Consider the following 230,686-nt stretch of genomic DNA (forward strand, 5'->3'; position numbering starts at 1 on the left):
TGACGCGTCAAAAAAAGGACGTCTGGTTCATCGATTCGGATTTTCGGGCGATTCGGTGGAATCGATACGACATCCATCCGGTAAGTTTTCAGGAACTCATCGCGTGAGGTCGACGCGGTTCCCGTCATACCCGAAACATGACGGTAGAGGCGGAAATAATGTTGAATCGTGATTTGGGCTGTCGTCCGGTTTTCTTCAGTCACGGTAACATTCTCTTTTGCCTCGAGTGCTTGGTGTAGGCCGTCAGATAAACTGCGCCCTTCCATTAAGCGACCTGTGAATAAGTCGACGAGGGCGATTTTATCATCTTTGACGATGTAGTCGATATCGCGTGTCAAGACGACATGCGCGCGAAGTGCCTGGATGACATAATGAAACAAGACAGCATGTTCTGCCGCAAAGAGTTGATCGACTCCGAACGTTCGCTCAATCGTCTCGATGCCTTGGTCGGTTAAGGCAACCGCTTTAATTTCATCGTCAAACGTATAATCTTCCTCTGGCTGGAACGCTTCGATGACACGACGGACGAGTTGTTGGAGCGCTTCGTGAACGGTGTCACGTTCCGCCATGATGAGGGGGGTTTTAGCTTCATCAATCAAGATGCTATCGACTTCATCGATCAGAGCAAAGCGGAGAGGGCGTTGCAACCGGTCTTCTTTGCGCATGACGAGATGGTCGCGAAGGTAATCAAAACCGAACTCCGTTCCGACTCCGTATGTAATATCGGCAGCGTAGGCGGCTCGCTTCTCGTCAAATGATAAGTCGGAATGATTGATGCCGACCGTCAGTCCTAAAAAGCGATGGATTTGTCCGATTTGTTCCGCGTCACGGCAGGCCAAATATTCATTGACGGTGATGACATGGACGCCTTGCCCGTACAGACTCTGTGTAAAACTGGCGAGCGAAGCGACGAGGGTTTTTCCTTCCCCGGTCGCCATCTCGGCGATATGTCCTTCAAGTAGCGATAGGCCACCAATCAGCTGGACATCGTAATGGCGGAATCCGAGCGTCCGCTTACTCGCTTCCCGAACAAGCGCAAATGCAGTCGCAGTAATCGCTTCGACCGACTCACCCGTCTGAAGACGTTCTTTTAAAGAAGCGGTTAAGCGGCAGAGTTCGTCATCGGTCTTCTGTTGCATTTCCGCTTCTAGACTATTGATCGACAGGACGATTTTTTCATAACGTCGCATCCGACGGCTCTGTTCGTCGAGTAGTTGTTTGACACGTTGAAACATACTAAGTCACTCCTTCAATTCCGATTCTAAAACTAACCTGATTATACCAGTTAAAAAATGTAAAACGAATAGTAAAGAGATAAATAGAGAAAACATTTATGCTTATTTGAAAGCGTTATCAATGCAAACTAATTTTTCCTGATAACTTCAAAAGGTCTAAATGAAGAAATTTTTGATAACGCTTGCAAAGAGGTGTATGAAGAGGTAAAATATTTCTTGAGGCAAGTGCAATCGTTTGCGCAAATCATTCGATTTCTTGTCTTTCATGTACGATGGATGAAAGGATGGATGTCGGATGGCACCAACGATTGAAGCGGTTATTTTTGACTTAGACGGCGTGATTACCGATACAGCCGAGTATCATTACTTAGCGTGGAAGCAACTCGGAGAGGAGCTTGAGATTCCGTTCGACCGGGATTTCAACGAAACACTTAAAGGTGTAAGTCGGACCGATTCGTTAGAGCGGATCTTGGCGCTCGGTGGAAAGCAGCATGCTTTCACGGAAGCCGAAAAAAACGCGCTTGCGACGAAAAAGAACGAGCACTACGTCGAGTTGATTCAACATATCTCAGAACAAGATCTTCTTCCGGGAATTATTTCGTTCTTGGATGAAATTCGGGCTGCTGGGCTGAAAATCGGTATGGCGTCGGCTTCGAAAAATGCGCTGACGGTCGTTGAGGCACTAAAGGTCCGACACTATTTCGATGATATCGTCGATGCGGCAACAGTTGCTCAGTCTAAACCACACCCTGAAGTGTTTTTACGGGCAGCTGAAGCGCTTGACGTCGATCCGAGTCGCTGTATCGGTGTAGAAGATGCAGCAGCCGGTATTACAGCCATCCACGCGGCAGGCATGTATGCTGTCGGCGTCGGACCGGAAACGACGTTACATGAGGCAGACTATCGTGTCGATTCGACAGATTTGCTTTCCCTTGAGCAAATCTTAGCTAGTCGCTAACGACAACGTTCCATTCCCTGATGGTTCGTTGTTTCATCTGATTGATCTCTTTTCATGTGAGGAAAAGGACCGCTTCCCTGAGCGGTCCTTTTTGCGTATAGACAAATTAAGCGGTTTTTAATCTTAACGGATGGTGAGAAGTTGCTTTCCTGCTTCTTCTCAAAACAAATTTTTTTCGCAATATTGGGAGATAAAGCGTCTTTTTTCGTTGCTTTCCTCGGGCGAGGCGCAAGCCGTTGCTCCTTGGTCCTCACGGCCAACGAGCAGGGTCTTGCCTGCCTCTGAACGTGCGTTAAAAACGCACTTTTTCCCGTAGGAGTCAACGAAAAGTGACGCTTTTCAAGTAATACCGTGAAGGAAATCCAGGCGTGGAGACGGTTTAGAGCGCGATTCGTCTCGAATCGCTTAGAACCGCGAAAAGCAATCGGTCGCGACCCTGCAGCTTTGCTGTAGCGGCGCGGAAGATTGCCGCTTTGAAGACGAGGCGAGACAGGGAAGCGCGAACGGATTGCATTTCCATACCATATGTTTACGCTTTTTAATAGTTTGTCTACACGCTGAACGCTAAAAGGATTGCGCATCGGTAGATGGCAATCCTTTTTTGTGATTGTATGTCATATTTTTTAGTCGGCTCGAAGTGTTGTGGAAAATTAAAGTGTCGCGAGAATTCCATCTGCGATCGCTTGTGCGTAACGTGCCTGGTAGGCAGCGTTCGTTAACTTCGAACGATCTGTGCTGTTTGAAAGGAATCCGAGTTCTGTCAAAACGGCGGGAGCATTCGTGCCTCGGATGACCGCTAAGTTACCGAAATCCACACCGCGATTTCGCATACCGGCATAACTGACCAGCCGTTGTTGAATCGCATTTGCTAATTGAATGGATGTTGATCCGCTATAGTAATAGTTTTCGGCACCGGAAGCGCTCGTAGCGTTTGAGGCATTGATATGGATGCTGACGAAGCGAGCAGTTGCATGTGAGTTCGCCATGACGCTGCGGTCGGTCAATGTCGGATAATAGTCATTCGTATACCGCGTTAATTGTAAATCGACTTTTCCTTCGAGAAGGCTTGCGACCTGACGCGCGACGGCGAGGACGATATCGCGTTCTGTTAGTCCGACCCGTGTAGCACCGGGATCATAACCGCCATGACCAGGATCAAGGACGATCAATGGTCGATTCGAAGGAGCGGGTTGAAAGAGGGTTAAATACATCGACTCGACATAACCGGAGCGTCCGTCCGCTGTCTTGACCGCGACATAACCACGTGTTTTATGTGTACTGTTTGAGACGACGACCGGCGTACCGCGTCCGAGACGAGCGAGTTGGCTACTTGAAGAAGACGGACCGGAGCGTAATGTGACCGTACTACCTGAGCTGATGAGGACATACATTTTTGAACCGCTGTAATCGACGCTCGCCGTAGAAGAAGAGGCGGGAGAAGAAGTCCCTTTTTTCAAGTAAGTACCGATGACATAACCCGTCGATCCGTTATAGGTCACTTTATGCCACGCGCCACTTGTAGATAGCGACTGAACGACTTGAGTTTTCGGAATCGTCAAGATCAGTTTCCCGGATGCACTCGGTGCGGTACGAAGATTTAACCGTTCGGTTGTTGTATAAGCAGTCGTTTTCGATGTTGTCGAAGCCGCGACTTTTTTTAAGTAAGAGCCGGAGACGTAACCGGTTTTATTACTGTACGTGACTTTGTACCAGTTTCCATCTTTATAGCTTGAGCTGATTTTTTTACCTGTTGGAATCGTCAACAGCCGTGTCGAAGAAGTCGTCGCTGCTTTGCGTAAAGAAAGTGCTGCGGTTGTTTGATAAGTTGTCTTCGCGAAAGCAGTCCCCGTGACGACTTTCTTTAAGTATGTTCCTAGCACGTAGCCCGTCTTTCCTTGATAAGACAGTTTGTACCAATTCCCTTTACGATAAGAGGAGCTGATCTGTGTGTTTTTCGGAATCGTCGTCAACTTTTTCGACGTGGTTGTATTGGATGTCCGAAGATTTAAAGAATCTGTTGTTTTATAAGTCGTTTTCGTAAAAGAAGTACCGCTAGCTGCCGATACTAAAGAAGACGGAAACGCAACCGTGAGTAGAAGCAAAAGTACTAGTGCAAACGACAATAATTTAGTTAATTTGTCCATTAATTTTCCAGTCTCCTTTTGTGTAAAATCAATAGTTAGAACACCTTTACGAATAAAATAAGTGCTTTTGAGATAGTTTAATTTATAATTTATATGTTCCGTTCTAGCTCCTTTCTGTTAATATGAGGTGTAACCATTGTATCGGGTGTTTGATGAAAATATTACAGGATAATTAAATATTTAAAAAAATTATATATTACACAGACAATTTATATTCTGTAATATTTCAATAAACATACAATTGAAACATAATTGAAATATTTATGTTTAATTTTGGAAGGTAGGGTAAACATGGGAACGAGTGAACACATTTATCGTGAGTTGATGGAGATTGAAGAGGAATACCGCCGTCTTCAACGGCGTGCAGAATACTTGATTGCAGAGTTGAGTCGTGGTGCTGGAGAGTATTCAAAAGAAATCGCCGTAGCACAAGAACGCCCTCTAAAACAACGGCGTGTCAATCAGCGTTACCCGCTTGAAGTGTACGTCCACCAAATCAGTGATTTGATGCGTGAACGTGAATCGATGTCGGCACGTGACATTCAAATGGAACTTGAATTACGTTACCGTCATCAAATCAGTAACATCTATCAATTGATGGCGAAAGTCGAGCAAGCGAACCCGGCAATCAAAAAGGTTGGCCGTGGGATTTATACATATGATCCGTCTGCTGAAGTCCCAATCTTCATGTGAGCCGCTCGTCGGCTCTTTTTTTTTATGATATAATTCGCGCAGGAGCGTGATGTTATTATGTTATGGACTGCGTCCATCGTCTGTTTTATCGCGGCCTTACTGATCACACCCGTCGTAAAACGCTTTGCGATTGCAGTCGGTGCCGTTGACAGTCCGGACGCGCGAAAAGTACATGTGCGAATCATGCCACGTCTAGGTGGTTTGGCGATTTATATCGCGTTCATGATTGGCTATTTTATTTTGCAACCTTCGAGTCCCTATGCGACTCATATTCTAGTCGGAGGATTCGTCATCATTTTGACGGGGGCCTTCGACGACCGATTCCAATTGAATGCCCGGTTGAAACTGATGGGACAAATTGTTGCTGCCGTCATCGTCTTAAATGGAGGTATTCGAATCGAATTCATCAATTTGCCGTTTGACCAGCAACTGTTTCTCGGTTGGTGGAGTGTGCCGTTGACGTTTCTTTGGGTCATCGGGATTACGAATGCCGTCAACTTGATTGATGGACTGGATGGACTCGCAGCCGGTGTCTCGAGCATCGTGTTGTTGACGTTGATCAGCCTCGCTGTCATCCAAGGAAATGTTTACGTGACGATCGTCGCAATTTTACTCTTGATGAGCACGCTCGGCTTTTTGTTCCACAATTTTTATCCGGCGAAGATTTTCATGGGGGATACAGGGGCCTTGTTCCTTGGATACATGCTTGGTGTCTTATCGTTACTCGGTTTTAAAAACGTGACCTTGTTCTCGCTTGCCGTTCCGGTCATCTTGCTCGGGATTCCGATCTCCGACACGTTGTTTGCAATCGTCCGGCGTGTTCTTCAAGGGAAACCACCGTTCGCACCAGACAAAGCCCACCTGCATCATCGTCTGCTCGATCTTGGATTTACGATGCGCCAAGCTGTGCTCGTGATTTATGGGTTGTGTGCGATTTTCGGCATGACGGCGATTTTATTTTCACAAACGAATTCCGTCGGGGCACTCGTTTCGTTAATCATGTTATTGATTGTGCTCGATATCTTAGTCGAATCGCTGGGACTACTTGGCGAACGCTATCGTCCGTTATTGAATTTACTCGAACGACTTACATCAAAATGACCAATCAGCCGCTCAAAATTTGATTTTTGGGCGGCTGATTGACGATTAAGGAGACTATTATGAATCCGATAGCGGAAAAAGAACGGATTATTTATTTGGATGTCCTCCGTGGTTTTGCACTGTGTGGGATTTTGCTCGTCAACATGCCGAGTTTTCTCGGGGAACGGTTCGTGTCCGATATGGGACAAGTCGACCGATTGCTCCGGCTTTTCTTTGATTTGTTCATTCAAACGAAGTTTTATACGTTGTTCAGCGCGTTGTTTGGTGCTGGCTTTATCCTCTTCATCGACCGGCTCCGTCAAAAAAAGCGTTCGCTGTGGATTTTTGTTCGCCGTTTGACGATTTTATTTGCGATCGGTCTCATTCATTTATTGTTTTGGGAAGGTGACATTCTCCAAACGTATGCGTTTTGCGGATTCCTTTTGTTGCTCTTCGTCAAAACACGACCGCTGACCAAACTCTTCATCGGTCTTGCCCTCCAACTGTATACGGTCTCTCTCTATCTTTCAATTTATCTCTTTGCTCAATCAGAAGGCGATCGTTCCATCATTGAACCGGACGGTCGATTGACCGATCTTGTTGCCGAACGTGATCTCGGAGGTTATTTCATTTATCATGCGACCGTCCAATTGCCGGATGCACTCGGAAATACGTTGATGCTTTGGCCGGAAATTTTATCTCTCTTTTTAATCGGCGCCTATTTGATGGAACGCTTTTCAGTGCGGCCACCGACAACACGATTACTCATCGTAGGGTTCCTCGTAAGCTTGATTTTGTCACTCCCTGCACTAACGCAAATTATTCGCGTTCACCAAGGGCAGGTTGCAGATGGACTAATCAATTACTTTTTCGTCTGGTTGTCCGGACGAACGCTCGCCATTACTTATGCGACAGCCATCGCCTTGGTTGTTCGGGCCGGCCTGCGAATGGAAGGGTTCCGCTTGCTCGGACGGATGGCGCTAACGAATTATTTGACGCACACACTCGTTTTTACAGTCCTTGTTTTCTTATCCGGGACATACGGCACGATTCCGCTGTGGCAAGGGACGTTAGGAGCTCTCATCTTATTAGCCTGCCAAACGTTTTTCTCGCGTTGGTATTTGCGACACCATCACCAAGGGCCAATCGAAGCATTGTGGAGAAAGGGGACATACGGAAAACAAAAGTCGACTGAACTGTAAGCTGTCACAAAAAATTTACAAACGTTTCGTATACTAGGTGTTGGAGGTGGAGAAATGAGTAGATGGATAGAAATCTTCATCGTCTCTTTGAAGCTCGGCTTGACATCGTTCGGAGGTCCTGTCGCGCATCTCGGATACTTTTATGAAGAATACGTCAAACGAAGGAAGTGGATTGACGAGAAAGGCTACGCCGATCTTGTGGCACTTTGCCAGTTTCTTCCCGGTCCGGCATCGAGTCAAGTCGGGATGGGAATCGGGTTGATTCGTGGTGGCGTCGTCGGTGCAATCATTTCCTTTATCGGGTTTACATTACCGTCGAGTCTGTTATTGATCATGTTCGCACTGCTTGCGACAACTTACGATTTGACCGATGCGGGATTCATTCACGGTCTGAAACTCGTCGCGGTGGCGATTGTTGCCGATGCTGTACTCGGAATGGGGATGAAGCTTGCTGTTGGACCGAAGCGGTTAGCGTTGATGTTGCTTGCGCTTGCAGGTGTCTTAATCTTCGATCATCCGCTTGCGCAAGTCGGTGTCTTACTACTGGCGGCATTGTTCGGATTACTCTTGTTTAAAGTTGAACCACAATCTGGTCAGCCGTTAGCCATTCACGTATCACGCGTGTGGAGCATCAGTGCGCTCATACTCTTTTTCGGTTTGTTAGTCGCGACACCGATTTTAGCAACGGTAGCGACGGGAAACGTGCAGCTCGCGAGCATCATGTACAATGCCGGTGCACTCGTGTTTGGGGGCGGTCACGTCGTCTTACCGTTTCTCAACCAGGCACTCGTACCAGGATTTATGGACGGAACGAACTTTCTAGCGGGGTATGCCGCGGCCCAGGCTGTTCCCGGTCCACTCTTTACATTTGCGACCTACCTCGGGACGGTCATTTCAGGTGTGTCGGGTGGTCTGCTCGCGACATTGGCGATTTTTTTACCCGGTTTTCTGCTCGTGATTGGCGTCGTCCCGTTTTGGGATCGCGTCCGAATGAATAAACAGGTCGGACGGATGTTGATCGGCGTCAATGCAGCGGTCGTTGGTTTGTTGTTAGCCGCCTTATATGACCCGATCTTTACATCGAGCGTCGAGACGAGTCTCGATTTCTTCGTCGCCTTCGGGCTCTTTTGTTTACTTCGTTTTTATAACCAGTCGCCGTTACGCATCGTTTTACTTGGAGCAGTGATTGGAATGGTGTTAAGCGGAATCGGTCTTACTTAAAAAAGGCAATCTACAGACGCTTTAGAGCGCGTGATCGCTTTGTACAAAAAGTGCGGGCTTTCACGAGACTTGGATAGGTTTCAAGACGGCATGAGCGAAAAGTACGGAAATAGAAATGGCCGATGATTCCATAAAAGAGAGAATCATCGGCCATTTGATTGTTGTCGGAAACGTACGACATAAGGATTGATTTTACTCTGACTTATGAGTCAGCTCCATTGTTTCCAGTCTTACGCTTGAGGTGGACGAGGGCGATGTCTTGCCGGACGGTCGTCGCGTCTTCGATGAAACCGAATTGATGATAAAGCGCAATCGCCGGCGCGTTCATTTTTGCAGTTGAGACGAATTGCAAATCCTCTGCTTCAAGCGCATGGCGCAGTAAACGAGAGGCGACACCTTGCCGGAAAAAATCGGGTGCGACGAGCAGACGTGTAATCGTCCGATCGGAATACGTCAGGCAACCGATGAGTCCGGATTCGGACGTCAAGACGTAACCGAGCGGAGCTTCTTGCGTCAATTCAGCCGATGTTTGGCGCAAAGGTGGAAAATCGGTCGTACCGATTAACTCCGCCTCTATTTGATAAGCACGTTTTTGTAATGCGAACAACGCCTCAAAGTCAGTTTGCTTCAGTCGACGTATCATCTTTTGTCCCTGAATCGTCAGCCGATGCCTCACTTGCCTGGTTCGTCGGCAGAGCGAGTTGTTCTTTTAACATGTTTTTTGCTTCTTGGAGCGACTCTTCATCCAGCTTGTAGTAATAGCCGCCGTTGATTCGGGCATCCGATCCTTCTAAGTCGATCCGGTTGACGGTCGCGAGTGACTTGACGAACGGCTGCAGCTGGAATGCTTCCGTTAACGACATGTTTGTTTGGAAGTTATCGCCGGTCGCTTGCATCAATTGATTCAACTTTGTGATTGAACCGAGCGAAGTCGATTCATCGATGATGGCTTGTAAAATTTGTTGTTGGCGTTTTGTACGGCCGATGTCACCTTCGGGATCTTCGTAGCGCATCCGGGCATAAGCGAGTGCTTCTTCACCGGTTAATGTCTGAACGCCGGGATCGAGCTTGACGCCGCTCTGTTGATCAGATGAATCGAGTGTGTCGATCGGCAACTTGACGTCGACGTCGACTCCGCCAATTGCATCGACAATCGCGACGACACCATTAAAGTTGATTGAGCCATAATAGTCGATTGGGATATCGAGCAAGTTCTCGACCGTCTCAATCGTTGAATCGATTCCTCCGAACGCATACGAGTGATTAATTTTATCTTCGTAGCCGACAGACGGAATCATGACGAGGGAATCCCGGGGGATACTCAACATGCTGACTTTCTTTTCCGCTTTGTTGAAGGTGGCGACAATCATCGTGTCTGATCGTGAAGCAGTGTCACCAGGGCGTTCGTCCGTCCCGACGAGCAGGACGGAGAAATGATCTTTCGTCAAATCGACGGCCGCTGGACGTTTTTCTGATTTTTCACCACGGGATAATTTTACTTCTGTTTTGTTGGCTGTTTGAAAGGTTTTATATGCGACGTAGGCGAACGTAGCGCCACCTGTGACTAAGACGATGAGAAATACGGTGACGAAAATCTTAAACCAAGAGCGTTTTGATTTTCGGTTATTAGAACGAGATCGTGTAGAATCCTCCACTGTTCATTGCCCCTAACTTTACTGAATAATTAAAAAACTTTTAAATTCTTTACAAACAGTATAGCAGGTCGAGACAGAATGTCACGTCAGGTCACATCGTGCTCGATGTAGCGAGAACCATTTTCGTGTATCTTCGCTTGCCCATTCGTCAAGTTCGTCATCCACTCGATGAATGGGGCGACATCGTCTGAATTGACGAGGACGTCGATTTGAACATGATCGAGGTAATGGATTTGGTCGATGAGGTGACGCGTCGCCCGGAGTTCATTTTCTAATTTTCCGAGCCATGTGTAATCGACCGTCACTTCAAGGAGGTCGTGGGAGACGCGTTCGATGACGCCGATTGTGTTCAATCCTTCGGAGACACTTGTGCCGTAAGCACGGATTAAACCACCGCCACCGAGCTTGATTCCTCCGAAGTAGCGGGTGACGACGACAACCGTATTCCGGAGATTACGTTTTTTCAACACTTCGAGCATCGGAACGCCGGCCGTTCCACTCGGTTCACCATCATCATTCGCTTTTTGAATGTCATTTCGTTCACCGATGACGTACGCTGAACAATTGTGATTGGCGTCATGGTGTTGCTTTTTAATCGCCGTGATGAAGCCCTGTGCTTCTTGCTCAGAGGTGGCACGTGCTAAATATGTAATAAATCGTGACTTTTGTATAATGATTTCATGGAAACCATTTTCTTTTACTGTATAATAATTAAATAATGACATAATCAAAAATGTCCTCCTCGTTAACTAGTTCTTTCTAGCATAACGACGAATCGGGAGAGAGACAACCACGGGGACTGGAGGGAGTAGCATGACGAATGAGATGAGGGAGCGGCTGTCCTTGAATGATATCGTACAGAACATCATTGGTGTCGTAGAAGAAAGTCGGGAAGAAATCGTTCGAATTACAGAAGATTCAAGAGAACAATACGCAGAAATCCAACAGGAGTTACGGGATTTGAAGACGCGTGTTCATGACTATATTAAAGAAGCCGAACGACTGGAACGACTGATCAAGGATTCAAAAGCACGACTCGTCGTCGTCAGCAAGAACTTCGATCATTACTCCGAACAAGACGTCAGAAGCGCCTACGAAACGGCGAATGCCCTTCAACTCGAGTCGTTCATTAACCAACGGGATGAAATGAACTGCCGAAAGCGGCGGGATGAACTCGAGCGTCGCTTAGTCCACCTTGATGAGACGATTGAGCGAGCCGATATGCTGATCAGTCGCGTCTCGGTTGTCCTGAATTTTTTGACGGACGATATGCAGGTCATGAATGAAAAGTATGAAAAGGCGATGCAAAAACAAGAGATGGGTTTAAAAGTATTTCAGTCGGCTGAGAATGAGCGACGGCGCTTATCTCGAGACATGCACGATGGACCAGCACAAACGCTTGCTCACGTTTTGATTCGTGCAGATTTGATTGAAAAGATTCACCAGCATAACGGAGCAGAAGCAGCCTTTGAAGAAATACATCGCCTCCGGATCTTGATTCGTGACGGGCTCGCGGATATTCGCCGGATCATTTATGATTTACGTCCGATGACACTCGATGATCTTGGATTTGTTCCGACACTCGAGCGTTATCTTCGTCATATGCAGGAAATTTCGAACATTCCGATTCATTTTAATTATCTTGGCGGTGGGGAGCGGATTGAGTCGACGTATGAAGTCGCTGTCTTCCGAATTGTTCAAGAAGCCGTCCAAAATGCAGTTAAGCATTCCAAAGCGAGTGACATTCGTATTATCATAGAACAGTATCAACATTCTGTCCGTATTCATGTGAAGGACAATGGGATCGGGTTTGACTTTGATGAAATTTTTGCTTCGTGCGATGAGTCGTTCGGACTTGTTGGCATGCGTGAGCGAATTGAATTGATTGATGGTTCGTTTGAAATCGAAACGAAACCAGATAAAGGGACGGTCATCAAGGTAGGGATTCCGATCGAAGAATCCGAAGCGAGAGGGGAAACACAGTGAATAACGAGCAAGTAAAAGTAGTCATCATCGACGATCATCAGTTATTCCGGGAAGGCGTCAAACGGATTCTTGATTTTGAAGAAGAATTCATCGTTGTCGCAGAAGGGGCGAGCGGAGCGGAAGTGATTCCACTCGTCGAAGCCCATCAACCGGATATCGTCTTAATGGATATTAATATGCCGCAAGTCAATGGTGTTGAAGCGACAAAACGTCTCATGGAGGTCCATCCGGATGTCCGCGTCATCATTTTGTCGATTCATGACGATGAAACGTACGTCATGCACGCGTTAGGCGCAGGAGCGGTTGGTTATCTTCTGAAAGAAATGGCGACGGATGAACTCGTGAATGCGATTCGTTCCGTCTATCGCGAAGGGGGATACGTCCACCCGAAAGTCACACCAAACCTTTTGCAAGAGTACCGTCGTTTGATGAAGATGAAACAAACGATGTCTTCCCAACCGATTGAAAAACGTGTCGCGGAAGCGCCGTTACACGTCTTGACGCGTCGTGAGTGCGAAGTACTGCAGTTGCTTGCTGACGGTTTCTCGAACCGGGCGATTAGTGATACGCTCTATATCAGTGAGAAAACAGTCAAAAATCATGTTTCCTCAATTTTGCGGAAAATGAATGTACCCGACCGGACAGGTGCTGTCGTCGAAGCAATCCGACGCGGCTGGGTCGTCGTCGTATAATAAAAAGACGGTTGCCAAAGCGGCGCCGTCTTTGTTTTTGTATCGAAATGAACTATGATACACTTAATAACGATTGTGACGTGTCAGAAAATTACAAGTCACGACGGAACTCTTAAAAGCGAGGAAATTCACGGATGAGCCAGATTGTGATTTTAACGGATAGTACAGCCTATCTGCCAACTACCTATTGTGAAGAAAATAATGTTCATGTCGCACCGCTCAGCGTCATTTTTGATGGTGACGCATACCGGGAAGGGTTCGATATCTCAGTCCCTGAGTTTTATGCGAAGATTCAAACGGGAAGTCTGCCAACGACTTCGCAGCCGAACATCGGTGACATCACGGATGCCTTTGAACGACTACCGGCGGGAACGGATATCATCGGAATTACGTTATCAAGCGGGATTAGTGGAACGTATCAAGCTTTACATACCATTAATATGATGGTGGATCACGTTCAAGTTCACCCGGTCGACTCACGAATTTCATGTATGCCGCAAGCATTCTTAGTGAAGGAGGCTGTCCGGATGCGTGATGCCGGGGCGACGGCAACAGAAATCGTCGCACGTCTTGAAGATCTTAAAGGGATGATTCGTGCGTATTTCGTCGTTGATGATTTAGAGCATTTACAACGGGGCGGACGTCTCAGTATGACGCAAGCCGTCGTTGGTTCTTTCTTAAAGATTAAACCGGTTCTTCATTTCGTCGATGGGAAAATCGTTCCGTTCGAAAAGATTCGGACGTTCAAACGGGCGGTTAAACGGATTGAAGAGATGATGGAAGATACGATTCATAATGAGGGTGCAGGATATGTCATCGGTGTCATCCATGCCGAAGACGATGCCAAAGCACGTGCTGAAATCGAAGTACTCGAGCAACGGTTCCCGAAAGCGCAAATTGAAATGAGCGTGTTCGGTCCGGTTATCGGGACACACCTTGGTCCTGGTGCGATCGGGATCACGTGGTACAAAGCGGATTAATGAAACAAGTGTTGCACCGGGAAAGAACATCACTTCAATGGGATGTTCTTTCTTTTTTGACTGGTCTTTACACTGCCGGCAGGAAGCGCACGCAAGACTGACGAAAGGAAGGGGAGTCTCATCAAGAAAGGGAGTGAGTCATGGATATTCGAGGACGCCTGATTCCGAGCGATCAAGTAAAGGTTTCGCTTGGTTCGAATGAACGTCGGTACCCTGCTGTGACGTGGCGGTGTCAACGATGCGGGGGACTGCCGACACGCGGACCATGTACATGCGGGAAACGCTGTTACTATTGTCGGCACTGCCTCATCTTCGGTAAATTAAGAACGTGTGATACGCTCGTCACGGATGCCCGTCCGCTTGATTCCGTCCTGCCGAGTCGGCACGAGGTGCTCGCATTAACACCCGACCAACAACGGGTTGCGACGACGATTGAACGAACGATTGAGCAACAAGGACGTTTGCTCGTCCACGCTGTCTGCGGTGCCGGAAAAACACCAATGCTGTTTCCCGGCATCGAGACGGCACTGCGTCTGAAGAAACGTGTCCTCATCACGACGCCACGGGCGGATGTCGTCCGAGAATTAACGTTACACGTCAAACGTGCTTTTTTGGACGCGCGAATCGTCTCGTTGTTCGGCGGCTCGGAGGAACGTCTTCAGCTCGGAGATATCACGATCAGTACGACCCATCAATTGATTCATTACCGTGCTTGCTTTGACGTCGTCTTCATCGATGAGGTCGATGCCTTTCCCTATAGTACGGACCGGACGCTACATCGCTACGTCAAACGGGTGATGTGCAGCGCGGCATCACTCATCCTTCTCAGTGCAACCCCTTCCTTTAGGAACAAACGCCTGCCGACCGTCCGCCTGATGCGGCGGTATCACGGCTTCCCGTTACCCGTTCCGCAACTCCACTTTTCCTATACACCAGCCCATTTGATTGAATGGCTTCACAGTCACGCAGACAAACCACGACTCGTCTTTGTGCCGACCGTTGCCGTACTCGCGTTATGGCAGGAGCGACTCGAACAAGCGGGATTAACGGCTGAAACGGTCCACGCGGCAGATCCTGGCCGGATCGTTAAGGTCGAACGCTTTCGGACGACAGCAACGATTTTATTGACGACAACGATTTTAGAACGTGGCGTCACCTTTTCGAACGTCCAAGTCGCGGTCGTCGATGCAGACGTGTCGTTTACGGCAGCGGCATTGATTCAAATCAGTGGACGTGTCGGGCGAGATGTCGATTTCCCGAGTGGGGACGTCATCTTTTTCGCAAATGATCGATCGAATGCGTTATACGAAGCAATCGCTGATATTCAGCGTGCGAACCGGGAGGGTTTCCGATGAATTGTCTGCTTTGCCAACAATTTTTTTTACCGAGCTGGTCATTGTCGAACGTATGGACTAGGCAAACGGTATGTCGAACCTGTAAAATAAAGTTTGTAAAAAGAGGGGAATGCACGGATTGTGGAAAACCGGGTCTCACCCTTTGCAGCGATTGTCAGCAGTGGCGGCGACTCGGTTATGATTTGAAGACGGACCCATTATTTTTATATGAGGCAACCGCAAAGGATTTTTTGAAGCGCTATAAGTTTTTAGGGGATACGGCGCTGTTGGACGTGTTTAAAGAAGAGCTGAAGAAGGTAAAAGTGAAACAGGATTTCATTGTGCCGATTCCGCTCAGTCGAGAGCGACTGAGCGAACGGCGTTTCAATCAGGCGGAAGGCATCGCCCGGATGATGCGTGGAAAGGTCACATTGTGTTTGGCACGTTCAGATGGTCCAGCGCAAAGTCGCAAGGCGAGGCGAGAGCGCCTGTCTCGGACCAATCCGTATGAAGTGATCACTTCCGTCGAGGGGAAAACGATTTTACTCGTCGATGATGTGTATACGACGGGAACGACCTTGCATCAAGCGGCTTTGCGACTACGTGAAGCAGGTGCAAAAGAAATTTCTGCCGTAACTTTATTTCGAAGTGTTTAAGAATTCTTCATTTCTGCCGATATTCATAATGAGGTGAAGGAAATGGATGTGTTAAACTGCAAATCTTGCGGGAAATTATTTGTTCGTCAATCTTCTGACCTGTGCATCGATTGCATTAGGAAAGATCATACTGATTTTGAGAAGGTGCGTGAGTTCCTGCGAGAACGGCGGAAAATCCGAACCTCACCTATTGATGTTGAGCAAGCGGTCGGGGTCAAACGAGAAACAGTCCTCCGGTACATTAGGGATGGGCGTTTACTGATGTCAGAAATCACACAGATGGAAATCACGTGTGAGAGTTGCGGGAAACCTTCCCGTGACGGTACGATTTGTGCCGATTGTCGTGAGAAATTACGACGCGACCTCGCCCAAGCGATGCTAGATTCTTCTGCCCCTTCGAAACCGAGAACGTATCGAACATGAATTAAGAATCTTGTAATCTAGAAAGCAGGTGTTCACATGCGAATTGATTCTACGAAATGGGTGAATATGCCTAAAGCGTACGAAAGAAATCAAGCAGTAGAAGGAACAGAAGCAAAACGTACGAATCGGCCGGATGAAGTGACAATCTCGAGTGAAGCGCGTGCGCGTTTCAATGAGACACCAACATCACGGACCGAAAAAATCGAATCCCTTCGTCAAGCCATTCAGGATGGAACCTATAAACCAGACGCGAAAAAAATCGCGGAGCGTTTTTTGAACTTGTAAGAGGGACAACTATGACAGTAGAGGCGACTCGGGGCACGGATGCGCGGGTCGCTTTTTATATGAAGAGCAAACTGTGAGGAGGCAATCGGATGGAAATCCTTGAACAACTCGTAAGTGAGCACGATGCTTTATTGGATCTTGCAAAAGAAAAAAAGACAATTTTGATTCAAAATGATATGAAGCGACTCTCACAAATCGTCAAAGAAGAACCGGTACATCTGAAACGGATTGAACAGCTCGAACAACAACGGCTTGAACGGATGGGACAGGTGACGATGACCGAGTGGTTACAAGATCACCCGGAGGATGTCGCTTCATTACGCCGCTTGTTACAGACGATCGGTCAACTCAAACGACTGAACGACCTGAACGCTGAATTACTCGAACAATCGCTTCATTATCTCGATTGGCACTTACAATTGCTGATCCCGGAAGCCGATGATTTTACATATGGTCAGTCCGCACTCGACCGCACACACTTCAACCGGAATGCTTAAGGAGGTAGACGAATGGCATCAACTTTTATGGGGCTTGAGACAGGACGTCGGGCACTGACGACGAACCAATGGGCGCTCCAATCCACAGGAAACAATATTGCGAACGCCGGAACGGCTGGTTTTTCACGTCAGCGCTTAATCATGGCGACGACAGAGCAACTCTCGATGTCGATCGGAACGGGCAAGATGGGGCAAATCGGCACAGGGGTCAAAGGGGAATTGCTTGAACGGGTGCGTGACGTGATGCTCGATAAACAGTATCGCGACGAAGCGACGAAGACATCGTACTATGGTACGAAAGAAGCGGCATTCGGCCGAATGGAAGACATCATCAATGAACCGTCGGATACCGGTCTATCAAAAGCTTTTGATGGATTTTGGGAGTCGCTTCAAACACTGTCGACGAATCCGCAAGATTCCGGGGCGCGCAGTGTCGTCCGTCAAAAAGCAGAAACCTTGACGCAAACGTTCAACTACATGGCGAAGGCGCTTAATCAAGTGCAAGGCGACCTGAAAAGCGAAATCGACGTCTCGACGAAAAAAGTCAACGATTTGTTCAAAAAAATTCACAATATCAATGCGGAAATCCATACGGTTGAGCCGCTCGGCGTCTTACCGAATGCGCTATACGATGAGCGGGACCGTTACTTTGATGAGCTCGCTGAATATGTCGACTTTGAAAAAGTCTCCGTCGACAGCGATGCGATCCAGCAAGGGCAGCTCGGAAATACCGTCAAAACGGCAGAAGGACGAATCGATGTCCGGATTAAACTACCGAACGGCGATAAGTTGCTTGCAGTCGACTCGGATTTACCGAAGGCCGGGACACTCACGTTCACGACCGATGCGAACGGACTCTATACAGGGTTTAAAACAGATTCACAAACGATTTCATTTGACACAGCAGGCGGCTTCTCATCAGGACGGCTAATCGGTCTGATTGAGATGTATGGTCATGTCGAGAATGGTCAAGCAACGGGCGAATACGTCAACATGCAAGGGCACCTCGATGAGATGGCAGCAACATTTGCCGAAGCCTTCAACACAGCCCACGCAGGGAATCTTAAAAAAGACGGGACGAATGGGACAAACGAATTTTTCGGTTCATCCAACGGTCCGATCACAGCGAAGACGATCGCACTAGGAAGCGAAATCAAGAGGAGTCTCGATAACATCGCGACGTCGACGGATGGAAACATCGGGGACAGCGCCGGTGCCTTGAAGCTCGCCAACATGAAGACGGCAAGCATTCGTTTCGACCAGTCGGATACGACAACGACAATCGGTTCCTTTTATCAAAACGTCATCGGTGACATGGCGGTCGCGACCGACCAAGTCGCGCGACTCGGGCAAAGCTCGGCCGTCTTGATGGAAAGCGCGGAACAGCGCCGTATGTCAGTCTCGGCTGTCTCAATCGATGAAGAGATGACGATGATGATTCAGTACCAACATGCTTACAACGCGGCAGCGCGTAATATCACGACGGTTGATGAGATGCTCGATAAGATCATCAACGGTATGGGAATCGTAGGACGGTGATGACTAAATGAGAGTAACGCAAACGATGCTGACGAAAACGAATATCGGACACTTATCGTCAAGCTACCAAAAATTAAGCACATTACAAGAGCAATTGATCAGCGGTAAAAAAATCCAACGTCCCTCGGAAGACCCCGTCGTCGCGATGCAAGGAATCCGTTACCGGACAGAAGTCCGTGAAGTCGAACAGTTCAAAAAGAACGTCAACGAAGCGACAGGTTGGATGGACTTAACCGATTCGGCACTGAACGAAGTGACGTCAGCGATGAGTCGTGTTCGTGAATTGACGACGCAAGCAGCAACGGATACGTATGACGCGACACAACGAAAAGCAATTCAAAGTGAGGTCGGGCAGCTGATTGAACACATCGGGACACTCGCCAACACGAAATACAATGAAAAAGTCATCTTCAACGGAACGAAGACGGATCAACCGTTCGTTTCGATGGAAGGTCTAAAAGAGTATTTAGCGACGCCCGGTAAGTCTGTCGATACGGTCTTTACGGACGGAAACCCGGCCGGTAAAGACAGCGAAGTAATCCGCTATGAAGTGTCGTCAGGAATCGAAGTCCAGGTCAATGTCTCGCCGACGAGCGTGTTTAGCGCAGAGACGTTTACAACACTAAAAAAATTATATGATGCGCTTGGTGGTGTCTCAGACACGGGAGCCGTCGATAGCTCAAACAATGGAGCCGAGTTGTCAGGGATGCTAAAGGATTTAGACACGATGCTGAATCAAACGGTCGAGACACGAGCGGATCTCGGAGCACGCGTCAATCGTCTTGAACTGAATGCGTCACGCCTTGAAGATCAAGAAATCATCGCGAAATCCGTCATGTCGGATAACGAAGACATCGAAGCGGAAAAAGTCATCATGGAACTCAAATCGTACGAGACGCTTCACCGGGCCGCACTCAGTGCCGGTGCGCGAATCATTCAACCGACACTACTCGATTTCCTACGTTAAGGAGGTGACGGGAGATGAACCTTCCGCATCTTGAAATGCGTCAAACGTCTGCTAAAATCGGTATCAATACGACACGGGCGACGCTTGAACAACACCAACAACAAGCCTCCTTGTCAATCGAGCAACCGAAAGGCGAGCTGTCGCTCGAAACGGTCGCGGCACGACTCGAAATTGATTCATCCCAGGCATGGATTGAAATCGGACGAATCCCGGCATTTGAATCCGTTCAGCGTTATGCTGATTACGGACGACAAATGGGACAACAAGCAGTCGGGCGGGCAGCAGCTGAAGGGGATCAGTTGATGCGGATCGAGCAACGGGGAGATGCCGTTGCTCGCATCGCGACATCCCGGCAAGCACCACCGGCAGAAGTGACGACGCTCGGCTTTACGCCACGCAGTCTCGACCGGGTCAAAATCAATTACACACCGGCAGAGGTGCGTGTCAACTATACGGCGCAAAAACCGCAAATCGATGTTGAGATACATCGACCGGAATTAAACGTCACGCCAGGCACGACAGAAATTTACCTACGGGAACAAAATCAACTGGATATGTGGCCAGTCGGCGGCATATTCGATGGGGAAGGATAATCACATGCATATCGAAACAGATTTTTTTGGAACGGTTCAAATCGAGGAAAGTGAAATCATCACGTTCGCTTCCGAAGTACCCGGTTTTCCAGAGGCACGTCGTTTTATCTTATTACCGTTCGGAGAAGGCATTCCGTTCTGGTCCTTCCAATCGATTGATCAAACGGAATGCGCATTCGTCGTGACGAATCCGTTTTGGATTGATCCGGAGTATGTCTTTGAATTACCAGAATCAGCGAAAGAACAACTCGGTATCCAAGATACGGCACAAGTCGCTGTCTATACGACGGTCACGTTACGTGAACGGTTCGAGGAGTCGACGACGAACTTACGCGCACCGTTCGTAATGGAGACGAAACGTCGGCAAGCGAAACAAGTCATCCTTGATGAAACGTATTCAAACCGGCATGTGATTGGTAGTCTAACGGAAGTAGGTGGTCGCTGATGCTCGTCTTAAAACGTAAAACGGGGGAAGCGATTCAAATCGGGGATGATATCGAGTTGACGGTTCTTGCAATCGAAGGGGACCAAATCAAACTCGGAATCGATGCGCCGCGTCACATCGACATCCATCGGAAAGAAATTTATCTTGCAATCCAAGATGAAAATGCGGAAGCATCTCGAAGTACCGGATTGATGAGTCAGTTGTTAAAACAGCGTTCTGAATAATGAGGTGAACTTCTTTTGTGCGCACGCGACCAAAAGAAGTTTTTTTCATTTCTACGAAAAAAATGCTCATTCCTTTCGAATCGTGTATAGTAATGTAGAGAAAAGAAACCTTTTTAGACAAAGAGGGAGTGTAAGCAATGAATGAGACGAAGCAGCTGAAAAAAGATGCGAATCGTGTACTAAAAGCGACGAGCCGAACCTTTTATATACCAATCAGTCGCCTATCGCAAGAACTGCAAGAGGCAGTCGGGTCTGCCTACCTGTGCATGCGTGCGATTGATGAGATTGAGGACCATGAAGACTTGCCGACAGACGTCAAGACGACGCTCCTTCGGGAGACGGCCCTCCAGATGCGTGGAACGTTTTCGGGAGCTGCTTATCAAGCATTGATTGCACCGTATGCAAATCAGTTGCCGGAAGTGACACTTCGTCTTTCAGAATGGATTGCCTACTGCCCGAGTGGTATCCGAGCGAAAGTTCTTGAATCGACGGCAGAGATGGCAGAAGGGATGGCCGTCTGGGCAGAACGTGATTGGACGGTCGAAACGGAAGCGGATCTTGATGAGTACACGTATTATGTTGCGGGACTCGTCGGTGTCATGTTGTCAGATATTTGGTACTGGAAAGCGGGTATCGTCACGGATAAACAACAGGCGATTGGTTTTGGTCGGGGACTCCAAGCAGTTAACATCTTACGGAACCAACAAGAAGATGCAGAACGCGGTGTCGGATACTTCCCACCCGGTTGGACGACGGAGACGATGTTTACGTACGCGCAGGATAACTTGGCAGAAGCGGATTTGTATCTCGCGTCGATTCCGAAAGAGACGACGATCTACGAATTTTGTAAGATTCCACTTGCCCTCGCACATGGAACGCTGGATGCGCTCGCTCGGGGAAAAGAGAAGCTCAGTCGACCAGAAGTCTTGAAAATCGTCGGAAGTGTGGTTTTAAAACGATAATGAACTGACTAAAAGAGAAACACTTACACATGACGCTTGGCAGGATGAGGCGTGTGGGTAAGTGTTTTTTGTCGTTAGCAAGAGTCCGGAACTTTAATGTTCTGCCGCGGTTTCTGAACAGTGTAGTAGCTGGGTTTAAACGTGTGGACAACGTGCAATCGGGAGAGAAGGCGTCTGTTTTCGTTGCTTTCCTAGCCGTTGCTCCTTGGATTCTAGCGGACAACGAGCAGGGTCTTGCCTGCCTCTGAAAGTGCGTTAAAAACGCACTTTTTCCCGTAGGAGTCAACGAAACGTGACGCTTTTTAGGTAATACCGTGACAGAAATCCAGGCATGCAGGCGGTTTAGAGCGCAATCCGTCTCGAATCGCTTAGAACCGCGAAAAGCAATCGGTCGCGACCCTGCAGCTTTGCTGTATCGGCGTGACCGATTGCCGCTTTGAAGACGAGGCGAGACAGGGAAGCGCGAACGGATCGCATCTCGTTATAGCATGTTCACGCTTCATAAGCATTTGTCTAAGGTCTGAGCGTAGTCGCCGTGTTTTTCTCTACTTCGAATCATTTTAGTGAAGTCGTCCCAAACAAAAAAGAGTCTAACCTACTGATACAAGATCAGCTTGGATTGACTCTTTTTTCTGGATTAAGAGATTGAAGGTACAGCGACTGTTCCTTAATTAAAGAGTTGCTGCGATTATTGATGTGAAATCATTTGATGTCTTCTAAATAAGATAGGACCTTGTCTTCATAGGCTTTGCGGTCATGGGCATAAGACTGGACATGTCCGCCGTTTTCCGTCACATAAAGCTCAGAATGTGGCGCCGCTTTTTGAAGGCGCATGCTTTCCGTGACCGGAATCGCATCATCGTCCTTGCCATGAATCATCAGGATGGGAAGATCAATCCGTCGAATCGCTTCAATCGGTTTGACACGTTCCGGGTTCAGCCCTGTCAGTGGAGGCGTCACTTGCAGGATGACGGGTGTGAACGGGAAGTTCGGCAACCCGCTCCAGACGGGGAGGTTCGTTTCTAAATAATTTTCTAAATCACTGAACGGACTATCCGCGATGACACCGGCGACATCTGCTTTTGGAGCCGTGACAAGGGCAGTCGAAGCGCCCATTGAGATACCATAAAGAACAACCGGCTCTGAAGCACGTGATTTGGCATAGCTGACAGCTGTCAGCAAGTCATCTTGTTCTTTTGCCCCGACCGTGACACGTTTTCCTTCCGAGATCCCGGACCCGCGGAAATCAAATGTTAAGACGTTATAGCCGGCATCATGAAATTTTTTGAAGAGCGGGAAGATGGGGACATCCGTCTGTTCCCGGTTTTTCCCATAGCCGTGAGCAAAGACGATTGTCAGTTTCGCATCCTCACTCGGAATCCACCAGCCGGATAGCCGCGTGCGATCTTTTAGCGAGCGGAAGGAGACGTCTTCATAAGCCAGTTTTTCTGCTTTTTTAGGATTCGTCGTCAATGCTTCCCGTTCCGGTTTCGTTAAGGACGAACCGACATAAGCAGAAATTCCGACGAGAGCAATCAACAAAAGAACGATGACGAGGATCAATCCCCCGATGATTTTCTTGCGATGTTTCTTCAACAACGGCGCGACTCCCTTTCTCGAACAACTGTGAATTAATGAATATCTTTTTTCTTGAAGCGGCCACCGTGGACGTCATGAATGTTGCCGATGGCGATGAAGGCCTGTTCGTCGAAGTCGCGGACGATTTCTTTTAATTTCGTTTCTTCGAGCCGGCTGATGACACAAAAAATGACTTTCTTATCATCTCCGGAAAAGGATCCTTCTCCGTGTAAGTACGTCATGCTCCGACCGAGCCGGTCCATGATGGCAAGGCCGATTTCTTCGTAGTTCTCAGAAATGATCCATACACTCTTTGATTGATCGAGTCCGTCAATGACGACATCAATTGTCTTGAAGGCAATGAAATACGTAATCAGCGAGTACATCGCCCGGTCCCAACCGAAGACGAATCCGGCTGCTCCGAGGATGAAGACGTTAAAGAACATTACAATTTCACCGACGGAAAAGGGGGTCGAGCGACTGAAGGAAACAGCAAGAATCTCCGTTCCGTCGAGCGATCCACTGGCCCGGATGACGATACCGACGCCAATTCCGAGAATTAAACCACCGAAGACGGTCGCAAGGAGATCGACGTTCGTCATCGGTCCGATGCCTTCGAGTAATTTCGTCGCGACCGCCATGATGAAAATTGCATAAAGCGTAGACAGGGCAAAGGTCTTACCAATCTGTTTATAACCAAAAAAGATGAACGGGATATTTAAAAAGAAGAGCCATAATGCAAGTGTCGTATCCGTCAGTTTTGACCCAATGATGGAAATTCCGACAATCCCACCATCGATGATATTATTCGGAACAAGGAATCCTTTCAAACCGATTGCGAAGACGATGGCACCAATCGTCAATAACAAAAGGCGGCGTATAAGTTGCCATTTCGTCGTTCGTCGGTGAGCTTTCGTTTGGATCGCACCACTCATCGAATTCCCCCTTTTTGAAAAGTGTTTCTGTGTTTACTATAACAAAAAAGCACTAAGGCATGCGAGAGCAACCTTAGTGCGAATAATTAGATAAACGGTCGAATTGATTGGAAAAATCGTAAAACGAGTTCTGCTTCCGAAGTGTTCGTATAGGCACCGATATATTGTCCATGTTCGAAACCGATGACGGTCAGTGTGCAGCTGACAAGTTGTAACCCTTCGGATAAACGGACTTCGAAGGTCGCTGTGTTTAAAGGCAGCGGGACTTCTGTTGTGAAATAGAGGTGGCGTGTATCCGTCTGATGCGCATGAATGTCCGAATAATCGAAATCCAGCGCCATTTCATGGTGCGTCAACATCTTAATTTTCCCTTCAATCGAAAAACTGGGAGTACCTTCACTTGTCAGGGCGCAGGATTCAATCGGATACAAAATTTCCCGTAACAAATAACTTTGCATGATTTCTGTTGAAACAGGACGACTGAACAAATATCCTTGAATGTTCGGACAATTGAGGGCACGGAACGTTTCCAGCTGTCGTATCGTTTCAATACCTTCTGCAACGACGGAAAGATTGAAGACGGACGCCATATAAAGAATGCTTTTAACAATGGCCTGTGCTTTTGCGTCATCAGCAATGTGCGTTGCAAACTGACGGTCAATCTTGACGACATCAATCGGATATCGCTGTAAATAAACCATCGATGAGTAACCTTTACCAAAGTCATCCAATGCAATTCGAACACCGAGGTGACTTAAGTGTTCGAGCATACGGTTCGTGTTCGGGTCTTCCATAATAAGTGCTGCTTCCGTGATTTCGAGTTCAAATAAATGAGGGGATAAATTGTATTTTAGCAATGCCTGCTCAATCTGATGTTCAAAACCGGGAATCAAGAAACGTTTTGGTGAGACGTTCACTGAAATTGGAATAAGATTTGAACCGGCCCGTGCCCAAGAGTTCATTGCTTGGCATGCGGTCTCAATGACCCAGTCGCCAATTGCAAGATGAAGTGAGCTTTCCTCAGCAAGGGGGATGAAGTCATTTGGCGGAATCCGTCCCCATTCTGGATGTTGCCAACGGATTAAAGCTTCGAGTCCAATGATTTTTCCGGTCCAGCTATCGACTTTCGGTTGGTATTCAAGGAATAGCTCGTTGCGTTCAATGGCATAGTGTAAGTCTTGTTCGAGTCGGTAACGTCTGTAGTAATCGATGTCAAGATTCGAAGCGTAATGATGAAACGTACTGTGATCTTCCCGTCGTGAACGGCGTAAGGCAGTGTAGGAATGTTTTAGCAGTTCAATCGCATCCTGACTGTCTCCCGGGAAACGACTAACCCCAGCAGAAATACGGGCGAACAATTCATACGGTTCAATCAAAATCGGATTTGCCGAGAGTGCGAGCAGTTTTTCCGCACAGGAAGTAATGTCATCACTGTAACTGGAGGGTACGAGCATGGCATACTCATCTCCCCCAAGATGGCCAAGGAATACTTCTTCCGGTTTAGTGATCGACAGAATGCGACTCGTCGCTTGTAACCATTGATCACCGGATGCATGGCCGAACGCGTTATTGATTTCAGAAATCCGGTTGAAGGAAACCGAAAGAACGGAGAAAGATTGATCGTTCTTCATCCATTCCTCAATGGTGTCCGTTAATAATTGACGGTTCGGCAATTCGGTGATTGCATCAATCAATGCGAGTTGCTGCAGCCGTTCCTCATACTCTTTTTGAAGCGTGATGTCATGCATGATACTGTTTGAATAGGCAATGTTCCCATCCAGGTGGAAAACAGGTAACTGTTGATCTTCAATCCATTTCCGTCGTCCATCTGGAAAGCGGAGACGATATTGAATCGTTCCGGATTTTCCAGAAAGCAGTTGTTGGATAAAATGTTTCATCGCCAGGTGATCCCGTTCGTCTATTCGCTCGAATAGCCATTTTTGACTTAAGCACAAATCCTCTGGCAATTCTTCAAAAATTTGAAGAAACCCCTGGGAGTGGAAGAGGACTCGGCCAGTAGAAGGGTCGATTTGCGAAATGGCTGCATCAAGCGCTTCGTAAATTTCACGTGTCTGTTCCCGTTCAAGCGTTAATTGGCGTCGCGCTTCGTTGACTTCCGATAAGTCATACAGGATAACGGAAATTAGTTCATTGTTTTCCGGGCGGCGAAATGCTTTTAAGCGTAATAATTGATATCCGTTTGAGGCATTTAAGACAGAAACCTCTTGTTCAAACATCTCCACTTCACAATCAATGAGTCGCTCCATATTAAACAGAAGCGGGTCAAAATCGCGCGGGTGAATGAGGTTATGTAACTGTTCGCGTGATAATGTCCCCAACTCGTCAGATGAAACGCCTAAGTAATTCATCAAAGAGGCGGAATGTTCGATGCTCCTCGTAGAAGGATCGTAATGGAAGACAACAAGTTCTGGAATGTGTTCCGTTAGTTCGAGCTGTGATCGAATTTGAACAACATCTTCTTCAAGTTGTTTTTCTCGAGTGATATCACGTGCGATCCCGTATACACCAATGACTCGATTATCTTGAAGAATGGGCATGTTCGTAATCTTTAAGGTCAGCCGATAATGATCGTTATGGAGGCCTTGGGCGGTGTAGTGAACGGTCTCTCCTGTAAGAGCACGTTCAAAAAATGCTGTGACTGCATCAATTTGTTCAGGGGGATTAAATACTCCAAAGTGTTCATACAGTGTTTCCGTGGAATACCCAAGCATTGCAGGCAATTTTTCATTGAAATATATGATTTCACCAAGATGGTTAAAAAAGAAAATCGCATCCGCGTTTTGATGGAAAAAGAATTCTGCGCTATCGGGATGTGAGAGTTCTAATCCACCAATGAATAGAGGGGATGTCGATGAACGACTTAGTCGTTGCATAGCGTCGAAAAAAGTCATAGCTATATCTCCTCACTAGAATGTAATTCAAGAATCTGTAATCCTATTTCTAGTATCGGTTCTAAGTGGCGACAATTGCAATTAAAGTTCGAAAAATAGACTGTTTTTTCAAAAAAAGAGAATCGGAATATCAAAAAACAAATAAAAGAACAGGTACAGAAGCACCTGTTCTTTTTGAATGGATTAAATGGCAAGATCGACAGATGTCTCGCTTGCATTCGGGTCCGTTGATTGATCCGTATTCTTTTCGTTCATTCCGTGGTGACGACCACCTTGTCTACCATCGCGTGGTCCTTGCTTAAGGTCGTCATAACTTGAGACCTGATCCGCACGTTCTTGCATCCGTTCCTTCATCGACGTCGCTTGTTTTTCTGTGATGGAACCGTCTGCTAGTTTCGCATCAATTGCAGCCGTTTGAGCGGTGAGGACTGCTTGCTCGAAGTCGTCGAAGGCGATATTGTTCGCTTCCGCAAATTCAGGAAGTGCTTGATCGGCAGCTTCGAATTGCGCTTCATCGAGTTTGAGACTCGCTAAGACCGTTGCAGTCGTGTCACCGAAGACGTCGCGTGCTCCGCCGTCACGTTTGCCTTGTCCTTGTTTTTCCCGATCCGGCAACTCGTCATAACTCGTCATGTCTGAGAACTCTTCCGTCATCCGTTCTTTAATCGTCGTCGCCTGTTTTTCCGTCATCTTACCGTCTTTGACGAATTGGTCAAGTTGTTCTGATTGTGAGGCGATGACCGCTTTTTTGTAGTCGGCGAACTGGATTGATTGGGCTTTCGCGAACGCGGCGAGTGATTGGTTTGCAGCATCGAAGTCCTCTTGATTTAAGTTGAGTGCGGCAAGGACGTCTGCGACGAGTTCTTTATTAAAGAAACCGCCCTTGTTACCGTGACGTTGCCCTTTAGGTTGCTGTTCTTTCAATTCGTCATAGCTCGAGACTTTGCTGAAGCGCTCCGTTTGACGTTCTAACATATCAGCGGATTGTGTTTTCGTAAGATCCCCTGAGGCGACAAGACTAGCGAGTTGTTCTTTTGTTGCTGCAAGTTCAGCCGCTTTGTAGTCGGTGAACGAGATGCCTTTTTCTTCTGCGAGCTCAGCGATCGATGTCTTCGCTTCCCGTGCTGTTTGTGCCTCGTCTTCTGTGATGCCGAGTTTATCTAAGAGGATTGTAACGTCCATTTTTTTCATACCTTCGAAGTGATGACGCTCGGATTTCGTTTTCGATGCATCGCTATCATTTGTTGCAGCGAGAGCAGAAGCTCCTCCTACTGTTAATGCGCTGATTGTAAGTGCGGTGATCCATTGTTTTTTGAATTTCATGGTTGATCACTCCTTTCACCTTGTATGTTAGCGTGGATCGAAAACGAAGTTGTGAGGAAGTTGCAAAGAAATTGCCAAGAAAAGCAAATCGGCTAGAAAAGGCGGTACACTAAGCATGTGGAGGGATAACGATGAATATTTTATTGATTGAAGATGAAGTAAAGTTAGCACACGTGACAGAACGTTTTTTACGGCACCACGGATATGAAGTGACACTCGCGATGTCGATTGGACAAGCGAAGGACGCCTTAAGCAAAACGACGTTTGACGCGGTCCTCGTCGATGTTCGACTCCCGGATGGGGACGGCTGGTCGCTCGTCCCGTCGATTAAAGCGGTCGCTATGCCGCCCGTCGTCTTCATGATGACGTCGCGTGGTGAAGCGGATGACCGTGTATTCGGACTTGAGCTCGGAGCAGACGATTACCTCGTCAAACCCGTCGTCTTGAAAGAACTGACGATTCGGCTCGAGCGGGCGCTGAACCAGCGTCCGAAAGACACCGCCTTCCGGTTGGGTGATTTAACACTGGATCCGAAAGCGCGTCTCGTCAAAAACGGCGAGCAGTCGCTCAGTCTGGCGAAGATGGAGTTTGAGCTGTTGACATACTTCGTCGAACATATCGGTGAAGCACTCAGTCGCGATCAAATCCTGGATGATGTCTGGGGATATACATTCGGTGGCGATACCCGGACCGTCGATACGCACGTCAAACAATTGCGTGATAAGTTACCGACGATCAAACAACAGTTAAAGACGGTCCACCGGGTCGGATATCGACTGGAGGCGATGGAATGAGTAAATTGATGCGGAAGTTTTTACTGGCGGTCGTCGCACCGCTCCTCGTCATGGGTAGCTTGAGTTTTATCTTGACGGCGGTGCTCGTCAATCGGTTTGCGGAAGACGAACGCTACAGTCAACTCGCACGTGAAGCAAATATCATTCAAGAAGCGATCGACGGCAATCAACCGCTTCCCCGTGACATTCAAGGTTTCATCACGATCGACGGACAAACGCAACGCCTCGGTGGACGAGGACCGCAACCGGTCAACTTACCGGCGCTCGAGAAGTTGCAGCAACAAGACGTGATTGATGTTCAGAATCAACGTTTGTTGACCTATCAGCTGAAAGAGGGGGACACGGTCATCACGACGATTCGGAATGCACCGCTCGCGAGTAGTGCGTTGAACGGTGTCTACTTGGCGATTGGTGTCGCGCTCCTCGTGACCTTGTTGCTTGCGACAGGGCTTGCTTATTATATGGGACGACAGTTCACGCGACCGATCGTCAACTTACGGTCCGTCGCCCAGCAAATCGGAGCGGGAAAAAAAAGCGTCCCGCTACCTGAACGACCGAATGATGAAGTCGGTGAGTTGATTGCTGCCGTCGATGAGATGCAGGAACAACTCCTCCAAAAAGAAACGTTGCAAAAGTCATTCATCGCCGGTATCACCCATGATTTGCGGACGCCGCTCGCAATCATCCGCAACGAAACGGAGGCGCTCGCAGCAGGAGTGATTCCGCTAGACGAACTACCGGATGTCACGGACAGCATCATCGAGGAGACGGATCGCCTCGGCCTATTGATTGATGAGACGCTCGTCTACTCGAAACTTGCCGGAGGGATGATGCCGCTCGAACGGATTGAGACGCGACTAGATGACCTGGTGTTCGATACGGTCGGACGGTTGGAGGCGACGTTTGCGAAGGATGGAGTGGCACTTGTCGCTGAAGCTGTGTCCGTCACGCGTCGTGTTGACAGGCACATGTTCGAACGGGTCCTCGTCAACTTCCTGATGAATGCCCACGCGGCTGCTCCGCCTGATAGCCGGGTCATCATTCGGCTGACGGAGACTGAATTGACGGTCGAGGACGCGGGGCGTGGCGTCCCGGAGTCCGACCGGACGACGATTTGGGATTTGTACGTCAAACAAGACGGCAGTTCCGGGCACGGGCTCGGGCTTGCGATTAGCCGTTTGATTCTCGACAGCCATGAACTGGTCTATGGCGTCCGAACGAGTCCGCAAGGCGGAGCGTGTTTCTTTATTCGTCTATAATGTAAAAAAGCCCCGTTCCTCGTCGAGAGGAGCGGGGCTGTCAGTGCTTATTTTGATTCGTTTTCGTGGACGAGACTCGGTTTGACGAGTGTATAGAATTCATCACTCATGCCGACACGGCTGCCCATTTGGCAAGCGAGTTCGAGTGTCTCTTGGTAAAATTTCGCGACGAGGCTGTGGTTTTTGATGTGCATGTCTTTCATCGCTTTTTCGACGCCGAGGACGACTTTCGCGATTTGGTCATCTGCATCATTACGGACAGGGACGACGTTTTCCGGGAGGTCGACTTCTTTATCGTGTCCGTTGAAGCGGAACGAAGCGCCGAATCCAAGATGCTCGAGGAAGAAGTGCGGTAACAATTTGCCGGCGAAGAATTGATGCCATTCCGATTCTTTCATCGCGTCCATATCCCGTTTGAAAGAAGTCGTTGCAAGTGCATAGCGGTCATGTGTATCTTTCATGAACTTCTCGAGGATTGGTACCTGCATCGCGAATGAGTTCTTGAGCAGATTATCGAGCTGTTCTTGTGTTAATTGTTCTTGTTCAGCCATCCTTTTAACCCCATTTCGTTTCGTTACTCTTATCGTAAGAAATTTAGACAATTCCGTCAAATCTTTTTCGAGAATAAGGTTTACCTATTGTACGAAAGGGAATTTTATTATTATCGCATACATAAAGGAGGAATCAGCATGAAACGAATCGCAATGACAGGACTATTAATCGGGGCATGTCTGATTCCGGTGACGGCCTTTGGTGCGACGAACGTCTCTTATCAAAAAGGGATGGTTCAAAACAAACAGCTTGGTTATTCGGTCAAGGCGACAGAGACGCTGAAGAAAGCGATCGCGCAAGATAAAGTCGCGCTGATCAAAAACAAAACAGTCAAATCAAAGTACGGTACCGTCACGCGGAGTGGAACGTTTTCGCTCTATTATAAGGTCAAAGGAAAAGATCAGTTGCTCGTCAACTTGAACTATGAACCGAAGAAACTGTCGAAAAAACAGTTCGACCGTCAAGTCGGGTACGGCACGTATCTTGGGACGAAGGACAATAAAACGTACTATTATGTCCAACCGACGGAAGCCGTTAAAGGTGCGGTCGGGAACAAAACAATCGAACGCTTGATCACATATCACGTTCCGCGGATGATGAAAACATTTAAACTGCAGTAAGCATTAGCTTTTGCTAGTGCTTCTTTTAGTGGTTCGCTATAGTAAAGGTTGAGGTGAAGAGAGATGGAATTTACAGTAACGAAAGTCTTACAAACGACAGATGTCTTGCAACTTGAGAAATGTGTCAACGATCATGATGGAATTGAATTGAAGGTGGCGGCAGATTATGTCGGCGAGAATGATTTTGCTGTCTACGACGGCTCAAAATTGATTGGCTACCTGCAAGCCTTCGCGTATCTACCGACAGAATGGGAAGTCAACGTCTTCGTTGATCCCGATTACCGGCAGCAAGGGATTTTTAAATCGCTCGTCGAAACGGCGGCTGGCGTAGCGCGCGAAACGGGCGCGGAAGCCTTTACGTTCGTGATTGATGATGCAAGTCAATCCGGTAAAGCAGTCTTGGGCAAGCTTGGGGCAGAGTACCGGATGACGGAATACAATATGGTGCTGAAAAAAGCGCAATTGTTCTTAAAAGCAGATCCTGATTTCGAATTACGCGAAGCGACGGCATCGGACCGTCCGTTCATCGTCGAGACGCTCGGACAGTCGTTCGGAAATACAGCGGACGAGGCGGAAGCGATTTATCAAGCGATTGAGACAGAGGATCGCGTCACGTATGTCGGTGTCGCGAACGGTCAGCCGGTCGGTGTCGTCCGTGCATATTTAGCATCCGAGACACAAGCGAGCATCCATGCGTTCGCCGTTCGTCCGGAAGCGCAGGGCAATGGCTACGGGAAGAAGATGTTGAAACTGATGGTCCAAGCGATGTTCCGGACAGGTCGAACGCAGCTTGAACTCGATGTCGAGACGGATAACGCACGGGCACTGGATCTCTATAAAGATGCCGGATTCGTCGTCGGTCGCGGTTATCAGTTCCACGTGCTTGAATTATAAGAAGTCTGAACGAAAGTCCACGGGAGTGGGCTTTTTTTGTGAAATCGTATAGCAAGCATAGACCTTAGGTCTTACTACTCTCTAAGAAAATAGAATATCGTTTCCGATCGTCCGCTGGCGCGCTTTCCTCGGGCGGAACGCAAGCCGCGATCGGCTTTTAGCCGACCGGGTCTCGCTTGTTCCTGACGGAAAGGACGAGCCCTTCCTTTTCCCGCAGGAGTCGCGCCCGGACGATAGGAGCATAAGCAGTTTGATGGAAAGTTCATGGGAGTGGGCTTGTTTATGTAATCGTTATAAAAGGCATAGGCGTTTGGGTCTTACTGATTTTAAAAAATAGAGTATCGTTTCCTATCGTCCTCGGGCGCGCTTTCCTCGGGCGGAACGCAAGCCGCGATCGACTTGCAGCCGACCGGGTCTTGCCTGTTCCTGACGGAAGGGACAAGCCCTTCCTTTTCCCACAGGAGTCGCGCCCGGACGACGGAAACTTTTTTGTTAGCAATTAAGGGACATGTAGCGAAGGAAACCACGTAAAAAAATAAGTTCATAATCTAAAGGAAGTCTGAAACCTCTCCCGTGTTTTGTCGTATACTAAATATATGGAAAAATAGAGGAGGCGACGACATGAATGATCGACAGGAATCATTACGGACGTTGAAGTGGGTGTCAGGTGGTTTAGAGGCCATCCTCGGGATTCCGATTCTCGGTGGATTGATTGTTCTCGGGTCAGGGTATAACGCGTTGTGGTTGATGCTTGCGTTTCACATCGTGGTTGTGGTGTTGACGGCGCGGGCCGGCAATGTCTCAAAAGGAAACATCGTCGGAATCGTCGCATCGACAGTCGGTGTCATTCCGGTCGTCGGGATGTTATTACACATGGCAGCAGCCATCACGATTTTACTTGACGCGGCATTTGGTAACCGGATTATTACACGGACCCACGTCGAGCGGGTCGAACCGATTCGTCCCCGTCCGGTCCGGAAAGAACAGGAGAAACAGGAAGATCATCCGTTTTGAGCACTTTTGATTGACAGTGAAATCCGAGCCGTGTAAAGTAAAGACCAAGTTAAGCCATATCAAACAAATCAACGACGCGGAGTAAGTACCGTCAACACTGCCGACAAAGCGAGTCAGGAAAGGTGAGAGCCTGACGCGGTAAGCTGATTAGGGAATGGACCGCTGAGAGCCTGTTGAACGATTGCAGTAGACAGGACGGTTGCCCCCGTTACAAGGCTAGCTGGTTGTTGGACCAGCGACAAGAGGAGATTTTTAATCTCAACTAGAGGTGGCACCGCGCGGATACAGGCGTCCTCTATGCAGCAGCTTTTGCTATGCATAGAGGGCGTCTTTTGTTTTACGTCAAGGAACGCCGAATCATCCAACGCACATTATCTTTAGGAGGAATTTTTTATGAAGAAGACATTGATCGCGGCGGCAAGCACGGCGTTCCTACTCGCAGGATGCTCGACGACAGACACAGAACAGGCAGCACCAAATGAAAACGAAAAGAAAGTCCTGCACACGATGGAAAGTTATGATCTCCTGTCGGTTGACCCGGCAGATGCCATCACGTCGAACATCTTCAACCAGATTTATGAAGGACTATACCGTTTCGATGAAAACAATGAACTCGTCCCGGCAGCTGCCGCGTCACACAGCGTATCGGAAGACGGTAAAGTCTATACGTTCAAGCTTGACCCGACGGCGAAATGGTCTGACGGAAAACCCGTCACGGCAGAAAACTTCCGTTATGCCTATGAGCGCGTCATCGAGACGAACTCCCCGTTTGCGTACTTGCTTGAGCCCGTCAAAGAAACGAAAGTCATCGATGACGAAACGTTGCGAATCGAACTGAAACGGCCGACACCGTACTTCCTCAGCATGACGACGTTCGGGACATACATGCCGGTCCGTGAAGATATCGTTGAAGCACAAGGCGACAAGTTCGGGACGGATCCTGAGACGAATGTCTACAATGGACCGTTCACCTTCAAGAAGTATCAAGCGGAGCAAGGCTACACGCTCGCGAAAAATGCTGACTACGCCGACCAAAAACAAGTCAAGATTGACGAAGTCGACGTCAAAATCATCAAGGACCCGATGCTTGCGATCAACTTGTTTGAAACAGGTGAACTCGATGTCGCACCGCTCAACTCGGAAAACGTCATCAACTATAAAGATAAAAAAGAGTACAACACGTTCAGTGATTCACGGATGTTTTTCATCCGGATGAATCAAAAAACGGACGCCTTAAAAGATAAGCAGACCCGCCAAGCAATTGACGCTGCTTATAATAAAGAAGCGTTGACGGAAACGTTACTCGGAAACGGTTCGTTACCGGCCGATTATATCGTCCCGCAAGAGCTTGACCCGCAGTACGATAAAACACGTCAAATCACGTCATCATTCGACGAAGCACAGGCGAAGAAAGTCCTCGAACCGCAAAATCTAGAATTGACGATGATCATCGAGGACGATGACGTCTCGAAAAAAATTGGTGAGTACATTCAAGGAACGCTTAAACGTCAAAACCTCGACGTCAAACTCTTGCCGCTGCCGAAGAAGGAACGTCTTGCCCGTGAAGGACGAGGGGACTACGACTTGTCACTCGCGAGCTGGGCACCGGACTATCAAGACGCGACGACGTACTTGAACTTGTTCATGACCGGTAACCCGTTCAACATGATGGATTACTCGAACAAACAGTATGACCGTCTCTTGCAACAGGCAGAAAAAGAACTTGATCAAGATAAACGGTTGGAACTCTTGAGCCAAGCCGAATCGCTGTTACTCGACGATCAAGCGATTTCGCCGGTCTACCAACGCAAAAACGCCTTCTTGCAAAACACGGAAATCACGCACCTCGCCCGACACAACGTCGGGACGGACATCTCGTATAAGTACGTCGAAATTGACCGGAAGTAAAAAGATCAGCCGTCCGCCTTGTCATGATTAGATGATGAAGCGGACGGTTTTTTTGTGTGGATCTGTCATTGTCACAAATCAAATTGTTATTTTGTGACAAGTAAATCCTATAACCGACTTTGAAATCAGGTCAATTCTATTAAAGCGTTCTCATATCTTGCCGATAAGGAGAATGTTGAGAAAAGAATCAGGAAAGGAAGTTACGGATATGAGTAAGTTACGTAGCAATTTAAAGATTCGGTTATTTGTATGGGTTCTCGTGATTTCAATCATTACAGGCGGAATTTCTGCCCAGCTGACATTATTCCTCTCGCGTGGAGTCGACGTTGCAGAAAACCAAGCGATTTTATTTGGAGCGGGTATCGGATTAGTCTTGTCGATTCTCGGATCACTATTGATTCAATTGATTCTCCGTCAGCCGATCAAAGCAATCGAAAAAGCGACACAAACGGCACGTGAAGTCGCGAACGGTAACTTTGATGTGGATTTCGAAGAAGCGAAGCGTGGTGACGAAGTCGATCAATTGATGCATGAACTTGAAGTGATGGTAGTACATATCCGCAAGCAAGCGACACAGATGGGCAGCTCAAGCGATAAGCTGACGGCATCTGCCCAAGAAATCGCGGCAGCCGTTCAGGAAGGCAACGCGTCAGGTGAAAGCATCCGGACTGCGATGGCGGAGCTCTCGACGAAGATGAACGAGAACGTCGATCAAGCGTACCTCTCGATGGATGCACTCGGTGCCGTCAAACGGACGATGGATGAAGTCGCACAAGAAATGAATCAAGCTTTGAAATCAGCGACCGTCATGCAGACAGAAGCTGAAAACGGTAAGACACTCGCGACGGATTCCGTTGAAGCGATGCATATGATTTCGAGTAAGATGGAACAATCCGCGACACTCAATGGTCGTTTGACGGACATGACAGGTGAAATTTCACGAATCACGGACGTCATCAGTGACATTTCAGCACAGACGAACTTACTCAGTTTGAATGCCTCGATCGAAGCAGCACGTGCCGGAGAAGCCGGTCGTGGTTTCGCCGTCGTTGCGGCGGAAGTCAAGAAACTGGCTGAACAAACAGCGACGTCAGCAAAAGAAATCACCGACTTGATTTCCGGTGTTAAACGTCTCGTCAATGATACGGCGAATGCAATGACGGACGTCCAAAAAGAAGTCGCGACCGGTGTCGGACTCGTCGAACAAGCAGGGTCGTCATTCGAAGAGATTCACCATTCAACAGAACATGTGTATTCACGTGTTAAATCGGTTGATCAACTTGTCGTAAAATCGGACAAAGAGATTGATCAGGTCGGTTTGACGACGGCGAACATTTTGGCGATGGTCGAAGAAGCGTCAAAACATGCGGAGCAAGTCTTACAGGCTTCTAGTCATCAGGCAGCTTCACTCAGTGAAGTCAACGGTGCGATGGAAGAGCTCGTCTCAGTCGCAGAACAACTGCAAGAAGAAACGGGCGCGACGCGTCTCTAATTTAGGAATCGCAGGCGGAAGTCCCGTCTGCGATTTTTCTTTTGAATTTTTTTATTTTTTTTGAGAGAAACTGTTAAACATTTCGGCACGGCGACGATATATAGAGTGGAAGCAGTCATCGACTACAACCATCGCGCTACCCTTGGGCCGGCCAGGGGGCGCATCTCGGAGAAGAAGGATCTTCAAAGAGACAAAAAAATTATTCCTATGGAGGGAAACTTAAAATGATTATCAATCACAACCTTAACGCAATGAATGCTCATCGTAACATGAGTGCAAACACAGCAAACGCTGGAAAAGCAATGGAGAAACTTTCTTCAGGTCTTCGTATCAACCGTGCTGGTGACGATGCTGCAGGACTTGCAATTTCTGAAAAAATGCGTGGTCAAGTTCGTGGGTTAGAACAAGCTTCACGTAACGCACAAGATGGTATTTCGTTAATTCAAACTGCAGAAGGTGGTTTGAACGAAGTGCATTCTATTCTCCAACGTCAACGTGAACTTGCTGTTCAATCTTCAAACGATACGAACGTTGCTGCTGACAGAACTGCATTGAAAGATGAGTTCGATCAACTTTCTTCAGAAATCGGACGTATCAAAGATAATACTACCTTCAATACGAAACAACTTCTTGATGGATCAGATGCTAACGGGAAAATTCATGTTGGAGCAGATGCGACGCAAACAATTGATATCGATTTCACTACTGCTGGAGTTGATTTAAGTGCTGTTTCTACGGCAGTTTCAGCTCTCGATATCAGCACACAAGCTGGAGCAGATGGTGCGATTACTACTGTTCAAACACAAATTGAATCTGTATCGTCTGGTCGTTCGTACCTTGGTGCACTTCAAAATCGTTTAGAGCACACAATCAATAACTTGAACAACGCTTCTGAAAACTTAACTGCTTCAGAGTCACGTGTTCGTGATGTAGACATGGCGAAAGAAATGATGAATTTCACTAAAAACAACATCTTAAACCAAGCATCACAAGCAATGCTTGCTCAAGCAAACCAACAGCCACAAGCTGTTCTTCAATTACTCCGTTAATCAAAGGTTAAGCTATTACGACTAAAAAAGGTCATGGACTCGTTCCGTGACCTTTTTATGTATTTTATAAAATGTCTATTATAATTTTTTAGTACAATGCCGATATACTACATAGAGAATAAATAAGGAGTGTTGGTCTATGAATTCCATTAATACGGAGATTCGGCTTCACCTGCCTGCAAACGTCTTATCATACGAAGCGACACGGAACGTCTTTGTTGAAGCGAACCAAGAAGAACTAGAGCAAGATGGGGTTGTCGTCTTGCCTACATCTCAACATGTTACGAAGCTTGAAACAGCAATTGAAAAAGCGAACTCCCAACTCGAAATACAACGGACTGGTTTGAAGTTCGTAAAACATGAAAAACTAAATGAATTTTATATTCAAATCGTTGATATGAATGATAATGTCGTGCAAGAAATTCCAAGTAAAAAAGAATTGGATTTTTTCGCTGCATTTATGGAATTTAATCAATTAATCGATAAACGGGTTTAATTTAGAAAGGACTGATTGGATGGCAGTACTTCGATTAAGTGGTCTCGCAAGTGGGATTGATACGGAAACGATGATTAAACAATTAATGCAGGTGGAACGTGCGCCAGTCGATCGTTTAGCCCAAAAGAAACAAACATTGACGTGGCAACGTGATGCATATCGAGAAATTAACCGAGCATTGCTTGACCTGCGAACAGCAGCAAGTGATATGATTTTATCTAAAAACTATACAGCAAAAACTGTGACCAGCTCTGATTTATCAATAGTAAGTGTTTCTGCAAGTTCTATAGCAAGTACCGGAAGTGTAACGATTGACAGTATTGGTCAGCTAGCTTCAGCTTCTTCTGTGAGTATGACAACAACGGCAGGTCGACCAAGTAGCACCACACTTACAGATAGTGGTTTATTTGAAGCAGACGTTAACGGTAAAATTAATGTTCAAATCAATACGTTTTCTTCTGATGGAACGGCTATTAATGAAACGATTTCACTCGATGCTACACAGAAAATCTCTGATTTAACTGCAGCGATTAATGGTAAATCAAGTCTTGGCATGAATGCAGTCTATAATGAAATTACAGGGAAACTAGTTTTAACGAAAACGAATACAGGAAAACTTAATCCGAACGGATCAGACATTTCGATTGTAGATGTTAATGCTGGAATAGAGAAAGTAAATTCTCAAACCGCTACTTTAGGGCAAGAGGGTCAAAATGCCAAGTATACAATTGGTGGTCAAGAATTAGAACAACGAACAAACACGTTTACACAAAATGGATTAACAATCACTTTAAACAAGATATCGACAACACCAACAACATTGAATACAAAACTTGATGTGCAAACAAATTTTGATTCTATTAAAAAATTCGTTGATAAATACAACGATATGATTGATAAAATGAATAGTAAAGTGAATGAAGAAAAGTATAGAGATTATCAGCCGTTAACTGATGCTCAACGAACAGAATTAAGTGACGATGAAATTAAAAAATGGGAAGAAAAAGCAAGTAGTGGTATCTTACGTAATGATAGTTATTTACAAAGCGGGATGAACCAGTTTCGCAGTGCGATTTCTTCAAAAATTGACACCGGTTATACATATCAATCAGGAACGGATACGATTGCCTTGAACTATATGTCACAAATTGGAATTACAACTACAGGCGATTTCCGTGATGGTGGTAAATTGCAAATTAATGAAACGAAGTTGAAGAAAATGCTCGAAGAACAACCGGATGGAGTTTACAAGTTGTTTACGACGGATGCACCAGGACCGGTTACGAATCCAGATGGAAGTCTTACACAAAATTCTAATGGATTAGATGGATTTGTTCGTCAAATTCAAGTATTTGCAACTACTATGCGGAGTAAAGTATCACAGGTTGCAGGTCTAGATGGTGCAGTCGCGACGACGTATCGTCTCGGCCAATCACTTGCTGACGTCGATAAGAGTATCCTTTCATGGGAAGACAAATTAACAGCTAAAGAAAATGCCTATTACCGCCGCTTCGCGGCGATGGAACAGGCAATGAATCAAGCGAACAGTCAATCGGCAACACTCGCTTCATACTTAGGACAATAAGGAGGGTTTCTGACGATGAATCCATATGCGACGTACCAAACGAACTCGGTGACGACAGCATTGCCGCAAGACTTGACGTTGATGTTGTATGAAGGACTGATTAAGTTTGCAATGATGGCGAAACGTAATATCGAACAAGGAAATATTCAAGATAAAAACACGTATATTCAAAAAGCGCAGGCCATCATCATGGAGCTCCAACTGACGCTCAATAAATCGATTGCTCTATCAACGGATTTAAATAATTTATATGATTACATGCAGGGACGCTTGATTGATGCGAACATCAAAAATGATGTGACGGCGATTGACGAAGTGATTGGGTTCGCGGAAGAATTTCGTGAAACATGGAAAGAAGCGATGAAGCTCGCCCGTCAACGATGAGTCCACTCGATCCGCTGCGCCTGAAGACGAAACATTTGATGGAACTACTTGAGCAGACACCGGAGGAAGAAGTTTATGACGAATGGGTCGTCAAGATTCAAAACTTGCTGAATGAACGGGAAGCGTTCATTGCCGCTCATTCGAACTTGCTTGCCGGGGCCAATCAAGCGGTTATTCAAGAGCTTGTCGCCGAAAGTCGGAAACTGGACTTGAAATTATCTGAAGAAACCGCTAAATTAGGGGTACAAATCAATCAACTCCGACAGACGAAAGTCAGCCGGAAATCGTATATCGACCCGTACGAAGAAGTCGAAGGTAGTTTTTCACCATATTTTGATTCTCGTCAGTAACTTTCTTATTCCAGGGAGGGATCTTGCGTGACTAAACGTGAAGAGAAAAAACGTACCGTGCCGAAACCGTTTTACCGATCAGATGGTTCGTACGATCAATTCATCGAACCGGACGTCGAGTCCGAATCTTGGGAAGAGGCGGAACGCCCGATTTCGGACGGGCCTGACGTCTATGAAGAAGAAAAATATCGACGCGAGTCGTAACAAAAAAGGGCATCCTGTATGGATGTCCTTTTTTGTTATGATATTTAGATTTGGTGCCGTTCCCGATACAGTTCCCAGTGTTCCCGTGCCTCTTTTTTGATTCGGTCAGATATTTTTTGACTCTGAAAGATAAGGCTATACCATTGCTTCGCGTCATCTGTCCGCTCGAGACTCGCATAGAGATCGGCAATTCGTAATAATAAAACATCATGCGGAATCCCGGTCCGGACAGCATCGGTATAATTGAGATAAAGCGCTTCGTACTTCTCGACCGACCGCTCCATCCAGAGCACTTCCTGCTCTTTGTTTGCAAGCAAACGATTTAACCAGGCGATTCGGACGCCGAGCATCGCGAGGATACTCTCTTTTTGGAGTGTCACTTGAGCACTATAAAGACAAAGCTTATAAAGCTGGATTGCCTGCTCCGCTGTCCGCTCAGTCGTAGCGAACGCTAACACCGGTAAAGCGGGAAGAATGTCCGTCGTCAGTCGTTCCCGGACGTCCGGACGGAGCTTCTCGAACGCTTCATGGAAGATGAAACGGCAATGGGTGCATTGAACCGGTTCGTAATAATAGACGTTTGGTCCGTCATAGTGAATGAAACCGTCGAAGTCGGTCTGCACGACACGGATCTGTCGACTTAAGACGCGCTTCGTTTCTGTTTCCTTCAAGCAGTACGGGCATTTACATTTTTTTGAGTAGATAGCAGGCATTAGATAAAACTCCTCGGGATCGATTTAGACAAAGACGTTGACGAGCATCCCTTTGATTTCTCCGACTTGGTCGAGAATGTCGAGACGGCGTGACTCACCGGAGATGACGGTGTTTGTCAGCTCGAGCAGCTTCGCGTCGACCTGTTCGACGACTTTGTAGATTTTCGTCCGTCCGCGCCGGTTGAAGCCGCGTTTTTCCTCGAGTTGCTGCGATTGATCAAGGGCATCTTTTAGGAAGTCCTTGATTTTCTCTTTATAGCTCTCGAGGTTCTCGATTGTCTGGCTCTCGGCGAGCAATTGTCCGTGTTCTTCGACGAGTGTCAACTTTTGTTGGAGCCGTTCGTAGCCTTTATGCTCGCGTTTATCTTGCATCAACGCAGAAAACGTCGTCGACGCCTCGACCTCGCGTGGTCCGGTCTTCGGTGTCTGCAGGCGGCTCGTTTCTTGGATGCGCCGGATATCCATGGCTGTCGTCCTCCTTGATTAGTTGAGTAGTTGTAAGACGCCTTGCGGTAAGGCGTTCGCTTGGGCAATCATCGCCATCCCGGATTGATTCAAAATATTGTATTTTGCATATTCCATCATTTCACGCGCCATATCAGCATCACGAATCCGCGACTCCGATGCCGTCAAGTTTTCTTTACTGACGCTGAGGACGGATGTCATCGCTTCGAAGCGGTTTTGGATGGCACCGAGTTTCGACCGTTGCGCTGAAACCGTGTCGATTGCTTGCGTATAACGGCTGATGGCATCATTCGCGTCCTGTTCCGTCATCACGCTGAGGGCGTATTCGGGTGTGCCGTCGACGCTTGGGACATCGAGTTTGCGGACATCGGTGTTCAGCTGGGTAGTCGTGCTGATGCCGATGCTTTGCGCCCGCATATCGTCAATCGTTAAGGAAATCCCTTCGTTCGCGCCTATGTTTGTCTGGATGAAGATGGCATTGTCTTCCGTGCTGAAGTTACCCGTCAATAAGTCTTTCCCGTTGAACTGCGTCGTTTGCGCGATTCGTGAGACTTCATTTGTCAATTGGTTGATTTCTTCCTGGATAGCCGACCGGTCCTCTGTCGCCAGTGTTCCGTTGCCGGCCTGGACGGCGAGCTCGCGCATCCGTTGTAATAAGTTATGTGTTTCGCTCATGCCGCCTTCAAGTGTCTGAACCATCGAGATTCCGTCGAGGACGTTTTGTTCCGCTTTATCAAGCGCTTTGAGACGGTTCCGCATCTTCTCCGAGATGGCGAGCCCGGCCGCGTCATCGGCGCCGCGGTTGATTTTTTGTCCGCTCGACAGTTTATCCATCGTCGTCTTGACGTTCAGTTGGTTAGCACTTAAATTCCGGTACGCTTTCAGTGCCTGTACGTTATTGGTGATCCGCATTAATAATCCATCCCTTCATACCGTTCATGGTGTGCCGCCCGGACGAGCGGTCGTTCTTTTTTCAGACTTGCGGCTTGCCACGTGACGAGCAGTTCTTCTGCGAGTTGAAGCAGTTCCTCTAACACGAGTGGCGTCCGATAGGCCTGTAACGTCTGGTCTGCTAAGTACTGGTAAAGGGCGTCGAGTTGACCGGTGATGATGCCACCGTCGTCATGGAGCCCTGCTTGTAGTTTCGTTAAAAGTTGATACGCTTTTTGCAACCGTTCGTTGATTTCATCGAACCGGTTGTCGTCGCGGGCGAGCAACGACCGGTCGTATTGCAGGACGAGTCCCTGGAGCATCGTTTCCGTCAATTGTTGCGGTGTCATTTGAAACAGTTCTTGTTCTGTCATCAGTCCCGTCCTTTCGCGTGATCGAGTTCTTCAATCAATAACAATAATTCGGCCATCACGTCGTAGAGTTGTGGCGGAATCGCCGTTCCAAGATCGAGGTCGAGTAAGTGACCGAGCAACGATGTATCCTGTTCAATCGCGACACCACTGGCGCGCGCTTCCTGTAAAATCCGGTCGGCGGCTTGCCCGGTCGCCCGGGCGACGACGACGGGAGCGTTGCCTGAATGTTCATCATACCGTAGAACGGCAGCTGATTTTCGATGTTTTAAATCAATTTTTTGATACATGGCTCCTCCTTAAATCCGGTAATCGTAGCCAGCTGGTGTCTCTGCCGGTTTGACAGGTTCTGGCGTCGCCTGTTCTTTTGTAAATGGACTGAAGCGAATCCGGACATCTTGGAAGCCGGTCGTTGCTAACGCCTCGGTCGTCCGCTCGAGGAACGGGGTGGCCAGTCGCTCGAGAATCGGCACATCATTTTCAATCGTAATCTGCATCTTCCGGTTGACCGTTTCGACGCGGACGCCGATATCGCCGAGCCGCGGTGTCTCAAGCTGGACATAGAGTGTGTTGTTTTCCCAGTCAATCACTTCGTCCGGGCGTTTATTTTGCAGATGGACGTGTAAGCCGGCTGTCCCTTCGACGAGTTGGACGGGCAGGGCGAGCAACAATTGTTGGAGCTGTTGACTGGCATCCGGTTTATTGACTTGTTGTTGTGTCGCCAGGAATGTTTGCAGTTTCGCTGCTTCCGGGTTCGCGGCTGGTGTCGCGAGCTTCAACTCGGCTGTCTGCAGTTGGAGTGTTTTTTGGACCGTCTCCTGTAAGACGCGCGGGCTGTTTTGGCTTGGTTCATATGGCAGCGGGCGGCTCGGTGTTTGTGAGGTCTGTGTTTGTCCGCTGACAGGACGAACCGGTTGATTGAGCTCCGGTAAGTACGTCGTTCGGACGTTCGCCGGTGTGAAGCGGAACGCTTCGAATCCGATCCGGACTTCCTGGAGAAGTGCTTTTGCTTCCGTCCCGCGACCAGTTGCGGCAAGATCGGCACCGCGCTCCAGTTTCGAGAGCCACTGAATCAATTGTTTTTCGTCCCGCATCGATGTATGGAGCATCGCATCCGTCTGTTGGAACGTTTGGCGAAGCCGGTTCGCCGTACTCTCGATGACTTGTGCCATCTGTGCCGGACGCCCTTCGACGAGCGGTTCAATCTGTTTGAGTTGCGAGACGATCGTCCGCTGATTACTCCGGAAGTCGTTCGTCATCTCAGCCAGTCGTGGCGTGACTTCGCGGACGACCGTCAACGCCGACCGGACGGGTTCCGTCGTCTGGCGCGCAGCGGTCAGTGCCGTTAACTGCTCGAGCTTCGTCGGTTCCGGCGCTTCGAGCGTGACGGGGAAGTGCGGGCGCAGTTGCTCCCGTGCCTGTGTCAACGCACCGCGTTCGATCGTTTCGACAATCGCGCCTTGCTCGTTCAGGGGCAGGTGGTTCACGATTTGCCGAAGTCTTGGCGCATTCGCTTGCTCGATGTCTGCTTGTGTCGGCAAGGTCGTTCGAGCAACGTCGAGCGCGATGGCAGTGCCGAGTGTCGGTTTATCGACGACGGCCTGACGTTCCGGTAAAAGGTCGACGAGTGAATCCGTTTCAGTCAGCAGGCTGCTGATCAACGCATCGACGTCCGTCGGCAAGGCACTGTCGGAAGGGCGTGAGACGAGAGCGACGACGAGATCTTTGTACGTTCCCTGAAGAGCGGCGACGAGCCGGGCGACGGTTTCCTTCGTTTGCGGCAATTGTCCTGTCGCAAGCAGTCGGGCGACAGCTTGCTTTAACTCTTGTGGCAATTCGTCGAGTAAGGTCGGATCGATGCCAGTTGCATCGGTCTTGACGGAGCCTGTCGGCGCTGTGTCCGGGGTATCCGTCAATTGTTCAATCAAATAGCCTTCTGCTGTCGCTCCCTTTACCTTAAACTGGAAGTCTCCTGTTGGGACGTCACCTGTAAACGTCATCTCGATTTGGTCGCGTCCGACTTGGACGAGCGCTGTATGTGGACCCGTTTTTTCAAGGACGGTCCCACTATACGTCTTTTTGTCGGACAATGTCGTCGGTGGCGACGGAACGGCCGGACTATTTGGTTGCAACTGGATGTTCATCGAGGCACCTCCTGTTTCATAATTTATTCATCTTATTATATATCGGCATAAACAAAAAAGGATTGAGCGAAATTATCGCCCAACCCGTTTTTTTTAATGTTTAATTGAATTAAAGCGTTCCTCTAGTGTCATCGCGTTCAATTGTTGGTAACGAGCCATCAGCTCGCCAGTTGCTTTCATTTGGTTACGGACGATGTAAGGAGAGGCGTTTACAGGAAGGATCATGCCATTACGAGTTTGGAGTTTCGTTTGTCCGTCTTCCTCGATGACGTCGGACATGTGGCTCCAGGCGTACCACTCGCAATCATCACGTTTTGGTGATTTGGTAGGGAAAAAGACAAGACCGAGCGTCGGTTCGATGACGACTGGAACTTTTCCTTTGACGGAAGCGACACGTTTTGCCGTGACGATCCGTTCCTCGATGGAACTGTTGTACTGCCTGCAAGATAGTTGCAGGAGTTGATACGGACGAAGCGGGGTCATGATTGTTGAGCCGTCTTCTAGGACGATGATGGATTGTTTCATCATGTCATAGCACGGCAGGATCGCGACGGTCCGTTTCGTGATTCGGTATTTTTCGTCATTATGGAATGGTCGCATTCGACTACATCCTCCTCAATTAGGACAATGGATAAAATAGGTAATTACTAACGATATAATACAATACTACACCTGTAATGACAATGTAATTTTTTGAAAAGAACAGCAATAGATCGCGCTATTTATTTAAAATCATCAATGAATTCGCATTAATCAGAATTTTCAATTGTCAATAATTCCTTCTTTTGATAGACTAAGCGGTAGAGAGCTTGCTCTCGAACTCTGGTTTGCGAAGGGAACGTGAATTCGAATGGAACAAGGTAAAGTAAAATGGTTTAATGCTGAAAAGGGTTACGGCTTCATTGAGACATCGGACGCAAAAGACATTTTCGTCCACTTCTCAGCAATTCAAGCAGACGGCTATAAGTCACTTGAAGAAGGCGAAGAAGTTGAGTTTGAAGTCGTTGACGGCGATCGTGGCCCACAAGCTGCGAACGTTACAAAACTTTAATCCGAATAGCAGCCGCCACCGTCTTTAGGCATTGTCTAAAGGCGGTTTTTTTGTTTCGATTTAGTTTCGTAAGGGTATATACGCTAATATCACCACACAAAACTATTATAGTACGCTAAAGATTGAGGGGGATGTTCAATAGAATGTCATCGTTTTCATTTCCTTGTATCATTTATCGTGGTATAATAAATACGAACCAAAAGAATTTTGAATCTTCAGAAGGAAACGACTGAAGTTTAGCGAATTCATAGGTTCAACCGGTTACTTAAGGAGGAGTTTACATGATCTACAACATTCGCGGTGAAAACTTGGACGTCACAGATGCTCTCAAGGATTACGTCGAGAAAAAGCTTGAAAAGTTAACTCGTTATTTTACAACTCCTACGGAAGCGCAGACGGCTTATGTCAATCTCAAAGTCAACAATGAGAAACAGAAAGTCGAAGTGACGATTCCAATGCCAAACCTTTTGCTTCGTGCAGAGGATGTAAATGGCGACATGTACGCAGCAATCGACCTCGTCGTCGATAAGCTCGAACGTCAAATCCGGAAACATAAAACGAAAATCAACCGGAGAGGACGCGCCAAAGAAGGCGGCATTGGCGAATACTTCAAAACGCTTGAAGGACCGGAGGCAGAAGCACCTGTCTACGAAGAGGATGAAGCGGAACTCGAACTCGTTCGAACAAAACGTTTCACACTCAAGCCGATGGATACGGAAGAAGCGATTCTTCAAATGGACATGCTCGGTCACACGTTCTTCGTCTTCTCAGACGCTGAAACGGGTAACACGAACGTCGTTTACCGTCGAAAAGATGGTCGTTACGGCTTGATTGAACCAGAATAATGAATGTACAAGGGACTCGCTCTTAGGAGTGGGTCCCTTTTTGATATGTTAGAAAACTATATCTTAAGTCGATGCGTATGCTACATAGATCGAACAGGACGAGACGTCACGTCGTCCGCTTGTTGAAATTTGACGCTGTATTCGGTACACTGAATAAAGGAAAAATCTCGGAATTCTGTTCATATAAAGAATCGTTCGAAGTAAGGGGACTGTATGGCATGGCTAATTTTCTAAAAGAGTTATTCGCACCGACGAAACGTGTCCTGAAAAAAGCAGAAAAAGTGGCAGACGCCGTCGAAGCATTCGAGGAACAAATGGGTGCTTTATCAGATCAAGAATTAGAAGGTAAAGTGGTGGAGTTCCGGACGCGTCTTGCGGGCGGAGAAGATTTAGATGATATCTTACCGGAAGCATTCGCCGTCTGTCGTGAAGTATCGACGCGTGTCTTAGGCATGCGCCATTATCGTGTCCAATTAATTGGGGGATATGTCCTTCACAACGGTGATATTGCTGAAATGAAGACAGGGGAAGGGAAAACGCTTGTCGCGACGCTTCCTGTCTATTTGAACGCACTCGCCGGCAATGGCGTCCACGTCATCACCGTCAACGAATACTTGGCGAAACGTGACCGTGACATCATGGAGCCCCTCTATGCGGCGCTCGGTCTATCGGTCGGTTTGAACCTGTCAAGCATGTCGCGTCAAGAAAAACAAGCAGCCTATAGCTGTGATATCACGTACGGAACGAACAATGAGTTCGGTTTCGACTACTTGCGTGACAACATGGTCCTGTATAAAGAAGACCGTGTTCAACGTCCGCTTTCTTATGCTGTCGTCGATGAAGTCGACTCGATCCTCGTTGATGAAGCACGGACACCGTTAATCATTTCAGGTTCTGCTGAGAAATCGACGGCCCTCTACTCACAAGCAGATACGTTCGCGAAAATGATGAAGGCAGATGAAGACTATACGGTCGACATCAAAACGAAAAGTGTGCTCTTGACGGAGCAAGGCATCGACCGCGCTGAAAAATACTTTGGTATCGACAACCTGTTTGGTCTCGAGCACGTCGCCCTCAACCATCACTTGAGTCTCGCACTCCGTGCGAACTCCATCATGCACCGCGACGTCGACTATATGATTCGGGAAGATGAGGTCATGATCATCGACCAATTCACGGGTCGTGTCATGGAAGGACGTCGTTACTCAGAAGGACTGCACCAAGCGATTGAAGCGAAGGAAGGCGTCGAGATTCAACGTGAATCGATGACGCTTGCAACGATCACGTACCAAAACTTCTTCCGGATGTACACGAAACTTGCCGGTATGACCGGTACGGCGAAGACGGAGGAAGAAGAGTTCCGGAACATTTACAACATGCATGTCGTTCCCGTTCCGACGAATAAGCCCGTCATCCGTAACGATCAGCCTGATTTGATTTTCAAGACGATGAACGGGAAATTCGCTGCTGTTGCAGACGAAATCGAACGTGCCAACCGCGAAGGACAACCGGTCCTCGTCGGTACGGTCGCCGTCGAAACGTCTGAGCTCCTCAGCGGGATTCTCAAGAAACGCGGCATCCGCCACGAAGTCTTGAACGCGAAAAACCATGCACGGGAAGCAGAAATCATCGAGAACGCGGGACAAGCGAACTCGGTCACGATCGCGACGAACATGGCCGGACGCGGTACTGACATCAAGCTCGGTGCAGGTGTCATCGAAAAAGGCGGTCTCTACATTCTCGGGACAGAGCGTCACGAATCACGCCGGATCGATAACCAGTTACGTGGCCGGGCCGGTCGTCAAGGTGACCCGGGGGCATCCCAGTTCTATCTTTCACTCGAAGATGAATTGATGCGCCGTTTCGGTTCCGATTCCCTGCAATCGATGATGGATCGTCTCGGAATGGACGATTCGCAACCGATTGAAAGCCGGATGGTCTCACGTGCCGTCGAGTCTGCTCAAAAACGGGTCGAAGGAAATAACTTTGACGCACGGAAACAAGTCCTCGGTTACGATAACGTCATGGCTGATCAACGGAAAGTCATGTACGCGGACCGGGCAGCGATTCTTGACGCCCAGTCTGTCTCAGACATCGTTCGTCCGATGATGGAACAAACGATTGAATCAGGTGTCCATCAGTACACGCCAATCGAGTTCGTACCGGAAGAGTGGAGCATCGGTGCACTCGCGGATTGGTCGAACCAGACGCTTGCCGTCGAAGAAAAAGTGACGGAACAAGAGTTGTTCGGCAAAGAACGCGAAGAAATCATCGAACTGCTCAAAGAGCGGACGTTCGCACACTACGAACACAAACGGTCGGAAGTACCGGCTGAAGCGTTTGACGAGTTTGAAAAAGTCATCGTCTTACGTGCCGTCGACCAACACTGGATGAACCACATCGATCAGATGGATCAGTTGCGTGAAGGGATTCACCTTCGTGCTTACGGTCAAAACGATCCGCTGCGGGAATACCAGTCGGAAGGTTCAATGATGTTCGATACGATGAACGCGGCAATCGCGGAAGAAGTGACACAATTCGTCCTTCGTGCTGATCTTGACCCGAACTTGAAACGCGAAAAAGTCGTCAAGGATGAAGTCGCCGTCTCAGGCAAAGAGGACAAGGTCGTCAAAAAAGCGCCTGTCCGCAAAAATCCGAACGACCAAATCGGACGCAACGACCCATGTTGGTGCGGATCCGGTAAAAAATACAAGAACTGTCACGGCCGTCAGGCATAAGTGATGAATCGACTGAAAGAGGCGGGAGATTCCTGCCTCTTTTGACGGAAAGAGAAGGTGGAACACAATGGAATTAGCAGAAATACGCAACACCGCCGAGTGGATGGAGAAGAAACTCGGAGAATATAAGGCATCGCTTGATTTAGAAACGAAGATTTCCCGGATTGAAGAGCTCGAAAACGAGATGACGTTCCCGGACTTCTGGAACAATCAAGAAGAAGCGCAAAAAGTCATCGACGAGTCGAACGGTTTGAAGGCGATGGTCGATAAGTACCAACACCTCGCCGATGGACACGAAAACATCGTCCTGACGTATGAATTGATTAAAGAAGAGCCGGACGTCGAGTTACAAGAAGAACTCGAGTCGGAACTCGGAGACATCAAACAGAAGTTCGACGAGTTTGAATTACAAATCTTGTTGAACGGCGAATATGACGCGAACAACGCAATCCTTGAGCTGCACCCGGGTGCGGGTGGGACCGAGTCGCAAGACTGGGCTTCGATGTTACTCCGGATGTATCAACGTTTTTGCGACAAACAGGGCTGGAAAGTCGAGACGATGGACTACCAACCAGGTGACGAAGCCGGTGTTAAATCGGTCACGCTCCGTATTCAAGGGCACAATGCCTATGGATACTTGAAGGCGGAAAAAGGAATCCACCGTCTCGTCCGGATTTCACCGTTTGATTCGTCAGGCCGCCGTCATACGTCGTTCGTTTCATGTGACGTCATGCCGGAGTTCAACGATGACATCGATATCGACATTCGGACGGAAGATCTTCGTGTCGATACGTACCGGGCGTCAGGTGCCGGTGGACAGCACATCAATACGACCGACTCAGCCGTCCGGATCACGCACGTGCCGACGGGCGTCGTCGTCTCGTGTCAACAAGAGCGTTCGCAAATCAAGAACCGTGAAGCGGCGATGAAGATGTTGAAAGCGAAACTCTACCAACGTGAAATCGAGGAGAAACAAAAGAAACTCGATGAAATCCGTGGCGAAAAATCGGATATCGCGTGGGGTAGCCAAATTCGTTCATACGTCTTCCATCCATACAGCATGGTCAAGGATCACCGGACGAACTATGAAGTCGGGAATACGCAAGGGGCAATGGATGGAGACATCATGGGCTTCATCGATGCCTACCTTCGTTTACTCAATATGTAAGAAGCACCTACCGTCGACGGTCAAGTCGGCGGTTTTTTTCAAAAGGGAGGACATGAGATGATCATTCGTCAGGAAAAATTTAAGGATGCAGCCGCGATTCGCCGCGTGCATGAAGCGGCGTTCGAACAGGCAGCTGAAGCGGATTTAGTCGACGCTTTGCGGGAAGATGACGAGGCGGCACCACGTTTCAGCCGGGTCGCCGTCGCTGACCGGGGAGAAATCGTCGGGCACGTCTTACTGAGCCGGATTTACATCGAGGACGTCCCGTCGCTCGCCCTGGCACCGGTCGGGGTCATGCCGGTCTGGCAACGCAAAGGCATCGGGTCAGAGTTGATCCGCCAAGTCATTGAGGACGCTCGGGAAGCGGGGGAACACCATATCGTCGTGCTCGGTCACGACAGTTATTATCCGCAGTTCGGATTCGAACGGGCGATCGATTACGGGATTGAAGCACCATTCCCGGTCCCGGCTGAAGTATTTCTCGTCATGCCGCTCGTCCGAAATGGCTTAACGGGCGTCAAAGGGACGGTCCGTTATCCGAAACCCTTTAGTGCGGTATAAGAGAACCACTGCGAGTTGGTCGGACGGGCTAGTCGTCACTTCCCTTTTTGCGCTAAAATAAAAAACGGGTTCTAGATTTTAAGGTAAGGGGAAATGCAACGCCATGACATCAACGCGTCAGGAAGTCGTTCGCGACTATGTTTATTTATTATTAGGTTCATTATTCGTCGCCAGTGCGTTCAGTCTGTTTCTCGCACCGAATCAACTCGCCTCAGGAGGGGTCAGTGGGCTATCGATTGTCTTGAATGATTTATTCGGGATTTCACCCGGACTGTTCCAGCTCGTTGCGAACGTCCTATTACTCGCGATCGGCTGGATGATTCTCGGGATGGGGTTCGGCGTCAAGTCACTCGTCGGATCGATTTTTTTGCCCGTCGTCATCTTGATTTATGAACGGTTCGAGGTCCCGGCAGCGACGATGAATCCGATGCTCGCTGCGATTTTTGGCGGGGCCGGCGTCGGAATCGGACTCGGTCTGATTTTTAAAGGTCGGGCGTCGACCGGCGGGATGGATTTAATCGCCCAGATTCTACACCGGTTTACGAAGTTACCGATTCATTTGTGCATCGCCTTGCTTGATGGGACAATCGTCATCAGTGCCGCGATTATCTTCTCGCTCGAAATTGGTCTGTATGCGCTCGTCGCCTTGTTCATCACGATTAAGATGATTGATATCGTCCAGCTCGGAATCACGAACGATAAGCTGGCCTACATCATTTCTGATCAACGGGAAGCCCTTGTTAAAGAGATCTTCCAGACACTTGATCGCGGCGCAACGGAAATCGAGGCAGCGGGTGCCTATACACGGAAGCGGAAGCCGATGCTGATGGTCGTCGTCCGTCAAGGTGAAATCACGACGTTGAAAGAAATCGTCAAACACATTGATCCGGAAGCGTTCCTTGTCGTCAGTGAGGCCCATGAAGTACTCGGGCTTGGGTTCACGGATGACAAACGGTATCGCAATGTTCCGTAAACACATCGAAAACGTGAAGTTTTTGTGAAATCACGCTTAGAAAACATCAAGAACGGTTATACTCTAATAGGTAAGAACGTTGATTGGTATTTTTTAAGGGGGGTATACGGATGAAATTAAAAAATCTTTTACTCGCGGCAGGACTTGGCGCGACACTCGTACTCGGCGCTTGCGGCAGTGATGATTCCAGTTCTTCGGATACAACGAAAGAAGACACGTCGATGAATGATGATTCTTCAAAAACAGAATCAGCAGTCGATGCGGAAAAAATCTTCGCGAATAACTGTGCCTCATGTCACGGGAACAATTTAGAAGGAAATGTTGGACCAGACTTAACAAAAGTCGGTTCAAAGTATTCGTCTGAAGAGATCCAGGACATCATCAAGAACGGTAAAGGGCAAATGCCTGCCGGAATCCTGAAAGAGGACGAAGAAATCGTTGCTGTTGCTGATTGGTTAGCAGAAAAGAAATAAGCATAACTATGTGATAGTATGGGATAAGAGATGACAGACACGACACGTGTTCGTCATTTCTTATCCCTTTTTTTATGAAAAACAGCCGGAATTGACATTTGATTGTAATGTGGTTTTTTTTCATGCCTGTTATAATGGGAATCGGTAGGTTTTAAGACCTAGCTGATCACCCCAGTAATCAAATAAGGATGTGAAGTAAGTGATCAAGATGCAACAAGTTAGTAAAATATACCCGAACGGAGTCACTGCACTTCGTGAGGTCAATTTGACGATCAATCAAGGTGAGTTCGTCTATATCGTTGGTCCTTCTGGAGCCGGCAAATCAACATTCATGAAGATGATGTACCGCGAAGAGAAACCGACGAGCGGTTCATTTTTGTTTAAAGGAATCGAAGTCGGTAAATTAAAAAACCGTCAAATTCCAGAACTCCGTCGCCAAATCGGCGTCATCTTCCAAGACTTTAAACTCCTCCCGTCATTGACGGTTTATGAAAATGTCGCATTCGCACTCGAAGTTGTCGGAGACGACAAAGCGCAAATCCGTAAAAAAGTAAACGAAGTCCTCGATCTCGTCAAACTCAAACATAAAGCGCGGAACTATCCGGATGAGTTATCGGGTGGGGAACAACAACGGATTTCGATTGCCCGAGCCATCGTCAACCGTCCGTCACTCGTCATCGCTGATGAGCCGACAGGAAACCTTGACCCGGATACGGCATGGGAAATCATGGAGGTCTTCGAAGAGATTTATCGCCGTGGGACAACGGTCGTAATGGCGACACACAATCGAGACATCGTTAACAAAATGCGTCATCGTGTACTGGCGATTGACGGTGGAAAAATCGTCCGTGACGAAGAGAAAGGAATGTACGGCTATGAAGTTTAATGGATTCCGTCATTTACGGGAAGGGTCGAAAGGTCTTGTCCGAAACGGCTGGATGACATTCGCCTCTGTCAGTGCCGTAACCGTGACATTATTACTCGTCGGAATTTTTGCGATGGTCATGTTCAACGTCAACAAAATTTCAGACAACGTCGAAAAAGACGTCGAAATTCAAGTGTTCGTCGAACGCGAGGCCGATCAAGCAAAAATCGACGCCGTTGGTTCAAAATTAGAACAGATGCCGGGTGTCGCGTCTGTCCGGTACAGTTCAAAAGAAGATGAACTGAATCGTTTTAAAGAACAGTTAGGAGAAGGATCGCAGGCGTACCAGTCGGTCGAGAAGGATAACCCGCTTCACGATCGCTACATCGTCAAAGCAACTTCCCCGAATGAGACAGAAACTATTGCAAATACAGTCAAAAAAATGGAAAATATAGATAGTGTCGAGTATGGCGAAGATTACGTCGAGAAGATGTTCAACTTCCTTGAAGGGGTACGCGTCGGTGGAATCATCTTAATTGTCGGTCTGACCTTCATGGCGATGTTCCTCATCTCGAATACGATCAAAGTAACGATTTTCTCGCGTCGTCGGGAAATCGAAATCATGCGTCTCGTTGGAGCGAAAAACGGCTTCATCCGTGCACCGTTCTTCGTCGAGGGACTCTTGATGGGTGTACTCGGAGCATTGATTCCAATCGCTGTCGTCTATTTTGGTTATGAAGTGACATACAATGCCCTTCAACCACAACTCGTATCTTTAAATGCATCAATCTTTAACTTGATTCCACCAGGTGAACTATCCGTTCAAGTCGCATTGATTTTACTTGCGCTCGGTGCCTTCATCGGAGTATGGGGATCAACGACGTCACTCGGACGTTTCTTAAAAGTATAAGTTACGCAAAAACAAAATATAGAGGAGAGATGCTTCTCATGAAGGTTCGATTCTGTTCAGCTGTGCTCAGCTTGGCCCTGGTTGGTTCAAGTGTATCCGTTCACGCCGTGTCTAAAGAAGAATTGTTGAAGGAACAACAGGAGATCGAGTCCCGTCTGCAAGAGACGGAACGATCACAGAATCAGACATCTGAGAAGTTAATCTTGACGAAAAAAGAACGCCGCCTCGCAGAGGAGCGTTTGGATGAAGTCAACAGCCGTTTGGATGATTTAGCGAGTGAAATTGCAGATCAACAAGCGGCTGTTTCTGCATCAAAAGAAGAGTTGCAAGCAATCGAAGAAGCGATTAAACAAACATTGTCCGAGTTACGGGCGCAGGAAGATTTACTTGGGAACCGGCTTCGTGCCGTTCAGCGGGATGGCGACATCAAATACATCGAAGTGTTGCTCGACTCAAAAGATTTTGGCGATTTAATCTCACGTTTTAGTACTGTCAGTGAAATCATTAAACAAGATGATGGTGTTTTGAATGCCTATAAAGCAAATGTCACGGAATTGACGGAGCAACGCGCAAGTCAAGAACTCATCCTCGGTCAGCTAAAAAAAGACCAACGGAAACTGTTGATTCTGCAGACGCGGATCATCGCGGAATCTGAGTTGAAACGAAAACTGGTCGTCCAATTGAACGATCAGGTCAAACAATTGAAGCAGGAGCAGTTCACGAAGGCGGAAGAAGCCCAAATCTTAGCAGATCAGCAACAATTGATTAGCACGCAACTGACGGAACTCGAAGAAGCAGCACGTGCCGCTGAACAAGCAAAGATAAAGGCGGAAGCAGAACGTCTCGCCCGTATCGAGGCAGCGAAACGTGAGCAAGAGGAAGCGGACGACACGCAGGCAGCGGACCGGACGGCATCGCCAACGACGAAAACGCAGCCGGTACCATCTGCGACGGATCATGCAAAGCCATTTCAATTACCTGTCTCCGGTTACGTGTCCAGCCCGTTCGGTCCACGGAACAATCCGTTGACCGGCAAGTCGGAGATTCATACGGGCATCGATCTCGTCAATGCTAAAGGAACACCGATTCAGGCGGCGGCAGGTGGTATCGTCCTGCGCGCCGGAAGTGCGACAGGATACGGGAATGTCGTGATGATCACCCATCTGATCGACGGGAAAGTCTGGACCACGGTTTACGGACATCTTGATTCCGTCGCCGTGGAGGCAGGGCAAACGATCATGCCGGGGACGGTCATCGGAAAGTTAGGTTCGACAGGCTGGTCGACTGGTCCTCATCTTCACTTTGAGATTCATCAAGGGGAGTGGGCGGTCGGACAACCGAACGCGGTCGATCCAGCCCCGTACATCTTTTGATTGACCTATAGCTCTTTAGCGAAAAGATAGGGTAACCTATCTTTTTTTGCTATACTGAAAAAAATAGCAGGTTTACACCGGAAACGAGGAATCAAGCGTGAAAAAATCTACAACGGCAGTCATAGCAGTCAGTACATTCGGACTTGGCCTAGGGGCAGGCGCAGTCGGTATGTTAGCAACAGGTGGTACCGACACGGTGACGACCAGTTCATCGGGCGAATCGGGGGACTGGAAAAAGGTTGATCAAGTCCGCCAGATGATTTCACAGTATTACCTAGAAGATGTCACGGATCAAGAATTGCTTGAAGGAGCACTCAGTGGGATGACGGAAGTGCTTGACGATCCCTACTCGGTCTACATGGATGAATCGGAAACGGCGTCGTTCAACACGAATCTGTCTTCATCGTTTGAAGGAATTGGCGCGACACTGGAGCAAAAGGGTGAGGCAATTGTCATCGTCGCTCCGATTAAAGGGGCACCCGCTGAAAAAGCAGGAATCAAGCCGGGTGACGTTATTATAGAAATCGATGGCAAGTCGACGAAAGGTCAAAAAACGGATCAAGCTGTCAAAAAGATTCGTGGTGAAAAAGGGACGGAAGTCGTCTTGACGATTCAACGCGGGGGACAAGACCCGATGAAAATCACGATTGAACGCGATACGATTCCGATTGAGACCGTTTATTCGGAAACAGAACAAGTGAACGGGAAAACGATTGGTGTACTCCAAGTGACTCAGTTCTCTGACCCGACTGCAGAAGAGTTCGAAAAGCAACTCGCTGCTCTCGAAGCGAAGAATATCGATGGACTCGTCATTGACGTCCGGGGAAACCCGGGCGGACTGTTGACGGCAGTTTCGAAAATGATTGCGCCATTCATTCCGAAAGATACACCGATTTTCCAGGTCGAAGACAATAAAGGCGACCGGACGCAGGAATTCGGGAAGGCGGACGCGAAGAAACCTTATAACATCGTCGTGTTGGAAGATAGCGGTTCCGCGTCAGCGTCAGAAATTTTAGCCGCCGGTCTGAAAGAAGGCGCCGGTGCAGAAGTCGTCGGTACAAAGTCATTCGGTAAAGGGATCGTCCAAAGTGCGTATGACTTAAAAGATGGCAGTGACCTGAAGCTGACAACGAACAAATGGTTGACGCCAGATGGGAACTGGATTCACAAAAAAGGAGTTAAACCGACCGTTGAAGTCAAACAACCCGCGTATTTCAATGTCACGAAAATATTGACGGATGACAAAGCGCTCAATGTCGGGGACTATGGAAAAACTGTCGAAAATGCACATCTCGTGCTCGAAGCGATCGGTTACGATCCGAAAGGGCAGGATGGGTATTATGGCGACACGATGAAACAAGCAGTCGAACAACTTCAAAAAGATGCCAAGCTCGAAGTCACGGGTAAGATTGACCCGGTGACGGCTTCCGAGATGGAGACACGTCTCTTGAAAAAGTTAGAAGACTCGAAAAATGATGTACAACGCATCAAGGCACTTGAAGTTGCTGCTGAATAAATCACGGAAAGAGGTCTGAATGGGCGTGGAATTATTCGATGGAATCGGTTGGACAGTGATTAGTCTTATCGCTAGTCCAATCCTGTGGTTAGCCATTCTAGTCAGTGTTGTAATCGGTATTCGTCGCGTCAGGCGAGAACGGAACTTGTTCCGCTCGAAATCACGCGATCAACGGACCGACATTTTTGAGACATTACTGCCCGGTCTGCTCGTCGGGATTGTCTTATCTGCAATCAGTTTGAGTTTACAGGTGACCGTCAGCCCGGTCTTCATTGTCGCCTTTACGGCGCTCGCTGCCGTGACATTAGTGATTGGCGTCGTCCGGTTTAACTTGCCGCTTTGGCCGCTCAGCGTTTTGGCACTTATCGGGTGGTTCGTGACGGATGAACGGATGGACGGGATTAAAGAGGTCGACGCGACGACGTTGCTGTTGCTTGCGAGCTTGACGCTGCTGGCAGAATTGGCGCTCGTCGCGTGGCGCGGTCAAAAGCAGTTGTCCCCATCACTCGTCTTATCGAAGCGGGGGCGTTTCATCGGTGGGTTGTCCGCGAACAAACTGTGGTTGATTCCGTTGCTCGTCATTGTTCCAGGCAGTAGTCTCGAGGAATGGTTTCCGCGGTTCGCTTTTCCGGAGTACGTCCCGCTCGTGCTCTTTTTCCCGCTCGGCTTCAGTTTTCTGTTCACAGGAAAATTGCCGGCTGAGTTGATGCGTCCATTGATTCGGAGTCGCGTCATCACATTGTTACTCGCGGTCTTGTTGACACTGGGTGCGTACGTGACGAACCGGGAAGAATGGTTATTCGGTCTACCGCTCCTGCTCGTCTTGCACATCATTTTGCATCAACGGGTCAAACGCTTGAACCGTTCAGCGACGCCGATTTTCCTCAATGGAAAACGGGGTGTCGTCATCCTGGGGACGTTCCCTGGATTACCGGCATCAGAAATGGGGCTCGTACCCGGAGAAGCCATCTATAAGGTCAACGGTGATTTTGTTGATTCCGAGACGAGCTTCTATGAAGCGATTCAAAAGCATAAACCATACTTACGTCTCGAAGTGATGAATCATAATGGAGATGTTCGGTTTGCGCAACGGGCTTTTTATGAACAAGATCATCATGAACTCGGCATCATGTTCGTCAGTGAGCCGGGGAATCGCCGGACGAAAATTCGAACGCTTCAATAATGAGCATCCTCTATCACGTGAGTGGTAGGGGATGTTGTTGTTTCTTGAGTGAACTTTATCTTTTTCAGAGATAATCCGTACCGGGACTTTTTCTTTTTTGGAAAAACGGGTAACTTCCTAGAAGGAGCACTTCATAATCGAATGTTTGTTCGTAAAGTGATACAATAAAGATAGATTTTTTACGGAATGAGGGGGAAGTTAGCGATGGATTTTGAGTTAGTGTCACCATTTGAACCAGGCGGCGATCAGCCGGCTGCCATTAAACAATTGGTCACCGGCGTCAAGAACGGCGAGCGGCATCAAACGTTGCTCGGAGCGACCGGAACCGGTAAGACGTTCACCGTCTCGAACGTCATCAAAGAGATTAAAAAGCCGACGTTAGTCCTGGCGCATAATAAAACACTGGCCGGGCAACTGTACTCGGAGTTCAAAGAATTTTTCCCGAACAACGCGGTCGAGTACTTCGTCAGCTTTTATGATTACTATCAACCGGAAGCGTATGTCCCGTCGACGGACACGTTCATCGAAAAAGACTCGTCCATCAACGATGAGATTGATAAACTCCGTCACTCGGCGACATCTTCCTTGTTTGAGCGAGATGACGTCTTGATCGTTGCGTCCGTCTCGTGTATCTACGGTCTCGGTAACCCGGAAGAATACAATAATCACGTGTTGTCGCTTCGTGTCGGCAACGAGATGGGGCGTAACGAGATGCTTCGTCGTTTGATTGACATTCAATATGAACGAAATGACATCGACTTCCAGCGCGGGCGGTTTCGTGTCCGTGGTGATGTCGTCGAGATTTTCCCGGCGTCACGAGACGAACAATGTGTCCGTGTCGAATTTTTTGGTGACGAAATCGAACGGATTCGCGACATGGATCCGTTGACAGGTGAAATCATCGCCGACCGTGAACATATCTCAATCTTCCCGGCGTCCCACTTCGTGACGGGGGACACACGTCTTCAAAAAGCAATCGCGAACATCGAAGTCGAACTTGAGACGCAACTCGCGAAGATGCGTGAAGACGGGATGTTACTTGAGGCACAACGTCTTGAGCAACGGACGAACTACGATCTCGAGATGATGCGTGAAATGGGTTACTGCTCAGGAATCGAAAACTACTCCCGTCATTTAAACCTGATGCCGGAAGGATCAACGCCGTATACGCTCATCGATTACTTCCCGAAAGACTTCTTGCTCGTCGCCGATGAGTCGCACGTCACGTTACCGCAAATCCGCGGGATGTATAACGGTGACCAGGCGCGGAAACAAGTCCTCGTCGAGCATGGTTTCCGTTTGCCGTCAGCGAAAGATAACCGGCCGCTTCGTTTTGAAGAGTTTGAAGAGAAGGTCAGTCAAGCAATTTATATCTCAGCGACGCCGGGACCTTATGAGCTCGAGCACTCAAAAGAGATGGTCGAACAAATTATTCGTCCGACGGGACTCGTCGATCCGACAATCGAGATTCATCCGATCACGGGTCAAATCGATTACTTGATGGACAACATCCGGGACCGCGTTGCGAAAAATGAACGGGTTCTCGTGACGACATTGACGAAAAAAATGTCGGAAGACTTGACCGATTATTTAAAAGAGAACGGTGTCAAGGTCAACTACATGCACTCGGAAATCAAGACGCTCGAACGGATTGAAATCATTCGCGATCTGCGGCTTGGTAAGTATGACGTACTCGTCGGGATCAATCTGCTTCGTGAAGGACTCGATATTCCGGAAGTGTCGCTCGTGACGATTCTCGATGCGGATAAAGAAGGTTTCTTACGGTCCGAGCGATCATTGATTCAGACGATCGGACGGGCGGCCCGGAACTCGGAAGGGCACGTCGTCCTGTTTGCAGACAAGATTACGGATTCGATGCAACGGGCAATGGATGAGACGGAACGTCGGCGCAACATTCAGCTCGCGTTCAATAAAGAACACGGCATTACGCCGAAAACGATTCAAAAAGACGTTCGCGGTGTCATCAGTACGACGATTGAAAGTGATGATACGGTCGAAAAACTGGAGAAATTCAATAAACTGAAAAAACCGGAGCGCGAAACGCTACTCGAACAGTTGGATCAAGAGATGCGACAAGCAGCGAAAGACATGCAATTCGAGCGCGCAGCAGAGCTTCGAGATCTTATATTAGAATTGAAAGCAGGTGCCTAAGTTGGGAGACAAGAAAAACAAGATTATCATCAAAGGCGCTCGCGTCAATAACCTCCAAAACATCGATGTCGAAATCCCGCGCGATCAGCTCGTCGTCTTGACGGGCTTATCGGGATCCGGTAAGTCATCACTCGCGTTCGATACGATTTATGCGGAAGGGCAACGACGTTATGTCGAAAGCCTCTCCGCTTATGCACGCCAGTTTTTAGGGCAGATGGATAAACCGGACGTCGATGCGATTGAGGGACTTAGTCCGGCAATTTCAATCGATCAAAAAACGACGAGTAAAAACCCCCGCTCGACTGTCGGGACGGTGACGGAGATTTATGATTACCTCCGTCTGCTGTATGCGCGAATCGGCAAACCGATTTGTCCGAACCACGGGATTGAGATCTCGAGTCAAACGATCAGTCAGATGGTCGACCAAGTGATGGAGTTACCTGAGCGGTCGCGGTTGCAGATTTTGGCACCGATCGTTTCCGGACGAAAAGGGGCGCATGTCAAAGTCTTTGAAGATTTGAAAAAAGAGGGCTTCGTCCGTGTCCGTGTCAATGGCGATACGATTGATTTAACGGATGACATCGCACTCGAAAAAAATAAGAAACACTCGATTGAAGTCGTCGTCGACCGTGTCGTCGTCCGACCAGACGTCGAATCACGGCTCGCCGACTCACTCGAAACAGCACTTCGCCTCGCGGAGGGACGTGTCATCGTCGATACGATGGATGGCAATGAGCTCCTTTTCAGTGAGCATCATGCGTGTCCCATTTGTGGTTTCTCAATCGGAGAACTCGAACCACGAATGTTCTCGTTCAATTCGCCATTCGGGGCCTGTGCCTCATGTGACGGACTCGGGACGAAACTTGAAGTCGATGTCGATCTTGTCGTACCGCATGCAGACAAGTCACTCAACGAAGGGGCAATCGTCGCGTGGGAACCAACGAGCTCACAATATTATCCGCAATTGCTCAAAGCAGTCTGTGAGCACTTTAAAATCGACATGGATACGCCGTTCGAACAGTTGTCAGACGAACAACGCGACATCATCTTAAACGGCAGCTCGAAAGAAGAAATTCACTTCCGTTATGAAAATGACTTTGGCATGGTCCGCAACACGGATCTGTTCTTTGAAGGTGTCTTGAATAACTTGCAACGTCGCTACAAGGAGACGTCGTCGGATTACATCCGCGAACAGATGGAAGGATATATGGCGAAAAAAGCATGTCCGACTTGTAAAGGGCATCGTCTGAAACGCGAATCGCTTGCTGTCAAAGTATCCGGTATCCACATCGGAGAAGTGACGAAGATGTCAGTCAAGCAAGCCGTCATCTGGTTCGAAGAGTTACCGGCGAAACTATCGGAAAAAGACCAAACGATTTCGCGGATGATCGTCCGCGAGATTCATGAACGGTCGTCGTTCTTAGAAAACGTCGGTCTCGATTATTTGACGATTTCCCGTGCTGCCGGCACATTGTCCGGTGGGGAAGCGCAACGGATTCGTCTCGCGACACAAATCGGCTCCCGTCTGACAGGTGTCCTCTATGTCCTTGACGAACCGTCAATCGGCTTACACCAACGTGATAACGACCGATTGATCAGTACGCTGAAAACGATGCGCGATCTCGGAAATACGTTGATCGTCGTCGAACATGATGAAGACACGATGATGGCAGCGGATTATCTGATTGATATCGGACCCGGTGCCGGTGATCACGGCGGCTTCGTCACAGCGGCCGGTCGACCGGAAGAATTAATGAACGACGCGAATTCACTGACCGGACAATATTTGTCGGGGAAGAAGTTCATTCCTGTGCCGACTGAACGGAAACAACCGGACGGACGGGCGTTACGGATTAAAAAAGCGTCAGAAAATAACTTAAAAAATGTCGACGTCGATATCCCGCTCGGCTTGTTTGTTGCCGTGACCGGAGTATCAGGTTCCGGGAAGTCGACATTGATTAATGAAATTCTCTATAAGACGATTGCACATGAGATGAACCGGGCAAAAGAAAAGCCGGGAGCGCATAAAGGCATCACAGGACTCGACCAAATCGATAAAGTCATCGACATCGACCAATCTCCGATCGGTCGGACGCCACGTTCGAACCCGGCGACATATACCGGTGTCTTTGACGACATTCGTGATGTTTTCGCTTCGACGAACGAAGCGAAGTTACGCGGCTATAAAAAAGGACGCTTCAGTTTCAACATCAAAGGTGGCCGGTGTGAAGCGTGTCGCGGAGACGGGATCATTAAAATCGAGATGCATTTCTTGCCGGACGTTTACGTTCCGTGTGAAGTCTGTCACGGGAAACGGTATAACCGCGAGACGCTCGAAGTAAAATATAAAGGTAAAACGATTTCGGACGTTCTTGCGATGACAGTCGAAGAGGGACTCGAGTTCTTCGAAAAAATTCCGAAAATCAGTCGGAAGCTGCAAACGATTGCTGACGTCGGATTGACGTACATGCGTCTCGGACAGCCGGCGACGGAACTGTCGGGCGGTGAAGCACAACGCGTGAAGCTTGCTTCGGAACTGCATAAGCGGTCGACTGGGAAAACGATTTACATTCTCGATGAACCGACGACGGGACTGCATGTCCATGACATCGCCCGCCTGTTGAAAGTCTTGCAACGCCTCGTCGACAACGGCGATACGGTCCTCGTCATCGAGCATAACCTCGACGTCATTAAGACGGCGGATTACTTGATTGATCTTGGTCCGGAAGGTGGCGATGGTGGAGGTATGATTGTTGCAACAGGAACACCGGAAGACATCGTGCAAGTCAAGGAATCGTATACAGGACATTACTTGGCACCTGTTTTGGAACGGGACGCAGCCCGAATCGAATCATGAAACTTTTTTGACGGAGGATTCGTAAAAGGGAAGTAAGGGAAGTAGAACGAAAGAGTGAATAAGTTTTCCTGCGTCATAGCGTGTTCAGAAAATAGGAGGGGAATGTTCATGAAACAAGATATGCGTCAGTTGATACTTGAACAGGTAAAAGAAGGAAAGTTGACGATCGATGAGGCACTCGATAAGCTCGAACGCCTTGAAGCACTCGATCAGCAACAATCGACGACAGCAAGTAATCATAAGTATGTCGATGAACCGGAACAGTACGACCGCGTCGATCATTACACGGTTGATTCACTGACGTCGAAAGTGATGTCTGCTTTTGATGGTCTCGTCAACCGGATTAAAGAGAGTGATCTCTCATTAAATCAGACGTCCGGTCCGAACGTCACGTACGTCAAACAATTCCCATTCAGTGGAGAGACGATTCATTTGGATTTATTTAATGCCAATGCCGTTGTCGAACCAAGTGATTTAGAGGAGTGTGAGTTGACGGTGACGGGGCGTCCGCTTCGCCAAGTCAATGAGGAGCAAGCGCTCGAACAACTTCAAGCGTCGCTTCAACATTCCGTCTCCGCTAACACGCTATCGATTCGCTTGAAAGATAAACGCGTCCGGGCGACGATCCACTTAAAAGTTCCGCGTCGTCACTACGAGGCGTTCGTGTTACAGACGTTGAATGGTGAGATTACGTTGTCGTCGCTTGACGCGACGAGCGTTCAACTGATGACAGCGAACGGACGGATCCATGTCCGCGATCTTTACAGTGAGGATTTGAAAGCTTCGACGGCGAACGGTTCGATTGAAGTCGAAGAGTCAGAAGTCAAAATGTTAAAAGCGAAGACGGCGAATGGTCAAATCATCGCGAACGGGGTTTTTGAACGTTCTGAGCTGAAAACCGCGAACGGCAATGTCCGTTGTGAACTCAAAACAGCCCACGACGCGAAGATTCAAGCGTCGTCACTCGCAGGAAGCATCGCTTTGATGTTGCCGCATGGTGCTGAAGTATATGGTGAGCTGGAAACAAACTTTGGTGGGTTGAATTGTAACCTCGATGAGATGGAAGTGATTCGCGACCAAAAAGATGTCGTGAACCGTAAACTGCATTTCGTCTCCGGTCGTGACCGGACGCCGAAGATTGAAGTCGAAGCCGATACGAAAACGGGAACGATTTCCGTGACGCACGGTGTTCACTTAAGTCCGCAAGCGTTCTAATCAAAAATCCCGCCTGCTTCCTGAAACAGGAGCCGGCGGGATTTTTTAATCGCTTCCTGATGCAAATGTATGATTAAGCATCGTAATCAAAAAATAATGTGTGACTACAGTCAAAAAGGAGGGGATGCCATCTAAATGATGCGCATCCCCTTCTTTTTGATTAGTAGTTATAGTCTTCATCCATCATGGGTTCGTCCCAGTTCATATTGTCGAAGTTGTTCATGTCGTACCCGAATGAAATGAATGTGATGACACCGACGATAGCGAGGATGATTGCGGCAATAATTAAGCCGATTCCCATCCAACTTTTGCTGCGCGCCCGGTTCCAATAAAAGACGATTGCGAGAATGAGTGAAATAAATGGACCACTTAGCACGATTCCGACCAGTGAGATGATGAAAAATAAGAGTGCCGTTTGATTTTGATCACGCGAATAAGCCTTCCACATATCGATTAACGAGATGATGATGTAGACGAGTCCGAGGATTGCAAGGATCCCGCATAAAATCATAATGATAATCATTCCAATACCACTACCTGACATATTCATCATTATCAAAACCTCCTTTCTTGTTTTCTCTAACGTTATTCCTTTCCCAAGATTATCAGCTTCTAATCGAATTCATTGATTTTAGCAAAAATATGGTACAATACTTCAAGTGAAAGGGGCTGATTGAGCGTGCAAGCAAAAGTGCGAACAGCTGAAATCGTAAAGCAATTCAATTTAAAAATTGTCACCGGAGAAGAAGGACTACATCGTCCGATTTTAACGGCTGATCTCTGTCGACCCGGTCTTGTCCTCGCTGGTTATTATGCGTATTATCCGGCAGAACGTCTGCAAGTCCTCGGGAAAACAGAATTGACGTTTTTCAACAACCTGACGTATGAGGAACAGCTCGAACGGGCAAACGTCCTCTGTACAGATGAAACACCAGGGATTTTAGTGACGCGCGGGTTTGAGGTACCGGAAGCGATCATCAAAGCAGCTGACGAAACGAACGTACCGCTCTTGACGACGAAGGGACATACGACATCGGTCGAATCTCAAATCACGAACTTCCTCGAAGCGGAACTCGCCCCGACGACAGCGATGCACGGCGTCCTCGTCGATATTTACGGGGTCGGCGTCTTCATCAAAGGGGCAAGTGGGGTCGGTAAATCCGAGACGGCACTCGAACTCGTCAAACGGGGACACCGCCTTGTGGCGGACGACTCCGTTGAAATTCGTCAGACGGGTGACGGCATCTTAGTCGGCACAGCGCCGAAATTGATTCAGCACCTCCTTGAGATTCGCGGAATCGGCATCATCGACGTCATGACGTTGTTCGGTGCAGGTGCTGTACGGTCGCATAAAAAAATCAGCCTCGTCTGTAATCTGGAAATTTGGGATCAAACGAAAGTCTATGACCGCGTCGGTCTTGATCAAGAGACGTTACAAATCATCGATACGGAAATTCCGTTTTTGACGATTCCGGTTCGTCCCGGGCGTAACCTTGCCGTCATCATCGAAGTCGCGGCGATGAACTATCGTCTGAAAAATATGGGCATCAACACAGCAGAAGAATTCGCCGGACGTCTCGCGCAAGCGATCGAAGACGGGAATGGTGGTCTATGATGGGGACACTCGCAACGGTACAACCGACATTCGACCGCGTCGCGATTGAGCTCGGTCCGATTCCAATCTATTGGTATGGTGTCGTCATCGCCTTGGGCGCAATCGTCGGCTTGATGATCGCCATCTTCGAATCGAAGCGAATCGGTTTCAACGAAGAATACGCGGTCGATGTCGTCATCTGGTCGATTCCGATCAGCATCATCTGTGCCCGGATTTACTATGTGGCTTTCGAGTGGCAGTATTACGGTCAACATCTCGATCAAATCATCAACATCCGCCAAGGCGGAATCGCGATTCACGGTGCCATCATCGGGGCGATTTTGACAGTCATCCTGTATACGCGAAAGAAAAACATTTCGTTTTGGCAAATCGCGGATATCCTGGCGCCGTCACTCCTGTTCGGTCAAGCGGTCGGACGTTGGGGCAACTTCTTCAACCAAGAAGCGCACGGGGGAGAGACGACATGGTCGTTCCTGCAAGATACGTTGCACTTGCCGAACTGGATCGTCAATCAGATGTATATCGACGGCGTCTATTACGTGCCGACGTTCCTCTATGAGAGCATTTGGAACATCATCGGCGTCATCTTGTTGATTGTCTGGCGGATGAAGTTCAATCCGCGTCGCGGCTACGTCTTCCTCGGTTATCTCGTCTGGTACTCGATTGGACGTTACTATATTGAAGGACTCCGGACGGATAGTCTGTTGATGGGGGACGGACTGCGGACGGCACAAATCGTCTCGATTTGTTTAATCGTCTTCGGACTCGTCATGATGGTCATCCGGAAAAATGCTGTCCGCTACTTGGATGGAACGACACGGGAGGCGAAGTGAAACGATGATTAATACGATTCTATTTGATTTAGACGGTACGTTGATTGATACGAACCCGTTGATTCTAAAAAGTTTTGAACATACGCTCAGTTACTACTATCCGGAACGGACGTTTACGGAGGCAGAATTGCTTCCGTTCATCGGTCCAACACTGGAAAAATCATTTTCAGAGCTCAACGCCAAGCAGTGGAAAGAGATGGTCGCCTTTTACCGCAGCTATAACATCGCGATGCATGACGCACTCGTCCTTGAATATCCGGGTGTCCTCGACGGTTTACGCCGCTTGAAGGAACAGGGCTACAAGATGGCGATCGTGACGTCAAAAAGTCGTCGCGTCGCCTTAAAAGGGATTGAGCTGTTCGGACTGACGTCACTGTTTGAGACAATCATCGCAGCAGACGATGTGACGGAAGAAAAACCAGCCGTCGAACCATTTGAAAAAGCGATGGCACTCCTCGGTTCGACAACAGACGAGACAATCATGGTCGGGGATAACGACACGGATATCAACGGCGGGAAAAATGCCGGGTTGAAAACTGTTGCTGTCGGCTGGGCGATTAAAGGACGTCCGTATCTCGAAGCATTAGAGCCAAGCGTCATCATCGACTCGATGGAACACCTGAGTGACTGGATCGAGGCGCAAAATGGCACGGCGGACTGATCGCTATCACGTCGGGGCGACGAATCCGTTATGGCACATGTACCGGACGGTTTCGTTCTTCAAGGTCATGTGGTGTTTCCTCATCATTACAATCGGACGCTTTTCGCCGTCGCTCCGCTTTAAGAATGGCTTGTACCGGACGTGTCTCCGGATGAAGATCGGCGACCAGACGGCGCTTGCCTTGATGGTGATGCCGGACACGATGTTCCCGGAACGAATCTCGATCGGCTCGAATACGATCATCGGCTTCAACACGACGATTCTCTGTCATGAGTATTTGACGACCGAGTACCGGATTGGTAACGTGACGATCGGTAGTGACGTCTTAATCGGCGCGAACGTGACGATTTTACCAGGGGTGACGATCGGGGACGGTGCTGTCATCGGTGCCGGTTCCGTCGTTCACCGGGACATCTTACCGAACGAACGCGTCTCGAGTCAGCCGCTTCGCCGGCATGAAATGTGACGAAACTGTGAGAAGGAGGTCGATCCGCAATGAATTATATTCGCTTCACCTATAAGACCGGAAAGTATTTCGGAAGATTATTCGCAGAACGTCCACAAGGTCTCGTCGTTGAAGTCCTCGCCGTCGAGAAACATCCGACGCAAGGTGATCTGCATCAGCCGAACCAAGTTGACGTACCGCTCTTCCATATCCGTACCGCCTTACATCAACACGAAAAAATCACGGTTTCTCCAAGCGTCGTCTATGCATATGACGCAGAGATTCCAGCGTATTCCGACAGCTTACGCCAAGCATTCGAAAAAGATGTTGAGCGTCTGCAAAACAAGAATCCGCAAGAAGATGCTTTTGTACGAAAATGCTTAGAGAACTACAAGGAACTCGAAACCATTTATGCGAAACGCTGGGCGTAAACCCCGGCGTTTTTTTCTGTTGCAACGCTATCCGAGATAGGTTATTCTTGTCTCTGCAACTACGAAACTAGATTTATATTATGGGGGCTTGAATCACTATGGAATTAACGGAATACAAAGCAGACCCCTTTGCGATTACAACGCGCCAAGCGGAACTTTTTTATTTTCGCGGACGGAAGGCGCATCGGGAAGGGAGACTCGAAGAGGCGGTCTATCATCTTGACGAAGCGACGACGCTTCAACCAGAAGATGTCCGTTACCTACTACGTTACGCACGTGTCCTGTTCGAAACGGGAGAAATCAATCATGCGAACGACGTATTGAAACGTGTCCGTGCACTCGATGAGTCAAATACCGAATCACTCTTTTATTTAGCGAACAACTATGCGCACGTTTCTTTATATGAAGAAGCAAAAGAATATGCGCTCGAATATTTAAAACATGCGCCGGCAGGCAAACACGCAGAGGCATCGGCCGCACTCGTGGAATTGATTGATCTTGAGCAAGAGCTTGAGGATGACGATGAAGATGAGTTGATTCGTCTCCATGCACAAGCCCAGCGCCAAATCGATAAAGGGATGTTGTTTGCAGCACAGGACACACTCGAGTCCTTGATTGCGACGTACCCGACATTTTGGCCAGCCTACAATAACTTGGCAATCGTCGAATTTTATCTCGGTGAAAACGACCGGGCTTTCCATTCGCTTGAACGCGTCTTAGAAGGAAATCCGGGAAATCTCCACGCGCTTTGTAATACGCTCGTTCTCTTACATGAGATGGGGCAGGATGAAGAAGCGCACCGTCTGTCACGGAAGCTCGAACACGTTCGTTCCGTCAATCTTGAAACACGTTATAAAGTCGCATCGACTCTTGCGATTATCGGTCGTCATGACTTAGCGTACGAAGAATTGAAATTGCTCGAACGCCGTGGCTATCGAGGCGACCCACTATTCGGTCACTGGTTATCGATTTCTGCATTCAAAACGGGACATATCGAAGAAGCCGCAGCCTTCTTACAATCAAAAGAAGCCGCGAGCTTACGGGAAGAACAAGAGGCATACGACATTCGTCATAACCTTCAGTTTCGTTCAGCCTTGATTCAAGCGTTGAAAACGGAAGATGATGTCTCACGCATTTTCACGGCTTTGTTACTCGGGAAACTAAATGACGAGGAAGCACGGTTAGCCCTTTCGATGATGCCGGAAGTGACGGATCACGAAGATGTCCTGCAGCTGACAGAACAAATTTTGCATGAGATGAATGGACGGAGCGATATCGTCGATGAAAGGATTCATCGTGCCTTACAGACGATTCGTCTCGCAGAACATTACGTATCTGACGAAGAGCGGATGAGCCTTGAAGGCGATTTTTATGAACGGTTTGCCCGACTCGTCCTCAGTGGCGAAACGTTCGACTCGGTCGAACGTTCAGCCGCTGCACTAATCCATCTGTTTCACGAGTTACGGGAAGGGATGTTGATTGAAGAGTGTGCCGAACTGGTTGATGTCTCTTTTGATGAGGTGGCGATGACGATTCGTGCCTACAAACAACACCTGACACCTGCTCGGGCAAAATGTTAGACGTTTGCCATATTCTCACCTATACTCAAATTACAACGAAACTTAAGATGGGGTGGAAACATGACAGAAACTGCTGAAAAAATTTATGATGTCATCATCATCGGTGCAGGTCCTGCCGGAATGACGGCAGCACTTTACGCATCACGCGCAAACCTTTCAACACTGATGATCGAACGCGGTATTCCAGGTGGTCAAATGGCCAACACGGAAGATATCGAAAACTATCCGGGATACGATAGCATCCTTGGACCGGACCTTTCACAAAAAATGTTCGATCACTCGAAAGCATTCGGCGCAGAATATGCGTACGGTGACGTCCGTAGCATCGAGGATGGACGTGCTTTTAAAACGGTCCATGCACACAACAAGGATTATCATGCGCGGGCGATCATCATCGCATCGGGCGCACAATATAAGAAAATCGGTGTACCGGGCGAAGAAGAGCTCGGCGGCCGTGGTGTCTCGTATTGTGCCGTTTGTGACGGAGCTTTCTTTAAAGAAAAAGAATTGTTCGTCATCGGTGGTGGGGATTCAGCGGTCGAGGAAGGTGTCTACTTGACACGTTTCGCGAAAAAAGTCACAATCGTCCACCGTCGTGAAGAATTACGTGCACAAAAAATTCTTCAAAAACGTGCGTTCGATAACCCGAAAATCGATTTCATCTGGAATCATACCGTCAAACAAATCAACGAACAAGACGGTAAAGTCGGTTCGATTGATTTAATCAATACGAAAACGGCAGATGTGACGACACATCCGATCGATGGTGTCTTCATCTACATCGGAATGAACCCGATCACAGGTTACGTCCAAGATCTTGGTATCTTGAACGATCAAGGATATGTTGTGACGAACGAAGGCATGGAGTCAAACATCAAAGGAATCTTCGCAGCTGGAGACGTCCGTGAGAAAACGCTCCGTCAAGTCGTTACGGCAACGAATGATGGTTCGATTGCTGCTCAAAATGCACAGCATTATATCGAAGCGTTACTCGAGGAATTACAGGAATCATCACAGGTGTAAGACAGGAACCAGCTTTGTTGGAGGGGACTTCAATGAGGCTGGCTCTTTTTTTATGCTATACTGAATTTGGAATAAAAAATACACGCGGAACTGTTGTCTGGAGGGCGAAAAGATGGAAGAGAATCAACCGCAATTGGTCATCATCACGGGAATGAGTGGGGCTGGAAAGAGTGTCGCCATGAATAGCTTTGAGGACTTAGGCTATTTCTGTGTCGACAATCTCCCACCGACGTTACTGCCGCAATTGATTGAAGTGATTGGGCAAGTCCGTCCGAAAATTGCCGTCGCCATCGATACACGTGCTCGTGATTTTATTGATAGTTTCTTTGTCGTTTACGAAGATTTGAAAAAAACGAACCTGCAGATTCGTATGTTGTACTTAGACGCACGCAATGACGTCCTCGTGCGCCGCTATAAAGAGTCGCGGCGTTCGCATCCACTGGCGCCGACTGCGTCACCACTGATCGGTATCGAGCGAGAGCGGACGCTGCTCGAAGGATTCCGTGACAAAGCACAGATGCTGATCGATACGAGTGACATCAAACCGCTTGCACTGAAAGAACGCTTGCTCAAAGAATTTACGGAAGGGGAACGGATTCCCTTTACCGTCAATGTGATGTCATTTGGTTTCAAGCACGGACTGCCGCTCGATGCCGATCTCGTCTTTGACCTTCGTTTTCTGCCGAATCCGTTTTACATCCCGGAGTTACGTCCGAAAACGGGACTCGATCTCGAAGTATCGTCATACGTCATGAAGTGGCCGGAAGCAAAATTGTTCTATAAAAAGCTTGTCGACTTGCTCGAGTTCCTGATTCCCCAGTACGAACGGGAAGGAAAATCACAACTCGTCGTCGCCCTCGGCTGTACAGGTGGTAAACACCGCTCGATTACGTTTGCGGAAGCAATCAGTAAAGAATTTGAAAACCAGTATCACGTCGTCACGAATCACCGGGATTATGTTCACGCGAAGGAGGAAAAGTAATGAAATGGGAACGGAAAGTCGTCGCGATTGGCGGTGGAACGGGCTTGTCGACTCTTTTGCGTGGACTGAAGCATTATCCGCTCGACATCACGGCCATCGTCACGGTCGCGGATGACGGGGGGAGCTCGGGGCGCTTACGGACAGAGTTCAACATGTTGCCGCCGGGTGACATTCGAAACGTCATCGTCTCGCTATCGAAGTCCGAGACATTGATGGACCGGATCATGCAGTACCGTTTTGAAACGGGAGAAGGACTTCACGGTCACTCGCTCGGAAACTTGATGCTGACGGCTGCGACGCAGCTCTGTAACGGCTCGTTCGTCGAGGCGATTGGCGTCATGGGACAACTGTTGAATGCGGAAGGGAAAGTCTATCCGGCGACGGAGCGGACGATTACGTTATGTGCCGAGTTCGAAGACGGGACGATTGTCAAAGGCGAGTCGTTGATTCCGAAAGTCGGAAAGGTCATCGAGCGGATTTATTTGGAAGAAGAAGATGTCCGTCCGGTACCGGAAGCGATTCAAGCAATCCTTGAGGCCGATGTCATCGTCCTCGGACCAGGGAGTCTCTATACGAGTATCATCCCGAACGTCTTGATCGATGAAATCCGGGAAGCGATTAAACAATCGCTTGCACCTGTCGTCTATATTTGTAACGTCATGACGCAACCGGGTGAGACGACGGCCTTCACGGCAAATGATCACTTGACTGCGCTCGAACGTTTTCTTGGTCAAGGTGTCGTCGATACAATCATCGTCAATAACGAATCAATCGATGCAAGCTATTTGCGAAAATACCAAAAAGATCATGCCGATATCGTCACTTACGATGATGAACGGTTCGTCGAGGCGGGAATTGAAGTGCTCGCGGACGATATCGTCGACTATAACCATCATTTCATCCGTCATGACGCGGACGCGGTCGCGAGCCTCGTCATGCGGAAAGTATTATCGATTCGACGGGTGCGTCAACTCGAAGGGAAGGAGGAATTGACGTGAGTTTTGCTTCAGAAGTTAAAAAAGAATTAACACAGATTGCCATCACGGATCACGAGATGAAGGCGGAATTAGCGGCGCTCGCACGGATGAACGGTGCGATTTCGTTCGGACTCGGCCGCGGATTGACACTTGATATTTCGACTGAAAATGCGTCGATCGCGCGACGGATTTATTCATTATTAAAACGGGCATACGGGGTCCATCTGGATCTACTCGTCCGAAAGAAAATGCGCCTCAAAAAAAATAACGTCTACATCGTTCGCGTGAAGCAACAAGCCGATAAGATTCTGCAGGATTTAGGCATCCTCGGCGAAGGATTCACGATGATTCGTTCAATCAGCGATACGATTTTAAAAGATGAACGGCGGGCACGTGCCTATTTACGGGGGGCGTTCTTAGCCGGAGGGTCACTGAACAATCCGGCGACGTCGTCGTACCATTTAGAAATCTTCAGTCTCTATGAGGATCACAATGCGGCGCTTCGGAGTTTGACGAACCAATTCGATTTGAATGCAAAAGCAATCGAGCGTAAGAAAGGGCACATCCTCTACATCAAGGAGAGTGAAAAAATCTCTGATTTCCTCAAGGTAGTCGGGGCGACCCATTCGATGCTTCGTTTTGAAGATGTCCGGATTTTAAAAGATATGCGGAATTCGGTCAATCGTCTCGTCAACTGTGAGACAGCGAACCTCAACAAAACGGTCGGGGCAGCGCTCCGCCAAGTGGAGAACATCAAATTTCTCGAACGGACGGTCGGACTCGATGTCTTACCGGACAAGTTACGGGAAATCGCGATTTTACGCGTGACGCATCAAGACGTGACGCTGCAAGAGCTCGGCGAGATGGTCGAGAGCGGCTCCATCTCAAAATCAGGGATCAATCATCGATTGCGGAAAATTGATCAAATCGCGGATAAACTCCGGAATGGTGAGTCGTTGACAGGTGCGCTCTAAAAGGGAAACTTGCGAGATGAACCATAGTCTACTATAATATATAGTCGATGCAACTAAATGTTCGAATTAAGGAGTTTTTGAAATGGCTAACGAAAAAAAACGTATTTCGCTGACAGTCGATGCGAAATTTGATGAAGTCTTGACGAAAAAAGCAAAATCAATCGGTGTACCGAAAAGTACACTCGTGACATTCGCAACATCACTCTTCCTTAAGCAATTGCAAGCAGAAGAAGAGCTTTCACCACATGCGAACGGGATTTACACATTGATTCGTGAAAACCACGACATCGTGTCTGATATTACAGATCTCATCGACTAACACAAACGATCCTTTTCAGGTTCGGGACGAACTTTCATGATTCAATGAAGTTCATGCCTGGCGTGGAGAGGATTTTTTTTTGAAGACAACAAAAAAACGACCGCTGATGTAAAAACATCAACGGTCGGTCGGGTTAACAGATTAAGCGCGCTCCATGACGCGGTCGATGAGACCGTAGTCAGCTGCTGCTTGAGCAGACATGAAGTTATCACGCTCTGTATCGCGTTCGATGACTTCAAGTGGTTGTCCTGTGTTTTCTGCCATGATTTTGTTTAAGTGTTCACGCATTTTGATGATACGTTCTGCATGAATTTTAATGTCTGACGCTTGTCCTTGTGTGCCGCCGAGCGGTTGGTGAATCATGATCTCAGCGTTTGGAAGGGCAAAACGTTTTCCTTTTGCGCCTGCTTGTAAGAGGAACGCACCCATTGAAGCGGCCATTCCGATACAAATTGTTGAAACTTGTGGTTTGATGAAGTTCATCGTATCGTAAATCGCCATACCCGCCGTGATTGAACCGCCCGGGCTGTTGATGTAGAGCGAAATTTCTTTATCTGGATCCTCTGCTGCTAAGAAGAGCAACTGGGCAACGACTGAGTTGGCGACGTTATCGTCAATCGCGCTCCCGAGAAGAATGATACGATCCTTGAGCAAACGTGAATAGATATCGTAAGCACGTTCCCCGCGGTTGGTTTGTTCGATGACTGTTGGAATTAACATAGTCTTTGCCTCCTTATGATGGTATGTAGCTCATATTCGACTTATTCCTATCATAATCCTTTGGTCAATATTGGTCAAAAGATACGATGCGACTTTTATGTATTTTTCCTGAATGGCATTGAATTAAACATATCAATATAGAAAAAAAGGCAATACCGCGAACGGCATTGCCTGTAGATTCAAAGATGGTACACCCGGAGAGATTTGAACTCCCGACACCTGGTACCGGAAACCAGTGCTCTATCCCCTGAGCTACGGGTGCATGTTTTTTACTGAACAATTAATAGTATACCGACATTTTTTCAGGAAAGCAATACTCGATTGATAAATTCAACATTTTTTTTCGGGCGAAAGATGCTTAAGGAGGACTTTCTAGACGGTCGGAAGATTTTTTCCTCTATACTATATAGAAGAGTTAAAGATGCAACGGAATGAAGGGAGAACCGACGATGGAACAGCGCCAGGAACAGACGCAACGGATGACGTTATCGACGTCCCAATTGTTTCAGTTGACGATTCTTGAAGAATCATTTGCTGAACTCGAAGAACATGTATACCGAATCATACGCCGGACAAGCGCTTATCGGAATAATCTCAGTAAAACAATCGACGTTGATTTTGGCCGCGTCGCAGACCGTGTCGCTTCATTTGAAGCGACGCTTCTTCAGCAAATACGTTTAGAATCGGTGAGACAGGAAATAGGATATATGGCGGAACAACTCATGACGTACTTAGATACGGATGGATTATTGCGGACGACGGATGCGCAACTGGCAACATTGTTAGAGGCGGACGTCAGTCTCGTAAAACAAGCACGACACGTTTTACAACGGTGTGAACCGACGGGAATTGCGGCACGTTCCGCGCACGAATGCCGGTTGTTGCACGCGCTCGAACTAGATGACGCGTTATTGATTGATGTCGCGACGGATTTGAATGAAGGGATTGCTGTCAAACAAGCACTTCAAGACATCAATGATGCAACAGACCGGATACGGATCAAGGCGGCGCTCGATCGGTTACCAAAAGCACCGGTCTTTCCGGAGACGACCGTTCTGACGATTCCGGAAGCAGACATTGAATACCGTGACGGCAAGTTGACGATCAACTGGTCTGATCTCGAAATCGACCGCAGTTGGACCGACCTCGAGGAAGCAAAACCGTTCTTGAGTGCATATGAACGGAGACGGACGACGCTTCGGGCGATTCTGGACGTCATCATCGAGCGACAGCTCAATTGGTTTAAAGGAAAGCTCGAGCTCGCGCCACTGACTAAAAAAGAAGTGGCGGAAGTGACGGGGCATCATCCGTCGACGGTTGGACGGGCGATTGCGAACAAAACGGTCAAGACGATTCAGGGCACGATGTTACTCGAAGATTTTTTCGTCTCACGGACGACGACCGGGACGTCGAGTTTCTTAGTTAAGGTCCGGATCGCTCAACTTCTCGAAGCGTCGCCTGTACCGATGAGCGATCAACAATTGGTCGATTGTCTAGCGAGGGAGCAAATTACGGTCGCGAGACGAACGGTCGCAAAATATCGGGCAGCCCTTGGTTTGACCCAAGCGGACTTCGAGAGACGAGAGGCGAATTCATGATGCGAACAAAAGAAAACATGCACTTAACACTCTATTCACGTCCGGGTTGTACACTATGTGAGGAAGCCGCCATCTTGCTCGATTTTGTATTAGATGAATTTCCCGAATGGACATTCGAAGAAATCAACATTGACAACGATGCGGCGCTCAGTCTGAAGTACCTCTACGAAATACCGGTTCTCGCACATCAAAACGAAATCTTAAGTTATGGAAAATTTGAGACGGAGGCGGTCAGAAATCGTTTACTTGAAAAAAGATGACGGTCGAGACTTGAAACAAAACCAAGGTACTGTTATGATAGCAATGTACCAAGTGGGACAAGATATGACACGCGGGACGTAAAGTGTCCAGCAATTTGAGAGGAGCGGGAGTTACATGATTCGGCAGTTAGTACAGATCCAAAAGCGAATCGTGCCTGATCTGATTGAAGAAATGCAGACACGTTACGACATTCTTCATTATGTACGCCTGATGCAACCGATCGGACGACGAACACTTGCGACGAGCCTTGGCTTGACGGAACGCGTTCTACGCCGGGAGGTCGACTTCTTAAAAGAACAAGACTTACTGGAAGTTGCGACGCAAGGCATGTCCTTGACGGATGAAGGGCGGACAGTATTACGAAGCATGCACAGTGTGATGGCGGAACTCGCCGGGATCTCCGATATGGCGAAAGCCTTAAAAGAGAAGCTTGGTGTAAAAGACGTCGTCATCGTACCGGGTGATTCGGATCAAACCTTCTGGGTGCAACGCGATATGGGACGGGCAACAGTTGCCCGCTTAAAACGTGAACTTTCAAAAGACCACAATACGATCGCAGTTACAGGTGGGACGACGATGGCTTCGGTCGCGGCGATGATGTCGCCCGATAAGGAAAATCGTCCGATGACGTTTGTACCCGCACGAGGCGGTCTTGGCGAAACGCTTGAACTTCAAGCGAATACGGTCTGCTCACGCATGGCTTCACGTGCCCAAAGCGACTATCATCTGCTTCACATTCCAGACATGGTCAGCACCGAGACATTCGTCAAGATGGTCGAGGAGCCGAGCATTAAAAATGTCTTACAGATGATTAAAGATGCTTCAATCGTGGTACATGGAATTGGTGAGGCAAAAACGATGGCAAAACGTCGTCGTGCTTCGACAGCTCTTTTGGAACAGCTCGAAGACGAGCAAGCCGTCGCAGAAGCATTCGGATATTATTTTGATCGGGACGGAAACATCGTCCACCGTGTCAAAACGGTCGGACTACAACTCGACGACTTGAAAAAAGTCGAACACGTCGTGGTTGTCGCCGGTGGTCATTCGAAAGCAGAAGCGATCAATGCCTACGTCAAACAGTCTCCAAACATCATCCTCATTACGGATGAAGGAGCCGCAACAACGATTTTGAAAGGGTAGCCCCCTTTTGAATAATAGATAACTCGCTTTACACTAAAAGGAGGAAAATTATCATGGCAGTAGTAAAAGTTGGTATTAACGGATTTGGACGTATCGGGCGTTTGGCACTTCGTCAAATTCTTCAATTTGAAGGAATCGAAGTAGTCGCAATCAACGACCTCACAGACACTAAAATGCTTGCACACCTTTTAAAATATGATACGACTCAAGGTCGTTTCGACGGAGAAGTTGAAGTACACGACGGATACTTCCTCGTAAACGGTAAAGAAATCAAAACACTTGCTAACCGCAACCCAGAAGAACTTCCATGGGGCGAGCTCGGTGTTGACATCGTTCTCGAATGTACTGGTTTCTTCACAGACAAAGAAAAAGCTGAACTTCACTTGAAAGCTGGAGCTAAAAAAGTTGTTATCTCAGCACCTGCTACTGGCGACATGAAAACTGTCGTTTACAACACGAACCACGAAATTCTTGACGGAACTGAAACAGTTATCTCTGGTGCTTCATGTACTACGAACTGTCTCGCTCCAATGGCGAAAGTTCTTCAAGATCAGTACGGAATCGTTGAAGGTCTTATGACAACTATCCACGCTTACACTGGCGACCAAAATACACTCGACGCTCCACACCCTAAAGGTGACTTCCGTCGTGCACGTGCAGCAGCTGCTAACATCGTTCCTAACTCAACTGGTGCTGCTAAAGCAATCGGCCTCGTTCTTCCAGAACTTCAAGGTAAACTTGACGGATCTGCACAACGTGTACCAGTCGCTACAGGTTCACTCACTGAGCTCACAACAGTTCTTGAGAAAAAAGTTACAGTTGAAGAAGTTAACGCAGCTATGAAAGCAGCAGCGAACGAGTCTTACGGTTACACTGAAGACGAAATCGTTTCTTCTGACATCGTTGGTATCTCTTACGGATCACTCTTCGATGCAACACAAACTAAAGTTGTTACTGTCGGCGACAAGCAACTCGTTAAAACAGTTGCTTGGTATGACAACGAAATGTCTTACACTAGCCAACTCGTTCGTACACTCAAACACTTCGCAGAAATCGCTAAGTAATTCGAGCAATTAAATAGCAATTGAATAAGAGCGGAAACTACCAGTCTCCGCTCTTATTGCGAAAAAAAGTCTGGAGGGGCGTCACAGCCCCTCACTATACGTATGAGACGGAGGACGAATGTATGAATAAGAAATCAATTCGCGACATCGATGTACAAGGTCAACGCGTGTTTACACGTGTCGACTTCAACGTACCACTAGAAGACGGTAAAATTACGGACGACACACGGATTCGTGCGGCACTTCCAACAATTAAACATTTGATGGATGGCGGAGCGAAAGTCATTCTCGCAAGCCACATGGGACGTCCTAAAGGCGAAAAAAATCCTGAGTTCTCACTTGCACCAGTCGTAGCACGCCTCAGCGAATTGCTTGGTAAAGACATCAAGCTCGTTGAAGAAGCGTATGGCCCGGTCGCTGAAGAAGCGGTCAGCAAGCTTGAAGCAGGAGACGTTCTCGTTCTTGAAAACGTTCGTTTCTACCCTGGAGAAACAAAAAATGATGCTGAACTCGCTGAAGGATTTGCGAAACTCGCAGATATCTTCGTCAACGATGCATTCGGTGCAGCTCACCGTGCACATGCTTCTACAGAAGGAATCGCGCACCATGTCGATACTGCTGTAGCGGGATTGTTGATTGAAAAAGAACTTCAAGTTCTCGGGAAAGCGATCTCGAACCCGGATCGTCCGTTCACTGCAATCATCGGGGGATCGAAAGTAGCCGACAAAATCGGTGTCATCGATCACTTGCTTGATATCGTCGATACGTTGATCATTGGTGGGGGATTATCTTATACATTCCTCAAAGCTCAAGGTTATGAAGTCGGAACGTCACTTCTCGAAGTAGACAAAATCGACCAAGCGAAAGAATTCATGAAAAAAGCAGAAGACAAAGGCGTCAAGTTCTTAATGCCGGTCGACTGTGTAATCACGAAGGAATTCGGCGAAGAAACATATGTAGGACCACGCGATATCGACAGTATCCCAGCGGATCACATGTCACTTGATATCGGACCAAAAACAGTCGAACTGTATGCGGAAGCAATCAAGAACTCGAAACTCGTCGTCTGGAATGGACCGATGGGCGTATTCGAACTTGATAAATACGCAAACGGAACGAAAGGTGTCGCTCAAGCACTTGCTGATAGCGACGCATACTCAATCATCGGTGGTGGGGATTCTGCTGCAGCAGCTGAGAAATTCGGTCTTGCAGACAAGATGAGCCATATCTCGACTGGTGGCGGAGCGAGCCTCGAGTTCATGGAAGGTAAAGCCCTTCCTGGTGTCGAAGCGCTTAACGACAAGTAATCCAATAGTTCACAAGGGAGTGTTTCTCAATGCGTAAACCAATCATCGCAGGTAACTGGAAGATGAATCTAACTCTGAAGGATGCAGTCGCATTCGCAGAAGAAGTAAAAGGCAAAGTACCAGCTGCATCGACTGTCGATGCTGCTGTCTGTGCACCAGCTGTATTCCTTGCTCATTTAACGGAAGCAGCAGCTGGAACTGATCTTAAAATCGGTGCTCAAAACATGTACGATCAAGAAAGTGGTGCATTCACAGGCGAAATCAGCCCTGTCATGCTAAAAGAGCTTGACGTGACATACGTCATCCTCGGTCACTCTGAACGTCGTGAGTACTTTGGTGAAACAGATGCATTCATCAACAGCAAAGCGAAAAAAGCGTTCGAGCACGGTCTCGTTCCAATCGTTTGTGTAGGTGAAACACTTGAAGAGCGCGAAGGCGGCAAGTTCGAAGACGTCATCCGTGAACAAACGACAAACAGCCTTAAAGGCTTGACTGTCGACCAAGTGAAAAATCTCGTCGTCGCATATGAGCCTGTCTGGGCAATCGGAACAGGTAAATCAGCGACAGAACAAGATGCACAAGATTCTTGTAAATTCGTTCGCGACGTCGTCGCTGCTGAATTCGGTACAGAAGCTGCAGAAGCAGTTCGTATCCAGTACGGTGGCAGCGTCAAGCCGGAAAACGTCAAAGAATATATGGCTCAACCTGACATCGACGGAGCACTCGTTGGTGGAGCAAGTCTTGAGACAGGATCGTTCCTCAAACTGTTGGAGGCGATTTAAATGAAAAAACGTCCAGTCGCACTTATCATCCTTGATGGTTTCGGTATGCGTGATGAAGAATTCGGGAATGCTGTGACAGCAGCAAACAAACCGAACTTCGATCGTTTTTGGAACAAATATCCACATACGTTGTTGAATGCGAAAGGGGAATACGTTGGTTTGCCTGAAGGTCAGATGGGGAACTCAGAAGTGGGTCACCTCAACATCGGGGCAGGTCGCGTCGTCTACCAATCGCTATCCCGAATCAACAACGCCGTCAAAGATCGCTCGTTCTTCTCGCGTCAAGCGATGAACGATGCGGCAGGTCACGTGAAGAAACATGATTCAGCACTCCATATCTTTGGTTTAGTATCTGACGGTGGAATCCACAGTCACATCAACCACTTGTATGCTGTTCTTGAATTCGCGAAACTTCACGAAATCGAAAAAGTTTACCTGCATGCCTTCACGGACGGCCGCGATTGTGATCCGCAATCGGGTGCTGGTTTCCTTCGTGACGCGCAAGCGAAGATGGATGAGTTACAAGTCGGTCAATTCGCGAGTGTCTCTGGACGCTATTATGCAATGGACCGCGACAACCGTTGGGAGCGCGTCAAGAAAGTCTATGACGTCATCACATACGGTGAAGGCCCGACAACAAAAGACCCAATCGGCATGGTAGAAGAATCATACAAGACGGACGTTACGGACGAGTTCATCGAACCAACCGTCGTCGTGCAGGAAGACGGTACGCCAGTCGCACCGATCCACGACAACGATGCAATCATGTTCTTTAACTACCGCCCTGACCGTGCGATTCAACTGGCGAAGGTCTACAAAGAAAAAGCTGGCTTCACAGGATTCGAACTTCCGGACAATGCACCGAAGAACCTGCTGCTCGTCTCCATGACGAAGTACTCGGATGCGATTGATACGGATATCGTCTTCCCGCCAGAAGATATCAAAAACACGCTTGGGGAAACACTCTCGAAGCAAGGCTTAAAACAATTACGGATTGCGGAAACTGAAAAGTATCCACACGTCACGTTCTTCTTCAACGGACAACGTGAAGAACCGTATGAAGGCGAAGATCGTATCTTAATCCCGTCGCCAAAAGTCGCAACATACGACTTACAACCAGAGATGAGCATTTATGAAGTAACGGATGCGCTTGTTGAAGCGATCAATTCCGACAAACATGATGCCATCATCCTAAACTTCGCGAACCCGGACATGGTTGGTCACTCGGGTATGCTCGAACCGACAATCAAGGCAATCGAAGCAGTTGATGAATGTCTCGGTAAAGTCGTTGACTTGATCGTCAGCAAAGGTGGCGCAGCAATCGTGACTGCTGACCACGGAAATGCCGATAAAGTGCTCAATAAAGATGGCAGCAAGATGACGGCCCATACGACAGAACCGGTACCATGTATCGTGACAGTCGAAGACGTCGAACTTCTCGAGCCACTTACAGGCGCATTAGCGGATTTAGCACCAACATTACTTGATCTACTTGGCGCAGATCAGCCGTCAGAAATGACGGGTAAATCCATCGTATTAAAGAAATAATCCCGTCGATGGAATAAACGTCTAACAAAGCAACACACACTATTTTTTCAACTAAAAGGAGCGAATTTAAATGTCAATGATTACAGAGATTTATGCACGCGAGATTCTTGACTCACGCGGTAACCCAACAGTAGAAGTAGAAGTATATACAGAAGACGGCGGCTTTGGTCGCGCACTCGTCCCATCAGGCGCATCAACTGGTGAGCACGAAGCAGTAGAACTTCGTGACGGCGACAAAGCACGTTATCTCGGTAAAGGTGTCTTGAAAGCAGTTGACAACGTCAACGAAAAAATCGCACCTGAAATCATCGGTTACGATGTTTTCGACCAAGCTGGAATCGACAAAAAAATGATCGATCTCGACGGAACAAAAAACAAAGGTAACTTCGGCGCTAACGCAATCCTCGGTGTTTCGATGGCTGCTGCTCGTGCTGCTGCAGATGAGCTTGGACTTCCACTTTACACGTACCTCGGTGGATTCAATGCGAAAACACTTCCAACTCCAATGATGAACATCATCAACGGTGGATCACACGCTGACAACAACGTTGACTTCCAAGAGTTCATGATCATGCCTGTTGGAGCTCCAACATTCAAAGAAGCACTTCGTATGGGTGCTGAAATCTTCCACGCGTTGAAATCAGTTCTTAGCGGAATGGGTCTTAACACAGCAGTTGGTGACGAGGGTGGATTCGCTCCAAACTTGAAATCAAACGAAGAAGCAATCACAGTTATCCTTGAAGCAATCGAAAAAGCTGGCTACAAAGCAGGCGAAGATGTTTACCTTGCAATGGACGTCGCTTCTTCTGAGTTCTACGACAAAGCAGCTGGAACATACAACCTCGCTGGCGAAGGCAAAGTCCTTTCTACAGAAGAGCTTGTTGAATTCTACGCACAACTCGTCGACAAATACCCAATCATCTCAATCGAAGATGGCTGTGACGAAAACGACTGGGACGGCCACAAACTTCTCACAGACCGTATCGGACACAAAGTTCAACTCGTTGGGGATGACTTGTTCGTAACAAACACAGAAAAACTTGCTGAAGGTATCGAAAAAGGCATCGCTAACTCGATCCTCATCAAAGTTAACCAAATCGGTACGTTGACTGAAACATTCGACGCAATCGAAATGGCTAAAAAAGCTGGTTACACAGCTGTCGTTTCTCACCGTTCTGGTGAAACAGAAGATTCAACAATCGCTGACATCGCTGTTGCGACAAACGCTGGTCAAATCAAAACGGGTTCACTTTCACGTACAGACCGTATTGCGAAATACAACCAACTTCTCCGCATCGAAGACATGCTTTCAGATGTTGCTGTCTACGATGGTATCAAATCATTCTACAACCTCAAGAAGTAATTTACGGATTGAGTCGACAGTCTCTCGCTTAGCGAGGGGCTGTTTTTTTGTCCTGTAGTTTAAAAACAAAACCGATTCACTAGCTTTCCTAAGGGGGGAGACGGGATCACACTTATTTCACGCACTTTCCTCAGGCGAGACACAAGCCAGTTTCCCTGCCTCTTGTAGGCAGGAAATCGGGTCTTGTTTGTCTCTGACAGCGCAAGCAGGCTTGCACTTTTTCCTGTAGGAGTCGCATGAAATAAGTGACCCCGGTTTATAGGAAATAAGGAAAGTCATTCATAGCTCGACTTCTAAGGGAGAAGGAAGCGACGCTTCCGTCAGGGACAGGCGAGACCCGGAGATCTGAAAAGAGCTCCGCGGCTTGCGTCCCGCCCTAGAAAAGCGAGCGAATGAATGATTTTTTTGGTAAATGTAAAAAAACGAGATCCGACTCAATGTCGAATCCCGTAATATTAAAATGAAATTTTACGCTTTGAAATCAATCCTCAATAAACGTAACGAGGTAATGATACGGTGAATACAGTGGTGCTTTCGTGACAAAAAATTCAGGTAAATCTGTGTCGATATCAAGATTGCGCAAGGTCTCCGGATCCAGACATTCTTGCACAAGTCGCTTGATATCACTCAGCAATTCATCATGAAGATTGGTTTCAACAGGAAATGATCGTTTTGCTCCATCTTTTAGCAACAAGACGACGGGTGGAAGTCCACGCAGTAAATCGACTTCGAGTGGTTCTTTGTTGTTTTTAAAAAAATCATTTAAACAGCTGACGACTTTCATTGAATATTCTTCTTTCACCGAAACCCCCAACTTTCTCTTATATCCTTGATTTAACCTCTATCCTCTAGTTTAGTTCCCTAAATTAAGCTAGGATATGCAGTCAAGTCGCAGTTGTTGCATTAATCGAATCAATAACCGGGTACAGAAGAAAGAACGGGGAGGGAAGAATCATGCTGTTTCGTTATTTATTTCTAGGAATGGAGACATCGATTGACGATATTCCGTTACGTATCATCTATTTCACGGAATTGATTCTATTCATCGGACTTTATCAAATCACGAGTCGTTTCTCACGACAAAGTTTAATCATCGGAACCATCCTGGGTGTCGGGGGATTGATTGCCTTACTACCGGGTGCGATTTATATCTTACGGTACAATCCGCAAGATGCCATCATCGATGTTACATTTTTGCTGATCTACTTATTCGAACCGCTCGCGATCCTCGCGTTCGTCATTGCGATCCTTCGAAGAGCTTTTAAAAAACGACACCAACACTCTTGAAAAGTACGAAAAACGTTCGTATGAAGCGTTTTTTTCGTACTTTTTTGCTATGTATGGAGTTTTAGAAAGTAAGCGGAATAAAATAAATAAAATATATTTTACGGAAAACGGTTGATGTGTAACCGGTTACACAATATGATACATATTGTAAGCGTTATCAAAAGAAAGAGGTGGCGAAATCATGTCGACCATCCGGGAAGTAGCGAAAGTGGCAAATGTATCAGTCGCAACGGTATCACGCGTCATGAATGAAAAAGGATATGTCAGCGAAAAAGCGCGTGTGGCGGTGCTTCAAGCGGTTAAACAGCTTGATTATCGACCGAATCGTGTCGCCCGTTCCTTGTTTCAAAAACGATCAGGATTGATTGGATTGATCGTACCGGACATCACAAACCCTTATTTTCCCCAACTGGCACGTGCCGTCGAGGATATGGCACATAAGCATGGATATCAAGTGATTTTGTGTAACACGGATGAACAGTTTCAGAAAGAACATGAATATATCCAGTCTCTCGAAGCGATGCATGTCGATGGATTGATCATTACGACGAACTACTCGAACAACCCGAACTATGAAACCATCGAAGTGCCGATCGTCGCACTCGACCGGGTGTTACAAGGAGCAATCCCGACCGTCACATCAAACGGGTACGACGGCGGGAAGAAGGCAGCTCAATTTTTACTCGATCACGGAGCGGATGAACTCGTCGTCATCAGTGGGCCGTCAAAGTTACCGACGATCAAAAAACGCCGGGATGGTTTTGAAGAAGTCGCAGGAAAACATCTCGTCGCAAGCATCGAGTCCCCGTTTCATTTTCAAGGCGCACTCGACGCGGCGAACTATTTGTTCGACCACTATACCTGTAACGGAATTTTTGCAGCGAACGATGTCATCGCAGCGGCAACGATTCAAGTCGCGGCAGAACGCGGGATTGCGATTCCTGAGCAACTGCAAGTCATCGGGTATGACGGAATCGAGCTCGGACAAATGATTTCACCGCCACTGACGACGATCGCCCAACCGATTTATCAGATGGGGGAACTGGCGGCGAAGTTGCTGATTCAACGAATTGAAGGAAAAGAAATCGCGGCCGTCCATCATGAGTTGACGGTCGAAGTCATCGAACGGGAAACGACGAAGCGGAAGGATGAACAAATATGAAACAAATCAGTGTAGTAGGGAGTATCTCGATGGACCTGGTCGTTGAAAGCGATCGTCGTCCGTCAGCGGGTGAAACAGTCATCGGCTCAGCGTTTCATACCGTCCCGGGTGGTAAGGGGGCGAATCAAGCAGTCGCGATTGCCCGACTCGGCGGGAGCGTCGAGATGGTCGGGTGCATCGGTGACGATGCGAGCGGGACAGCGATTCGCCAAAACTTCGAAGCGGAACACGTCGGGACGACACACCTCCGAACGATCGCGAACGAACGGACGGGAACGGCCCACATCACGCTCGCTGAAGGCGACAACTCAATCGTCGTCGTCCAGTCGGCGAACTTAGCCGTCGTCTATGATGAGAGCCAGCTCGACAGCTTGCTCGGTCAGACGGACATGATTTTATTACAGCTCGAAATTCCACTGGAAACGGTCAAACAGGTGGCGCGTTACGGAAAAGAGCACGGTATTCCCGTTATCTTGAATCCGGCGCCAGCCATCGTCCTTGACGACGAGTTGCTCGAAGACGTGACGTACTTAACACCAAACGAACATGAATGTGGCTTGATTTTCGGACAACAGCAATCTCTCGAACATTGGTTAAGCCAGTATCCGAATAAATTGATTGTAACGGAAGGCAGCCGCGGTGCCCGTTTCTATGACAGCAACGCCATCGTGACGGTGCCGGCGATTAAGACGGACGTCGTCGATACGACCGGTGCCGGCGATACGTTCAACGGGGCACTCGCAGTCGCGTTGACGGAAGGAAAGTCACTGACGGAAGCGATTCGCTTTGCGAACAAGGCAGCCGGTATGTCCGTCCGGGCGTTCGGTGCTCAAGGCGGCATGCCATCGCGGGAACAGATGGAGGTCGAAGTATGAAACGACACGGCATTTTGAACAGTCAAATCAGTAAAGTCTTAGCAGATCTCGGTCATACCGATATGATCGTCATCGCTGATTGCGGCTTACCGATTCCGACCGGCGTTGCGCGGATTGATTTAGCGCTCGAACTCGGGACACCGGCGTTTGCCGACGTCTTGCGCGTCGTCGCGGACGACATGGCGGTTGAACAGGTGACACTGGCAACCGAAATCAAGGAAGCAAACGAAGCGGCGCTCACTATGGTCAGTCAATTAAACGTGACGACGGAATACGTCTCGCACGAAGCGTTTAAAGAACTGACGAAGCAGGCGAAAGTCATCATCCGGACAGGTGAAGCGACACCTTACGCCAATGTAATTTTACACGCCGGCGTCATTTTTTAAGGGGGAAGCACGATGCACATTGAGATGACAGGAATCACAAAAGCGTTTGGTCCCGTGCCCGTCTTAAAGGGTGTCGACTTCGAACTCGCGACAGGTGAAATTCATGCCTTGATGGGCGAGAACGGAGCCGGTAAGTCAACGCTGATGAAAATCTTGACCGGTGTCCATAAAGCGGACGAGGGAACGATTCAAGTCGATGGTGTCGAACAACACTATAAAAATCCGAAACTGGCGGAAGAAGCGGGGATTGCCTTCATTCACCAGGAGTTAAACATTCTGCCTGATTTGACGGTGACGGAAAATCTGTTCCTCGGTCGTGAGTTGAAATCACGCTTCGGTGTGTTGAAACAGGCGGAAATGAAACGACTCGCGGAACGGGAACTGGCGGAACTGAACGTCTTCATGGATGTCAATCAACTGGCGCGGACGTTATCGGTCGGGCAACAACAGATGATTGAGATCGCAAAAGCACTGATGACGCACGCAAAGGTCATCATCATGGATGAACCGACAGCTGCCTTGACGGAACGTGAGATTCGCGCCCTGTTCAGTGTCGCGACGGCGTTACGCGAGCAAGGCGTCTCAATCGTCTACATCTCGCACCGGATGGAAGAAATCTTCGAACTGTGTGACCGGATCACCGTCTTGCGGGACGGGGTCTCCGTCTCGACCCACCGGATCGCTGAGACATCATTTGAACAAATCGTCCGCGAAATGGTCGGACGCGAGATGGGTGAACGCTACCCGGAACGCAAGGTTACACACGGTGACACGGTCTTAGAAGTGACGGGAGCGACGGGGAAACGGTTTGAAGACGTCTCGTTTTCCGTCCGTGCCGGTGAAATCGTCGGCTTTTCCGGTTTGATGGGAGCGGGACGGACGGAAGTCATGCGTGGTCTGTTCGGTGTTGATCGCTTGAAGGCAGGAACAATCAAGCTGAATGGCAACGTCATCAACATCAAATCACCGCACGATGCAATCAAACAAGGACTTGGTTTCTTGACGGAAGACCGAAAAGGCGAGGGCTTGTTCCTCGACTTCTCACTCCGGGAGAACATCTCTTTGCCGACGATTCGGTCGTTAGCGAAGTCGGGTGTCATCTCCGATCAGTCGGAGCGCCAGTTCGCGGAAGGCTATCTCAAGTCGTTGTCGGTCCGTCACAGTTCGATGGATCAACCGGCGAAGTCACTCTCCGGCGGGAATCAGCAAAAGGTTGTCCTCGCGAAATGGCTCGGGACGAAACCGGATGTCTTGATCCTCGACGAACCGACACGTGGTGTCGACGTCGGTGCAAAAAAAGAAATTTACCTGATTATGAATGAGCTCGCCGCGTCTGGTGTCGCGATCATCATGATCAGTTCCGACCTCCCGGAGATTCTCGGGATGAGTGACCGCGTCTACGTGATGCGGGAAGGACAAGTGAGCGGGATGCTCGAACAACAAGAGGCGACGCAAGAAAGTATCATGACACTTGCGACAGGAGGACAATGAGATGGAATTGATGCAAGGGAAACTGACGGAAAAGAAACCGCGCCGGCTCGGAATCGGGCAGAAGCTCGGTCCGCTCGCCGGGCTGTTCGCGATTGTGCTCGTCGTATCGATTATGGAACCGGACTTTTTAACACTCAATAACTTATTCAACATTTTACGCCAAGTGTCGATCAACGCCTTGATCGCCTTCGGCATGACGTTCGTCATCTTGACGGGTGGGATTGATTTATCGGTCGGTTCGATTCTCGCCTTATCGTCGGCGTTCGTCGCCGGACTGATGACGGACGGAACGTCAGCCATTATTGCCGTTCTCGCCGGACTGATCGTCGGTGCTATCATGGGTGCGTTAAACGGCATGGTCATCTCACTCGGGAAAGTCGCACCGTTCATCGCGACACTGGCGACGATGACGATCTTCCGTGGCCTGACGCTCGTCTATACGGACGGACGACCCATCACAGGACTCGGGCAAGGTGGATGGTTTGAATTATTCGGTCGGGGTTACTTTTGGATCTTCCCTGTACCGGTCGTGACGATGTTAATCGCCTTCGCGGTCCTTTACTTCATCTTGAAGAAAACGACGTTCGGGCGTTACACATATGCCATTGGTGGAAATGAAGAAGCGGCGAAATTGATGGGGATTCAAGTCAACAAAGTCAAAATCATGATTTACTCGCTATCCGGCTTGATGGCAGCACTCGCCGGCATCATCCTGACGTCACGCCTCAACTCGGCGCAACCGACAGCAGGAACATCGTATGAACTCGACGCAATCGCAGCCGTCGTCCTCGGCGGGACAAGTCTATCCGGTGGTCGCGGTTGGATCGTCGGAACATTGATCGGGGCCTTGATTATCGGGACACTCAACAACGGCTTGAACTTACTCGGTGTGTCATCGTTCTTCCAACTTGTCGTCAAAGGACTCGTCATCCTGTTCGCCGTTCTCGCAGACCGGAAACAAACGACGTAATCACACACATTTTGAAGGAGGAAATTACAGATGAAAAAATTACTTGCACTCGTCATGATGGCCTTGATGGTGTTCGCAGCAGCGTGTTCGACAGAGCAGCCAGGCAGTGACACAGAAAAAGAGACGAAGACAAAGGACTTTAAGATTGGTCTCTCAATCTCGACACTGAACAACCCGTTCTTCGTTTCACTTAAAGAAGGCGCCGAAGAAGAAGCAAAAGCACAAGGCGCAACACTGCAAGTCGCAGATGCACAAGATGACGCGGCAAAACAAGCAAGCGACATCGAAGACATGATTCAAAAGAAAGTCGATCTCATCTTGATCAACCCAACGGATTCAGCAGCAGTCGGTGCGGCCGTCCAAACAGCAAACGATGCAAACATTCCAGTCATCACGGTCGACCGGAACGCTGAAGCCGGTGACGTCATCGCCCACATCGCGTCGGATAACGTCGCAGGTGGAAAACAAGCCGGTGAATACATGATCGAACTCGTTGGCGACAAAGCAAAAGTCGTTGAACTTGAAGGGATTCCGGGTGCTTCCGCAACGCGTGACCGCGGCGAAGGGTTCCACGCGGCAGTCGACGGGAAACTGGACGTCGTTGCAAAACAATCAGCCAACTTCGACCGGGCAAAAGGTCTGTCGGTCATGGAAAACATTCTTCAAAACAACAAAGACATCAAAGCAGTCTTCGCCCACAATGACGAAATGGCACTCGGTGCTGTCGAAGCATTGAAAGCAGCCGGCATGGAAGATGTCAAAGTCATCGGATTTGACGCGACAGACGATGCTGTCAAAGCCGTTAAAGATGGCAAGATGGCAGGAACAGTTGCGCAAAAACCGACAGAAATCGGGAAGATGGGCATCGAGACAGCAATCAAACACTTGAAAGGCGAGACAGTCGACAAGAACATTCCAGTCGAACTCGATCTCATCAAACAATAAGTCTTCTATCATCAGTCGCACTGGAGCAATCCTTGAGCGGCTGATGTTTTTTTGCAGGAACTGGAATCCGATAAATCTATTCCTTGTTCCCGTACCTGTTTTTCTCTATAATGAAAGAAGCGTATATTATTGAAGGAGGATCATCGATGATCATTCATAACGTGGCTCTTGTCGGCCTCATCGTCGTTTCCGTTCTTCTCATCATTGTCGTTCTCTTGATGTCAGGCCGTACGGCTGGACTCGGAGCATTAACTGGTGGGGCAGAACAATTATTTGGTCGCCAAAAAGCTCGTGGCTTGGATGCGGTCCTGAATCGTGTGGCATCTGTTTTAGGAGCTTTATTCTTTATTTTGGCGTTACTCGTCGCTTTTTATAAGTGAGTATTGAAACGACAGCCGTACGTTTGCGCTGTCGTTTTTTCTTGTTTTCTCGATTTCTAAATTTTCATTTTGGGGTATAGAGTTAGAGGGGGAATCATTTTATGAAAATTACATTACCAAAACCATTCTTTTTTGAAGCCGGCAAACGGGCCGTCTTACTGTTACATGGCTTCACGGGTTCGAGTGCCGATGTCCGGATCCTCGGCCGTTACCTGCAAAAACAGGGCTATACATCACTCGCCCCACAATATAAAGGGCACGCCGCCCCACCCGAAGAGCTGACGAAGACCGGGCCAGCCGACTGGTGGCAGGACGTCCTCGACGGGTACGAAGAGCTCGTCGCGAAAGGGTACGACGAAATCGCCGTCTGCGGATTATCGCTCGGTGGCGTCATGTCACTGAAACTGTCGATGAACCGTCCCGTCAAAGCGGTCATTCCGATGTGCGCACCCGCTTATATTAAAAGTGAAGACGTCATGTATGCAGGCGTTACCGAGTACGCTATCGAATTTAAGAAACGAGAAGGAAAGTCACCGGAACAAATCGAACAGGAAATGGCAGCGTTCGAACCGATGCCGACCTTAAAAGATTTACAAGCGTTGCTGAAAGACACACGCGATTCACTCGAAGATGTCTATGCACCGACACTCGTCGTCCAGGCCCGCAATGATCATATGATCAATACGGACTCGGCCAACATCATTCATGATGGTGTCAGTGCCTTCCAAAAAGAGCTGATCTGGTATGAGAACTCAGGTCATGTCATTACGCTCGACAAAGAAAAAGATAAGCTCCATGCGGACATTCATGACTTTTTAGAATCGTTGAACTGGAGCAATTAACTGGAGGTGTCACGTTGGAATTACGTGAACGAATACTCGAGGTCATCACGGCGGAAGAACGTCCGCTGTCGATCGATCAATTAACGAAAAAACTAGAACTATCGGATACAACAGAATTCAAAGAATTGATCCGGACGTTGAACGCACTCGAAGAAGAGGCACTCGTCGCCCGGACCCGCTCGAACAAATACGGCACGCTCGCGCAAATCGGGCAAGTCGCCGGGAAAATCTCCGTCCACCAACGCGGATTCGGATTCGTTTCACCGGAAGACGGTTCAGCAGGCGATATCTTCCTGCCGGCCCCGGAACTCGGTAACGTCTATAACGGCGACCGTGTCCTCGTCAAAGTCTTCGCCGAATCAAACGGCGGCGACCGCCGTGAAGGCAAGTTACTCAAGATTCTTTCACGCGGACCGGCTGATTTCGTCGGGACGTTCGTCAGTCCTAAAGGACGGATTGAATCGATCGCCTACATCGAACCGGATGACTCGAAGCTGACGTTCCTGCCGGTCGTCGCGGACGAAGATACGCTCGGTGCCGTCGACGGACATAAAGTCCTCGCCCGGATCACGAAGTACCCGGACGGCCGTTACGCCGGGACCGCAAAAGTCTTACAAATCATCGGGCATAAAAATGACCCAGGTGTCGATATCCTATCGATCGTCCATAAGCACGGCATCAACGTCGACTTCTCGGACGCAGCGATTGCGGAAGCGAACAACATTCCGGATCAAATCGATGAGAAGGACCTCGTCGGTCGGGTTGACTTACGGAACGAAGTCACAGTGACGATTGATGGTGCTGACGCGAAGGACTTGGATGATGCCGTCCACGTCAAGAAACTTGCGAACGGCAACTATGAGCTCGGTGTCCATATCGCCGACGTCTCACACTACGTCAAGGAAGATTCACCGCTCGACGAAGAAGCACGCGAACGCGGGACGAGTGTCTATCTCGTCGACCGAGTCATTCCGATGATTCCGCACCGTCTGTCGAACGGGATTTGTTCACTCAACCCGCACGTCGATCGGTTGACGCTGAGCTGTATCATGGAAATCGACAAGAACGGTGCTGTCGTCAACCAAGAGATTTTACAGAGTGTCATCAAGACGACGGAACGGATGACGTATACCGATGTCCGGAAAATCATCGAACGCGAAGATGAAGAAGTGATCGCGAAATATCACGATCTCGTCGACAACTTCGATCAGATGGCGGAACTGGCAGCGATTCTCCGCGAACGCCGCTCGCGCCGTGGGGCGATCAACTTCGACTTCCCGGAAGCGAAGGTCCTCGTCAATGAAGAAGGCAAGACGAGCGATATCCTGTTACGGGAACGGTCAGTCGCTGAGAAGTTGATTGAAGAGTTCATGCTTGCAGCGAACGAAACCGTCGCCGAACACGTCCAACATCAAAAACTGCCGTTCATGTACCGGATCCACGATGAGCCGAAAGCTGAACGTCTCGATACGTTCTTCAAGTTCATCGCCAACTTCGGGATCAATGTTGAACGCAAGGGCGAGTCAGTCACACCGAAGACGTTGCAGACGATTCTGAACGCCGTCGAAGGCGAACCGGAAGAAGCCGTCGTCAGTACGGTCATGTTACGGTCGCTCCAACAAGCGAAATATGACGTCGAGCCGATCGGTCACTTTGGTCTGTCGACCGATTTCTACACGCACTTCACGTCACCGATCCGCCGCTATCCCGACTTGATGGTCCACCGTCTCTTACGCGAGTACATCATCTTTAATGATAAATCGCAAAAGACACAGGACCGTTATGCGGAAATGCTGCCAGAAATCGCCGATCACGCCTCAAAACGTGAACGTCGTGCCGTTGACGCCGAACGCGAAACGAATGCCCTGAAGAAAGCCGAGTACATGGAGCAACACATCGGCGAGACGTTTGAAGGGGTCGTCAGCGGCGTGACGAACTTCGGCATGTTCGTCGAGTTACCGAACACGATTGAAGGACTCGTCCACATCCAAGCGATGACGGATGACTTCTACCGGTATGATGAAGCGAACTACCAGTTGATCGGCGAACGGACGAAACAACAGTTCCGGATCGGCGACGTCGTCGAGATTAAAGTCACTGGTGTCAACATCGATGAGAAGACGATTGACTTCGCGGTCGTCGGGATGCCGGAACGCCAACCGAAGAAACGGTTTGAGTCGAAGACGATTCGCTCAAGCGGCGGCAGTCCGGGACAAAAACGCGACGACAAGAAAGACGACCGTCGCGGCAAGTCGAAACGGCCGGGGAAACCGAAGGACCAGGCGAAAGGCAAAGGCTTCGCCGGGAAAGACAAGAAGGATAAACCGCCATTCCATAAAGCGGTCTCGAATAAAAAACGGAAGCGCAAATAAGCGCTTCTGTTTAGAAATGTGGTGGAAGAGAGATGCCAAAAGGGACAAGTTCAAAAGTATTAGCCAACAACAAACGGGCGTCGTTTGATTATGCGATTGAAGATACGATCGAAGCGGGTCTCGTCTTGACGGGAACCGAAATCAAATCGGTCCGTAAAGGAAAAATCAGTATCGGCGACGCGTTCGTCCGGTTCGACGGCGGGGAAGCGATTCTCTGGAACTCGAACATCGCCCATTTCGAACAAGGGAACCGGTACAACCATGAACAGCTCCGTCCGCGGAAACTGTTGCTGCACAAAAAACAGATTGCGACCTTGATGGGATCGGTCTCGCGCGACGGCTACACGATCGTGCCGCTGAAGGTCTACATCAAGAACGGCTACGCAAAATGTCTGATCGGACTCGGCCGCGGGAAGAAGAAATTCGACAAACGCGACGATCTGAAGAAGAAGGATGCGAAACGCGATATCGACCGTGCGTTACGAGACAAGCAAAAGTATTGAACCCGTAACACTTTTCTGCTATTATAATAGTATTCGGAAAGCCCCAATTTTATATCTTGGGGACGTTACGGATTCGACGGGGGTAGTTCGGTCTTCTGTGGCGTGTCGAGGGGTCGGCCTCGTAAAAACGCATCAGCCATAACTGGCAAAACTAACACACAACTCGCAGCAGCGTAACAGTTGCTACGGATCCTAGCAGCCGTCGCCTGGTCGGCTGATTTCTAGGGTCTCACTTTAAACAGGCTACGCTTGGACCCTTCCGTCTGGAGGGAAAGAGAAGAGATGAAATCAGACTGGTCGGACGGACGCCTGTCAATTGGCAGCCTGACGACGAGATCCCAATAAATTGACTACACACGTAGAAGCTTAAGTATACGATGCCTTCGGACGTGGGTTCGACTCCCACCGTCTCCATACCCTGAAATCTTAAGGATTTCAATGTTTGAAAAAAACCCTTGTGAACTCAAGGGTTTTTTTTATTACTAAAGTAGCAAGGTGTTTAAGTCGATCTGCCTTAATTTTTAATATGAAGATATTTTGTTTATGTGTATGTTTTATATGAAAAATTAAATATATCACTATTTATAATTTAGGTTTAAAATTTATATGAAGGAGTATTTTTAGATACTTGGAAATGAACGGAGTGAAAAAATGGTTAATATAATTCGAGGATCGATAGAAAAAAATGCAGTGGCTAATGATTTAATAAGTTTTTTTGAGAGTTATGACGATGATGGGATTTTATATATGGGTTATCCTATTATTGGTAGTGTTGAAGGGGCGATAAATCTAGATGCTATATATATTTCTAAAAAATGTGGAATTCTAGCATTTGATTTAGTTGAAAACGCAATTTTCGAAGATAGAGAAGAAGAAAGAGATGAGATTTTTAATAAATTAGAAATTAAGTTAAAAGATTATAACGCTTTAGTTAAAAAAAGAACGCTAATGGTGGAAATAAATGTAGTTACTTATGCAAATAGATGGCGAGATAGCGGTGAATCTGATTTATCAGATGATGTAATTATTTCACCTAGTCACAAAAATTTAAGAGAATACCTAGATAGTATTAATTGGACTAATTTCGAATACTTTGAAGCCTTATTACAATCTGTGCAAGCAGTAACAAAAATTAAAAATGTACCGAAACGACAAGAGTTATCTAATCCTAATTCTAAGGGGTCGATTTTGAAGAAGCTAGAGGAGACTATAGCTAACTTAGATCATAAACAAAGTGCAGCTATAATTGAAACTGTAAATGGACCACAAAGAATTCGAGGATTAGCCGGATCTGGAAAAACAATTATATTAGCATTGAAAGTTGCATATCTCCACGTTAAAAACGCAGATTGGAAAATTGCAGTGACATTTAATACTCGATCATTAAAAAAGCAATTTGAAGATCTAATTACTAGATTTACTTATGAATTAAGTAGAGAAGAAGTTGACTGGAATAAGGTGAAAATTATTCAAGCATGGGGTAGTCCTAGGTCTGAAGGGATTTATTATAACGTTTGTAAAATTCATGGTATTGAATATTATGATTTCAGCACAGCAAAAGAGATGAAACCTAATGGAGATAACCAATTTGGTTTCGTAATTGAGAATGCACTGAAATCTATAAATAATTTTGAAAAAATGTATGATGTAATTTTGGTTGATGAAGCACAAGATTTCACTCCAGGATTTTTGAAAATGTGTTATGAGATATTAAAAGATCCTAAAATGTTGATTTATGCATATGATGAACTTCAAACGCTGAACAAAAGAATAATGCCAACACCAGAAGAAATATTTGGATTAGATTCATATGATAGACCTTTAGTGAATTTAACAAACGAAGAGGGCCATCCAAAAGCCGACATAGTTTTAGAAACATGTTATAGAAATTCTAGACCAATTTTAGCTACTGCACATTCATTAGGATTTGGTATATATAAAAACCCTATGGTTCAAATGTTTGGTAACAAAAGCTTATGGAAAGATGTTGGTTATGAGGTAGAGTCAGGTAATCTTGAAGATGGACAAACAGTTGTTTTGAAAAGAACAGAAAAAGCAAGTCCCCAATTTTTAGAAGAACACTCGAGTATTGATGATATTATTTCCGTAAAATCATTTGAAGATGATTATAAGCATGCAGAATGGATTGCAAATGAAATTCAAAAGAATATCACAATAGATGAACTTAGATTTCAAGATATTATGGTTATACACACTAATCCTCTTGATACAAGAAATAAAGTGGGCTTAATTAGAAAAATATTGTTTGAAAAAGGAATAAACAGTCATATTGCAGGTGTTGCAAATCCTGATATATTTACAGAAAACGACTCGATTACTTTTACTGGTATTTATAGAGCAAAAGGAAATGAAGCTGCAATGGTTTATGTAATTAACAGTCAAGAATGTTATGATGGTCTAGAATTATCCAAAAAAAGAAATATTATATTTACTGCGATTACTAGAAGTAAGGCTTGGGTTCGTATCACGGGAGTAGGTTCAGATATGAATCTATTAGTACAAGAATACAATGAATTGAAAGATCGTGATTTTAAGCTGGAGTTTATTTATCCAACAGAAAGCGAACGACGACAAATGAATATAGTTAATCGCGATGTAACAGCTAATGAACAATTGATGATACAGCAAAAAAATACAGAAATTGAAAAATTGCTACAATCTTTAAATAAAGGAGAGATATTTAAAGAAGATATTCGTGCATCGCTACTGGAGGAATTAAAAAAACAGTTAGGTGATGATTAAAAATGTCAAAAAAAGTAGCTATGACTAGCAAAATCACTAAAAGTGAAATAGATGATATAATCACAACGCTCATAACTCACGAACTATGTATCAATCAAAACTTTACAAGTCTTAAGCCGATAGGTAGTAATAATATAGTTAGTTGGGGACAAATTAATGACTTATCCATTGTAATGAAAAATGTTGAATATGAAGAGATCTATGAATCACTTGATAGAGAAGCAAATTATAATTTCAAACTAATTGATGGTTCATTAGTGCAAATGATGTATAAATTTAATAATAGAGAGGAACTGATTTCACACCGATTAGGATACTTTCCTTCTATAAATTTATATTCTTATGAAGACAACCCTGAAATTTATGATGTGCACGATTTATATGCTGACATTCTAAAAAAAAACACTCTTCCAACTATTTTTAGGTTCGATTATGATGAAGATCCAGAATTGTATGTAGAACTGGATCATGCTAAATGTCATGCAACTTTTGGACAATTTGAGAACTGTAGAATTCCTGTAAGTGGACCAATTAGTCCCAAAAAATTTGTAGACTTTATTTTCAGATATTTTTATCATAAAGCTATGAAACATTACAATTTGAATTTTAAGTGTGAAAATCAATTATTAGAAACAATTACTGATGATGAGAGGAATTTGATTCATTTTAATTTTAATTAAACTTAGATTAAAACACATCTTCTTATAAAACGGAGCTGACACCTATGATACGACGTGCCACGTTGATGGACGGAAAAGCCTTATCGGACTTGATGCGACGCATTGATCGGGAAACGAAATATATGTTGTATGAACCGGAAGAACGCAGCATGTCGACGGAGCAGGCGGAAGCGTTCATTGAACGATTTGGTCAGGCAGCAAACTCGGACATCTTCGTCGTCGATGTCGATGAGCAACTTGTCGGCTATGTGTTGGTCGTCGGTGGCAAACCAAGCCGAATTCGTCATCGAGCAAACCTCGTGATTGGCTTGCTCGATGCCTATACGGGTCGCGGGCTTGGTGCCGGATTACTCGAAGCAGTCGATGCCTTTGCCGTTGAAGCGGGACTCGTCCGGCTGGAACTGACGGTCCGGAAAGATAACCTGCGGGCAATCGAGCTTTATCATAAGTTTGGCTTCAACATCGAAGGAACACGGATTGCCTCGCTGTTCATTGACGGGGAGTACGTCGATGAACTGGCGATGTCGAAAATATTTACAGCAGAAGAAATCTAAAAAAGATGCTCGGTTGCCTCCTCTCAGATTGAGACGGGACAGACGAGCATCTTTTTTATTGTGACAATTTGTGTTGTTCAAACTCGACTTCGAGGACATTTTTGGCATAATCCTTGCCCCAGTCGTACATTGCATCCAGAATCGGCATCAGGCTGAAGCCGTGTGGCGTCAATGAATATTCGACCTTCGGCGGAACGACCGGATACACTTCCCGGTGAATGATATGGTGATCTTCCAGTTCCCGTAATTGATTGACGAGCATCCGTTGCGTAATGCCGGGCATCAGACTTTTTAGCTCTCCGAACCGTTTGGTGCCTTCTTTCCCGAGGTGCCAAAGAATCAGCATCTTCCATTTCCCTCCGATGATCGATAGGGTCAATTCCTTTTCACAATTAAACTGCCGGTCTTCAAAATGTGGCATCAATCCACCTCCTTTTTCAGTATAGCTCTCTTGTCATCGACAGTATACTTTTCCGCACTATGTATGAAAAACCGCACTATGTAAATTAAAAGTGCGTACTTCCCAAGTTCGTCTATGAGGATTATATTTAGTCATGTTCCTTCACGAACGTCAGAAGGAAGTGCCAGGATCCATAAATAGAGAGAAGAATGGGAGAGATTAATGATGAAATTACAATTAGCAATCGATTTAGTAGATACAGCAGGTGCCATCGCTTTAGTCAAAGAAATTGGTGAAGAAAACTTAGATATCGTTGAGATCGGGACACCGGTCGTCATCAACGAAGGGCTTCGTGCCGTTAAAGAAATGAAAGCGGCATTCCCGAACTTAACGGTTCTCGCCGACTTAAAAATCATGGATGCTGCCGGCTATGAAGTCAGTCAAGCTGTCGCACACGGTGCCGATATCGTGACGATTCTTGGAGCAGCCGAAGATATGTCGATCCAAGGTGCCGTTGAAGAAGCGAAAAAATCAGGCAAGAAGATTTTGGTTGATATGATCGCTGTTAAAGATATCGCGACACGTGCGAAAGAACTTGATGAACTCGGTGTTGACTACATCTGTGTCCACACCGGTTACGATCTTCAAGCCGTCGGTCAAAACTCGTTCGAGGATCTCGCAACAATCAAGTCCGTTGTTAAAAACGCCAAAACAGCAGTTGCTGGCGGCATCAAGATGGAGACATTACCGGAAGTCATCGCAGCGCGTCCTGACCTGATCATCGTCGGTGGCGGGATTACCGGACAAGATGACAAACAAGGAACAGCGTCAACGATGCGACGGATGCTGCAAGAGGCGTAAATGACACATATTCAAACGATTTTACAAGAGCTGACGTCAACGGTCGAAGCGATCGATCAAGCCGAGACGACGCAACTCGCGGAAGCCGTTCTAAAGGCAGACCGGATCTTTCTCGCTGGAGCCGGTCGCTCCGGCTTGATGGGCAAAGCATTTGTCATGCGTCTGATGCACATGAACTTCGATGCGTACGTTGTCGGTGAGACGGTCACAGCGAACTTACGTGAAGGAGATTTGTTGATCATCGGATCAGGATCTGGTGAGACAAAAACACTCGTCCCGATCGTCGAGAAAGCGAAACAAATCGGTGGAACCGTCGCGGTCGTCACGATTGAGCCGACGTCGACACTGGCGAAGTTAGCAGACTTAACCGTCAAGCTGCCGGGCGTGCCGAAAGAACGGACAGCCACGGCAGACGAAACGGTCCAGCCGATGGGCTCATTGTTTGAACAAACGATGTTGCTGTTCTATGATGCGTTGATTCTCCACATCATGGCGGCGAAACAACTCGATTCAAAAACGATGTACGGCAAACATGCTAACTTAGAGTGAAATGGATACGTAAAAAGATTAGTCCTCTTCTTGAAGTGAAGAAACGGCTAATCTTTTTTTGTAGTAGGGCTGATCCATTCATTATATACATGACTGATTGGTCAGAATTTCTGAGCAATTTTTTGGTGTAAGAAAACTTGGATTCCCTTATTTTTGTAAATTAAATGCCAAACGTTGTTGTGAACTGTGCGATACTAAACGCATGACGAATCTTACGAAGGAGAGACACATGCGATTTAAACGATTCGATTTGATCAGCACATTGCTTCTTGCGACTATCTTGACCGGTTGTGCGGAACCGGAACAACTTTTGCCCTCGAGTCATCAAGAAATGAAATGGATCGATGATACCACGGCGGACGGGGGAACGGCATCAGATGCCATCGTGAAGAGGATCAAAGTGGATGCATTTCCGCAAGATGCGGCTTCCTTTGAAGAAGGGGTCCGTCGCCACCTGAAATTTCAGTTCAAGGACGGGACGTCGGCACATCCGACAGCAACCGACTTATGGAGCAGTGCCGTCGTCGGAGACCATGCCACGGCGACACTCCATTATCCGAAAGGGGCAAATCGCCTTGCCCTCCTGACGTATCAACGACAAGCAGAGACTTGGATTTTAATAGACATCCTGTTTGAAGACATCAAACCGATAAAAGCTACCAGTGCGGCGAACGGTCTGAAACTGCCGTTCTCGACATTTCAAGCGATTGAGAGTAGTACAATCTCTAATCAAGATTCCAAGATGATGTGGCTATTTCATACGAAAACGGATGCTGTAGTGATCACGGTCCTCCCGAAGCAGGACGTTGCTGCGTCTGACTGGAAGACAAGTACACTTGCAGACGGCCGAACGGCTTATATGCAGGAGAACAACCAAGGGGCGAACCTATATTATGCGGACGGCGATCAACTCGTCCTCTTATCCGGCAATCTGTCGCTTTCGCAACTGAAGCAGTTGGCGGTGACGATTGCGCCTGTCAGCTCAGACGGTTTCCCTTACCCGATGTAATGCTAAAACCCGGACGCCAGGCGGCATCCGGGTTTTTTGTTACCATTTAAAATCAAAATCAGCCCCGACATCTTTCGCGAGGTGGGCATCCGATCCGTAAACGAGCGGAATCGATAAAGACTGCGTGACTTGCAGGAGTTCCGGGTAAGGATAGGAAAGACCACATAACGGCTTACGGAGTCCTGCTGTGTTGACGTCGAGCGTGAAGTCCGCCTGACGGATTTTCCGTAACGTATCGTCAAGGTTCACCGGGTTTGACTCGAGTGGATAGGCTTGGATAAACTTCGTCGGCAACGTCAAGTGACCGAGGCGCTTCGGCTGGTGTTTTCCTAAGTCCGTCATGACGAGTGCCTGGATGCCTTCGTAGTAGCGCTCGTGGGCGGCTGTGACGCTGCCGAGTTTCGTGACGATCTCACCGAAACTTTCTTTACTGAAGTCGACCATGTAATAACGGTCCTCGATCCAGAGGTAATGGAGCGACAGGATGCCGTCCGTCAGCTCAGGACCGTAGCGGGCGATGATGTCACGCGTCCCGTCGACGTCATGCTCCCAGTAGTCAAACTCCATCCCGATCCGGATCTCGATGTCGTTTTTATATGTCTCGCGTAACGTCTTCAGTTCCTCGATGTAACGTTCGGCCGTCGCAAACGACATCCCGGAGTCGTTATCGGGTGCCGGGTCGGTGAGTCCTTCCGGCAGCGGGGCGTGCTCAGTGAAGCTGATCCGTTCGAGACCTTGTAACAGGGCGCGTTCGATATACGCTTCGAGTGGATCCTTCGTTCCGTGCGGACAATACGGGCTGTGGACGTGACCGTCCCATTTCAGTAAATGCATGACAAAACCTCCGATATGTTTTTTTAGGTAGTAAAACAGGCAAAAGGATTGACAATCGGACCACAAAAAAGGTATCTTATCGTTAAATAATTTAGCGTGGTACAGTGATAATAAGATAAAGGAGTGGCGACATGCAATCATTTTCTACGATTCGACTCAAGGACGGGGCGACAGACTATGTCGGACCGTCAGCAGAACGTCTGCAACGGGTCATCCGTCAGCTTGAGGATGGACTCGAACAATCTAACTATACCCGATTAATCACACCTTTAATTGAAGAAATTGGTGGACGGGAACAAATTCGGATGGACTTTACGACAAGTGTCGCCCGCGCCCTCAGTGAGCGCGGCCGTGAACAATATAAGCGTGTCTTTTACAGCGGTTCGGTCTTTCAGCCGGAAGAGAAGTTCCAAGTCGGGTTCGAGGAACGGGGCGAAATCGCAGCCGTCGAAGCGATTCAACTGGCCGTCCGCTTGATTGAAGAATTGACGGGCAAAGCAGTCACGTTATCGATTGGTGACGCCGGACTGATTGAACATTTGATTGAGACACGGGTCGGTGATCACCACTTGCGCGACCAGGTGACGCAAATGCTGCGGTTACGGAACGTGATTGAACTGAAACAAATCGCCCGCGAACTCGATGATGAATTGCTGGCAAAACTCCCGCTGTTATTCGGACGTGAAGGCGCAGAAAAAATCTTACCGTTCGTCGATGAAACACGGTTGAACGCCGTCCTTGATTTAGCGGACGCCGTCAATGCCGATCTCGACTTCGGCCAGATGGGCTTACAGACGTATTATGACGGCGTGACGATCCACGGCTTCATCGATGGTGTGACGGAGCCGGTCTTAGTCGGCGGTCGTTACGACCGGTTATATGAACAGTTTGGTCAACAACAACAAGCGTTCGGCATCGGATTTTCGGTCGAACGGCTTGCGGAGGTGCTGTAAATGCGAATCGGAATCACGAAAGGACGCCTGTCGAAAGCGACCGAGCGTTACTTGAAAGAAGCGGGCGTCGAGACATGGGGCGCGATTGAACGTGAATTGATCGTCAAACGGGGCGAGCATGAATTCGTCTTCATGAAAGGATCGGACTTAATCCCGTACGTCGCCCAGGGCGTCCTTGACGTCGCGATCACAGGCAGCGACATCTTACTCGAGTCGGATCAAGAGTTATCGGAACTGACGGAGTTACCGTTCGGCGTCTGCCGGATGTCGGTCTGTGCGAAAGAGCCGCTCCAGTTCGAAGGCGGACGCCGGGTCCGGATTGCAACGAAGTATCCGGTCATCGCAAAACGCTACTTCAGTGAACTCGGCGTCGACGTCGATATCGTCCCGCTGAACGGCTCGGTCGAACTGGCACCGCTCCTCGGCCTCGCCGATGCGATCGTCGATATCGTCGAGACGGGCGAGACGTTACGGGCGAACGGACTGAACGAATACGAAAAAATCATCGACATCAGTGCCCGGTTCTTTACGAGTGAATGGACACTCAAACGCAAGCGGGTCGAAGTGATTCAATTACTGGAACAGCTGACAGAAGGAGTGACACGGTAATGGCAACGACAAAAAACTTCAGCGTCGACCGTGAGACGGAACAAGCCGTCCGGGCGATCCTTGAAACGGTCGCAACTGATGGCGACGCAGCAGTCCGTCGCTATACGGCACAGTTCGACAACATCGAGCTGACGGATTTGCGATTAGACGAAACACGGATTCAACAAGCATTCGAGCAAGCGGACACGAATTTAATCGACTCGCTCAAATTGATGGCGACACGCCTCGTCGAGTGGCACGAACAAGAGTTACCGTCCGACATCGAACTCGTCGAAGCCGACATCACACGGCGCCAACGGTTTCTTCCCGTCGATTCGGTCGGGATTTACGTCCCGGGTGGCGCGGCAAGTTATCCGTCGACCGTCCTGATGAACGCGATTCCGGCAAAAGTTGCCGGTGTTGAACGGATCGTCATGGTGACACCTGTGACGGGACTGACGGATGAAGTCTTGGTCGCAGCTCAAATCGCCGGTGTGACGGAAATCTATACGATCGGTGGTGCGCAAGCCGTCGCCGCATTGACATTCGGAACGGAAACGATTGGTGCCGTCGACTTGATTGTCGGGCCGGGGAACCGGTTTGTCGCGGAAGCGAAACGCCAAGTCTACGGGATCGTCGGGATTGATTCCGTTGCCGGACCATCAGAAGTCGTCGTCATCGCGGATGAGACGGCGCACCCGGACCGGATTGCCGCTGATTTACTTGCCCAGGCAGAACACGACCGGGACGCGGTTGCGATTGCCTTCGTCCCGACGGAAGCGATGAAAGCAGACGTCGATGCGAACATCGAAACACGCCTGCAGCAACTACCGCGTCAGGAAATTGCACGCCGGGCGATGGAAAACGGTGGTGTCTTCGTCGCCTCGCTCGAGCAGGCAATCGAGGAAGCGAACCGCCTAGCAGCCGAACACTTGGAGCTCGCCGTCGCCAATCCGCAGGACGTCGTCAAATCGATTCGTCACGCCGGGATGATTTTCCTCGGTCACGAAACGCCGGAGACGCTCGGGGATTACGTCGCCGGAACGAACCACGTCTTACCGACGTCCGGGACGGCACGCTTCGCGTCCGGCTTATCTGCCCGGACCTTCCTGCGTCACCAGACGATGCTCGAAGCGACACGAGAAGGTGTCCAGCGTCTTGCCAATGCCGCGAAGACCGTTGCCCGGGTCGAAGGACTCGAAGCACACGCACAAGCGATAGAAGTGAGGGAAAACTGATGCGACTCCACCAAAATGAACGCTTTACTGCCCATAGTACAATCGGAATCGAGACGATTAAACAACTCGTCGAGACGTTTCCGTTAAATGAATATCCGGTCGAGATCATTGACCAAGTCAAAACGTCTTACAGCACCTATGCCGGTGTCCGCCCGACACAACTCGTGGCCGGGAATGGCTCCGATGAACTGATCGGTTACCTCTGTGCCCGCTACGGTGGACCGGACGCACCGGTCATCGCCTCGCAACCGGACTTCGTCATGTATCAGTTTTATACCGACCGGGCACGGGCCGACTTCAGTAAAGTCCCGCTCCTCGACGGGATGGAACTCGACGTCGACGGCTTGATTGCTGCACCGGGGAACATCATCTTCATCAGTCACCCGCACAATCCGTCGGGAATCTTACGAAAAGAAGCCGACGTGCGCCGGTTACTCGACAGCGGCAAATACGTTGTCATCGATGAAGCGTATATCGACTTCGCCCTCGAGCAGTCGATGGTCGGCTTACTCGAGGAGTATCCGAACGCCATCATCCTCCGGACTTTATCAAAAGCGTTCGGACTCGCGTCCCTGCGTCTCGGGTTCCTGATCGCCAGTGAAGCGATTGTCGCGGAAGTCGAACAAATCAAGTCACCGTATAATGTATCCGGCCTTTCGGCAGCCGTCGGGATCGCCATCATGGCAGAACCGGAACTTGATCTTGTCTTAGCGGAAACGTATGCGAGCCGGGACACGATTGCCCGTTTAGTCGAGCCGCTCGGAACAACCTATCCGAGTGCCGCGAATTTCGTTTATGTCGAATACGATGAAGCGGAACGTTTCACCGAACGGTGCGCTAAAGCCGGACTGCGGATCCGTCTGTTTGACGGAGCGTTCCGGATCAGTTGTGGTTCGGTTGAAGCAATGAACGTACTAGAAAGATGTGTAGAGGAGGAAATGCAATGCGTCGTGGGACAAGCGAACGAGTAAGTTCAGAATCAGAAATCAAGGTCGCGGTCGACCTTGCGGGAGGTCCGGTCGAGATCAAAACAGGCGTCGGCTTCTTTGATCACATGTTGACGTTATTCGCTTTTCAAGCGCGAATCGGACTCGTCATCGAAGCGAAGGGCGATCTCTGGATCGATGCCCACCATACGGTCGAAGATACAGCGATCGTCCTCGGGGCTGCCTTGACGGAAGCACTCGGTGACAAGGCCGGGATTGAACGCTACGGCGAATCCCGTGTGCCGATGGATGAGACACTCGCGTCCGTCGTCCTCGACTTCAGTGGACGTCCCTATACGGTCTTCCGCGCAGAATTCAAAAATCCGAAGCTCGGGGATTTCGATACGGAGCTCGCGGAAGAATTTTTCCAAGGGCTGTCGCGGAGTGCGCGGATGACGATTCATGCCGAGGTCCTCTACGGCTCGAACACGCACCACATGATTGAAGGCTTATTCAAAGCGCTCGGCCGGGCAGTTCGCCAAGCAATCGCCGTGACGAGTGAAGGCGTGCCCTCGACGAAAGGACTGATTGATCAATGATCGCAATTGTAGATTATGGCGTCGGGAATATCGCGAACATCGAACGGGCGTTAAAGGAACTTGGGGAAGCGGTCATCGTCACGAGTGACATCGAACTGCTCGGACAGGCGGAAGCACTCGTCTTGCCCGGCGTCGGTGCCTATGCCCCGGCGATGGCCCGGTTAAAGGAGACCGGCTTGATTGACTTCTTGCAGGAACAAGCGACCAAAAAACCGTTCCTCGGGATTTGTCTCGGGATGCAGTTATTGTTTGAATCGAGTGACGAAAACGGTCGGACGCAGGGACTGGGCATTTTACCGGGAACGATCGAGAAGTTACCGGAAACGGTCCGCTTACCCCATATGGGCTGGCACGAACTGACGAATCACGGCGAAGCCGTCTATTTCGTCCACTCGTACGGTGCCGTCTGCGAACCGGACTGGATTATCGATTCCGTCGAATACGGTCGACGCGTCCCGGCAATCGTCCAAAAGGACTTAGTGACGGGGATGCAATTCCACCCGGAGAAGAGTGGCGAAGTCGGACTGAAATTACTTAAAGAATGGAGAGAGACGACATGCAACTCTACCCAGCAATCGATTTAATGAGCGGACAAGCCGTCCGGCTCAAGCAAGGTGATTTTCAACAACAGACATTTTTCGGGGATGCGCTGACCATCGCGAAACGGTTTAAGGACGACGGCGCGACAGCGATTCACCTGATTGACTTAGATGGCGCGAAAGCGGGCGAACCCTTGCACTTGAGCCTGATTGCCGACATCAAAAAAGAGACCGGATTGTTCGTGGAAGCAGGCGGCGGCGTCCGCAACATCGAGACGGTCGAAGCGTACGTCGGTGCCGGGATTGACCGGATCTTGATCGGAACGGTCGCCCTCGAGGACGAAGCCTTGCTCGAACAGATGATTGAGAAAGCCGGTGACAAATTAGCGGTTGCTTTGGACGCGAAAAATGGTATCGTCCAGACACGCGGCTGGCTCGAAGCAAGTGATTGGACGCTCGAACGGGCAATCGAACACTTGATTCAAAAAGGCATCAAGACGTTTCTATATACCGACATCTCGCGCGACGGGATGATGCAGGGACCGGATGTCGACGGACTCGACCGCTTGAAGCGGGACGGCGTTGAACTGATTGCTTCCGGTGGCGTGACGACGGTCGAGGATGTCGCCCGCTTAAAAGAAATCGGGATGGACGGCGCTGTCATCGGCCGTGCCTTACTCGACGGGTCACTCTCGTTGAAAGAGGTGCTGACCGTATGTTGATGAAGCGGATCATTCCCTGCCTCGACGTCAAGGAAGGCCGTGTCGTCAAAGGCGTCAAGTTCCAAAACTTACGTGACCTCGGCGATCCCGTCGCCGTCGCGAAGTACTACTATGAACAAGGGGCGGACGAACTCGTCCTGCTTGATATCTCGGCGACGCAAGAAGGACGGGAGACGATGCTCGATATCGTCGAGCGGGTCGCTGAAGTCATCTACATGCCGTTTACGGTCGGCGGCGGGATCAAGACACTTGAGGATGCGAAACGCCTGATCCGCGCCGGTGCCGATAAAGTCTCTCTCAATTCGTCCGCTCTGCAGAATCCGCAACTTGTCCATAACGTCAGTCAGTTGTTTGGTGTCCAGGCGACGGTCGTCGCGATTGACGCCAAACGGACGGGCGACTCGTGGGGGGTCTTCTCACACGGCGGGACACAGGCTGTCGGGCGGGATGTCATCGAGTGGGCGCAGGAAGTCGTCGCACTCGGCGCCGGCGAGTTACTTGTCACGTCGATGGACGCCGACGGGACAAAGGACGGCTATGACCTGGAACTGATTCAACGGTTACGCGACGTCGTCAACGTACCGATCATTGCGTCCGGCGGTGTCGGGACACTTGAGCATTTAGCCGAGGGTCTCGAAGCAGGTGCCGACGCTGCACTTGCCGCTTCGATTTTCCACGAAGCGACGTATTCGATGCCGGAGACGAAGGACTACTTGAAGGCGAGAGGAGTCGACGTCCGATGATTGAACTGAATTTTTCAAAAGGACTCGTTGCGGCGGTGATTCTAGACGAAACGACGAACGATGTCCTGATGGTCGGGTTCATGGATCAGGCCGCTTACGACAAAACGCTTGCGACCGGACTCGTCACGTTTTTCTCACGGACGAAGAACCGGCTCTGGACGAAGGGGGAGACGAGCGGACATACGCTTGAGCTCCGTCGCATGTGGATTGACTGTGACCAGGACAGTCTGTTGATCACGGTCAAAGCGAATGGTCCGACGTGCCACACCGGCAACCGGACATGTTTCTATACTGAAGTGGAGGTGCCCCATGTTACATGAATTGGAACAGACAGTAAAAGAAAAAATCGCAGCGAATGAGGACTCTTCGTACACGAACTATCTCGTCCAGTCCGGACGCGAGAAAATCGCGAAGAAGTTCGGGGAAGAAGCATTCGAGGTCGTCCTCGCAGGCGACGACACATTAGCGGAAGAAACGGCAGACCTGTTGTACCACTTGACGGTCTTGCTTGCTGACCGCGGTGTCTCGTATAAAGAAGTCGAAGCCGTGCTGAACGAACGGCACGGTACGAAATCGACGTTCAAAGATCGTCCGGATATCGAACGGTGGTAAATAGAAAATCCACATTCCTTTGCGGGAAGTGGATTTTTTTGATGAAAAATCGGGAATAGGATACAGTGCTCTTGACGTCATCATATTGTCAGAATGTTTTAATAGGCAGTCTTGCTGTTCGGGCGTATAATCAAGGGCATAGTCCGTCTTGTTTAGAAAGTAGGTGTTCGTTTGATCACAAAAAAAGAAATCACGAAAACGATTAAGGAACAGTCCAAAGAAACGCTCGAGGAGTTACTCGCCAAAGGGGATTCCTTGAAAGAAGAAATCGCCAGTGCGGTTACACACGGGCTCGGTGTCATCTTCAGTATCGTGGCACTCGTGTTGCTCGTGTTACAGGCGACGAAATCCGGTAGTGCATGGAACATCACGGCGGTCAGCATCTTTGGCGCGACGATGATTTTACTTTATCTGTTCTCGACATTGATGCATTCGCTGATGCATACGAAAGCGAACAAAGTCCTGCAAATTCTAGATCACGCAGGCATCTATCTCTTGATTGCAGGGAGTTACACACCGTTCGCGTTGATTACGTTACGCGGACCACTTGGTTGGACGTTGCTCGGCATCGTCTGGGGCGTCGGGACACTCGGGATGATTTGGAAACTCTATTCGACGGGGAAACACGTCTGGATTTCGAACGTTTCTTATTTGGTGCTCGGCTGGTGTTGTCTCTTCGCCATTAAACCGATTTATGAAGCACTTGGTTTACAAGGGTTCTTGTTACTACTCGGCGGTGGACTCGCGTACTCACTCGGTGTCATCTTTTACGTCTGGGCTCGTTTGCCGTACAATCATGCGATTTGGCATCTGTTTGTTCTCGCAGGAAGTGTCTTGATTTTCCTGTCGATTTTCTATTACGTGGCACCGGCACCGATGTCATGAAGAAACTTCGCTTGCGGGACTGGCTTCCCTTTTCACTTTATTTATTGTTCGGACTCGGATTGCTCCTTTATTTCCGCTTGTCGGGGATGATGGAGCAATTTGATTTAGAGGCGTTGTCGAACTGGATTCTCGCGCAAGGCTTTCCCGGTATGCTGCTCTATGTCCTCGCTTATACAATCCGTCCACTCGTCTTTTTCCCGGCGAGCTTACTGACGATGTTCGGCGGTTATACCTATGGTCCGTGGCTCGGCACGTTACTTGACGTCATCGGCGCGGGAACAGGCAGTTTACTCAGTTTTTGGATTGCCCGCCTGCTCGGACGGCGCGCTGTCGAGAAAATCATTGGGACCGGTAAGCTGACGGTATTCGACGACAGGATTGCTTCGAACGGTTTTACAGTCGTGTTGCTCGTCCGCTTGATTCCATTGTTTCCATTTGATGCAATCAGTTATGCGTCCGGTCTATCAAAAATTAAATTTAAGCAGTTTGTACTTGCAAGTTATCTCGGTATCATTCCTGGGGCGTTCGTTTACAACAACATCGGGGCGAGTCTCCGCAATCCATTTTCGTGGCAATTTTTCTTAGCTGTCTTTTTATACGTATTGTTTTTTGCAGTTGGTTTTTTTGCACAACGATCTTTACGAAAAAAACAAAAGAGAGAGCATATGTAAGCGCTTTATGTCATAATATGAGTGCAGTGATGTGAACCGATACGGTAAAACAGCCTAGCATTTATTTAGGGGGAATAATGAGTGATGGAACGAGTACTACGGGATGGTTTTATCTTCTTATCGCAGAATAAGACATTGAACGGATTAGCGAAACGATATGGTCTGAAGTTTGGGGCTGGTCGCTTCGTGGCGGGGGATTCACTCGAAGCATCGAAACGGGCGATTCAAGATTTGAATGCAAAAGGATTATGTGTGACGATGGATCACCTCGGTGAGTTCATCTCGACTGGAGCCGAAGCGGAGATGATGACGCAAGAGTGTATCCGCGCCGTCGAAATGATTGCGGAAGAGAAATTAGACTCGCAACTTTCACTAAAGTTAACGTCACTTGGCCTTGATATTTCAGATCAATTAATTCGATCGAACATGGAACGGATTTTGACACGGGCGAAAGAGCTCGGCGTATTCGTCACCATCGACATGGAAGATGAACCACGTTGTGAAAAAACGATTCAATTGTTTGAAGAGTTGCGTCAGTCGTTTGATAACATTGGTACCGTCATTCAGTCTTACCTCTATCGTTCAGAAGACGACATCAAACGGGTCGGACGGTTTGAAACGAACCTCCGCATCGTCAAAGGGGCATACAAGGAGCCGGCGACGGTCGCCTTCCCGGAAAAAGAAGATGTCGACCACAACTACATCAAACTCGTAAAACTTCAATTGTCACTCGGAAATTATGCTGCGGTCGCGACGCATGACGACGCGATGATTGAACAAATCATTCGCTACGCGAAGGAAAATGGGATTGGAAACGATAAGTTCGAATTCCAGATGCTGTACGGCATCCGCGTCGAACGTCAGCTTGAGCTCGTGAAGCTCGGTTATAAAGTCCGTGTCTACGTCCCGTATGGCCGTGACTGGTACGGCTACTTCATGCGCCGTTTAGCAGAACGTCCGGCAAACGTCGCGTTCGTCCTTAAAGGAATGGTCAAAGGGTAATCGAAAAATAGGGATGGAGCTGTCATGGCTTCATCTTTTTGTTTTATTGTTTGAAATTTTTTTCTATCCCCGTGCTTTTCGTAGCTAATCTGGCTGGGAGACTCAAAAGAAATCACTCGTTATTCATGCACTTTCCTCAGGCGAGACACAAGCCAGACTTTTCTATTCGCAAGTCGGGTCTTGTTTGTCTCTGTCAGCGCAAAAAAATGCGCTTTTTCCTGTAGGAGTTGCATGAATCGAGTGATTTTTTCTACTTGATACGTGTCAGCAGATGAACGATTATGTTGAATGGGTTATCAGCAAACAGACGTGTCCACTCGACTTCTACGGGAAAAGGAAGCGTAGCTTCCGTCAGGGACAGGCAAGACCCGATCATCGCTAGATGGCAGCTAGCTTGCGTCCCGCCCGAGAAAAGCGGGTGGGCAACCGTCTGTTTTAAAACTTATGATTCTTTAACACTCAATCCATTTACCGTGTCCGAAACGCAAACAAACACGAGAACGCATGCGCTTGATCGAGTAACCGATGACCGGTCAAAACAGCCCCTTCTTTTTGAATGACCGCTTCGTCGAGCAATGTCCAACCACGTTCTTCTGCCAGTTGGACGAGTTCCCACGGCATCATCGTATTGCCCATCGCGACTTCTTCGCCATATAAACGACGATAGGCTAAAGCCCGTGGTGCTGCTGTCGGACCGAGCAGACTGATGACGACAATTGGTGCAACCCGCTCGATTTCCTGAAGGACTGCGAGCGGACGCGTCGACCACTCGAGTGAGTTGACGGCGAGGACGGCGTCAAACGCATCATCTACAAACGGTAACGCTTCACCGGTGCCGACGACAAAGTCGAGGGTCGGTGATTTGTCACGGGCAATCCGAATCATTTCCTCCGATAAATCAAGTCCCGTCATGTCAAAAGAATTCGCCAGCAGTCGACAGGCTGCCCCGTCGCCACATCCTAAATCAAGCATCTTGCCAGCGGTGATGACCGACTTTAGGAAAGGAATGATCGTTTTACGACTCCCTTGTGTCCACATCATTTCCGAGCGTTCCGCCCAGTCCGTTGCCTTCTGGTCCCACAGTTGTTCTGTCTGTTTCATGACATCTCCCCCTTGTTTCTTTTAGTCTAACAGGAAAATTTGACCAAAATGTGATTTTTTATTGCTACTGAATCATTATTCATTTATGATGGAGAGGTAGAAGAAGCAGGGGAAAGATTGATGGGCTTCTTTTTTTGTCAGAATAATGAATGGTTGTTCATTCAATTACGGATCAGGGGGTATATCATGGCGAGTCAGATCGGTCAGCCGACCACACTTAAATTGACGAAACATATTCAATTCGCCGTCATCATCGGTTCAGGGGTCATGGGTGCAGGAATCGCGGCACACCTCGCGAATGCGGGAATTCGGACATTGATGCTTGATATCGTACCAAAAGAACTTACGGCACAGGAAGAAAAACAAGGACTTACGTTAGCGGACAGAGCCGTCCGAAACCGGATCGCACGGGAAAACCGTCAAAAGTTGCTGAAACAAAATCCGGCACCGCTCGCATCAAAAAAATTGATCGACTTAATCGAAGTCGGTAATCTCGAAGACGACCTCGAACGCTTGAAGGAAGCGGACTGGATTGTCGAAGTCGTCGTCGAACGTTTGGATGTCAAACAACAACTGTTCGCGACGATTGAACCGTTCCTCCGTGAAGATGCGATCGTCAGCTCGAATACGTCAGGGATCTCGATCGAAGCGATGCGTGAAGGACGCTCGGCATCATTTAATTCACGTTTCCTTGGCACACACTTCTTTAACCCACCACGTTACCTCAAGCTACTCGAATTGATTCCGACGACGGATACGAATCCGGAAGTCGTCCGCTTCATGAAACAATTCGCGGAAGAGCGTCTTGGAAAAGGTGTCGTCATCGCGAAGGACACACCGAACTTCATCGGCAACCGGATCGGGACATATGGTCTGCTCGTGACGATGGAAGAGATGAAAAAAGGCGGCTATACGATTGGGGAAGTCGACTCCGTGACGGGACCGTTACTCGGTCGTCCGAGCTCGGCGACATTCCGGACGCTTGACGTCGTCGGAATCGATACGTTCGTCCATGTAGCGAACAACGTCTATGACCTGTTACCGGAAGGTCCTGAAAAAGATACATTTGAAGTCCCGGCAGAAATGAAGCGACTCGTCACAGAAGGTTCGCTCGGTGCTAAATCAGGACAAGGTTTCTATAAGAAAGTCGGGAAACAAATCCTTGAACTCGATGTAAACTCTTTTGAATACGTTGAAAAGAAAGCGCTTACCGAGCCGTCGATCGGTCAGGCGAAAGCTCTTCCTGGCGCCAAAAATAAATTGAAAGCCGTTATTTTTGCGAACGACCGTGTCGGTGCACTCTTGTGGCCAATCCATGCGAAGACACTGCTCTACTCGGCACAACTGACACATGAAATCGCGGATGACATCAAAGCAATCGATGAAGCGATGAAATGGGGCTTCGGTTGGAAGATGGGACCGTTCGAGACATGGGACGCACTCGGTGTCGAAAAAACCGTTGCGAAAATGAAGCAGGATGGTTACGACGTCCCGACATGGGTCGACGAGATGCTTGCGTCAGGCAACACAAGTTTCTACAACGAAAATGGTCAGCATTATGATGCGACGAGCGGAACGTATGTCGGCAGTGAACAGAATCCGAAAGAAATCCGCTTACGTGACGTCCGCAAGTCAAACGGCGTCTTACTTGAGAACAACGGAGCCCGTTTACTCGATGTCGGAGATGACGTGGCCGTGCTTGAGTTTACGTCGAAGAGTAATGCAATCGGCGTCGACATCATGCAGATGATTGAACAATCGATTGACTTAGTCGAAAAAAATCACCGCGGACTCGTCATCGCAAACGATGGCAAAAACTTCTGTGTCGGTGCGAACCTCGCGATGATGCTGATGGAAGCAGAAGATGAAAACTGGTTCGAGCTGGACTGGATCATCAATAAATTCCAGCAATCGATTCAAAAGATTCGTTACGCGTCACGCCCGATCGTCGCAGCATTACAAGGGATGACGCTCGGTGGCGGAACGGAGATTTCACTTCCGGCAGCCCGCCTGCAAGCAGGACTCGAAACTTACATGGGGCTCGTCGAAGTCGGTGTCGGCCTGATTCCAGGTGGTGGCGGAAACGTCAACACGTACCGTCGTTTACTTGAAAATACGCCGGATGGTTTAGTGAATATCGAAAAAGCAGCGCAAAAGACATTTGAAAACGTCGCGATGGCAAAAGTCTCGAAATCAGCGTTCGAAGCACGCGAACTCGGCTATGTCCGCTCTGTCGACCAGATTTCGATGAACCGGGATCACTTGACGTATGATGCGAAACAACTTGTCCTCGAGCTCGACCGGACAGGCTATACGCCACCTGCTAAATCCTTGATTCCAGTCGTCGGCCGGACAGGGAAAGCGACGCTTGAGCTGGCAACGCGGGAAATGTTCTATGGCGGTTATGTCTCGGAGCATGACTTGAAGATCGCGAACAAGTTAGCGCATGTCATCGCGGGCGGAAACGTTGCCTTCGGTACACACGTCGATGAGCAATACATGCTCGACCTTGAACGGGAAGCGTTCTTGAGCTTGATCGGTGAGATGAAAACACAACAACGGATGCAGCATATGCTTGTCAAAGGCAAGCCGCTTCGTAACTGACTGGGGGGATTCGAATGAAAGAAGCAGTAATCGTCGCTGGTGCGCGGACACCAGTCGGTAAAGCAAAAAAAGGGTCATTTAAAGCGATGCGTTCTGATGAACTCGCAGGAATCGCGATTAAGGAAACGTTGAAGCGTTCAAAATATGAGGGAACAATCGATGATGTCATTCTCGGTTGTGCTCTTCCGGAAGCGGAGCAAGGGATGAACATCGCCCGCTACGCGTCCGTTCTTGGCGGTTTGTCACACGAAGTACCGGCCATCACAATCAACCGCTACTGCTCGTCCGGTCTGCAATCGATTGCTGATGCGTCGATGAAAATCATGACCGGTCAAGCGACGGCCGTCATCGCCGGTGGACTCGAGTCGATGAGTCAAATCCCGATGCCGGGACACGTCGTTCGTCCGAACCCGTCAATCGTCGAATCGGAACCTGAATATTATATGAGCATGGGGCATACGGCAGAGCAAGTCGCAGCGACGTATCACGTCTCACGTGAAGATCAAGATGCCTTTGCCTTACGCAGTCATCAAAAAGCGGCAGCCGCGATCGCAGCCGGTAAGTTCACGGATGAAATCGTCCCCGTCACGGTGACGGAATACGTCGTCAACGATGACATGAAGGTCGAAGAAAAATCCTGGGTCGTTCAGCATGACGAAGGCGTCCGGGCAGACTCTTCAAAAGAAGGCTTGGCAAAACTCCGCCCGGTCTTCCGGCTTGGTGGCAGTGTCACAGCCGGGAACTCGTCACAAACATCAGACGGGGCAGCAGCCGTACTCGTGATGGAGCGTGAGGAAGCAGAGCGTCAAGGACTGCCGATTCTCGGGAAGTTCAAGTCGTTTGCCGTCGGCGGTGTCCGTCCGGAAGTCATGGGAATCGGACCGGTCGTCGCGATTCCGAAAGCCCTTGAACTCGCAGGAATCACACTCGAAGAGGTCGGCTTGATTGAATTGAATGAAGCGTTCGCCTCACAATCCCTTGGTGTCATCCGTGAGCTCGGTCTCAACGAAGACATCGTCAACGTCAACGGGGGAGCGATCGCACTCGGTCATCCACTCGGCTGTACGGGAACAAAACTGACATTATCACTCTTGCATGAAATGAAACGCCGGAACGCGAAGTATGGTGTCGTCTCGATGTGTATTGGCGGCGGCATGGGTGCTGCCGGTGTATTCGAATTAGTTGAAGGAGGAACAGGACAATGAGCCAAACGACAAACGAATTGATTAAAGGTGGAAGTTTTGTACTGGATGAATTAAAAGCAGAGCGTCTCTTTACACCGGAGGATTTTTCAGAAGAACATAAAATGGTTGGTGACATGACGGCGAAATTCGTCGAAGATCGTGTCGTTCCGGTGCTTGACCGGATCGAAAAACATGAGTTCGAACTTTCAGTCGGTCTCTTGCGTGAAGCAGGCGAGCTCGGTCTTCTCGGGGCAGACGTTCCGGAAGAATACGGCGGCTACCAAATGGATAAAATCTCGTCTTCAATCATCACAGAAAAATTCGCACGTGGTCGTTCATTCGCCCTCAGCTACGGCGCACACGTCGGAATCGGTTCACTCCCAATCGTCTTCTTCGGAAACGAAGAGCAAAAACAAAAGTACTTGCCGAAACTCTCGTCAGGTGAATGGATTGCGTCATACGCATTGACAGAACCGGGCTCGGGGTCAGATGCACTCGGTGCGAAGACGACAGCTGTCTTGAACGAAGCCGGGACACACTATATCTTGAACGGTGAAAAACAATGGATCACGAATGCCGGTTTCGCCAGTCTGTTCGTCGTCTATGCGAAAATCGATGGCGATAAATTCACGGCATTCCTCGTCGAGGGTGAGTACCCGGGCGTCTCGACAGGTCTGGAAGAGCAAAAAATGGGCATCAAAGGGTCATCGACACGGACATTGATTTTAGAAGATGCGGAAGTACCGGTCGAAAACGTCCTCGGTGAAATCGGTCGCGGGCACGTCATCGCCTTTAACATCTTGAACGTCGGGCGTTACAAACTCGCTGTCGGTGCCGTCGGTTCATCAAAACGCGCGATTGATCTCGCCGTTCAGTATGCGAACGAACGGAAACAATTCAAAACACCGATCAGCTCATTCCCATTGATTCAAGAGAAACTGGCGACGATGTCAGCTCAAACGTATGCGATGGAAAGCTCAGTTTACCGGACAGGCGGTCTCTTCCAAGATAGTCTCGATCAGCTGTCGGAAGAAGAAAGTAAAGATGGCAAACGCGTCGCTGATTCGATTGCCGAGTACGCGATTGAATGTTCGATGAACAAAGTCTTTGCGTCCGAGACATTTGATTATGTCATCGATGAGGCGGTTCAAATCCACGGCGGATATGGTTTCATGGCGGAATATGAAGTCGAAAACATGTACCGTGATTCACGGATTAACCGGATCTTCGAAGGAACAAACGAAATCAACCGTTTGCTTGTACCAGGTACGCTCTTGAAGAAAGCGATGAAAGGCGAGTTACCACTCTTAGCGGAAGCGCAGCGCCTCCAACAGGAAGTCATGAGCTTCATGCCGACAGAAGTCGGAACAGAACCGCTCGACCGGGAACGTCACTTGCTCGCGATGATGAAAAAGATCTTCTTATTGACGGCTGGAACGGCTGTTCAGAAATATCAAGATAAGTTACAAGGCGAACAGGAAATTCTCGCGAACACGGCCGATATCATGAGTGCAATCTATGCGCTCGAGTCAGCCATCGTCCGGACAGAAAAAGCGATCGCTTCAAAAGGCGTCGAGAAGAGCGAACTCAAAATCCGTTATACGGAAGTCTTCGCACAACAGGCATTCGAAGGTGTTGAACGTGACGCGAAAGAAACACTCTACGCAGCAGCAAGTGGAGACGAGTTACGGATGTTACTGTCGGCACTGAAGAAATTCAGCCGTTACCAACCAATCAACTCAATCGGCACGAAACGTGCGATTGCGAAACGTTTGATTGAAGCTAACAAATATCTCGTCTAAGTCAGGTTTACGAGTTCGCCTTTGCAGGGAAAATCTCTGTAAAGGCGAATTTTTTTGAGGAGGGAATAGCGATGCGTGAAGATGTAAAAGAACTTCAGTTTGCAGTCGACTACTACAAATCGCTCGAGCGTTTATCGGATGAAGAGTGGCAGTCGCCGCTCGCGATCGATAAATGGACGGTACAGGAGTGTGTCGGCCATTTGTTCTTGTGGGACCGGTATTACCTCGATCATGCCGTCGCGAAGCTCCCTGACGATCGACTGACGTTAGTCGAGACGGACTTTGATGAGTTCAACCGGTTAGCGGTCGAGTATGCGCATCATGTCGACGCATTGACGTTACTGAAAAAAGCAATCGCGGTTCGAAGCGATCTCGTGACGCAACTCGGACGGTTGACGGACGCGCAGTATGAACAGACGTATGAAGGGCGCTTTTGTCCCCGTGAGTTCGTCGCGTCGTTCATCGCTCACGATCACCATCATCAAGATCAAATTGATGCGGCACTCGCGCGCTTGAAGGAACACTGATTTATCTGCTAGTCTTAAAGGTGAGGTGATGAAACATGGTAACGATGTATGGGTATCCAAAGTGCAGTACATGTGTCAAAGCGAAGAAGGCGCTTGAAAACAACGGTGTCGAAGTCGATTACAAACACATCGTCGATGAGACACCAAGTGCCGCGACGATTCGTGAACTCCATCAAAAAAGTGGCGAACCGCTGAAAAAATTCTTTAACACGAGTGGTCAATCCTATCGTGCCGCCGGGCTGAAAGATCGCTTACCCGACTTGTCGGAAGAAGAGCAGTATGCTTTGCTCGCAAGTGACGGGATGCTGTTGAAACGTCCAATCGTCACGGACGGGACAGATGTCACACTTGGATTTAAAGAAGAGATGTATCAAGGAAAATGGTATTAAGAAGCCGATTGAATTTGGTATACTAAAACCGTTAGTCCACTATAGAACACAGGGGGAATCGCAAATGAGTCAAGTCAAAGACAATCTACGGTATTCGGAAGAGCATGAATGGGTCGAAGTAACAGGCAACAAAGCACGAATCGGAATCACGGATTTCGCACAGCACGAACTCGGTGATATCGTGTTCGTTGAGCTTCCAGAAGTCGGAGATACGATCTCAATCAACGAGCCATTCGGTTCGGTTGAATCGGTCAAGACGGTTTCAGAGTTGTACGCACCGATTTCAGGGAAAGTCGTTGCAATCAATGAATCACTCTCAGATTCCCCAGAACTCGTTAACGAATCACCATTTGAAGGTGCATGGATGGTTGATATCGAGCTAGAAGATGAGTCGCAAGTTGAAGCATTGATGGATGCTGCGGCATACAAATCAATGATTAACGAGTAATACTTAAGGTAAGGCGGACAGGGGTGAAACGATTTCGTTTCATCGCTGTCCTTTTTTTTGTATACTGGCTTCAGAAGCACTGGATAACAGGAGGGGTCAAGATGAAGGAAGTAACAGAAGTACCAGCAAACGGGTTGTTGTATGTCTATGCACCGATGTGCGGCACATGTGCCATCGCCAGTCGGATGCTCGACGTCGTCGAAGCGACGAAAGACGAGGAATGGATCCAAAAAGCGAATGGCAATTTCATTCCTGAATTTCTAGAGCAGGCGCAAGTCATGAGTGTGCCGGCATTACTCAAAGTAAAGGATCATCAAGTCGTAGAGCGGTTATATGCGTTCCAAAACGTCCAAAATGTCTTTGCGTTTTGTGCAGAATAACAAGAAAAATCATAGGATGATTTTTCTTTATGTTAAATTGTCGGAATATTTACAATAATTCATTGACAATGACAATTTATGAATGGTATATTCATATCAACTTCTAGAAATGCTTTTATAGGAAGTCTGGCAGAGGTATAGAACTTGATGTTTCTCGTATTTAGAACCATTCAATGACATCCTAAATCTTTTTTTCTGTTTCCCCTTAAGTCGTCCCCCAAAGACGAAGCGGTTCAAAAAAGAGATGGTGGATTCGAATGGTCGATCTGACTACTGTGACATCTTGCTTTTATAGTTCGAAAGGGCGCCGTCCTCTGATGTGACGAACGAAGAAGTTCGCATCAGAGCTGGGTTTTCCTTCGTTGCATTTCTAACCACATTATTCGTGTTGTCGGTTCTCCGGCAACGCCTTTTTTTTGTTTCCGAAAGATTTTGAAGCTGTCGCCTTGCTAATCAGAATTGTCCCTGCTACAATGCGATTAAGGAAAAATACTTTAATTCATATCCGATTAGTCGGAATTAAAAGCGGGATGCGGAGGACGAAAAGGCATGACAGTACGTTTCATGGATGTATTTACAGAGTGGGCGTCATCTTACGACGACACAGTAACGGGGCAAGATCCGGAGTACAAAGAAGTCTTTCGCCGTTATGACGAAATATTAGAGACGGTCGCTGAAAAAGCGATGTCACCCGTTGCCGAATTTGGCGCAGGAACAGGCAACTTGACGCAACGTTTGCTTGCGCGTCATGAGCAGGTACTGGCGATTGAACCAAGTCCGGAAATGCGCGACATCTTAATCAATAAAATTCCGACGCTGGCTGTTCAAGATGGTCATTTCTTATCGTTTGAAGCAGCAGAGGCCAAAAGTTTTGTCTCGACTTACGCGTTTCATCATTTGACGGATGAAGAAAAAGGACAGGCCGTCGATTTGATGGCAGCGATTTTACCGGCAGACGGAAAGATCGTCTATGCCGATACGATGTTCGTTTCTGAGACAGCACGTCTAGAAACGATTGAGGAAGCCAGAAATCAAGGGTTCGATAATCTTGCAGAAGATTTAGAACGCGAATTTTATCCACTGATTCCAGTGATGGAACAGATTTTTACGTCACGCGGATTTGACGTGACATTCACACAATACAATCACTTCGTCTGGCTCGTAGAAGCCGAGAAAATGGGGGAATAAATCATGACAATCAAAAAAATGAACGTAGAAAGCTTTAACTTGGACCATACAAAAGTCAAAGCACCATATATTCGTGTAGCAGGCTATAAAGAAGGTAAAGTCGACCAAGTCGTCAAATATGATATTCGTTTCACACAACCGAACGTCGAGCAAATGCCGATGCGTGCGATGCACACACTCGAACATTTACTTGCTGAAAATATCCGCAACTATTCGGACGATGTCATCGATGTTTCGCCAATGGGCTGCCAAACTGGTTTCTACATGGCGATGATGAACTTTGACTCAGTCGAAAAAATGAGTGAACTGGTCGAGAAGACACTGAACGACGTCTTAGCGGCTGAAGTGATTCCGGCACAAAACGAAACACAATGTGGGTTTGCGAGCGCACACGACCTTAAAGGAGCGAAGCACTATGCCGAGAAAATGCTTGCCGGTCGCGACGAATGGGACATCGTCTTCGGATGATCGCGAAGTCAGTCCGCGACCTCGTCGGAAATACGCCACTGTACGAGATTACTTCATTCGATTTGCCTGCTGGTACGCGGATTTTGGCGAAGCTCGAATGGATGAACCCTGGGGGCAGCGTCAAAGACCGCCTCGGTATCCAACTCGTTGATGCCGCAATCGAACAGGGTTACGTGACTCCAGGCGGAACGATCATCGAACCGACTGCCGGCAACACCGGCATCGGTTTGGCGCTCGCCGCTAAAAAATATGACTTACAAGTCATTTGTGTCGTCCCGGAAAAGTTCAGTCAAGAGAAACAGACGTTGATGCGGGCACTCGGCGCGACTGTCGTCAACACGCCGACTGAACTCGATATGCAAGGCGCAATCGATAAGGCAAAGGAACTCGGACAAACGATTCCGAACAGTTATGTGCCACTCCAATTCGAAAACGAAGAAAATTCGGTCACCTATCAGCGGACACTTGGTCCCGAGCTTGTGGCGGAACTTAGTCACATCGACTGGTTCGTCGCCGGATGCGGATCAGGTGGAACGTTTGCCGGAACGACGGCTTTCTTAAAAGAACGCTTCGGGACAAAAGGGGCAATCGTCGAACCGGAAGGCTCCGTCCTCAACGGAGGGCCAGCCGGACCGCATAAAACAGAAGGAATCGGGACAGCCAAATGGCCGAGTCTCGTTTCTCGTGATTTAGTTGATGAAATTCATACGATTTCTGATTCGGATGCTTTTACGAAGGTCCATGAACTGGCGGCACGTGAAGGGTTACTCGTCGGCAGTTCAGCAGGAGCGGCACTCGCCGCGGCGCTCGATATCGCCCAGCGCCATCCGGGAAGTACGATTGTCACCGTCTTCGCAGACAGTGCAGAACGGTATTTGAGCCAACAAATCTTTGAAAAGGTGGACGAGACACATGCGTAAAAAAACAGCGTTGATTCACGGAGGAACGGGTGTAGACAAGGCAACGGGTGCCGTTACACCGCCAATCTATCAAACGAGCACATATAAGCAAGAAAAAATCGGTCAATTAAAAGACGGGTATGAGTACTCGCGCACAGCAAACCCGACGCGGACGAGCATCGAACGATTGATTGCTGATCTTGAAGGAGGCGTCCGTGGATTCGCGTTCGGATCAGGAATGGCGGCGATCCATGCTGTCTTCAATCTGCTTCAGTCTGGCGACCACATCGTCATGACGGACGACGTCTACGGCGGAACGTTCCGCTTGATGCAACGTGTCCTACCGAAGTTCAACATCGAAGTGACATTCGTCGATACGACGGATCTCAGCGCGACGGAAGCGGCGATTCAGGACAACACGAAGATGCTCTACGTCGAGACACCGACGAACCCGTTATTAAAAGTGACGGACATCGAAGCGATCGCAGCCATCACGCGTCGTCACGACTTGAAGCTCGTCGTCGACAACACGTTCGCGACACCATACTTGCAACAACCAATCGCGCTTGGGGCAGATATCGTGCTGCATAGTGCAACGAAATACATCGGCGGACACTCGGACGTCGTCGCAGGGCTTGTCGTCGTCAACGATGATACGCTCGGCGAAGAACTTCACTTCATCCAAAACTCGACGGGTGGAATTCTCGGACCGCAAGACAGCTTCCTGCTTGTCCGTGGTCTGCGGACGCTCGGTATCCGGATGGAAGCGATCGAAGAGACAGCACATGAACTTGTCAGCTTCCTGCAAGCGCAAGACGTCGTCTCGAATATCTTCTACCCGGGGCTCGCATCGCATCCCGGTCATGCGATCCAGCAAAAACAAGCGACTGGTTTCGGCGGGATGATCAGCTTTGATGTCGGTTCAGCTGCAAATGCAGAGAAACTTGTGGAAGCGTCACACTTCTTCACGCTTGCTGAAAGCTTAGGGGCGGTCGAAAGTTTGATTTCCGTTCCGGCACGGATGACACATGCGTCGATTCCGGCAGAACGTCGGGCAGAACTCGGCATCACGGATGGTCTCGTCCGAATCTCGGTCGGACTTGAAGATGCAGAGGATTTGAAAGAAGATTTAACGCATGCTTTCAGTTTGCTCGAAAAAGTTTCTGAAAAAACTGTTTGACAAGCAAAATAACCCCTGCTAATATTCAAAATATATTAAAAACAACTAAATACCGATAACTCTTATCAAGAGTGGTGGAGGGACTGGCCCGATGAAACCCGGCAACCGCGGAATTTATTTCCGAAGTGGTGCTAATTCCAGCAGACGAACGTCTGCAAGATGAGAGCAAATGGTTTTGTGTACTGAAAGTGCGCGCGTTTGCTCTAAAACGTGCGCACTTTTTTTATGTTTAGGAGGGACAGTAGTGATTCGTTTACAGGATGTAGGAAAAATTTATCGCTCGAAGCGCGGCGAAGTCGAAGCTGTCGCAAACGTCGATCTCACGATTGAGCGCGGCGAAATTTTCGGAATAATTGGTTATTCCGGTGCAGGGAAGTCAACGTTGATTCGCCTGCTGAACATGTTAGAAGCACCGACAAGTGGTTCGATTCAAATTGACGGTGTCGAGATGACGACGTTACGACCGAAAGAATTACGCGGCGTCCGGAAAAATGTCTCGATGGTCTTTCAGCACTTCAACTTGCTTTGGTCACGAACGGTTGAAGAAAACATTATGTTCCCGCTCGAACTCGGCGGATATCCGAAAGCACGCCGGAAAGAACGGGTCGCCGAGCTGATTCAACTCGTTGGACTCGACGGTCGCGAAGGCGCTTATCCGTCACAACTATCCGGTGGACAAAAACAACGCGTCGGGATTGCCCGCGCACTGGCATCAAACCCGGACGTCTTATTATGTGACGAGGCGACAAGCGCCCTTGATCCGAAAACGACGGACTCGATCTTAGAGTTACTCGTCGACATCAATAAAAAACTAAAACTGACGATCGTCTTGATCACACACGAGATGCACGTCATTCAAAAAATCTGTCACCGGGTCGCCGTCATGGAGGCCGGAAAAATCGTCGAACAGGGTCCTGTTTCAGAAGTCTTCCGGCATCCGAAACAAGCGATGACAAAAGAATTCGTCAAACAACTGACGTCATCTACAGAAAACGAGTTGACGTTCGCGAAACTCCGTGAGCGCTATCCGACAGGGAAAATCGTCCAGCTGACATTCGTCGGTTCGACAGCAGAAAGTCCGATCCTCGCAGAAGTCATGAAAGATTCGACCTTATTATTTAATATCATCGGCGGGAATGTCGGACAGACGCAAGACGGTGCACTCGGAACGTTGTTCATCCAACTGATTGGTGCGGCACATGAAACACAAGCGGTCATCGCGAAACTCCAAGCGAGTGACGTGGAAGTGGAGGTGGATCACCGATGACGACATTCTTTAACGACATCGATTGGGAAATGGTCTGGACGGCGACTGGCAGTACCGTTTATATGACAGCCGTCGCGGGTCTAGCGACTTTCATACTCGGTTTAATCATTGGTCTGTTGTTGTATGCGACGAATGAAGACTTATTGTTTAAGAATCGGGCACTGTATTCCGTGCTCAGCTTTTTAGTCAACATCTTCCGTTCGATTCCGTTTATTATATTGTTGATTTTATTGATTCCAGTGACGCTCATCATCGTCGGATCGTTCTTAGGACCAACAGCGGCACTTCCGGCACTGATTCTTGGGGCGGCACCGTTTTACGGGCGGATGGTCGAACTGGCACTGCGTGAAGTCGACAAAGGTGTCATCGAAGCAGCGGAATCGATGGGGGCGACGAAGTTCCAAATCATTTATAAAGTGTTGATCCCGGAAGCTCTTCCGGCAATCGTCTCCGGTATCACCGTCACGCTTGTCGCGCTCGTCGGTTACACGGCAATGGCCGGAGTAGTCGGAGGAGGCGGACTCGGGGACATGGCATATATCGAAGGTTTCCAGCGTTCTCAAAACGATGTCATCGCCATCGCGACATTGTTGATTCTCGTCATCGTCTTCATCATTCAAATTATTGGTGACCTGCTCGTAAAAGCAATCGATAAACGATAATACTATTTTAGTTAACTTGGGAGGAATTATTCATGAAACTTTGGAAAAAATTCGTCGGTACAGCAGCAGTATCCGTCTTAGCAGTCAGTCTTGCAGCATGTGGGGAAGAGTCGTCAGGAGACGACGCGAAGACACTTGTCATCGGTGCTTCAAACGTTCCCCATGCTGAAATCCTAGAGCACGTTCAAAAAGAGTATGAAGCAAAAGGCTACAAACTCGAAATCAAAAAGTTCCAAGATTATGTGTTGCCGAACAAGGCACTCGCTGAAAAAGAAATCGATGCAAACTATTTCCAACACGTTCCGTACCTTGAGCAACAGGAAAAAGAGAACAAGTCTTATAAATTTGAAAATGCAGGCGGCGTCCACGTTGAACCGCTCGGTGTTTACTCAAAAAAATATAAGTCGCTTGACGAGTTACCGAAAGGTGCAACGATCTTGACGAGCTCAAACGTCGCGGAGCGTGGACGTGTCTTGACGTTCCTCCAAAACGAAGGCTTAATTAAGTTGAAAGACGGTAAGACGACAGATGCTCAGCTTAGTGATATCGCGGAAAACCCGAAAAACATTGAGTTCAAAACGAATATCGAAGCGTCACTCTTGCCGCAAGCGTATAAAAACAATGAAGGCGATGCTGTCCTCATCAACACGAACTACGCGATTGATAACGGTTTGAACCCGTTAGAAGACACAATTGCCCTTGAAGATGAGTCTTCACCATACGTCAACATCATCGTCACGCGTGAAGGTGATGAAAAAGACGAGCGTGTGACGGCATTGCTCGATATCTTACACGAGAAAAAGACACAGGATTGGATTACGAAAGAATATAAAGGGGCCGTCGTTCCGGTCAGCAAATAATTCACTCGAATGATGCATTCTTCCTATATAATGGAAGGATGCATTATTTTTTTAGTTGAAGGGGGATTCTAGGTGCACCGTTTACGACAGTTACATCCGCTGACGATCGGCGTCCTGCTCGGAACATTTTTCTCACGGCTCGGGACGTTCATCACGATGCCATTCTTTGCGATTTATTTATCGACGGTGCTGAAGTTCAGCCCGGTCGATGTCGGCTGGGTCCTCAGTATTTCAGCCGTCTCGAGTCTTGTCATGAGTTTCATCGGCGGGACCTTGTCTGACCGTTACGGGCGTCGGACGATGATGCTGACCGGAACACTCGGCTTCGTTTTCGTCTTCATCGCCTTGGCACAGGTCGAGACGTTTTGGGCGTTCTTTACCTTGAGTGCCTTGAACGGCGTGTTTCGCTCCATTTTTGAACCATCCGCCCGTGCCCTGATCAGTGACACGACGGATGAAAAAAATCGACTGTTCGTCTTCAACATCCGTTATGCCATGATCAATGTCGCGGCTGCGATCGGGCCGGGGATTGCGTTATTGCTCAGTGCCGGCAATACAGCGATTACCTTCTATATAACAGCCTTTGTTTATCTCGCGTACGGGATTGCGATTTTCATCCTGTTTCAGCGGTATCCGATCACAGAGAGTCACGGCGGGAAAAAAGTTTCGTTCGGCGCAACGGTTCAACTGTTGAAAACGGACGTCGCTTTCACGTTTGCCCTCGCCGGTATCATTTTCGGGATTCTCGGCTACAGTCAGTTCAACTCGACGTTGCCGCAATTTTTGACGACGACGACGTTACTGTCCGGTGGGACTAGTTTGTTTGCTTTATTGATCACGATTAATGCCGTGACCGTATTAATCGTCCAGTACCCGATCATGAAGTTCGGGATGAAGACGTCGCCGCTCGTCTCGATTACGGTCGGGATTGCGACCGTCGCGTTCGGTTTATTCGTCATGGGGAATGCCGGAACGGTCTGGTTGATGATCGGTGCGATGTTCATCTTCACGTGCGGGGAAGTGATGATGTTCACGATGACGGATATCTTGACCGATAGTTTTGCGAAACCGGAATTACGGGGCAGTTATTTCGGAGCGATGGGCTTAACATCGATTGGTCAGTCAATCGGACCGGTCATCGGCGGACAATTACTTTTTTATTTTGGCGCCGATCGTCCGTTGCCGATTTTTGGTTGCTTAGCCCTCTTGACATTACTCGGAATCCCACTGCTCTTACTGTCACAGCGGGTTCACAGACGAACGAAGGTGGAAGAAGAGAAAGAAGTCGTATCACTTTAAAGTCATTCTCACTAAAAGGCTTCATTTTGAGAAAAAACCATGAGCGATGACGCTTGAATAATGTGGTATGATTCATTAAGATTAGAATGATACTAAATTAGTAACTCTCGTGAACTGAATCGTCAGACACGAAATGAATAGATGGAGGGATTCTACATGAAGGCTTCACACTTGAAGATTGAAGATCTACACGTCGCAATCGACGGCAAAGAAATCTTGAAAGGCGTTAACTTAGAAATCAAAGGCGGCGAAATCCACGCGGTCATGGGACCAAACGGGACAGGTAAATCAACACTCGCGTCTGCATTGATGGGTCACCCAACGTATGAAGTAACATCCGGATCAGTCACACTCGACGGAGAAGATGTTCTTGAGATGGAAGTTAACGAACGTGCGCAAGCAGGAATGTTCCTCGCCATGCAATACCCAAGCGAAATCAGTGGTGTTACAAACTCTGACTTCCTTCGTTCAGCAATCAACTCACGTCGTGAAGAAGGCGATGAAATTTCACTCATGAAGTTCATTCGTCAACTTGACGCGCAAATGGGACTTCTTGAAATGCCAGGCGAAATGGCACACCGTTACCTCAACGAAGGTTTCTCAGGCGGAGAGAAAAAACGGAACGAAATTCTTCAAATGACGATGCTGAAACCAGCAATCGCAATCCTCGACGAAATCGATTCAGGTCTTGATATCGATGCACTTAAAGTCGTTGCAAAAGGTGTTAACGAAATGCGTTCACCTGAGTTCGGTTGCCTCATCATCACGCACTATCAGCGTCTCTTGAACTACATCGAGCCTGATTTCATCCACATCATGATGGGCGGAAAAATCGTCATGTCTGGCGGAAAAGAACTTGCACACCGTCTTGAAGCAGAAGGATATGACTGGGTTAAAAAAGAACTCGGCATCGAAGAAGTCGAAATCGAAACAAAAGCGTAAGACGAGGGAGGAAGCATGATGACTGTAGAACTGAATCTTGCCGTAAATCGCGAGGCAGTGGCAGAACGTGCGACTCGCTTAGGGGAGCCCGCTTGGATGATTTCTAAGCGCCAAGATGCACTTGATCTTGCCCCAACGCTCGCATTGCCAAAAGTAGAAAAAATTAAAATCGGTGGCTGGAACTTCACAGAAGGCACAGCAGATCTTGAGACAGCAACAGGTCTCACGCCGGATATCGAAACATTAATCGGTGAAAACCGTGACCATATGTTGATCACGCGTAACGGACAACTTGTCCATGCGCAAAACAGTGAAGCAACGAACGGTGTCATCTTCACAACGCTTGAGGATGCGATGAAGCATCATCCGGAACTCGTTGAGAAGTATTTCATGACAGAAGGCGTCAACGTCAATGAAGACCGTCTCGCAGCACTCAACGCAGCGCTCATGAATGGCGGAACATTCTTGTACGTACCTAAAGGCGTTAAGCTGACGGTACCGATGCAAGCAATCTATACGCTCGAACAAGCAGGCGGCGCACTTTACCACCACGCAATCATCGTTGCCGATCAAGACAGCGAATTGACGTATATCGAAAGCTTCGTCTCTTACGGTGAAGAAGCACATAACGTCAACGTCGTGACGGAAGTGTTCGTCGAAGCGAACGCAAAAGTTCTTTTCGGAGGCGTTGATACGCTTGCGAAAGGTGCTGTCACGTATATGAACCGCCGTGGTGTCGTCAAACAAGGCGCGAAGCTCGAATGGGCACTCGGTCACATGAATGACGGACATACGATCACAGAAACGAAAACGCATCTCGTCGGGAACGATTCGTTCTCAGATACGAAAGCCGTTACTGTCGGTCGTGGCGATCAAAAACAAAACTTCAACGTCCGGACAGATCATTTCGGTAAAGGATCGGAAGGATTCATCTTGATTCACGGTGTTCAAAAAGATTCGGCGACGTCGATCTTCAACGGAACGTCAATGATTCACCATGGTGCGTCGAAATCAAACGGAGTCCAAACGGAACGTGTGCTCATGTTGTCTGAAAAGGCACGTGGTGACGCGAACCCGATCCTCTTGATCGATGAAGATGATGTCATGGCAGGACACGCGGCATCTGTCGGCCGTGTCGACGAACTTCAACTTTACTACTTGATGAGCCGTGGGTTGTCACGTAAAGAAGCAGAACGCCTTGTCGTTCACGGTTTCTTACAACCTGTCGTCTCTGAGCTTGCGATTGACTCCGTCAAGGAACGTCTCGTTCAAGTGATTGAAGGGAAAGTAAACTAATATGGGAATCGATGCATCCATCCGCAATCAGTTTCCGATTCTTGACCAACAGGTTAATGACCGGAAACTCGTCTATTTAGATAGTGCGGCTTCGTCACAAAAGCCGCTCGTCGTCATCGAAGCGATCGACAACTACTACAAGACGGTTCATTCGAATGTGCACCGTGGCGTCCATACGCTCGGAACACGAGCGACGGATGCGTACGAAGGTGCGCGTGAGAACGTACGTCGTTTCATCAAGGCGCAACACCATGAAGAAATTATCTTTACCCGTGGGACGACGACGGCGATTAATATCGTCGCGTCCAGTTACGGAATGGAGCATGTGCAAGAAGGCGACGAGATCGTCGTCACCTATCTTGAGCACCATGCGAATCTTATTCCGTGGCAACAAGTCGCGAAAAAGAAAAAAGCGAAATTGAAATATGTTGATTTGACAGCTGATGGTCGCGTGACGATTGAAGCCGTCAAAGCACAAATTTCCGATCGGACGAAAGTCGTTGCGATGGCACATGTCTCGAACGTCCTCGGTACGATCAATCCAATCAAAGAAGTGGCGCAACTCGCGCATGCCGTCGGTGCCGTCATGGTCGTCGATGCAGCGCAAAGTGCACCGCATCAAAAAATTGACGTCGTCGATCTCGACTGTGATTTCCTGGCGTTCTCTGCCCATAAAATGTGTGGACCAACAGGAATCGGCGTCTTATATGGTAAAAAAGCATTACTGAATGCGATGGAACCGGTCGAATTCGGAGGCGAGATGATTGATTACGTCGGACTTGAAGAATCGACGTTCAAACCATCACCGTACCGTTTTGAAGCCGGTACACCCATCATTGCGGGGGCAGTCGGTTTGTCGGCAGCGATTGATTTTCTAGAAGAAATCGGTCTAGAGAACATCGAAGCCCATGAACGCGAACTCGCGCGGTATGCGATGGCACAGATGCGTGAAATCGATGGATTAACGATTTATGGTCCGGAAGAACGTGTCGGTCTCGTCACATTCAATCTCGGCGATGTCCATGCACATGATGTCGCGACGGTACTCGACATGCAAGGCGTCGCAGTCCGCGCCGGTCATCACTGTGCACAACCACTGATGCGTTGGCTCGGTGCCAGTTCAACGGCACGAGCAAGCTTCTACTTGTATAACACGCAAGAAGAAGTCGATGCCTTAGTGACAGGACTTCGTCAAACGAAGGAGTATTTCAGTCATGGATTTTAACAATCTCGATCACTTGTACCGTCAAGTGATCATGGATCATTATAAAACTCCTCGTAATCGCGGTGCGATCGAGGGAGGCGTGACGATCGATATGAACAACCCGACGTGTGGAGACACGATTCGTTTACAGCTCGCGATCGAAGACGATATCGTCCAAGATGCGAAGTTTGACGGCGAAGGGTGTTCCATCAGTATGGCGTCCGCGTCGATGATGACACAGATCGTCAAAGGAAAAACGGTCGAAGAAGCATTACAACTCGCAGAAATCTTTTCTGAGATGGTTCAAGGGAAAGACTATGATGATGAGAAGTTTGATCTTGGGGACGCAGAAGCACTTTCCGGTGTGACGAAATTCCCAGCACGTATCAAGTGTGCGACACTTGCTTGGAAAGCGCTCGAACGTGGCGTGGAAGAAGGCAAGTAACTTCGGTCAGTAAGTAAGAGGAGGAAATGAACATGGCTAAGAACATGCCTGAAATTGGCGATTATAAATATGGTTTCCACGATCGCGATATCTCGATCTTCCGTTCTGGACGTGGCTTGACGACAGAAGTCGTCGAAACGATCTCGAAAATGAAAGAAGAACCACAATGGATGCTCGACTTCCGTTTGAAATCGCTTAAGATTTTCAACGAACAAGCGATGCCAGCTTGGGGTGGCGATTTATCAGATCTTCGTTTTGACGACATCACGTATTACGTGAAACCGTCGGAACGTGCTGAAAAATCATGGGATGAAGTACCGGAAGAAATCAAACGTACGTTTGACAAACTCGGTATCCCGGAAGCAGAACAAAAGTACTTGGCAGGTGTTTCGGCACAGTACGAATCAGAAGTCGTTTACCACAACATGAAGAGTGAACTTGAAGATCAAGGGATCGTCTTCAAAGATACAGATACAGCACTCAAAGAGAACGAAGACTTGTTCCGTGAGTACTTCGGTAAATTGATTCCGCCGACAGATAACAAATTCGCTGCCCTTAACACAGCGGTTTGGTCGGGTGGATCGTTCATTTATGTACCAAAAGGCGTCAAGATGGATACGCCGCTTCAAGCCTACTTCCGCATCAACTCGGAAAACATGGGTCAATTTGAGCGGACGCTCATCATCGTTGACGAAGAAGCATCTGTGCACTACGTTGAAGGATGTACGGCACCGGTCTACACAACGAACTCGCTTCACTCGGCGGTCGTTGAGATCTTCATCAACAAAAACGCGTATTGCCGTTACACGACGATCCAAAACTGGGCAAACAACGTCTACAACCTCGTGACGAAACGTGCGATCTGTGAAGCCGGCGCGACGATGGAATGGGTCGATGGTAACATCGGTTCGAAATTGACGATGAAATACCCAGCCGTCATCTTAAAAGGTGAAGGATCACGTGGGATGACATTATCAATTGCCATCGCGGGTAAAGGGCAACACCAGGATGCGGGTGCGAAAATGATCCACCTTGCGCCAAACACGTCGTCAACGATCGTCTCGAAATCGATTTCTAAACACGGTGGGAAAGTTACGTATCGCGGAATCGTCCACTTCGGCCGTAAAGCGACCGGAGCGCGTTCGAACATCGAATGTGACACACTCATCATGGATAACCAATCGACGTCGGATACGATTCCGTACAACGAAATCCTCAACGATAACATCTCGCTTGAACACGAAGCGAAAGTATCGAAAGTCTCGGAAGAACAATTGTTCTACCTCATGAGCCGTGGGATTTCACAAGAAGAAGCAACAGAAATGATCGTCATGGGCTTCATCGAGCCATTCACAAAAGAATTGCCGATGGAATATGCGGTCGAAATGAACCGTCTCATCAAGTTCGAGATGGAAGGTTCAATCGGATAATCTAACTCCGAAAAAGAATTTTACACTCCTCACGCGCTTTATCCGTTTTCCTTTAGGAATCGGGTGAGGCGCGTGATTTCGTTTAGATTAAAATCTGCTCTCGTACTTTTTTAGGCGAAGCCGGATTAGACAAGAATAAGCTTCTTCCTTTTCTGTTGCTTTCCTCGGGCGAGGGGCAAGCCGTTGCCCCTTGACCTATCGGGCAATGAGCAGGGTCTTGCCTGCCTCTGACAGCGCAAGTTGCCTTGCGCTTTTTCCCGTAGGAGTCAACGAAAAAGAGAAGCTTTGTTTAGGTTGTGCCGTAGAGTAAGGCGAGTCGAGACATGGAAGCGCGACGCGGCAGTATGGTGATGTCGGCTCTTCAATCTTCATAAGACAGCATTTGTCTCCAGTAGCTGACTTTAACGAAAGTCAGATTGGTTGCTAAAGCGATTACCGCTGAACGCTTTTTCCAGTAGGAGTCACGAGAATCAACGTGTTTTCAAGATGTGATTCGAGAAGGGAAAGCGTGTCGGATAACACGAACTATCCGTCTGGCATACGGTCTTATTTTACTGGGGTATTGTTGATTGTTCTTTCCGACAACGGGTAGAGAGTAAGAAACAGTTCTCTCGAAAGGAAGGATGACCGATGCGACCGATTGTCTACTCATTTCAAGCATCGCTTGACGGCTATCTCGAAGATGGGCAAGGCTTACTCCCCTTTACACCTGACAAGGAACTCCATCGTTACTTCAATGACTACGAAAAACAGTTTGATACACATTTCTATGGACGGAAATTATATGAAATGATGCATCCGTTTTGGTCGAACGTAAGCGATACGGAAGAAGTCGCAGAAATTCGTGACTATGCACTGATTTGGACAGGAATCGAGAAGATTGTCTTCTCCCGGACATTGACGCAGGTCGATGGGCATGCCCGGCTTGCAACAGGGACGATTGAAGAAGAAGTCGAACGTTTACGGGGGATGCCCGGCAAACTGATATCCGTCGGTGGCGCAAATCTTGCTGCACAATTCATGCAACATGACTTGATTGATGAATACCATGTCGTCGTCTATCCTGTCCTGCTCGGAGGCGGAAAACGGATGTTTGGACGCCTCGATCAACCACTTGCTTTACGGCTTGTCGAACAACGGCACTTTGCTTCTTCCGGCTGTGTTGTCCTTCGATACGAACGAACACGCTGACGACAATCTTCGAGAAGAAGTTTTCGATTTAGCTGTGATATGATAAGAAAATAGACAGTGCAAAAAAGCCTGCGTCAAAAAAAGCGATAGGTCTTTTTTGTCGTAAGGAGGGATAAGCGGATGATTTATGTCGGCGTGACCGGTTGGGGGGATCATGATAGCCTCTATCCGACACCGCAAGACCGAAAAGAAAAACTCGCTGCCTACGCGGGACATTTTCCGGCAGTCGAAGTCGATTCGACGTTTTATGCGATTCAACCGGAACGAAACTATCAAAAATGGGTCACAGAAACACCAGACGCCTTTCGCTTCATCGTCAAAGTACACCGGGCGATGAGCGGGCACGATCGGGACAACAAAGATCCGCTCGGTCCGATTTTCGAACAATATATCGCTTCAATTGAGCCGATGCGGCAGAGCGGGAAGATTGCTGCGATTCTCGTCCAACTGCCACCTTGGTTCGACGTTAGTAAAGTTCACCTTGAATACTTGCAAACTGTTCGTAAATCGCTTGCGGGACTCCCGGTTGCGATCGAATTCAGAAATCCGTCCTGGTACTCCGACGAATATCGGGAACGGACACTTCGTTTTTTAGCAGAGCATCAGTTCATTCATACGATTTGTGATGAACCCCAGACAGAAGACGGTTCCGTCCCGTTTGTTCCTGTCGTCACGCAAGAAACAGCGTTCGTCCGCTTGCATGGTCGGAACAAAAACGGCTGGCTGAAAAAGCCGGGGCAAAGCAGTGACGACTGGCGGAAGGTCCGTTGTTTATACCGGTACTCGGAAGAAGAATTACAAGAATTAGCAGAACATGTCCGGACGCTTGCAGGACAAGCGAAAGACGTGTATGTTTTCTTTAATAACAATTCAGCAGGCGATGCCGCGCCGAATGCGAAACGTCTGATTGAGATCCTTAATCTCGATTATGAACTCGCTCCCCGGCAAATCTCGTTGTTTTAATTTTAGAGGAGGCTTTGAGCGTGAAGTTACACGTCATCCATTATAATGATCTTCATTCACACTTTGATATGTGGCCTCGCTATATGTCGTTCATCAAGGAACACCGGACGTACGACTCCCTTGTCTTTGATTTAGGGGATCATGCAGACCGTGTCGCACCGGCGACGGAAGCGACGCAAGGAAAAATCAATACCCATCTCTTAAATGAGTTAGCACCGACTGCCGTGACGATCGGAAACAATGAAGGAATCACGTTTCCCCATGACTGGCTTGCGGCACTCTATACAGAAGCGACGTTCCCTGTACTCGTCTCGAATATGACAGCACCGTTCGCGAAGTCTGGCATGATTCAGGAACTTCCGACCGGTAACGTCGGAGTCTTTGGTCTGACGGCCCCTTACTATGAACTGTATGAGTTGCTCGGGTGGACAATCGAAGACCCGTTCGAAGCAGCAGCGCGTGAAATCGAGTCGCTTCGCGGACAGGTCGACGTCCTGATTTGTTTGAGTCATCTTGGGTTTTATCAGGATGAGGAACTGGCAGAACGGTTCCCGGAGCTTGATTTAATCATCGGAGCCCATACGCATCATGTCTTAGACGATGGTGTCGTCAAGAATGGTGTCTTGATTGCTCAAGCCGGTAAGCACGGTCAATACGCAGGTGAGATTTATCTCAACACGGATACCGGTGAAAAAGAAGCCGTCTTGCACCCGCTCCACGACTATGCGGCGGATGAAGCGAGTTCCGGATTACTCGACCGGGAACAATATGCGGCTGAAAAAGTGATGAAACAACCGATTGGCAGGACATCAGGTCTAGCGAATGACTGGTTTAGTCCGTCACCGTTCTCCCAACTGTTAGCAGACACGATGCAGGACTGGTGTAAAGCAGATATTGCTTGTGTCCCGGCTGGTATGTTGCTCGGTTCGCTATCTCCGGGTCCCGTCTCTTCCTTCGACCTGCACCGGTTATGTCCGCATCCCATCAATCCGTGTAACGTCACGATGACAGGACAGCAACTGATGACGTTCATGGAAGAAGTCGAAACGAATCAGTTTGAACAGTTAAAAGTCCGTGGACTCGGGTTTCGCGGGAAATTGATGGGGAAAATGCATTACGCAGGACGTGACTCCGTTTTAGCCACACTGGACGAGTCGGCGCACTACACGGTCGCGATGCCAGACATGTTTACGTTTGGACCTCTCTTCCCAGCAATCAAAGACATGCCAAAACAGTATTTCATGCCGGAGCTTTTACGAGATTTGCTATTTAACCGGCTATCGGAGAAGTCAGAATTCACTGAATTGCATGCCCCTAAACGATAATTGTTTGGTATACTGAAACAGAAAATAAATGACTTTTTTTGGGGATGAAGGGGGAAGTGTATTTATGGCTAGAGGAGAGATTCAACGGAAACCAGAATGGCTAAAAATCAAGTTGAATACGAACGAGACCTACACAGAGCTTAAGAGTATGATGCGAGAAAAAAAGCTACATACTGTCTGTGAGGAAGCGAAGTGTCCGAACATCCATGAATGTTGGGCCGTTCGCCGGACGGCGACGTTTATGATTCTTGGAAGTATCTGTACACGGGCATGCCGTTTTTGTGCTGTGACGACAGGACGTCCGAATGAACTCGATTTAGAAGAGCCGACACGTGTCGCAGAATCGGTTCGTCTGATGAACTTGAAACATGCAGTCATCACGGCAGTAGCACGTGACGACCTGAATGACTTCGGGGCAGGAGTTTACGCCGAAACGGTCCGTGAAGTACGACGGATGAACCCGGAGACATCGATTGAAGTCTTGCCATCTGATATGGGTGGAAACTTTGATGCGCTCCAAACCTTGATTGAAGCGAAACCGGACATCATGAACCATAACATCGAGACGGTTCGTCGCTTGACACCGACGGTCCGTGCAAAAGCAACGTATGACCGGACACTCGAATTCCTTCGCCGTTCAAAAGAGCTTGCTCCCGAAATCCCGACGAAATCAAGTTTGATGTTAGGACTTGGTGAAACGTGGGAAGAGATTTTACAGACGATGGATGATCTTCGTGCGAACGACGTCGATATCATGACAATCGGTCAGTATCTTCAACCGACGAAAAAACACCTGGATGTCATCAAATACTATACACCACAAGAATTTGCTGAACTAAAACAAATTGCGCTTGGCAAAGGCTTCTCACACTGTGAAGCCGGTCCACTCGTCCGCTCTTCTTATCATGCGGATGAACAAGTCAACGCAGCGAAAAAGAATAAAGCTGCTTTACCAATCGATTGAGTAAATGAAACCGTCTCAGTAGCCGACTGGGACGGTTTTTCGTCTGCGCGGAGATTCGTTTTCAGAAATGAATATGCTATGATAATAGGAGCAGGGGGTGGAAAAATGATACAAGTCAATCGCGAACGATATGAAATCGTCGAAGAAAAGCGTGAAGGTTTCAATGAGGAAGCTTTCATCGGACGATTCAGTGATGTCCTCGAAAAATATGATTACATCGTCGGAGATTGGGGGCACGGTCAACTTCGACTACGTGGCTTCTATAATGACGATCACATCAAGGCGACGTTTGATACGAAGATTTCGCATGTTGCGGATTATTTATATGAATACTGTAATTTCGGCTGTGCTTATTTCATCGTCAAGCGGATGGAGCCGGTAGAAGGAGAAGAAGCACCACCTCGCTTCGACGGATCTTCGGCCAATACGTTGAAGCTTAAACGTAAATTTTCTCCGACTGAAGAAGCACAGTAATCAAAAAGACATATTTAAAAGCGTTTCTGATGGGCTGATTTCGGCTATTACTATAAGTATCACGTACCTATAGGGGGAACCATCCATGAGAATCGTCGGGATTTATAAAACTGTGCCAGAAATCGTTAGTGCTGTTCATGATTTGCGTGTCGCCGGAGTCATTTCAACGGACTTAAAAGTCGTTGCCCATGACCGCTATGACTTAGATCAAATCGAAGACATGGCAGATTTGCATAATCACCAAACGTCAACGAAGCTGTCGCAAGAAGAGCATATGAACCTATGGCATGAGATCAAAGGGATCTTCAAAAAGAAAGAAGCTGCTTCGACGACGCATACAGATGTGTTGCAAGCGAGTGGCTTAAGTAAAGAAGATGTCGACCGTGCAAACAAAGCAGTCGAAGACCATCAATTCGTCTTACTCGTCGGGGACGAGGCAGATCAGCATTCAGAGCGTAAAGCTCATGATGATTCAGACAATACGAATGTGTTCAGTGGACCGAATACACTGAATGAACGCAATGATCGTCTCCTCTAAAATGCTTAAAAAGCAGCTCCATCCTTCACGGATGGAGCTGCTTTTTTTCATGTGAGACCAATGTATTGACTTAAATACCGTTCGAGTTCATCAGCTGCGTCTTCCTCGAGGTCGAAGGCATGAGCGATATAACCCGGTTCGTCAAAATCATCGGCACCGATGATTGCGAAGCGGTTCGAGAGTAAATTCAGCACTAAAATCTTTCCGAAAAAATGTTCCGAGTGCGTGATTGCTAAATCGAACCGGCTCGTTTCACCAATCCAGCAAATAAACCGTGTTTTCGTCTGTTCGACATCATCATATAAAAAATCGCGTTCTTCCATCATGACGTGTAAAGTCCCTCATTTCCTAGTCTCTTTTCAGATTAAAGGGTTTGGGGAACATTTTGCAAGTACGGTTTGCGCGACAGACTGTGTTCCGCGATGACTTTACGGATGGTCCGTGTTTTTGAGCGCATGACGAGCGACGTCGTCTCTACGATATCGTCCGTGATGAACTTGACCCCGTCGAGCATTTCACCGGTCGTGACACCTGTCGCCGCGAAGATACAATCGTCGCTCTTGATTAAGTCGTCGAGCGTCAACAATTGTAACGGATCAGCAAGTCCCATCCGAATGACACGGGCTGTCTCTTCGTCATCCATCGGGTGTAAGCGTGCCTGCATGTCGCCACCCATTGCTTTGACAGCAGCAGCGGTAATGACGCCTTCCGGTGCACCGCCCGTTCCGATGAAGATGTCGATGCCTGTTGCCGGTGAAAGGGGGGCGATTCCGGCAGAAACATCGCCGTCCTCGAATAACCGGACGCGGGCGCCCATCCGCATAGCGGCTTCACGGAAGTGGTCGTGACGGGGGCGGTCTTGCATGATGACCGTCACGTCTTCAATCCGTTTATTGTTCAGTTCAGCTGCCATTTCAATGATGACTTCGAGTGGATCGTCGAGCGAGACATGTCCTTTTAAGTTCGGACCGACCGTTAATTTATCCATGTACATATCAGGAGCATGCAAGAGTGCGCCTTGGTCTGCGACAGCGATGACGACCATGGCGTTACCGAGTCCTTTTGCGACGATGTTCGTGCCTTCGAGCGGATCGACTGCGATGTCGACGATCGGACCATTTGTCGTGCCGAGTTGTTCGCCGATGAACAGCATCGGTGCTTCATCGAGTTCACCTTCTCCGATGACGACTGTTCCTGTCATATTGACCGTATTCAAGACTTCACGCATCGCTGTCGTTGCGGCATCATCTGCCTCGTTCTTTTTCCCACGACCAATCCATTTTGCAGATGCGAGGGCAGCAGCCTCTGTTGCGCGGACGATTTCTAATGCAAGTTCCCGTTCCATGTATAAATAACCTCCAAGTCACTTAATGTGACATACTATTTTGGGTAAAAATCTAAATTGAGGATAACACATTGAGGAATGTGATGCAAATGGCGTTTCTGCTTTTCATGGACCGCCGATAGGTCTAAAATGGAAGATGTGAGGGGGAATGCTAGATGTATTTCGTGAATCGGGAAAAGATTGAACAAACGGTGATTTGTTTCGAGACAGCGCTTCGTCAAAGCAAAGAGTTAACGGGGGATGCGGTGACGACAGCTTTAGCGTTGGAACGGATCGGGTTTTTAGTCATCGAAAGTATCATTGATATCGGAAATAGTATGATTGATGGTTTCATCATGCGTGATCCGGGAAGTTATGAAGATATCGTATTGATTTTAGAAGACGAGCGGGTGATTGACGCAGAACTCGCGACGAGCTTAAAACGAATCGTCGCACTGCGGACACCGATCGTCCGTGAGTTTACGAAGTCGAGTACAGCAGAAGTCCGGACGGTCTTGAGCGAAGAAGAAATAGAGCTTCGTCGATTTCCGTCCGCGGTCCGTCAATACTTAGAGACAGAACTCGGACCCGTCTCGGCATTTTTACCAAACGAGGAGTGAGTCAGGATGAAAGCGAAAGGTTATTTATTCGATTTAGACGGCACGATGTATAACGGAACAGAACCTGTTCAAGAAGCCGTTGATTTTGTCAATCGCTTGCAAGCAGAAGGCGTGCCGTACCTGTTCGTGACGAACAATGCATCGATGACAGCAGAAGCCGTCGCTGAAAAACTACGCGGCATGGGCGTTCATTCCGATGCAGGACATGTCTTAACGAGTGCGATGGCGACAGGTCGCTACATCGCAGAACTCGACCCAGGTGCAAACGTCTATGCAATCGGTGAACACGGGTTGCTCGATGCCTTAGAACAACAAGGACTTCAAGTCGTTGCCGATGAGCATGCGGATTACGTCGTCATCGGACTCGATCGTCAAATCACGTATGAGAAGTTAGCAATCGGTGCACTGGCGATTCGGGCAGGAGCACGATTCATCTCGACGAACGGCGATATCGCAATTCCGACAGAACGCGGCTTCTTACCAGGAAACGGTGCCTTGACGTCGGTTTTACGCGTGACGACAGAAAAAGAGCCGTTTTATATCGGGAAACCGGAACCGGTCATGGTCAACATCGCTGCTGAAATGATTGGTCTTGCGAAGGAAGATGTCATCATGGTTGGTGACAACTACCATACGGATATCTTATTCGGAATCAATGGTGGGATTCGGACGATGCATGTCAACTCGGGTGTTCATACGCCTGTCTTTATTCAAGGGCAGGATGTTCAGCCGACGTACATGGTCGATTCGCTTGCCGAGTGGATTTTATAACCATAAAAACCCCCGACGACGGATGTCATCGGGGGTTTTTTTCGAATTAGAAGACTTGTTCTACTTCAACGACGCCAGCTACTTCTTCAAGCAGGGCACGTTCGATACCAGCCTTCAATGTGATTGTCGAACTTGGGCAACTGCCGCAAGCTCCCATCAAACGAAGTTTAACGATACCATCTTCAACATCTACGAGCTCAACGTCTCCTCCATCACGAAGAAGGAACGGACGCAATTTTTCGAGGACTTCATTCACTTGATCAAACATTTCCATGCGTAAACACATCCTTTCTTATAAATTCATTGTAACAGGGTTGAAAAATGTTCTCAATCTGGAAAACTTGTATACTGAGAAAGAGTAAACGGAAGAAGGGGGATATCTGATGGAAATCAAGGTATATGGGGCAGCTGTGACGTGTCCGAGCTGTGTCGGGGCACCGAGTTCGGAAGAGACGTTCAGCTGGTTACAGGCTGTACTTGGACGGAAATATGAAACGGAGTTAACATTTGTTTACGTCGATTTTGAACACGCGACGACACGTGACAGTTGGGTGGATGCTTTAAAAGACGACGAATATTTTTACCCACTCGTCTTACTCGATGGCGAAATGATTGACGAAGGGTATGTTCAACTGAAAAAAGTCACGCGTGCGATTGATCTGAAATTGAATCAGGCTGCGCAGTAAACTTCATTGACGTTTAAAAATCCCCAAAGTACCTAAGCGGACTTTGGGGGTTTCAGCGTGTAGACAAAGTAGTATGGGGTGATCAAAGCTTGTTTCTTCTTCGTTGCTTTCCTCGGGCGAGGCGCAAGCCGTTGCTCCTTGATCCTGGCGGACAACGAGCAGGGTCTTGCCTGCCTCTCGGCAGCGCGAAAAAACGCGCTTTTTCCCGCAGGAGTCAACGAAATGAAAAGCTTTTTAGGCCGGTGTAAGAAAAGGTGAGGATAAAGCAGAGGCATGTAAGCCTCTTTACTCTACATAAGTGGTGTATACAGCCTAAAATCCCCAAAGCGCCTAAATGGACTTTGGGGATTTTGCGTTTATTTAATCTTTTTATGTTTCCATAAAACACCTGATTTTAGAAGGCGTGGCACTTTTCCCGTCAGGGCCTGTTTGCCCATGACGATTCCGAATCCGTCTGATTTCCCAAGTGACCCGAGCATGCCGCGTAATTTGATTTCCGGTAATTTCGGAAGTTTTTTTCCGGCCCATTTCGCTTCAAGGACATCAACGACTTGATCCGCTTGATGCTCTGCGAGCTGTCCGCTTGGTGCGTACGGGAGGCTCGCGCAATCACCGATGACGAACAAGTTATCGTATTCCGGAACGTGATGATGCTCCGCTAGTTTAATCCGTCCGCCGCTATCTGCTTCAAATCCAAGGTCACGGACAACTTTGACGGGTTGCGTTCCGGCTGTCCAAATCGTTAAGTTCGTCGGATAGACGTCCTCACCGTTGCGGACATCATCTGCTGTGACGAGGGTGACGTTCGAATTGTTGATGACATCGACGTCATGCTCCTCGAACCATTCCTGAACGTAAGAGGATACTTTATCAGATAAGAACGATAGGACAGATGGACCACGATCGAATAAACGAATCTTCAAGTCCTTGCGACTTTCGTGGAGTTCACTTGCCAGTTCAACACCCGAGAGACCGGCACCGACAATCGAGACCGTCGCGCCGGGCGACAGTCCACAAATCGCTTGATGCGTTTTGCGTGACTCTTCGAGTGTCTGAATGCTATAAGTAAACTCTTGAGCACCCGGTATGTTATGGTATTTATCTTCGCAACCTAATGCGATGATGAGATCGTCATAAAAAAGTTCTGTCCCGTCTTGCAAGAACACAGAATTCGTCTCTGGCGAGATGTTAACGACATGCCCATATTTATATGTGAGATGTTTCCCCTCCGGAAATTCAATCCGGACATCACGATCGGATAATGTACCTGCTGCAAGAGCGTAATACTCGGTCTTTAGTGCGTGATACGGCAATCGATCGACAAGCGTCACGGCGACCTCTTCATCCTTGAAGCGTTCACAAATTCGCATTCCGCCATATCCGCCACCTAAAACGACTAGTTGCTTCATAACTTAAAATCCCCCTTAGTTCCCCTAAATCAGTCTGACCTTGTATAATACGACAAGAGGAAGGTAAATTCCTGCTTAAAGGAGGAAAAAAAGTGAATCCCATTATTGAATTTTGTATCAGTAACTTAGCGGCAGGGACCCAAGTCGTCATGTCACAACTCGAACGCGACCCGAATGTCGATGTCGTCGAGTATGGTTGTCTTGGCTACTGCGGCATCTGCTCGCTTGACCATTTTTGTCTTGTTGACGGCCAGACCGTCATCGGAGAGACACCGGAAGAACTGTTAGAAAACATCTACGCTAAAATCGAAGAAAATGAACTCTAAAAAAATCCCCCACCTCAAATGAAGTGGGGGATTTTGTCGGTCGGCGGGCGCGCCTAGGACTTATGCAGCTTGTTGACGACGGTTGATCCAAGGTTTTAATTTTAAGAACAGCGGAATGAAGAGTGCTGAGATGAAGAGGGCCTTGATGATGTTGAACGGCAAGATACCAGCGATGATCGTTGTCCATTTGACAGCCGGATCAAGCATGTAGTCCATCCCGAAGAACCAAGCATATGCCGGGAGGATCAACACATAGTTGAGAATCGCAAGTCCAAGTGCCATGGTAATGGTTCCTGCGACTAAGCCGGTTGCAAGACCTTGCGTTGATTTCTTTTTATGGTAGAACCAGCTGACAGGAAGAATGAAAGCAACACCCGCTGCAAAGTTTGCAAGTTCGCCGACCGGAACACCGCTTCCGCGGAAAATATAATAGAGAACGTTCTTCAATGCTTCGACGATTACACCCGCTACCGGTGAGAACATGATAGCAGCAATCAACGCCGGGACATCACTGAAGTCGATTTTTAAATAGTTCGGTAAAAAGGGTAGTGGGAAGTTGAGTAACATAAGAACAAATGAAATTGAACCTAACATTGAGAGTGTGACCATTTTTTGAGTGCGTTTCATACGAGTAAAATCTCCTTTTTTTCGTTCCTCTCGATGAAGTATTGGCATGACTGCGTCCAAAATAAACCCCCGTTGAATAAGATTCAACAGGGGAGAAGTCCGCAATAAAATAAGCCTATCCGAAATGTGCAAAATCGGAATAAGTCTATATACATGCCGCCATCTTCTCCCATCCAGACTATACTGTCGGCTCCTGAGTCACACAGAATCAGCAAATAGCGCCCTATTCGCTCGCGGGCTTCAGACAAATGTCTGTTTACCGCCGGTCGGGAATTTCACCCTGCCCTGAAGATGGAACGATTTAATTTTTTTGATACAATTCATTTATACAACGAATTCAAGATAGTTTCAAGCAACTAGGTTTCGAATCTACGTAAAGTTGCGTATACTATAGAAAAAGGGAAGGTGATTACATGATCCAATTAACAGAAGCAGCTGCTCTTCAAGTCAAAGAGATGATGCAACAAGCGCCGGACGATGAAAGAAATCTCCGCATGCTCGTTCAAGGTGGCGGATGCAGTGGTCTCTCCTACGGAATGGGTTTCGATAGCCAAAAGGAGACGGACCTGACATTTGAGCAACATGGTGTCAATGTCATCGTCAATGAAAAAGACTATCCGGTCGTCAAAGGATTAGAAATTGACTATAAACAATCGATGCTCGGTGGCGGATTCACAATCACGAATCCGAATGCAATCGCGACATGCGGCTGCGGGACATCATTCAGAACAGCGACGAACGCCGGGACACCCGGTGGTTGCTAACTCACAACGTGGACCTCAGAGTCCGCGTTTTTTTGTTTTTTCGTGCGATACAGGATTTTAAGAATCGGGTAGAGAAGACAGTAAGGCAACGGAATGAGTACGTCATCATTAAGGAGGACTATCGATGCGAAAAGTGTTGATTTTTGGTGGGACACGTTATTTTGGAAGACGCCTGGCATTACGACTCGCTGACGCCGGCGATGATGTGACGCTCGTCACACGGGGGGAACATACGCCACCTGTCGCGAAGGGCTTGACATTCTTTAAAGGGGACCGGACGTCAAGCAGTACGATGAAAGATTTAGGGAGTCAAAACTGGGATATCATCTACGACAATATTTGTTTTAATCCATATCAAGCAAAACTTGCCGTCGATGCATTCGAAGGAAAGGTCGGACGCTACATCTTAACGTCGACGATGTCCGTCTATGACGGGGGAGGAGCAAATCTTTCAGAGCGGGATTTCAATCCGTTTCCCGGGAAATATGACTTGGAACAGGAACATGATTACGGGGAAGGAAAGCGCCAAGCAGAAAGTTATTTCTTTCAACGGGCGACATTTCCTGTTATCGCCGTTCGTTTCCCGGTCGTCTTAGGACCGGATGATTACACGGAACGTCTCGTCTTCCATGTGAAACGTGCGCTCGCAGGGACTCCTGTGGTTGCTAAAAACCTCTATGCGAAGATGGGATATATCTCAAGCTATGAAGCGGCCTCGTTCCTTGAATGGTGTGGTCGTTCGACGATGACAGGACCAATCAATGCAGCGAGTGACGGGGTGTTATCGATTCAAGATTTGATGGATAAGATTGACCGTGTCGCAGGAACGGAATCAACGTTCGCGACGACGGGCGACGATGAATCACCACTGGCGCCGGAACGTGATTTCTACATGGATACGTCAGCAGCGAAAAAAGCCGGCTATTTATTCCAACACGTCGACGAGTGGCTCGATCGACTCATTGAAGAGGAGGTACGAAATCACAAATGATTACGTTAGTAAAACCGTCCGTCCATCTCGAAGCGGAGTATTTAGACTTTTTGGCAGAATGGGAACAATCGGGTGAAACGATTGTCCCGAGTGTCGTCAGCAAAACGTTTTTACCTCTCGCTGATTTTTTAGAGGAGCAGGAACAAGAGGCATTGACGGCTCCAGAGAACTGGGTGACGCACTCGACGTATTGGTTTTACGACGGGAAACAAATCGTCGGTGCTGTGAACTTCCGTCATGACTTAAACGATGGTTTAAAACAAATCGGGGGACATATCGGATACGGGATTCGGCCGAGCGCCCGGAAGCGCGGTTACGCGACAGAAGGTCTGCGTCAAGCACTCGAAGTCGCAAAAGAACGCGGGTTAACATCGGTCTTGATTACGTGCAGTGCAGACAACATCGCGTCAGGACGTGTCATCGAAGCGAACGGCGGAGAAGAACTGGAGTCATTTATGAAAGAAGACGGGACACGTGTACGACGATTCAACGTTCCGCTGTCTTAACATCATTCTAATCATCCTACTTTGATTAGGATGATTTTTAATTTGAGGGAGGGGGTTTCGAGATGCAGATACGGCGAGCGACGTTAGACGACGCTGAAGCAATCGCCACCGTCCACGTTTCAGCGTGGCAAGAGACATACCGCGGTATCATTCCTGACGACTACCTCGATCAGTTGTCGACAGAAAAGCGTGCCGCTGCATGGCGGGAATTGTTAGTTGATGGACTTGTTTTTGTTGCTGTCGACGCAAAAGGTTTGATTGGTTTTGCCCACGGCAAGCAAAATCAAACAGAATCGACAGAAGGGGAACTGTCAGCGATCTATTTGTTGCGTTCGTATCAAGGGCGCGGAATCGGTCGCGCCTTAGTCAACCGTGTCGTCCGTCAGTTGGAGGAACATGGTGTTACGTCACTCATCATTGCCGTGCTCGCGGATAATCCGGCCTGCCACTTTTATGAACGACTCGGAGGTATCCGTGTTTCCGGGTGTGTGATCGAACGGGGTGGGAAAGAACTGGAGGAACACCTTTACCGGATTGATTTACCCCTCTCCTTTTCGTAACGAAGGAAGCGGAAATCAGTCGGGTTTCGTTTGGGAAAACTACGAAAAAAGAAGCGTTCCTTCGATTTACACCGAGGAAACGCTTCTTCTTCATGTCCATTAATGATTTTTTACTTTTTCGAACAGGCTTGTCGAGTGTTGTGGATGACGGGCGGACGGATCGACGAGTAGTTTCGCTTGATTGACAGCAATCGGTGCTTCACCGAAGCCGGTCGCAATCAATTTGACACGACCGTCGTACGTCGCGATGTCACCACAGGCAAAGATGCCGGGGATCGCCGTCTCCATTTTCGAATTGACGCGAATCGAATTGCGTTCAAACTCGACTTCCCATTCTTTTAACGGGCCGAGCGACGAAACGAAACCGAAGTTACAGACGACGTCATCTGCCCCGACGACGATGACTTCTTCCGTTTCCGCATGTTTGAACGTCAGAGTTTCGATACTCTCTTCACCGGTAACGGATTCGAGCGTATACGGTGTCATGACATTGACGGATGAGTTGTGGAGCAGTTCGACTGAATGTTCATGTGCACGGAACTTATCGCGACGGTGAACGAGCGTGACGGATTTCGCGATCGGCTCAAGCATCAATGACCAGTCGACAGCGGAATCGCCACCACCGAGTAAGACGACTTGACGATCTTTGAAGCGATCCATTTCATTGACGAAATAGTGCAAGTTACTCGTTTCGAACCGTTCGGCATCGGCAACACCAAGTGGACGGGCGGCGAACGAGCCGTTACCTGCCGTCAAGATGACGGTCTTCGTGAAGTGTTCTCCTTTGTTCGTCACGAGGCGGATGATTCCGTCTTCGAGGCGCTCGTAGGCGACGACCGTTTCTCCGAGGACATACGTCGGGTCGAATTCATTTGCTTGTTCAAGCAAACGATCGACTAAATCCTGAGCTTTGACTTTCGGGAAGCCGGCAATATCATATATATATTTCTCGGGATAAAGCGTCGCCAGTTGCCCACCGAGTTGGGGGAGACTTTCGATGACTTTCGTCTTCATCTGACGCATCCCTGAATAAAACGCGGTGAACAATCCGACTGGACCGCCCCCGATAATCGTGACATCATATGGTTGGTACATCTGATTCCCTCCTATAGTTGGATACTCCTATTATATAGGTAGGAGGGGCGGGTGTTGCAAGTACGGGAAATCTTACATTTTTTTCAGCATTTCTAGAATTTTCTTTTGCAATCCGTCAGAAAAAGTGTTTCAATAAGCTTATAGACATGTGAACATTATTTGAACAAAGTTTTTGAGCATTTATTTGTAATTGAATGTGAAGAAAATCACAACAAAACTACCATTCGTAAGGAGTATCAGAACATGAACACACCTAACATTGTTATTCTTGGAGCCGGCTACGGTGGATTGATCACAGCAGTCAACCTTCAAAAGAAACTTGGCGTCGATCAAGCCAACATCACATTGATCAACAAACATGACTATCATTACCAAACTACTTGGTTACATGAACCTGCGGCAGGTACGATGTCAGCAGAACAAGCGCGCATCTATATCAATGATGTCATCAATCCTTCACGCGTCAAACTCGTTAAAGGGATTGTTGAAAAAGTCGATACGGCAAGCAACACAGTGAAACTTCAAGACGGTGGAGCTGTTCCTTACGATTACGTCGTCGTTGCACTCGGTGGCGTTCCAGAGACTTTCGGAATCAAAGGATTGAAAGAGAACGCTCTAACGATCAGCTCATTGAACAGTGTCCGGAAAATCAAAGAACACATCGACTATTCATTTGCAGAATACAAAACGACTGGTTCAACGGATCGTTCACTTCTGACGATCGTCGTCGGTGGAGCTGGATTTACAGGAATCGAGTTCATGGGTGAGCTCGTCAACCGGATTCCAGAGCTTTGTAAACAATACGATATCCCACGCGAACTCGTGCGTGTCGTCAACATCGAGGCAGCTCCGACTGTCCTTCCTGGATTTGATGCGGATCTCGTCAACTACGCACACAAATGGCTTGAGCGCCAAGGGATCGAGTTCAAACTCGGTAACGGCATCAAGGAATGTGGTCCTGGAACGGTTACGTTTGGTCCACTCCAAGGTGATACAACAGAAACGATTGAAGCGAACACAATCATTTGGACAGGTGGCGTCAGTGGGAACCCGGTCGTTGCGGCATCAGGTTTCGAAGCAATGCGTAACCGTGTTGTCGTCGAGGAAGATCTTCGTGTCCCTGGACATGACAATGTCTTCATGATTGGTGACTGTTCAGCAGTCATGGACCCAAGTTCAAACCGTCCATACCCGCCAACAGCACAAATCGCGACACAACAAGCGCATAAAGTCGCTGAAAACATTTCAGCACTCATCGGTGGACGTGAAACATCTACGTTCACATATGAAAATAAAGGAACAGTCGCATCACTTGGTCATAAAGATGGGATCGGTATGGTCTTCGGTAAGAAGATTTATGGTCGTAACGCATCATTCATGAAAAAAGTCATCGACAACAAACATTTCCTTGAACTGAAGAAAATTGGTCTTGCGATCAAAAAAGGTAAATTCTAAGTTCACCTTTTAGGCAAATGTACACTCGTGCATTTGCCTTTTTTGTCGGTTATACTAGACGAAGAGATTTAAAGGGGGAACATTATGCATATTATCCAAGCCGTGATCGGGAGTGTACTTTATCTCGTCATGTTCTTTAGTATTGGTTTTATCTTAAACATGTTGTTACGTAGCACATGGATTATGCTCGTCTTATATCCGGTCATCATCATCATGATGATTGATAATCAGTCGACGCTTGAATATTTTACGAATGCGAAAAAAGCAATTCCAGCGTTAGGTGATCGAATCATGGGTTTGCAGACAGCGGACGTTACGATGTTTGCGGCAGGACTTGCCGGTATCATCATTGCCGGAATGTCGATTCGTTTCCTGCGTAAAAGCGGTTACCAAATGTTTTAAAGCCTACTTGAGTAAGTAGGCTTTTTTAGTGCGTGGAAACACGTTATAATAAAAACAGTGTCTTTAAAAAATGTGTAAGAGCAGATAGGGTTGAGAGCGAATGGATAAACAAATGTACCACGTTATCAAAGTCTTGAATAATAATGTCGTCATTTGTTCGACTGGTGCAAATCAGGAAGTCATTATCCTCGCAAAAGGGATTGGCTTCGGACGGAAGCCAGGCGATCAACTGACGGATCTTGAAAAATTAGAAAAAGTCTATACCTTGAAGGATAAAGAAGAGCAAGACCAATATAAAGCACTCGTCGGGCATTTAGATGAAAATTTCGTCGCCTTGATGAATGATATCGTCTCGATGATTGAAACGCGGTTCGGTAAGCGCGTTGATGAACATATCCATATCGGACTGACGGATCATTTGACGTTTACGTTCAAGCGGCTCGAACAAGGGATGGAGGTCACGAATCCCTTTTTAGCGGAAACGGAAGCTTTGTATCCGGAAGAATATGCGCTTGCTGAGGAAATCGTTGAATTCATCAGTGCCGAGATGAATTTTTATCTTCCGCCGGCAGAAACAGGATTCATCGCACTCCATATTCATTCGGCGACGAACTTTAAAGATGTGCTCGAAGTCAATCGTCATCATCAACTCGTCGGATTAATTGCGAGTCATATCGAGCAACGGCTAGAAATTAAAATCGATCGAAAATCGTTGGATTATAAGCGTTTAATTCGCCATCTCCGCTCGGCGATTGAAAGGGTTTCCAATGGGGAGTACCTAGAGGCGCCAGAAAAAGTAGAAAAGCTATTGCGTGAAGAATATCCCCTGTGCTATGATACTGCTTGGGAGCTGATGTCCATCATGGAACGTCAGTTGAAGAAAGCGGTACCGCGCGGTGAGGCGACGTATCTTACGATGCATCTGCAACGCTTAGTGCAGTACGATTTAGGTAAATGACCGCACGGACTACGTGTTACTGATACGATCAGGCATGAGTGGGAAGTCGGACAAAATGGTTTATTTCCGTTAGATTCATTTCGCGGAATAAGTGTATTTTGTTCTACAATCCGCTCGTGCCTGATTTTTTTCTGTAAAAATCGGTCGGATGTCTGACTTTTTTCAACCTGTCATTGGTATTATTCATTATTCCTAGATTTTAGATTAAGAGGAGGAAACACACATGTTCAAACAGATTTTCGCTGTTCTTCAACGTGTCGGTAAAGCGTTAATGCTTCCTGTTGCGATTTTGCCAGCTGCCGGGATCTTACTTGGATTCGGTAACGCGATGCAAAATCCGAACTTGACGTCAAAACTCGAGTTCTTAAAAAATGATGCGATCATCAAGGTTGCAAAATTGATGGAAGCAGCCGGGGATATCATCTTCGGTAACTTAGCACTCTTATTCGCGGTCGGTGTCGCGATTGGTTTAGCAGGGGACGGCGCAGCCGGACTTGCAGCAATCGTCGGATTCTTGATCATGAACAAAACGATGAGTGTTTGGCTCGGCGTTACACCAGAAATGGTCGCAAACGGTCAAGGGTACGCAAACGTACTTGGTATTCCGACACTTCAAACAGGTGTCTTCGGTGGTATCATCATCGGTTTACTCGCAGCCTGGGCTTACGGTAAGTATCATAATCTTGAATTGCCGCAGTTCCTCGGATTCTTCGCAGGTAAACGTTTCGTTCCAATCGTTACAGCAGTCGTTTCATTGTTCGCAGGTCTTGTACTTGTCTTCGTATGGCCATTCGCTCAAGACGGGTTGAACTCATTCTCTCACTTCATGATGGAGAAAAACCCGACGCTTGCAGCTTTCGTCTTCGGTCTCATTGAGCGTTCATTGATTCCGTTTGGTCTTCACCATATCTTCTACGCACCGTTCTGGTTCGAATTCGGTTCGTACACGAACGCAGCAGGAGATGTTGTCCGCGGTGACCAAGCAATCTTCTTCGCACAGTTAAAAGACAACGTTGAATTAACAGCTGGTACGTTCATGACTGGTAAATTCCCGTTCATGATGTTCGGTCTTCCAGCAGCAGCACTTGCAATGTACCATGAAGCACGCCCAGAGCGTCGCGCAGTCGTTGGTGGTCTTCTTGGGTCAGCAGCACTTACAGCTTTCTTAACAGGTATCACAGAGCCAATCGAATTCGCATTCTTATTCGTTGCTCCAATCTTGTTCGCAGTACACGCAGTTTTCGCTGGTCTTTCATTCATGACAATGCAACTCTTGAACGTTAAAATCGGGATGACATTCTCTGGTGGATTGATTGACTTCCTTCTCTTCGGTGTCCTTCCAGGACGTACGCAGTGGTGGCTCGTCATCGTCGTCGGTCTTGTTCTTGCAGTCGTTTACTACGTTGGATTCCGTTTCGCAATCCGCAAGTTCAACCTGAAAACACCAGGTCGTGAAGATGAAGTACAAGAAACTTCATTGGCTCAAGGTTCTGAGCTCGCAGCGGGTATCCTTGACGCACTCGGTTCTGAATCAAACATCAAACACCTTGACGCATGTATCACACGTCTTCGTGTTGAAGTTCTCGACAAGTCGAAAGTCGACAAAAACGAATTGAAAAAACTTGGAGCCGCTGGTGTCCTTGAAGTGGGTAACAACGTTCAAGCGATCTACGGACCAAAATCAGATAACATCAAATCTGAGATCCAAGCCGTCATCAATTCACGTAAACAAGAAAAATCAGTTTAAGTCTTTAAGTAAAGTGAGTCTTCCGAAATCGGGAGGCTCATTTTTTTGTGTTTCAAAGAATTGTTGTGATTAGTTTTGCGGGAGAAAGATTCAGGGTATGAACTAAATAGTCTGGTCAAAAAAAGGAGGGAAATCACTGATGTGGAAAAATGTATTCGGAGTGTTGCAACGGATTGGTAAAGCATTGATGTTACCAGTTGCCATCTTGCCGGCAGCAGGGCTTCTACTGGCGTTTGGTACGGCGTTTCAAAACCCGAACCTGACGCAGTATCTGCCTTTTCTCGAAAATGATTCGCTCGTCGTCATCTGGCGTGTCATGCAAGACGCAGGGGATATCATCTTTGCGAACTTAGGATTACTGTTTGCCGTCGGGGTTGCGATTGGTCTTGCGAATGGGGAAGGGGTCGCAGGGCTTGCTGCAATCGTCGGATTCTTGATCATGAACAAGGTTATCAGTTCATTCCTACAAATCACACCGGAAAAAGTTTCAGAAGCGCAACAATCAAGTGACTTATCGTACGCAACTGTATTAGGGATACCGACCTTACAAATGGGGGTATTCGGAGGGATCATAGCGGGGTTAATTGCCGCATATAGCTATAATAAATTCTTTAAAATCAAACTACCGGACTTTCTTGGATTCTTCGCCGGTAAACGGTTCGTACCGATTGCAACAGCGCTATTCAGTTTAGTCGCTGGTTTTGCACTGTCCTTCATCTGGCCACCAATCGGGAGTGGGATTAACACGTTCTCGAAAACAATCATCGAGTCAAATGAAACGTTATCAGCCTTCATCTTTGGCTTAGTCGAACGGTCACTCATTCCATTCGGTCTTCACCATATTTGGTATTCAAGTTTTTGGTTCCAATTTGGTGAGTATACGGATAAAGCAGGCACGGTTATCAACGGGGACCAGCGAATTTTCTTCGCTCAGTTAAAAGATGGTGTTCCGTTCACGGCCGGGACGTATATGACCGGGAAATATCCGTTCATGATGTTCGGACTTCCGGCAGCTTGTCTCGCGATGTATCATACGGTTGCGAAAGATCGTCGTAAAGCAGTTGAAGGACTCTACTTCTCTGCTGCTTTAACATCGTTCCTGACAGGGATCACGGAACCAGTCGAGTTTTCATTCGTGTTCGTGGCACCGTTATTGTTTGCAGTCCACGCTGTTTTTGCAGGATTGTCATTTATGATCATGGACATCTTGAACGTTAAAATCGGGATGACCTTCTCAGGTGGATTGATTGACTACACCTTATTCGGAATCTTACCGAACAGGACCGCCTGGTGGCTCGTTATACCGGTTGGTTTAGTCTTCGCCGTCATTTATTACTTCGGATTCCGTTTTGTGATCACGAAGTTTGATTTAAAAATTCCAGGACGTGAAGCAATTAAGGAAGGGGCGGCAACAGCTGGTGCGACGGCTGGTGAGCTCCCATATGAGATTCTGCAAGCGTTTGGTGGACCATCGAATATCAAACACCTCGATGCGTGTATCACACGTCTGCGGATTACCGTTAATGATAAATCGGGTGTCAACAAGGATCGTCTGAAAGAACTTGGCGCAGCCGGTGTATTAGAAGTTGGCGATAATGTCCAAGCCATCTTCGGTCCGAAATCAGATGGCATCAAGACGGAAATGGCAGAAATCATGAACGATCAAAATTATCAACCACCTGAAAAACCAGAAGCTGACCCGATTCCGCAAGTTCCGACTGGAGCTGAGTCACGTGGGGAAGAACGGGAAGACTTAGCAGGATCAGGTGGAGAGTATGTACCAAGTGACGGATACGTCTCGCCGCTGAGCGGAACGATTCGTTCGCTTGATGATGTACCGGATCAAGTCTTCTCTGGCCGGATGATGGGGGACGGGTATGCAATCGAACCAACTGAAGGTTATGTTGTTTCTCCAGTGTCCGGTGAAATCACGACCTTCTTCCCAACGAAACACGCGATTGGAATCCTGGCCGATAATGGTGATGAGATTTTAATTCACATCGGAATTGATACGGTTTCACTCGAAGGAAAAGGTTTTGAAGCACTCGCGAAAGCGGGAGATCGTGTTGAGCCAGGAACACCACTGTTGAACGTCGATCTCGAACAAATTCGACCGCTTGTGCCGTCACTCTTAACGCCGATCATTGTCACGAACAGTGGTGACCGGAAAGTAACGGTTGATATTGGCCGGACGGTTGAAGCAGGAGAGAAAGTCACGTATGAGATTAAATGACGTCATTTAAAAAATAATGGGACCTCGAAATCGTATTCGACGAAATTGTCGGATACGATTTTTTTTGTAGTCCAAAAACATTCAGTAATGAGAATTTGCACATATGATGATACAATGAGTAAGCTATTATGAAGATTAGCTATATTTTAAGAAAGAGGTGAGTCGATGGCTTCGACTACAACAGAAACAAAGACAAAGACGAATTATGTCGTTCTTGGATTATTGATCGGGATTTTAGTAGCGGCGATGGACAATACAATCGTTGCAACAGCAATGCCGACGATTGTCAGTGAACTGAATGGTTTTGATCAATATGCCTGGGTCACGTCCGCTTACATGATCGCGACGGTCGCAGGGATGCCAATTTTCGGTAAGTTAAGTGACATGTATGGGCGGAAACGATTTTTCTTATTCGGTATGTTGCTCTTCATCGTAGGGAGTATCCTGTGTGGTGTCGCAGATTCGATTACAGAGTTATCGATTTATCGTGCCGTTCAAGGACTAGGTGGCGGTGCCTTGATGCCGATTGCTTTTACAATCATTTTTGATATTTTCCCACCAGAAAAACGAGGGAAAGTCAGTGGTTTGTTCGGAGCAGTCTTCGGAATTTCAAGTATTTTCGGACCATTGCTTGGAGCCGTTTTGACGGACGCAATTAACTGGCGCTGGGTGTTTTATATCAACATTCCACTTGGTTTAATTGCATTGGCGCTCGTTTCTTTATTCTATAAAGAATCACCGATCCACCGGACTCAAAAAATTGATTATGCGGGTGCCGCGACATTGGTCGCTGGATTAGTCACGTTCCTGCTCGGGCTTGAACTCGGTGGGAAAGAGTATGCGTGGAGTTCACCACAAATTCTTGGTTTGTTTGGTTTATCACTCGTGTTATTTATCCTCTTTGGTCTGATTGAACGCCGGGCGGCTGATCCGGTCATTACGTTCAGTCTGTTCAGTCGTCGCCTGTTCGCAGCGACGCAAGGAGTCGCATTCTTTTATGGATTCGTCTTCATCTCCGCAAGTGTCTTCATTCCGATTTTCGTCCAAGGTGTCTTTGGCGGCAGTGCGACGAACTCAGGTCTGATCTTGATGCCGATGTTGATTGCTTCAGTAGTTTCGGCGCAACTCGGAGGACGTCTCCCGAATAAATACGGGTTCCGAAATGTCATGATGCTCTCGGCCGTGTTCTTTGTTCTTGGTGTTTATTTATTAAGTACGATGTCACTTGAGACGACACGGACTGCCGTTACGATTTATATGATCATCTTAGGTTTTGGTGTCGGCTTCAGTTTCTCTTTATTGAATCTTGCAAGCATCAATGGCATCGAGATGAAACGTCGTGGTGCGGCGACATCGATGGGCTCGACGTTCCGGACAATCGGGATGACACTTGGTGTAACGATTCTCGGAATCGTTCAATCACGGACGTTTACGTCATCTGTTAGTGAGCAATTACCTGGCGGCAGCGCACCGGACGGTGGACAGTTCCCGACAGCAGCAGCATTTGCGAAGATGCCACCGGAAGTGGCGACAGCGATTAAAACAGCACTTGCAGATTCGATTTCCTCTGTTTATATGTGGGCGTTGATTCCAGCGATACTGGGTGTCATCTTCGTGTTCTTCATGGGTAATGAACGACCAATCTTAAAAGAAGAACAAGGCGATCGACCACAAACGAAACAAGCATAATTCAAGTCATTTTTGATAGGAAAGAGACTGACGTAAAAGGAATCACTCTTTCACACGCGTGTTTTTCTCCAACAGGAAACAGGATACGCTCTCCTGTGGGATTCGAATAAAACGAGTGCATACTTTTTCCTTTTCGATATGCGGCTTAGATACACATCAGTCAGGACCGAGAAGAATAGATATCGAAAACGCCAATGAGTCCGTATGTGAAAGACGGAATCATCGGCGTTTTTTTGCGTACAGGGCGGAACGTTCATCCTCGACTCCTATGGGAAAAGGAAGCGCGATCAGCGCTTCCGTCAGGAATAGGGAAGACCCGGCATGACCGCATGAAACGCGGGTTGCTGCGGCTTACATTCCGCCCGTGGAAAGCGAGGATGTCGGAACCGTCCGTCACTAAGACTGATGTTAGAGTAACTTTGGAGTCAGCCCTTTTTTTGTATTCAAGAAATCGAGGCTCCTACAGGAAGCGCACAGATGAATATTACCTTTTGAACTAGGGTGTAGGAAAAGCGACATTGGGCAACATGTGTTATGTAGACGAGTCGAGATGGGAAAGCGCGGTCAGGGCAGGCCATACTTATAAAAACTTTTTAATCTTCATAAGGGTTAGTCTACAGTCTGTATAAATAACGGTTCCTTTTGACGCGATAAAAAAACACGCCCCGAGATGGGACGTGTCCGAAAAACTTATTTTTTGATATCGAATGTCGTGCTGAGGAAGTTGACGACGTCTTCTGCTGTATCCATGTCGAGGACTTGCTCAACGATTGCTTCACACTCTGTTTTGTTCAGGCGCGTCATCAAGCTGCGTGCGCGAAGGACAGAAGAAGCAGACATTGAGAATTCGTCGAGTCCGAGTCCGAGGAGGATTGGGAGTGCGAGTTCTTCTCCCGCCATCTCACCACACATGCCGACCCATTTACCGGCTTTGTGTGCTTCTGTGATGACGTTGTTCAAGAGGTTCAAGATGGCAGGGTTGAACGGTTGGTAGAGATACGAAACTTTTTCGTTCATCCGGTCTGCCGCCATTGTGTATTGAATCAAGTCGTTTGTTCCGACAGAGAAGAAGTCGACTTCTTTCGCGAATTGTTTCGCCATGACTGCTGTCGCCGGAATTTCGACCATCATTCCGACTTCGATGTCGTCAGAAACCGTTACACCTTCACCTTGAAGGTTCGCTTTTTCTTCAAGAAGTAACGCTTTTGCTGCACGGAATTCTTCGAGTGTTGCAATCATCGGGAACATGACAGCAAGTTTGCCGTATGCACTTGCACGAAGCAACGCACGAAGTTGTGTCCGGAACAAGTCAGTTTGGTCCAGGCAAAGACGAATTGCACGGTAACCAAGGAACGGGTTCATTTCGTGTGGAAGGTCAAGGTATGAAAGTTCTTTATCCCCACCGATATCAAGTGTCCGGATGACAACTTTTTTATCGCCCATCGACTCGAGAACTGTTTTGTATGCTGTGAATTGCTCATCTTCCGTCGGGAACGTTTCCGCATCCATGTAGAGGAATTCAGTCCGGTAGAGACCGACTGCTTCCGCACCGTTCTCAAGCACACCTTTGACATCGTTTGGTGTTCCGATGTTCGCTGCAAGCTCGACGTGATGACCGTCTGCTGTAACTGTTTTTTCGTTTTTGAGTTTTTTCCATTCTTCTTTTTGAGCGATATATGCTGAGCGTTTTTCTTCGTACTCTGCGATTTGTTCGCTTGAAGGGTTGACGATGACATCGCCTTCCGCTCCGTCAAGAATCAAGAAATCACCGTGTTTGACTTCAGTCAAGACGACTTTTGTCCCGACGACTGCTGGAATTTCAAGAGAACGTGACATGATCGCCGAGTGCGAAGTCCGTCCACCGATGTTCGTCGCAAAACCTTTTGCGTACTTCCGGTTGAGTTGGGCAGTGTCTGATGGTGTTAAGTCTTCTGCAATGATGATGACTTCTTCGTTGATTTGTGCAGGTGTGACGAATGTAATACCGAGAAGATGTGCCATTGTCCGTTTTGTTACGTCACGGACGTCAGCTGCACGTTCGCGCATGTACTCGTTGTCCATCGATTCAAAGATTGTCACCATCATTTGTGAGACTTCGTCGAGTGCTTGCGCTGCGTTCGTTTTGTCCTCGTCGATTTTTGCGTTGACTTGGCTGACGATTTCAGGATCTTCGAGGATCAACAAGTGAGCTGAGAAGATTTCTGCTTTGTCTGCACCGAGTTCTTTTAATGTGTTCTCACGGATGATTTCGAGTTCACCTTTTGATTGAGCGATCGCTGCCTGGAACCGTTCCTTTTCAGCTGCTGAATCCTCGATTTTATTGTTTGGAATGTCAAAGACAGGTGTTTCCATCACGAATGCCTTTGCAATCGCGATCCCTGCAGAAGCGCCAATTCCCTTGATATGTTGTGCCATGTGCATTACCCTCTTTTCAGTAAGTTTTTTTCGCCGCAACGACGTCGTTTCTCTGCTATCTATAGATACCCATAAACGCATCTCTCTTAACGGGTCGACTGCGAACTCTCCCTTTGAATGAAAACGTAGACATTTCTGTCGTTACCAAAATGAACGTTTCTATGAAGTGCCTGTACTTTTCACCTGTTAATCCTATCACATTGTGAAACGGGCAACAATTGTTTGGAGCCGTGCATTTCGACAAATTACCGAACGTCAAAAATGAGAGCGTTTTCAAGCTGCGTGATGGCTATCAGTTGGAAAATGGCGCAAAACACTTCATACTTATTAGTAACACTAAAGGGGGATTTTTAAGATGCGATTAAAACAAGTAGATCAGCAAGCAGACATCGAAGTACTCGTCGTCGGTATCTCAGGAAATGCACAAATGGAAGAACGGATTCAGGCACTTTATCCGGAGCGGTTTGATGAGTGGGTCCGCGGTGGAGATATTTCGACGAAACAAGGCGAACTTCGGTTATTGCCGACGTTGACGGGGACGATTGCCCGTGTGTTATTTGTCGGTCTTGGTAAAGCGGACCGTCTATCTCAAGATGAGTTACGTCGACTGTTAGGAAAAGCCGCCCAATTTTTAAAAGTCCGGAAGCTATCGAACGTCACGGTTGATGCTGCGACATTCCCGGGGAAACCTGTCGAGTTGATCGCTGAGACGTTTGCACTTGCTACATATGACGTCAAACACTACAAAACAGGTCCAAGCGTTTCGTACGAACTCGATTTGACGATTTGGTCCGATGAAGGGGAACAAGAAGCAGTACGCGGGCATGCCCTCGCTGAAGCAACGAACTTAGCCCGTCGTCTCGTCACGATGCCTGGGAACATCCTGACGGCGCCGGCACTCGCTGACGAAGCTCGTTTCATTGCGGAACGTCATGGACATGCGTTAAAAGTCATTGAAAAAGAAGAAATGGAAGCACTCGGAATGGGGGCGATGCTTGCCGTCAATCAAGGCTCGACAATCCCGCCGAAAATGATCGTCCTCGAATATAAAGGGGCGGGTGATGCAGCACCAATCGCCGTCGTCGGAAAAGGTGTCACGTTCGATACAGGTGGTTACTCGATTAAACCAAAAGACGGTATCGTCGGCATGAAGGGGGACATGGGTGGTGCAGCAGCCGTCCTCGGCTTATTCGAAGCCCTCGGTCAACTCAAGCCGAACGTCAACATCCTTGGAGTGATTCCGGCAACGGACAATATGATTTCAGGTGATGCCTTCAAGCCGGATGATGTCATTACATCGATGGCTGGAAAAACGATTGAAGTCTTGAATACGGATGCGGAAGGGCGTCTCGTCTTAGCGGACGCTGTCACCTATGCAAAAGAATACAATCCGAAAATGATTATTGATCTCGCGACATTGACGGGTGGAGTGCTCGTTGCGCTCGGGACAGAAATCACGGGTGCCTTAACGAACGACCAAGCTTTGTACAGCCGTTTTGAAACCATCACAAAAGAGACGAACGAGATGATTTGGCAGATGCCGTACGTCGATCAATTCATTAAACAAGTGCGCCGGTCGGAAGTCGCTGATTTAAATAACTCACCGGGACGGATGGGACACATGATCTTTGGCGGAGCGTTCGTTGGTGAATTCGTCGGGAAAACGCCATGGCTCCATCTTGATATCGCCGGAACATCAGAGCAAAAATCAGCATCGGAGCTTGGTCCGAAAGGTGCGACAGGTGTCATGGTTCGAAGTCTTTACCGGTTCGCTGAACAAGAAGGATGAGATGGCTGAACGTCCTCTTACTCATCATGACGGTGCTCAGCATCGTCTGGTATGTAGAGTCGGGTTCACGCGTTTCGCTAGCATGGGCTACGTTTTTAGGAGTCTTCACGGTCTTGTCATTACTGAAGGTGCTACGGGAGAAAACGAATGCGCGTCACCGGGATTGACGCGGCAAAAGCCGGCTGGGTCGCTGTCTCGATTGAAGAGGGTCAGTTTTCCTATCAAATCGTCGAACACCTCAATCAACTCGAAAATAGCGACGTGCTCTACATCGACATGCCGATCGGGCTTGAAACAGACACAAGACGAACCGTCGATCAGCTGTTACGAAATGAGCTGAAGCCGGGGCGGACGAGCAGCGTCTTCAATGCACCATTAGTGTCGGCGCTTGATGCATGTGACTATGCCACCGCGAACGCGCAGTCAAAACAAGCGGCAGGACTTGGCTTATCAAAACAAGCCTGGTACTTGTTACCGAAGATTCAGGAAGCGCGTAGTTATTACCGGGACGGGATGTACGAGTCGCATCCGGAAGTTTGTTTTGCTCGCTTGACCGGTCACCCGGCCCGCCATAACAAAAAGACGGTCCAGGGGATAAAGGAGCGGACAGAATTGTTACGACAGTTCGCATGTCCTGCTTTTTGGGAACAATCCGTCAAAGGGGTTGCGACTGACGACTGGATTGATGCCTGTCTGCTTGCCGTCGCGGCGACTTGTCCGGTGGAATATCTCCCGAACCATCGACCGGTTGATGCGACGGGTCATCCCTTATATGCGGCAGCACCTAAAAAATCACCCTCACCGGAATGGTGTGGGTGATCCTTTAATAAAGTCCCATAAATAATGAAAGATTTGTGCATTATATAACGCTTTGATGATGACGGCGACGAGCGGTCCGAGAATCAGACCGAAGACCCCGAAAAATTTAATCCCGACGAACAAGGCAATCAGTGCCGTAATCGGCTGGATGCCGATATTGTCACCGACGATTTTCGGTTCCATGATATTACGCTGCAAAATGACGACTGCATACAGAATACCAAGTCCGATCGCAAGTCCCGTATCTCCTGTGATGATCGAGTAAGCAATCCACGGTAAAAAGACAGACCCTGTACCTAGATACGGCAAGATGTCAAAGAAAGCGGCAATGAAAGCAATCGCAAACGGATGATCGACACCGAGAACCAAAAGACCGATTAAGACGATGAAAAATGTAATCGTAATCAATGTCAATTGGGCTTTGATGTAGCCGAACAGGGCGGACCGAAGACTCGAAACGACCGTTTCTGCACGTGCGAACCAGGGGAACATCTCATACTGTTTCATCCTGATTTCATATTTGTGCCAGTCTTTCGCGAGGAAAAACCAGGCGAGCAGAACGATGACGAGAATCAAGGCGATTGAAGGTAAGGTCGCTAACACACTTTGCAACATCGTGGCGATACTTTTAGATCCCTCGCCGATGAAGCTTGCAAGTGAGCTTCCGAGTGATTCGATACTGTTTTGAACCGTATTCTGTTGTGACGGACCGAGTGACCGGAGCGCTTCCGAAGCGTCGTTCCACATCGGGGCCAATTTGTCATTGTAGAGCTTTTGGAAGTAGAGACTGAGTTCCTGGATTTGGTCCGGGAGTTGATTGGCGACGAAGACGAGTCCTCGAATCAGTTGCATGACAATCAAGACGAGTGAACCAATCAAAAGACCGCTCATTAAGATGATGGACAATAACGCACCCCAACCACGGTTGAGTCGAAGACGTTTTTGGAAAAAGTCGACAAGCGGACGACTGAGTAGGGCTAATAAAAATGCGAAGACGAACGGATACATCAACGAAGACAGGCGGATGATGATAAAACCTGTGAGAAACAAGGCGAGTATGACACCGATGAAACGAGCCAATTGCCAAAGACGTTCAGTCGACACGAGCAACACCTCTTATATATATGTAATACCATCATCATAGCATGTTAAGGAACGAGAACGTAGTTCAAACAGAGGAGGAATTTCGATGAAACGAAAAGAAGTGGGACTAATGGTTTCCTTGGCGATCGCAAGTGGTGTAGCCGTCCGTGAATGGCGTAAAAACCGAAAATTTACTGAGCAGTATCAACGACAAACGCAGCAGCAGTTGATTAAAGAAATGATGGAGGTCGAGACGGATGCAGGAGATGATTCTACTTCAACAAAAAGTCGATGAGACGATTCGAGCGTTAGGTGGTTATTTTCGTCCGCTCTCTGGCCTCGCGCGCTTGATTGAAGAAGTCGGGGAAGTGGGAGAAGCGTTAGAAAAAGAGGACACGACGTTACTTTGTGCCGAACTCGTCGACGTGTTAATGATTTCAACATGTCTGTCAAACCAATACGTGACCGATTTAGCCTCGGAGCATCAGCAGTTGAAAACAGAACGGGACGAAGCGGATGCCTCGTTTTACCGACTCGTTCATGAAGCAGGTCAGGTCGCCCGGGTTATGAACGGCTACGAAGGAGACAAGCCACCGAAAAAGACAGATGCAACGCTTACGGTCGGTACGTCACTCGCCCGTCTACAGCGCGAGTTGTTCCGGTTTGCCCGTCCATTAGGTCTTGATTTGTTAAAAGAAATCGATCGGACGAATGAAAAGAACCTCGTGCGTGACAGTAAGCGTTTCGCGCTGACACGAGACCCTATTACGGAGGCGACGATTGATCATTACCGGAGTGCGACCGGCAGTGATGAGCGACTCTGGGGTGCGCCCGTGTATGAAGCGGAACGTTCCTTAGAAGAGAACATTCAACAGGCACTACCGTCGTTGCGACGCTTTTTACGGTGTGCTCGTAATGAGGGAATCGAGGCATTTGTTCTGGAAGCGCCGATTGAGCGAAGTGATCAATTGGTCGCCGTCAAAGAACAGGCAGAAGAAATCGGACGGATCATCAAGGAACAAACCCCTTTGTCCTTTAAAGAAGCCCCGTACCGAATCGATGTATATGCTTCACAGTTAGGGCCGGTGTCACCGTTTCACTCAGAGGACGAACACCGGATGTTTTTGTTGCTTTATATTGATGCGTAATTAGAAAATGACGCTAAAAAGCGAACCGCCTCGTAAGGTGGTTCGCTTTTTGTGTGTTGAAAGAAAACGGTCGGGAAAATCATGTCAGACGATCAGCAACTGCCGTTCGTTGTTCAAGTTGTTGCATGAAGCGAGAAATACGATGGATGGCTTCTTGCAGTTGTTCGATTGAACTGGCATAGCTTGCGCGAACATAACCTTCACCACTCGCCCCGAAGACGGAACCAGGAACGACGGCAACACGTTCTGCTAGTAACAGTTGTTCTGCAAAGGCTTCACTCGTCAAACCCGTATCTCCGATGTATGGAAAGGCATAGAAGGCGCCCCCGGGTGAATGAGTCGGGAGACCGGCTTCATTCAAAGCTTTGACGAAGTAGTTACGGCGTTGGCGATAACTACGGACCATGTCAGGAACCGTCTTGTGGCGTGAACGGAGTGCTTCAATCCCGGCGAATTGGACGAGCGTCGGTGCACACATCATGCCGTACTGATGGACTTTCAGCATACACGCCGTGATTTCTTTTGGCGCACAGGTAAAACCGAGACGCCAACCTGTCATCGCAAAGGCTTTTGAGAAACCATTGATGACAATCGTGCGCTCCCGCATTCCAGGTAACGTCGCGAAGCACGTCGCCTCTTCCTCATACGACAACTCTGCATAGATTTCGTCACTGATGACATATAAATCATGTTTGTTTGCGAGGAGGGCGAGATCTGCGAGTTGATCGCACGTCATGACAGAACCGGTCGGGTTGGACGGAAAACAAAAAATGATGGCCTTCGTCCGTGCCGTGATCTTGGCTTCAATCGTCTCAGGAAGAATGGCGAAGCCGTCTTCCGGGCGACAGGCAGCAGCAACAGGAATTCCGCCTGCGAGCTCAATTAAAGGCGCATACGAGACAAATGCCGGTTCGACGACGATGACCTCGTCACCAGGATTAATCAGCGTCCGAAAAGCTAAGTCAAGTCCTTCGGATGCACCGGTCGTGACGATGATTTCGTCTTCGACTTGATACTCGATTGCAAATTTTTCGTGCATATAGTTTCGGATTTCTTGCCGTAACTCGACTAAACCGGCATTGGCGCTATATGCCGTATACCCTTGCTCGAGTGCTGCGAAGCTTGCTTCCCGGACGTTCCACGGGGTGACGAAGTCGGGTTCGCCGACGCCGAGCGAGATGACATCTTCCATTGAACCGGCTAAGTCGAAGAAGCGACGGATGCCGGACGGTGCTAATTGTTCGACGCGTTCAGAAAGTGACTTCATGGAGACACCTTCAATCGTTTATCGCCGTCATCCTGACTGAAGAGGACACCATCGTGTTTGTATGTCTTCAAACGGAAATGGGTCGTCGTCGAAATGACGGAATCGAGTGTCGATAGTTTTTCCGAGACGAATTGCGAGACTTCCTGAAGCGACTTTCCGTCAAGGACGACTTGTAAGTCGTAAGCACCTGACATCAAGTAGAGCGACGTGACTTCCGGGAAACGATGAATCCGTTCTGCGACTTCATCAAAGCCGCGGCCCCGTTTCGGTGTAACTTTGACATCGATGAATGCCGTGACGCCATGGTGGGAATTGATTTTTTGCCAATCGATGACTGCCGTATAACCTAACAAGACACCATCTTGTTTAAAACGGGCAATCGAGTCGATGACTTCGTCGACTGGCAGGTCGAGCATTTGAGCAGCGAGTGTCGAATCGACAGGACCACTTTGTGATAGTAACTCTAAGAGTTCTAATTGTTTTTCTGTATACACGGGATTCACTCGCTTTCTGTCAATTGTCCGTCAAACGTCCGGCGTGTCTCACGTAACCGGGCACGGCGTTCAGACTGAACAATATGAAAATTTTTCATTTCGGTCGTTGGCAACTCGTGTTTAGCGACGAGACGGTCGAAGTAGACTTTTCGTGCCGCATCTTGCTGAGCGGATTGATGATTACCGGACGGATTAAAGGCATAGAGGACCGTAGCGCGTGCTGGGTGAAGCACGAGGTGGTCCTTCCCGACACGGAGAATCCAGTCCCAGTCCCAGTAGTTGAAGACGTCTTCATCAAACGCACCAAGTGTTTGGTGAAGCGATTTGCGATACATTGATCCGGATGGGATGAACGTCGAGTCTTGCTTCATCGCGTCACGGTCATATGGATAGGCAAATGGCTCCGTAGCGATGACGGTCCGGCGTCCATTTTCCCAGCGATACGTAAAGAGTTCGGCATCTGCATACGTCAAGTCTGCCCCGGCTTCTAAATCGCCGAGCGATTCCTCGATATGAGAAGGCAACAATAAATCATCATCATCATGGAGCAAGATGAATTGACCGTTCGCGATTGTCACGCCGTGGTTGCGAGCCCGGACGTGATGATTTTCAGGTAAATCGACATGGATAAGTGTTAAGCGGTCTTCAAAAGCACGTACGACGGGAATAATCGAGTCGCCGTTGTTGTTCAAAAGAATCACTTCGAAATCTTGATAGTATTGACGGGTCAATGCTTCGAGCGCCTCAGATAACTCACGTGGGCGATTGTACGTCGGGATGATGACAGATACCATTGGCATGAGAATCGGCTCCTTCAACAAAGACACCTGCAACATCCAGGTGTCTTCATGTATTCCTTACATCTGTTCTTCGATAACTGGAAGTAATTCATTCCATTCAGCGGCTGGTTCTTTCGTTACTGTGACAAAATCACCGTAAGCGAAGAGATTATCGATGCCATCGATCGTAATCAATGCTGCGAGTAATGCGTCCTCTGGTGTATCGTCTTTTTTGACACTCGTACTTTTTGAGCCGAAACGGTCTCCGTCGAGCGTGATTTTTACTGAGTTCGGGTTTGGTGTGTAGTCTACTTGCATAATAAGTCTCCTTTCAAAGTTCACACGAATCTTCGCACAAAAGTAAATTCGTTGCGAGTGTTGTTAGTTCCTGCTGATCGGGTTGTTCCCCAAACGATTCTTCAAATATTTCACCAATTGCTAGTGCAAGTGGGCTTACTTGATCGTGAATCGTTAATAGCACTAGTATAGCAGACATTTCCGTTGGATAATTTCCTGACCCTAGGAGAAAAGGATCATATTTATTTAAAAGTTCTTCTGAACTCAAAACGCGTTCAACTCCTTATCTCAATATATCTCAAAAGGCGGTGGTCTGCGTTTTTAAATTTGTTTGACCTGATTTTTAATGCAAGGGGTTATTTTTTGCTGATTCAGTGATAACCTATATCTTGTACATAAATAGGTTTAAAAACGCTTAAAACGTCTATATATAGAGTGACACTTTAATAGTTCTTTCTATATGTAGGACGTCTTTTTTTAGTTTAGCGCATTTTTTACTGCAATGCGAACCTGTTTAACGATAGAGAATGGGAGTGGTTCATAGTGGCATCTCCACTGAATACAGCACGCATCTATAAGGGTGCAATGACAATAGAAGATGTATATCTCGTGATTCGACAAGTGACAGCATCTTATCCAGAACTCGACATCGAACGTTATACAGAACGCGCGATTCGGGCGCTCGAAGGGAAAACGCTCCAGGCCGATCAAGTTTACGAACTTTTGACGATGCATGCGCTCGACATGTTAAAAGCAGAGGAACCGAACTGGACGTTCGTCGCGACGGCAACGTACTTAAATCGTCTTTATCTCGAGGCAAGTGAAAATCGTGGATATGTAGCAAATGAACGTTATGGATCGCTTTACACGTTGATTGAAAAGCTCACTGAAATTGGTATTTTCACACCACATTTACTTTCAGCCTACACGAAGGATGAAATCGAAGAACTCGCTGCGACAATCGATCCTTCACGCGACCAACTCTTCACATACATTGGTCTCCGGACGTTAGCGGATCGTTATCTTGCCCGGGATCACGTGAAAAAATTATATGAACTACCGCAAGAACGCTTCATGATTATCGCGATGACGTTGATGCAGACAGAACCGAAAGAACGCCGGGTCGAGCTCGTCAAAGAATCGTACTGGGCTTTGTCGAACCTCTACATGACGGTTGCGACGCCAACGCTTTCGAATGCCGGGAAATCATACGGACAGTTATCGTCTTGTTTCATCGATACGGTAGATGATTCACTCCGGGGGATTTACGACTCGAATACGGACGTTGCGACACTTTCAAAAGGCGGCGGCGGAATCGGCGTCTACATGGGTAAAATTCGTTCGCGCGGATCAGACATTAAAGGATTCAAAGGTGTTTCGAGTGGTGTCATTCCTTGGATGAAACAATTGAACAACACGGCAGTCAGTGTCGATCAGCTCGGTATGCGTCAAGGTTCAATTGCGGTCTATCTCGACATTTGGCATAAAGATATCCTCGAGTTCCTCGATGCGAAACTCAACAACGGGGACGAGCGATTGCGGACACATGATCTCTTTACGGGCGTGAGTTTACCGGACCACTTCATGCGTACGGTTGAAGCGCGTGGCGATTGGTATTTATTCGATCCACACGAAATCCGGACCGTGATGGGCTTTAGTCTTGAAGATCATTTCGATGAGACGGAACAAGGGGGCAGCTTCACTGAAAAGTATGAAGCCTGTGTCAACGAACCGCGTCTCAGCCGGACGAAAGTTTCGGCGATTGATCTCGTCAAACGTTACATGCGTTCGCAACTCGAGACCGGAACACCGTACATGTTCTTCCGTGACGCGGTAAACCGTGCCAATCCGAACAAGCATGCCGGCATGATCTATTCGTCAAACCTCTGCTCGGAAATCATGCAAAACATGAGCCCGACGACCGTGACGGAAGAATACACGGAAGATGGAAAAATCATCATTACGAAAACACCGGGCGATTTCGTCGTCTGTAATTTATCTTCGATCGCCCTCGCGCGCGCCGTTCGTTCGGATGTCCTCGAACGGTTGATTCCGATTCAGATGCGGATGCTCGACAACGTCATCGATTTGAATACGATTGACGTCCCGCAAGCACAAATCACGAACCAAAAATACCGTGCCGTCGGTCTCGGGACGTTCGGTTGGCACCATCTGCTTGCACTCGAAGGGATTCGCTGGGAATCGGTCGAAGCCGTCCAGTATGCGGATCGTCTTTACGAAAAAATCGCTTATTTGACGATTGATGCATCGATGCAACTTGCGAAAGAAAAAGGGGCATACCGTTTATTCGAAGGATCAGAATGGCAAACAGGTGAATACATCAAACGTCGTCACTATAAATCAACTGCCGAGCTGAACTGGGATCGTCTCCAAGCAGATATCACAGAGCATGGTATGCGAAATGCCTACCTGATGGCAGTCGCACCGAACTCGTCGACAGCAATCATCGCCGGTAGTACGGCATCGATTGATCCAATCTATAAAAAAGTCTACGCAGAAGAAAAGAAAAACTACAAGATTCCTGTGACAGTTCCGGATTTGACGCCGGATACGAACTGGTTCTATAAATCAGCGTTTGAGATTGATCAACTGTGGAGCATTCGTCAAAATGCATCACGTCAACGTCATATCGACCAAGCGATCAGTTTTAATCTCTATGTCAAAAACAACGTCAAAGCGACTGAATTACTCGAGATGCACATGGAAGCATGGCAACTCGGGATGAAGACGATTTATTACACACGTTCGACAACCGTCGAAATCGATGAATGTGAGTCGTGTTCGTCATAAGAAAGGAGACGATATCATGAAGGCAGCAATCGTATATGCGTCAATGAGCGGTAACACAGAGGAGGTTGCGGAACTGATTGCGAAAGCCTGTTCCGACATGCACGTCGAACCCACGATGATGTTCGCTGATGATGTGACGACATATCAATTAGCACCTTATGATATCGTCTATTTTGGTTCTTACACATGGGGCGACGGTCAATTACCGGATGAAATGCGTGACTGCCTGAAGCTTGTCTTAAAGGAAAGTCCGCACAAAATTCCGCAAGCTGCCGTCTTCGGTACGGGCGATAAGATGTTCGTCAAGTACTGCCGCGCCGTTGATGAAATGGCCTACCATCTCGCGAAATTTGGTGTGCCGCTCGCCGGTGAACTGTTAAAAATCGAACAGTCACCACGGAATCGTCCGCATACCGTCAAAGAATGGACGAAACGAACGATCCTGCAATTACAGCAAGAAGGAGTCGAACAACATGGAACAGTTACAAAAGATCAAACTGCTTGATGCCCGCCATCCGAATCGTGCGACAGCGATTATCGGTGGGGAGACGAGTTCAATCGTCAACTGGAACGATATCGCCTATCCGCAGTTTTATTCAATCTATAAACAGCTTTTGTCGAACTTTTGGATTCCGGATGAGATTTCGATGTCAAAAGACATGCAACAGTGGAACCAGTTGAGTGAGCGGGAACAGGATGCGTTTGAACGGATCATCGGTCTCCTATCAATCTTGGATTCGGTCCAAACGCGTTACATCCTAGAGTCGGCGATGTTCACGTCAGATGCGTCGATTCATGCAATTCTTGCGATCATCGCGCAACAGGAAGTCGTCCATAACCAGTCGTACAGCTATGTCTTATCGAGTCTGGTTCCACTTTCGGAACAAAACCGGATTTTCGATATCGCAAAAGATGACGATATGGTCATGAAGCGGAATGCCTTTATTCTTGATTTATATGAAGATTTCCAAAACGACCGGACACCGGAAAACTTTGCGAAATCACTCGTCGCATCAATCGTTCTTGAAGGAATCAACTTCTATTCTGGTTTTGCCTTCTTCTATAACTTAGCGCGTCATCAAAAAATGGTCGGAACGTCGACGATGATCAGTTACATCCAGCGGGACGAACTGCAACACTCGTACTTCATCAGTCAATTGTTGCGTGCCGTCTTGACGGAACACCCGGAAATCGATGCCGATGGTTCATTCACGAAGTTCGTGTATGCCACATTCGAGCGTGCCGTCGATCTCGAAATCGAGTGGAGCGAATATGTACTGCGTGACTTGGATGGACTCGATGTCAGTGAAATGCGTGATTACGTCAAATATCTCGCGAACAAGCGCCTTCGTGTCATTGGTCTCTCCGATCTCTATGAAGGACATGAGGAGGACGTCATGCCGTGGATTCGTGCGTATTCGGATGACTCGATGAATGCGACGAAATCCGATTTCTTCGAACAAAAATCACGTTCGTATGCAAAAGTGACGGATGCGAACGGATTTGACGATTTGTAAGCAGTGAATGAATCTTTAAATTTTGATTGCTTCACGATTCGTTTTCCTTTACGCTAGGACAGGTGAGGTCATGTTCGGCTCCTGCGGGAAAACAAGACAATCATGACCCTGGAAGATGCAACGCATCTGAAGCGGCATGATGTCTTGTCCGCGGAAAGCGAGCAGACCGAACCGGTCCTTTTTGCGTTGAGGAGTTAAGAAGAAACAAAAAAGGGCCGGACTCGAAAAGTCCGGCAGAATCAGGGGGAATACTTGAAGTCTTGCTACTAAAATGTTCCCTCGGAAAATAAAAAATAAACAATTTAAAAAATATTTTTTACCATCCGTAAAAAGTATGTTATTATAAGTTGATGAATTTAGTTAGGGAGTGTATAAACTATGGCAAACTTTGAAAAAGACCAAGTCGTTACTGGTAAAGTAACTGGTATTCAAAACTTCGGTGCTTTCGTAGCACTTGACGAGCAAACACAAGGTCTCGTCCACATCTCAGAAATCTCACACGATTACGTAAAAGACATCAACGATTACGTAAAAGTTGGCGATGAAGTAACTGTTAAAGTTCTCGACATCGACGAAGCTAACAAAAAAATGAAGCTTTCGATCAAAGCAACTCAGGAAGCTCCAAAACGCGAAGCGCGCGCTAAAGGCCCACGCAAAAACGCTGGACGCCGCGATGCAGGTCCTGCTTTCAAACAAGAAGAAGCTCCTGGCTTCAACGTGTTAAAAGGCAAATTGGAAGAATGGATTGAAAAATCAAACTTCCAAAAATAAGAATTTTTAAGAGAATCGACATCGGTCGGTTCTCTTTTTTTTTTACGTTTTTTTGCGTTATAAGCATTAAAATAGATGCGAAAGGGGAATGTGTGGATAATGTAAGATGTTCATTACTTATCGAGGGGGCAACACACAATGGAAAACTTTCAATATCGCAATCCAACGAAATTAATTTTTGGTGACGGTCAAGTCAGCCAAATCAAAGAAGAACTTAAAACACTAAATGCTAAGAAAGTCATGCTCGTCTTTGGTGGCGGAAGTATTAAACGCAACGGCGTCTATGACGATGTTACACGCGAACTGAACGAAGCAGGAATCGAATACGTCGAATGTGATGGCGTTGAACCAAACCCACGCATCGAAACAGCAGAGCGCGGCATTAAGATCGCACGTGAAGCAGGTGTTGATGCATTGCTCGCACTAGGTGGCGGTTCTGTCATCGACTGTACAAAACTGATCGCAGCAGGTATTCCGTATGAAGGTGAAGCATGGGATCTCGTCATCGGGAAAGCGACTCCGGAAACAGTCATTCCATTCGGTACCGTCTTGACACTTGCAGCAACCGGTTCGGAAATGAACTCTGGTTCTGTCATCACGAACTGGAAAACGCAAGAGAAATACGGTTGGGGTAGCCCGCTTACATTCCCGACGTTCTCAATCCTTGATCCAAAATACACGGTCAGTGTTCCAAAAGACCAAACAATTTACGGGATTGTCGACATGATGAGTCACTGTCTTGAGCAGTACTTCCACACAGCACACGCACCTGTCCAAGAACGGATGACAGAAGGCGTCATGAAAGCTGTCATCGAAGCAGCACCAAAACTCGTCAACGATCTTGAAAACATTGAACTTCGCGGAACGATTCTCTTCGCAGGTACGATGGCACTTAACGGCGTACTTCAAATGGGAGCACGCGGTGACTGGGCTTCACATAATATCGAGCATGCCGTCTCAGCGGTTCATGACATCCCACACGCAGGTGGTCTTGCAATCCTCTTCCCGAACTGGATGCGCCACGTGTTAGACGAGTCAAACGCACATCGTTTCGTGACACTCGGTGAAAACGTCTTTAACGTCGACACAGAAGGTAAATCAGAAATCGAAGCAGCTCATGCGACGATCGATGCAATCAGTGCATTCTGGACATCACTCGGTGCACCAAACCGTCTCGCGGACTACGACATCAAAGAAGATACAGTCGATTCAATCGTCAAGTCAGCAATGACGCGCGGTGATTTCGGTAACTTCAAATCACTTGGTAATGAAGATGTTCGTGAAATCGTAACGGCAGCGTTATAAGTTTCTCTAACATTTGCTAATCTTTTCACAAAAGACTTGAACGACCTTCCTTCTTGCGTTTTAATGAGAAGGAAGGTCGCATTTGTTTGTGAATGAATAAGGAGGACGATGGAATGACAACGGTACGTTTTGATTATTCGAAAGCATTACAATTCGTAGGGCAACATGAAGTAGATTACATGGCAGACACGGTTAAGACATTACATGGAGCGATTCATAATGGCACAGGTGCCGGCAGCGACTTCCTCGGATGGGTCGACTTACCGACGAACTATGACAAAGCGGAGTTCGCTCGCATTCAAGAATCAGCTGAAAAAATCAAATCAGATTCAGACGTCTTGCTCGTCGTCGGAATCGGTGGATCTTACCTCGGAGCGCGTGCCGCAATCGAGATGTTAGGTCATTCCTTCCACAACCTGTTATCAAAAGACGAGCGGAAGGCGCCACAAATCATTTATGCGGGTCATAACATTTCATCGACGTATCTGCACGATTTATTTGAAGTGCTTGAAGGAAAAGACGTCTCGGTCAACATTATCTCTAAATCAGGGACGACGACGGAGCCGGCAATTTCATTCCGATTGTTGAAATCGTTCATGGAAGAGAAATACGGTCAGGCTGAAGCAAAAAACCGAATTTATGCAACGACGGACAAAGCACGTGGGGCGTTAAAAACACTTGCTGACTCAGAAGGATACCAGACGTTCGTCATTCCGGATGATGTCGGTGGACGTTTCTCTGTCTTGACACCGGTCGGTCTTTTGCCAATCGCTGCTGCTGGTATTTCAATCGAAGAATTGATGGCTGGCGCGCGTGACGCACAAGAGAAATTTGCGAACGAAAACCTGGCTGAAAATGAAGCATATCAATATGCTGTCGTCCGAAATGCATTATATGCAAAAGGAAAAACGATCGAGCTTCTCGTTAACTACGAACCAGCGTTACATTATGTATCAGAATGGTGGAAACAGTTGTACGGAGAATCAGAAGGAAAAGACTTTAAAGGGATCTTCCCGGCAGCGGTCGACTTCTCGACAGATTTACACTCGATGGGTCAATACGTGCAAGAGGGGCGTCGTGATTTGTTTGAGACGGTCATTAAAGTCGGTCAAGCGCGTCATGAATTGACGATTGAAAAAGATGCACAAGATCTTGACGGCTTGAACTTCCTCGAAGGGAAATCAATCCAATTCGTCAACGATAAAGCGGCAGAAGGGACGTTACTTGCTCATACAGATGGTCAAGTTCCGAACTTAACAGTCGAATTACCAGAGATGACGCCGTACCATCTCGGATTCTTGTTCTACTTCTTCGAAAAAGCTTGCGCGATGAGCGGTTATCTTCTTGGAGTTAACCCATTCGACCAACCGGGTGTTGAGGCATATAAGAAAAATATGTTCGCACTTCTCGGAAAACCTGGTTTTGAAGCAGAAAAAGCAGAGCTCGAAGCACGCTTGAAATAAGTTGAAAAGGCATCTCCTGGATGACAGGGGATGCCTTTTTTTGTCATTCTCCTCGATTCCTACGCACTTTCACTTTTAGAATGCTTTCGAAACAGGTAAAGTGAAGGTAGAAGAAGAAATGAGGTGCACGTACGTGATTAGATTTTTAGATTACTATCAAAATCAAGTTGAGTTGAGTTTCGATGATCATCCTTTCTCGACAAAACCTCTCCATGTCTGGGTCATTGCCGTGTACGAGGGGAAATGGCTATTGACGCATCATAAGCAGCGCGGGTACGAGTTTCCTGGGGGAAAAGTCGAACCGGGTGAAACAGCGGAAGAAGCGGCACGCCGGGAAGTGATGGAGGAGACAGGCGGTAGCATCGCAAGCCTCGCCTACATTGGTCAATATCGTGTCGAAGGACGAGGCGATACAATCATTAAGAATATCTACTTCGCCGAAATCGAATCACTCGTTCCGCATCTCGCTGTCGATGAGACAGACGGAGCCTTTTTGTTGGACGACCTCCCGCAGCGTCTTGACGCGAATCGAAAATACAGCTTTATGATGAAGGACCGTGTCCTTCCGGAGACACTTCGTGTACTCGCCGAACGCCGATTGGTTTGAATTGCCGAAGCAAGGTCCCTTCCGGACGTTTCGTATATACTATGAAACATCTGATCACGAACGGGTCGGTGCCTATGTCGTTTTACCGACACGTCCGAATGGGCAAGGGATGCTGTATTTACGTGGCGGGACACGTAATATCGGAATGGTTCGACCGACGCGACTGATGCAGTTTGCTCAAGCCGGATTTTTAGTCATGGCCCCTTTTTACCGAGGGAACTTAGGGGGTACAGGGAAGGAAGATTTTGGTCATCATGATATTCGTGATGCAACAGGGGCATATGATTGGTTAACCCGTCACGCGGAACGCGTCTCGGTGTTTGGCTTCTCTCGTGGTGGGCAGATGGCCTTGTTGTTGGCACATCATCGCCCGGTCGCGCGCACGGTCTCATGGGCAGGGGTGACGAATCTCGTCTGGACATATGAAGAACAGAGAACGATGCAAAAAATGTTACGCCGTTTCACGGGTGGATTGCCAGAGACGCAACAACAAGCGTATCAAATCCGTTCGCCGCTCTACGCCGCTCCACAAGGGCAAGTCTTGCTGATTCACGGACGGTACGATCAAAAGGTTCGCTTACGTCATGCAACGAATTATGCTGCGCGCTATCCGAGTCAGACGCGGCTTCGTATTTACGAGCAGGCCCATCAATTTCCGTTGCACGAAAAATTTGCTGTGACGAAGGAAATCATCGATTGGATGTTGCGCTGATGGAACATAGGATGTAGTCACCTCGAACAGCCGGGGTGACTTTTTTTAGGAAATCAGTAACATTGATATGTTTTAAAAAAGCATTTTTTAAACAAAAAACAATATTTGGTATACTAGAAAATATGAAGTGAACAATAGGGTGGAAGACAAAAGGGGAGAACGGGATGGAAATCTTGCTGGCACGACAACCAATCGTGAATCGATCCGGTGCCATCGATGCATTTGAATTATTATATCGTTCAGTGGAAGCGCCTGCTATTTTTGATGGTGAATTAGCGACGATGGACGTGTTGACGAATACGCTCGTCCATTTAGGTGTCGATCGAGTGGCAGAAGGAAAACGTTTATTCATCAATTTCACCGGTGATTTATTACAAGGTGAGCTGATTGATCACTTAGATCCGGAACGATTTGTCATCGAGGTGCTTGAGACCGTCGTCATCGATTCACATATGCTGTCGGTTTTGAAAAAATGGAAAGAGGCTGGATTTCAATTGGCCTTGGATGATTTCGTGACGGATTTATTACGAAATCATGGTCCAGAGTTGTTTGATTTAATTGATTTAATAAAAATTGATATCGAAGCAATCAACCCACGTGAACAAAGTGCGATTTTACATATCGTTAAACGAAACTATCCGCATATCCGTTTGTTGGCAGAGCGTGTCGAAACGCATGAAGATCATCTTCGTAGTTTGAGCATGGGGTACGACTGGTTCCAAGGCTATTTTTATGCAAAACCGATGTTGATGAAAGGGAAGGCTGTTCCGCCACAATTGCCTGTATTGTTAAAGATGTTGAAGTGGCTCGAATCAGATGAGTATTATGACCAAGTCGTCGATGAAATCGAAGGAAATCCATACATTAGTGTGCAAGTCCTCCAGCTCATCAATTCTCCCGGGATTGGTCTTCGAAATACCGTCGAATCCGTTCGTCAAGCGATTTCACTACTCGGGTTTTCACAACTTAAAAGTTGGATTTCGTTAATCGTTTTACGAGAGATGCGACTTGCGAGTCCGTACAAGTGGTCAGACGAGTTGTTGCGTTCTTCACTGCATTGTGCCAAGTTATGCGAGTTATTTGCACTTGAAACAAAGACGTTACGTCCGGAAAGTGCCTACATGATTGGCTTACTCTCGCATATCGATGCATTACTGTCAGTCGATATTGATGAAATCATTGATCAATTACCAATCGAGTCGACGTTGAAAATCGTGTTACAAGGAAAAGATCATCCGTTTCGTGATTGTTTATTGCTCGCGATTAGTGCCGACCGTGGTGAATTTGAACAGTTTGAAAAACTAACCCATCGTTTTGGTATTTCAAAACAGCGTGCCTATGCACTATTAAAAGAGAGTCAAGATTGGTTGACTAAAAAAGAACTTCATCTGCAACCGGATGAAGAAGATTCAATCGTCTGATGGATGTTAAAAGGCACCAGCTCACTGAACATACAGTGTCTGGTGCCTTTTAACTATCTTAGTTTAATTAAACACGTGGCCCTGCTGATTTGATTTCAGTAGTTGCACTGTCGAACCGTGTGAAATTTTGTTTGAATTTAGTCGCCAAAGCCCGTGCTTGTTGTTCATACGCATCAGCATCCGACCAAACTTTGACAGGGTTGAGTAAGTCGCTTGGGACACCAGGGACTTCGAGCGGCATGTGTAGCCCGAAAATCGGATGCTCTTCCGTCGGGATATCAGCGAGTGTGCCGTTGACAGCTGCATTGACCATCGTCCGTGTATATGCAAGCTTCATCCGACTTCCCGTCCCATATGCGCCACCCGTCCAGCCTGTATTGACGAGGTAAACCGTGACACCGTGCCGGTCGATGAGCTCACCGAGCATCGTTGCATATTTTTCAGGAATGAGCGGTAAGAAGGGTGAACCGAAGCATGTCGAGAATGTCGCTTCCGGTTCTGTTACGCCACGCTCTGTCCCGGCTAACTTCGATGTATACCCGGATAAGAAGTGATACATCGCTTGCTCCTTCGTCAACTTACTGATTGGCGGCAGGACGCCGTAAGCATCAGCTGTTAAAAAGACAATCGTTTTCGGATGTCCGGCGCGTGATGGTACTGCAATATTATCAATCGCTGTAATCGGATAAGCGGCCCGTGTGTTTTCCGTTTTTGACGTATCATCATAGTCAGGAATTCGTGCATCATCGAGGACGACGTTTTCGAGAACAGTGCCAAAACGAATCGCATCAAAGATTTGTGGTTCTTTTTCGCGCGATAGGTTGACCGTTTTTGCGTAACAGCCACCTTCGATATTGAAGACGCCGTCGTTGGACCACCCGTGCTCATCGTCACCAATCAATTGACGACTGTCGTCAGCAGACAGTGTGGTCTTACCAGTACCGGATAATCCGAAGAATAAAGCGACGTCACCCTCATGACCGACGTTAGCCGAGCAATGCATCGATAAGACGTCTCGTTGAGGTAAAAGGTAGTTCATGACAGAGAAAATCGATTTTTTGATTTCGCCCGCATATTCTGTTCCACCGATTAAGACAATCCGATGTTCGAATGACATGGCGATGAACGTTTCGGAATTCGTTCCATCGACTTTCGGATCTGCTTTGAAGTGAGGCGCATAAATAACCGTGAAAGGCTCAAAAGCAGCTTCTGTCGGATATTCACGCAAAAATAGTTGTTTTGCAAACAAATTATGCCAAGCATATTGTGTCACGATCCGAACCGGAAGGGTAAAATGAGTGTCTGCACCAGCAGCAGCTTCTGTGTAGTAGAGCTGATCTGCTTCATTCATGTAGCGAAGAACTTTTTGTAAAAGTTGCTCGAAGTTGTCTGCTTCCATCGGTTGATTGACATGGCCCCAATCGATATGTGACTCGCATGACTGATCGCGAACAATGAACTTGTCTTTAGGTGAACGACCTGTAAATTTCCCCGTTTCTACAGACAGAGCGCCATTTTCAGCAAGAACCCCTTCTTCGTTACGAATTGCATGTTCGACTAGCTCAGCAACAGATAGTTGTTTGAACACATGCTCCTTCTTGAGTAGCTCTTCGATATTCAGGACCGTCATCGGCATCCTGACCCCACCTTTCCCCTACGTTGGTTTAGCTCTGGCATTTAGTATGACACATTTATTATATATGACATACTAAAGGATGAGCAATCCTTTTTTAGCGCTGATTTCTATTTATTTGGAAACGCTTTCAGCATTAACAGTTTAACATCTCTTCGGGAAAGTTTCGACTAGAAATTAAAACGTAGCTTGACAGAGTGGTCACAACTTTATATCATGTAATTCGTAACGGATACTCTTATTCTGAGCAGGTGGAGGGAACAAGGCCCGAAGAAACCCGGCAACCGTCCTACATTAAGAATTCTATTAATGAAGGAAAAGGTGCTCTCCTGAAGCGAAGTAAACACTTCGAACGATAAGAGGGTAAAGGAAGAACGCACAACCTTTCCCTGACCATTTTTTGGACATGGAGAGGTTTTTTTCATTTTACCGTCCCACTCAACTAGGGGAAATGAGTACACCGTCAAATTCTTTTTTGGGAGGGTCAAACATGACAAACCTTAATCGCCGACTATTTACGTCGGAGTCAGTTACTGAAGGTCACCCGGATAAAATCTGTGACCAAATCTCGGATTCTATCTTAGATGCAATCCTCGCAGCCGATCCGAATGCTCGTGTCGCTGCTGAAACATCTGTCACGACAGGACTTGTCCTCGTCGCAGGTGAAATCACGACATCGACTTATGTCGATATCCCGAAAGTCGTTCGCGAAACAATTCGTGAGATTGGCTATACACGCGCTAAATATGGTTTCGATGCAGACACTTGTGCTGTATTGACTTCAATCGATGAGCAATCAGCAGATATCGCTCTCGGTGTTGACCAAGCGCTTGAAGCACGCGAAGGTAACATGTCAGATGAAGAAATCGATGCAATCGGTGCAGGGGACCAAGGTCTCATGTTCGGTTATGCAACGAAAGAAACGCCTGAATTGATGCCACTTCCGATCTCACTTTCACACAAACTTGCTCGTCGTCTCGCAGAAGTCCGTAAAACTGGACAACTTGACTACCTCCGTCCGGATGGTAAGACGCAAGTAACTGTAGAATACAATGAGAACAACGAACCGGTTCGTGTCGATACAATCGTCATCTCAACACAACATGCAGAAGAAGTGACGCTTGAGCAAATCCAAGCAGACCTGAAAGAGCATGTCATCGCACCTGTGATTCCATCAGAATACATCGATGCGGAAACAAAGTTCTTCATTAACCCGACAGGTCGCTTCGTCATCGGTGGACCACAAGGTGATGCAGGATTAACTGGACGTAAAATCATCGTTGATACGTATGGTGGCTATGCACGTCATGGCGGCGGCGCATTCTCTGGTAAAGATCCAACAAAAGTTGACCGTTCTGCAGCATATGCAGCACGTTACGTCGCGAAAAACCTCGTAGCTTCTGGTCTTGCAGATAAAGCAGAAGTTCAACTTGCGTATGCGATTGGTGTCGCGCACCCAGTATCGATTGCAGTTGATACGTTTGGAACAGGTAAACTTCCAGAAGCACAACTCGTCGAACTCGTTGCCGAAAATTTCGATCTTCGCCCAGCAGGGATCATCAAGATGCTTGATCTTCGCCGTCCGATTTATCGTCAGACAGCAGCTTATGGTCATTTCGGTCGTACAGATATCGAATTACCATGGGAGCAAACAGATAAAGCAGCAATTCTTGAAGAACAAGCGAAACGATTCGCTTAATTTTCAGTTCAGAAGCAGACTCGCATGAGTTTGTTTCTGAACTTTTTTTGTTTGTCTCGAACTTTGCAGGGAAACGAATGATTTTTCTAGAAAAGGGTAAAAGAACATGTACCGGTAAACGGAAAAAAGGGGGAGTCCGATATGGAGATACGCGAAGCAATTCCTACTGATGCGGCACGCATTCATGATATTGCCATTACCTCTTGGATGGATACGTATGAAGAGATTTACTCGGAAAGCTCGAAAGCCCATTTCGTACAAGAGGCGTATCCGCAAGAAGAAGTCGTTCGAGCAATTCGGACGGCGGAGGAAGCGCGGGGAGAATATTTCAATGTCGCCATTATCGAGGAAGAAATCGTCGGTTTCATCCATGCAATCGATGTGGACGGCACGTGGGAAATCGTTCGCTTGTACGTACTACCGAAATATCAACAAAATGGGATTGGGCGAAAGTTGATTCGTGAACTTGAACACCAAGGTGCTTCCCCAATTGAAGTCTACGTTGAATCAAGAAATTATAAAGCGCGCCAGTTTCTAGTCTCTTTCGGTTTTAAAGAAGAAAGTGAAACGACTGAAGAAATTTTCGGTCAAGTGGAACCTGTGACACGCTTAAAGCGTATATATGAATGAAAATCCAACTTAAGATGGTTTTGACATCAAGATGTAAACGTTATAATACAGAGATACTTGTATGAAGAGGTGAGTTTGTGGAAGATCAAGCAACAGGAATTATCGTACTTGTCTATCCCCTTCAACTGCGAGCGACGCCGAGCGATGCGTTAATTCGAGTCCTTGAAAAGGATTATGAAGTGTTACGTGTAGATGCTCCGCGCCGGATATCGCTTGAGGAACATCAACAACTGCTGAAGGATGCTTTACGAGAAGCCGGAAAACGAAAGTTACCGATTCACATCATAGCCTGCAGCATGGGCGCACTCGTCGTCAACCGGCTACTGCAGGAATATGAATTGCCGATTGCGAGTTTGTCATATATTTCGCCACTATTTGATTGGCATAATTCAAAACAACTCGGTGGCGTCAAACAAGTATTTGCAAGTGCATTCGATCGTTTTCGACCGGATGCGCCACTCGGGATGTTGCCGTTTGGTCAAAATAGTGAAGATACGGCACGTCTCGGAGAGTTGACATATGCACAGTACCGGGAGATTGAAGAAGAAATCGTCTTACATGATGAAGAGCGGAAGAAACTACCACGAGTCAACCTCGCTTGTTTTTATGCACCGGACGATCAATTCGCGGACGTAAAATATACGTTAGAGATTTGCCGGAAAATGGGTGGCGATCAAATCTATCTTCAACGGCTCCATGGATTTCCGCATTTCAGCTTTGAACGTCTCAATACGCGGTTCGCTGAAAAATTATTGCTTTTTTTGAAGATGGTTGAGGAATGACAAAAAAGACGCTGTCGTGCTGACAGCGTCTTTTACTATTAATCGAGTGTTTGCTTTTTTAATTTTTTTTCGATGGCGATGATGAAAGGTGGATTGTTTTGTTGATTGAGAAAACGATACTGTAAGACGGCGTAGTCTTGCTGCGAAAGACTTTCGACATAATCGAGAACAGCATCCCGTTCACGTCTTCCTTCTACATGTCCATGATAGATGACGAGGACGATTAAACCGCCGGGTACGAGGACAGGTAACAAAGCACCTAGCGCTTCTAACGTATCTTCACCGGTCGTCGTGACGGACTTGTCACTTCCTGGTAAATAACCAAGATTGAAAACGCCCGCTCGAATCGGACGGGCTTCATTAACGAGGCGTGCGCCAACATGAATATGACTTTCGTGGTAGAGATCGACCCACTCTTTGACGTGAGCGGTTTCTAGACGACGTTTCGTTTCTTCAATCGCTTGTTCTTGTACATCGAAGGCGATGACACGACCGTCTGGTCCGACTTGTTCCGCAAGAAACAAGGTATCGTGACCATTTCCGGCAGTCATATCGACGACACAATCTCCTTCGTGGATGACAGATTCTAAGAGTTCTTTGGCGTAAGGTAAGACGCGGGCTAGTGACATGGGTTCAGACTCCTGTTCAAGTAAGATTATTCTTTGTTCGTTCATCACGTATTCTTTTGTTCCTGATTATACCATTATTCCGATGATTCATTCAAAATGAAGTTTCTTGACAGAACACAGAACAATTTCGTAAAGTGGCAAGGGTGAGAACTATATTGGAGGACACCTATTATGCCGAAATTACCTCGTGCGGTCTGGATCCTCGTGTTGGCGATGGCGATCAATACGACAGGAGCCTCTTTTTTATGGCCGTTTAATACATTATATATTCATGAATACTTAGGCGAATCCATGACCAAGGCAGGAATGGCCTTGTTCGTCAACTCTGCGCTCGCAATCGTCGGAAATTACATGGGTGGAAAAGCGTTTGATCGTTTAGGTGGGAAGCGGACGCTCATCATCAGTGTCATCGGACTCGTGATTGCTTCGATTGGTCTGCTGTTGTTCCATCAGACATTCATTGGTTATGTGACGATGCTTGGATTGATCGGTTTCGTCGGGGGGATGGTGTTCCCGACGATTTACGCATTAACCGGTCTGATTTGGCCAAAAGGCGGACGACGTGCCTTTAATGCAATCTATGTAGCACAAAACGTTGGAGTTGCGCTCGGTACGGCAGTCAGTGGTCAAATTGCTGCGATTGATATTCAATTTATCTTCATCGCGAACTTATTGCTCTATGTAGTGTTTGCGATTGTTCTGTTCATAGGTTTGAACTGGATTCAGGCGCCGCAGGTTAAACGACAAAAAGAGTTTACGACGGAAGAAGTCCGTGAGCCGTTATCGAAGGAGTCGGTTCGGACGATGCTCTACGTTTCAGTCGGGTATGCGTTGCTTTGGTTCGTTTACGTACAATGGCAAGGAACGTTTGCCGTCCACACGAAATCACTTGGTGTGACGATTTCCGAGTACTCGATTTTATGGACAATCAATGGAGCATTAATCGTCTTCGCACAACCGCTCTTGACGCCGATTTTAAGATGGTTCGGAGATGATTTAAAACGTCAATTATTGACGGGAACGGGCATCTTCTTATTATCCTATCTCATCGTACCGTTTGCTGAAGGGTTTGAAATGTTTCTTGTTGCGATGGTCATTTTAACGGTTGGAGAGATGTTCATCTGGCCAGCTGTCCCTGCGATGGCGGCACGACTTGCACCGATCGGTAAAGAAGGGGAATTCCAAGGGTACGTCAACATTGCGGCTTCCGCTGGACGGATGATTAGTCCGACGGTCGGTGGATTGATTTACGATTTATCTGGGATGAATGCGGTCTTCTTGACGCTAATCGGATTGATTTTACTTGCAGGTATCGTATTTGTTCGAGCAATTCCTAAAATCAATTAAGATATCTTAGACCAACTGTTTCGAAAAAGAAATAGTTGGTCTTTTTTTGCTGGACGGAATAAAAAGAAATCAAACAGGGTAGTGACTTAAAGAGGTAAAATTTAATTAATTAACCAAATTAAAGAAATTTAATTTTATTTTTATGGTCTGTTTTTTAACAGGAGGTGTACCATAATGGCAAAGTGCGTTTTCATCGACGATCAGGCAACTTGGACAGCACTTATTCGCAATCAGCCGCTAGACATCTTTTACAGTTATGAATACGTTATGTTAAATGCACGAGAAGGGGAACATCCCGGGTTGATTTATTTTCAAGGAGAGGCCGGGAAACTGTTTTATCCTTTCTTAAAACGAGCTATTTTTGATACGGAGTATTGGGATTTGATTACTCCATACGGATATGGCGGTCCTGAAGTGGTGGGTGATTTGACTGAAAAGGAGTGAGCAGAGGCTCGAACTTCCTTTTATGACTGGGCATTGCAGAAAAAGATTGTCACAGAGTTGATCCGATACAATCCGTTGACTGAAAATCAGCGGTTTGCGCACCACTGGACGCAAAAAGAATTTATTCGACATACTACGAGTATCGACTTACGACCATCCGTAGAAGAAATTACACAGACATTTCATAAAAAGACGCGGAGTATGGTTCGGAAATCATTGGCTTCTGACTTAGTTGTCCGACGAGGGACACACGAAGATTTACAATCATTCATTCAGTTGTATTATCAGACGATGGACCGAAAGGATGCCTCGAGCCATTACTACTTTTCTCGAGACTACTTCGAACAGTTATTTGAGTCGACGAGCCTCTGTACGCCGCTCCTCTTGATTGCAGAACTTAACGAGGAAATCATCGGAGGTTACTTCGTTTTACTTGGCCGAGAATTTGCACATGGTCATTTGATTGGCTGTAAGCGGGATGAACATAAGGTCTATCCAAATCAACGGTTAGAATTTGAGGCTATTTTATGTGCGAAAGATGCCGGGTTGGTCGAACAGCATTTAGGTGGCGGGTATAAAGAGCGTGATAGCCTGTTCGAGAGTAAGTGTCGCTATACGGGCTATCGTTTATTTGAATATCATTTAGGAAAAAATGTTCTACTGCCTGCTCAATATGAACAACTGTGCCAGCTCTATGGAGACGGAGAGTTGGAACATTATTTTCCGGGATATCGTTCGCAACCAACACTGATTTCGAAATGATAAAAACGACAGTCCATCACTGTCGTTTTTTTTGTTAAAATCAAAAAAAGGAGTGAATGGGATGCAAACGAGGGGTTTAATCTTCGATATGGATGGTGTCATTTTAGATAGTGAAATTCGCTACTTTGGGGTACATAAAAAAATGTTTCATCAACTCGGGATTCCACTTGATTTAGTTCAATATGCGACCTTCATGGGTAAGACGGGCGACGAGATGTGGCAGGAATTAATTGAACAACATCGCTTACCGCATCAAACGGATGTGTTACTTGCACAGGAACATGACTTATTTCAACAACACGCCAAGCCGGAAGACTGTGGATTAAAGGAAGGGGTTCATGAGTTGATGAGTATCGCTCGAAGCGAAGGTTACGGGATTGCAATTGCATCATCGAGTTCGCTTGAAAAAATTGAACGCGTCATCGCATTTTATGGGTTGACAGTCGACGCCTACACGAGCGGTTTTGAAGTCCCGCGCTCTAAACCGGACCCAGCTATCTTCGAGCTGACAGCAAAACGGATGGGTCTCGCCCCAGAGTCATGTATCGTAATTGAGGACGCGGCGAACGGCATGATGGGGGCGAAAAAAGCTGGGATGGAAGTCATCGCGTTACTCGACGACCGGATGCCGGGGCAGATGTTACATCACGCGGATCATCAGGTTTCAACACATGCTGCGATTGGAGAAATTTTACGGAAACGTTGACGGTTGATTAAGATTCAGATTAAACTAACTAATAGATAGTCAGATGCAACGAACTGAAGTAGTAGTGGAGACATTCCGTTTAGAGAACTGGTGGGTGGTGCAAACCAGTCGGAACTGTCCATGAACTCGTCAGGGAGCATGATTCGTGAACAACGAGTAGCGAATCCGGTCCTTCACACCGTTATCTGTGAGTCAAGCGGTCTGTCATTGACAGACAACGTGGGTGGTACCGCGGAAGCCAAACCGGTCTTTCGTCCCTATTCTTAGGGGCGGAGGACCGGTTTTTTTAATCAGAGGAGGAAGAATAGATGTCGTATAATCATCGTGAGATTGAACCAAAATGGCAAGCGCGCTGGGAACAGGATAACGCGTTCGTAACGACGGAAGACCCAAGTAAGGAAGGCTTTTATGCCCTCGACATGTTTCCTTATCCATCGGGAGCAGGACTGCATGTCGGACACCCGGAAGGATACACGGCAACGGATATCCTCGCACGGATGAAACGGATGCAAGGGTATAACGTCCTTCACCCAATGGGATGGGATGCGTTCGGACTCCCGGCAGAACAGTATGCACTCGATACGGGGAATGACCCGCGTGAGTTCACGGCACAAAATATTGAAACGTTCAAACGTCAGTTGAAAGACCTCGGTTTTTCATATGATTGGGACCGTGAAATCAATACGACGGATCCGAAATACTACAAATGGACACAGTGGATCTTTACACAACTGTACGAAAAAGGACTTGCGTTCGTCGATGAAGTGGCAGTCAACTGGTGCCCGGCACTTGGAACGGTCCTTGCGAATGAAGAAGTCATCGATGGATTGTCTGAACGTGGAAATCATCCCGTCGTCCGTGTCCCGATGCGCCAGTGGGTCCTTAAGATTACGGAATACGCGGACCGTCTCCTCGACGATTTAGATGAACTCGATTGGCCGGAGTCGGTGAAAGAAATGCAGCGGAACTGGATTGGTAAATCGGAAGGTGCGGAAATCGACTTTACGATTGACGGCCACAAAAAACAAGTCACGGTCTTCACGACACGTCCGGATACAGTCTTCGGCGCAACGTACCTCGTCTTAGCACCGGAGCATCCATTCGTCGCGGACATCATGACAGCAGAACATCAGGCAGCAGTCGAACGTTATATCGCGTCTGTTCAGACGAAATCGGATCTTGAACGAACGGATCTTGCAAAAGAGAAGACAGGTGTCTTCACGGGTGCGTTCGCCGTCAACCCGATTTCTGGCGAACGTCTTCCGATCTGGATTGCCGACTATGTTCTTGCGACGTATGGAACAGGTGCCATCATGGCCGTTCCGGCACATGACGAACGCGATCATGAGTTTGCGAAACAGTTTGACCTTCCAATCATCGAAGTCGTAAAAGGCGGAAATGTCGACGAAGCAGCGTATACGGGAGAAGGGGAGCATGTCAATTCACAAATGCTCGACGGTCTCTCGAAGGCGGACGCAATCGAAACCATCATCGCGGAACTCGAAACGAACCAAGTCGGACGGAAGAAAATTACGTATCGTCTGCGTGACTGGCTCTTTAGCCGTCAACGCTATTGGGGCGAGCCGATTCCAGTCGTCCATATGGAAGATGGAACGATGAAGACGCTGGATAAAGAAGAGTTGCCGCTTGAACTTCCGATGATTCCTGAAATCAAACCGTCGGGAACAGGAGAGTCGCCGCTTGCTCTTGCAGAAGAGTGGCTCGACTATACGGATCCTGTGACAGGGATGAAAGGACGCCGCGAAACGAACACGATGCCACAATGGGGCGGTAGCTGCTGGTACTACCTTCGTTTCATCGATCCGCATAATGAAGAGGCACTCGCGGATCCGGAGAAATTAAAATACTGGCTTCCGGTCGATATTTATATCGGTGGGGCAGAACATGCGGTCCTTCACTTACTGTACGCACGTTTCTGGCACAAAGTGTTATACGACATCGGCGTTGTTCCGACGAAAGAGCCATTCCAAAAGCTGTATAACCAAGGGATGATTCTTGGCGAAAACAACGAAAAAATGTCTAAATCACGCGGGAACGTCATCAATCCGGATGAAATCGTCAAATCACACGGAGCAGATACGCTTCGTCTGTACGAAATGTTCATGGGACCACTCGATGCGTCCGTATCTTGGTCGGAAAATGGGCTCGACGGTGCACGTCGCTTCCTTGACCGCGTCTGGCGTTTGTTCGAACGGACTGCAGACATTCAAGATGTCGAGACGGTTGATGCCGACTTTGAACGTGTCTATCACCAGACCGTCAAGAAAGTGACGGAAGACTTCTCGAACATTCAATTCAACACAGGGATTTCGCAGTTGATGGTCTTCGTCAACGAAGCGAACAAACAGCAAGTGTTACCGCGTCACTTCCTTCGTGGATTCATTCAGTTGTTGACACCAGTCGCACCTCACCTCGGGGAAGAGTTATGGGAGCAACTAGGGTTTGAAGAGACATTAACGTATGCGGCATGGCCGACATATGATGAAACGAAACTCGTCAGTGATACGATAGAGTTCGTCATTCAAGTCAACGGAAAAGTCCGTTCAAAATTGACAATCAGTATCGACGCAACAAAAGAAGAAATCGAAGCACTCGCTTTTGCAGATGAAAAAACAAAAGAGTGGATTGGCGACAAGACGGTTCGTAAAGTCATCGTCGTACCGAAAAAGCTCATCAATATCGTAGCAAACTAATACGAATCCCCTTGCCCATGTAGTCATGGAGGAAGGGGATTGTTTTTGAATTCAGTCTCGCGTCCGCTTTTTTTTTAGTGCGCCTTCTGCTACACTGAATCAGAAACCGAGAGAGAAAGGCGATTTGTGTAAATGAAACGATCCTATATAGTCTATACAACGATTTTTGCCGTCGTCTCCGGTCTGATCCTTTGTATTCTACTCGTCTTCTCAAAACCAGAGACGTTAGTGCAAATTCAAGAGACCTTCACAAAAATCGAGACGCAATCAAAACACCAAGCGGCTGTCAAACAAGTGCCGCCAAGCCTTCCTTCTTCGATTCCGAATCCGGAAGAACCATTAATCAAGGATGTTCAACAGATGTTATATGATGATTCGATTGGTTCCTATCTTGTTGTGACGGAAGATTATCATTTCTTTGAAGTCAGTGGGACGGGCGAGCGAATCAATGCTTCCTTCCAATTGAAGAATGATGGCAAACTGTTACTCGCAGGGCTTGACGGAATGGCACTCGTTGATGGTGAAACGGTTGCATTACTGACATCAAATCAAATTCTTGTGACGATTACGCGAAAAGACGGTGCATGGTCGGAAGAAACGCGTGAAAAAATCAAAGGCACGACCATTCGAGATAATTTTCATGGGCTTGGGTACGATGCTGAAGAAAAAGAATTTTACACGATCAATAACATCCGGTCGTTAGGGCGCATCGAATTGACGTATTTTAAAATGAAGCAAGATGAAATTAAAATTGATCCTGATGCGACAGCAAAAGAGAAAAAGAAACTCAAGAAAAAGCAGAAACCTCCGTATTTGACGGTTGTTACGCGAGATCGAATCGATGCTGCAGATGGTATGCGGGCAGATGCAAAAAAAGCATTTGAAGAAAATTTCCGTCCGATTGGACTCGCAGAACGACAAGGGCGCATTTATACGTTGGACTCCGATTCCTTGTATCTTTATTCGATTGATGCGAAGGATAAGACGATCACGGGAGAATCTGCAAGTCCGAAAGTATACGGGGCAGAAGGAATCTTTGTTCAAGACAATGAACTGTTTGCTTTGGTCGAAACAGATAAATTTTCGAGCCGTTCGTTTACCCCGATCGATTGATCAAAAAAATTAAAAAGGTGTTCGTTCGTGAAAAAAATCACGAACGAACACCTTTTTTTAATTACGTCGTTTGATTGAGTAGAGCAGCATTCGTTCCGGCACAGTGTCCTGTTACAAAAGCAGCTGTAATGTTGTAGCCGCCGGTATAACCATGAATGTCTAAAATTTCTCCGGCAAAGAATAGACCGTCTGCTTTTTTCGACATCATCGTTTTTGGATGGATTTCTTTGATTGAGATCCCTCCGCCCGTGACGAAGGCTTTATCAAAATCAAGTGTCCCGGTCGCATGAAGTGGGAAACGTTTTAATGTTGTCAGCAGTTGCGTGAAATCTTGTTTCTTCACTTGCGTACAAACTTCGTCACCAAAACCGATTTGTGTGAAGAGTAATTCAAGCAAACGTTCCGGTACGAATCCCTTTAAGGCGTTTCGGACGGTTTTTTTCGGATTGGCTGCAAGCGCAGCCTGAAAACGTTCCGTCAATGCTCCGATTGATTCTTCTGGGAATAAGTCGACGGATAAATGAACGATTCGTTCGCCGGAGCGTTTGCGTTCCTTGATTGTATATTGGCTGCAACGTAGTGCGATCGGACCGCTCAGCCCGAAATGCGTAAAGAGCAAATCACCCGTGTGTGTTTTAATGGCTTTATCTTTTTTTCCGTGAACCGTCAAAGCGACGTCGCGGAGCGAGAGCCCTTGAAGTGATTTCGCTTGAATAAAAGCATCGTTCAGTAAGATCGGGACTTCGGTCGGGAAAAGTTCGGTAATCGTATGACCAGCTTTTTCAGCCCATGGGTACCCGTCACCGGTCGAACCCGTATGGGGCACGGATTGTCCACCGACTGCAACGACACAACTGTTCGCTTCAAGGCGTGTGCCGTCTTGCATGAGAACGGCTGCAAATGAACCGTCTGTGTGAAACTCGAGCGACGCGACTTCTGCATTCGTTTGAATCTCGGCACCGTGCGCTCGGATTTGATCAATCAAGACACGGACGACGTCAGCTGCTTTATCCGAGACAGGGAACATCCGCCCGTTATCTTCTTCTTTTAACGCCACACCAAACCCTTCGAACAGGTCGATGATCGACTCGTTACTGAATTGTGAAAAGGCGCTGTATAAAAAACGTCCGTTTCCTGGGATCGACTGGACGAGTTCGTCGAGCGGTTTACGATTCGTGACGTTACAACGCCCACCACCGGAAATCGCAAGTTTTCTTCCCAATTTATTTCCTTTATCGAGCAGGAGTGTTTTCGCGCCTGCTTGTAAAGAGGCGAGCGTTGCCATCAAGCCGCTCGGTCCGCCTCCGATTACGATTACATCGTACATGCTGTCACCTCATTGAATAGTTTTCTGCTTGTTCCACTTTAGCAGAAGTTCGGTCTGTAAACAAACCGTCTCTTTCTTTTATGAGAGGGGAGCGGTATAATGATTTGCAATTGTGCATCATAGAACTTGTTAATTGAGACAATATATTATAGGTTGTCAAGCGTTGAACTACCTCCACCTACGCTTCGCTTAGAGGTAGAGGATTCCTGATCTTGGTTGTTTTCAAACTAAGAGTGTCGGACAATTGACGTGTCGGAAGACACGTCTTGCCCGAAGACGATTCATCTCCCACTCACACTAGGACTACGCGCTGAACGTTTAAAAGTGGGAGTATTCTCGTCTAATTTTAATAAAAAAAGAAAGCGTGAGGGAAGTTACCATGGCCACTGTTAACAAAAAGCAATCGACTTCATCCAGTAACTCGGGATTCGTTCGTGGAACGATGCTCTTGTCTGGAGCATCACTGATTTCACGAGCCCTTGGTCTGATTTACCTGTTTCCTTTTCAGTTTATGGTCGGTGCGACCGGCATCATGTTTTATACGTATGCGTATAACTACTATGCAATCATGATCGGGCTGGCGACAGCGGGTATTCCAGTCGCCGTCTCTAAATTCGTCGCTAAATATAATGCACTTGGCGAATACGATACGAGTGAACGTCTGTATCGTTCTGGATTAAAGATCATGTCTTTGACCGGTATCGTTTCGTTCATCGCCTTATTCTTACTTGCCCCCTATCTTGCACATCGGGCAATTCCTGGCGGTGACGTCAATTCGGATTCTTACATCGATGCCGTGACGATGACGATTCGCGGGGTCAGCTTCGCGTTATTACTCATCCCACCGATGAGCATGACGCGCGGATATTTTCAAGGTTACCAATCGATGGGACCCACAGCAATTTCGCAAATTCTTGAACAAATCGTTCGAATTGTGTTTTTACTGGCAGGTGTTAGCATTGCGATTTATATCTTCGATGCGGATGCAGCATGGGCCGCAACGATTGCGACCTTCAGTGCATTCATTGGAGCAATCGGAAGTGTGGCAATCCTCGTTTACTATTTCCGGAAGCGTGCTCCCGGATTACAAGAATTACGTGACAGTCAAACGGTTCAATCACCGGAACGGCCGTTAACAGATCTTTACAAAGAACTTTTGACATATGCGATTCCGATCGTCATGGTCGGGTTATCGACGCCACTTTATCAAGTCATCGATCAAAATACGATGAACGCAGCCTTGCAAAGTATCGGGTATACACTTGAGGCAGCGGGTAACGCGACAGCGTATTTAATTGCCGACAGTCATAAAATCGTCCTGATTCCTGTTTCGGTCGCAACCGGATTGTCGTTGTCGGCAACGCCGTTGTTGACAGCATCATTCACGCAAGGCAACATGAAAAAAGTTAAAAAACAAATTTCACAAATTTATCAATTGGCATTTTTCGTCACGATTCCAGCCGTCGTCGGGATGATTTTATTGAGTCAAGAGACATTCCATGTCCTCTTCCCGAAAGACCAGGAGGCATGGGTGTATCTTTTAAGTTATGCTCCAAGTGCGCTGTTCCTAGCGCTTTACTCTGTAACGGCAGCCGTCTTACAAGGAATCAATCGCCAATACTTTACAATCATTGCGACACTTGCCGGACTAGTGACGAAGTATTTACTAAACGCACCGTTGATTCATTTGACAGGTGACGGAACGGGTGCCGGGTATGCAACGATTCTCGGGTACCTCGTCGCGACAGGGTTAATGTTCTTCCGCATCACCCAAACGGTCGATTTTCCGTTCAGTAGTGTCTTGCGCCGGACATCGTTAATCACGATCATCAGTGCCATCATGGGTATCGGTGTTGCACTCGTGAAATGGGGAATGGTTGCATTCTTGCCAGAAACGACACTTGCGTCGCTCGCGATTTTAATCGTCGGTGCGGGACTTGGCATCGTGATTTTTGCCGGATTAGCCATTTGGACGGGACTGGCAGAAGCAGTATTAGGAAGAAAATTTTCAATGAAACGAGGACGTGGCAATGCGGCTAGATAAATTGTTATCCAATATGGGGGCAGGCTCCCGTAAAGAAGTCAAACAACTCTTAAAATCCGGTGCGATTCAAGTAGATGGTGAGATTGTACTCGACCCGAAACAGCATGTCGATGTCGAGACACAAGATATTCTCATGTATGGTGAACCTGTCGTTTATCAAAAATATATCTACTTGATGATGAACAAACCGCCTGGTGTAATCAGTGCGACGGAAGACAAGCGGGACCAAACAGTGATTGAGTTATTGTTCGAGGACGTGACGTACTTCAAACCATTCCCGGTCGGGCGACTGGATAAAGACACGGAAGGTTTATTACTGTTGACGAACGACGGTTCATTTAATCATGCGTTGATGTCACCGAAAAAACATGTTGCGAAAACGTACTATGCAGAAGTCATCGGTACGTTGACGGAAGAAGACGTGATTGAAGTACAAGAAGGTGTCACGTTGGAGGATGGATATAAAACGAAACCGGGGAAACTCGTAATCTTAGAGGCAACGGATGAGACATCGACTCTGGAACTGACGATTACAGAAGGCAAGTTCCATCAAGTCAAACGGATGATGCTGGCGTTAGGAAAAGAAGTGACGTATTTAAAACGTCTATCGATTGGTGAATTGCCACTTGATTCGACACTCGAACCAGGTGAGTACCGTGAACTGACGCGTGGCGAGTTAGCGCTGTTCGACTGGACACCGGAATAAGTGTCGTGTAAAAAAACGCTCCTGCACTTGGCAGAAGCGTTTTTTTATTTGGATTCCATCAATTGAAGAGCAGATTAAACGTTCCGGAGTGCTTCCGCGATTGGGAAAGGACCGCTTAATACTTCGAATTGACGTGATTGTGTTTTGTGGTCGACTAATGTCACGAGCAGTGTGGCGACATCGGCACGTGGGACTTTACGATCTTCGTACGATTCAAAGTGTTCTTTGATTTCGACTGTACCACTTGCGTCCTCATCACTCAATGGACCAGGGCGGACGATTGTGTAATCAAGTCCACTCGCTCTTAAGTGTTCGTCGGCAGCGGCCTTTGATTCGAGATAAACTTTTAGTTCGCCACGCGGATTATCCGTACCGACAGAGCTGAGCATGATGAAGCGTTCAATTCCGTTTGCTTTTGATGCATCGATGACTTTGATGGCTCCATCTTTATCGACAGCGCGAGTCAATTCGTCCGATGCTCCACCGGCACCTGCTGCGAAAATCGTAACGTCAGCATCTTTAACGACATTCGACATGTCTTCTGTTAAATCACCGATTCGTACTTCAGATGCACCAAGAGCGATTAAATCGTTTATTTGATTTTCTTCTCGGACCACAGCAATCGCTTGATGTTGTCCTTGTTTTGCAATCAATTCAACCATTTTTCGACCTGTTGTTCCGTTTGCTCCAATAATAATGATATTCATTCAAATCATCTCCTTCTCTAGACTAGGTATACCCGTCTGTTAAAAATAAAAACAAAAAAAGACGCGAAGGATTCGCGTCGTAAAAGAAAAATAGTGTTGAAACTGCTTGATTAACCGGCTTGGCGTTGCTTTTTACTTGATGTCCAAGTACCACGTCTTGGGCTCACAATGAGATTGTTGTATTCGAGCACATTCAAATCCCGTTGAACGGTCCTTGATGTGATGCCAAACTCTTCAACCAACTCTGCTGTCGTAGTAGCTCCGTTCTCGTTGATAAAGAGATAGATCGACTTAATTCGGGTCAACATACGGTCTGTAGAATCTTTCATTGGTATAACCACTCCCCCAATGGATAGAATAGTGTTCTAAAACTTCGGGTGACAATAGACGGTGATATATCAAGTTGTTTCGTCTTTAGTATAACTCTTTCAGTATAGAATGCAAGTAATTTAACCGAACGTTATTGAAAAAAACATACAAATTGAACATTGATTAACGAATGTAATCGTTTTATTATTTTTTAATGTTCGTCTTAATAAGAGAAATGGAAGAATTAAGATTTTGGATGTTCGTAATCGCCGAACATTCGCTATACTGAAAAGGTGAACGTATTAACGGATAAGGGAGAGGTGTCATATGGTAAATTGGAAAGAAGAAGTTTTAACGCGACGCGAAGCACTTTTGACAGACTTAAAAGAGTTGTTACGCATACCGAGTATACTCGATGAAACAACAATTCAAGAAGGGGCGCCGTTTGGTCTAGAAGTCAAACGTGCACTTGATTGGATGTTAGCGACTGGGGAGCGCGATGGGTTCAAAACAAAAAATGTCGACGGTTATGCAGGGCACCTTGAATATGGTGAAGGTGAAGAACTGCTCGGGATTCTTTGCCATCTCGACGTTGTTCCTGCTGGAGGGGACAGCTGGACGTATGGACCGTTCAATCCGACGCTAGCGGACGGAAAACTATATGCACGTGGTGCGATTGATGATAAAGGACCGACGATTGCGGCATACTATGCGTTAAAAATCGTCAAAGAGTTAGGGTTACCGTTATCGAAACGGATTCGTTTAATTGCTGGTGGAGATGAAGAGAGCGAATGGCGTTGTGTCAATCACTACTTCAAGCATGAAGAGATGCCGACGATTGGATTTGCACCAGACGCTGATTTTCCAATCATCAATGCTGAAAAAGGATTATATGATGGCCTTTTGATCCAAGGGAAACCAGCACAAACTGCAGACACAGGTTATCATCTCGTAACGTTCGTAGGCGGAGAACGTCCGAACATGGTACCGGGTCATGCGACAGCGACGGTCCATGTAGCTGAACACGGATCGATTGAATCTTCATTCCATGCCTACCTGGAAGAGCAAGGATTGACAGGGACAGTGAAGCAAACGGCAGAAGGTCTTGTCTTTGACGTCTTCGGAGTAGCAGCGCATGCGATGGAGCCGGATAATGGTAAAAACGCGGCATTACACCTTGCTCGTTTCTTAAGTACGCTTCACCTCGACTACAATGGACGGCGTTACATCGAACTCGTCATGCATATGTTCCGTGATTCACGCGGTGTCGCATTGGGTGTCGCGGCATCAGATGAAACGGGGGATTTAACGATCAATGGTGGTGTCTTCCGCTATGAAGAGGGACAAGGAACGGCGTCACTCAATATTCGTTATCCGCACAGCGCTGATTTCACGGAGCGTCTACAGTTGATCAAGGAAGCGGCTTCGGCCTATGGTTTCGACCTTCAGACGCGGACGCACATGCCACCGCACCATGTTGATCCAGAACATGAATTGATTCAGACGCTCAGTGCTGTCTATGAACGTCACACGAATCAAAAAGCGGACTTGATTGCAATTGGTGGAGGCACGTACGCGCGTTCGTTAACAGCAGGTGTTGCATTCGGTCCAGTTTTCCCGGGTGGTCCGGAAGTCGCGCACCAAGTCGATGAATACGTTGATTTTGAAGAGTTATTGTTAGCGGTCGCGATTTATGCAGAAGCGATTTATGAACTAGCCAAATAATATGGACATGAATCCCCCGGCACACCGATGACGGGGGATTGATTCTTGAAAGGAAGTACACCGCGTGATCAATCGTCAAAAATATCACTTTCAGGCACTCTACTTTTTTATCTTCTTCGGGCAAGGTGCACTCATTCCGTACTTAACGCTTTATTTTTCGAATGATGCGTTTCAGTTATCTGGTTCAGAAATCGGGACGATTGTTGCGATCGGTCCGATTTTATCGATTTTGTTGCAACCACTATGGGGACTCGCGGCTGATCGTTTTGGTCGACCGAAACGTCTGTTGCTCGTTGCGCTCCTCGCAGCAGCAGGATTTACTGTCAGTTATTTACTGACATCGGTCTACATCCTGCTCTTATTGATTGCATGTTTATGGGCCTTATTCCAATGTGCACATATTCCGTTAGTCGATACACTCGCCATTGAATTTTCGAAGCGGAAATCAGTCGATTATGGCGCACTTCGTTTATTCGGTTCAGCTGGTTTTGCGCTTGCTGTCTTCGTACTTGGGCAGGTGACAGAAGGGGGGACGCTCGGAGCGATTTTTTATGCAAGTGGAGCAGCGCTGATTTTAGCGTTCTTAGTATTGATTGGTATCGAAGCAGCTCCAGTCCAGTTGACGGTCAGTGAACGGATGCCCGTTTCACGACTATTTTCAAATAAGCGCTTCCTGTTATTTTTAGCAGGTGGAAGTCTCGTCTTTGGTCCGATTTTTGCGAACAACTATTATTTCGGAAGTTATGTTACGATTCGAGGCGAATCGACGGCACTCGTCGGGACCTTATTTTTTGTAGCTGTCCTCTGCGAAATTCCGTTCATGCGAATTGCGACACGTGTCTTAATGCGATTTGGCGCGATTCCTGTCCTCGCGTTTGTCTCAATTTTATCTGCTGTTCGGACGGGATTGCTTGCTTTAGAACCACCGGTCTTCTCGTTATGGATCCTTGCGGCACTACAAGGGATGATTGTTGGATTACTGATTCCCGTTGCGCTGGACTATGTGCGTTCGCTTGTCCCATCATCAATGGTAGCTACGGCTGTCAGTACATATATGGCTACTACGACGGGACTTGCGACCGCGATTTTCAATTTGATGAGTGGCGTTGTCCTCGAACAATGGACAATTTATAGTGTCTTTTGGGTATATACAAGTAGTAGCTTGCTTGGGGCAGTGCTCTATCTGATAAGTGGAAGGATCAAGGAGTGATTAAATTGGACCGACATTATTTTATCGCGATTCCTGTACCGCTCCTCGAGTTGAAGCAGTTATCTGAAGCGGTTAATCTTGGTCATTACTATCAACAGGTCTACGGCCAGGAAGACTTTCATCTGACATTACATTTCTTAGGTGGATTGACGGAGCGCGAATTGAATGAATGGCAATGTCGTCTTAAAGAAATTGCAGCTACTGTTCAGCCGTTCACTTTGATAATCAATCATCTCGTTACGTTCGGTAATGAGGACCGTCCACGTGTTTTCGCTGCGGGGGTGGAAGAGACGACTTCTTTATTACGACTCGCGAATCAACTGGCTCCGGAACGACATAAACCGTTCGTTCCTCATATCACACTTGCGAAACGCTGGAATGCAGACTGTGAAGAACCATTGCCAGACATGACGCTACAAGCGAAAATTAATGTCACGGAACTTATTTTATATGAAATCCATCCAGCTGATCGTCCGAGATATCGAATCAATACCTTAGCTAGATGCGGGAAAGAACAGTGAGGTGATCTCATGGCGTTATTGATGAAGTTATATGATTTAGAGAGTAAGTATGAGAAGAACCCGCTCGAAGTCTCAAAACGCTACAAAGAGCAACGGCAGTTAGACTACGAGAATCTATTCCATAAGTGGGAAGCTGGAGACTTGTTTCCGGGCGAGACGATCGTCCGTCCTAAGAAATGGTGGCAATTTTTCAAATCTCCTGTCGTCGTCCAGTTACCAGGGAAACAGATCTCAAAGCCAGCGTTTGATAAATGGTATAAAAAACGAGTCGAGATTCAAAAGTTGCTCTATGTAGCGGGCGGGGCAACTGAAGATGAGATATGGAAATTGCCGCTTCGGCGACACCTCGACTTTTATCAGATGGTCCATCTGTTAAATGATCAATACGGTTTGTTTTATCGTGCTGTCATTCATTATCAACAAGGAGAAGTCGAGTTAAGTTCCTTTGCCGTCGGCCCATCCGCGATTTATTTACTCGATTGGTTGGATGGAGAAGAGAGCATCTATCATATTAAACGAGAGAAATTATGGCGTGAGCAGCCGTTTAAGGCACCGACGAAAAACATTCTGAATCCGTTGATCAGTTTGAAACGGACAGAAGATATTTTACGGCTTGTTTTAGGAAGTGAACTTGAACTACCAATCGAACGAGTCGTCATTGCGTCGAAAGGTTATTTTGATCAACTGCCGAAAGAGTCGAAAACTACTTATGTAAGTAAAGTCGATTTTGCACACTGGTTACACAAAATGAATACATCCGCCCCCTATACAAAAGCTTTTCAAATGCGAGTTTGTGAAAAGATACTAAAAGAAACGTCATCGATCACATTTCAAATGGCGGTCAATGATCAAGAGAATGAACGGATTCAGACGTGAGGAGGGAGCGGCAAAAATTTTGATGTTGTCGCGCACATATGACGAAAATGAAAAGTAGCGAACTAGCGCTGATGCACCCACAATTAATTTCAGCGGAATTTTTGACGTTTCAATCGATTTTGGTCGAATCGAAACAGTCATTCACTAAAGAAGACGTGCAGTTAGTTTCAAATCAGGCAATCATCGATTATGCTGTCATTTCGCAACAACAAGACGGAGGAGTCGCACGTCTCATTTTGGAAGTAGAGGGAGCGATTGAGTTAGGGAGTGTGTATGAATTAGTGAGTGCGACACAGGGACGGATTCGAATCTTTCCGGGGCGTGTTGTTCAAACATCGTTGTTCGATCGTAAATATAGTTACGAAGGACCGCTTGGCGTCATGATGGATGATGGGATGTTATCGCTTTTTGTCTGGTCACCGATTGCGGAACGTATCGAGTGTGTCATCTACGATACAACAGAAACAGTTCTGAAAACGAGCGAGATGAAACGGGGCGATCGTGGTGTTTACCAAATTACGTTAGCTCGCGAATATGAACACGCCCGATACCGTTATCGCGTGACGACGTACTTAGGGACGACCGAAGTCGTCGATCCATATGCAAAAGCAGTGACGGCGAACGGACGGTTCGGCGTCCTGTCAGATGTCGATCAAGAAATCAGGCAGCGATTTCCGAAGCGGAAAAAACGTCCGATTCTTGTGAAACCGACGGATGCAGTAATTTATGAAGCGCATATCCGGGACTTCACGATTGATGCGACATCAGGATCGACGCACCCGGGACAATACCTGGGTGTGTCCGAGCGGGGGACGCGTTCTCCGGCTGGGAAGAAGACGGGACTCGATTATTTGCTTGACTTGGGCGTAACACACGTTCAACTTCTACCGGTACATTTGTTCGGTTCGACGGATGAAATTACACGCTCACCATACAATTGGGGATACGACCCCGTAAACTGGTTCGCACTGGCGGGTAGCTATGCGAGTGATGCGACAAATCCGCGAACGCGGATTTTCGAGTACGTCGAGATGATTGATCAGCTGCATGCTGCCGGTATCCGGGTCACGTTTGATGTCGTCATGAATCATGTCTATATTCGTGAGCAGGCAGCACTCGAACATCTTGTTCCTGGTTACTACTTCCGTTATGAACTCGACGGGACGCTAGCGAATGGAACGGGCGTCGGAAATGATACAGCATCAGAACGTTTTATGATGAAACGATTGATTGTTGACTGCGTGACCTATTTCGCGGAGGTACTCCAAATTGATGCCTTCCGATTTGATTTGATGGGAATTCACGACGTGGAGACGATGAACAGCCTTCGGACGGCGCTTGATGCGATTGATCCGACAATCCTCATCTACGGGGAAGGATGGGATCTTGCGACACCGTTAGCCGCACGGCGAAAAGCGATTAGCTCCTCAGCTGCACGGATGCCTGGGATTGGTCATTTTAATGATGTCTTTCGGGATGCACTGAAGGGATCAACGTTTAATGAACATGACCGTGGATTTGTGTCGGGCGATCTTTGGAAAGAAGGAGAGGTTCGAAACGGAATAGCCGGAAGTGTGACGCTTGAGAATCAAACGTACGGTCGTTTCCCAGAGCCGACCTACTCGATTAACTACGTCGAAGCACATGACAATCATACGCTGTTTGATAAATTGAGCCTTGCTAGACCGGATCTCGATGAAAACCAACTTCTACGAATGAGTCGTCTTGCACAAACGATTGTGATTTTAGCAGAGGGAATTCCATTTCTTCATGCCGGGCAAGAATTTGGTCGGACGAAACAAGGTGTCGAAAACAGTTATAATGCACCCGATGCCATTAATCGATTGGATTGGACATTGCGGGATCGTCATTTTGAGATGGTCGACTATATTAAAAATATCTTACAGATTAGACGGATGCACGGTGGTTTCCGCTTGCACTGGGCGAATCAGATTCAAGAATCGCTTCATTTTTTACCGATGCGACCGGGTGTCATCGCTTACGAAGTGGATGCGATTCACTCTTATGATGCCTGGCAGCGAACACTCGTCGTGCATAATGTGACGGATGAAACAATCGAGATTGCGCTCGATCACCCGATGTGGAATCTTCATGTTCAAGGTGATGAAGCATCCGTCACCCCAATCGAAAAAGGCGTCGCCAAGATTAAAGTGCTTCCGTTGTCAACGACGATTGCGACATGTTAAGATATTCATTGTGCCTTATGGCAAATCTATTAAAAAGTTGAGCGGATTATGATGGAATTAGATATTTTAGATGCGCTTGGCGAAGGCTGGACGCTTACGCCAGCAGGCGGCATTACAGGTGAAGCGTACGTCGCTTCGACTGGACAGTCAAAATTATTTTTGAAGCGGAACTCTTCTCCGTTCTTAGCCATTTTATCGGCGGATGGAATCGTTCCGAAGTTGCTTTGGACTAAACGAATTTACAGTGGGGATGTCATCAGTGCGCAACAATTCATTGAAGGAAACGAGCTCGAACCGGAAATGATGGAGCGTCCAGAGGTGGCCCGATTACTAGGGAAAATACATGATTCAAAAGAGTTGTTGTTCATGTTACAACAACTTGATCAACGACCGATTGAACCAGACGAGCTATTGCGTCAATGCCGGCTCTATTTTCAACCGGCAGAGCTACGTGAAGCAAACTTGATTGAACAGGCGATTGGTTATTTAGAGACGCATTTAGCGCTTGTCCGAACGGATGAGCAAGTCGTTTGTCATTCAGATTTAAATCACAACAATTGGTTGACGGGGGCGGATGGTCATCTCTATCTAAATGATTGGGATGATGCGATCATCGCCGATCGTGCCTATGATTTAGGGATGATGCTCTATAGTTATGTTGACGAGGAATACTGGCCGGAATGGTTTGCGAGTTACGGTCATCCGTTGACCCTTGAATTAAAACAGCGCATGCATTGGTACGTGGTGGCGCAAGCGATTTTGTCGATTTACTGGTATGAAGATGCACAACATCCGGATGCGCCAGAAAGTTATGTTTTTCTCGCGCAGTTGCTCGAAAATGAAATGTAATCGGCAGGGGCGGTTGGACCAGTGAGAAAAGGTGGGCATCACTTGCGGGTGATCGACCATCTTTTTTCTGTGATACCGTTAAAACATTCGTTTCCCGCAGGAGTCACAGAAAATGAAAATAACTAAAAAACCGCCAAAGTGCAATAAGCGCTTTGGCGGTTTTAGTTGAAGCGAAAAAATTAACCACAGATTGTAGACAAACTCTTATAAAGAGTGAACATGCTATATCGAGATGCAAACAATTCGCGTTGCCCTGTCTCGCCTCGACCGAGGAAAGCAACGAAACGTGACACTTTATCTCCTGATAGAACTTTGTCTACAGCCTGAACATTAACCTTCTGCTATTTTTATTTCTTGTTCGATGTCATGACTTTCAAGATCTGCTTCTCGGTAAGCAGCTGTCGTCGGTAGACGTAAATCAAGGCGTGGTTTTTCTTCGAATGAGACGGTGACGTTCTTGACCGTGTAATCGAAGACGTGCCCGCCACCTTCGCGGGCTTGATCGATGAAGTGTAGATGATATCCGGCGACGGCAATCCCGTGACCGAAGCGTGGTGTATAGTAGCCGGCAAGTGTCCCTTCCGTCTGTTCGAACGTCCGTGCACTTTGTGTCGCAACGGCTTCCGTGATCGGGACGAATGGTTGTTCTTGGCGTGCGACCGTCCGTGTCTTGACTTCCGTGAACTCTCCATCGATTCGCACGGCATAAAAGCTGTTGATTGTCGCGAGTTGCGTGCTTAGCCAATGCTCGAAGTCTTGTTTCGTCATTTCTTGATCGATTTGAATCGACTGTGTCGGAGTAAATCGAGTCAACGTACAAAACGGTGTCGTCGTTTCGGGGTCGAGCGGGCGGGCGCTCCCGTCAGAACGCAATTGATAAAAGGTATTATCAAAACCAATCATTTCTCCGTCGAGATGGTCGAAGGTTCCGATGCCGAAGTCGCGCCCGTCAAGAACGGACGCATAACTGACCTCGCTTTCGAAGACGCCGTCGAGTAACGCCATCATCGTCGAGATTTGAAGTAACGTATCATCGTTCGTCATCTGCTCATCTCCTTATCAGTTTAATTGATCCAAGTGTACTTCTTTTCCGAGCGCAGCATTATCGCTGTAATCGATCGGAACATCAATGATGACAGGTCCTTCTGTTTTCCAAGCTTCTTCCATGACAGCGACGAGTTCAGACGGATGATTGACGCGTAAGCCTTTTGCACCAAAACTTTCCGCATACTTCACAAGATCGACATCGCCGAATGATGTGCCTGATTTCCGTTTATATTTCATTTCTTGTTGGAACGCGACCATATCAAAGCCGCTGTCACGCCAAACGAAATGGACGATCGGAGCATTCAAGCGGACGGCTGTCTCAAGTTCCATTGCAGAGAAAAGGAACCCGCCGTCACCTGAAATCGAGACGGCTTTTTTACCAGGACGGACGAGTGTCGCTGCGATAGCCCAAGGTAATGCAACACCAAGTGTCTGCATCCCGTTACTGAACAAGAGGTGACGTGGTTCGTATGAACGGAAGTGACGCGCCATCCAGATATAATGTGAACCGACATCAACCGTTACGGTAACGTCATCTGCAATCTGTTCGCGTAATGTCTTCATGAAATAAAGTGGATGCGTCAATAGCGAGTCTTCGACGACCGGCGGGACGTCCCGCTCGACGAGCCGTTGTTGAAGACCGTTCAAGAATGTATCCGTGCTTGTTGACAAGGCGAGTGGCTTCAGACGATCGGATAACGCATCAATCGTTTTCGCGACGTCACCGACAAGCTCGCGATCAGGACGATAGAAGTGATCAATTTCAGCCCGCATTTGGTCGATATGAATTAATGTCCGTTCATTCGTTGGTTTGTTCCAAAACTTCGGATCGTAGCCGATCGGGTCATAACCAATGGATAAGACGAGATCCGCTTCAGCGAGCAACGCGTCACCTGGTTGGTTGCGGAATAGACCGACACGACCATAAAAATTAGATTCTAAGTCACGTGACAAAGTCCCCGCAGCTTGGAACGTTTGGACGACGGGAATCGAAACACGGTTCAATAAAGTGCGAATCGCTTTGACGACGTCCGGTTGACTGGAACGCATACCGAGCAGGAGAACAGGGAGTTTCGCTTGTTCGATCAGTGTGGCCGTCTCTTCGACCCATTCTTCTGGAGCAATCCCGAGTTTTGGTGTCGGTACGGCTTTAAAGGACGTGACGTTTGATTCGTTTAAACCGACATCTTGCGGAATACTGACGAAAGCAGCACCGGACGTCGTTTCGGCAGTCCGGAAAGCATTCGAGAGGACTTCTGGGATATTATCCGCATCTTGAACTTCCGCGCTGAAGTTCGTGATTGGCGTAAAGAGTGCTTGGTTGTCCATCGATTGATGCGTCCGTTTGAGTCGATCGGCACGTGAGACGGCACCGGCAATCGCGACGACCGGATCGCCTTCCGAGTTAGCTGTCACGAGACCTGTTGCGAGATTTGATGCGCCCGGACCAGACGTAACGAGGACGACCCCTGGTTTATCCGTCAAACGTCCGATTGCTTGGGCCATGAAAGCGGCATTTTGTTCGTGACGTGCGACGATTAATTCAGGACCACGATCTTGTAAGACGTTGAAAACAGAATCGATTTTTGCTCCGGGAATTCCGAAGATGTATTCGACCCCTTGCTCGATTAACGTATCAACGACCAAATCAGCTCCTGTTTTTTTCTGTACTAAATTTTCATTTTCGCTGTTTTCGTTTTTGTTCATTACAATTCTCCTTCGTTATCAACGTATTTTGTCGATTGATAGCTGTAATATAAAAACTGTTTCATCGAAATTATACATCTGTTTTAGTCAGAAACCAACCATAATCCTTTAGAAAGTAAAAAAGGCATCTTGTGACAGAACACAAGATGCCTACTGAATCGCGATTATTTAGCGTCAACTTTACCGAATGTCGCCCAAACGAAAAGAGCAGTCACGCCCATGACGAGAACGATCGGTGATGCCCACATGATTAAGAAATTTTCCAATGTCAAAACCTCCTTTAGGGATAGTCCGTATAGTAAGTGTAGTAGATTGCTCAGTAATTCTCAAGTGACGATCTGCTGAACATTCGACTCTGCTAAACGAATAACATCTTATATAATTACCCGAATCATGATAAACTTATCTGCGGATAATTTAAGAATTGAAAGGATGAACAATATGCGTTTACGCCACAAGCCTTGGGCGCTGGATTATATGAAAGAACAGGCATCGATCTATATCGCGGACCCGGCGACCTTAAAAGGAAACTGGTCAGAAGAATTTAAAAATGAACATCCACTATACATTGAGGTAGGTTCCGGAAAAGGGGCATTCATCACGGGTATGGCAAAGCAACACCCGGATATCAACTTCATCGCGATTGAATTATTTGAAAGTGTTGCGGTTGCAATCGTTCAAAAATTGGTCGAAGAGCCACTACCTAACGTCCGTGTCTTGACGGTCGATGCAAAAGACTTACGTGACTTCTTTGAAAAGGGAGAAGTCACTCGTGTCTACTTAAACTTCTCTGATCCTTGGCCGAAGTCGCGTCATGCGAAACGACGTCTCACATATAAGACGTTCCTCGCGACGTACGAAGACATTTTGCCGGAGCAAGGTCAGATTCACTTTAAGACGGATAACCGTAAACTATTTGAATCGAGCCTGATGACGATGTCAGCTTACGGTATGACATTCGACTGGATGTCGCTTGATTTACACGTTAATGAGCCGGAAGATAACGTCAGAACGGAGTACGAAGAACGTTTTTCAGCACTTGGTCAACCGATTTATCGGATGGAAGCAACGTACGGAAAATGATTTAGACAAAAAGTTTTCTTATTTTCCTGGTATTTCTTTCACACTTTTTTCTTATTAATTGGTACAATGTTGTTGACTGAAGAACTTGTACTTACAGGTAAAGGGGGAATTTGGGGATGTGGCAAAAAAGCTTAGCCTTCGTAACAGCACTCTTTCTCGCGCTGAGTATCGGTCAATCGGTATTCGCTGCGATTGATACGTCAGCAATGGAAAAGGCTCTCGACGAGGAATTAAAGAGTTCGCATTACGATTATAAAAAAGGTTCTGTAGAAATCGAGGACCCGAAAACATTCACTGGTGAAAAAGGTGAAGAAATCATCGGCGGAATCGCTGTCATCGAGACAGTCCGTGATGGCATCTTTATCACAATCAAACGTGAAATCCACTTCTATAACACGGAGAGTAAAGAGATGTTGACGAACGCAGATGCTGCGAAAGTAGATGGCGTCAAAGAATACATCGACAAAAACTCGAACAACTTACAGCAGAAAGTAGTCTACTGGTTACCGATGTTATTGATGATCTTGTTGATTGCCGTACCAGCAATTGTACTTTATGTCGTCGTACCACGTCTTTATTCGACAAGTGAATACATGAACCCGATCTACGAACGTAACGATAACCCACGTTAATCGTTGTCGGACAAAACGAAACACCCGCCTAAGAGGAAGTAAGATTCCGAAGAGGTGGGTGTTTTTTTGAACTAAAAAAATAATACGACGAGAAATGCCAAAATGGCAGGCAGTCCTTGTTTGTAGAGAATCGAGACATTTGCTGTCGCTGCACCGTACAGGGCGGCGATGATGACACAACTTAAGAAAAACAGTTGAATGACAGATGAATCAAGGACAAGACCGAAAATCAATCCGGCAGCAAGAAAACCATTGTATAATCCTTGATTGGCAAACAATGTTTTGATGCGTGGATCTGCTGCGATTTCCTTCGTCAGTCCAAACGTACGAAGCGCTGGTTTTGAAGATAAGAAAAACATTTCAAGAGCTAAAATATAGAAATGTTCAAGGGCAACAAGTAAAACAAGAATCGTTCCGAGTGGGTTCATGAAAGTTCGCTCCTTAAAAAAAAGACCATACTTCGACTGACGAAGTATGGTCCCGATATTATGCGTATTCGAGTAAAGCGCCTGTTTCTGCATCAACTGTGAATTGATACGTTTTTTCATCGTCACCTTCAAGGACCGAGATGCCACCTTTGTAGCTTTGGTAGTCACGTGACTCATATGCGTACGCCTCTGGTGTTGCAGAGATCCATGCACCTTGGACACGTCCTTTTGCTGAAAATGTGCGTTTCGTGATTTCGAGAGCTTCCTCGGCAGATAGTTGTTTGTTGTCGACAGCCTTCTTAACTGCGAAAGTTGCAACGACAGCTGCTGCCAAACCGATAATCCAATAGCGTTTTTTCATTAAAATTTCCCCTCCTTACAGGTTTCTATACCTACTGTACCAAATAATTCGTCAAGATAGAAACAAAAGCTTAAGTGATTGAAGCATTTTTTTGTATAATAGAAAAATAGGAGGCGATACATAGTGAATGAAAAGACAAAAGATCTATTTAAAACATTGACGGAATTGAACGGGGCTCCAGGGTTTGAGCATGAAGTCAGACAGTTCGTCCGAGAGCGGATTACACCGGTGACGGATGAAATCGTTACAGATGGTATCGGATCGATTTTCGGTAAACGGACGGGTCAGGCCGATGGTCCGAAAGTGATGGTCGCAGGTCACATGGACGAAGTTGCCTTCATGGTCACACAAATCACGAAGAACGGGATGCTTCGGATTCAGCCGCTCGGTGGTTGGTGGAGTCAAGTTCTACTTGCACAACGCTTTTCGATTTGCGGCGATCATGGAATCATTCCGGGAATCATCGCATCGACACCGCCACATCTCTTAACAGAGGAAGTGCGGAATAAACCAATGGCGATCAAAGACATGTTTATCGATATCGGGGCGGACTCAAAAGAAGAAGCGGAATCGTTTGGCGTCCGACCAGGAATTCCGGCTGTTCCATTCTTCCCGTTCACACCGATGGCGAATCCGAAAAAAATCATGGCGAAAGCCTGGGACAATCGGTACGGGGTCGGTATGGCGATTGAGTTGCTTGAAGAGACGAAGGCAGCCGATCATCCGAATGTCTTATTCTCTGGTGCAACTGTCCAAGAAGAAGTAGGATTACGCGGAGCACAGACGGCGACGAACATGATTGATCCGGATGTCGCATTTGTTGTCGACGCTTCACCAGCGAACGATGCTTCAGGCGATAAAACGGAGTTTGGTCAACTTGGTCAAGGTCCTTTGTTACGCATCAAGGATAGCGTCATGATTCTATCGAAGGAAATGACGGATTATGTACTTGATACGGCAGAATCGAATCAGATTCCGTATCAGTATTATGTTGGAGCGGGCGGGACGGATGGCGGTGTCATTCATCGTTCGAACAATGGGATTCCGACGACGGTCGTTGGCTTACCGGCTCGCTATATCCATACGCATGCTTCAATCATGCATACGGATGACTACGATGCGGCGAAAGAGTTGTTGAAAAAACTCGTCACGCAATTGGATGCGACAACGCTCGCGACACTACAAGTGAAGTAAGCAATCCGGAAGGTGGATTTGTCTCTATGGACAAATTCACCTTCTTTTTCGCGAAACACATGTCTTGTCAGGTGAAATAACATTTGTGTTTTCTTTTATGGGAAATTTGTTATAATAACGTTGATTTGACGAAAAGGACGTGGCGACTTGTTAAAAGATAAAGGAATATCATTAAGCCCTCGGATTTATTTCATTACAGTGCTCAGTTATATGGCGCTCGGTTTATTTAGCTCGTTGATTATGGGATTGATTCTGAAAACGATTGGCGACGGGTTGGTGACACGTGGAGTCGATGCATCGATTCTCGTCACGATTGGGGATCAAGCGATTGCGTTGACAGGACCAGCGATTGGTGTTGCTGTCGCGTTCGCTTTAGAGGCACCGCCGTTGATTTTATTTTCAGCAGTCGTTGTCGGAGCGTTCGGTTATGAAGCAGGCGGACCTGCCGGGAGCTATATCGCGGCGTTGATTGCGACGGAGTCCGGAAAACTGTTTTCAAAAACGACGCGTCTCGATATTATCGTGACACCTTTACTTACGTTAGTGATCGGCTTTTTAAGTGGGAAGTATATCGGTTCTTGGATTGGAACGTTGATGACGGATCTCGGGGAAGTCATTCGCTGGGGAACGGAACGCGAACCGCTGCTGATGGGGATTTTTGTTGCGACGGTCATGGGACTCGCGTTGACAGCGCCCATTTCAAGTGCTGCTTTAGGCATCATGTTAGGACTGGATGGATTAGCCGCAGGGGCAGCGACGATCGGTTGTGCAGCCCAAATGATTGGATTTGGTGTCATCAGTTATCGTGATAACGGGATTGGTGGATTGATTGCACAAGGGGTCGGGACATCGATGCTTCAAGTCGGAAATATCATCCGTAATCCGTGGACGATTATTCCCCCAACGCTTGCCGGTGCGTTGTTGGCACCATTCGCGACAGTCTTGTTCAGTCTCGAGAGTAATCCGGCGGGTTCTGGAATGGGGACGAGCGGATTAGTTGGTCCATTGATGGTACTGAAGACAATGGGCTTCACGACAGAATATTATCTTGCTGTCGGCATCCTATGTTTCGTCGCTCCGGCAATCATCAGTTATCTAATTTACCGGGTATTGTACCGGTATGGACGTATTAAGGATGGCGATTTAAAAATCGACTATTGAATCTAAAAAAGGGCTGACTCATAAGTCAAAAAAAATAATCCTTGTGGCGGACGTTTCCGTCCTTCATCGATCAAATGGCCGATGATCCCACTTTTCACGGGATCTTCGGCCACTTCTAATTAATTAAAAGTCGTTCACACTTTTAAGTCAGTCCCTTTTGTCATTATAAAGAAAAACCGAACGAACTCGAGTAGAAACTCGTCAGAAATACGTAGAGATAAATTAAATAGAGGGGGGTCAAGTAACGCATCCGGACGACTGGTAACTTTCGGGCGACACGTTTCCCGAGTGCTTCAAGGACAAGGATAATCGCAAACCCGATAACTAAGAATGCTAAAATCTCAGGTAATCCTCGTTCAGAATCGATAAAAGAGTAACCGTAGCGAAGGCAACTCGTCATTCCAACGAAGCCGACGAAACGTTCGAATGGATGTTTAATAGGTTGGTCCGTCATAGTGATTTCCTTTCAAGGCGTTTTCTAGTTGAAGTATAGCAAACAGAGCGTGAAAACGCACAGAAACATTCGAATATGCTATGATGTACCCAATGAAATTAAGAAGTAATCAAAGGAGGAACTACCATGAAAAAACTTGATTCTCAACAACTATTTGAAACAGCGAAGCAAGGAAATGCTGTTTTTCTCTTTTCAGCAAACTGGTGCCCGGACTGCCGCTTTCTCGATCCGTTCATGCCAGAAATCGAAAGTAAATTCAGTGAGTTTGAATTTTATTACGTCGACCGTGATGAACATATGGAAATTGCCCAGGAAATGGACATCTTCGGCATTCCGAGTTTCGTTGCCTATCGTGGAAACGAAGAAACAGGACGTTACGTCGGAAAAGAACGTAAAACACCTGAACAAGTGACCGAATTTTTAGAAACAGTCTGACACGAAAGCGAGCGCTGTCTCGCTTTTTTTCATTAAGAAAGGATGGAAATGACCCATGGAACTGCAACAAATTCGCCGTATGGTGACGGAAGCATTTGAAGAAGAACGTTATACGACGTACTTTGATCGTGAAAAATCGGTCCTTCGGATTGAACGAAAACAAGACCGGACGGGCGTTGACCTTGGATTAAACCCGCTCGTCGCAAAGGCAAAGCGGCGAGGTGTCATTGCTGTTGAAGAGACGATTGAGTACATCAAAGCGGTTCTAGAACAAACGGAGCCTGTCTCATTAGTCGGAAATGAACAAAAAGTATTACCAGTCATTCGAGCGAAGTCGTTCGCTGACGAAACGAAAGATGGCAAGCGAATCATCAGTACGCCACATACGGGTGAAACAAAAATCATGTACGCTCTTGACTTAGGAGCGACCTATCGCCTAATTGATGAAGATTTAGTTGAACAGGCGGGGTGGACGACTGAACACTTGTCTGAAGCAGCACGCTTCAACTTGAAGTCGCTCGAAGCACCATTCAAGGTCGATGAAGTCGCAGGAAATGTCTTTTATTTCTTGAGTACAGGAGATGGCTATGAGGCTAGCCGCGTCCTCAACAAACAATTGTTAGCAGATTATGCAGACAAAGTGACAGGCGAATTTTCGATTGGGATTCCTCATCAGGACGTCTTAATTTTTGCGGATATCCGAAATGACGCGGGCTATGATGTCTTGCAACAGCTAATGTTTGACTTCTTCACAAATGGACGTGTACCGGTTACGGCACTCCCATTCCTATATGAAGACGGAAATCTTGAACCGGTCTTCGTCCTTGCGAAAAACAAGCATCCGAAACCTTGAATAATCTGATACAATAAGCATTGTGAGAAAGTCTGAAGGGAGTCATGGATTGAATGAATGTGTTTTATAATAAAGAAGGTGTCGGAGACGTCTTGATGGTCATCTTATCAGATGCACCACGAGCGGAAGTTACGGCTGAACGTGCAGGTGCTGTCGCGACGATTTTCCATCATGAGCGCGTGATTGGATACAATATTTTTGAAGCGTCACAGCAATTTGAATTGAATGCAGTCGGACCAGTTGAACTGACACCCGAACTCGTCAAAAAAATTCAAAGCGTTTTAGCGGACAACGGCGTAACGTTTGTAATCGATGACATCGATTACTCACCAAAATTCGTTGTTGGATACGTTAGCTCTTGTAAAAAACATCCGGATGCGGATAAACTATCGATTTGCCAAGTCGAGGTGGACGGAGACACACTTCAAATTGTTTGTGGCGCGCCGAACGTCGCAGAAGGACAAAAAGTTGTCGTTGCTAAACCAGGAGCGGTCATGCCATCCGGTTTAATCATTCGACCTTCTGCACTTCGAGGTATACCGTCAAGCGGGATGCTGTGTTCTGCCCGTGAACTCGCATTACCAGACGCACCACAAGAAAAAGGAATTCTTGTATTAGAGGATTCAGCACATACTGGAGAGGCATTCTTAATCGGCCGTTGATTCGGCCGATTTTTTAACAAGATGGAGGGGTGAAGGAATGAGCAATCGTTACGAACAGTCATTGAAGGAACAAGCGGCACGGATTCGACGGGAATTAGCGGGCGAAAAAGAGACGACTCCAGTCGAACGACCGAAAAAAGAAGAGCGAGAAGATCGCTTCGTGTTGACGGATGTTCCATCGCCTATTTACGGATTCCAACGGCCTAAAAAGCAACGGTCGATCCAAGAAGATGTAACTTCGATTGAATCGGAAATGGACGTTTCAAGTGAATCAGAAGAGGGAAAAACCGATGAGGCGCTTGAGAACATGACAGATGAAACAATTGAAGCGTCAGGGATCGAGACGATGGAACAGACGGACTTAACCGAAGTAGACGCAGGTCTTGTTCCAGTGACGGATTCTGAACTACTCAACCCTGACCCATCAATCGAGTCATCAACTGAAGCATTTGCTGTAGAATCTTTTGATTCAGCTCTAACGGAACAAGAGCCAGTTGAAGAAGAACCGGTTACTGAACTAAAACAACAAGATGAATCATTAGAAGTGACATCTTTAAGTGAAGACACGGAACAACCTCCCGTCGAAAACGGAGATGAGATTTCTTCGGAAAACACCGTCGAACATGTCCTTGAGACGGAAACCGTGCAAGAACAACATGTCTTCACGGAAAAGCGCGCTGAAGAAAAAACACAAGTACAGTCAAGTGCAGTCAAGAAACCTGTTGGACCGCCTGTCAACGTTGTGATGACAACTAAAGACTTAATGGCGATGTATCGTGCACGACGTGAACAAAATAATTTACATGGTAAAAAATAAGTCGGTTTGCTATAATGGTACAGGTTTTGTACCCAAGCCCGATGGTACGAACCGGAACGTGAATTGGAGGGCTTTTATATGACAAAGTATCATTTTGTTGGGATTAAAGGGACTGGAATGAGTGCACTTGCCCAAGTATTACATGAGATGAACCATCAAGTACAAGGTTCTGATATCGAAAAACACATCTTTACTGAGGACGCTTTACGGGCGAAAGGTATTCCGTTTTTCCCGTTCAACGCCGACAACATCAAAGAAGATCAAATCATCATTCAAGGAAATGCGTTTGGTGATGAACATCCAGAAATCGCGCGGGCAAATGAACTTGGTTTAACAATTTATCATTACTACGATTTTTTAGGTCACCTAGCAGACGAATATCGTTCAGTCGCAATCACAGGGTCACACGGTAAAACATCGACGACAGGTCTGTTGTCACATGTCTTAAGCGGAATCACGCCAACCGCATTTCTGATTGGTGACGGTACAGGTGCAGGTGTCGAAGAGGCAAAAGCATTTGTGTTTGAAGCATGTGAATACAAACGTCACTTTTTATACTACAAGCCAGATTATGCAATCATGACGAACATCGATTTTGATCACTCGGATTATTTTACAGGCATTGATGACGTCGTTTCGGCGTTCCAAGAAATGGCGATGCAAGTCAAGCAAGCGATCGTTGCTTGTGGGGACGACGAGCATCTTCAAAACATTCAAGCGAATGTGCCTGTCCTCTACTATGGTTTTGGACAGAACAATGATTTCCGCGCTGAAAATGTCGCATCAACACCAGACGGCACATCATTCGATGTCTATTTACGGGATGATTTTTATGGCACGTTCCTGATTCCGGGATTCGGTCAACATCATGTCTTGAATGCTTTATCGGTCATCGCAATCTGTCAGTATGAAGGGTTGAACAAAGAGGATGTCGCGGAACGTCTCGCTTCATTCGGAGGAGTCAAACGTCGCTTTAGTGAATCAGATTTCGGATCACAGATTTTAGTCGATGATTATGCACACCATCCGAAAGAAATTAGTGCGACGATTGAATCGGCACGTAAGAAATATCCGGACCGGGAAGTCATCGCGATTTTCCAACCGCATACGTACACACGCCTAAAGTCATTCATGGATGATTTTGCGACATCGCTTCGGGAAGCGGACGCTACGTATCTCTGTGAGATTTTCGGATCGGCGCGAGAGCAAGAAGGGCAAGTTCGGATTGAGGATCTCCAAGAGAAGATTCCGAATTCTGACATCTTGACGCGAGATAATGTTTCGATTTTAAGTAAACATGACAATGCTGTTCTATTGTTCATGGGTGCGGGGGATATCCAAACGTACCAACAGCAGTATGAAGGAACAAAATAAAATGTTTCATCAGTAAAAGGCATGGGTGCATTCAGGCATCCATGCCTTTTTTGTCGGTTTCGTGAAGTTAAGAAAAGATGACGTACGCCGAACCATTTTTTTATTGCATCTTGAATTGAATTTTGGAATAGTGGGGGTATGTTAATTTAGGAAGGAATCAATCACATGGGACAAATTTTCTTGATTTTATTATTGCAGCTCATTTACGTGCCTGTCCTGACACTCCGGACAATCATGCTCGTCAAAGGGCGGACTGTCATCGCTGGTGTCTTCGGGACGGTCGAAACGTTAATCTATATCTTTGCTTTAGGCGTCGTGTTCCGTGACTTGACGACGCTCGGAATGGTCGTCTACGCACTCGGATTCGGACTCGGTATTTTAATTGGTGGCTTCGTCGAAAGAAAACTTGCGATTGGCTACAATATGATTCAAGTCCATACACAAGAATTTCCGGCTGAACTGATTCAAGTCATCCGCGATAACGGATTTGGTGTCACCCATTACCAAGGACAAGGACGAGACGGTGTCCGGTACCGGCTCGATGTACTTGCTGCACGGACGCGGATGAAAGTATTGCGTGGTTTAGTCGAAGAATATGAGCCAAAAGCATTCCTCGTTGCTTTCGATTCGGTCGACTTCAAAGGGGGATACATGCTGAAGGGGTTAAAACGTCAAAAGTAATGAAAACTTTTGAAGAACATCACGGGATTCTCCACAAAAAGATGTTTACTCTATGTTATTTAAGGATAAAGATGATATAGAACAAATTACAATTCGTGAGAGGGGTAATCGAAGATGATTAGTAATCACGCAAAAACAGCACTAAACCAACAAGTTGCAAACTATGGTGTTTTATTCGTAAAACTCCATAATTATCATTGGTACATTAAAGGACCAGAATTTTTGACGTTACACGTTAAACTAGAGGAATTGTACACGTGGGTATCTGAGCAATATGATGTTGTCGCAGAACGACTGTTGATGAACAATGGAAATCCTTCAGCGACAATGAAAGAATATTTGGAGCAGACGACGCTTGAAGAAGCAAAATCTGGCTTATCTGCCGATCAGATGGTTGAATCCGTCATCAGCGACTTCCAACAAGTACGTAAAGAAATGCTTGAAGCGATTGAACATTTAGAGGCGCAAGACGTGACGGTCGAAGATGATTTACTGGCTCAAGCAAAAGAAATCGAAAAACAAATTTGGATGTTGCGTGCGACATTAAAAAAATAAGTGAACAAAAACGGATGACTGCATCCTTAGAGGATTCGGCCATCCGTTTTCTACTTATTTTAGATTTTCCGGGTTCAAGACGTCGAGTTCAGGAAGGACGAATCGTCCATCTTTACGAATCAAGACATTGTCAAACCAAATTTCACCGCCGCCATAATCCGGGCGTTGAATGTTGACCAAGTCCCAATGGACCGAAGAATCGTTTCCGTTATAGGCTTCAGCGTAAGCTTGACCCGGCGTAAAGTGGAAACTGCCATCAATTTTTTCGTCAAATAAAATATCTTTCATCGGATGTTGGATGAATGGATTGACACCAATCGCAAACTCACCGACGAAACGGGCGCCGGCATCTGTATCAAACACTTGATTGATGCGCTCCGTATCGTTCGCCGTTGCTTCAACAATTTTTCCGTTTTCGAACGTCAATTTTACGTTTTCGAACGTAAATCCTTGATAAGGTGACGGTGTATTATAGGAAATGACGCCGTTGACGGAATCTTTGACAGGGGCCGTAAAGACTTCACCGTCCGGAATGTTGGCATTACCGGCACACTTGATTGCGGCGATGTCTTTAATCGAGAACGTTAAATCTGTCCCGTCCCCGACGAGGCGGACACGATCGGTCTTGTTCATCAGCTCGACGAGTGGTTCCATCGCCTTGCCCATTTTCTCGTAATCCAGCGTACAGACATCAAAGTAGAAGTCTTCAAACGCTTCTGTCGATTGGTTGGCAAGTTGAGCCATCGAAGCTGTCGGGAAACGGAGGACGACCCATTTCGTTCCTTTAACACGATCTTGGGTATGCATTTTCCCTAATGTTTGTCCGTATAACTTCATTTTGTCCGATGGCACGTCAGATAATTCATTGATGTTATCCCCGGCACGTAAGCCGATATAAGCGTCCATCGCTTGCATCTGCTTTTGCTCGATGTCAGCCATCAATTGAAGTTGCTCTTCTGATGCATTTCGGTATAATTTTCGTAGAATACGATTATCTTTCAACAGGACGAATGGAAGTCCGCCTGCTTCATAGGCAGCATCAACGAGTGCTTCGACTAATTCGCGCTCAATTCCGAAATTTTCAATTAAAACTTTTTCACCAGGAGCGAGTGCAACAGAATAATTAATTAAGTTCGTTGCAAGTTGTGTAAGACGTGGATCGCGCATGAATAGTTCCCCCTCTAATTTGCGTATGTAGGTTTCATCTATCATTGTAACGGAAATAAACCAATTGGAGTAGCAGGAACGACTCGAGATACGTCGAACTACCAACAAGACACTAGCAAAAGAAATTGGAGGCATGAATCATGGAAATCACATTAGGCGGTATCGCCGGACTAGTCGCTGCGATCGCATTCGTAGTGCTCGTTATCTTCCTTGCGCGCGTACTTGGTGCAGCAAGCAAGACACTAAATAATGTCGCAGACACGACAGCAGGGCTTGAACGCCAGCTGGACGGAATTATGATGGAGACGACGGCGTTGCTACATAAAACGAATCGTCTTGTCGATACAATCGAAGAAAAAACAGAGCTCCTTGCGCCGGTTGCGAATTCGATTGAAGAGTTAGGCACATCGCTAAACAAAGTGACGGATTCTGTTCGAACTGTTTCTGATACAGTAGCAGGGGCAGCAGATACGAACAAAGAACAGATTGCTCAAGCGGTTCGTTGGGGTTCAGTCGCTGTTGAACTCTTTAAAAAGAATAAACCGGAATCAGGTCAACCTGTTTCATCTTCTAGTACGGCTACGACAACGGTGGAGAAAAAACAACGCCGCCGTTTCCGTAAACAGGCAGATACACCGGTGACACCGGAAGTCGTGTCAGTGCCGGATGTTGAAAGTATTCCAGATGAATTGAAGGGAGATCGTAAATCATGACAAAACAACACCCATACCAAGCCCAGGACCAAAATACTTCAAAAGGTGGCGGCTTCTTAGCAGGTATCATCGTTGGAGGATTGATTGGTGCAGCCGCTGCGTTACTTTCAAGTCCGAAGTCAGGAAGCGAGATGCGTGGCATGCTCGATGAGCGTACAGCTCCTGCACGTCAACGCTTGAATGAACAGACGCAAGTGGTCCGTGAAAAAGCGGAGCCGCTCGTCGGCGAATGGATTCAACTGGCAAAAGATAAAGCAGCACCGGTCATCGAAAAAGCGAAAAAAAATTCAACTGTTCAAGAAGCGGCACAATACGCTGGTTTTGAAAAAGATCAGGCAAGCATTGACGCAGCACTCGCAGAAGCAGAACAACTCGTACGAGACATCGAACGTGAAATCGGTGAGGAAGTGAACGGTGCAGCTGTTGCGGAACAACTCGATACAGAGACTGTCGCTGATCTTTCAGAACTGCGTGAAGATTTAGAAGAAGATCAAGAAGATGAGGCTGAGGAAAACGATCCGCAAGCAGACATGGCAAACGAGAAAAAGCCGAAGAAGTAATTTACTGAACGTATTAGCTGCTTTTAGTAGCTAATACGTTTTATTTTTTTGTATAATTTGATTTGATAAGAGCACATCAAAAAAAAGAATGGGTTCGAGTAGTTCTATCATGTACAATCGGCATGAAGTCGGCTATAATTAGTTGCTATTACGAGCTATATGCTGATTAGGGAGTGGTAGACAGATGGATCAACAAGCAGAACTAAAGCGTTTACGCGATGAACTTGATTTAGTAAACGCTGATTTACTAGAATTAATCAACAAGCGGGGCGAAATCGCCGTCGAAATCGGTAAAGTAAAACGTGCGCAAGGGCTTGACCGTTACGACCCGGTACGTGAACGTCAGATGCTTGAGTCGATAGCCGAAAATAACCATGGTCCTTTTGAAAATGGGCGCCTTCAGCATATGTTCAAAGAGATTTTTAAAGCGTCACTTGAACTACAAGGGGAAGACCGGACACGTAAATTGCTCGTGTCACGTAAACAAAAACCAACGAATACGATTATCCGTGTTGGAGATGATGTCATCGGTGACGGATCTCAACAACTGATTGCTGGACCTTGTGCCGTTGAAAGTGAGGAACAAGTTTTTGAAGTAGCCGCACAGCTTGCAAAGCATGGTGTTCGCTTCATGCGTGGCGGGGCATACAAACCACGGACATCGCCTTACGATTTCCAAGGGCTCGGTTTAGAAGGATTGAAGATGTTAAAAAAAGCAGCAGATGCGCATAACTTACATGTCATTACCGAAATTATGACACCGAGTGCCGTTGAATCTGCTTTACCATATGTTGATATCATTCAAGTCGGTGCACGTAACATGCAAAACTTCGATTTGTTAAAGGAAGTTGGGCGTACGAACAAACCCGTTCTTTTAAAACGTGGTCTTTCAGCAACACTCGAAGAATTCATGTACGCAGCTGAATACATCATGGCGAGCGGGAACGATCAAGTCATCCTATGCGAGCGCGGTATTCGTACTTACGAACGCGCGACACGGAATACACTTGATATTTCTGCCGTTCCTATCCTGAAGCAAGAAACGCATCTTCCTGTCATGGTCGATGTCACACACTCGACAGGACGAAAAGATATTCTTTTACCGACGGCGAAAGCTGCATATGCTGTTGGGGCGGATGCCGTCATGGTCGAAGTGCATCCATTCCCTGCATTGGCACTGTCTGATGCGAACCAACAACTTGATTTTAAAGAATTCGATGCGTTCGTCGAAAACTTAACGTCAACTTTTCCGGCACTAAACGTTCAATGATTTTGTAAAAAGGGTAACCTATAGCGAATGAAAACGTTTTACAATGAAGGAAGAATGGGAAAAGAAAGATATCTTTTCCTGTCTTCCTTTCGTGTTGTCTAAAAATGAAAATGAGAATGAAAACGAAATGATTGTTTAAATAAGGAGGAATTTGCTTTGAACAGTAATATTACAATTTATGATGTAGCACGCGAAGCCGCTGTTTCGATGGCGACTGTCTCCCGGGTAGTTAACGGAAATCCGAACGTCAAGCCATCCACGCGCAAGAAAGTCCAGGATGCAATCGATCAACTCGGGTATCGCCCAAATGCCGTCGCACGTGGACTCGCAAGTAAAAAAACGACAACGGTCGGAGTCATCGTACCGGATATCTCAAATATTTTCTTTGCCGATTTAGCGCGTGGGATTGAAGATGTCGCGACGATGTACAAATACAACATCATTTTATGTAATTCCGATCAAAATCGTGAAAAAGAAATCCATCTCTTGAATACGTTGCTCGGAAAACAAGTCGATGGCATCATTTTCATGGGTGGACGCCTTCATGAAGATTTAGTCCGCGAATTCAAAACATCCCCTGTGCCGATCGTATTAGCAGCGACGCTCAATCAAGACTATGATCTTCCTGCTGTCAACATCGATTACGAGAGTGCGGCATATGACGCCGTCAAATCATTGATCGATCATGGACATAAACGGATCGGGTTCATCACGGGTCCACTCGAGCAACAGATTAACGGTGAGAAGAAATTTGCCGGGTACCGTAATGCCCTGGAAGAAGCCAATCTTCCGTTTCACGAACAAAATGTCGTTTTAGGAAACTACACGTATGATTCAGGAATGAAGGCAATGAACCAACTGCTTGAACTCGGTGAGGAGTGCCCACGTGCAATCTTCGCTGGGACGGATGAAATGGCTCTCGGTGTCATTCATGCCTTACAGGACGCAGGTCACCGTGTTCCTGAAGACTTCGAAGTCATCGGACACGATAATACACGTCTCGCGACGATGATTCGTCCGAAGCTGACGACTGTCGTGCAACCGATGTATGATATCGGAGCAGTTTCGATGCGTCTGTTGACTAAAATCTTGAATCAAGAAGAAATTGAAACAAATGATGTAACGTTACCGCACCGGATTGAGCACCGGGACTCTACACGTTCATGATGTTCAAACAAAAATCGTCCTCTTTCCTAGTCGAGTCTAGGAAAAAAGACGATTTTTGTTTTGTTCTAAATTATTTAAGGTGTCACGGTAATAAGTTGATCTTGATGGTGATGCAACTGATCATTTTCAACATGAAGCCGGACCGTCGTTTGACCAGCTTGTGCTAATTTGACTTGACCGACGTACATGTCTTCTTTCAGTGTCAACGGGATGTAGGTATGTTTTTCGACGCCTTCTTCGATGACTTCGACTTGAACGTCTGCTTTTAAGACTTTTCCATCTTCAAAGATATGAAACGATACAGGGAGCGTCGCACCTGCCGTGACTTTCGTTGCCCCCATATAGTGAACGGCAAGATTTTCGCTCGAAGCATGATCATGATCGGCATCGTCGTGTGAAGCTTCTTCATGCGAATGATCCATTACAGTAAAAGAAATTTTATCCATGTGGTGTAGACCCTTTTTATCATTGATATGATAGAGTCCTTCGTATTCACCTTCAGCGAGTGTTGCTTCTGCTTGGTAAGAACCCGTTTTTTTCAAAGAAGCTTTAATTTTTTTATGAGCAGTATCTTTTTCATCTGCTTTCCAAATCTCGAACGTCACATCTTCTACATTGACTGCTTTTTTATCTTCGACAGCAGTTGCTTTAAATATGACCTTTTCATCAGCCATCGTTTTTGCTGGAACCTCTACTTTGACGTCGACTGCCGGTTTCCCACTACCTTGCATCGCGTCGTGGTCCATCGCCTTTTCTTCGCTATTGTTGCATCCTGCAAGAAATAGACCAGTTGCAAGTACGGCAACACTCATCCCCATCATTTTCTTCATGTTCAGTCCCCCAATTATTCATTTACTATGTAAAGTATTGAAACCTTATTTAGTATACCAATAACTTGTGAAATCCGAACGAAGTATATGTGAAAAGTACAGGACAATTTTTAATCACTCGAGTAGGGTGAAGCTTCTGATAAACGGTCTTTTTTCGCGTCATCGATAAATGGCCATAGGAGTCGTTTAACGGTTTCCCAGTTTTTTTCCTCGATTTCAGGTCGACGGGGAATCGAAGGATACACTGGCAATTGATCTGCCCACGTAGTCGGAACCGTCGTGCTCTGTTTTGTCCATCGCTCAATCCAGTCTTTCGGGAGGTCCCCACTAAATGGTGCACGATTTGTCAAAGCTGCGAAGACTTGACTCCAGGCGCGGGGAACGACACGGTACCAATCGTATCCTCCTCCGCCTAAAGCGACAATCCGGCCTTTCGTATAACGGTTTGCTGCTTCGACAGCGATTTGCGGAATTTGTTCATAACTTTTCATCGTGAGCGACAAGTGAGTCAATGGATCAAGCGCGTGGGCATCGGCACCATTTTGCGTAATGATCAAGTCAGGTTGGAACAACTCACAGGCTTCGAACAAGGCAGTCCGATAGGCGAGTAAAAACGAAGCGTCTTCCGTAAAAGCATCAAATGGAATGTTCCAACTGAAGCCATAACCCTCTTCAGATCCGCGCTCTGTCACCATACCTGTCCCCGGGAAGAGATAACGTCCTGTTTCATGCAGTGACAGCGTCATGGCATCGGAACGATTATAAAAAGCCCACTGGACACCATCGCCATGGTGCGCATCGGTATCGACATAAAGAATACGACACGCATATTTTTCAATCATCGCCGCCATGGCGACTGCTGTATCGTTGTAGATACAAAATCCTGAAGCACGACCACGAAAACCATGGTGCAGACCACCCGCGATATGAAATGTCCGTTTATATCGTCCGGACAAGACGAGTTCGCAAGCCTCAATTGTTCCACCGACGAGTAGTGCGGCACCTTCATGCATGTCAGGGAAGACGGGTGTATCTTCTGTTGCTAGCCCATACATCTGTGCCTTCATTGGCGTCAGTTCACCTTGACCCGCCAGCTTGACGGCTTGAATATAATCGGCATCATGTACGAGTCGTAACTCCTCATCCGTTGCGCGACGTGGTGCGATACAGTCGACGTCCTTGAGTGCCCCCATCGTCTCTAAGAGAGAGACGGTCAAGTCCAGTCGAATTGGGTTGAAAGGATGTGTATCGGAAAAACGATAATTCGTTTCTTCCTCACTGTAAATATAAGCAAACTCTTTCATCGGCTGACGTCGGGACCGAGTACATCGAATCCTTCCTTCCGTAACTTTTCGATGATTCGAATCGGATTCATCGTCTGGACACGAAAAGCGACGATGCGGACATACGGATCAGGCGTAGGATACACGAGGACATTTAAGATATTGATATTCGTTTTGGCGAGTAGATTCGCAATCTTTGCTAATGTACCCGCTGTATTTTCAACACGCACTTCGATTTGTGAGCTCGGCTCGAGCGCTCCTGTTAATTGAACGAATGTCCGAAGCAAATCGGTTTCTGTCATTAAGCCGACGAGACGCCGTCCCCGAACAATCGGTAAGCAAGATAAGCGATGTTCATAAAATAAAATCGCGGCGTCTTCAATGAAATCAAGCGGGTGTGCCGTGATAGGAGTTTGTTGCATGATACTTGAAACGGAATTTTGTTGATCAACGTGAAGGGTATCTGGATGAAAGACACTGCTTGCACTTTGGAGCTCTTTTAGACCGATGAGACCGAAAAGTTCATGACGGGCGTTTGTCACGGGAATATGGCGAATCTCATGACGTTGCATCAATTCTGCGGCATGCGCAATAGAATTTGTTGGTTGAATCGTAATACAATTCGTCTTCATGATTTGTTCGATTAACATGCTATTCCTCCTTTAATCGTACATGAAGCGACGGCGGAGCCGTAAAGCATCGAAATGAGCGACGACTTCTGGTGCGACATGTTTCCCGATACGTGCCATTAAACAATTAGCCGGATGCGATGCAATCTCTGGATCATCGGTCGGGAAAAAGACGAGACCCCCGTGGTTCATCATCTTTTCCATGATTTTTCGATAATCCCAAACAGATAGTCCACTGCCTTTTAAATCCCAATGCCAGTAATACTCGGTCGTCAAGATTAAGTAGTTTTCCATGGCCGGATCGAGCATCGATACCTCGAGAAGCTTTTTACCAATCTGTTGACCGCGAAAACGAGCAGACACTTCAATCGCACCTAACTCTAAAATATATGGATTATTTCCTTCGCTCCATGTCTCATAGGGATCAGGGTAAAGGAATGTGACATAGCCGATGATTTCTTTATTTTGCCTAGCGATAATGATCCGTCCTTCATCTAAATCCGCGATTTCAAGGAGCGCTTGATGCTGCTCTTTCGGTTGCCTGAAGGCAGTTAAACCGTCATCGAGGAGGTAAGTGGCGAGTTGTTTACTCGCGACAGGTCCTTCGATTTCAACTGGACCGAGCGATGTTTCATGAGTACGATGATTGAATTGTTTTTCAAACATGTAAGCGTCACCACCTTTCTCTTTATTATAGCCGAAGCGAGTTGCGGAAAGAGAGGGATTTTTTAACAAATTAACGGCAATCGATTGAACTACACCATAACTAGCTTATAATGGAGAAGAGTATAGAGAAGGGGAGGAACGAGAGATGAAAGTTTTGAAAGCGCTTCCGGGTAAGCATTGGTTATCCGACTATAATGAATCGGCGTCATACGATTGGCAAGAAGCGGAACAATATTTTTCATGGGCAACGACGGGGAAAGTCAATATGGCCCATGAAGCAATTGACCGTCATGCTGAAGGTGAACGAGCGAATAAAAAAGCTCTGATTTACTTTGATGGAACGACGGAGCAAACTTTTACGTATGCTGACATGAAACGTTTGACGAACAAAGCGGCAAACGTTTTGACGGATGCTGGAATCAAAGCAGGAGACCGAATTTTTATCTTCATGCCACGTTCGCCAGAACTTTATTTTGCGTTGCTCGGTGCCTTGAAAGTCGGAGCAATTGTCGGTCCGTTGTTTGAAGCCTTCATGGAACAAGCTGTACGCGACCGCTTGCTTGATTCTGAAGCAAAGATGTTGATTACGACGAAAGCATTATTACCACGTGTTCCGCTTGAAGAGTTATCGACACTCGAATCCGTCTTTTTAGTCGATGAAGACATCGAGACGACAGATCGGCTACTGGACTTCCGGGCAGCGTTCGAGTCCGCGTCAGATGTGTACGAACCGGTTTGGCTCGACCGGGAAGACGGTCTCATCTTACATTATACGTCTGGGTCGACGGGAAAACCAAAAGGGGTCTTACACGCTCAAAATGCGATGATTCAACACATGATGACCGGACGTTGGGTTCTTGACCTTCAGGAAGATGATATCTATTGGTGTACAGCAGATCCGGGCTGGGTGACGGGGACGAGTTATGGGATTTTTGCCCCGTTCTTAAATGGTGCGACGAATGTCATCGTCGGTGGTCGGTTCAATCCGGAGTTTTGGTACAGTGTCATTGAAAAATACAAGGTAACGGTTTGGTATAGTGCACCGACCGCATTCCGGATGCTGATGGGTGCCGGCGCAGACGTCGCACAAACACATGACTTGTCGAGCTTACGGCACGTGTTATCCGTCGGAGAACCGCTCAACCCAGAAGTCGTTCGTTGGGGAAAAGAAGCATTCGACCAACGCATCCATGATACGTGGTGGATGACGGAAACAGGGGCAATGATGATTTGCAACTATAAATCGATGGACATCAAACCAGGGTCGATGGGGAAACCGATTCCTGGGACAGAAGCTGCAATCATCGATGATCAAGGGAATGAGTTACCTCCGTTTAGAATGGGCAATTTAGCTTTGAAAACACCGTGGCCATCCATGATGCGGCAAATCTGGAATAATCCACAAAAGTATGAATCATACTTCTTCAAAGGATGGTACGTTTCAGGAGATTCTGCATATATGGATGATGAAGGATACTTCTGGTTCCAAGGACGCGTCGATGATGTCATCATGACGGCAGGAGAACGGGTGGGACCGTTCGAAGTTGAAAGTCGTCTTGTCGAGCACCCGGCAGTTGCAGAAGCCGGTGTCATCGGGAAACCGGATCCAGTACGTGGTGAAATCATCAAAGCCTTCATTTCGTTACGAGACGGCTATGAACCGACTGAAGAATTGAAACAAGAAATTCAGGCGTTCGTCAAAGAAGGGCTTGCAGCACATGCGACGCCACGTGAGATTGACTTCCGAGACAAGCTTCCGAAAACCCGGAGCGGTAAAATCATGCGCCGCGTCTTGAAGGCGTGGGAACTAAATCTTGAAGCGGGTGACCTCTCGACGATGGAAGAATGATGTCAGAGTAAGTGACGTATAGGATTGACTGTTCTTGAACTACCAACGATGCTTCGTTGGTAGTTTTTTAATATGAACAAAAAAACGAAGTTCACTGTTACGTGAACTTCGTTTTTTTGAATGGCTTCATTCAGTTTTTTTGTCGTCTTCTTTTGCTTTCTTTTCAGCATCAGCCTTCGCCTCTGCTTCTTTCTTCTTAGCCTCCACATCGGCTTTCGCCTTGTCGTCAGCCGCTTTTTTCTTAGCCTCTGCATCAGCTTTCGCTTTGGCATCGGCCGCTTTTTTCGCGTCCGTATCGGCTGCTTTATCTTCAGCAGCTTTCTTTTCAGCGTCAGCTTTTGCTTGCGCTTCAGCGTCGTCTTTCTTCTTCGCGTCTGCTTCTTTTTCTTTTGCCTCGGCCTCTTTTTTCTTTTCTTCAGCGGCTTTTTTCTTCGCTTCCGCTTCTTTTTTCTTTTTATCTTCTTCTTTGAATGAACCTGAGTTCTTGAAGTCATCTGCGTCTACTGAAGCCGGTTGATTGAAGCGTGCACCTGACTTGAAGTAACTGTTGTTCGCAGCATACGTTGCATTTGCCATCTGTGCCCACAGGTTCTGGGTACGTTGGTAATATGTCGTTGCACCCATCAATGAGTTGTTTTGATCATGCCCCGTCCAAACCGCCAGTGTAACCCCTGGTGTTGAAGCAACGAGGTAAGAGTCCTTAATTTCGTTCGTCGTTCCGGTCTTACCGGCCCAATCGCCAGGTACTTTTAATAACGAGTTCGCATAACGAGCTGTTCCGTTATCAAAGACACCACGCATCATATCAAGCGTTAAATAAGCCGTACGCTCTTCGTAGATTTTTTCTTTTTTCGATTTAGCTTTATAGATGCTTTTCCCGTCTTTCGTAATCTTCGAGATGATATACGGTTCGACGTATTCACCGTAGTTCGCGAGCATCGCATAAGCACCAGCAAGCTCAACCGGTGTGATTTCCATCGTTCCAAGAGCAGCAGATGGTGCGTACCGGATGCTGTCAGGAACTTTAATACCCATGTCGACTAGTTTTTGAATCGAGTTCGACATATTCATTTTTTCGTAAATCTTCACGGCTGGAACGTTGAGTGAAAGTTCCAATGCCTCACGGACCGTCACATTACCTCGGTAACGCCCGCCTTCATTGTTGATTGGGTTGTCACCTGGTTGACGTGGAACCGTTTGATAATAATACTTTTCATCATTAACGGTCGAAGCCGGTGTAATCAAGCCGTTTTCGATACCGTTCGAATAAACAAGAATTGGTTTGGCTGTCGAACCGATTTGACGTTTTGCCTGGAACGCGCGGTTGAAATCATCCGCCGTTCCATCCGTGTAACGTCCACCGACGAAGCCTAAGATACGACCTGTCTCATTTTGAATCATGACAGCAGCTGTTTCTTCTGGATCTTTTTTCGAGACCGTTTTTTTCGTTTTTGGATCAACGACTTGCGTGTATTGTGGAGAAGCAGGGAAGTTGGCAGCATTTTTAGCTGGTGCCTGCATCGCCTCGTGAATTTTCTTATCAAGTGTCAAGTGAATCTTGTATCCGCCTTGACGCATGGCAACTAAAGCCTGTTCCTGATAGTTCGCTTTGACTTCTGCGAGTTCGGATGGTTTTACTTCATCTTCTTTGACGCCATCCTTTTTCATGAAATAGCTCGTCATGATTTTCAAGGCTTCTTTTTCAGCAAGATCGTAAACGTACGGGTACGTATCACGCGAACGTGTTGACGTTTTGGCGAAGTCTTTTGTGATATCGTATTTGACGGCTTTTTCATATTGCTTTTTCGTAATGTTTTTTGCGACATACATCCGTTTTAGAACAGTTTTCATCCGGTTCGTACTTGCTGTCAAATCTTCTTTGACGACACCACCTTGAAGGTAGGGTGTGTAATAATACGGGTTTTTCGGAATCCCTGCTAAGAAGGCTGCTTGTGGTAATGTCAGTTTTTTCGCGGATTTATTGAAGACACCACGAGAGGCGGCTTCGATTCCGGCAATATTTCGTCCGAGAGAGTTTCGACCGAATGAGACAACGTTTAAATAGGCTTGTAGAATTTCATCCTTCGTCATCGCATTTTCGAGACGAAGTGCTAAGATGATTTCTTTTGCTTTCCGTTCGAATGAAACTTCATTCGTTAAAATTTGGTTTTTAATCAATTGTTGTGTCAACGTACTGCCACCCGTCCGAGAAGACGAGTTCGTTAACTCCTGTAAGACTGCCCGGAGTGTTGCTTTCGGTACGACGCCATCATGTTCATAAAAATCGACATCTTCCGTCGAAAGAACAGCGTCTAGCAGGTAAGGTGAAATTTCTTTGATGTTGACCGGTTGACGTTCTTCATCTGTTGAAATGTTCGTCAACTTTTCGCCACTGCCCCAGTAAATTTCACTCGTAATGGCATAACTATTAACTTGTTGCTTCATTTCCGTTAATTCTGGTGCTTTTGTATCTTTGACGAGCGAAGCGAAATAGCCGCCTGCTGCACCGACAGAAAAACTCCCAATCAGTAGGACAGCAATGATGAGGAATAAAATGATATTCCAAGATACGTCATATGTGATATTCGACCAGTGCCGAACGGCTTTCGTTCGGGGATGATTCCAAAACTTGGACCAGTTCTCGCGCATAAATGATCTCCTTTACATCTT

233 protein-coding genes, 1 tRNA gene, 1 other RNA gene, 2 pseudogenes, 3 riboswitches and 2 other annotated features (1 of these 242 only partly in view) are annotated in these 230,686 nt (G+C 47.5%); of the genes and pseudogenes, 183 read left to right on the forward strand and 54 right to left on the reverse strand.

Annotated features, from left to right (window positions below):
* A protein-coding gene (gene secA, locus KNP98_RS00780; protein ID WP_214810549.1) for a preprotein translocase subunit SecA crosses the window boundary here: on the reverse strand, positions 1 to 1,235 show its 5' portion. The gene continues 1,126 nt to the left of window position 1, outside the view; only the first 1,235 of its 2,361 coding nucleotides appear in the window; it begins with the start codon at positions 1,233 to 1,235; its stop codon lies beyond the left edge, outside the window.
* A gap of 295 nt (positions 1,236 to 1,530) precedes the next feature.
* Here secA (KNP98_RS00780) and pgmB point away from each other — a divergent pair, with 295 nt between their 5' ends.
* A complete protein-coding gene (pgmB, locus tag KNP98_RS00785; protein WP_214810550.1) occupies positions 1,531 to 2,193 on the forward strand; it encodes a beta-phosphoglucomutase in 663 nt (220 codons plus the stop codon).
* 650 nt (positions 2,194 to 2,843) lie between these two features.
* Here the strand turns inward: pgmB and KNP98_RS00790 are convergent.
* Entirely contained in the window at positions 2,844 to 4,337 is a 1,494-nt protein-coding gene (locus tag KNP98_RS00790) for an N-acetylmuramoyl-L-alanine amidase (protein WP_214768864.1), read from the reverse strand.
* A 291-nt stretch (positions 4,338 to 4,628) separates the two neighbouring features.
* Between KNP98_RS00790 and KNP98_RS00795 the strand changes: the two genes are divergently transcribed.
* The 4 genes from KNP98_RS00795 to chrA are packed head-to-tail and all read left to right on the forward strand — an operon-like array spanning position 4,629 to position 8,533.
* Positions 4,629 to 5,030: a Rok-like winged helix domain-containing protein gene (locus KNP98_RS00795; protein WP_029331484.1), complete on the forward strand. Its 402-nt coding sequence runs from the start codon at positions 4,629 to 4,631 to the stop codon at positions 5,028 to 5,030.
* A gap of 57 nt (positions 5,031 to 5,087) precedes the next feature.
* Positions 5,088 to 6,131, forward strand: a complete 1,044-nt coding sequence (locus tag KNP98_RS00800) for a glycosyltransferase family 4 protein (RefSeq protein ID WP_214766783.1) — start codon at positions 5,088 to 5,090, stop codon at positions 6,129 to 6,131.
* 59 nt (positions 6,132 to 6,190) lie between these two features.
* Positions 6,191 to 7,312 (forward strand): DUF418 domain-containing protein, encoded by a 1,122-nt coding sequence (locus KNP98_RS00805; RefSeq protein ID WP_088837804.1) that lies wholly within the window; start codon positions 6,191 to 6,193, stop codon positions 7,310 to 7,312.
* 54 nt (positions 7,313 to 7,366) lie between these two features.
* Positions 7,367 to 8,533, forward strand: coding sequence for a chromate efflux transporter (chrA, locus tag KNP98_RS00810; RefSeq protein WP_214810551.1), 1,167 nt, complete (start codon positions 7,367 to 7,369; stop codon positions 8,531 to 8,533).
* A 202-nt stretch (positions 8,534 to 8,735) separates the two neighbouring features.
* On the opposite strand, the gene KNP98_RS00815 is transcribed toward chrA, so the two are convergent.
* The 3 genes from KNP98_RS00815 to KNP98_RS00825 form a co-directional block, all read right to left on the reverse strand.
* Entirely contained in the window at positions 8,736 to 9,176 is a 441-nt protein-coding gene (locus KNP98_RS00815; RefSeq protein WP_214810552.1) for a GNAT family N-acetyltransferase, read from the reverse strand.
* Positions 9,151 to 10,188, reverse strand: coding sequence for an LCP family protein (locus tag KNP98_RS00820; protein ID WP_214768860.1), 1,038 nt, complete (start codon positions 10,186 to 10,188; stop codon positions 9,151 to 9,153). Before KNP98_RS00820 ends, KNP98_RS00815 begins: the two co-directional genes overlap by 26 nt.
* A gap of 86 nt (positions 10,189 to 10,274) precedes the next feature.
* Positions 10,275 to 10,913, reverse strand: coding sequence for a YigZ family protein (locus KNP98_RS00825; RefSeq protein WP_088837800.1), 639 nt, complete (start codon positions 10,911 to 10,913; stop codon positions 10,275 to 10,277).
* An 88-nt stretch (positions 10,914 to 11,001) separates the two neighbouring features.
* On the opposite strand from KNP98_RS00825, the gene KNP98_RS00830 reads away from it, so the two are divergent.
* From KNP98_RS00830 to KNP98_RS00895, 14 genes are all read left to right on the forward strand, one after another.
* Positions 11,002 to 12,174, forward strand: a complete 1,173-nt coding sequence (locus tag KNP98_RS00830) for a sensor histidine kinase (RefSeq protein WP_088837799.1) — start codon at positions 11,002 to 11,004, stop codon at positions 12,172 to 12,174.
* Entirely contained in the window at positions 12,171 to 12,866 is a 696-nt protein-coding gene (locus tag KNP98_RS00835; protein WP_088837798.1) for a response regulator, read from the forward strand. The genes KNP98_RS00830 and KNP98_RS00835 overlap by 4 nt, the downstream gene beginning before the upstream one ends.
* A 134-nt stretch (positions 12,867 to 13,000) precedes the next feature.
* The gene (locus KNP98_RS00840; protein ID WP_214810553.1) at positions 13,001 to 13,846 is read left to right on the forward strand and encodes a DegV family protein; all 846 of its coding nucleotides are present in this window, start codon (positions 13,001 to 13,003) and stop codon (positions 13,844 to 13,846) included.
* A gap of 140 nt (positions 13,847 to 13,986) precedes the next feature.
* Positions 13,987 to 15,201 (forward strand): helicase-related protein, encoded by a 1,215-nt coding sequence (locus tag KNP98_RS00845; RefSeq protein WP_214810555.1) that lies wholly within the window; start codon positions 13,987 to 13,989, stop codon positions 15,199 to 15,201.
* A gap of 272 nt (positions 15,202 to 15,473) precedes the next feature.
* The gene (locus KNP98_RS15995) at positions 15,474 to 15,836 is read left to right on the forward strand and encodes a ComF family protein (protein ID WP_353048579.1); all 363 of its coding nucleotides are present in this window, start codon (positions 15,474 to 15,476) and stop codon (positions 15,834 to 15,836) included.
* A 261-nt stretch (positions 15,837 to 16,097) separates the two neighbouring features.
* Positions 16,098 to 16,259 carry a hypothetical protein gene (locus KNP98_RS00855; RefSeq protein ID WP_159173375.1) on the forward strand — a complete coding sequence of 54 codons (162 nt, stop codon included), beginning with the start codon at positions 16,098 to 16,100 and terminating at the stop codon, positions 16,257 to 16,259.
* Between the two features lie 36 nt (positions 16,260 to 16,295).
* Positions 16,296 to 16,544, forward strand: a complete 249-nt coding sequence (gene flgM / locus KNP98_RS00860; protein WP_088837793.1) for a flagellar biosynthesis anti-sigma factor FlgM — start codon at positions 16,296 to 16,298, stop codon at positions 16,542 to 16,544.
* 89 nt (positions 16,545 to 16,633) lie between these two features.
* Entirely contained in the window at positions 16,634 to 17,041 is a 408-nt protein-coding gene (locus KNP98_RS00865) for a flagellar protein FlgN (protein ID WP_088837792.1), read from the forward strand.
* Positions 17,042 to 17,053: 12 nt separating this feature from the next.
* Positions 17,054 to 18,580, forward strand: coding sequence for a flagellar hook-associated protein FlgK (flgK, locus tag KNP98_RS00870; RefSeq protein ID WP_214768855.1), 1,527 nt, complete (start codon positions 17,054 to 17,056; stop codon positions 18,578 to 18,580).
* Between the two features lie 7 nt (positions 18,581 to 18,587).
* Positions 18,588 to 19,547, forward strand: a complete 960-nt coding sequence (flgL, locus tag KNP98_RS00875; RefSeq protein ID WP_029331458.1) for a flagellar hook-associated protein FlgL — start codon at positions 18,588 to 18,590, stop codon at positions 19,545 to 19,547.
* 14 nt (positions 19,548 to 19,561) lie between these two features.
* On the forward strand, positions 19,562 to 20,140 hold the full coding sequence (locus KNP98_RS00880) for a DUF6470 family protein (protein WP_088837790.1): 579 nt from the start codon (positions 19,562 to 19,564) through the stop codon (positions 20,138 to 20,140).
* Between the two features lie 4 nt (positions 20,141 to 20,144).
* Entirely contained in the window at positions 20,145 to 20,585 is a 441-nt protein-coding gene (fliW, locus tag KNP98_RS00885) for a flagellar assembly protein FliW (RefSeq protein WP_239456754.1), read from the forward strand.
* A complete protein-coding gene (gene csrA / locus KNP98_RS00890) occupies positions 20,585 to 20,809 on the forward strand; it encodes a carbon storage regulator CsrA (RefSeq protein ID WP_029331452.1) in 225 nt (74 codons plus the stop codon). The genes fliW and csrA overlap by 1 nt, the downstream gene beginning before the upstream one ends.
* 137 nt (positions 20,810 to 20,946) lie before the next feature.
* Positions 20,947 to 21,771 carry a squalene/phytoene synthase family protein gene (locus KNP98_RS00895; protein ID WP_214810557.1) on the forward strand — a complete coding sequence of 275 codons (825 nt, stop codon included), beginning with the start codon at positions 20,947 to 20,949 and terminating at the stop codon, positions 21,769 to 21,771.
* 702 nt (positions 21,772 to 22,473) lie between these two features.
* Here the strand turns inward: KNP98_RS00895 and KNP98_RS00900 are convergent.
* From KNP98_RS00900 to KNP98_RS00915, 4 genes are all read right to left on the reverse strand, one after another.
* The gene (locus KNP98_RS00900) at positions 22,474 to 23,370 is read right to left on the reverse strand and encodes an alpha/beta hydrolase (protein ID WP_088837787.1); all 897 of its coding nucleotides are present in this window, start codon (positions 23,368 to 23,370) and stop codon (positions 22,474 to 22,476) included.
* A gap of 32 nt (positions 23,371 to 23,402) precedes the next feature.
* On the reverse strand, positions 23,403 to 24,284 hold the full coding sequence (locus tag KNP98_RS00905; RefSeq protein ID WP_088837786.1) for a YitT family protein: 882 nt from the start codon (positions 24,282 to 24,284) through the stop codon (positions 23,403 to 23,405).
* Between the two features lie 86 nt (positions 24,285 to 24,370).
* Complete coding sequence (locus KNP98_RS00910) at positions 24,371 to 27,196, reverse strand: sensor domain-containing protein (RefSeq protein WP_214810558.1); 2,826 nt, start codon at positions 27,194 to 27,196, stop codon at positions 24,371 to 24,373.
* Between the two features lie 183 nt (positions 27,197 to 27,379).
* Positions 27,380 to 28,519 carry a hypothetical protein gene (locus tag KNP98_RS00915; RefSeq protein WP_214810559.1) on the reverse strand — a complete coding sequence of 380 codons (1,140 nt, stop codon included), beginning with the start codon at positions 28,517 to 28,519 and terminating at the stop codon, positions 27,380 to 27,382.
* Positions 28,520 to 28,650: 131 nt separating this feature from the next.
* Between KNP98_RS00915 and KNP98_RS00920 the strand changes: the two genes are divergently transcribed.
* Both KNP98_RS00920 and KNP98_RS00925 read left to right on the forward strand, forming a co-directional pair.
* The gene (locus KNP98_RS00920) at positions 28,651 to 29,313 is read left to right on the forward strand and encodes a response regulator transcription factor (RefSeq protein WP_088837783.1); all 663 of its coding nucleotides are present in this window, start codon (positions 28,651 to 28,653) and stop codon (positions 29,311 to 29,313) included.
* The gene (locus KNP98_RS00925) at positions 29,310 to 30,572 is read left to right on the forward strand and encodes a HAMP domain-containing sensor histidine kinase (RefSeq protein ID WP_214768848.1); all 1,263 of its coding nucleotides are present in this window, start codon (positions 29,310 to 29,312) and stop codon (positions 30,570 to 30,572) included. The genes KNP98_RS00920 and KNP98_RS00925 overlap by 4 nt, the downstream gene beginning before the upstream one ends.
* 47 nt (positions 30,573 to 30,619) lie before the next feature.
* Here KNP98_RS00925 and KNP98_RS00930 read toward each other — a convergent pair whose 3' ends face one another.
* Positions 30,620 to 31,123: a hypothetical protein gene (locus tag KNP98_RS00930; protein WP_029331436.1), complete on the reverse strand. Its 504-nt coding sequence runs from the start codon at positions 31,121 to 31,123 to the stop codon at positions 30,620 to 30,622.
* 138 nt (positions 31,124 to 31,261) lie between these two features.
* On the opposite strand from KNP98_RS00930, the gene KNP98_RS00935 reads away from it, so the two are divergent.
* The 11 genes from KNP98_RS00935 to KNP98_RS00985 all read left to right on the forward strand — a co-directional run bounded on the left by KNP98_RS00935 (position 31,262) and on the right by KNP98_RS00985 (position 41,120).
* Positions 31,262 to 31,744, forward strand: a complete 483-nt coding sequence (locus tag KNP98_RS00935; protein WP_214810560.1) for a hypothetical protein — start codon at positions 31,262 to 31,264, stop codon at positions 31,742 to 31,744.
* 63 nt (positions 31,745 to 31,807) lie between these two features.
* Positions 31,808 to 32,638 carry a GNAT family N-acetyltransferase gene (locus tag KNP98_RS00940; RefSeq protein WP_029331434.1) on the forward strand — a complete coding sequence of 277 codons (831 nt, stop codon included), beginning with the start codon at positions 31,808 to 31,810 and terminating at the stop codon, positions 32,636 to 32,638.
* A gap of 621 nt (positions 32,639 to 33,259) precedes the next feature.
* Entirely contained in the window at positions 33,260 to 33,652 is a 393-nt protein-coding gene (locus KNP98_RS00945) for a hypothetical protein (protein ID WP_214801966.1), read from the forward strand.
* Positions 33,653 to 33,714: 62 nt separating this feature from the next.
* Positions 33,715 to 33,951: a binding site (T-box leader), on the forward strand.
* A 94-nt stretch (positions 33,952 to 34,045) separates the two neighbouring features.
* The gene (locus KNP98_RS00950; protein WP_214810561.1) at positions 34,046 to 35,560 is read left to right on the forward strand and encodes a peptide ABC transporter substrate-binding protein; all 1,515 of its coding nucleotides are present in this window, start codon (positions 34,046 to 34,048) and stop codon (positions 35,558 to 35,560) included.
* Positions 35,561 to 35,768: 208 nt separating this feature from the next.
* Positions 35,769 to 37,052 (forward strand): methyl-accepting chemotaxis protein, encoded by a 1,284-nt coding sequence (locus tag KNP98_RS00955; protein WP_214810562.1) that lies wholly within the window; start codon positions 35,769 to 35,771, stop codon positions 37,050 to 37,052.
* A 224-nt stretch (positions 37,053 to 37,276) separates the two neighbouring features.
* Complete coding sequence (locus KNP98_RS00960) at positions 37,277 to 38,101, forward strand: flagellin N-terminal helical domain-containing protein (protein ID WP_088837776.1); 825 nt, start codon at positions 37,277 to 37,279, stop codon at positions 38,099 to 38,101.
* Between the two features lie 139 nt (positions 38,102 to 38,240).
* On the forward strand, positions 38,241 to 38,597 hold the full coding sequence (locus tag KNP98_RS00965; RefSeq protein WP_088837775.1) for a flagellar protein FlaG: 357 nt from the start codon (positions 38,241 to 38,243) through the stop codon (positions 38,595 to 38,597).
* Between the two features lie 19 nt (positions 38,598 to 38,616).
* Positions 38,617 to 40,182 carry a flagellar filament capping protein FliD gene (fliD, locus tag KNP98_RS00970; RefSeq protein ID WP_088837774.1) on the forward strand — a complete coding sequence of 522 codons (1,566 nt, stop codon included), beginning with the start codon at positions 38,617 to 38,619 and terminating at the stop codon, positions 40,180 to 40,182.
* A 15-nt stretch (positions 40,183 to 40,197) separates the two neighbouring features.
* On the forward strand, positions 40,198 to 40,566 hold the full coding sequence (fliS, locus tag KNP98_RS00975; RefSeq protein ID WP_088837773.1) for a flagellar export chaperone FliS: 369 nt from the start codon (positions 40,198 to 40,200) through the stop codon (positions 40,564 to 40,566).
* Positions 40,530 to 40,916 (forward strand): hypothetical protein, encoded by a 387-nt coding sequence (locus tag KNP98_RS00980; RefSeq protein ID WP_239456752.1) that lies wholly within the window; start codon positions 40,530 to 40,532, stop codon positions 40,914 to 40,916. Before fliS ends, KNP98_RS00980 begins: the two co-directional genes overlap by 37 nt.
* Positions 40,917 to 40,943: 27 nt before the next feature.
* A complete protein-coding gene (locus KNP98_RS00985) occupies positions 40,944 to 41,120 on the forward strand; it encodes a hypothetical protein (RefSeq protein WP_204251403.1) in 177 nt (58 codons plus the stop codon).
* Positions 41,121 to 41,164: 44 nt separating this feature from the next.
* Here KNP98_RS00985 and KNP98_RS00990 read toward each other — a convergent pair whose 3' ends face one another.
* From KNP98_RS00990 to KNP98_RS01020, 7 genes are all read right to left on the reverse strand, one after another.
* On the reverse strand, positions 41,165 to 41,833 hold the full coding sequence (locus tag KNP98_RS00990; RefSeq protein ID WP_088837771.1) for a DUF2225 domain-containing protein: 669 nt from the start codon (positions 41,831 to 41,833) through the stop codon (positions 41,165 to 41,167).
* Between the two features lie 24 nt (positions 41,834 to 41,857).
* On the reverse strand, positions 41,858 to 42,298 hold the full coding sequence (locus KNP98_RS00995; protein ID WP_029331409.1) for a YaaR family protein: 441 nt from the start codon (positions 42,296 to 42,298) through the stop codon (positions 41,858 to 41,860).
* Positions 42,299 to 42,316: 18 nt separating this feature from the next.
* A complete protein-coding gene (locus KNP98_RS01000; protein WP_088837770.1) occupies positions 42,317 to 43,210 on the reverse strand; it encodes a flagellin N-terminal helical domain-containing protein in 894 nt (297 codons plus the stop codon).
* Entirely contained in the window at positions 43,210 to 43,602 is a 393-nt protein-coding gene (locus KNP98_RS01005) for a flagellar export chaperone FliS (protein WP_214810563.1), read from the reverse strand. Before KNP98_RS01005 ends, KNP98_RS01000 begins: the two co-directional genes overlap by 1 nt.
* Positions 43,602 to 43,889 carry an EscU/YscU/HrcU family type III secretion system export apparatus switch protein gene (locus tag KNP98_RS01010; RefSeq protein ID WP_088837768.1) on the reverse strand — a complete coding sequence of 96 codons (288 nt, stop codon included), beginning with the start codon at positions 43,887 to 43,889 and terminating at the stop codon, positions 43,602 to 43,604. The genes KNP98_RS01005 and KNP98_RS01010 overlap by 1 nt, the downstream gene beginning before the upstream one ends.
* Before the next feature lie 9 nt (positions 43,890 to 43,898).
* Entirely contained in the window at positions 43,899 to 45,743 is a 1,845-nt protein-coding gene (locus KNP98_RS01015) for a hypothetical protein (RefSeq protein ID WP_214810564.1), read from the reverse strand.
* A 93-nt stretch (positions 45,744 to 45,836) separates the two neighbouring features.
* On the reverse strand, positions 45,837 to 46,343 hold the full coding sequence (locus tag KNP98_RS01020) for a competence protein ComK (RefSeq protein WP_088837766.1): 507 nt from the start codon (positions 46,341 to 46,343) through the stop codon (positions 45,837 to 45,839).
* A gap of 250 nt (positions 46,344 to 46,593) precedes the next feature.
* Between KNP98_RS01020 and KNP98_RS01025 the strand changes: the two genes are divergently transcribed.
* From KNP98_RS01025 to KNP98_RS01095, 15 genes are all read left to right on the forward strand, one after another.
* Positions 46,594 to 46,794: a cold shock domain-containing protein gene (locus KNP98_RS01025; RefSeq protein ID WP_088837765.1), complete on the forward strand. Its 201-nt coding sequence runs from the start codon at positions 46,594 to 46,596 to the stop codon at positions 46,792 to 46,794.
* Positions 46,795 to 47,075: 281 nt separating this feature from the next.
* Positions 47,076 to 47,639 carry a ribosome hibernation-promoting factor, HPF/YfiA family gene (gene hpf / locus KNP98_RS01030; protein WP_026827559.1) on the forward strand — a complete coding sequence of 188 codons (564 nt, stop codon included), beginning with the start codon at positions 47,076 to 47,078 and terminating at the stop codon, positions 47,637 to 47,639.
* Between the two features lie 218 nt (positions 47,640 to 47,857).
* The gene (gene secA, locus KNP98_RS01035; RefSeq protein ID WP_214810565.1) at positions 47,858 to 50,377 is read left to right on the forward strand and encodes a preprotein translocase subunit SecA; all 2,520 of its coding nucleotides are present in this window, start codon (positions 47,858 to 47,860) and stop codon (positions 50,375 to 50,377) included.
* Positions 50,378 to 50,444: 67 nt separating this feature from the next.
* Positions 50,445 to 51,545 carry a peptide chain release factor 2 gene (prfB, locus tag KNP98_RS01040; protein ID WP_034800913.1) on the forward strand — a complete coding sequence of 367 codons (1,101 nt, stop codon included), beginning with the start codon at positions 50,445 to 50,447 and terminating at the stop codon, positions 51,543 to 51,545.
* A gap of 57 nt (positions 51,546 to 51,602) precedes the next feature.
* Entirely contained in the window at positions 51,603 to 52,106 is a 504-nt protein-coding gene (locus KNP98_RS01045; protein WP_088837763.1) for a GNAT family N-acetyltransferase, read from the forward strand.
* 103 nt (positions 52,107 to 52,209) lie between these two features.
* Positions 52,210 to 53,079: a YitT family protein gene (locus KNP98_RS01050; protein ID WP_159173397.1), complete on the forward strand. Its 870-nt coding sequence runs from the start codon at positions 52,210 to 52,212 to the stop codon at positions 53,077 to 53,079.
* A gap of 110 nt (positions 53,080 to 53,189) precedes the next feature.
* A complete protein-coding gene (gene cccB, locus KNP98_RS01055; RefSeq protein ID WP_214810566.1) occupies positions 53,190 to 53,552 on the forward strand; it encodes a cytochrome c551 in 363 nt (120 codons plus the stop codon).
* A gap of 199 nt (positions 53,553 to 53,751) precedes the next feature.
* Complete coding sequence (gene ftsE / locus KNP98_RS01060; protein ID WP_088837760.1) at positions 53,752 to 54,438, forward strand: cell division ATP-binding protein FtsE; 687 nt, start codon at positions 53,752 to 53,754, stop codon at positions 54,436 to 54,438.
* A complete protein-coding gene (gene ftsX, locus KNP98_RS01065) occupies positions 54,428 to 55,327 on the forward strand; it encodes a permease-like cell division protein FtsX (RefSeq protein ID WP_029331384.1) in 900 nt (299 codons plus the stop codon). Before ftsE ends, ftsX begins: the two co-directional genes overlap by 11 nt.
* A 38-nt stretch (positions 55,328 to 55,365) precedes the next feature.
* Positions 55,366 to 56,700: a murein hydrolase activator EnvC family protein gene (locus tag KNP98_RS01070; RefSeq protein WP_214810567.1), complete on the forward strand. Its 1,335-nt coding sequence runs from the start codon at positions 55,366 to 55,368 to the stop codon at positions 56,698 to 56,700.
* A gap of 97 nt (positions 56,701 to 56,797) precedes the next feature.
* Positions 56,798 to 58,216: a S41 family peptidase gene (locus KNP98_RS01075; protein WP_088837758.1), complete on the forward strand. Its 1,419-nt coding sequence runs from the start codon at positions 56,798 to 56,800 to the stop codon at positions 58,214 to 58,216.
* Between the two features lie 19 nt (positions 58,217 to 58,235).
* Positions 58,236 to 59,399, forward strand: a complete 1,164-nt coding sequence (locus tag KNP98_RS01080) for a PDZ domain-containing protein (protein WP_214810569.1) — start codon at positions 58,236 to 58,238, stop codon at positions 59,397 to 59,399.
* A 204-nt stretch (positions 59,400 to 59,603) separates the two neighbouring features.
* The gene (gene uvrB / locus KNP98_RS01085; protein WP_371816394.1) at positions 59,604 to 61,571 is read left to right on the forward strand and encodes an excinuclease ABC subunit UvrB; all 1,968 of its coding nucleotides are present in this window, start codon (positions 59,604 to 59,606) and stop codon (positions 61,569 to 61,571) included.
* A gap of 1 nt (position 61,572) precedes the next feature.
* Complete coding sequence (gene uvrA / locus KNP98_RS01090) at positions 61,573 to 64,428, forward strand: excinuclease ABC subunit UvrA (RefSeq protein ID WP_214766837.1); 2,856 nt, start codon at positions 61,573 to 61,575, stop codon at positions 64,426 to 64,428.
* Between the two features lie 108 nt (positions 64,429 to 64,536).
* A complete protein-coding gene (locus KNP98_RS01095) occupies positions 64,537 to 65,643 on the forward strand; it encodes a DUF4097 family beta strand repeat-containing protein (RefSeq protein ID WP_029331375.1) in 1,107 nt (368 codons plus the stop codon).
* 160 nt (positions 65,644 to 65,803) lie between these two features.
* Here KNP98_RS01095 and KNP98_RS01100 read toward each other — a convergent pair whose 3' ends face one another.
* Positions 65,804 to 66,196, reverse strand: coding sequence for a hypothetical protein (locus KNP98_RS01100; RefSeq protein ID WP_214807204.1), 393 nt, complete (start codon positions 66,194 to 66,196; stop codon positions 65,804 to 65,806).
* A gap of 126 nt (positions 66,197 to 66,322) precedes the next feature.
* Here KNP98_RS01100 and hprK point away from each other — a divergent pair, with 126 nt between their 5' ends.
* From hprK to KNP98_RS01155, 11 genes are all read left to right on the forward strand, one after another.
* Entirely contained in the window at positions 66,323 to 67,258 is a 936-nt protein-coding gene (hprK, locus tag KNP98_RS01105) for an HPr(Ser) kinase/phosphatase (protein ID WP_029331373.1), read from the forward strand.
* Positions 67,258 to 68,091 carry a prolipoprotein diacylglyceryl transferase gene (lgt, locus tag KNP98_RS01110; RefSeq protein ID WP_088837753.1) on the forward strand — a complete coding sequence of 278 codons (834 nt, stop codon included), beginning with the start codon at positions 67,258 to 67,260 and terminating at the stop codon, positions 68,089 to 68,091. Before hprK ends, lgt begins: the two co-directional genes overlap by 1 nt.
* Positions 68,092 to 68,095: 4 nt before the next feature.
* Complete coding sequence (gene ppaX / locus KNP98_RS01115; RefSeq protein WP_088837752.1) at positions 68,096 to 68,752, forward strand: pyrophosphatase PpaX; 657 nt, start codon at positions 68,096 to 68,098, stop codon at positions 68,750 to 68,752.
* Positions 68,736 to 69,218: an acyltransferase gene (locus tag KNP98_RS01120; RefSeq protein ID WP_214810570.1), complete on the forward strand. Its 483-nt coding sequence runs from the start codon at positions 68,736 to 68,738 to the stop codon at positions 69,216 to 69,218. Before ppaX ends, KNP98_RS01120 begins: the two co-directional genes overlap by 17 nt.
* Positions 69,219 to 69,247: 29 nt before the next feature.
* Complete coding sequence (kapB, locus tag KNP98_RS01125) at positions 69,248 to 69,628, forward strand: kinase-associated lipoprotein B (protein WP_214810571.1); 381 nt, start codon at positions 69,248 to 69,250, stop codon at positions 69,626 to 69,628.
* 98 nt (positions 69,629 to 69,726) lie between these two features.
* Positions 69,727 to 71,208 carry a tetratricopeptide repeat protein gene (locus KNP98_RS01130; protein WP_214807206.1) on the forward strand — a complete coding sequence of 494 codons (1,482 nt, stop codon included), beginning with the start codon at positions 69,727 to 69,729 and terminating at the stop codon, positions 71,206 to 71,208.
* 60 nt (positions 71,209 to 71,268) lie between these two features.
* Positions 71,269 to 72,231, forward strand: coding sequence for a thioredoxin-disulfide reductase (trxB, locus tag KNP98_RS01135; protein WP_029331364.1), 963 nt, complete (start codon positions 71,269 to 71,271; stop codon positions 72,229 to 72,231).
* 112 nt (positions 72,232 to 72,343) lie between these two features.
* Positions 72,344 to 73,213 (forward strand): RNase adapter RapZ, encoded by an 870-nt coding sequence (gene rapZ / locus KNP98_RS01140; protein WP_029331363.1) that lies wholly within the window; start codon positions 72,344 to 72,346, stop codon positions 73,211 to 73,213.
* Positions 73,213 to 74,211, forward strand: a complete 999-nt coding sequence (locus KNP98_RS01145) for a gluconeogenesis factor YvcK family protein (RefSeq protein ID WP_029331362.1) — start codon at positions 73,213 to 73,215, stop codon at positions 74,209 to 74,211. Before rapZ ends, KNP98_RS01145 begins: the two co-directional genes overlap by 1 nt.
* Positions 74,208 to 75,164, forward strand: a complete 957-nt coding sequence (gene whiA, locus KNP98_RS01150; RefSeq protein WP_088837747.1) for a DNA-binding protein WhiA — start codon at positions 74,208 to 74,210, stop codon at positions 75,162 to 75,164. The genes KNP98_RS01145 and whiA overlap by 4 nt, the downstream gene beginning before the upstream one ends.
* A gap of 82 nt (positions 75,165 to 75,246) precedes the next feature.
* Positions 75,247 to 75,483, forward strand: coding sequence for a hypothetical protein (locus KNP98_RS01155; RefSeq protein ID WP_029331360.1), 237 nt, complete (start codon positions 75,247 to 75,249; stop codon positions 75,481 to 75,483).
* A gap of 141 nt (positions 75,484 to 75,624) precedes the next feature.
* Here the strand turns inward: KNP98_RS01155 and clpP are convergent.
* Both clpP and KNP98_RS01165 read right to left on the reverse strand, forming a co-directional pair.
* Positions 75,625 to 76,209, reverse strand: a pseudogene (gene clpP, locus KNP98_RS01160) (ATP-dependent Clp endopeptidase proteolytic subunit ClpP); the annotation flags it as partial.
* Between the two features lie 180 nt (positions 76,210 to 76,389).
* Positions 76,390 to 76,465: transfer RNA gene (locus tag KNP98_RS01165), tRNA-Arg, on the reverse strand.
* Between the two features lie 187 nt (positions 76,466 to 76,652).
* Here KNP98_RS01165 and KNP98_RS01170 point away from each other — a divergent pair.
* The 8 genes from KNP98_RS01170 to eno all read left to right on the forward strand — a co-directional run bounded on the left by KNP98_RS01170 (position 76,653) and on the right by eno (position 85,266).
* Entirely contained in the window at positions 76,653 to 77,801 is a 1,149-nt protein-coding gene (locus tag KNP98_RS01170; protein ID WP_214768841.1) for an RNA polymerase factor sigma-54, read from the forward strand.
* The gene (locus KNP98_RS01175) at positions 77,798 to 78,061 is read left to right on the forward strand and encodes a glutaredoxin family protein (protein WP_088837745.1); all 264 of its coding nucleotides are present in this window, start codon (positions 77,798 to 77,800) and stop codon (positions 78,059 to 78,061) included. Before KNP98_RS01170 ends, KNP98_RS01175 begins: the two co-directional genes overlap by 4 nt.
* 118 nt (positions 78,062 to 78,179) lie before the next feature.
* On the forward strand, positions 78,180 to 79,202 hold the full coding sequence (locus KNP98_RS01180) for a sugar-binding transcriptional regulator (RefSeq protein ID WP_029331355.1): 1,023 nt from the start codon (positions 78,180 to 78,182) through the stop codon (positions 79,200 to 79,202).
* Positions 79,203 to 79,255: 53 nt separating this feature from the next.
* Positions 79,256 to 80,266 carry a type I glyceraldehyde-3-phosphate dehydrogenase gene (gene gap / locus KNP98_RS01185; RefSeq protein WP_088837744.1) on the forward strand — a complete coding sequence of 337 codons (1,011 nt, stop codon included), beginning with the start codon at positions 79,256 to 79,258 and terminating at the stop codon, positions 80,264 to 80,266.
* 122 nt (positions 80,267 to 80,388) lie between these two features.
* Positions 80,389 to 81,573, forward strand: coding sequence for a phosphoglycerate kinase (locus KNP98_RS01190; protein WP_088837743.1), 1,185 nt, complete (start codon positions 80,389 to 80,391; stop codon positions 81,571 to 81,573).
* Between the two features lie 29 nt (positions 81,574 to 81,602).
* A complete protein-coding gene (gene tpiA, locus KNP98_RS01195) occupies positions 81,603 to 82,355 on the forward strand; it encodes a triose-phosphate isomerase (protein ID WP_088837742.1) in 753 nt (250 codons plus the stop codon).
* Positions 82,356 to 83,903: a 2,3-bisphosphoglycerate-independent phosphoglycerate mutase gene (gpmI, locus tag KNP98_RS01200; RefSeq protein WP_214768839.1), complete on the forward strand. Its 1,548-nt coding sequence runs from the start codon at positions 82,356 to 82,358 to the stop codon at positions 83,901 to 83,903. It abuts the gene before it with no gap.
* 70 nt (positions 83,904 to 83,973) lie between these two features.
* Positions 83,974 to 85,266: a phosphopyruvate hydratase gene (eno, locus tag KNP98_RS01205; protein WP_023469213.1), complete on the forward strand. Its 1,293-nt coding sequence runs from the start codon at positions 83,974 to 83,976 to the stop codon at positions 85,264 to 85,266.
* Positions 85,267 to 85,747: 481 nt separating this feature from the next.
* On the opposite strand, the gene KNP98_RS01210 is transcribed toward eno, so the two are convergent.
* Positions 85,748 to 86,068, reverse strand: coding sequence for a hypothetical protein (locus KNP98_RS01210; RefSeq protein WP_088837740.1), 321 nt, complete (start codon positions 86,066 to 86,068; stop codon positions 85,748 to 85,750).
* Positions 86,069 to 86,220: 152 nt separating this feature from the next.
* On the opposite strand from KNP98_RS01210, the gene KNP98_RS01215 reads away from it, so the two are divergent.
* From KNP98_RS01215 to KNP98_RS01285, 15 genes are all read left to right on the forward strand, one after another.
* Positions 86,221 to 86,553: a hypothetical protein gene (locus KNP98_RS01215; protein ID WP_029331344.1), complete on the forward strand. Its 333-nt coding sequence runs from the start codon at positions 86,221 to 86,223 to the stop codon at positions 86,551 to 86,553.
* 181 nt (positions 86,554 to 86,734) lie between these two features.
* Entirely contained in the window at positions 86,735 to 87,715 is a 981-nt protein-coding gene (locus tag KNP98_RS01220; protein ID WP_088837739.1) for a LacI family DNA-binding transcriptional regulator, read from the forward strand.
* The gene (rbsK, locus tag KNP98_RS01225; protein ID WP_214768837.1) at positions 87,712 to 88,590 is read left to right on the forward strand and encodes a ribokinase; all 879 of its coding nucleotides are present in this window, start codon (positions 87,712 to 87,714) and stop codon (positions 88,588 to 88,590) included. Before KNP98_RS01220 ends, rbsK begins: the two co-directional genes overlap by 4 nt.
* Positions 88,587 to 88,976 (forward strand): D-ribose pyranase, encoded by a 390-nt coding sequence (gene rbsD / locus KNP98_RS01230; protein ID WP_214768835.1) that lies wholly within the window; start codon positions 88,587 to 88,589, stop codon positions 88,974 to 88,976. Before rbsK ends, rbsD begins: the two co-directional genes overlap by 4 nt.
* 12 nt (positions 88,977 to 88,988) lie before the next feature.
* Positions 88,989 to 90,467 carry a sugar ABC transporter ATP-binding protein gene (locus KNP98_RS01235; protein WP_214768833.1) on the forward strand — a complete coding sequence of 493 codons (1,479 nt, stop codon included), beginning with the start codon at positions 88,989 to 88,991 and terminating at the stop codon, positions 90,465 to 90,467.
* A 10-nt stretch (positions 90,468 to 90,477) separates the two neighbouring features.
* Positions 90,478 to 91,437: a ribose ABC transporter permease gene (rbsC, locus tag KNP98_RS01240; protein ID WP_029331338.1), complete on the forward strand. Its 960-nt coding sequence runs from the start codon at positions 90,478 to 90,480 to the stop codon at positions 91,435 to 91,437.
* A 30-nt stretch (positions 91,438 to 91,467) separates the two neighbouring features.
* A complete protein-coding gene (rbsB, locus tag KNP98_RS01245; RefSeq protein WP_214768832.1) occupies positions 91,468 to 92,382 on the forward strand; it encodes a ribose ABC transporter substrate-binding protein RbsB in 915 nt (304 codons plus the stop codon).
* A gap of 146 nt (positions 92,383 to 92,528) precedes the next feature.
* Positions 92,529 to 92,762 carry a preprotein translocase subunit SecG gene (gene secG, locus KNP98_RS01250; RefSeq protein WP_029331335.1) on the forward strand — a complete coding sequence of 78 codons (234 nt, stop codon included), beginning with the start codon at positions 92,529 to 92,531 and terminating at the stop codon, positions 92,760 to 92,762.
* Between the two features lie 101 nt (positions 92,763 to 92,863).
* On the forward strand, positions 92,864 to 93,604 hold the full coding sequence (locus KNP98_RS01255) for an alpha/beta hydrolase (protein ID WP_214768830.1): 741 nt from the start codon (positions 92,864 to 92,866) through the stop codon (positions 93,602 to 93,604).
* A 14-nt stretch (positions 93,605 to 93,618) separates the two neighbouring features.
* Positions 93,619 to 95,976, forward strand: coding sequence for a ribonuclease R (gene rnr, locus KNP98_RS01260; RefSeq protein WP_214810572.1), 2,358 nt, complete (start codon positions 93,619 to 93,621; stop codon positions 95,974 to 95,976).
* 32 nt (positions 95,977 to 96,008) lie between these two features.
* Complete coding sequence (gene smpB / locus KNP98_RS01265) at positions 96,009 to 96,479, forward strand: SsrA-binding protein SmpB (protein WP_088837732.1); 471 nt, start codon at positions 96,009 to 96,011, stop codon at positions 96,477 to 96,479.
* A gap of 58 nt (positions 96,480 to 96,537) precedes the next feature.
* Positions 96,538 to 96,896, forward strand: a transfer-messenger RNA (tmRNA) gene (gene ssrA, locus KNP98_RS01270).
* Positions 96,897 to 97,130: 234 nt separating this feature from the next.
* Positions 97,131 to 99,242 carry a DEAD/DEAH box helicase gene (locus KNP98_RS01275; protein ID WP_214810573.1) on the forward strand — a complete coding sequence of 704 codons (2,112 nt, stop codon included), beginning with the start codon at positions 97,131 to 97,133 and terminating at the stop codon, positions 99,240 to 99,242.
* 2 nt (positions 99,243 to 99,244) lie between these two features.
* Positions 99,245 to 99,922, forward strand: coding sequence for a DUF2290 domain-containing protein (locus KNP98_RS01280; protein ID WP_251135123.1), 678 nt, complete (start codon positions 99,245 to 99,247; stop codon positions 99,920 to 99,922).
* Between the two features lie 44 nt (positions 99,923 to 99,966).
* Positions 99,967 to 100,476: a GNAT family N-acetyltransferase gene (locus KNP98_RS01285; protein ID WP_188004653.1), complete on the forward strand. Its 510-nt coding sequence runs from the start codon at positions 99,967 to 99,969 to the stop codon at positions 100,474 to 100,476.
* 55 nt (positions 100,477 to 100,531) lie between these two features.
* On the opposite strand, the gene KNP98_RS01290 is transcribed toward KNP98_RS01285, so the two are convergent.
* Positions 100,532 to 100,897, reverse strand: a complete 366-nt coding sequence (locus KNP98_RS01290; RefSeq protein ID WP_214810574.1) for a winged helix-turn-helix transcriptional regulator — start codon at positions 100,895 to 100,897, stop codon at positions 100,532 to 100,534.
* A gap of 204 nt (positions 100,898 to 101,101) precedes the next feature.
* On the opposite strand from KNP98_RS01290, the gene hxlA reads away from it, so the two are divergent.
* The 3 genes from hxlA to KNP98_RS01305 all read left to right on the forward strand — a co-directional run bounded on the left by hxlA (position 101,102) and on the right by KNP98_RS01305 (position 103,295).
* Positions 101,102 to 101,737, forward strand: a complete 636-nt coding sequence (gene hxlA, locus KNP98_RS01295; protein ID WP_026827605.1) for a 3-hexulose-6-phosphate synthase — start codon at positions 101,102 to 101,104, stop codon at positions 101,735 to 101,737.
* The gene (gene hxlB, locus KNP98_RS01300; protein ID WP_028105789.1) at positions 101,738 to 102,286 is read left to right on the forward strand and encodes a 6-phospho-3-hexuloisomerase; all 549 of its coding nucleotides are present in this window, start codon (positions 101,738 to 101,740) and stop codon (positions 102,284 to 102,286) included.
* Between the two features lie 229 nt (positions 102,287 to 102,515).
* Positions 102,516 to 103,295, forward strand: coding sequence for a hypothetical protein (locus KNP98_RS01305; protein ID WP_214810575.1), 780 nt, complete (start codon positions 102,516 to 102,518; stop codon positions 103,293 to 103,295).
* A gap of 39 nt (positions 103,296 to 103,334) precedes the next feature.
* Here KNP98_RS01305 and hisJ read toward each other — a convergent pair whose 3' ends face one another.
* Complete coding sequence (hisJ, locus tag KNP98_RS01310; protein WP_214810576.1) at positions 103,335 to 104,129, reverse strand: histidinol-phosphatase HisJ; 795 nt, start codon at positions 104,127 to 104,129, stop codon at positions 103,335 to 103,337.
* Between the two features lie 131 nt (positions 104,130 to 104,260).
* Between hisJ and KNP98_RS01315 the strand changes: the two genes are divergently transcribed.
* The 12 genes and pseudogenes from KNP98_RS01315 (at position 104,261) to KNP98_RS01375 (ending at position 113,607) form a co-directional block, all read left to right on the forward strand.
* Entirely contained in the window at positions 104,261 to 105,082 is an 822-nt protein-coding gene (locus tag KNP98_RS01315) for an ATP phosphoribosyltransferase regulatory subunit (RefSeq protein WP_214768821.1), read from the forward strand.
* Positions 105,083 to 105,691, forward strand: a complete 609-nt coding sequence (hisG, locus tag KNP98_RS01320) for an ATP phosphoribosyltransferase (RefSeq protein WP_029331313.1) — start codon at positions 105,083 to 105,085, stop codon at positions 105,689 to 105,691.
* On the forward strand, positions 105,691 to 106,908 hold the full coding sequence (gene hisD, locus KNP98_RS01325) for a histidinol dehydrogenase (protein WP_214810578.1): 1,218 nt from the start codon (positions 105,691 to 105,693) through the stop codon (positions 106,906 to 106,908). Before hisG ends, hisD begins: the two co-directional genes overlap by 1 nt.
* Positions 106,908 to 107,879: a pyridoxal phosphate-dependent aminotransferase gene (locus KNP98_RS01330; RefSeq protein ID WP_214810579.1), complete on the forward strand. Its 972-nt coding sequence runs from the start codon at positions 106,908 to 106,910 to the stop codon at positions 107,877 to 107,879. The genes hisD and KNP98_RS01330 overlap by 1 nt, the downstream gene beginning before the upstream one ends.
* Positions 107,852 to 108,433 (forward strand): imidazoleglycerol-phosphate dehydratase HisB, encoded by a 582-nt coding sequence (hisB, locus tag KNP98_RS01335; protein WP_088837717.1) that lies wholly within the window; start codon positions 107,852 to 107,854, stop codon positions 108,431 to 108,433. Before KNP98_RS01330 ends, hisB begins: the two co-directional genes overlap by 28 nt.
* Complete coding sequence (gene hisH, locus KNP98_RS01340; protein WP_214810580.1) at positions 108,430 to 109,017, forward strand: imidazole glycerol phosphate synthase subunit HisH; 588 nt, start codon at positions 108,430 to 108,432, stop codon at positions 109,015 to 109,017. Before hisB ends, hisH begins: the two co-directional genes overlap by 4 nt.
* Positions 108,990 to 109,694, forward strand: coding sequence for a 1-(5-phosphoribosyl)-5-[(5-phosphoribosylamino)methylideneamino]imidazole-4-carboxamide isomerase (hisA, locus tag KNP98_RS01345; protein ID WP_029331308.1), 705 nt, complete (start codon positions 108,990 to 108,992; stop codon positions 109,692 to 109,694). The genes hisH and hisA overlap by 28 nt, the downstream gene beginning before the upstream one ends.
* A complete protein-coding gene (gene hisF / locus KNP98_RS01350; protein ID WP_214810581.1) occupies positions 109,688 to 110,437 on the forward strand; it encodes an imidazole glycerol phosphate synthase subunit HisF in 750 nt (249 codons plus the stop codon). The genes hisA and hisF overlap by 7 nt, the downstream gene beginning before the upstream one ends.
* Positions 110,434 to 111,049, forward strand: a pseudogene (gene hisIE / locus KNP98_RS16000) (bifunctional phosphoribosyl-AMP cyclohydrolase/phosphoribosyl-ATP diphosphatase HisIE). Before hisF ends, hisIE begins: the two are co-directional and overlap by 4 nt.
* A 201-nt stretch (positions 111,050 to 111,250) precedes the next feature.
* Positions 111,251 to 111,934 carry a PAQR family membrane homeostasis protein TrhA gene (gene trhA / locus KNP98_RS01365; protein WP_201302359.1) on the forward strand — a complete coding sequence of 228 codons (684 nt, stop codon included), beginning with the start codon at positions 111,251 to 111,253 and terminating at the stop codon, positions 111,932 to 111,934.
* Positions 111,931 to 112,605 (forward strand): TVP38/TMEM64 family protein, encoded by a 675-nt coding sequence (locus KNP98_RS01370; protein WP_214810582.1) that lies wholly within the window; start codon positions 111,931 to 111,933, stop codon positions 112,603 to 112,605. Before trhA ends, KNP98_RS01370 begins: the two co-directional genes overlap by 4 nt.
* Before the next feature lie 84 nt (positions 112,606 to 112,689).
* Positions 112,690 to 113,607, forward strand: a complete 918-nt coding sequence (locus KNP98_RS01375) for a proline dehydrogenase family protein (RefSeq protein ID WP_029331301.1) — start codon at positions 112,690 to 112,692, stop codon at positions 113,605 to 113,607.
* 468 nt (positions 113,608 to 114,075) lie between these two features.
* On the opposite strand, the gene KNP98_RS01380 is transcribed toward KNP98_RS01375, so the two are convergent.
* The gene (locus tag KNP98_RS01380; protein ID WP_214810583.1) at positions 114,076 to 114,708 is read right to left on the reverse strand and encodes a class I SAM-dependent methyltransferase; all 633 of its coding nucleotides are present in this window, start codon (positions 114,706 to 114,708) and stop codon (positions 114,076 to 114,078) included.
* Between the two features lie 186 nt (positions 114,709 to 114,894).
* Here KNP98_RS01380 and KNP98_RS01385 point away from each other — a divergent pair, with 186 nt between their 5' ends.
* The 26 genes from KNP98_RS01385 to KNP98_RS01510 all read left to right on the forward strand — a co-directional run bounded on the left by KNP98_RS01385 (position 114,895) and on the right by KNP98_RS01510 (position 140,637).
* Complete coding sequence (locus KNP98_RS01385) at positions 114,895 to 117,312, forward strand: 3-hydroxyacyl-CoA dehydrogenase/enoyl-CoA hydratase family protein (protein WP_214810585.1); 2,418 nt, start codon at positions 114,895 to 114,897, stop codon at positions 117,310 to 117,312.
* A gap of 14 nt (positions 117,313 to 117,326) precedes the next feature.
* The gene (locus tag KNP98_RS01390; protein WP_214766892.1) at positions 117,327 to 118,517 is read left to right on the forward strand and encodes an acetyl-CoA C-acetyltransferase; all 1,191 of its coding nucleotides are present in this window, start codon (positions 117,327 to 117,329) and stop codon (positions 118,515 to 118,517) included.
* On the forward strand, positions 118,514 to 120,298 hold the full coding sequence (locus KNP98_RS01395) for an acyl-CoA dehydrogenase family protein (RefSeq protein ID WP_029331296.1): 1,785 nt from the start codon (positions 118,514 to 118,516) through the stop codon (positions 120,296 to 120,298). The genes KNP98_RS01390 and KNP98_RS01395 overlap by 4 nt, the downstream gene beginning before the upstream one ends.
* Positions 120,299 to 120,369: 71 nt before the next feature.
* Entirely contained in the window at positions 120,370 to 120,825 is a 456-nt protein-coding gene (locus tag KNP98_RS01400; protein WP_088837708.1) for a DinB family protein, read from the forward strand.
* Positions 120,826 to 120,860: 35 nt separating this feature from the next.
* Positions 120,861 to 121,214: an arsenate reductase family protein gene (locus KNP98_RS01405; protein ID WP_088837707.1), complete on the forward strand. Its 354-nt coding sequence runs from the start codon at positions 120,861 to 120,863 to the stop codon at positions 121,212 to 121,214.
* A gap of 64 nt (positions 121,215 to 121,278) precedes the next feature.
* Entirely contained in the window at positions 121,279 to 121,662 is a 384-nt protein-coding gene (gene gcvH, locus KNP98_RS01410; RefSeq protein WP_029331292.1) for a glycine cleavage system protein GcvH, read from the forward strand.
* 101 nt (positions 121,663 to 121,763) lie between these two features.
* Complete coding sequence (locus KNP98_RS01415; protein ID WP_214810586.1) at positions 121,764 to 122,042, forward strand: thioredoxin family protein; 279 nt, start codon at positions 121,764 to 121,766, stop codon at positions 122,040 to 122,042.
* Positions 122,043 to 122,591: 549 nt separating this feature from the next.
* Complete coding sequence (locus tag KNP98_RS01420; protein WP_214810587.1) at positions 122,592 to 123,230, forward strand: class I SAM-dependent methyltransferase; 639 nt, start codon at positions 122,592 to 122,594, stop codon at positions 123,228 to 123,230.
* Between the two features lie 3 nt (positions 123,231 to 123,233).
* Positions 123,234 to 123,698: an S-ribosylhomocysteine lyase gene (locus KNP98_RS01425; RefSeq protein WP_088837705.1), complete on the forward strand. Its 465-nt coding sequence runs from the start codon at positions 123,234 to 123,236 to the stop codon at positions 123,696 to 123,698.
* On the forward strand, positions 123,695 to 124,618 hold the full coding sequence (locus KNP98_RS01430; protein WP_214810671.1) for a PLP-dependent cysteine synthase family protein: 924 nt from the start codon (positions 123,695 to 123,697) through the stop codon (positions 124,616 to 124,618). Before KNP98_RS01425 ends, KNP98_RS01430 begins: the two co-directional genes overlap by 4 nt.
* Complete coding sequence (locus KNP98_RS01435; protein WP_088837703.1) at positions 124,611 to 125,777, forward strand: bifunctional cystathionine gamma-lyase/homocysteine desulfhydrase; 1,167 nt, start codon at positions 124,611 to 124,613, stop codon at positions 125,775 to 125,777. Before KNP98_RS01430 ends, KNP98_RS01435 begins: the two co-directional genes overlap by 8 nt.
* A 59-nt stretch (positions 125,778 to 125,836) precedes the next feature.
* Positions 125,837 to 125,943, forward strand: a riboswitch (SAM riboswitch).
* A gap of 78 nt (positions 125,944 to 126,021) precedes the next feature.
* Complete coding sequence (locus tag KNP98_RS01440) at positions 126,022 to 127,044, forward strand: methionine ABC transporter ATP-binding protein (protein WP_159173433.1); 1,023 nt, start codon at positions 126,022 to 126,024, stop codon at positions 127,042 to 127,044.
* Complete coding sequence (locus KNP98_RS01445) at positions 127,041 to 127,706, forward strand: methionine ABC transporter permease (protein ID WP_029331282.1); 666 nt, start codon at positions 127,041 to 127,043, stop codon at positions 127,704 to 127,706. Before KNP98_RS01440 ends, KNP98_RS01445 begins: the two co-directional genes overlap by 4 nt.
* A gap of 32 nt (positions 127,707 to 127,738) precedes the next feature.
* A complete protein-coding gene (locus KNP98_RS01450; RefSeq protein WP_088837700.1) occupies positions 127,739 to 128,566 on the forward strand; it encodes a MetQ/NlpA family ABC transporter substrate-binding protein in 828 nt (275 codons plus the stop codon).
* 72 nt (positions 128,567 to 128,638) lie between these two features.
* A complete protein-coding gene (locus KNP98_RS01455; RefSeq protein ID WP_214768802.1) occupies positions 128,639 to 129,865 on the forward strand; it encodes an MDR family MFS transporter in 1,227 nt (408 codons plus the stop codon).
* A 156-nt stretch (positions 129,866 to 130,021) separates the two neighbouring features.
* A complete protein-coding gene (gene sufC / locus KNP98_RS01460; protein WP_012371204.1) occupies positions 130,022 to 130,807 on the forward strand; it encodes a Fe-S cluster assembly ATPase SufC in 786 nt (261 codons plus the stop codon).
* A gap of 18 nt (positions 130,808 to 130,825) precedes the next feature.
* On the forward strand, positions 130,826 to 132,103 hold the full coding sequence (gene sufD / locus KNP98_RS01465) for a Fe-S cluster assembly protein SufD (RefSeq protein ID WP_088837698.1): 1,278 nt from the start codon (positions 130,826 to 130,828) through the stop codon (positions 132,101 to 132,103).
* Between the two features lies 1 nt (position 132,104).
* Positions 132,105 to 133,328 carry a cysteine desulfurase gene (locus KNP98_RS01470; RefSeq protein ID WP_029331277.1) on the forward strand — a complete coding sequence of 408 codons (1,224 nt, stop codon included), beginning with the start codon at positions 132,105 to 132,107 and terminating at the stop codon, positions 133,326 to 133,328.
* Positions 133,318 to 133,752, forward strand: a complete 435-nt coding sequence (gene sufU, locus KNP98_RS01475; protein WP_029331275.1) for a Fe-S cluster assembly sulfur transfer protein SufU — start codon at positions 133,318 to 133,320, stop codon at positions 133,750 to 133,752. Before KNP98_RS01470 ends, sufU begins: the two co-directional genes overlap by 11 nt.
* A 32-nt stretch (positions 133,753 to 133,784) precedes the next feature.
* Positions 133,785 to 135,182, forward strand: coding sequence for a Fe-S cluster assembly protein SufB (gene sufB, locus KNP98_RS01480; RefSeq protein WP_028105809.1), 1,398 nt, complete (start codon positions 133,785 to 133,787; stop codon positions 135,180 to 135,182).
* Positions 135,183 to 135,812: 630 nt separating this feature from the next.
* A complete protein-coding gene (locus tag KNP98_RS01485; RefSeq protein WP_214810588.1) occupies positions 135,813 to 136,373 on the forward strand; it encodes a dihydrofolate reductase family protein in 561 nt (186 codons plus the stop codon).
* 120 nt (positions 136,374 to 136,493) lie between these two features.
* Entirely contained in the window at positions 136,494 to 137,336 is an 843-nt protein-coding gene (locus tag KNP98_RS01490; protein WP_088837696.1) for a DUF72 domain-containing protein, read from the forward strand.
* A 20-nt stretch (positions 137,337 to 137,356) separates the two neighbouring features.
* Complete coding sequence (locus KNP98_RS01495) at positions 137,357 to 138,661, forward strand: bifunctional metallophosphatase/5'-nucleotidase (RefSeq protein WP_214810589.1); 1,305 nt, start codon at positions 137,357 to 137,359, stop codon at positions 138,659 to 138,661.
* Positions 138,662 to 138,725: 64 nt separating this feature from the next.
* Positions 138,726 to 139,625, forward strand: a complete 900-nt coding sequence (gene lipA, locus KNP98_RS01500; RefSeq protein ID WP_088837694.1) for a lipoyl synthase — start codon at positions 138,726 to 138,728, stop codon at positions 139,623 to 139,625.
* 105 nt (positions 139,626 to 139,730) lie between these two features.
* On the forward strand, positions 139,731 to 140,099 hold the full coding sequence (locus KNP98_RS01505) for a YutD family protein (protein WP_029331264.1): 369 nt from the start codon (positions 139,731 to 139,733) through the stop codon (positions 140,097 to 140,099).
* 85 nt (positions 140,100 to 140,184) lie between these two features.
* The gene (locus KNP98_RS01510) at positions 140,185 to 140,637 is read left to right on the forward strand and encodes a general stress protein (protein WP_088837692.1); all 453 of its coding nucleotides are present in this window, start codon (positions 140,185 to 140,187) and stop codon (positions 140,635 to 140,637) included.
* 47 nt (positions 140,638 to 140,684) lie between these two features.
* Here the strand turns inward: KNP98_RS01510 and KNP98_RS01515 are convergent, their stop codons facing one another.
* Together KNP98_RS01515 and glpX are read right to left on the reverse strand one after the other, a co-directional pair.
* The gene (locus KNP98_RS01515) at positions 140,685 to 140,963 is read right to left on the reverse strand and encodes a DUF3055 domain-containing protein (protein ID WP_214810590.1); all 279 of its coding nucleotides are present in this window, start codon (positions 140,961 to 140,963) and stop codon (positions 140,685 to 140,687) included.
* Between the two features lie 38 nt (positions 140,964 to 141,001).
* Positions 141,002 to 141,982, reverse strand: a complete 981-nt coding sequence (glpX, locus tag KNP98_RS01520; protein WP_214810592.1) for a class II fructose-bisphosphatase — start codon at positions 141,980 to 141,982, stop codon at positions 141,002 to 141,004.
* 155 nt (positions 141,983 to 142,137) lie between these two features.
* On the opposite strand from glpX, the gene KNP98_RS01525 reads away from it, so the two are divergent.
* Both KNP98_RS01525 and KNP98_RS01530 read left to right on the forward strand, forming a co-directional pair.
* Entirely contained in the window at positions 142,138 to 142,581 is a 444-nt protein-coding gene (locus tag KNP98_RS01525; RefSeq protein WP_088837689.1) for a DUF86 domain-containing protein, read from the forward strand.
* A 6-nt stretch (positions 142,582 to 142,587) separates the two neighbouring features.
* The gene (locus KNP98_RS01530) at positions 142,588 to 143,352 is read left to right on the forward strand and encodes a TIGR01457 family HAD-type hydrolase (RefSeq protein WP_088837688.1); all 765 of its coding nucleotides are present in this window, start codon (positions 142,588 to 142,590) and stop codon (positions 143,350 to 143,352) included.
* A gap of 46 nt (positions 143,353 to 143,398) precedes the next feature.
* On the opposite strand, the gene KNP98_RS01535 is transcribed toward KNP98_RS01530, so the two are convergent.
* Entirely contained in the window at positions 143,399 to 143,626 is a 228-nt protein-coding gene (locus tag KNP98_RS01535; protein WP_012371190.1) for a NifU family protein, read from the reverse strand.
* Between the two features lie 109 nt (positions 143,627 to 143,735).
* Here KNP98_RS01535 and KNP98_RS01540 point away from each other — a divergent pair, with 109 nt between their 5' ends.
* The gene (locus KNP98_RS01540) at positions 143,736 to 144,038 is read left to right on the forward strand and encodes a DUF1462 family protein (protein ID WP_214766907.1); all 303 of its coding nucleotides are present in this window, start codon (positions 143,736 to 143,738) and stop codon (positions 144,036 to 144,038) included.
* Positions 144,039 to 144,394: 356 nt separating this feature from the next.
* On the opposite strand, the gene KNP98_RS01545 is transcribed toward KNP98_RS01540, so the two are convergent.
* Positions 144,395 to 145,447: an NAD(P)/FAD-dependent oxidoreductase gene (locus tag KNP98_RS01545; RefSeq protein WP_088837685.1), complete on the reverse strand. Its 1,053-nt coding sequence runs from the start codon at positions 145,445 to 145,447 to the stop codon at positions 144,395 to 144,397.
* A 92-nt stretch (positions 145,448 to 145,539) separates the two neighbouring features.
* Between KNP98_RS01545 and KNP98_RS01550 the strand changes: the two genes are divergently transcribed.
* The gene (locus tag KNP98_RS01550) at positions 145,540 to 145,773 is read left to right on the forward strand and encodes a YuzB family protein (RefSeq protein ID WP_088837684.1); all 234 of its coding nucleotides are present in this window, start codon (positions 145,540 to 145,542) and stop codon (positions 145,771 to 145,773) included.
* A gap of 60 nt (positions 145,774 to 145,833) precedes the next feature.
* Here the strand turns inward: KNP98_RS01550 and KNP98_RS01555 are convergent, their stop codons facing one another.
* Positions 145,834 to 146,400, reverse strand: coding sequence for an ECF transporter S component (locus KNP98_RS01555; protein ID WP_088837683.1), 567 nt, complete (start codon positions 146,398 to 146,400; stop codon positions 145,834 to 145,836).
* A gap of 157 nt (positions 146,401 to 146,557) precedes the next feature.
* Positions 146,558 to 146,697: riboswitch (FMN riboswitch) on the reverse strand.
* A 116-nt stretch (positions 146,698 to 146,813) separates the two neighbouring features.
* Here KNP98_RS01555 and KNP98_RS01560 point away from each other — a divergent pair.
* The 4 genes from KNP98_RS01560 (at position 146,814) to KNP98_RS01575 (ending at position 149,221) form a co-directional block, all read left to right on the forward strand.
* Positions 146,814 to 147,164, forward strand: a complete 351-nt coding sequence (locus tag KNP98_RS01560) for a HesB/IscA family protein (protein ID WP_029331252.1) — start codon at positions 146,814 to 146,816, stop codon at positions 147,162 to 147,164.
* Between the two features lie 124 nt (positions 147,165 to 147,288).
* Positions 147,289 to 148,155 (forward strand): NAD-dependent epimerase/dehydratase family protein, encoded by an 867-nt coding sequence (locus KNP98_RS01565; protein ID WP_214810594.1) that lies wholly within the window; start codon positions 147,289 to 147,291, stop codon positions 148,153 to 148,155.
* A complete protein-coding gene (locus KNP98_RS01570; RefSeq protein WP_214766911.1) occupies positions 148,152 to 148,661 on the forward strand; it encodes a GNAT family N-acetyltransferase in 510 nt (169 codons plus the stop codon). The genes KNP98_RS01565 and KNP98_RS01570 overlap by 4 nt, the downstream gene beginning before the upstream one ends.
* Positions 148,662 to 148,723: 62 nt before the next feature.
* Positions 148,724 to 149,221: a GNAT family N-acetyltransferase gene (locus KNP98_RS01575; RefSeq protein WP_214768789.1), complete on the forward strand. Its 498-nt coding sequence runs from the start codon at positions 148,724 to 148,726 to the stop codon at positions 149,219 to 149,221.
* A gap of 99 nt (positions 149,222 to 149,320) precedes the next feature.
* On the opposite strand, the gene KNP98_RS01580 is transcribed toward KNP98_RS01575, so the two are convergent.
* Complete coding sequence (locus tag KNP98_RS01580) at positions 149,321 to 150,316, reverse strand: NAD(P)/FAD-dependent oxidoreductase (RefSeq protein ID WP_088837679.1); 996 nt, start codon at positions 150,314 to 150,316, stop codon at positions 149,321 to 149,323.
* A gap of 243 nt (positions 150,317 to 150,559) precedes the next feature.
* On the opposite strand from KNP98_RS01580, the gene KNP98_RS01585 reads away from it, so the two are divergent.
* The 6 genes from KNP98_RS01585 to KNP98_RS01610 all read left to right on the forward strand — a co-directional run bounded on the left by KNP98_RS01585 (position 150,560) and on the right by KNP98_RS01610 (position 158,800).
* Positions 150,560 to 151,771 (forward strand): NAD(P)/FAD-dependent oxidoreductase, encoded by a 1,212-nt coding sequence (locus KNP98_RS01585; RefSeq protein WP_088837678.1) that lies wholly within the window; start codon positions 150,560 to 150,562, stop codon positions 151,769 to 151,771.
* A gap of 84 nt (positions 151,772 to 151,855) precedes the next feature.
* Entirely contained in the window at positions 151,856 to 152,173 is a 318-nt protein-coding gene (locus KNP98_RS01590; RefSeq protein WP_029331243.1) for a YuiB family protein, read from the forward strand.
* Positions 152,174 to 152,273: 100 nt separating this feature from the next.
* On the forward strand, positions 152,274 to 153,131 hold the full coding sequence (glcT, locus tag KNP98_RS01595; RefSeq protein WP_029331241.1) for a glucose PTS transporter transcription antiterminator GlcT: 858 nt from the start codon (positions 152,274 to 152,276) through the stop codon (positions 153,129 to 153,131).
* 223 nt (positions 153,132 to 153,354) lie between these two features.
* Complete coding sequence (gene ptsG / locus KNP98_RS01600) at positions 153,355 to 154,878, forward strand: glucose-specific PTS transporter subunit IIBC (protein WP_088837677.1); 1,524 nt, start codon at positions 153,355 to 153,357, stop codon at positions 154,876 to 154,878.
* A gap of 139 nt (positions 154,879 to 155,017) precedes the next feature.
* On the forward strand, positions 155,018 to 157,111 hold the full coding sequence (gene ptsG / locus KNP98_RS01605) for a glucose-specific PTS transporter subunit IIBC (protein WP_214810595.1): 2,094 nt from the start codon (positions 155,018 to 155,020) through the stop codon (positions 157,109 to 157,111).
* A gap of 165 nt (positions 157,112 to 157,276) precedes the next feature.
* The gene (locus KNP98_RS01610) at positions 157,277 to 158,800 is read left to right on the forward strand and encodes an MDR family MFS transporter (protein WP_214804325.1); all 1,524 of its coding nucleotides are present in this window, start codon (positions 157,277 to 157,279) and stop codon (positions 158,798 to 158,800) included.
* Positions 158,801 to 159,490: 690 nt separating this feature from the next.
* On the opposite strand, the gene ptsP is transcribed toward KNP98_RS01610, so the two are convergent.
* Positions 159,491 to 161,215 (reverse strand): phosphoenolpyruvate--protein phosphotransferase, encoded by a 1,725-nt coding sequence (gene ptsP / locus KNP98_RS01615; protein WP_214766917.1) that lies wholly within the window; start codon positions 161,213 to 161,215, stop codon positions 159,491 to 159,493.
* A 355-nt stretch (positions 161,216 to 161,570) separates the two neighbouring features.
* Between ptsP and KNP98_RS01620 the strand changes: the two genes are divergently transcribed.
* From KNP98_RS01620 to KNP98_RS01630, 3 genes are read left to right on the forward strand one after another with little or no spacing between them, the layout of a single operon-like run.
* Entirely contained in the window at positions 161,571 to 163,004 is a 1,434-nt protein-coding gene (locus KNP98_RS01620; protein ID WP_214766919.1) for a leucyl aminopeptidase, read from the forward strand.
* Entirely contained in the window at positions 163,001 to 163,171 is a 171-nt protein-coding gene (locus tag KNP98_RS01625; protein WP_157898492.1) for a hypothetical protein, read from the forward strand. The genes KNP98_RS01620 and KNP98_RS01625 overlap by 4 nt, the downstream gene beginning before the upstream one ends.
* On the forward strand, positions 163,152 to 163,823 hold the full coding sequence (locus KNP98_RS01630) for a DUF429 domain-containing protein (RefSeq protein WP_088837673.1): 672 nt from the start codon (positions 163,152 to 163,154) through the stop codon (positions 163,821 to 163,823). Before KNP98_RS01625 ends, KNP98_RS01630 begins: the two co-directional genes overlap by 20 nt.
* Here KNP98_RS01630 and ytvI read toward each other — a convergent pair.
* Positions 163,803 to 164,927, reverse strand: coding sequence for a sporulation integral membrane protein YtvI (ytvI, locus tag KNP98_RS01635; RefSeq protein ID WP_159173454.1), 1,125 nt, complete (start codon positions 164,925 to 164,927; stop codon positions 163,803 to 163,805). The genes KNP98_RS01630 and ytvI overlap by 21 nt on opposite strands.
* A gap of 85 nt (positions 164,928 to 165,012) precedes the next feature.
* On the opposite strand from ytvI, the gene KNP98_RS01640 reads away from it, so the two are divergent.
* Both KNP98_RS01640 and KNP98_RS01645 read left to right on the forward strand, forming a co-directional pair.
* Positions 165,013 to 165,201, forward strand: a complete 189-nt coding sequence (locus tag KNP98_RS01640; protein WP_214766923.1) for a hypothetical protein — start codon at positions 165,013 to 165,015, stop codon at positions 165,199 to 165,201.
* Positions 165,164 to 166,054: a MazG nucleotide pyrophosphohydrolase domain-containing protein gene (locus KNP98_RS01645; RefSeq protein WP_251132033.1), complete on the forward strand. Its 891-nt coding sequence runs from the start codon at positions 165,164 to 165,166 to the stop codon at positions 166,052 to 166,054. Before KNP98_RS01640 ends, KNP98_RS01645 begins: the two co-directional genes overlap by 38 nt.
* Before the next feature lie 79 nt (positions 166,055 to 166,133).
* Here KNP98_RS01645 and KNP98_RS01650 read toward each other — a convergent pair whose 3' ends face one another.
* Genes KNP98_RS01650 through KNP98_RS01670 form a run of 5 tightly spaced genes read right to left on the reverse strand, consistent with a single transcriptional unit; the run spans position 166,134 to position 169,159 of the window.
* Positions 166,134 to 167,321, reverse strand: coding sequence for an aminotransferase (locus KNP98_RS01650; RefSeq protein WP_088837670.1), 1,188 nt, complete (start codon positions 167,319 to 167,321; stop codon positions 166,134 to 166,136).
* Positions 167,318 to 167,815 (reverse strand): Lrp/AsnC family transcriptional regulator, encoded by a 498-nt coding sequence (locus KNP98_RS01655; protein ID WP_051667304.1) that lies wholly within the window; start codon positions 167,813 to 167,815, stop codon positions 167,318 to 167,320. Before KNP98_RS01655 ends, KNP98_RS01650 begins: the two co-directional genes overlap by 4 nt.
* Before the next feature lie 5 nt (positions 167,816 to 167,820).
* Positions 167,821 to 168,615 (reverse strand): glycosyltransferase family 2 protein, encoded by a 795-nt coding sequence (locus KNP98_RS01660; protein WP_214810596.1) that lies wholly within the window; start codon positions 168,613 to 168,615, stop codon positions 167,821 to 167,823.
* A gap of 57 nt (positions 168,616 to 168,672) precedes the next feature.
* A complete protein-coding gene (locus KNP98_RS01665; protein WP_088837669.1) occupies positions 168,673 to 168,912 on the reverse strand; it encodes a NifU N-terminal domain-containing protein in 240 nt (79 codons plus the stop codon).
* 13 nt (positions 168,913 to 168,925) lie between these two features.
* Positions 168,926 to 169,159, reverse strand: coding sequence for a DUF1871 family protein (locus tag KNP98_RS01670; RefSeq protein WP_214766927.1), 234 nt, complete (start codon positions 169,157 to 169,159; stop codon positions 168,926 to 168,928).
* 317 nt (positions 169,160 to 169,476) lie between these two features.
* On the opposite strand from KNP98_RS01670, the gene KNP98_RS01675 reads away from it, so the two are divergent.
* From KNP98_RS01675 to KNP98_RS01715, 9 genes are all read left to right on the forward strand, one after another.
* Positions 169,477 to 171,702 (forward strand): ribonucleoside-diphosphate reductase subunit alpha, encoded by a 2,226-nt coding sequence (locus KNP98_RS01675; protein ID WP_251135130.1) that lies wholly within the window; start codon positions 169,477 to 169,479, stop codon positions 171,700 to 171,702.
* A 16-nt stretch (positions 171,703 to 171,718) separates the two neighbouring features.
* On the forward strand, positions 171,719 to 172,207 hold the full coding sequence (locus tag KNP98_RS01680; RefSeq protein ID WP_029331225.1) for a flavodoxin domain-containing protein: 489 nt from the start codon (positions 171,719 to 171,721) through the stop codon (positions 172,205 to 172,207).
* On the forward strand, positions 172,176 to 173,219 hold the full coding sequence (locus KNP98_RS01685) for a ribonucleotide-diphosphate reductase subunit beta (RefSeq protein ID WP_214810598.1): 1,044 nt from the start codon (positions 172,176 to 172,178) through the stop codon (positions 173,217 to 173,219). Before KNP98_RS01680 ends, KNP98_RS01685 begins: the two co-directional genes overlap by 32 nt.
* A 378-nt stretch (positions 173,220 to 173,597) precedes the next feature.
* Positions 173,598 to 173,990 (forward strand): S1 domain-containing post-transcriptional regulator GSP13, encoded by a 393-nt coding sequence (gene yugI, locus KNP98_RS01690; RefSeq protein ID WP_012371159.1) that lies wholly within the window; start codon positions 173,598 to 173,600, stop codon positions 173,988 to 173,990.
* Positions 173,991 to 174,128: 138 nt separating this feature from the next.
* Positions 174,129 to 175,295, forward strand: coding sequence for an iron-containing alcohol dehydrogenase (locus KNP98_RS01695; protein WP_214768778.1), 1,167 nt, complete (start codon positions 174,129 to 174,131; stop codon positions 175,293 to 175,295).
* A 113-nt stretch (positions 175,296 to 175,408) separates the two neighbouring features.
* Positions 175,409 to 176,758, forward strand: a complete 1,350-nt coding sequence (locus tag KNP98_RS01700) for a glucose-6-phosphate isomerase (RefSeq protein WP_029331222.1) — start codon at positions 175,409 to 175,411, stop codon at positions 176,756 to 176,758.
* A gap of 133 nt (positions 176,759 to 176,891) precedes the next feature.
* Positions 176,892 to 177,365, forward strand: a complete 474-nt coding sequence (ytkD, locus tag KNP98_RS01705) for an RNA deprotection pyrophosphohydrolase (RefSeq protein WP_029331221.1) — start codon at positions 176,892 to 176,894, stop codon at positions 177,363 to 177,365.
* A complete protein-coding gene (locus KNP98_RS01710; protein ID WP_239456741.1) occupies positions 177,337 to 178,077 on the forward strand; it encodes an alpha/beta hydrolase family protein in 741 nt (246 codons plus the stop codon). Before ytkD ends, KNP98_RS01710 begins: the two co-directional genes overlap by 29 nt.
* Positions 178,078 to 178,241: 164 nt before the next feature.
* Positions 178,242 to 179,498: an EAL and HDOD domain-containing protein gene (locus KNP98_RS01715; protein ID WP_088837664.1), complete on the forward strand. Its 1,257-nt coding sequence runs from the start codon at positions 178,242 to 178,244 to the stop codon at positions 179,496 to 179,498.
* Positions 179,499 to 179,565: 67 nt separating this feature from the next.
* Here the strand turns inward: KNP98_RS01715 and pckA are convergent, their stop codons facing one another.
* Entirely contained in the window at positions 179,566 to 181,134 is a 1,569-nt protein-coding gene (pckA, locus tag KNP98_RS01720) for a phosphoenolpyruvate carboxykinase (ATP) (RefSeq protein WP_214768776.1), read from the reverse strand.
* Positions 181,135 to 181,366: 232 nt separating this feature from the next.
* Positions 181,367 to 181,493: riboswitch (SAM riboswitch) on the forward strand.
* A 128-nt stretch (positions 181,494 to 181,621) separates the two neighbouring features.
* Between pckA and metK the strand changes: the two genes are divergently transcribed.
* From metK to KNP98_RS01735, 3 genes are all read left to right on the forward strand, one after another.
* Entirely contained in the window at positions 181,622 to 182,830 is a 1,209-nt protein-coding gene (metK, locus tag KNP98_RS01725; protein WP_088837662.1) for a methionine adenosyltransferase, read from the forward strand.
* A gap of 141 nt (positions 182,831 to 182,971) precedes the next feature.
* Positions 182,972 to 183,460, forward strand: a complete 489-nt coding sequence (locus tag KNP98_RS01730; protein WP_088837661.1) for a GNAT family N-acetyltransferase — start codon at positions 182,972 to 182,974, stop codon at positions 183,458 to 183,460.
* A gap of 77 nt (positions 183,461 to 183,537) precedes the next feature.
* Complete coding sequence (locus tag KNP98_RS01735; protein WP_088837660.1) at positions 183,538 to 184,242, forward strand: alpha/beta fold hydrolase; 705 nt, start codon at positions 183,538 to 183,540, stop codon at positions 184,240 to 184,242.
* A gap of 38 nt (positions 184,243 to 184,280) precedes the next feature.
* On the opposite strand, the gene mnmM is transcribed toward KNP98_RS01735, so the two are convergent.
* Positions 184,281 to 184,916 (reverse strand): tRNA 5-(aminomethyl)-2-thiouridylate-methyltransferase MnmM, encoded by a 636-nt coding sequence (gene mnmM, locus KNP98_RS01740; protein ID WP_157898525.1) that lies wholly within the window; start codon positions 184,914 to 184,916, stop codon positions 184,281 to 184,283.
* 126 nt (positions 184,917 to 185,042) lie between these two features.
* On the opposite strand from mnmM, the gene KNP98_RS01745 reads away from it, so the two are divergent.
* From KNP98_RS01745 to KNP98_RS01770, 6 genes are all read left to right on the forward strand, one after another.
* Positions 185,043 to 186,218 (forward strand): MDR family MFS transporter, encoded by a 1,176-nt coding sequence (locus KNP98_RS01745; protein ID WP_088837658.1) that lies wholly within the window; start codon positions 185,043 to 185,045, stop codon positions 186,216 to 186,218.
* Between the two features lie 174 nt (positions 186,219 to 186,392).
* Positions 186,393 to 186,662, forward strand: a complete 270-nt coding sequence (locus KNP98_RS01750; protein WP_088837657.1) for a hypothetical protein — start codon at positions 186,393 to 186,395, stop codon at positions 186,660 to 186,662.
* Between the two features lie 33 nt (positions 186,663 to 186,695).
* A complete protein-coding gene (locus KNP98_RS01755; protein WP_088837656.1) occupies positions 186,696 to 187,424 on the forward strand; it encodes a peptidoglycan bridge formation glycyltransferase FemA/FemB family protein in 729 nt (242 codons plus the stop codon).
* 61 nt (positions 187,425 to 187,485) lie between these two features.
* Complete coding sequence (locus tag KNP98_RS01760) at positions 187,486 to 188,130, forward strand: HAD family hydrolase (RefSeq protein WP_088837655.1); 645 nt, start codon at positions 187,486 to 187,488, stop codon at positions 188,128 to 188,130.
* 39 nt (positions 188,131 to 188,169) lie between these two features.
* Positions 188,170 to 188,392: a binding site (T-box leader), on the forward strand.
* 46 nt (positions 188,393 to 188,438) lie between these two features.
* Positions 188,439 to 190,844, forward strand: a complete 2,406-nt coding sequence (gene leuS, locus KNP98_RS01765; RefSeq protein ID WP_214767963.1) for a leucine--tRNA ligase — start codon at positions 188,439 to 188,441, stop codon at positions 190,842 to 190,844.
* Positions 190,845 to 190,976: 132 nt separating this feature from the next.
* The gene (locus KNP98_RS01770) at positions 190,977 to 191,957 is read left to right on the forward strand and encodes a hypothetical protein (RefSeq protein ID WP_214767961.1); all 981 of its coding nucleotides are present in this window, start codon (positions 190,977 to 190,979) and stop codon (positions 191,955 to 191,957) included.
* A gap of 61 nt (positions 191,958 to 192,018) precedes the next feature.
* On the opposite strand, the gene KNP98_RS01775 is transcribed toward KNP98_RS01770, so the two are convergent.
* Positions 192,019 to 193,284 (reverse strand): BaiN/RdsA family NAD(P)/FAD-dependent oxidoreductase, encoded by a 1,266-nt coding sequence (locus KNP98_RS01775; protein WP_214810599.1) that lies wholly within the window; start codon positions 193,282 to 193,284, stop codon positions 192,019 to 192,021.
* Between the two features lie 379 nt (positions 193,285 to 193,663).
* Between KNP98_RS01775 and KNP98_RS01780 the strand changes: the two genes are divergently transcribed.
* Positions 193,664 to 195,328: a putative polysaccharide biosynthesis protein gene (locus tag KNP98_RS01780; protein ID WP_088837651.1), complete on the forward strand. Its 1,665-nt coding sequence runs from the start codon at positions 193,664 to 193,666 to the stop codon at positions 195,326 to 195,328.
* Entirely contained in the window at positions 195,315 to 196,034 is a 720-nt protein-coding gene (locus KNP98_RS01785) for a pseudouridine synthase (RefSeq protein WP_029331204.1), read from the forward strand. The genes KNP98_RS01780 and KNP98_RS01785 overlap by 14 nt, the downstream gene beginning before the upstream one ends.
* 74 nt (positions 196,035 to 196,108) lie before the next feature.
* Here the strand turns inward: KNP98_RS01785 and KNP98_RS01790 are convergent, their stop codons facing one another.
* Positions 196,109 to 196,741, reverse strand: a complete 633-nt coding sequence (locus KNP98_RS01790; RefSeq protein ID WP_088837650.1) for an SDR family oxidoreductase — start codon at positions 196,739 to 196,741, stop codon at positions 196,109 to 196,111.
* A gap of 110 nt (positions 196,742 to 196,851) precedes the next feature.
* The gene (locus KNP98_RS01795; protein WP_029331202.1) at positions 196,852 to 197,070 is read right to left on the reverse strand and encodes a DeoR family transcriptional regulator; all 219 of its coding nucleotides are present in this window, start codon (positions 197,068 to 197,070) and stop codon (positions 196,852 to 196,854) included.
* 307 nt (positions 197,071 to 197,377) lie between these two features.
* Here KNP98_RS01795 and pepV point away from each other — a divergent pair, with 307 nt between their 5' ends.
* The 6 genes from pepV to KNP98_RS01825 all read left to right on the forward strand — a co-directional run bounded on the left by pepV (position 197,378) and on the right by KNP98_RS01825 (position 204,438).
* Entirely contained in the window at positions 197,378 to 198,775 is a 1,398-nt protein-coding gene (gene pepV / locus KNP98_RS01800; protein ID WP_088837649.1) for a dipeptidase PepV, read from the forward strand.
* Positions 198,776 to 198,839: 64 nt separating this feature from the next.
* Positions 198,840 to 199,985, forward strand: a complete 1,146-nt coding sequence (locus KNP98_RS01805; protein ID WP_088837648.1) for an MFS transporter — start codon at positions 198,840 to 198,842, stop codon at positions 199,983 to 199,985.
* Positions 199,986 to 199,990: 5 nt separating this feature from the next.
* Positions 199,991 to 200,506: an RNA 2',3'-cyclic phosphodiesterase gene (gene thpR, locus KNP98_RS01810; RefSeq protein WP_157898490.1), complete on the forward strand. Its 516-nt coding sequence runs from the start codon at positions 199,991 to 199,993 to the stop codon at positions 200,504 to 200,506.
* 9 nt (positions 200,507 to 200,515) lie between these two features.
* Positions 200,516 to 201,382, forward strand: coding sequence for a hypothetical protein (locus KNP98_RS01815; RefSeq protein ID WP_088837646.1), 867 nt, complete (start codon positions 200,516 to 200,518; stop codon positions 201,380 to 201,382).
* Between the two features lie 38 nt (positions 201,383 to 201,420).
* The gene (pulA, locus tag KNP98_RS01820) at positions 201,421 to 203,589 is read left to right on the forward strand and encodes a type I pullulanase (RefSeq protein ID WP_239456740.1); all 2,169 of its coding nucleotides are present in this window, start codon (positions 201,421 to 201,423) and stop codon (positions 203,587 to 203,589) included.
* Between the two features lie 51 nt (positions 203,590 to 203,640).
* On the forward strand, positions 203,641 to 204,438 hold the full coding sequence (locus KNP98_RS01825) for a phosphotransferase (RefSeq protein ID WP_214769055.1): 798 nt from the start codon (positions 203,641 to 203,643) through the stop codon (positions 204,436 to 204,438).
* 330 nt (positions 204,439 to 204,768) lie between these two features.
* On the opposite strand, the gene budA is transcribed toward KNP98_RS01825, so the two are convergent.
* From budA to cydS, 3 genes are all read right to left on the reverse strand, one after another.
* Complete coding sequence (gene budA, locus KNP98_RS01830) at positions 204,769 to 205,482, reverse strand: acetolactate decarboxylase (RefSeq protein WP_029331195.1); 714 nt, start codon at positions 205,480 to 205,482, stop codon at positions 204,769 to 204,771.
* Between the two features lie 15 nt (positions 205,483 to 205,497).
* Entirely contained in the window at positions 205,498 to 207,192 is a 1,695-nt protein-coding gene (gene alsS, locus KNP98_RS01835; protein WP_214810601.1) for an acetolactate synthase AlsS, read from the reverse strand.
* A 164-nt stretch (positions 207,193 to 207,356) separates the two neighbouring features.
* Positions 207,357 to 207,458, reverse strand: a complete 102-nt coding sequence (gene cydS / locus KNP98_RS16325; RefSeq protein WP_371816015.1) for a cytochrome bd oxidase small subunit CydS family protein — start codon at positions 207,456 to 207,458, stop codon at positions 207,357 to 207,359.
* A 175-nt stretch (positions 207,459 to 207,633) separates the two neighbouring features.
* Between cydS and trmB the strand changes: the two genes are divergently transcribed.
* The gene (gene trmB / locus KNP98_RS01840; protein ID WP_088837643.1) at positions 207,634 to 208,275 is read left to right on the forward strand and encodes a tRNA (guanosine(46)-N7)-methyltransferase TrmB; all 642 of its coding nucleotides are present in this window, start codon (positions 207,634 to 207,636) and stop codon (positions 208,273 to 208,275) included.
* A 116-nt stretch (positions 208,276 to 208,391) separates the two neighbouring features.
* The gene (locus KNP98_RS01845; RefSeq protein WP_029331192.1) at positions 208,392 to 208,907 is read left to right on the forward strand and encodes a hypothetical protein; all 516 of its coding nucleotides are present in this window, start codon (positions 208,392 to 208,394) and stop codon (positions 208,905 to 208,907) included.
* Between the two features lie 71 nt (positions 208,908 to 208,978).
* On the opposite strand, the gene KNP98_RS01850 is transcribed toward KNP98_RS01845, so the two are convergent.
* Complete coding sequence (locus KNP98_RS01850) at positions 208,979 to 209,335, reverse strand: DUF1304 domain-containing protein (RefSeq protein ID WP_214810602.1); 357 nt, start codon at positions 209,333 to 209,335, stop codon at positions 208,979 to 208,981.
* Between the two features lie 58 nt (positions 209,336 to 209,393).
* Complete coding sequence (locus tag KNP98_RS01855) at positions 209,394 to 209,696, reverse strand: PepSY domain-containing protein (protein ID WP_029331190.1); 303 nt, start codon at positions 209,694 to 209,696, stop codon at positions 209,394 to 209,396.
* Positions 209,697 to 209,819: 123 nt separating this feature from the next.
* Between KNP98_RS01855 and KNP98_RS01860 the strand changes: the two genes are divergently transcribed.
* Complete coding sequence (locus tag KNP98_RS01860; protein WP_088837642.1) at positions 209,820 to 210,890, forward strand: M42 family metallopeptidase; 1,071 nt, start codon at positions 209,820 to 209,822, stop codon at positions 210,888 to 210,890.
* A 147-nt stretch (positions 210,891 to 211,037) separates the two neighbouring features.
* Complete coding sequence (locus KNP98_RS01865) at positions 211,038 to 212,051, forward strand: PTS sugar transporter subunit IIC (protein WP_214768762.1); 1,014 nt, start codon at positions 211,038 to 211,040, stop codon at positions 212,049 to 212,051.
* Between the two features lie 163 nt (positions 212,052 to 212,214).
* Here KNP98_RS01865 and KNP98_RS01870 read toward each other — a convergent pair whose 3' ends face one another.
* Complete coding sequence (locus KNP98_RS01870) at positions 212,215 to 212,505, reverse strand: hypothetical protein (protein ID WP_029331187.1); 291 nt, start codon at positions 212,503 to 212,505, stop codon at positions 212,215 to 212,217.
* 126 nt (positions 212,506 to 212,631) lie between these two features.
* On the opposite strand from KNP98_RS01870, the gene KNP98_RS01875 reads away from it, so the two are divergent.
* The 7 genes from KNP98_RS01875 (at position 212,632) to KNP98_RS01905 (ending at position 217,882) form a co-directional block, all read left to right on the forward strand.
* Positions 212,632 to 212,940: a thioredoxin family protein gene (locus tag KNP98_RS01875; RefSeq protein WP_029331186.1), complete on the forward strand. Its 309-nt coding sequence runs from the start codon at positions 212,632 to 212,634 to the stop codon at positions 212,938 to 212,940.
* Positions 212,941 to 212,995: 55 nt separating this feature from the next.
* Entirely contained in the window at positions 212,996 to 213,793 is a 798-nt protein-coding gene (locus KNP98_RS01880) for a DUF1444 domain-containing protein (RefSeq protein WP_088837640.1), read from the forward strand.
* A 53-nt stretch (positions 213,794 to 213,846) separates the two neighbouring features.
* Positions 213,847 to 214,455, forward strand: coding sequence for a YtpR family tRNA-binding protein (gene ytpR, locus KNP98_RS01885; protein ID WP_214810603.1), 609 nt, complete (start codon positions 213,847 to 213,849; stop codon positions 214,453 to 214,455).
* A gap of 37 nt (positions 214,456 to 214,492) precedes the next feature.
* Positions 214,493 to 215,272 (forward strand): hypothetical protein, encoded by a 780-nt coding sequence (locus tag KNP98_RS01890; RefSeq protein ID WP_088837638.1) that lies wholly within the window; start codon positions 214,493 to 214,495, stop codon positions 215,270 to 215,272.
* A gap of 78 nt (positions 215,273 to 215,350) precedes the next feature.
* On the forward strand, positions 215,351 to 216,646 hold the full coding sequence (gene murC, locus KNP98_RS01895; protein WP_214766592.1) for a UDP-N-acetylmuramate--L-alanine ligase: 1,296 nt from the start codon (positions 215,351 to 215,353) through the stop codon (positions 216,644 to 216,646).
* 165 nt (positions 216,647 to 216,811) lie between these two features.
* Positions 216,812 to 217,327 (forward strand): DUF5698 domain-containing protein, encoded by a 516-nt coding sequence (locus KNP98_RS01900; RefSeq protein WP_088837636.1) that lies wholly within the window; start codon positions 216,812 to 216,814, stop codon positions 217,325 to 217,327.
* Between the two features lie 114 nt (positions 217,328 to 217,441).
* Positions 217,442 to 217,882, forward strand: coding sequence for a Dps family protein (locus KNP98_RS01905; protein WP_029331180.1), 441 nt, complete (start codon positions 217,442 to 217,444; stop codon positions 217,880 to 217,882).
* Positions 217,883 to 217,936: 54 nt separating this feature from the next.
* Here KNP98_RS01905 and KNP98_RS01910 read toward each other — a convergent pair whose 3' ends face one another.
* A complete protein-coding gene (locus KNP98_RS01910; RefSeq protein ID WP_214810604.1) occupies positions 217,937 to 219,049 on the reverse strand; it encodes an aminopeptidase in 1,113 nt (370 codons plus the stop codon).
* A gap of 140 nt (positions 219,050 to 219,189) precedes the next feature.
* Between KNP98_RS01910 and KNP98_RS01915 the strand changes: the two genes are divergently transcribed.
* The 4 genes from KNP98_RS01915 to ccpA all read left to right on the forward strand — a co-directional run bounded on the left by KNP98_RS01915 (position 219,190) and on the right by ccpA (position 222,759).
* Positions 219,190 to 219,762, forward strand: a complete 573-nt coding sequence (locus KNP98_RS01915; RefSeq protein ID WP_029331178.1) for a DUF948 domain-containing protein — start codon at positions 219,190 to 219,192, stop codon at positions 219,760 to 219,762.
* A complete protein-coding gene (locus tag KNP98_RS01920; protein ID WP_214810605.1) occupies positions 219,759 to 220,322 on the forward strand; it encodes a YtxH domain-containing protein in 564 nt (187 codons plus the stop codon). The genes KNP98_RS01915 and KNP98_RS01920 overlap by 4 nt, the downstream gene beginning before the upstream one ends.
* Positions 220,323 to 220,506: 184 nt before the next feature.
* The gene (locus tag KNP98_RS01925) at positions 220,507 to 221,592 is read left to right on the forward strand and encodes a bifunctional 3-deoxy-7-phosphoheptulonate synthase/chorismate mutase (RefSeq protein ID WP_088837633.1); all 1,086 of its coding nucleotides are present in this window, start codon (positions 220,507 to 220,509) and stop codon (positions 221,590 to 221,592) included.
* Between the two features lie 156 nt (positions 221,593 to 221,748).
* Positions 221,749 to 222,759 (forward strand): catabolite control protein A, encoded by a 1,011-nt coding sequence (gene ccpA / locus KNP98_RS01930; protein ID WP_214810606.1) that lies wholly within the window; start codon positions 221,749 to 221,751, stop codon positions 222,757 to 222,759.
* 74 nt (positions 222,760 to 222,833) lie between these two features.
* Here ccpA and KNP98_RS01935 read toward each other — a convergent pair whose 3' ends face one another.
* The 4 genes from KNP98_RS01935 to KNP98_RS01950 all read right to left on the reverse strand — a co-directional run bounded on the left by KNP98_RS01935 (position 222,834) and on the right by KNP98_RS01950 (position 226,167).
* Positions 222,834 to 223,589 (reverse strand): FixH family protein, encoded by a 756-nt coding sequence (locus tag KNP98_RS01935; protein WP_214810608.1) that lies wholly within the window; start codon positions 223,587 to 223,589, stop codon positions 222,834 to 222,836.
* Between the two features lie 110 nt (positions 223,590 to 223,699).
* Positions 223,700 to 224,893: an acetoin utilization protein AcuC gene (locus KNP98_RS01940; protein WP_088837630.1), complete on the reverse strand. Its 1,194-nt coding sequence runs from the start codon at positions 224,891 to 224,893 to the stop codon at positions 223,700 to 223,702.
* Positions 224,890 to 225,522, reverse strand: coding sequence for an acetoin utilization AcuB family protein (locus KNP98_RS01945; protein WP_214810609.1), 633 nt, complete (start codon positions 225,520 to 225,522; stop codon positions 224,890 to 224,892). The genes KNP98_RS01940 and KNP98_RS01945 overlap by 4 nt, the downstream gene beginning before the upstream one ends.
* Before the next feature lie 12 nt (positions 225,523 to 225,534).
* Positions 225,535 to 226,167, reverse strand: a complete 633-nt coding sequence (locus KNP98_RS01950) for a GNAT family N-acetyltransferase (protein WP_159173470.1) — start codon at positions 226,165 to 226,167, stop codon at positions 225,535 to 225,537.
* 145 nt (positions 226,168 to 226,312) lie between these two features.
* On the opposite strand from KNP98_RS01950, the gene acsA reads away from it, so the two are divergent.
* Positions 226,313 to 228,016 (forward strand): acetate--CoA ligase, encoded by a 1,704-nt coding sequence (acsA, locus tag KNP98_RS01955; RefSeq protein ID WP_214766584.1) that lies wholly within the window; start codon positions 226,313 to 226,315, stop codon positions 228,014 to 228,016.
* 126 nt (positions 228,017 to 228,142) lie between these two features.
* Here acsA and KNP98_RS01960 read toward each other — a convergent pair whose 3' ends face one another.
* Positions 228,143 to 230,665 carry a transglycosylase domain-containing protein gene (locus KNP98_RS01960; RefSeq protein WP_214810610.1) on the reverse strand — a complete coding sequence of 841 codons (2,523 nt, stop codon included), beginning with the start codon at positions 230,663 to 230,665 and terminating at the stop codon, positions 228,143 to 228,145.
* Between the last annotated feature and the right edge of the window lie 21 nt (positions 230,666 to 230,686).

It is taken from the genome of Exiguobacterium sp. s127 (assembly GCF_018618695.1).
Lineage (GTDB): Bacteria > Bacillota > Bacilli > Exiguobacteriales > Exiguobacteriaceae > Exiguobacterium_A > Exiguobacterium_A oxidotolerans.

Bases quoted from the DNA above. Each gene is read 5' to 3' on its own strand.
- KNP98_RS01610 (WP_214804325.1), top strand. From the start codon at position 157,277: ATGGCTTCGACTACAACAGAAACAAAGACAAAGACGAATTATGTCGTT.
- KNP98_RS00825 (WP_088837800.1), bottom strand. From the start codon at position 10,913: ATGTCATTATTTAATTATTATACAGTAAAAGAAAATGGTTTCCATGAA.
- trmB (WP_088837643.1), top strand. From the start codon at position 207,634: ATGCGTTTACGCCACAAGCCTTGGGCGCTGGATTATATGAAAGAACAG.
- KNP98_RS01425 (WP_088837705.1), top strand. From the start codon at position 123,234: ATGACAATCAAAAAAATGAACGTAGAAAGCTTTAACTTGGACCATACA.
- KNP98_RS01305 (WP_214810575.1), top strand. From the start codon at position 102,516: ATGCGATTTAAACGATTCGATTTGATCAGCACATTGCTTCTTGCGACT.
- hxlB (WP_028105789.1), top strand. From the start codon at position 101,738: ATGACACATATTCAAACGATTTTACAAGAGCTGACGTCAACGGTCGAA.
- KNP98_RS01510 (WP_088837692.1), top strand. From the start codon at position 140,185: ATGAGAATCGTCGGGATTTATAAAACTGTGCCAGAAATCGTTAGTGCT.
- ftsX (WP_029331384.1), top strand. From the start codon at position 54,428: ATGAAGTTTAATGGATTCCGTCATTTACGGGAAGGGTCGAAAGGTCTT.
- KNP98_RS01575 (WP_214768789.1), top strand. From the start codon at position 148,724: ATGCAGATACGGCGAGCGACGTTAGACGACGCTGAAGCAATCGCCACC.
- KNP98_RS01130 (WP_214807206.1), top strand. From the start codon at position 69,727: ATGGAATTAACGGAATACAAAGCAGACCCCTTTGCGATTACAACGCGC.
- KNP98_RS00895 (WP_214810557.1), top strand. From the start codon at position 20,947: ATGAATGAGACGAAGCAGCTGAAAAAAGATGCGAATCGTGTACTAAAA.
- KNP98_RS01315 (WP_214768821.1), top strand. From the start codon at position 104,261: ATGCAATCATTTTCTACGATTCGACTCAAGGACGGGGCGACAGACTAT.
- KNP98_RS01540 (WP_214766907.1), top strand. From the start codon at position 143,736: ATGGAAATCAAGGTATATGGGGCAGCTGTGACGTGTCCGAGCTGTGTC.
- KNP98_RS01285 (WP_188004653.1), top strand. From the start codon at position 99,967: ATGATACGACGTGCCACGTTGATGGACGGAAAAGCCTTATCGGACTTG.
- KNP98_RS00790 (WP_214768864.1), bottom strand. From the start codon at position 4,337: ATGGACAAATTAACTAAATTATTGTCGTTTGCACTAGTACTTTTGCTT.
- KNP98_RS01700 (WP_029331222.1), top strand. From the start codon at position 175,409: ATGACAACGGTACGTTTTGATTATTCGAAAGCATTACAATTCGTAGGG.
- gap (WP_088837744.1), top strand. From the start codon at position 79,256: ATGGCAGTAGTAAAAGTTGGTATTAACGGATTTGGACGTATCGGGCGT.
- yugI (WP_012371159.1), top strand. From the start codon at position 173,598: ATGGCAAACTTTGAAAAAGACCAAGTCGTTACTGGTAAAGTAACTGGT.
- metK (WP_088837662.1), top strand. From the start codon at position 181,622: ATGACAAACCTTAATCGCCGACTATTTACGTCGGAGTCAGTTACTGAA.
- gcvH (WP_029331292.1), top strand. From the start codon at position 121,279: ATGAGTCAAGTCAAAGACAATCTACGGTATTCGGAAGAGCATGAATGG.
- KNP98_RS01750 (WP_088837657.1), top strand. From the start codon at position 186,393: ATGGCAAAGTGCGTTTTCATCGACGATCAGGCAACTTGGACAGCACTT.
- csrA (WP_029331452.1), top strand. From the start codon at position 20,585: ATGCTCGTCTTAAAACGTAAAACGGGGGAAGCGATTCAAATCGGGGAT.
- ytpR (WP_214810603.1), top strand. From the start codon at position 213,847: ATGAATGTGTTTTATAATAAAGAAGGTGTCGGAGACGTCTTGATGGTC.
- hisA (WP_029331308.1), top strand. From the start codon at position 108,990: ATGCAACTCTACCCAGCAATCGATTTAATGAGCGGACAAGCCGTCCGG.
- KNP98_RS01900 (WP_088837636.1), top strand. From the start codon at position 216,812: ATGGGACAAATTTTCTTGATTTTATTATTGCAGCTCATTTACGTGCCT.
- mnmM (WP_157898525.1), bottom strand. From the start codon at position 184,916: ATGAACGAACAAAGAATAATCTTACTTGAACAGGAGTCTGAACCCATG.
- pepV (WP_088837649.1), top strand. From the start codon at position 197,378: ATGGTAAATTGGAAAGAAGAAGTTTTAACGCGACGCGAAGCACTTTTG.
- KNP98_RS01220 (WP_088837739.1), top strand. From the start codon at position 86,735: ATGTCGACCATCCGGGAAGTAGCGAAAGTGGCAAATGTATCAGTCGCA.
- KNP98_RS01445 (WP_029331282.1), top strand. From the start codon at position 127,041: ATGACGACATTCTTTAACGACATCGATTGGGAAATGGTCTGGACGGCG.
- KNP98_RS00955 (WP_214810562.1), top strand. From the start codon at position 35,769: ATGAGTAAGTTACGTAGCAATTTAAAGATTCGGTTATTTGTATGGGTT.
- KNP98_RS01850 (WP_214810602.1), bottom strand. From the start codon at position 209,335: ATGAACCCACTCGGAACGATTCTTGTTTTACTTGTTGCCCTTGAACAT.
- ptsG (WP_214810595.1), top strand. From the start codon at position 155,018: ATGTGGAAAAATGTATTCGGAGTGTTGCAACGGATTGGTAAAGCATTG.
- KNP98_RS00965 (WP_088837775.1), top strand. From the start codon at position 38,241: ATGAATTCCATTAATACGGAGATTCGGCTTCACCTGCCTGCAAACGTC.
- KNP98_RS01515 (WP_214810590.1), bottom strand. From the start codon at position 140,963: ATGATGGAAGAACGCGATTTTTTATATGATGATGTCGAACAGACGAAA.
- KNP98_RS01375 (WP_029331301.1), top strand. From the start codon at position 112,690: ATGGAACGAGTACTACGGGATGGTTTTATCTTCTTATCGCAGAATAAG.
- KNP98_RS01330 (WP_214810579.1), top strand. From the start codon at position 106,908: ATGCGACTCCACCAAAATGAACGCTTTACTGCCCATAGTACAATCGGA.
- KNP98_RS01390 (WP_214766892.1), top strand. From the start codon at position 117,327: ATGAAAGAAGCAGTAATCGTCGCTGGTGCGCGGACACCAGTCGGTAAA.
- KNP98_RS01730 (WP_088837661.1), top strand. From the start codon at position 182,972: ATGGAGATACGCGAAGCAATTCCTACTGATGCGGCACGCATTCATGAT.
- KNP98_RS01570 (WP_214766911.1), top strand. From the start codon at position 148,152: ATGATTACGTTAGTAAAACCGTCCGTCCATCTCGAAGCGGAGTATTTA.
- fliW (WP_239456754.1), top strand. From the start codon at position 20,145: ATGCATATCGAAACAGATTTTTTTGGAACGGTTCAAATCGAGGAAAGT.
- eno (WP_023469213.1), top strand. From the start codon at position 83,974: ATGTCAATGATTACAGAGATTTATGCACGCGAGATTCTTGACTCACGC.
- KNP98_RS01715 (WP_088837664.1), top strand. From the start codon at position 178,242: ATGGAAATCTTGCTGGCACGACAACCAATCGTGAATCGATCCGGTGCC.
- KNP98_RS01875 (WP_029331186.1), top strand. From the start codon at position 212,632: ATGAAAAAACTTGATTCTCAACAACTATTTGAAACAGCGAAGCAAGGA.
- flgK (WP_214768855.1), top strand. From the start codon at position 17,054: ATGGCATCAACTTTTATGGGGCTTGAGACAGGACGTCGGGCACTGACG.
- KNP98_RS01945 (WP_214810609.1), bottom strand. From the start codon at position 225,522: ATGTTAATCGAACAAATCATGAAGACGAATTGTATTACGATTCAACCA.
- KNP98_RS01905 (WP_029331180.1), top strand. From the start codon at position 217,442: ATGATTAGTAATCACGCAAAAACAGCACTAAACCAACAAGTTGCAAAC.
- KNP98_RS01645 (WP_251132033.1), top strand. From the start codon at position 165,164: ATGCAGGAGATGATTCTACTTCAACAAAAAGTCGATGAGACGATTCGA.
- KNP98_RS01770 (WP_214767961.1), top strand. From the start codon at position 190,977: ATGAAACGATCCTATATAGTCTATACAACGATTTTTGCCGTCGTCTCC.
- KNP98_RS01890 (WP_088837638.1), top strand. From the start codon at position 214,493: ATGAGCAATCGTTACGAACAGTCATTGAAGGAACAAGCGGCACGGATT.
- KNP98_RS01470 (WP_029331277.1), top strand. From the start codon at position 132,105: ATGGGAATCGATGCATCCATCCGCAATCAGTTTCCGATTCTTGACCAA.
- KNP98_RS01525 (WP_088837689.1), top strand. From the start codon at position 142,138: ATGTATTTCGTGAATCGGGAAAAGATTGAACAAACGGTGATTTGTTTC.
- KNP98_RS01920 (WP_214810605.1), top strand. From the start codon at position 219,759: ATGACAAAACAACACCCATACCAAGCCCAGGACCAAAATACTTCAAAA.
- KNP98_RS01650 (WP_088837670.1), bottom strand. From the start codon at position 167,321: ATGAAGTCACTTTCTGAACGCGTCGAACAATTAGCACCGTCCGGCATC.
- KNP98_RS00800 (WP_214766783.1), top strand. From the start codon at position 5,088: ATGTTATGGACTGCGTCCATCGTCTGTTTTATCGCGGCCTTACTGATC.
- smpB (WP_088837732.1), top strand. From the start codon at position 96,009: ATGCCAAAAGGGACAAGTTCAAAAGTATTAGCCAACAACAAACGGGCG.
- hisF (WP_214810581.1), top strand. From the start codon at position 109,688: ATGTTGATGAAGCGGATCATTCCCTGCCTCGACGTCAAGGAAGGCCGT.
- KNP98_RS01095 (WP_029331375.1), top strand. From the start codon at position 64,537: ATGAAACAAGATATGCGTCAGTTGATACTTGAACAGGTAAAAGAAGGA.
- KNP98_RS01235 (WP_214768833.1), top strand. From the start codon at position 88,989: ATGCACATTGAGATGACAGGAATCACAAAAGCGTTTGGTCCCGTGCCC.
- KNP98_RS01660 (WP_214810596.1), bottom strand. From the start codon at position 168,615: ATGCCAATGGTATCTGTCATCATCCCGACGTACAATCGCCCACGTGAG.
- KNP98_RS01745 (WP_088837658.1), top strand. From the start codon at position 185,043: ATGCCGAAATTACCTCGTGCGGTCTGGATCCTCGTGTTGGCGATGGCG.
- KNP98_RS01585 (WP_088837678.1), top strand. From the start codon at position 150,560: ATGAACACACCTAACATTGTTATTCTTGGAGCCGGCTACGGTGGATTG.
- fliD (WP_088837774.1), top strand. From the start codon at position 38,617: ATGGCAGTACTTCGATTAAGTGGTCTCGCAAGTGGGATTGATACGGAA.
- sufD (WP_088837698.1), top strand. From the start codon at position 130,826: ATGACTGTAGAACTGAATCTTGCCGTAAATCGCGAGGCAGTGGCAGAA.
- KNP98_RS01580 (WP_088837679.1), bottom strand. From the start codon at position 150,316: ATGTACCAACCATATGATGTCACGATTATCGGGGGCGGTCCAGTCGGA.
- murC (WP_214766592.1), top strand. From the start codon at position 215,351: ATGACAAAGTATCATTTTGTTGGGATTAAAGGGACTGGAATGAGTGCA.
- glpX (WP_214810592.1), bottom strand. From the start codon at position 141,982: ATGGAACGGGAACTTGCATTAGAAATCGTCCGCGCAACAGAGGCTGCT.
- sufC (WP_012371204.1), top strand. From the start codon at position 130,022: ATGAAGGCTTCACACTTGAAGATTGAAGATCTACACGTCGCAATCGAC.
- KNP98_RS01665 (WP_088837669.1), bottom strand. From the start codon at position 168,912: ATGCAAGTAGACTACACACCAAACCCGAACTCAGTAAAAATCACGCTC.
- rbsD (WP_214768835.1), top strand. From the start codon at position 88,587: ATGAAACGACACGGCATTTTGAACAGTCAAATCAGTAAAGTCTTAGCA.
- hxlA (WP_026827605.1), top strand. From the start codon at position 101,102: ATGAAATTACAATTAGCAATCGATTTAGTAGATACAGCAGGTGCCATC.
- KNP98_RS01050 (WP_159173397.1), top strand. From the start codon at position 52,210: ATGACATCAACGCGTCAGGAAGTCGTTCGCGACTATGTTTATTTATTA.
- KNP98_RS01795 (WP_029331202.1), bottom strand. From the start codon at position 197,070: ATGAAAGATTCTACAGACCGTATGTTGACCCGAATTAAGTCGATCTAT.
- KNP98_RS01915 (WP_029331178.1), top strand. From the start codon at position 219,190: ATGGAAATCACATTAGGCGGTATCGCCGGACTAGTCGCTGCGATCGCA.
- secG (WP_029331335.1), top strand. From the start codon at position 92,529: ATGATCATTCATAACGTGGCTCTTGTCGGCCTCATCGTCGTTTCCGTT.
- leuS (WP_214767963.1), top strand. From the start codon at position 188,439: ATGTCGTATAATCATCGTGAGATTGAACCAAAATGGCAAGCGCGCTGG.
- KNP98_RS01000 (WP_088837770.1), bottom strand. From the start codon at position 43,210: ATGCGGATCACCAATAACGTACAGGCACTGAAAGCGTACCGGAATTTA.
- flgL (WP_029331458.1), top strand. From the start codon at position 18,588: ATGAGAGTAACGCAAACGATGCTGACGAAAACGAATATCGGACACTTA.
- KNP98_RS01935 (WP_214810608.1), bottom strand. From the start codon at position 223,589: ATGAAGAAAATGATGGGGATGAGTGTTGCCGTACTTGCAACTGGTCTA.
- KNP98_RS01950 (WP_159173470.1), bottom strand. From the start codon at position 226,167: ATGTTTGAAAAACAATTCAATCATCGTACTCATGAAACATCGCTCGGT.
- KNP98_RS01695 (WP_214768778.1), top strand. From the start codon at position 174,129: ATGGAAAACTTTCAATATCGCAATCCAACGAAATTAATTTTTGGTGAC.
- KNP98_RS00855 (WP_159173375.1), top strand. From the start codon at position 16,098: ATGTCAGAAATCACACAGATGGAAATCACGTGTGAGAGTTGCGGGAAA.
- KNP98_RS00905 (WP_088837786.1), bottom strand. From the start codon at position 24,284: ATGAGTGGTGCGATCCAAACGAAAGCTCACCGACGAACGACGAAATGG.
- KNP98_RS01280 (WP_251135123.1), top strand. From the start codon at position 99,245: ATGTCAAAAAAAGTAGCTATGACTAGCAAAATCACTAAAAGTGAAATA.
- ppaX (WP_088837752.1), top strand. From the start codon at position 68,096: ATGATTAATACGATTCTATTTGATTTAGACGGTACGTTGATTGATACG.
- hpf (WP_026827559.1), top strand. From the start codon at position 47,076: ATGATCTACAACATTCGCGGTGAAAACTTGGACGTCACAGATGCTCTC.
- flgM (WP_088837793.1), top strand. From the start codon at position 16,296: ATGCGAATTGATTCTACGAAATGGGTGAATATGCCTAAAGCGTACGAA.
- KNP98_RS01545 (WP_088837685.1), bottom strand. From the start codon at position 145,447: ATGAAGCAACTAGTCGTTTTAGGTGGCGGATATGGCGGAATGCGAATT.
- KNP98_RS00815 (WP_214810552.1), bottom strand. From the start codon at position 9,176: ATGATACGTCGACTGAAGCAAACTGACTTTGAGGCGTTGTTCGCATTA.
- KNP98_RS01045 (WP_088837763.1), top strand. From the start codon at position 51,603: ATGATCATTCGTCAGGAAAAATTTAAGGATGCAGCCGCGATTCGCCGC.
- KNP98_RS01290 (WP_214810574.1), bottom strand. From the start codon at position 100,897: ATGCCACATTTTGAAGACCGGCAGTTTAATTGTGAAAAGGAATTGACC.
- KNP98_RS01530 (WP_088837688.1), top strand. From the start codon at position 142,588: ATGAAAGCGAAAGGTTATTTATTCGATTTAGACGGCACGATGTATAAC.
- trxB (WP_029331364.1), top strand. From the start codon at position 71,269: ATGACAGAAACTGCTGAAAAAATTTATGATGTCATCATCATCGGTGCA.
- KNP98_RS01825 (WP_214769055.1), top strand. From the start codon at position 203,641: ATGGAATTAGATATTTTAGATGCGCTTGGCGAAGGCTGGACGCTTACG.
- pulA (WP_239456740.1), top strand. From the start codon at position 201,421: ATGACGAAAATGAAAAGTAGCGAACTAGCGCTGATGCACCCACAATTA.
- KNP98_RS00845 (WP_214810555.1), top strand. From the start codon at position 13,987: ATGGATATTCGAGGACGCCTGATTCCGAGCGATCAAGTAAAGGTTTCG.
- KNP98_RS01675 (WP_251135130.1), top strand. From the start codon at position 169,477: ATGACAATAGAAGATGTATATCTCGTGATTCGACAAGTGACAGCATCT.
- KNP98_RS01815 (WP_088837646.1), top strand. From the start codon at position 200,516: ATGGCGTTATTGATGAAGTTATATGATTTAGAGAGTAAGTATGAGAAG.
- KNP98_RS01275 (WP_214810573.1), top strand. From the start codon at position 97,131: ATGGTTAATATAATTCGAGGATCGATAGAAAAAAATGCAGTGGCTAAT.
- KNP98_RS01775 (WP_214810599.1), bottom strand. From the start codon at position 193,284: ATGTACGATGTAATCGTAATCGGAGGCGGACCGAGCGGCTTGATGGCA.
- KNP98_RS01560 (WP_029331252.1), top strand. From the start codon at position 146,814: ATGATCCAATTAACAGAAGCAGCTGCTCTTCAAGTCAAAGAGATGATG.
- hisG (WP_029331313.1), top strand. From the start codon at position 105,083: ATGCGAATCGGAATCACGAAAGGACGCCTGTCGAAAGCGACCGAGCGT.
- KNP98_RS01960 (WP_214810610.1), bottom strand. From the start codon at position 230,665: ATGCGCGAGAACTGGTCCAAGTTTTGGAATCATCCCCGAACGAAAGCC.
- sufU (WP_029331275.1), top strand. From the start codon at position 133,318: ATGGATTTTAACAATCTCGATCACTTGTACCGTCAAGTGATCATGGAT.
- KNP98_RS01785 (WP_029331204.1), top strand. From the start codon at position 195,315: ATGCGGCTAGATAAATTGTTATCCAATATGGGGGCAGGCTCCCGTAAA.
- KNP98_RS00960 (WP_088837776.1), top strand. From the start codon at position 37,277: ATGATTATCAATCACAACCTTAACGCAATGAATGCTCATCGTAACATG.
- KNP98_RS01415 (WP_214810586.1), top strand. From the start codon at position 121,764: ATGAAGGAAGTAACAGAAGTACCAGCAAACGGGTTGTTGTATGTCTAT.
- KNP98_RS01395 (WP_029331296.1), top strand. From the start codon at position 118,514: ATGAGCCAAACGACAAACGAATTGATTAAAGGTGGAAGTTTTGTACTG.
- glcT (WP_029331241.1), top strand. From the start codon at position 152,274: ATGGATAAACAAATGTACCACGTTATCAAAGTCTTGAATAATAATGTC.
- pckA (WP_214768776.1), bottom strand. From the start codon at position 181,134: ATGCCGATGACGGTCCTGAATATCGAAGAGCTACTCAAGAAGGAGCAT.
- secA (WP_214810565.1), top strand. From the start codon at position 47,858: ATGGCTAATTTTCTAAAAGAGTTATTCGCACCGACGAAACGTGTCCTG.
- sufB (WP_028105809.1), top strand. From the start codon at position 133,785: ATGGCTAAGAACATGCCTGAAATTGGCGATTATAAATATGGTTTCCAC.
- rapZ (WP_029331363.1), top strand. From the start codon at position 72,344: ATGGAAGAGAATCAACCGCAATTGGTCATCATCACGGGAATGAGTGGG.
- KNP98_RS01680 (WP_029331225.1), top strand. From the start codon at position 171,719: ATGAAGGCAGCAATCGTATATGCGTCAATGAGCGGTAACACAGAGGAG.
- KNP98_RS01640 (WP_214766923.1), top strand. From the start codon at position 165,013: ATGAAACGAAAAGAAGTGGGACTAATGGTTTCCTTGGCGATCGCAAGT.
- KNP98_RS01080 (WP_214810569.1), top strand. From the start codon at position 58,236: ATGGGCGTGGAATTATTCGATGGAATCGGTTGGACAGTGATTAGTCTT.
- KNP98_RS01485 (WP_214810588.1), top strand. From the start codon at position 135,813: ATGCGACCGATTGTCTACTCATTTCAAGCATCGCTTGACGGCTATCTC.
- hisD (WP_214810578.1), top strand. From the start codon at position 105,691: ATGGCAACGACAAAAAACTTCAGCGTCGACCGTGAGACGGAACAAGCC.
- hisB (WP_088837717.1), top strand. From the start codon at position 107,852: ATGCGTCGTGGGACAAGCGAACGAGTAAGTTCAGAATCAGAAATCAAG.
- KNP98_RS00990 (WP_088837771.1), bottom strand. From the start codon at position 41,833: ATGCCTGCTATCTACTCAAAAAAATGTAAATGCCCGTACTGCTTGAAG.
- KNP98_RS01005 (WP_214810563.1), bottom strand. From the start codon at position 43,602: ATGACAGAACAAGAACTGTTTCAAATGACACCGCAACAATTGACGGAA.
- KNP98_RS01845 (WP_029331192.1), top strand. From the start codon at position 208,392: ATGTGGCAAAAAAGCTTAGCCTTCGTAACAGCACTCTTTCTCGCGCTG.
- KNP98_RS01255 (WP_214768830.1), top strand. From the start codon at position 92,864: ATGAAAATTACATTACCAAAACCATTCTTTTTTGAAGCCGGCAAACGG.
- ptsG (WP_088837677.1), top strand. From the start codon at position 153,355: ATGTTCAAACAGATTTTCGCTGTTCTTCAACGTGTCGGTAAAGCGTTA.
- KNP98_RS01380 (WP_214810583.1), bottom strand. From the start codon at position 114,708: ATGAAACAGACAGAACAACTGTGGGACCAGAAGGCAACGGACTGGGCG.
- kapB (WP_214810571.1), top strand. From the start codon at position 69,248: ATGAATTATATTCGCTTCACCTATAAGACCGGAAAGTATTTCGGAAGA.
- KNP98_RS00935 (WP_214810560.1), top strand. From the start codon at position 31,262: ATGAAACGAATCGCAATGACAGGACTATTAATCGGGGCATGTCTGATT.
- KNP98_RS00945 (WP_214801966.1), top strand. From the start codon at position 33,260: ATGAATGATCGACAGGAATCATTACGGACGTTGAAGTGGGTGTCAGGT.
- KNP98_RS01175 (WP_088837745.1), top strand. From the start codon at position 77,798: ATGATGCGAACAAAAGAAAACATGCACTTAACACTCTATTCACGTCCG.
- KNP98_RS01590 (WP_029331243.1), top strand. From the start codon at position 151,856: ATGCATATTATCCAAGCCGTGATCGGGAGTGTACTTTATCTCGTCATG.
- acsA (WP_214766584.1), top strand. From the start codon at position 226,313: ATGAAAGTTTTGAAAGCGCTTCCGGGTAAGCATTGGTTATCCGACTAT.
- hisJ (WP_214810576.1), bottom strand. From the start codon at position 104,129: ATGCATTTACTGAAATGGGACGGTCACGTCCACAGCCCGTATTGTCCG.
- KNP98_RS01505 (WP_029331264.1), top strand. From the start codon at position 139,731: ATGATACAAGTCAATCGCGAACGATATGAAATCGTCGAAGAAAAGCGT.
- KNP98_RS00915 (WP_214810559.1), bottom strand. From the start codon at position 28,519: ATGAAATTCAAAAAACAATGGATCACCGCACTTACAATCAGCGCATTA.
- KNP98_RS01625 (WP_157898492.1), top strand. From the start codon at position 163,001: ATGAGATGGCTGAACGTCCTCTTACTCATCATGACGGTGCTCAGCATC.
- KNP98_RS01780 (WP_088837651.1), top strand. From the start codon at position 193,664: ATGGCCACTGTTAACAAAAAGCAATCGACTTCATCCAGTAACTCGGGA.
- hisH (WP_214810580.1), top strand. From the start codon at position 108,430: ATGATCGCAATTGTAGATTATGGCGTCGGGAATATCGCGAACATCGAA.
- pgmB (WP_214810550.1), top strand. From the start codon at position 1,531: ATGGCACCAACGATTGAAGCGGTTATTTTTGACTTAGACGGCGTGATT.
- rbsK (WP_214768837.1), top strand. From the start codon at position 87,712: ATGAAACAAATCAGTGTAGTAGGGAGTATCTCGATGGACCTGGTCGTT.
- KNP98_RS01925 (WP_088837633.1), top strand. From the start codon at position 220,507: ATGGATCAACAAGCAGAACTAAAGCGTTTACGCGATGAACTTGATTTA.
- KNP98_RS00980 (WP_239456752.1), top strand. From the start codon at position 40,530: ATGGAAAGAAGCGATGAAGCTCGCCCGTCAACGATGAGTCCACTCGAT.
- KNP98_RS00950 (WP_214810561.1), top strand. From the start codon at position 34,046: ATGAAGAAGACATTGATCGCGGCGGCAAGCACGGCGTTCCTACTCGCA.
- KNP98_RS01435 (WP_088837703.1), top strand. From the start codon at position 124,611: ATGCGTAAAAAAACAGCGTTGATTCACGGAGGAACGGGTGTAGACAAG.
- KNP98_RS01190 (WP_088837743.1), top strand. From the start codon at position 80,389: ATGAATAAGAAATCAATTCGCGACATCGATGTACAAGGTCAACGCGTG.
- KNP98_RS00910 (WP_214810558.1), bottom strand. From the start codon at position 27,196: ATGACTTTTTTCGACGCTATGCAACGACTAAGTCGTTCATCGACATCC.
- KNP98_RS01170 (WP_214768841.1), top strand. From the start codon at position 76,653: ATGGAACAGCGCCAGGAACAGACGCAACGGATGACGTTATCGACGTCC.
- KNP98_RS00830 (WP_088837799.1), top strand. From the start codon at position 11,002: ATGACGAATGAGATGAGGGAGCGGCTGTCCTTGAATGATATCGTACAG.
- KNP98_RS01855 (WP_029331190.1), bottom strand. From the start codon at position 209,696: ATGAAAAAACGCTATTGGATTATCGGTTTGGCAGCAGCTGTCGTTGCA.
- KNP98_RS01490 (WP_088837696.1), top strand. From the start codon at position 136,494: ATGATTTATGTCGGCGTGACCGGTTGGGGGGATCATGATAGCCTCTAT.
- KNP98_RS01400 (WP_088837708.1), top strand. From the start codon at position 120,370: ATGCGTGAAGATGTAAAAGAACTTCAGTTTGCAGTCGACTACTACAAA.
- KNP98_RS01870 (WP_029331187.1), bottom strand. From the start codon at position 212,505: ATGACGGACCAACCTATTAAACATCCATTCGAACGTTTCGTCGGCTTC.
- KNP98_RS01620 (WP_214766919.1), top strand. From the start codon at position 161,571: ATGCGATTAAAACAAGTAGATCAGCAAGCAGACATCGAAGTACTCGTC.
- KNP98_RS01070 (WP_214810567.1), top strand. From the start codon at position 55,366: ATGAAGGTTCGATTCTGTTCAGCTGTGCTCAGCTTGGCCCTGGTTGGT.
- KNP98_RS00805 (WP_088837804.1), top strand. From the start codon at position 6,191: ATGAATCCGATAGCGGAAAAAGAACGGATTATTTATTTGGATGTCCTC.
- KNP98_RS00925 (WP_214768848.1), top strand. From the start codon at position 29,310: ATGAGTAAATTGATGCGGAAGTTTTTACTGGCGGTCGTCGCACCGCTC.
- KNP98_RS01790 (WP_088837650.1), bottom strand. From the start codon at position 196,741: ATGAATATCATTATTATTGGAGCAAACGGAACAACAGGTCGAAAAATG.
- KNP98_RS01405 (WP_088837707.1), top strand. From the start codon at position 120,861: ATGGTAACGATGTATGGGTATCCAAAGTGCAGTACATGTGTCAAAGCG.
- gpmI (WP_214768839.1), top strand. From the start codon at position 82,356: ATGAAAAAACGTCCAGTCGCACTTATCATCCTTGATGGTTTCGGTATG.
- KNP98_RS00930 (WP_029331436.1), bottom strand. From the start codon at position 31,123: ATGGCTGAACAAGAACAATTAACACAAGAACAGCTCGATAATCTGCTC.
- KNP98_RS00920 (WP_088837783.1), top strand. From the start codon at position 28,651: ATGAATATTTTATTGATTGAAGATGAAGTAAAGTTAGCACACGTGACA.
- KNP98_RS01370 (WP_214810582.1), top strand. From the start codon at position 111,931: ATGAAGAAACTTCGCTTGCGGGACTGGCTTCCCTTTTCACTTTATTTA.
- KNP98_RS01555 (WP_088837683.1), bottom strand. From the start codon at position 146,400: ATGAAACGCACTCAAAAAATGGTCACACTCTCAATGTTAGGTTCAATT.
- KNP98_RS01565 (WP_214810594.1), top strand. From the start codon at position 147,289: ATGCGAAAAGTGTTGATTTTTGGTGGGACACGTTATTTTGGAAGACGC.
- KNP98_RS01025 (WP_088837765.1), top strand. From the start codon at position 46,594: ATGGAACAAGGTAAAGTAAAATGGTTTAATGCTGAAAAGGGTTACGGC.
- KNP98_RS01155 (WP_029331360.1), top strand. From the start codon at position 75,247: ATGGCTAACGAAAAAAAACGTATTTCGCTGACAGTCGATGCGAAATTT.
- KNP98_RS01385 (WP_214810585.1), top strand. From the start codon at position 114,895: ATGGCGAGTCAGATCGGTCAGCCGACCACACTTAAATTGACGAAACAT.
- uvrB (WP_371816394.1), top strand. From the start codon at position 59,604: ATGGATTTTGAGTTAGTGTCACCATTTGAACCAGGCGGCGATCAGCCG.
- KNP98_RS01020 (WP_088837766.1), bottom strand. From the start codon at position 46,343: ATGCGACCATTCCATAATGACGAAAAATACCGAATCACGAAACGGACC.
- KNP98_RS01535 (WP_012371190.1), bottom strand. From the start codon at position 143,626: ATGGAAATGTTTGATCAAGTGAATGAAGTCCTCGAAAAATTGCGTCCG.
- KNP98_RS01015 (WP_214810564.1), bottom strand. From the start codon at position 45,743: ATGAACATCCAGTTGCAACCAAATAGTCCGGCCGTTCCGTCGCCACCG.
- rbsB (WP_214768832.1), top strand. From the start codon at position 91,468: ATGAAAAAATTACTTGCACTCGTCATGATGGCCTTGATGGTGTTCGCA.
- KNP98_RS01430 (WP_214810671.1), top strand. From the start codon at position 123,695: ATGATCGCGAAGTCAGTCCGCGACCTCGTCGGAAATACGCCACTGTAC.
- tpiA (WP_088837742.1), top strand. From the start codon at position 81,603: ATGCGTAAACCAATCATCGCAGGTAACTGGAAGATGAATCTAACTCTG.
- KNP98_RS00940 (WP_029331434.1), top strand. From the start codon at position 31,808: ATGGAATTTACAGTAACGAAAGTCTTACAAACGACAGATGTCTTGCAA.
- KNP98_RS00995 (WP_029331409.1), bottom strand. From the start codon at position 42,298: ATGGATATCCGGCGCATCCAAGAAACGAGCCGCCTGCAGACACCGAAG.
- KNP98_RS01630 (WP_088837673.1), top strand. From the start codon at position 163,152: ATGCGCGTCACCGGGATTGACGCGGCAAAAGCCGGCTGGGTCGCTGTC.
- fliS (WP_088837773.1), top strand. From the start codon at position 40,198: ATGAATCCATATGCGACGTACCAAACGAACTCGGTGACGACAGCATTG.
- KNP98_RS00880 (WP_088837790.1), top strand. From the start codon at position 19,562: ATGAACCTTCCGCATCTTGAAATGCGTCAAACGTCTGCTAAAATCGGT.
- KNP98_RS00840 (WP_214810553.1), top strand. From the start codon at position 13,001: ATGAGCCAGATTGTGATTTTAACGGATAGTACAGCCTATCTGCCAACT.
- budA (WP_029331195.1), bottom strand. From the start codon at position 205,482: ATGACGAACGATGATACGTTACTTCAAATCTCGACGATGATGGCGTTA.
- KNP98_RS01100 (WP_214807204.1), bottom strand. From the start codon at position 66,196: ATGATGAATATGTCAGGTAGTGGTATTGGAATGATTATCATTATGATT.
- KNP98_RS00795 (WP_029331484.1), top strand. From the start codon at position 4,629: ATGGGAACGAGTGAACACATTTATCGTGAGTTGATGGAGATTGAAGAG.
- KNP98_RS01120 (WP_214810570.1), top strand. From the start codon at position 68,736: ATGGCACGGCGGACTGATCGCTATCACGTCGGGGCGACGAATCCGTTA.
- KNP98_RS01215 (WP_029331344.1), top strand. From the start codon at position 86,221: ATGCTGTTTCGTTATTTATTTCTAGGAATGGAGACATCGATTGACGAT.
- prfB (WP_034800913.1), top strand. From the start codon at position 50,445: ATGGAATTAGCAGAAATACGCAACACCGCCGAGTGGATGGAGAAGAAA.
- KNP98_RS01450 (WP_088837700.1), top strand. From the start codon at position 127,739: ATGAAACTTTGGAAAAAATTCGTCGGTACAGCAGCAGTATCCGTCTTA.
- lipA (WP_088837694.1), top strand. From the start codon at position 138,726: ATGGCTAGAGGAGAGATTCAACGGAAACCAGAATGGCTAAAAATCAAG.
- KNP98_RS01010 (WP_088837768.1), bottom strand. From the start codon at position 43,889: ATGTATCAAAAAATTGATTTAAAACATCGAAAATCAGCTGCCGTTCTA.
- KNP98_RS01145 (WP_029331362.1), top strand. From the start codon at position 73,213: ATGAAATGGGAACGGAAAGTCGTCGCGATTGGCGGTGGAACGGGCTTG.
- alsS (WP_214810601.1), bottom strand. From the start codon at position 207,192: ATGAACAAAAACGAAAACAGCGAAAATGAAAATTTAGTACAGAAAAAA.
- KNP98_RS01910 (WP_214810604.1), bottom strand. From the start codon at position 219,049: ATGCGCGATCCACGTCTTACACAACTTGCAACGAACTTAATTAATTAT.
- rbsC (WP_029331338.1), top strand. From the start codon at position 90,478: ATGCAAGGGAAACTGACGGAAAAGAAACCGCGCCGGCTCGGAATCGGG.
- KNP98_RS01685 (WP_214810598.1), top strand. From the start codon at position 172,176: ATGGAACAGTTACAAAAGATCAAACTGCTTGATGCCCGCCATCCGAAT.
- KNP98_RS01940 (WP_088837630.1), bottom strand. From the start codon at position 224,893: ATGAAAGAGTTTGCTTATATTTACAGTGAGGAAGAAACGAATTATCGT.
- chrA (WP_214810551.1), top strand. From the start codon at position 7,367: ATGAGTAGATGGATAGAAATCTTCATCGTCTCTTTGAAGCTCGGCTTG.
- cccB (WP_214810566.1), top strand. From the start codon at position 53,190: ATGAAATTAAAAAATCTTTTACTCGCGGCAGGACTTGGCGCGACACTC.
- ptsP (WP_214766917.1), bottom strand. From the start codon at position 161,215: ATGGCACAACATATCAAGGGAATTGGCGCTTCTGCAGGGATCGCGATT.
- KNP98_RS01760 (WP_088837655.1), top strand. From the start codon at position 187,486: ATGCAAACGAGGGGTTTAATCTTCGATATGGATGGTGTCATTTTAGAT.
- lgt (WP_088837753.1), top strand. From the start codon at position 67,258: ATGGGGACACTCGCAACGGTACAACCGACATTCGACCGCGTCGCGATT.
- KNP98_RS01880 (WP_088837640.1), top strand. From the start codon at position 212,996: ATGGAACTGCAACAAATTCGCCGTATGGTGACGGAAGCATTTGAAGAA.
- KNP98_RS00865 (WP_088837792.1), top strand. From the start codon at position 16,634: ATGGAAATCCTTGAACAACTCGTAAGTGAGCACGATGCTTTATTGGAT.
- KNP98_RS01420 (WP_214810587.1), top strand. From the start codon at position 122,592: ATGACAGTACGTTTCATGGATGTATTTACAGAGTGGGCGTCATCTTAC.